General features: G+C 56.3%; 206 protein-coding genes and 1 tRNA gene (2 of these 207 cut by a window edge). 80 read left to right on the top strand and 127 right to left on the bottom strand.

The annotated features are described in order from the left end of the window. Positions 1-46, bottom strand: the 5' portion of a protein-coding gene (locus VGH19_10385) for an SGNH/GDSL hydrolase family protein (protein HEY1171768.1). It extends 1,289 nt beyond the left edge of the window; only the first 46 of its 1,335 coding nucleotides appear in the window; its start codon is at positions 44-46; the stop codon falls past the left edge of the window. Positions 47-224: 178 nt separating this feature from the next. Then, complete coding sequence (locus VGH19_10380; GenBank protein HEY1171767.1) at positions 225-1,565, bottom strand: amidohydrolase; 1,341 nt, start codon at positions 1,563-1,565, stop codon at positions 225-227. A gap of 176 nt (positions 1,566-1,741) precedes the next feature. Between VGH19_10380 and VGH19_10375 the strand changes: the two genes are divergently transcribed. Next, the gene (locus VGH19_10375; GenBank protein HEY1171766.1) at positions 1,742-3,049 is read left to right on the top strand and encodes a hypothetical protein; all 1,308 of its coding nucleotides are present in this window, start codon (positions 1,742-1,744) and stop codon (positions 3,047-3,049) included. A gap of 53 nt (positions 3,050-3,102) precedes the next feature. Continuing rightward, entirely contained in the window at positions 3,103-3,906 is an 804-nt protein-coding gene (locus tag VGH19_10370; GenBank protein ID HEY1171765.1) for a hypothetical protein, read from the top strand. Positions 3,907-4,061: 155 nt separating this feature from the next. Here VGH19_10370 and VGH19_10365 read toward each other — a convergent pair whose 3' ends face one another. Both VGH19_10365 and VGH19_10360 read right to left on the bottom strand, forming a co-directional pair. Beyond that, positions 4,062-5,492, bottom strand: a complete 1,431-nt coding sequence (locus VGH19_10365) for a DUF1501 domain-containing protein (GenBank protein ID HEY1171764.1) — start codon at positions 5,490-5,492, stop codon at positions 4,062-4,064. Between the two features lie 11 nt (positions 5,493-5,503). Beyond that, entirely contained in the window at positions 5,504-8,308 is a 2,805-nt protein-coding gene (locus VGH19_10360) for a DUF1549 domain-containing protein (protein ID HEY1171763.1), read from the bottom strand. Between the two features lie 277 nt (positions 8,309-8,585). Here VGH19_10360 and crcB point away from each other — a divergent pair, with 277 nt between their 5' ends. Then, positions 8,586-8,969 carry a fluoride efflux transporter CrcB gene (crcB, locus tag VGH19_10355; GenBank protein ID HEY1171762.1) on the top strand — a complete coding sequence of 128 codons (384 nt, stop codon included), beginning with the start codon at positions 8,586-8,588 and terminating at the stop codon, positions 8,967-8,969. A 227-nt stretch (positions 8,970-9,196) separates the two neighbouring features. Next, positions 9,197-11,107 (top strand): potassium transporter Kup, encoded by a 1,911-nt coding sequence (locus VGH19_10350; protein ID HEY1171761.1) that lies wholly within the window; start codon positions 9,197-9,199, stop codon positions 11,105-11,107. Positions 11,108-11,273: 166 nt separating this feature from the next. On the opposite strand, the gene VGH19_10345 is transcribed toward VGH19_10350, so the two are convergent. Then, complete coding sequence (locus VGH19_10345) at positions 11,274-11,573, bottom strand: DUF167 family protein (GenBank protein HEY1171760.1); 300 nt, start codon at positions 11,571-11,573, stop codon at positions 11,274-11,276. 318 nt (positions 11,574-11,891) lie between these two features. Here VGH19_10345 and VGH19_10340 point away from each other — a divergent pair, with 318 nt between their 5' ends. Beyond that, a complete protein-coding gene (locus tag VGH19_10340; protein HEY1171759.1) occupies positions 11,892-12,215 on the top strand; it encodes a hypothetical protein in 324 nt (107 codons plus the stop codon). A 164-nt stretch (positions 12,216-12,379) separates the two neighbouring features. Here VGH19_10340 and VGH19_10335 read toward each other — a convergent pair whose 3' ends face one another. From VGH19_10335 to VGH19_10285, 11 genes are all read right to left on the bottom strand, one after another. Beyond that, positions 12,380-12,625, bottom strand: a complete 246-nt coding sequence (locus VGH19_10335; protein ID HEY1171758.1) for a TRASH domain-containing protein — start codon at positions 12,623-12,625, stop codon at positions 12,380-12,382. Positions 12,626-12,658: 33 nt separating this feature from the next. Beyond that, on the bottom strand, positions 12,659-15,919 hold the full coding sequence (locus tag VGH19_10330) for an efflux RND transporter permease subunit (GenBank protein HEY1171757.1): 3,261 nt from the start codon (positions 15,917-15,919) through the stop codon (positions 12,659-12,661). A gap of 160 nt (positions 15,920-16,079) precedes the next feature. Then, entirely contained in the window at positions 16,080-17,846 is a 1,767-nt protein-coding gene (locus tag VGH19_10325) for an efflux RND transporter periplasmic adaptor subunit (GenBank protein ID HEY1171756.1), read from the bottom strand. Positions 17,847-17,869: 23 nt separating this feature from the next. Further along, positions 17,870-19,201: a TolC family protein gene (locus VGH19_10320; protein ID HEY1171755.1), complete on the bottom strand. Its 1,332-nt coding sequence runs from the start codon at positions 19,199-19,201 to the stop codon at positions 17,870-17,872. 351 nt (positions 19,202-19,552) lie between these two features. Beyond that, positions 19,553-19,918 carry a hypothetical protein gene (locus VGH19_10315; protein HEY1171754.1) on the bottom strand — a complete coding sequence of 122 codons (366 nt, stop codon included), beginning with the start codon at positions 19,916-19,918 and terminating at the stop codon, positions 19,553-19,555. Between the two features lie 217 nt (positions 19,919-20,135). Then, positions 20,136-20,474, bottom strand: a complete 339-nt coding sequence (locus VGH19_10310) for a hypothetical protein (GenBank protein ID HEY1171753.1) — start codon at positions 20,472-20,474, stop codon at positions 20,136-20,138. A gap of 11 nt (positions 20,475-20,485) precedes the next feature. Beyond that, positions 20,486-20,704 carry a hypothetical protein gene (locus VGH19_10305; GenBank protein ID HEY1171752.1) on the bottom strand — a complete coding sequence of 73 codons (219 nt, stop codon included), beginning with the start codon at positions 20,702-20,704 and terminating at the stop codon, positions 20,486-20,488. A 603-nt stretch (positions 20,705-21,307) separates the two neighbouring features. Continuing rightward, positions 21,308-22,099 carry a TIGR00282 family metallophosphoesterase gene (locus tag VGH19_10300; GenBank protein ID HEY1171751.1) on the bottom strand — a complete coding sequence of 264 codons (792 nt, stop codon included), beginning with the start codon at positions 22,097-22,099 and terminating at the stop codon, positions 21,308-21,310. Positions 22,100-22,161: 62 nt separating this feature from the next. Further along, positions 22,162-24,387, bottom strand: coding sequence for a DUF1549 and DUF1553 domain-containing protein (locus VGH19_10295; protein HEY1171750.1), 2,226 nt, complete (start codon positions 24,385-24,387; stop codon positions 22,162-22,164). Positions 24,388-24,456: 69 nt separating this feature from the next. Then, entirely contained in the window at positions 24,457-26,124 is a 1,668-nt protein-coding gene (locus VGH19_10290; protein HEY1171749.1) for an ATP-binding protein, read from the bottom strand. Positions 26,125-26,236: 112 nt separating this feature from the next. Further along, positions 26,237-26,311, bottom strand: a tRNA-Thr gene (locus VGH19_10285). Positions 26,312-26,457: 146 nt separating this feature from the next. Here VGH19_10285 and VGH19_10280 point away from each other — a divergent pair. The 7 genes from VGH19_10280 (at position 26,458) to VGH19_10250 (ending at position 35,055) form a co-directional block, all read left to right on the top strand. After that, positions 26,458-27,246 (top strand): SDR family NAD(P)-dependent oxidoreductase, encoded by a 789-nt coding sequence (locus tag VGH19_10280; GenBank protein ID HEY1171748.1) that lies wholly within the window; start codon positions 26,458-26,460, stop codon positions 27,244-27,246. Between the two features lie 288 nt (positions 27,247-27,534). Further along, on the top strand, positions 27,535-29,346 hold the full coding sequence (locus tag VGH19_10275) for a TonB-dependent receptor (protein HEY1171747.1): 1,812 nt from the start codon (positions 27,535-27,537) through the stop codon (positions 29,344-29,346). Between the two features lie 7 nt (positions 29,347-29,353). Beyond that, entirely contained in the window at positions 29,354-29,905 is a 552-nt protein-coding gene (locus tag VGH19_10270; GenBank protein HEY1171746.1) for a YfiR family protein, read from the top strand. A gap of 1 nt (position 29,906) precedes the next feature. Further along, positions 29,907-32,372 carry an ATP-binding protein gene (locus VGH19_10265; protein ID HEY1171745.1) on the top strand — a complete coding sequence of 822 codons (2,466 nt, stop codon included), beginning with the start codon at positions 29,907-29,909 and terminating at the stop codon, positions 32,370-32,372. Positions 32,373-32,485: 113 nt separating this feature from the next. Further along, a complete protein-coding gene (locus VGH19_10260; protein HEY1171744.1) occupies positions 32,486-33,622 on the top strand; it encodes a response regulator in 1,137 nt (378 codons plus the stop codon). A gap of 11 nt (positions 33,623-33,633) precedes the next feature. Then, positions 33,634-34,065, top strand: coding sequence for a ribose 5-phosphate isomerase B (rpiB, locus tag VGH19_10255; GenBank protein ID HEY1171743.1), 432 nt, complete (start codon positions 33,634-33,636; stop codon positions 34,063-34,065). 48 nt (positions 34,066-34,113) lie between these two features. Then, the gene (locus tag VGH19_10250; GenBank protein HEY1171742.1) at positions 34,114-35,055 is read left to right on the top strand and encodes a glutathione S-transferase family protein; all 942 of its coding nucleotides are present in this window, start codon (positions 34,114-34,116) and stop codon (positions 35,053-35,055) included. A gap of 154 nt (positions 35,056-35,209) precedes the next feature. On the opposite strand, the gene VGH19_10245 is transcribed toward VGH19_10250, so the two are convergent. Further along, a complete protein-coding gene (locus tag VGH19_10245) occupies positions 35,210-35,875 on the bottom strand; it encodes a CpXC domain-containing protein (GenBank protein HEY1171741.1) in 666 nt (221 codons plus the stop codon). Positions 35,876-35,884: 9 nt separating this feature from the next. Further along, positions 35,885-36,649: an alpha/beta fold hydrolase gene (locus VGH19_10240; protein HEY1171740.1), complete on the bottom strand. Its 765-nt coding sequence runs from the start codon at positions 36,647-36,649 to the stop codon at positions 35,885-35,887. A 52-nt stretch (positions 36,650-36,701) separates the two neighbouring features. Here VGH19_10240 and VGH19_10235 point away from each other — a divergent pair, with 52 nt between their 5' ends. Then, complete coding sequence (locus VGH19_10235; GenBank protein ID HEY1171739.1) at positions 36,702-36,887, top strand: hypothetical protein; 186 nt, start codon at positions 36,702-36,704, stop codon at positions 36,885-36,887. Positions 36,888-36,976: 89 nt separating this feature from the next. On the opposite strand, the gene VGH19_10230 is transcribed toward VGH19_10235, so the two are convergent. The 5 genes from VGH19_10230 to VGH19_10210 all read right to left on the bottom strand — a co-directional run bounded on the left by VGH19_10230 (position 36,977) and on the right by VGH19_10210 (position 41,593). Continuing rightward, complete coding sequence (locus tag VGH19_10230; protein HEY1171738.1) at positions 36,977-38,290, bottom strand: GTP-binding protein; 1,314 nt, start codon at positions 38,288-38,290, stop codon at positions 36,977-36,979. A gap of 64 nt (positions 38,291-38,354) precedes the next feature. Next, positions 38,355-39,212, bottom strand: a complete 858-nt coding sequence (locus tag VGH19_10225) for a Bro-N domain-containing protein (GenBank protein ID HEY1171737.1) — start codon at positions 39,210-39,212, stop codon at positions 38,355-38,357. Positions 39,213-39,218: 6 nt separating this feature from the next. Next, the gene (gene cysD, locus VGH19_10220; protein ID HEY1171736.1) at positions 39,219-40,154 is read right to left on the bottom strand and encodes a sulfate adenylyltransferase subunit CysD; all 936 of its coding nucleotides are present in this window, start codon (positions 40,152-40,154) and stop codon (positions 39,219-39,221) included. A gap of 12 nt (positions 40,155-40,166) precedes the next feature. After that, positions 40,167-40,826: a phosphoadenosine phosphosulfate reductase family protein gene (locus VGH19_10215; GenBank protein HEY1171735.1), complete on the bottom strand. Its 660-nt coding sequence runs from the start codon at positions 40,824-40,826 to the stop codon at positions 40,167-40,169. Between the two features lie 2 nt (positions 40,827-40,828). Then, a complete protein-coding gene (locus VGH19_10210) occupies positions 40,829-41,593 on the bottom strand; it encodes a YoaK family protein (GenBank protein ID HEY1171734.1) in 765 nt (254 codons plus the stop codon). Positions 41,594-41,723: 130 nt separating this feature from the next. Here VGH19_10210 and VGH19_10205 point away from each other — a divergent pair, with 130 nt between their 5' ends. Further along, positions 41,724-42,335 carry a peroxiredoxin gene (locus VGH19_10205; GenBank protein ID HEY1171733.1) on the top strand — a complete coding sequence of 204 codons (612 nt, stop codon included), beginning with the start codon at positions 41,724-41,726 and terminating at the stop codon, positions 42,333-42,335. A 93-nt stretch (positions 42,336-42,428) separates the two neighbouring features. On the opposite strand, the gene VGH19_10200 is transcribed toward VGH19_10205, so the two are convergent. Next, positions 42,429-42,878, bottom strand: a complete 450-nt coding sequence (locus VGH19_10200) for a nucleotidyl transferase AbiEii/AbiGii toxin family protein (GenBank protein ID HEY1171732.1) — start codon at positions 42,876-42,878, stop codon at positions 42,429-42,431. Between the two features lie 189 nt (positions 42,879-43,067). Continuing rightward, positions 43,068-44,792 (bottom strand): NADPH-dependent assimilatory sulfite reductase hemoprotein subunit, encoded by a 1,725-nt coding sequence (locus VGH19_10195; GenBank protein ID HEY1171731.1) that lies wholly within the window; start codon positions 44,790-44,792, stop codon positions 43,068-43,070. A 157-nt stretch (positions 44,793-44,949) separates the two neighbouring features. On the opposite strand from VGH19_10195, the gene nifS reads away from it, so the two are divergent. From nifS to VGH19_10180, 3 genes are all read left to right on the top strand, one after another. Then, positions 44,950-46,182 carry a cysteine desulfurase NifS gene (gene nifS, locus VGH19_10190; protein HEY1171730.1) on the top strand — a complete coding sequence of 411 codons (1,233 nt, stop codon included), beginning with the start codon at positions 44,950-44,952 and terminating at the stop codon, positions 46,180-46,182. A gap of 110 nt (positions 46,183-46,292) precedes the next feature. Continuing rightward, a complete protein-coding gene (locus VGH19_10185; GenBank protein ID HEY1171729.1) occupies positions 46,293-47,672 on the top strand; it encodes a hypothetical protein in 1,380 nt (459 codons plus the stop codon). A 100-nt stretch (positions 47,673-47,772) separates the two neighbouring features. Further along, complete coding sequence (locus VGH19_10180) at positions 47,773-48,585, top strand: TatD family hydrolase (GenBank protein HEY1171728.1); 813 nt, start codon at positions 47,773-47,775, stop codon at positions 48,583-48,585. Between the two features lie 9 nt (positions 48,586-48,594). Here VGH19_10180 and VGH19_10175 read toward each other — a convergent pair whose 3' ends face one another. The 5 genes from VGH19_10175 to VGH19_10155 all read right to left on the bottom strand — a co-directional run bounded on the left by VGH19_10175 (position 48,595) and on the right by VGH19_10155 (position 53,235). Further along, positions 48,595-49,458, bottom strand: coding sequence for a hypothetical protein (locus VGH19_10175; protein HEY1171727.1), 864 nt, complete (start codon positions 49,456-49,458; stop codon positions 48,595-48,597). 56 nt (positions 49,459-49,514) lie between these two features. Continuing rightward, entirely contained in the window at positions 49,515-50,408 is an 894-nt protein-coding gene (gene sucD, locus VGH19_10170; GenBank protein ID HEY1171726.1) for a succinate--CoA ligase subunit alpha, read from the bottom strand. Positions 50,409-50,435: 27 nt separating this feature from the next. Beyond that, positions 50,436-50,813: a VOC family protein gene (locus VGH19_10165; GenBank protein HEY1171725.1), complete on the bottom strand. Its 378-nt coding sequence runs from the start codon at positions 50,811-50,813 to the stop codon at positions 50,436-50,438. 16 nt (positions 50,814-50,829) lie between these two features. Then, the gene (gene sucC / locus VGH19_10160) at positions 50,830-52,032 is read right to left on the bottom strand and encodes an ADP-forming succinate--CoA ligase subunit beta (GenBank protein ID HEY1171724.1); all 1,203 of its coding nucleotides are present in this window, start codon (positions 52,030-52,032) and stop codon (positions 50,830-50,832) included. A gap of 69 nt (positions 52,033-52,101) precedes the next feature. Then, entirely contained in the window at positions 52,102-53,235 is a 1,134-nt protein-coding gene (locus tag VGH19_10155) for a citrate synthase (GenBank protein ID HEY1171723.1), read from the bottom strand. A gap of 342 nt (positions 53,236-53,577) precedes the next feature. On the opposite strand from VGH19_10155, the gene VGH19_10150 reads away from it, so the two are divergent. The 12 genes from VGH19_10150 to VGH19_10095 all read left to right on the top strand — a co-directional run bounded on the left by VGH19_10150 (position 53,578) and on the right by VGH19_10095 (position 71,069). After that, entirely contained in the window at positions 53,578-55,191 is a 1,614-nt protein-coding gene (locus tag VGH19_10150) for a CTP synthase (GenBank protein ID HEY1171722.1), read from the top strand. Positions 55,192-55,225: 34 nt separating this feature from the next. Further along, positions 55,226-56,500, top strand: coding sequence for a folylpolyglutamate synthase/dihydrofolate synthase family protein (locus VGH19_10145; protein HEY1171721.1), 1,275 nt, complete (start codon positions 55,226-55,228; stop codon positions 56,498-56,500). 433 nt (positions 56,501-56,933) lie between these two features. Next, a complete protein-coding gene (gene leuA, locus VGH19_10140) occupies positions 56,934-58,589 on the top strand; it encodes a 2-isopropylmalate synthase (protein HEY1171720.1) in 1,656 nt (551 codons plus the stop codon). Between the two features lie 81 nt (positions 58,590-58,670). Continuing rightward, positions 58,671-58,895, top strand: a complete 225-nt coding sequence (locus VGH19_10135) for a DUF433 domain-containing protein (GenBank protein ID HEY1171719.1) — start codon at positions 58,671-58,673, stop codon at positions 58,893-58,895. Then, a complete protein-coding gene (locus tag VGH19_10130) occupies positions 58,892-59,233 on the top strand; it encodes a DUF5615 family PIN-like protein (GenBank protein ID HEY1171718.1) in 342 nt (113 codons plus the stop codon). The genes VGH19_10135 and VGH19_10130 overlap by 4 nt, the downstream gene beginning before the upstream one ends. Positions 59,234-59,445: 212 nt before the next feature. Next, positions 59,446-60,477 carry a MoxR family ATPase gene (locus VGH19_10125; GenBank protein ID HEY1171717.1) on the top strand — a complete coding sequence of 344 codons (1,032 nt, stop codon included), beginning with the start codon at positions 59,446-59,448 and terminating at the stop codon, positions 60,475-60,477. A gap of 11 nt (positions 60,478-60,488) precedes the next feature. Further along, positions 60,489-61,400: a DUF58 domain-containing protein gene (locus VGH19_10120; protein HEY1171716.1), complete on the top strand. Its 912-nt coding sequence runs from the start codon at positions 60,489-60,491 to the stop codon at positions 61,398-61,400. Positions 61,401-61,417: 17 nt separating this feature from the next. Continuing rightward, positions 61,418-63,433 (top strand): BatA domain-containing protein, encoded by a 2,016-nt coding sequence (locus VGH19_10115; protein HEY1171715.1) that lies wholly within the window; start codon positions 61,418-61,420, stop codon positions 63,431-63,433. Continuing rightward, positions 63,433-65,619: a VWA domain-containing protein gene (locus tag VGH19_10110; protein HEY1171714.1), complete on the top strand. Its 2,187-nt coding sequence runs from the start codon at positions 63,433-63,435 to the stop codon at positions 65,617-65,619. The genes VGH19_10115 and VGH19_10110 overlap by 1 nt, the downstream gene beginning before the upstream one ends. A 12-nt stretch (positions 65,620-65,631) precedes the next feature. Then, positions 65,632-68,721, top strand: a complete 3,090-nt coding sequence (locus VGH19_10105) for a hypothetical protein (GenBank protein HEY1171713.1) — start codon at positions 65,632-65,634, stop codon at positions 68,719-68,721. After that, on the top strand, positions 68,714-69,706 hold the full coding sequence (locus tag VGH19_10100; protein ID HEY1171712.1) for a prenyltransferase/squalene oxidase repeat-containing protein: 993 nt from the start codon (positions 68,714-68,716) through the stop codon (positions 69,704-69,706). Before VGH19_10105 ends, VGH19_10100 begins: the two co-directional genes overlap by 8 nt. Next, positions 69,696-71,069: a hypothetical protein gene (locus tag VGH19_10095; GenBank protein HEY1171711.1), complete on the top strand. Its 1,374-nt coding sequence runs from the start codon at positions 69,696-69,698 to the stop codon at positions 71,067-71,069. The genes VGH19_10100 and VGH19_10095 overlap by 11 nt, the downstream gene beginning before the upstream one ends. A 69-nt stretch (positions 71,070-71,138) precedes the next feature. Here the strand turns inward: VGH19_10095 and VGH19_10090 are convergent, their stop codons facing one another. Next, complete coding sequence (locus VGH19_10090; GenBank protein ID HEY1171710.1) at positions 71,139-72,863, bottom strand: methyl-accepting chemotaxis protein; 1,725 nt, start codon at positions 72,861-72,863, stop codon at positions 71,139-71,141. A gap of 248 nt (positions 72,864-73,111) precedes the next feature. Next, complete coding sequence (rbsK, locus tag VGH19_10085; GenBank protein HEY1171709.1) at positions 73,112-73,999, bottom strand: ribokinase; 888 nt, start codon at positions 73,997-73,999, stop codon at positions 73,112-73,114. A gap of 116 nt (positions 74,000-74,115) precedes the next feature. Between rbsK and VGH19_10080 the strand changes: the two genes are divergently transcribed. The 4 genes from VGH19_10080 to VGH19_10065 are packed head-to-tail and all read left to right on the top strand — an operon-like array spanning position 74,116 to position 77,299. Beyond that, positions 74,116-74,799: an ABC transporter ATP-binding protein gene (locus tag VGH19_10080; GenBank protein ID HEY1171708.1), complete on the top strand. Its 684-nt coding sequence runs from the start codon at positions 74,116-74,118 to the stop codon at positions 74,797-74,799. Next, positions 74,796-76,007 (top strand): FtsX-like permease family protein, encoded by a 1,212-nt coding sequence (locus tag VGH19_10075; protein HEY1171707.1) that lies wholly within the window; start codon positions 74,796-74,798, stop codon positions 76,005-76,007. The genes VGH19_10080 and VGH19_10075 overlap by 4 nt, the downstream gene beginning before the upstream one ends. A 15-nt stretch (positions 76,008-76,022) precedes the next feature. Then, positions 76,023-76,526, top strand: coding sequence for a hypothetical protein (locus VGH19_10070; GenBank protein HEY1171706.1), 504 nt, complete (start codon positions 76,023-76,025; stop codon positions 76,524-76,526). 26 nt (positions 76,527-76,552) lie between these two features. Next, positions 76,553-77,299, top strand: a complete 747-nt coding sequence (locus tag VGH19_10065; protein ID HEY1171705.1) for a DUF3299 domain-containing protein — start codon at positions 76,553-76,555, stop codon at positions 77,297-77,299. A 1,375-nt stretch (positions 77,300-78,674) separates the two neighbouring features. On the opposite strand, the gene VGH19_10060 is transcribed toward VGH19_10065, so the two are convergent. Together VGH19_10060 and VGH19_10055 are read right to left on the bottom strand one after the other, a co-directional pair. Beyond that, positions 78,675-80,696: a UvrD-helicase domain-containing protein gene (locus VGH19_10060; protein HEY1171704.1), complete on the bottom strand. Its 2,022-nt coding sequence runs from the start codon at positions 80,694-80,696 to the stop codon at positions 78,675-78,677. Between the two features lie 250 nt (positions 80,697-80,946). Further along, positions 80,947-81,159 (bottom strand): 2-oxoisovalerate dehydrogenase, encoded by a 213-nt coding sequence (locus VGH19_10055; GenBank protein HEY1171703.1) that lies wholly within the window; start codon positions 81,157-81,159, stop codon positions 80,947-80,949. Between the two features lie 95 nt (positions 81,160-81,254). On the opposite strand from VGH19_10055, the gene VGH19_10050 reads away from it, so the two are divergent. After that, on the top strand, positions 81,255-81,770 hold the full coding sequence (locus VGH19_10050; GenBank protein ID HEY1171702.1) for a type 1 glutamine amidotransferase domain-containing protein: 516 nt from the start codon (positions 81,255-81,257) through the stop codon (positions 81,768-81,770). A 157-nt stretch (positions 81,771-81,927) separates the two neighbouring features. Here VGH19_10050 and VGH19_10045 read toward each other — a convergent pair whose 3' ends face one another. Both VGH19_10045 and VGH19_10040 read right to left on the bottom strand, forming a co-directional pair. Continuing rightward, positions 81,928-82,461 (bottom strand): PEP-CTERM sorting domain-containing protein, encoded by a 534-nt coding sequence (locus tag VGH19_10045; protein HEY1171701.1) that lies wholly within the window; start codon positions 82,459-82,461, stop codon positions 81,928-81,930. 27 nt (positions 82,462-82,488) lie between these two features. Then, the gene (locus VGH19_10040; GenBank protein HEY1171700.1) at positions 82,489-83,151 is read right to left on the bottom strand and encodes a hypothetical protein; all 663 of its coding nucleotides are present in this window, start codon (positions 83,149-83,151) and stop codon (positions 82,489-82,491) included. 419 nt (positions 83,152-83,570) lie between these two features. Between VGH19_10040 and VGH19_10035 the strand changes: the two genes are divergently transcribed. Next, positions 83,571-83,954 (top strand): multidrug efflux SMR transporter, encoded by a 384-nt coding sequence (locus VGH19_10035; protein HEY1171699.1) that lies wholly within the window; start codon positions 83,571-83,573, stop codon positions 83,952-83,954. On the opposite strand, the gene VGH19_10030 is transcribed toward VGH19_10035, so the two are convergent. The 48 genes from VGH19_10030 to VGH19_09795 form a co-directional block, all read right to left on the bottom strand. Next, positions 83,909-85,297, bottom strand: coding sequence for a DUF4388 domain-containing protein (locus VGH19_10030; GenBank protein HEY1171698.1), 1,389 nt, complete (start codon positions 85,295-85,297; stop codon positions 83,909-83,911). The two genes, VGH19_10035 and VGH19_10030, sit on opposite strands and share 46 nt — an antisense overlap. Before the next feature lie 35 nt (positions 85,298-85,332). Beyond that, the gene (gene pstB / locus VGH19_10025; protein HEY1171697.1) at positions 85,333-86,319 is read right to left on the bottom strand and encodes a phosphate ABC transporter ATP-binding protein PstB; all 987 of its coding nucleotides are present in this window, start codon (positions 86,317-86,319) and stop codon (positions 85,333-85,335) included. A 13-nt stretch (positions 86,320-86,332) separates the two neighbouring features. After that, complete coding sequence (pstA, locus tag VGH19_10020; protein HEY1171696.1) at positions 86,333-87,205, bottom strand: phosphate ABC transporter permease PstA; 873 nt, start codon at positions 87,203-87,205, stop codon at positions 86,333-86,335. Between the two features lie 87 nt (positions 87,206-87,292). Then, positions 87,293-88,534, bottom strand: a complete 1,242-nt coding sequence (pstC, locus tag VGH19_10015; GenBank protein HEY1171695.1) for a phosphate ABC transporter permease subunit PstC — start codon at positions 88,532-88,534, stop codon at positions 87,293-87,295. Between the two features lie 34 nt (positions 88,535-88,568). Further along, complete coding sequence (locus tag VGH19_10010) at positions 88,569-89,918, bottom strand: phosphate ABC transporter substrate-binding protein PstS family protein (protein HEY1171694.1); 1,350 nt, start codon at positions 89,916-89,918, stop codon at positions 88,569-88,571. Positions 89,919-90,071: 153 nt separating this feature from the next. After that, positions 90,072-90,944 (bottom strand): rhomboid family intramembrane serine protease, encoded by an 873-nt coding sequence (locus VGH19_10005; GenBank protein ID HEY1171693.1) that lies wholly within the window; start codon positions 90,942-90,944, stop codon positions 90,072-90,074. 151 nt (positions 90,945-91,095) lie between these two features. Then, the gene (locus VGH19_10000) at positions 91,096-92,154 is read right to left on the bottom strand and encodes an alkaline phosphatase D family protein (protein HEY1171692.1); all 1,059 of its coding nucleotides are present in this window, start codon (positions 92,152-92,154) and stop codon (positions 91,096-91,098) included. A 279-nt stretch (positions 92,155-92,433) separates the two neighbouring features. Continuing rightward, positions 92,434-93,366 carry a flagellin gene (locus tag VGH19_09995; protein HEY1171691.1) on the bottom strand — a complete coding sequence of 311 codons (933 nt, stop codon included), beginning with the start codon at positions 93,364-93,366 and terminating at the stop codon, positions 92,434-92,436. A gap of 240 nt (positions 93,367-93,606) precedes the next feature. After that, entirely contained in the window at positions 93,607-95,034 is a 1,428-nt protein-coding gene (gene flgK, locus VGH19_09990) for a flagellar hook-associated protein FlgK (GenBank protein HEY1171690.1), read from the bottom strand. Between the two features lie 12 nt (positions 95,035-95,046). Next, positions 95,047-95,541, bottom strand: a complete 495-nt coding sequence (flgN, locus tag VGH19_09985) for a flagellar export chaperone FlgN (GenBank protein ID HEY1171689.1) — start codon at positions 95,539-95,541, stop codon at positions 95,047-95,049. Next, a complete protein-coding gene (locus VGH19_09980; protein HEY1171688.1) occupies positions 95,528-95,887 on the bottom strand; it encodes a rod-binding protein in 360 nt (119 codons plus the stop codon). Before VGH19_09980 ends, flgN begins: the two co-directional genes overlap by 14 nt. 5 nt (positions 95,888-95,892) lie before the next feature. Further along, positions 95,893-96,999 (bottom strand): flagellar basal body P-ring protein FlgI, encoded by a 1,107-nt coding sequence (locus tag VGH19_09975; protein ID HEY1171687.1) that lies wholly within the window; start codon positions 96,997-96,999, stop codon positions 95,893-95,895. A 22-nt stretch (positions 97,000-97,021) separates the two neighbouring features. Then, positions 97,022-97,663, bottom strand: coding sequence for a flagellar basal body L-ring protein FlgH (locus tag VGH19_09970; protein ID HEY1171686.1), 642 nt, complete (start codon positions 97,661-97,663; stop codon positions 97,022-97,024). Then, positions 97,635-98,585 (bottom strand): flagellar basal body P-ring formation chaperone FlgA, encoded by a 951-nt coding sequence (gene flgA, locus VGH19_09965; GenBank protein ID HEY1171685.1) that lies wholly within the window; start codon positions 98,583-98,585, stop codon positions 97,635-97,637. The genes VGH19_09970 and flgA overlap by 29 nt, the downstream gene beginning before the upstream one ends. A gap of 8 nt (positions 98,586-98,593) precedes the next feature. Then, positions 98,594-99,376 (bottom strand): flagellar basal-body rod protein FlgG, encoded by a 783-nt coding sequence (flgG, locus tag VGH19_09960; protein HEY1171684.1) that lies wholly within the window; start codon positions 99,374-99,376, stop codon positions 98,594-98,596. Between the two features lie 9 nt (positions 99,377-99,385). Next, positions 99,386-100,120, bottom strand: a complete 735-nt coding sequence (locus VGH19_09955; protein HEY1171683.1) for a flagellar hook-basal body protein — start codon at positions 100,118-100,120, stop codon at positions 99,386-99,388. 332 nt (positions 100,121-100,452) lie between these two features. Further along, positions 100,453-100,731 (bottom strand): hypothetical protein, encoded by a 279-nt coding sequence (locus tag VGH19_09950; GenBank protein HEY1171682.1) that lies wholly within the window; start codon positions 100,729-100,731, stop codon positions 100,453-100,455. Continuing rightward, the gene (locus VGH19_09945; GenBank protein HEY1171681.1) at positions 100,728-101,486 is read right to left on the bottom strand and encodes a flagellar motor protein MotB; all 759 of its coding nucleotides are present in this window, start codon (positions 101,484-101,486) and stop codon (positions 100,728-100,730) included. The genes VGH19_09950 and VGH19_09945 overlap by 4 nt, the downstream gene beginning before the upstream one ends. Then, the gene (gene motA / locus VGH19_09940) at positions 101,487-102,344 is read right to left on the bottom strand and encodes a flagellar motor stator protein MotA (GenBank protein HEY1171680.1); all 858 of its coding nucleotides are present in this window, start codon (positions 102,342-102,344) and stop codon (positions 101,487-101,489) included. Positions 102,345-102,356: 12 nt separating this feature from the next. After that, the gene (locus VGH19_09935; GenBank protein ID HEY1171679.1) at positions 102,357-103,175 is read right to left on the bottom strand and encodes a FliA/WhiG family RNA polymerase sigma factor; all 819 of its coding nucleotides are present in this window, start codon (positions 103,173-103,175) and stop codon (positions 102,357-102,359) included. A gap of 6 nt (positions 103,176-103,181) precedes the next feature. Beyond that, positions 103,182-103,439: a hypothetical protein gene (locus tag VGH19_09930; GenBank protein HEY1171678.1), complete on the bottom strand. Its 258-nt coding sequence runs from the start codon at positions 103,437-103,439 to the stop codon at positions 103,182-103,184. A gap of 82 nt (positions 103,440-103,521) precedes the next feature. Next, on the bottom strand, positions 103,522-104,577 hold the full coding sequence (locus tag VGH19_09925; protein HEY1171677.1) for a hypothetical protein: 1,056 nt from the start codon (positions 104,575-104,577) through the stop codon (positions 103,522-103,524). 7 nt (positions 104,578-104,584) lie between these two features. After that, entirely contained in the window at positions 104,585-106,216 is a 1,632-nt protein-coding gene (locus VGH19_09920; protein HEY1171676.1) for a methyl-accepting chemotaxis protein, read from the bottom strand. A gap of 45 nt (positions 106,217-106,261) precedes the next feature. Further along, entirely contained in the window at positions 106,262-106,678 is a 417-nt protein-coding gene (locus VGH19_09915) for a hypothetical protein (GenBank protein HEY1171675.1), read from the bottom strand. 33 nt (positions 106,679-106,711) lie between these two features. Beyond that, entirely contained in the window at positions 106,712-107,920 is a 1,209-nt protein-coding gene (locus tag VGH19_09910; GenBank protein ID HEY1171674.1) for a hypothetical protein, read from the bottom strand. 120 nt (positions 107,921-108,040) lie between these two features. Beyond that, the gene (gene flhA, locus VGH19_09905) at positions 108,041-110,149 is read right to left on the bottom strand and encodes a flagellar biosynthesis protein FlhA (GenBank protein ID HEY1171673.1); all 2,109 of its coding nucleotides are present in this window, start codon (positions 110,147-110,149) and stop codon (positions 108,041-108,043) included. 37 nt (positions 110,150-110,186) lie between these two features. Continuing rightward, positions 110,187-111,272 carry an EscU/YscU/HrcU family type III secretion system export apparatus switch protein gene (locus VGH19_09900; GenBank protein ID HEY1171672.1) on the bottom strand — a complete coding sequence of 362 codons (1,086 nt, stop codon included), beginning with the start codon at positions 111,270-111,272 and terminating at the stop codon, positions 110,187-110,189. Between the two features lie 25 nt (positions 111,273-111,297). Beyond that, complete coding sequence (gene fliR / locus VGH19_09895; GenBank protein HEY1171671.1) at positions 111,298-112,062, bottom strand: flagellar biosynthetic protein FliR; 765 nt, start codon at positions 112,060-112,062, stop codon at positions 111,298-111,300. Positions 112,063-112,072: 10 nt separating this feature from the next. Next, positions 112,073-112,342, bottom strand: a complete 270-nt coding sequence (locus VGH19_09890; protein ID HEY1171670.1) for a flagellar biosynthetic protein FliQ — start codon at positions 112,340-112,342, stop codon at positions 112,073-112,075. A gap of 6 nt (positions 112,343-112,348) precedes the next feature. After that, positions 112,349-113,146 (bottom strand): flagellar type III secretion system pore protein FliP, encoded by a 798-nt coding sequence (fliP, locus tag VGH19_09885; protein ID HEY1171669.1) that lies wholly within the window; start codon positions 113,144-113,146, stop codon positions 112,349-112,351. Between the two features lies 1 nt (position 113,147). Continuing rightward, on the bottom strand, positions 113,148-113,573 hold the full coding sequence (locus tag VGH19_09880; protein ID HEY1171668.1) for a flagellar biosynthetic protein FliO: 426 nt from the start codon (positions 113,571-113,573) through the stop codon (positions 113,148-113,150). Positions 113,574-113,593: 20 nt separating this feature from the next. Further along, entirely contained in the window at positions 113,594-113,863 is a 270-nt protein-coding gene (gene fliN, locus VGH19_09875; protein HEY1171667.1) for a flagellar motor switch protein FliN, read from the bottom strand. A gap of 7 nt (positions 113,864-113,870) precedes the next feature. After that, positions 113,871-114,845 (bottom strand): flagellar motor switch protein FliM, encoded by a 975-nt coding sequence (locus tag VGH19_09870; GenBank protein ID HEY1171666.1) that lies wholly within the window; start codon positions 114,843-114,845, stop codon positions 113,871-113,873. 56 nt (positions 114,846-114,901) lie between these two features. Continuing rightward, positions 114,902-115,525: a flagellar basal body-associated FliL family protein gene (locus VGH19_09865; GenBank protein HEY1171665.1), complete on the bottom strand. Its 624-nt coding sequence runs from the start codon at positions 115,523-115,525 to the stop codon at positions 114,902-114,904. A 16-nt stretch (positions 115,526-115,541) separates the two neighbouring features. Beyond that, the gene (locus tag VGH19_09860) at positions 115,542-116,396 is read right to left on the bottom strand and encodes a flagellar hook-basal body complex protein (protein ID HEY1171664.1); all 855 of its coding nucleotides are present in this window, start codon (positions 116,394-116,396) and stop codon (positions 115,542-115,544) included. A gap of 6 nt (positions 116,397-116,402) precedes the next feature. Further along, complete coding sequence (locus VGH19_09855) at positions 116,403-116,840, bottom strand: flagellar hook capping FlgD N-terminal domain-containing protein (GenBank protein HEY1171663.1); 438 nt, start codon at positions 116,838-116,840, stop codon at positions 116,403-116,405. A gap of 12 nt (positions 116,841-116,852) precedes the next feature. Beyond that, entirely contained in the window at positions 116,853-118,358 is a 1,506-nt protein-coding gene (locus tag VGH19_09850; GenBank protein ID HEY1171662.1) for a hypothetical protein, read from the bottom strand. Further along, complete coding sequence (locus VGH19_09845; protein HEY1171661.1) at positions 118,355-118,960, bottom strand: hypothetical protein; 606 nt, start codon at positions 118,958-118,960, stop codon at positions 118,355-118,357. Before VGH19_09845 ends, VGH19_09850 begins: the two co-directional genes overlap by 4 nt. 13 nt (positions 118,961-118,973) lie before the next feature. Continuing rightward, on the bottom strand, positions 118,974-119,432 hold the full coding sequence (fliJ, locus tag VGH19_09840) for a flagellar export protein FliJ (GenBank protein HEY1171660.1): 459 nt from the start codon (positions 119,430-119,432) through the stop codon (positions 118,974-118,976). Between the two features lie 3 nt (positions 119,433-119,435). Continuing rightward, the gene (locus tag VGH19_09835) at positions 119,436-120,785 is read right to left on the bottom strand and encodes a FliI/YscN family ATPase (protein ID HEY1171659.1); all 1,350 of its coding nucleotides are present in this window, start codon (positions 120,783-120,785) and stop codon (positions 119,436-119,438) included. Continuing rightward, positions 120,782-121,369: a FliH/SctL family protein gene (locus VGH19_09830; protein HEY1171658.1), complete on the bottom strand. Its 588-nt coding sequence runs from the start codon at positions 121,367-121,369 to the stop codon at positions 120,782-120,784. Before VGH19_09830 ends, VGH19_09835 begins: the two co-directional genes overlap by 4 nt. Continuing rightward, positions 121,353-122,402: a flagellar motor switch protein FliG gene (gene fliG, locus VGH19_09825; protein ID HEY1171657.1), complete on the bottom strand. Its 1,050-nt coding sequence runs from the start codon at positions 122,400-122,402 to the stop codon at positions 121,353-121,355. The genes VGH19_09830 and fliG overlap by 17 nt, the downstream gene beginning before the upstream one ends. A gap of 4 nt (positions 122,403-122,406) precedes the next feature. After that, on the bottom strand, positions 122,407-124,017 hold the full coding sequence (fliF, locus tag VGH19_09820; GenBank protein HEY1171656.1) for a flagellar basal-body MS-ring/collar protein FliF: 1,611 nt from the start codon (positions 124,015-124,017) through the stop codon (positions 122,407-122,409). A gap of 24 nt (positions 124,018-124,041) precedes the next feature. After that, positions 124,042-124,431: a flagellar hook-basal body complex protein FliE gene (gene fliE, locus VGH19_09815; GenBank protein HEY1171655.1), complete on the bottom strand. Its 390-nt coding sequence runs from the start codon at positions 124,429-124,431 to the stop codon at positions 124,042-124,044. A gap of 10 nt (positions 124,432-124,441) precedes the next feature. Then, positions 124,442-124,864 (bottom strand): flagellar basal body rod protein FlgC, encoded by a 423-nt coding sequence (flgC, locus tag VGH19_09810; GenBank protein ID HEY1171654.1) that lies wholly within the window; start codon positions 124,862-124,864, stop codon positions 124,442-124,444. 12 nt (positions 124,865-124,876) lie between these two features. Continuing rightward, positions 124,877-125,245, bottom strand: a complete 369-nt coding sequence (gene flgB / locus VGH19_09805; protein ID HEY1171653.1) for a flagellar basal body rod protein FlgB — start codon at positions 125,243-125,245, stop codon at positions 124,877-124,879. A 392-nt stretch (positions 125,246-125,637) separates the two neighbouring features. After that, positions 125,638-126,903 carry a hypothetical protein gene (locus tag VGH19_09800; GenBank protein ID HEY1171652.1) on the bottom strand — a complete coding sequence of 422 codons (1,266 nt, stop codon included), beginning with the start codon at positions 126,901-126,903 and terminating at the stop codon, positions 125,638-125,640. A 482-nt stretch (positions 126,904-127,385) separates the two neighbouring features. Beyond that, complete coding sequence (locus VGH19_09795) at positions 127,386-130,064, bottom strand: heme-binding protein (GenBank protein ID HEY1171651.1); 2,679 nt, start codon at positions 130,062-130,064, stop codon at positions 127,386-127,388. Positions 130,065-130,177: 113 nt separating this feature from the next. Here VGH19_09795 and VGH19_09790 point away from each other — a divergent pair, with 113 nt between their 5' ends. Further along, positions 130,178-131,071, top strand: coding sequence for an alpha/beta hydrolase (locus VGH19_09790; GenBank protein HEY1171650.1), 894 nt, complete (start codon positions 130,178-130,180; stop codon positions 131,069-131,071). Between the two features lie 19 nt (positions 131,072-131,090). Here VGH19_09790 and miaA read toward each other — a convergent pair whose 3' ends face one another. Continuing rightward, complete coding sequence (gene miaA / locus VGH19_09785) at positions 131,091-132,005, bottom strand: tRNA (adenosine(37)-N6)-dimethylallyltransferase MiaA (protein HEY1171649.1); 915 nt, start codon at positions 132,003-132,005, stop codon at positions 131,091-131,093. Between the two features lie 100 nt (positions 132,006-132,105). Here miaA and VGH19_09780 point away from each other — a divergent pair, with 100 nt between their 5' ends. From VGH19_09780 to VGH19_09750, 7 genes are all read left to right on the top strand, one after another. Further along, on the top strand, positions 132,106-132,363 hold the full coding sequence (locus VGH19_09780; GenBank protein ID HEY1171648.1) for a type II toxin-antitoxin system Phd/YefM family antitoxin: 258 nt from the start codon (positions 132,106-132,108) through the stop codon (positions 132,361-132,363). Then, on the top strand, positions 132,351-132,677 hold the full coding sequence (locus VGH19_09775) for a type II toxin-antitoxin system RelE/ParE family toxin (protein HEY1171647.1): 327 nt from the start codon (positions 132,351-132,353) through the stop codon (positions 132,675-132,677). The genes VGH19_09780 and VGH19_09775 overlap by 13 nt, the downstream gene beginning before the upstream one ends. 476 nt (positions 132,678-133,153) lie before the next feature. Further along, positions 133,154-135,208 (top strand): beta-galactosidase, encoded by a 2,055-nt coding sequence (locus VGH19_09770; GenBank protein HEY1171646.1) that lies wholly within the window; start codon positions 133,154-133,156, stop codon positions 135,206-135,208. A gap of 231 nt (positions 135,209-135,439) precedes the next feature. Further along, positions 135,440-136,183, top strand: a complete 744-nt coding sequence (locus VGH19_09765; GenBank protein ID HEY1171645.1) for a hypothetical protein — start codon at positions 135,440-135,442, stop codon at positions 136,181-136,183. Continuing rightward, a complete protein-coding gene (locus VGH19_09760; GenBank protein HEY1171644.1) occupies positions 136,180-136,851 on the top strand; it encodes a type II secretion system protein in 672 nt (223 codons plus the stop codon). Before VGH19_09765 ends, VGH19_09760 begins: the two co-directional genes overlap by 4 nt. Before the next feature lie 16 nt (positions 136,852-136,867). Continuing rightward, positions 136,868-137,524, top strand: coding sequence for a hypothetical protein (locus VGH19_09755; protein ID HEY1171643.1), 657 nt, complete (start codon positions 136,868-136,870; stop codon positions 137,522-137,524). Position 137,525: 1 nt separating this feature from the next. Further along, positions 137,526-138,173: a type II secretion system protein gene (locus tag VGH19_09750; GenBank protein HEY1171642.1), complete on the top strand. Its 648-nt coding sequence runs from the start codon at positions 137,526-137,528 to the stop codon at positions 138,171-138,173. An 83-nt stretch (positions 138,174-138,256) separates the two neighbouring features. Here the strand turns inward: VGH19_09750 and VGH19_09745 are convergent, their stop codons facing one another. The 6 genes from VGH19_09745 to VGH19_09720 all read right to left on the bottom strand — a co-directional run bounded on the left by VGH19_09745 (position 138,257) and on the right by VGH19_09720 (position 143,565). Continuing rightward, complete coding sequence (locus tag VGH19_09745; protein ID HEY1171641.1) at positions 138,257-138,988, bottom strand: hypothetical protein; 732 nt, start codon at positions 138,986-138,988, stop codon at positions 138,257-138,259. Continuing rightward, positions 138,985-139,731, bottom strand: a complete 747-nt coding sequence (locus VGH19_09740) for a hypothetical protein (protein HEY1171640.1) — start codon at positions 139,729-139,731, stop codon at positions 138,985-138,987. Before VGH19_09740 ends, VGH19_09745 begins: the two co-directional genes overlap by 4 nt. A gap of 246 nt (positions 139,732-139,977) precedes the next feature. Continuing rightward, complete coding sequence (locus tag VGH19_09735) at positions 139,978-140,646, bottom strand: cyclase family protein (protein HEY1171639.1); 669 nt, start codon at positions 140,644-140,646, stop codon at positions 139,978-139,980. A 248-nt stretch (positions 140,647-140,894) separates the two neighbouring features. Continuing rightward, positions 140,895-141,347 (bottom strand): IS200/IS605 family transposase, encoded by a 453-nt coding sequence (gene tnpA / locus VGH19_09730; GenBank protein HEY1171638.1) that lies wholly within the window; start codon positions 141,345-141,347, stop codon positions 140,895-140,897. Positions 141,348-141,542: 195 nt separating this feature from the next. Further along, on the bottom strand, positions 141,543-142,667 hold the full coding sequence (locus VGH19_09725) for a glucose 1-dehydrogenase (protein HEY1171637.1): 1,125 nt from the start codon (positions 142,665-142,667) through the stop codon (positions 141,543-141,545). Positions 142,668-142,881: 214 nt separating this feature from the next. Continuing rightward, positions 142,882-143,565, bottom strand: a complete 684-nt coding sequence (locus tag VGH19_09720; GenBank protein ID HEY1171636.1) for an ABC transporter ATP-binding protein — start codon at positions 143,563-143,565, stop codon at positions 142,882-142,884. 222 nt (positions 143,566-143,787) lie between these two features. Between VGH19_09720 and VGH19_09715 the strand changes: the two genes are divergently transcribed. Beyond that, positions 143,788-144,426, top strand: coding sequence for an arylesterase (locus VGH19_09715; protein HEY1171635.1), 639 nt, complete (start codon positions 143,788-143,790; stop codon positions 144,424-144,426). A gap of 118 nt (positions 144,427-144,544) precedes the next feature. Continuing rightward, entirely contained in the window at positions 144,545-144,886 is a 342-nt protein-coding gene (locus VGH19_09710; GenBank protein ID HEY1171634.1) for a hypothetical protein, read from the top strand. Between the two features lie 3 nt (positions 144,887-144,889). Here VGH19_09710 and VGH19_09705 read toward each other — a convergent pair whose 3' ends face one another. The 6 genes from VGH19_09705 to VGH19_09680 all read right to left on the bottom strand — a co-directional run bounded on the left by VGH19_09705 (position 144,890) and on the right by VGH19_09680 (position 150,319). After that, complete coding sequence (locus VGH19_09705; GenBank protein HEY1171633.1) at positions 144,890-145,456, bottom strand: aminodeoxychorismate/anthranilate synthase component II; 567 nt, start codon at positions 145,454-145,456, stop codon at positions 144,890-144,892. A 66-nt stretch (positions 145,457-145,522) separates the two neighbouring features. Then, positions 145,523-146,926 carry a sulfatase gene (locus tag VGH19_09700; GenBank protein HEY1171632.1) on the bottom strand — a complete coding sequence of 468 codons (1,404 nt, stop codon included), beginning with the start codon at positions 146,924-146,926 and terminating at the stop codon, positions 145,523-145,525. Positions 146,927-147,064: 138 nt separating this feature from the next. Further along, positions 147,065-148,039, bottom strand: coding sequence for a type II secretion system protein (locus VGH19_09695; protein HEY1171631.1), 975 nt, complete (start codon positions 148,037-148,039; stop codon positions 147,065-147,067). Positions 148,040-148,063: 24 nt separating this feature from the next. Then, complete coding sequence (locus VGH19_09690) at positions 148,064-148,495, bottom strand: hypothetical protein (GenBank protein HEY1171630.1); 432 nt, start codon at positions 148,493-148,495, stop codon at positions 148,064-148,066. Positions 148,496-148,880: 385 nt separating this feature from the next. Further along, the gene (locus VGH19_09685) at positions 148,881-149,858 is read right to left on the bottom strand and encodes a type II secretion system protein (protein ID HEY1171629.1); all 978 of its coding nucleotides are present in this window, start codon (positions 149,856-149,858) and stop codon (positions 148,881-148,883) included. 35 nt (positions 149,859-149,893) lie between these two features. Continuing rightward, on the bottom strand, positions 149,894-150,319 hold the full coding sequence (locus VGH19_09680; protein ID HEY1171628.1) for a hypothetical protein: 426 nt from the start codon (positions 150,317-150,319) through the stop codon (positions 149,894-149,896). A 1,120-nt stretch (positions 150,320-151,439) separates the two neighbouring features. Here VGH19_09680 and VGH19_09675 point away from each other — a divergent pair. Next, positions 151,440-153,803 carry a DUF1592 domain-containing protein gene (locus tag VGH19_09675; GenBank protein ID HEY1171627.1) on the top strand — a complete coding sequence of 788 codons (2,364 nt, stop codon included), beginning with the start codon at positions 151,440-151,442 and terminating at the stop codon, positions 153,801-153,803. Position 153,804: 1 nt separating this feature from the next. After that, positions 153,805-155,067 carry a DUF1552 domain-containing protein gene (locus VGH19_09670; GenBank protein HEY1171626.1) on the top strand — a complete coding sequence of 421 codons (1,263 nt, stop codon included), beginning with the start codon at positions 153,805-153,807 and terminating at the stop codon, positions 155,065-155,067. A gap of 84 nt (positions 155,068-155,151) precedes the next feature. Here VGH19_09670 and VGH19_09665 read toward each other — a convergent pair whose 3' ends face one another. The 4 genes from VGH19_09665 to VGH19_09650 all read right to left on the bottom strand — a co-directional run bounded on the left by VGH19_09665 (position 155,152) and on the right by VGH19_09650 (position 159,291). Then, positions 155,152-155,361 (bottom strand): hypothetical protein, encoded by a 210-nt coding sequence (locus tag VGH19_09665; protein ID HEY1171625.1) that lies wholly within the window; start codon positions 155,359-155,361, stop codon positions 155,152-155,154. Between the two features lie 182 nt (positions 155,362-155,543). Continuing rightward, positions 155,544-156,188 (bottom strand): response regulator transcription factor, encoded by a 645-nt coding sequence (locus tag VGH19_09660; GenBank protein ID HEY1171624.1) that lies wholly within the window; start codon positions 156,186-156,188, stop codon positions 155,544-155,546. 240 nt (positions 156,189-156,428) lie between these two features. After that, entirely contained in the window at positions 156,429-158,885 is a 2,457-nt protein-coding gene (locus tag VGH19_09655; GenBank protein ID HEY1171623.1) for a ComEC/Rec2 family competence protein, read from the bottom strand. A 148-nt stretch (positions 158,886-159,033) separates the two neighbouring features. Continuing rightward, positions 159,034-159,291, bottom strand: coding sequence for a hypothetical protein (locus tag VGH19_09650; GenBank protein ID HEY1171622.1), 258 nt, complete (start codon positions 159,289-159,291; stop codon positions 159,034-159,036). 248 nt (positions 159,292-159,539) lie between these two features. On the opposite strand from VGH19_09650, the gene VGH19_09645 reads away from it, so the two are divergent. Together VGH19_09645 and VGH19_09640 are read left to right on the top strand one after the other, a co-directional pair. Then, the gene (locus VGH19_09645; GenBank protein ID HEY1171621.1) at positions 159,540-161,513 is read left to right on the top strand and encodes a prolyl oligopeptidase family serine peptidase; all 1,974 of its coding nucleotides are present in this window, start codon (positions 159,540-159,542) and stop codon (positions 161,511-161,513) included. Positions 161,514-161,634: 121 nt separating this feature from the next. Continuing rightward, a complete protein-coding gene (locus tag VGH19_09640) occupies positions 161,635-165,186 on the top strand; it encodes a PVC-type heme-binding CxxCH protein (protein HEY1171620.1) in 3,552 nt (1,183 codons plus the stop codon). 248 nt (positions 165,187-165,434) lie between these two features. Here the strand turns inward: VGH19_09640 and VGH19_09635 are convergent, their stop codons facing one another. The 4 genes from VGH19_09635 to aceE form a co-directional block, all read right to left on the bottom strand. After that, a complete protein-coding gene (locus tag VGH19_09635) occupies positions 165,435-166,493 on the bottom strand; it encodes a glycine cleavage T C-terminal barrel domain-containing protein (GenBank protein ID HEY1171619.1) in 1,059 nt (352 codons plus the stop codon). Positions 166,494-166,601: 108 nt separating this feature from the next. Then, entirely contained in the window at positions 166,602-168,026 is a 1,425-nt protein-coding gene (lpdA, locus tag VGH19_09630; protein ID HEY1171618.1) for a dihydrolipoyl dehydrogenase, read from the bottom strand. A gap of 33 nt (positions 168,027-168,059) precedes the next feature. Further along, positions 168,060-169,379: a 2-oxo acid dehydrogenase subunit E2 gene (locus VGH19_09625; GenBank protein ID HEY1171617.1), complete on the bottom strand. Its 1,320-nt coding sequence runs from the start codon at positions 169,377-169,379 to the stop codon at positions 168,060-168,062. Between the two features lie 118 nt (positions 169,380-169,497). After that, entirely contained in the window at positions 169,498-172,275 is a 2,778-nt protein-coding gene (gene aceE / locus VGH19_09620; protein HEY1171616.1) for a pyruvate dehydrogenase (acetyl-transferring), homodimeric type, read from the bottom strand. An 88-nt stretch (positions 172,276-172,363) separates the two neighbouring features. Here aceE and VGH19_09615 point away from each other — a divergent pair, with 88 nt between their 5' ends. Continuing rightward, the gene (locus VGH19_09615) at positions 172,364-173,080 is read left to right on the top strand and encodes a lipoate--protein ligase family protein (protein ID HEY1171615.1); all 717 of its coding nucleotides are present in this window, start codon (positions 172,364-172,366) and stop codon (positions 173,078-173,080) included. A 153-nt stretch (positions 173,081-173,233) separates the two neighbouring features. Further along, the gene (locus tag VGH19_09610; GenBank protein HEY1171614.1) at positions 173,234-174,262 is read left to right on the top strand and encodes a DUF6263 family protein; all 1,029 of its coding nucleotides are present in this window, start codon (positions 173,234-173,236) and stop codon (positions 174,260-174,262) included. Between the two features lie 19 nt (positions 174,263-174,281). Here the strand turns inward: VGH19_09610 and VGH19_09605 are convergent, their stop codons facing one another. The 5 genes from VGH19_09605 to VGH19_09585 all read right to left on the bottom strand — a co-directional run bounded on the left by VGH19_09605 (position 174,282) and on the right by VGH19_09585 (position 180,338). Further along, positions 174,282-175,076 (bottom strand): thymidylate synthase, encoded by a 795-nt coding sequence (locus VGH19_09605; GenBank protein HEY1171613.1) that lies wholly within the window; start codon positions 175,074-175,076, stop codon positions 174,282-174,284. 81 nt (positions 175,077-175,157) lie between these two features. Further along, positions 175,158-177,728, bottom strand: coding sequence for a glycosyltransferase (locus VGH19_09600; protein HEY1171612.1), 2,571 nt, complete (start codon positions 177,726-177,728; stop codon positions 175,158-175,160). Positions 177,729-177,912: 184 nt separating this feature from the next. Continuing rightward, positions 177,913-179,193, bottom strand: a complete 1,281-nt coding sequence (locus VGH19_09595) for a 6-phosphofructokinase (protein ID HEY1171611.1) — start codon at positions 179,191-179,193, stop codon at positions 177,913-177,915. Between the two features lie 140 nt (positions 179,194-179,333). After that, positions 179,334-179,630, bottom strand: coding sequence for a hypothetical protein (locus VGH19_09590; GenBank protein ID HEY1171610.1), 297 nt, complete (start codon positions 179,628-179,630; stop codon positions 179,334-179,336). 279 nt (positions 179,631-179,909) lie between these two features. Beyond that, a complete protein-coding gene (locus tag VGH19_09585) occupies positions 179,910-180,338 on the bottom strand; it encodes a helix-turn-helix transcriptional regulator (GenBank protein ID HEY1171609.1) in 429 nt (142 codons plus the stop codon). Positions 180,339-180,565: 227 nt separating this feature from the next. Between VGH19_09585 and VGH19_09580 the strand changes: the two genes are divergently transcribed. Together VGH19_09580 and VGH19_09575 are read left to right on the top strand one after the other, a co-directional pair. Further along, positions 180,566-181,882: an acetylxylan esterase gene (locus VGH19_09580; protein HEY1171608.1), complete on the top strand. Its 1,317-nt coding sequence runs from the start codon at positions 180,566-180,568 to the stop codon at positions 181,880-181,882. A 111-nt stretch (positions 181,883-181,993) separates the two neighbouring features. Then, the gene (locus tag VGH19_09575) at positions 181,994-182,497 is read left to right on the top strand and encodes an SET domain-containing protein-lysine N-methyltransferase (protein ID HEY1171607.1); all 504 of its coding nucleotides are present in this window, start codon (positions 181,994-181,996) and stop codon (positions 182,495-182,497) included. 150 nt (positions 182,498-182,647) lie between these two features. On the opposite strand, the gene VGH19_09570 is transcribed toward VGH19_09575, so the two are convergent. Next, positions 182,648-185,014 carry a peroxiredoxin family protein gene (locus VGH19_09570; GenBank protein ID HEY1171606.1) on the bottom strand — a complete coding sequence of 789 codons (2,367 nt, stop codon included), beginning with the start codon at positions 185,012-185,014 and terminating at the stop codon, positions 182,648-182,650. A 252-nt stretch (positions 185,015-185,266) separates the two neighbouring features. Here VGH19_09570 and VGH19_09565 point away from each other — a divergent pair, with 252 nt between their 5' ends. The 8 genes from VGH19_09565 (at position 185,267) to VGH19_09530 (ending at position 195,078) form a co-directional block, all read left to right on the top strand. Next, positions 185,267-185,962 (top strand): carboxypeptidase regulatory-like domain-containing protein, encoded by a 696-nt coding sequence (locus VGH19_09565; GenBank protein ID HEY1171605.1) that lies wholly within the window; start codon positions 185,267-185,269, stop codon positions 185,960-185,962. Continuing rightward, positions 185,959-187,806, top strand: coding sequence for an adenylate/guanylate cyclase domain-containing protein (locus VGH19_09560; protein ID HEY1171604.1), 1,848 nt, complete (start codon positions 185,959-185,961; stop codon positions 187,804-187,806). The genes VGH19_09565 and VGH19_09560 overlap by 4 nt, the downstream gene beginning before the upstream one ends. A gap of 271 nt (positions 187,807-188,077) precedes the next feature. Further along, complete coding sequence (locus VGH19_09555; protein ID HEY1171603.1) at positions 188,078-189,304, top strand: hypothetical protein; 1,227 nt, start codon at positions 188,078-188,080, stop codon at positions 189,302-189,304. A 188-nt stretch (positions 189,305-189,492) separates the two neighbouring features. Next, positions 189,493-190,194, top strand: a complete 702-nt coding sequence (locus VGH19_09550; GenBank protein HEY1171602.1) for a DUF1080 domain-containing protein — start codon at positions 189,493-189,495, stop codon at positions 190,192-190,194. Between the two features lie 338 nt (positions 190,195-190,532). Then, entirely contained in the window at positions 190,533-191,435 is a 903-nt protein-coding gene (locus tag VGH19_09545; GenBank protein ID HEY1171601.1) for a prepilin-type N-terminal cleavage/methylation domain-containing protein, read from the top strand. Between the two features lie 397 nt (positions 191,436-191,832). Then, positions 191,833-192,849 carry a prepilin-type N-terminal cleavage/methylation domain-containing protein gene (locus VGH19_09540; protein HEY1171600.1) on the top strand — a complete coding sequence of 339 codons (1,017 nt, stop codon included), beginning with the start codon at positions 191,833-191,835 and terminating at the stop codon, positions 192,847-192,849. Between the two features lie 20 nt (positions 192,850-192,869). After that, complete coding sequence (locus VGH19_09535) at positions 192,870-193,379, top strand: hypothetical protein (GenBank protein HEY1171599.1); 510 nt, start codon at positions 192,870-192,872, stop codon at positions 193,377-193,379. 70 nt (positions 193,380-193,449) lie between these two features. Beyond that, positions 193,450-195,078, top strand: a complete 1,629-nt coding sequence (locus VGH19_09530; protein HEY1171598.1) for an amidase — start codon at positions 193,450-193,452, stop codon at positions 195,076-195,078. 22 nt (positions 195,079-195,100) lie between these two features. On the opposite strand, the gene VGH19_09525 is transcribed toward VGH19_09530, so the two are convergent. Further along, positions 195,101-195,376, bottom strand: a complete 276-nt coding sequence (locus VGH19_09525) for a hypothetical protein (protein ID HEY1171597.1) — start codon at positions 195,374-195,376, stop codon at positions 195,101-195,103. A gap of 85 nt (positions 195,377-195,461) precedes the next feature. On the opposite strand from VGH19_09525, the gene VGH19_09520 reads away from it, so the two are divergent. From VGH19_09520 to VGH19_09495, 6 genes are all read left to right on the top strand, one after another. Then, positions 195,462-196,922 (top strand): sulfatase, encoded by a 1,461-nt coding sequence (locus VGH19_09520; protein HEY1171596.1) that lies wholly within the window; start codon positions 195,462-195,464, stop codon positions 196,920-196,922. 14 nt (positions 196,923-196,936) lie between these two features. Beyond that, positions 196,937-197,599: a DUF1080 domain-containing protein gene (locus VGH19_09515; protein ID HEY1171595.1), complete on the top strand. Its 663-nt coding sequence runs from the start codon at positions 196,937-196,939 to the stop codon at positions 197,597-197,599. Positions 197,600-197,666: 67 nt separating this feature from the next. Beyond that, a complete protein-coding gene (locus VGH19_09510) occupies positions 197,667-198,350 on the top strand; it encodes a hypothetical protein (protein HEY1171594.1) in 684 nt (227 codons plus the stop codon). 55 nt (positions 198,351-198,405) lie between these two features. Next, positions 198,406-199,221 (top strand): pyrroline-5-carboxylate reductase, encoded by an 816-nt coding sequence (proC, locus tag VGH19_09505; GenBank protein ID HEY1171593.1) that lies wholly within the window; start codon positions 198,406-198,408, stop codon positions 199,219-199,221. Between the two features lie 45 nt (positions 199,222-199,266). Then, positions 199,267-200,379 (top strand): DegT/DnrJ/EryC1/StrS family aminotransferase, encoded by a 1,113-nt coding sequence (locus VGH19_09500; protein HEY1171592.1) that lies wholly within the window; start codon positions 199,267-199,269, stop codon positions 200,377-200,379. Between the two features lie 33 nt (positions 200,380-200,412). After that, positions 200,413-200,568, top strand: a complete 156-nt coding sequence (locus tag VGH19_09495; protein ID HEY1171591.1) for a hypothetical protein — start codon at positions 200,413-200,415, stop codon at positions 200,566-200,568. 8 nt (positions 200,569-200,576) lie between these two features. On the opposite strand, the gene VGH19_09490 is transcribed toward VGH19_09495, so the two are convergent. Then, complete coding sequence (locus VGH19_09490) at positions 200,577-203,597, bottom strand: dehydrogenase (GenBank protein ID HEY1171590.1); 3,021 nt, start codon at positions 203,595-203,597, stop codon at positions 200,577-200,579. Positions 203,598-203,753: 156 nt separating this feature from the next. Here VGH19_09490 and eno point away from each other — a divergent pair, with 156 nt between their 5' ends. After that, on the top strand, positions 203,754-205,043 hold the full coding sequence (eno, locus tag VGH19_09485) for a phosphopyruvate hydratase (GenBank protein ID HEY1171589.1): 1,290 nt from the start codon (positions 203,754-203,756) through the stop codon (positions 205,041-205,043). Positions 205,044-205,206: 163 nt separating this feature from the next. Beyond that, a complete protein-coding gene (locus tag VGH19_09480) occupies positions 205,207-205,644 on the top strand; it encodes a hypothetical protein (GenBank protein HEY1171588.1) in 438 nt (145 codons plus the stop codon). A 74-nt stretch (positions 205,645-205,718) separates the two neighbouring features. On the opposite strand, the gene VGH19_09475 is transcribed toward VGH19_09480, so the two are convergent. Then, entirely contained in the window at positions 205,719-207,131 is a 1,413-nt protein-coding gene (locus VGH19_09475) for a sulfatase (protein HEY1171587.1), read from the bottom strand. 152 nt (positions 207,132-207,283) lie between these two features. On the opposite strand from VGH19_09475, the gene VGH19_09470 reads away from it, so the two are divergent. From VGH19_09470 to VGH19_09445, 6 genes are all read left to right on the top strand, one after another. Next, positions 207,284-207,808 (top strand): rhodanese-like domain-containing protein, encoded by a 525-nt coding sequence (locus VGH19_09470; protein ID HEY1171586.1) that lies wholly within the window; start codon positions 207,284-207,286, stop codon positions 207,806-207,808. A gap of 231 nt (positions 207,809-208,039) precedes the next feature. Further along, a complete protein-coding gene (locus VGH19_09465; GenBank protein ID HEY1171585.1) occupies positions 208,040-208,519 on the top strand; it encodes an SRPBCC family protein in 480 nt (159 codons plus the stop codon). A gap of 46 nt (positions 208,520-208,565) precedes the next feature. Then, positions 208,566-208,874: a hypothetical protein gene (locus VGH19_09460; protein ID HEY1171584.1), complete on the top strand. Its 309-nt coding sequence runs from the start codon at positions 208,566-208,568 to the stop codon at positions 208,872-208,874. A gap of 79 nt (positions 208,875-208,953) precedes the next feature. After that, positions 208,954-210,795 carry an N-acetylmuramic acid 6-phosphate etherase gene (locus VGH19_09455; GenBank protein HEY1171583.1) on the top strand — a complete coding sequence of 614 codons (1,842 nt, stop codon included), beginning with the start codon at positions 208,954-208,956 and terminating at the stop codon, positions 210,793-210,795. Between the two features lie 21 nt (positions 210,796-210,816). After that, positions 210,817-211,548 carry a glycosyltransferase gene (locus VGH19_09450; protein HEY1171582.1) on the top strand — a complete coding sequence of 244 codons (732 nt, stop codon included), beginning with the start codon at positions 210,817-210,819 and terminating at the stop codon, positions 211,546-211,548. Between the two features lie 3 nt (positions 211,549-211,551). Continuing rightward, positions 211,552-211,881, top strand: a complete 330-nt coding sequence (locus VGH19_09445) for an antibiotic biosynthesis monooxygenase (GenBank protein ID HEY1171581.1) — start codon at positions 211,552-211,554, stop codon at positions 211,879-211,881. Here the strand turns inward: VGH19_09445 and VGH19_09440 are convergent. After that, positions 211,869-212,537: a hypothetical protein gene (locus VGH19_09440; protein ID HEY1171580.1), complete on the bottom strand. Its 669-nt coding sequence runs from the start codon at positions 212,535-212,537 to the stop codon at positions 211,869-211,871. The genes VGH19_09445 and VGH19_09440 overlap by 13 nt on opposite strands. Then, positions 212,494-213,009 carry a pantetheine-phosphate adenylyltransferase gene (coaD, locus tag VGH19_09435; GenBank protein HEY1171579.1) on the bottom strand — a complete coding sequence of 172 codons (516 nt, stop codon included), beginning with the start codon at positions 213,007-213,009 and terminating at the stop codon, positions 212,494-212,496. The genes VGH19_09440 and coaD overlap by 44 nt, the downstream gene beginning before the upstream one ends. A 281-nt stretch (positions 213,010-213,290) precedes the next feature. On the opposite strand from coaD, the gene VGH19_09430 reads away from it, so the two are divergent. Then, positions 213,291-216,467 (top strand): VCBS repeat-containing protein, encoded by a 3,177-nt coding sequence (locus tag VGH19_09430; protein HEY1171578.1) that lies wholly within the window; start codon positions 213,291-213,293, stop codon positions 216,465-216,467. A 138-nt stretch (positions 216,468-216,605) separates the two neighbouring features. Here VGH19_09430 and VGH19_09425 read toward each other — a convergent pair whose 3' ends face one another. From VGH19_09425 to rpmH, 8 genes are all read right to left on the bottom strand, one after another. Next, the gene (locus tag VGH19_09425) at positions 216,606-217,244 is read right to left on the bottom strand and encodes a lysophospholipid acyltransferase family protein (protein ID HEY1171577.1); all 639 of its coding nucleotides are present in this window, start codon (positions 217,242-217,244) and stop codon (positions 216,606-216,608) included. A 31-nt stretch (positions 217,245-217,275) separates the two neighbouring features. Beyond that, on the bottom strand, positions 217,276-217,929 hold the full coding sequence (gene cmk / locus VGH19_09420; protein HEY1171576.1) for a (d)CMP kinase: 654 nt from the start codon (positions 217,927-217,929) through the stop codon (positions 217,276-217,278). Positions 217,930-217,942: 13 nt separating this feature from the next. Next, on the bottom strand, positions 217,943-218,776 hold the full coding sequence (locus VGH19_09415) for an aldolase (protein ID HEY1171575.1): 834 nt from the start codon (positions 218,774-218,776) through the stop codon (positions 217,943-217,945). A 162-nt stretch (positions 218,777-218,938) separates the two neighbouring features. After that, the gene (locus tag VGH19_09410) at positions 218,939-219,388 is read right to left on the bottom strand and encodes a R3H domain-containing nucleic acid-binding protein (GenBank protein ID HEY1171574.1); all 450 of its coding nucleotides are present in this window, start codon (positions 219,386-219,388) and stop codon (positions 218,939-218,941) included. 51 nt (positions 219,389-219,439) lie between these two features. Next, positions 219,440-221,290, bottom strand: a complete 1,851-nt coding sequence (yidC, locus tag VGH19_09405) for a membrane protein insertase YidC (GenBank protein ID HEY1171573.1) — start codon at positions 221,288-221,290, stop codon at positions 219,440-219,442. Continuing rightward, the gene (gene yidD, locus VGH19_09400; protein HEY1171572.1) at positions 221,290-221,655 is read right to left on the bottom strand and encodes a membrane protein insertion efficiency factor YidD; all 366 of its coding nucleotides are present in this window, start codon (positions 221,653-221,655) and stop codon (positions 221,290-221,292) included. The genes yidC and yidD overlap by 1 nt, the downstream gene beginning before the upstream one ends. Beyond that, entirely contained in the window at positions 221,655-222,029 is a 375-nt protein-coding gene (rnpA, locus tag VGH19_09395) for a ribonuclease P protein component (protein HEY1171571.1), read from the bottom strand. The genes yidD and rnpA overlap by 1 nt, the downstream gene beginning before the upstream one ends. 25 nt (positions 222,030-222,054) lie before the next feature. Further along, the gene (rpmH, locus tag VGH19_09390; protein HEY1171570.1) at positions 222,055-222,192 is read right to left on the bottom strand and encodes a 50S ribosomal protein L34; all 138 of its coding nucleotides are present in this window, start codon (positions 222,190-222,192) and stop codon (positions 222,055-222,057) included. A 424-nt stretch (positions 222,193-222,616) separates the two neighbouring features. Here rpmH and VGH19_09385 point away from each other — a divergent pair, with 424 nt between their 5' ends. Together VGH19_09385 and VGH19_09380 are read left to right on the top strand one after the other, a co-directional pair. Continuing rightward, positions 222,617-224,857, top strand: coding sequence for a redoxin family protein (locus VGH19_09385; protein ID HEY1171569.1), 2,241 nt, complete (start codon positions 222,617-222,619; stop codon positions 224,855-224,857). A gap of 156 nt (positions 224,858-225,013) precedes the next feature. Continuing rightward, positions 225,014-226,471, top strand: coding sequence for a hypothetical protein (locus VGH19_09380; protein ID HEY1171568.1), 1,458 nt, complete (start codon positions 225,014-225,016; stop codon positions 226,469-226,471). A gap of 43 nt (positions 226,472-226,514) precedes the next feature. Here VGH19_09380 and VGH19_09375 read toward each other — a convergent pair whose 3' ends face one another. Beyond that, positions 226,515-229,283 carry an ATP-dependent DNA ligase gene (locus VGH19_09375; GenBank protein ID HEY1171567.1) on the bottom strand — a complete coding sequence of 923 codons (2,769 nt, stop codon included), beginning with the start codon at positions 229,281-229,283 and terminating at the stop codon, positions 226,515-226,517. 111 nt (positions 229,284-229,394) lie between these two features. On the opposite strand from VGH19_09375, the gene VGH19_09370 reads away from it, so the two are divergent. Beyond that, positions 229,395-229,616: a type II toxin-antitoxin system ParD family antitoxin gene (locus VGH19_09370; GenBank protein ID HEY1171566.1), complete on the top strand. Its 222-nt coding sequence runs from the start codon at positions 229,395-229,397 to the stop codon at positions 229,614-229,616. A 26-nt stretch (positions 229,617-229,642) separates the two neighbouring features. Continuing rightward, positions 229,643-229,954, top strand: coding sequence for a type II toxin-antitoxin system RelE/ParE family toxin (locus VGH19_09365; GenBank protein ID HEY1171565.1), 312 nt, complete (start codon positions 229,643-229,645; stop codon positions 229,952-229,954). A gap of 30 nt (positions 229,955-229,984) precedes the next feature. On the opposite strand, the gene VGH19_09360 is transcribed toward VGH19_09365, so the two are convergent. Both VGH19_09360 and VGH19_09355 read right to left on the bottom strand, forming a co-directional pair. Continuing rightward, positions 229,985-230,530 carry an SUKH-4 family immunity protein gene (locus VGH19_09360; protein HEY1171564.1) on the bottom strand — a complete coding sequence of 182 codons (546 nt, stop codon included), beginning with the start codon at positions 230,528-230,530 and terminating at the stop codon, positions 229,985-229,987. Beyond that, positions 230,527-230,686 carry the 3' portion of a TIGR03790 family protein gene (locus VGH19_09355; protein HEY1171563.1) on the bottom strand. It continues 1,475 nt past the right edge of the window, so only the last 160 of its 1,635 coding nucleotides appear in the window; its start codon lies beyond the right edge, outside the window — the gene reads right to left on this strand; the stop codon is at positions 230,527-230,529. Before VGH19_09355 ends, VGH19_09360 begins: the two co-directional genes overlap by 4 nt.

Genomic DNA, 230,686 nt, shown 5'->3' with positions numbered 1-230,686 from the left:
CCAGGCAAAACACACTCGCAACCAATAAAAGAGAAATACGTTTCATGGAATAGATTCAGTATGCAGACAGACGCTAAAAACGAGAAGTAGATTCAAACGATCACTGACATAACTAGGGCAACCCCGAAATGTTCAAAAACCTCAGGCGCTAGCAAATGCTCTCCCTCTCCCCTCAACGGGGAGAGGGCAGGGGTGAGGGGTGAGTCGTAGCACCGCCGCTTACGCTACTTATTATTAAACAAATCCAACAACATCCCACTCATCGCCGTCACGCCCGATTTGATGCTCGGCTCCGCCGCCGGTGCGAAGAACGGCGAATGGATCGTTGGCAACGCCTTCTTCTCCTGCATGGATTTCTTCACCACCTCCGGATTCACCACACCCAGCCACAACATGCTGATCGGTATCTTGTCCTCCGTGCGACCATACTCCGAGAAATCCTCCCCACCCATCACCGGCTGCCGCTCAATCGCCGCTCCCTTGCCGAGCCACTGATCCACCACACCCGCGAGACGCCGCGTAAGCGCCGGATCATTGTAACAAGCCGGCGTATATTCATCGCTGAACTTCACGATCGGCATCCGGTCCTCCGGCACACCCGCCGCCTTCGCCAAGTTTTCCGTGATGCGCTTGATCGCTGCGATCGTCTGCGCGCGCACCTGATCTGTATAGGAGCGCAACGTCAGTTGCAGCGTCACTTCATCCGGGATGATGTTATGCTTCGTACCGCCGTGGATGGAACCCACCGTGACCACCGCAGATTCCGTCGGCGAAATCTCCCGGCTCACGATTGTTTGCAAGGCAATCACCGTCTGCGCCGCGAGCACAATGGGATCTTTCGCCCCGTGCGGGTAAGCTCCATGCCCGCCCACACCACGGATCGTGATGTCCACAGAATCCACATTCGCCAGCGCAAAGCCCGGCACATAACCCACCGTGCCCACCGCCATGTCGGAAGCGACGTGCAACGCCACGACCTTCTCCGGCTTCGGGAAGCGTTTGAAAAGACCATCCTTCAACATCGCTCGCGCACCACCGCCTTTCTCCTCAGCGGGCTGGCCGATGACCACCAGCGTCCCCTTCCACTGATCTTTCAATGCGCTCATCACCCGTGCTGTGCCGATGAAGGAAGTCATATGCACATCATGCCCACACGCATGCATCACCGGCACCTCTTTGCCATCGGGATCGACCGTCTTCACCTTGCTCGCATACGGCAGACCCGTTTGTTCCGGCACCGGCAAGGCATCCAAGTCCGTGCGGAGCATGAGCGTCGGCCCGCTGCCATTCTTCAGCACACCCACCACGCCATGCCCGCCCACTTTGGTCGTCACCTCGAAGCCCGCCTTCTTCAACTCCTCCGCGATTCTCTGCGCGGTCTTCTCCTCTTGGAATGACAACTCCGGATTTGCATGCAGATGCTGATAAAGCTTCACCAAGTCCGCCGTTTCCGCCGCAACCTTCGTCGTCACCTTCTGTTTCAAATCCGCAGCAGGCTGCGCCTGAAGCCCTTGCAGCGTCAGCGTGAGTCCCAGAGCCAGCAACAAAGCAAAACGGGTGTTCATAGATAACAGGGTTTTGTCACCCACAGTTAACCCATAATTCGTTAGAAGCCAATTCAAATGCACTTAGTAAAGTGTCCAAATTAGGGCAAATTTCACTTTTCAGCAATAGAGCCAAAAGTTATCTATACCCTATGATATGCTCTCGAAAGAACTGGGCTTAAAAGCAAAATACTATTATGTCGCTACCAGAAAGTCCGAATGCTTCAAGCGAAGATCAAACACTCTCGTCTGGTAGTCAGCCGACAAAAGATGATGTTTTGGGTGCCTTAGACGTTGAGCTGGCAACCATCGAGACTACAAGCTCCAAAGCTGGCTGGAACATGTGGGGATTGGTGGCAGCCTTAGCCAGTGTTTGCTGGTTGATGCTAGGCGAAATCGGGGAGGACAAGTTCAATCTACTGAGTTCGTTCTATTATTTGATATGCATGCTGATTTTGGCCGATCTCGGTTTGCTGGTTTTCAGTGGCTCTAACAGTAGTTTCAATCGAAGCAGCGAAGCTAGATTTCGTCCAACGCGCTTTATCGAGCATCGAAGACAGTTTTTCTATTTCTCCTTTCTCCGTGCACTAATGCTCTATGGGCTGGGTGTTTATTTCGGCTATTCGACAAGCACTGCAGTCCCGTTATTTTTTCACGTATATTCGTTGGTAATGATAGTGCTTTGGATTTGCGCGATACTTCTTGTCTTGCTTGATGATATTAATTTGCAAACAAACTCCTCAGATGTGAAAGAGTCGAAAGGATATGTATTTAATTATTTATTTCTTTCCATTCCAATTGCCTGTATTTTTGAATACACAAATCTTCCGTGGACACCTGATTCTGCTATACCTAGCTTCAAGTTGGCTCTGTTGCTTGCTGCAAGTATTGAGATTTCTCGACTGATTATATCTCACAGCAAAACGCCACCATTGTATCAGGCATTGTACTCTATTCGACGTAATTTATTTTTTGGAAAAATCACTTGCTTAGAGGCTGTGAAACAAATGGAAATTACTTTAAATGGGTTGCGTCTTTCAGAGATTTTCCAAGATGATTTGCAAGCCCTTCTTTCAGCTTTGAATGCAATGTCCATTAAAACCAAGGAGAATAGGGTGGCTCTTTTGGAGACGCTCAAGGATTCCAAGAGGATCGAAGGTGATTATATTGGTCAAGAAATGACTGGGGAGCGAATCCGTGAATTCAAAGCCCGTTTTTCGAAGTTCAAGGAGGATCCGTCAGTTGATAGGGTGCTTGCTAGCTCAAACGAGACTAGGCAAATGTTTCGAGCGTTTAAAGAGAGATACAGGAAATTTGCTCAAAAGATGAAACTAACCGCAGCTTGCAATAACAATGTGCAGTCTGAGCTTTATGTTTTGCTTAGTCAACTTGATGACGCCTTGAGTGTTACGGAGAAGGAGATAGATGACTTCTTGGTCGTTGTCAATCAGTGTCAGAGATCAATGGAATCACTTGAATTGTTTTCGGAGACTTTGGATAAATGAGTATGTAGCGTATGCTTAGTATGCGAATGCACATTTGTTTACGATTTTTTTTGATGATTTGCACTTTTCTGCAGATCTTTCCGCTCTTTGCCCAATCTCCGGCCAGGACAAACGTCGTCCAGCCGTCCATCGACACCATCCTCAGCAACGTCATCGCCCGCTACCAGATCGTCTCCACCCAGCGCCAGACCATCTATAACTACAAGCAGACCACCATCATCGAGGAACTGGACAGCAAAGGCGTGGTGAAAGAGCGCAAGGAGAAGTATTACGATGTGAAACTCATCGGCGGTATGCCTCGCGCCAAGCTCCTGCTCGTGAACGGCAAGCAACTCACCGGCAAAGCGTTGAAGGAAGAGGAAGAACGCGACAAAAAACGCGCCCAACGTTTCGATGAAAAGAAAGACACACCGGAGTATGAAGTGCTCGTCTCTAAAGAACTCATCAGCCGCTATAACTTCCGTTTCAAAGGTGTTGAAGAACTGAATGGTCGAGCCTCCTACATCCTCTCCTTCGCCCCGCGCAGCGATGACCTGCCCATCGACAAGATGCAGGACCGCGTGCTGAACAAGCTCTCCGGCATGGTCTGGGTGGACTGCGAAGATTTCGAAGTGGCCCGTGCTGATCTGCATCTTTCCGACCGCGTGAAACTCCTCGGCGGCTTCATCGGCGCCCTTGATATCTTCGACCTCGAACTGAACCGCTCCCGTTCACCCTATGGCGCGTGGTATAATCAACTCGGCTCCCTGAAAGTCGAAGGCCGCAAACTCTTTTCCCCCATCCGTTTCAAAGCCCAAGAATCCGCCGACGAATTCAAACTGTCCGACCCCGCCCCCATCACCAAAGCCGCCCGTTAAGAATTGAAGTGTATGAAGCTATCTTCCTTCTCCCATTCGAGGTGAGAAGGATTGAGGATGAGGGGTGCCCCTGTTTCTACACTCCTAATTCTCCATTCTTCATTTTCAGATCTCTCGATGTTCGAAGTTGGGAGTTGGACGTTCGATATTTCCCCTCAACTTAATATCCCCTTTACCACATCCCCCTTCACATCCGTCAGCCGGAAATCCCGCCCCGCATACCGATACGTCAGCTTCTCGTGATCCAGCCCCAGCATGTGCAGGATCGTCGCGTGGAAATCATGGATATGCACCTTGTTCTCCACCGCCTCCGCACCGTATTCATCCGTCTGACCGTAGGAGAAACCAGCCTTCGCACCGCCACCGGCCATCCAGATCGTGAAACCCTTGTTGTTATGATCGCGCCCGTCATTGTTCTGCGCGAACGGCGTGCGACCGAACTCGCCGCCCCAGATCACCAGCGTATCTTTCAATAACCCACGCTGCTTCAAGTCCGTGAGCAACGCCGCAATCGCCTTGTCCACGCTACCCGCATTCTGCGCGTGATCATTCTTCAAGTCGCGATGCTGATCCCACCCGCCGGAACCCACCTCCACGAAACGCACACCCGCCTCCACCATACGCCGCGCCAGCAAGCATTGTTTGCCAAAGCGATCCGTATCGCCCTCGCCGATGCCATACATCTTCTTGGTCGCTTCTGTTTCTTTGCTCAGGTCCATCACCTGCGGCACTTCGCTCTGCATGCGGAAGGCGAGCTCGTAAGATTCGATCACACCTTCCACCTGCGGATTCACCTGATCCTTCGCGAGCCGTTCGCGGTTCAGCGATTGGATGAAATCCAGTTGCGCTCGCTGCCCGCCATTCGAGAGCTTGCTGTTCGAGATGTTCGCCACTTTCGATTCCATCTCCAAGCCACTCCGTTGAGCGCCTAGTCGCGGACCTTCCGCTCCGATGCGTGTGCCCTGATAGATCGCTGGTAAAAACGAACTGCCGTAATTCTGCGCCCCACCATTGTTCAGCGGCGGATTCAACGTGATGAAGCCCGGCAGATTCTCATTCTCTGTGCCCAGCCCGTAGAGCGTCCACGCACCCAGTGAAGGCCGCACGAACTGAAAACTCCCCGTGTGCATCTGCATGAACGCCTGCGGGTGTGCGGGCAGATCCGTCTGCATGGATCGGATGAGGCACATGTCATCCGCATGCTTCGCCGTTTCCGGAAACAGTTCTGAGATCCATAATCCGCTCTTGCCGTGCTGGGAGAATTTCCATGGTGACGCCAGCAGCTTCGCCTGACCACCACGCCCCGGCGCTTTCACCGTCTTGCCATCGTTTTGTTGCAGGAACGGTTTGTAATCAAACGTGTCCACGTGCGATGGCCCGCCGCTCATGCACAGGAAGATCACATGCTTGGCCGTGGGTTTGAAGTGCGGCTGCTTCGGATCAAGCGGCCCCGCTTTCATCGCTGCATCCGCCGCCTTGGCCGTGAGCCCGGCGAACGCCATGTAGCCGAAGCCCGACCACAAGCCTTTCAGCATCGCGCGGCGCGAGAAGTTCCAACCCGTATTGGCAGAAGTATTGGTGTTCATGATGTCCTCACTCAGTTCACGATGCGAAATTCCGCGCTACCCAACAGCGCCTGGCAATAAGCTGTCAACGCGGCCCAGCGCAATTGATCACGATTGGCGAAGTTCTTCTCCTCAGCCGCGTAGAACTTCTCGAAGAACTTGTTGATCGCCGCCACTTCCTGAGCCGTGGCACGACGGCTGAAAGCGAGTTCGAATCCTTTTTGTCCCAGCTCCGAACCTTTCGCCCCGCTCGCATACAGGCGGTCCGCCATCGACTGCGCGAGCTTATACACCGTCGCGCTGTTCATCAGATAGAGCGCCTGCGAAGGCACCGTCGTCTCTTCACGATCACCCGTCACCAGGCTCGTCTCGGCAAAGTCGAAGACCGAGAGCGATTCCGGCACCATGTCGCGCAAGATTGGCAGATAGACCGAACGCGAATTATTATCCCGTTGAAAACCACCGAAGCGCAGCATCTGCTGCGTAGGCCCTTCCGCATTCGCCGCCACCGACCCGCGATACGGCTTCAGATCCAGAACGCCCGCAGTGGCTAGCATGGAATCACGCAACGCCTCCGCATCCATGCGACGCTTGCTCATGCGCCAGTGCGCGGTGTTGTCCGGATCGATGCTGTAATTGTGCGAGGAATATTCCGAGCTGAGCTGATACGTGTGGCTCATCACCACTTGCTTCACGAGCTGTTTTACTGACCAACCATTCTCTACGAACGAGATCGCCAGATGATCGAGCAACGCTTGATTGGAAGGCTTCTGGCCAGTCGTGCCGAAATTATCCGGCGAGGCCACGATGCCTTGCCCAAAGAGATTCACCCAAACGCGATTCGCCATCACCCGTGCCGTCATCGGATTTTCTGGCGAGGCGATCCATTCTGCGAGTTCGAGGCGGCCACTGCCTTTATTGATCTTGGCCGGTTGCTCTTTCGTGCTGCTCACGATCTGCACGAAACCACGCGGCACGACTTCCTGCGGCTTGTCCAGTTCACCGCGCGCGAGCAGAGCGATATCACGCGGCGTGCCCTTGTCTTGCACGCCCATGGCCAGCGCGACGTTCGCTTTGCCTTCGCTGTCATAACGTCCGAGCAACTTCTCCAGGATACCGATCTGGCTGGTATTGCGGATGAATCTCGGGTCCGTGAACATCGCGCGATCATTGCTTCCGCGCACCTCTTCCAATTCGCTCTTCGCCGTGGCGAGCTGCCGTTGCATCGTCGTGATTTGCTGCGCCGGCATGGATGGAGCTTCAGTAACCTTTGCTCCTGCCGGCAACGTGTTGAGCGGCGTGGATTGGTTGTTTTGGATGAAACGCGGCGTGCCGAAACGAGTCTCCGTGCTCATGAATATGCCCGCGAGCGCGTAGTAATCAGTCTGCGGTACCGGATCGAACTTGTGATCGTGACAACGCGCACACGCGACCGTCATGCCCAGCATCCCTTGCGTCACGGCATCGATCTGCTCATCCGCGACGTCCAATTGGAACTGGCGGAAATCGCGGGAATTATGCGATTTCGGCCCAATGGCCAGATAACCCGTGGCGATGAGTTTATTCGCCTTGTCTGTCTCGTTCTTCGCCGGGAGCAAGTCGCCCGCGAGCTGCTCTTTCAGGAATTGATCGTAAGGCTTGTCTTCATTGAACGATTGGATGACCCAATCGCGATAACGCCAAGCGTGCGGATATACCACGTTCAATTCTTTGCCGCTCGATTCCGCATAACGCGCCACATCCAACCAATGACGCCCCCAACGCTCACCGAATTGCGGTGAGGCGAGCAGCTTGTCCACGACCTTCTCAAACGCCTTCGGATCCTTGTCCTGCTCGAACGCAGTCACTTGTTCCGGCGTGGGCGGAATGCCGATGAGATCGATATAAACCCGGCGCAGCAACGTGACCTTGTCCGCATCACCGACAGGGATGAGCCCCTTTTTATCGAGCTCCGTGCGGACATATTTATCAATGTCATTGTGTACCCAAGCGGTGTCTTTCACCGCTGGAGCCGCTATTTTCTTCGGAAGCTGAAAAGCCCAATGCTCCTTGCCCTTTTCCAGATCTATTCCCTTGGCGAGCTTCGCCTTGCCATCGCGCGGATCGGGTGCGCCCATCTTCACCCACTTCTCGAAATCCGCGATGATTTCTGGCGCGAGTTTGCTGCCCTGTTTCTTCGGCGGCATCTGCAGATCGGAATCCGTGTAACGGAGTGCTTTGATGAGCAAGCTGCCCTCGATATCGCCGGGGATGACGCCATGACCTGTGTCACCGCCATTACGCAAGCCTTCACGTGTATCCAGTGCGAGTCCACCTTTCACCTTCTCCGCTTCAGCCGAATGGCACTCGTAACATTTGCCCACCAATACGGGACGAATCTTGTTCTCGAAGAATGCGAGTTCTTCGCTCGTGGGCGCACGCTCCGTCATTGCCGGTTTAGCCGCAGCTTTCGGAGCAGGAGCCGGTTCGGGTGGTGGAGTACCTTGCAGACGCGCGGCACGCTGGATATCGACAAGGCCGCGATACTCTTCGAGTGACAGCTTGTCATCACCGCTCTTGTCGAGCTGCATGAAAAGATAATCACTGGCATCAGCATTGCCCTTCAGGCGCGGAGAATATTCAGCGAGCTTGCTGAACTCCTGACGGCTAAGCTTGTTGTCACGATTCGTATCCAGTAGACGATAGAGCCCATCCATCCGCTGCTCGTCTGTCAGCCCCCTTGCCTTGGGAGCTTGCTTGGTATTAGTTTGCGCCAAGGAAACAGCAGCACTCGCACCGAGAACCACAGCGAGCAGACCGCAGAGCGTGCGGTTCGGTTTGAGAGCGTACGTTTTCATAGCGCGTTTGTGTCGTCGTAGGTGACGCCGGAAGCGTTCACGAGTTACACCCTATTTAACGTGAGAGGAGGGAAAATAGGTCGGTGAAAAATAGGGCGGGAAATTTCGCTCCCAAAATGACAAACTTTGTGAACGTTGACTATTACCTGCTATGGTGAGGCAAAGCTGCCGCTTTGCCCTGACTTTGGTCTTCACCGCCGAACTCGTAAACTGAACCGGCCATTGAAAACGTCGCCCGTGATTGCCGAATCTCACTTCGCATACTACAACACTCTCCATGAATTCGATGCTTTGGGTCGGAATCGGCAGCGCACTCGGCGGCATGGTGCGGTATGGCATCTCACTGGCCGTCGCCAAGCAATCGGATAGCCTTTTCCCCATCGCCACGTTAACCGTTAACGTCACAGGTTCTTTTCTGATAGGCTTTTTGCTCGCGGCGACGGCGGAAGACGGTCGCTGGGCCTGTCCTGAAGTAGTGCGTAATTTCCTGATGGTGGGCATCTTGGGCGGTTACACCACGTTCTCTTCCTTCAGTATCCAGACGGTGCAATTGATGGAGAAAGGGGCTTGGGGAATGGTCACGGCCAACATCCTTGGGTCAGTGATTCTCTGTCTCGCCGGGGCTTGGGCGGGATTACGGCTGGCGCGGGCTTTAGTGTAGTCTGCGAACGCCTACTGTACCAAGATTTGACGAATTCGGGGGTTAAGGTAGGGTTTTTCACGGCTTCCGCGTCAACGGCGGTGCCTTTGTTCAGTGAAAAATCAAACGCTCATGCCTGGTCGTTTCATGTCTAATCTGGTTCCGGCGTGGTCCCCGTGGTGTTCCGCCGCCAATACCGCTACCTCAACTGTTTCCTTTCGTGTGCCGGTGAAGGCTGACTAACTGCCATGAGCCAGCCTGCCACTTCCCCGGATCCCAACTGCACCTCGCCTGTCTGCAAAGCGAGTCTTACTGTGTTGACCTTGGGTGCCTTGGGTGTCGTCTATGGCGACATCGGGACGAGTCCGCTATATGCCATGAGGGAGTGCTTTAACGGCTCTCATGCCGTGGCGCCAACACAGGAGAATGTTCTGGGGATTCTTTCCCTGATTTTTTGGTGCCTCATTATCCTCATCTCGATCAAATATCTTTGGGTGGTGATGCGGGCGGATAATAACGGAGAAGGCGGCATCCTGGCCCTGATGTCTCTCGCGATTCCCCGTTCTTCGCTTCACAACAAGGGGCTGGTTTTCCTGACGATGATCGGCCTTTTCGGTGCGTGCTTGTTATATGGCGATGGCATGCTTACCCCCTCGATCTCCGTGCTTAGTGCGGTGGAAGGGTTGCATGTTGCCACAGATGCATTCGATTCCTACGTCATTCCCATAACCGTGGGAATTCTCATCGGCCTTTTCTCCTTTCAACATCATGGCACTGGTGGGGTGGCCCGCATCTTCGGTCCGATCACGCTCGTGTGGTTCATGGTCATCGGCATCTTGGGAATACGTGGCATCCTGAGAGCGCCCGAGATTCTGGAAGCGGTCAATCCGATCTTCGGCCTGTATTTTTTGTTCAACAACGGCTGGGTTGCGTTCCCGGTGATGGGGGCGGTGTTTCTCGTGGTGACAGGTGGTGAGGCGCTTTATGCTGATATGGGCCATTTCGGTGCCAAACCGATACGTGTGGCCTGGTTTTTCATAGTACTGCCAGCGTTGTTGCTGAATTATTTCGGCCAAGGCGCCTTGCTGTTCACTGATCCGGATGCGGCGACCAATCCATTTTATCTGCTGGCACCGCGTTGGTTTCTGTATCCATTGGTCGCGCTGGCTACGCTAGCGGCGATCATCGCCTCACAGGCACTCATTTCCGGTGTGTTTTCCATAACGATGCAGGCGATGCAGCTCGGTTATCTGCCGCGTATGGCGGTGCGCCATACCTCTTCCAGTGAACGTGGACAAATCTACCTGCCCCAGATGAACTGGTGGCTCATGATCGCCTGCGTCAGTCTGGTCATCGGGTTCGGCAGTTCCAGCCGGTTGGCGACGGCATACGGCATCGCCGTGACCGGCACGATGATCGTCACCAGCATCATGCTTTACAGAGTGGCCAAGAACCGTTGGGGCTGGAGCAAACACCGCACATTGTTCGTCTGCGGTTCATTCCTCTCACTGGAACTGGTGTTTGCCGGTGCGAATGCACTGAAGATCCCCGATGGCGGCTGGTTCCCGCTGGTGGCTGGTGCAGCGATCTTCGCCGTGATGACCACCTGGCAATCTGGTCGCCGCCATGTCTCCACCGACTTGGAGACGCGCGTGCTGCCGATCGAGTTCTTTCTACAAAGCATGGAGATGGAGAAGCCTCATCGTGTGCCCGGCACGGCAGTCTTCATGTCCGGCAATCCGCACGGCACACCGCTGGCGCTGCTGCATAACATCAAGCACAACCGCGTGGTGCATGAGCGCGTGATCCTGTTGAACATGTTCACGGCGGACGAACCTCATGTGCCCGCCGAGCAGCGCGTGACGGTGGAAGAGCTTCGCTGTGGATTCTATCGGGTGATCGGGCGCTTCGGCTTCATGCAAGAACCGCAAGTGGCGGATGTCATTGAGGCCGCCAAGGCGCACGGCTTGGACATCAACCCGGAGAAAGCGACCTTCTTCTTGAGCCACCTGAACATCATGCCCACAGGCAAAGCAAAGATGTATCACTGGCGCAAACGTTTGTATGCGTTCCTCTCGCGGAACGCGCAACCTGCCAATATGTTTTACGGTCTTCCGGCGAATCGCGTGGTGGAGCTCGGCATGCATCTGGAAGTGTAAGAGGAATGACCGATGACGAAATCCGAATGACGAAGGAAGCTCCAATCAAAGAATTTTAGCCTGCTGCTTGATATTTGAGCATTGAAACTTCACTGGTGTTTGGAGCTTTGGATTTGGGAATTTATTAATTCCTTAGTCATTCGGATTTCGTCATTGGTCATTTGCCTCACACCCCCAGCCGCTTCTTCACCTCTTCCACCTTCAGCCCCAAAACCTTTACCGCCTTATGCCGCGCAGTCGCACCACGCACGAGCTGCACCTGATTCTTCGCCACGCCCAGTTCCTCCGCCAGAAACCGTACCAAAGCCTCATTCGCCGCTGAATCCACCGGTGGCGCGATGATCTTCACACGCAGCTCAGTTCCATGCACACCCACGATCTGGTTCGCATTGGCGCGCGGCTGCGCCTTAACGAACAGCGTCACGCCATCCGGCTCCTCGCGATAAAACGTCGCGGATGAATTCATCAGCACAGAAAATGCGGAACGGCAGCGTGCTTGTCGATAGCGAGGGTGAGGTTTGTGTGCGTTGTGCGCTTGGGGAGCACCTTGAACTGCTTTGAAAGAGAATGCTGGAAAGCAATCTTTTGTCCCCAGCCCGAAGGGCGAAAGATAATAAGCCAGCGATTCAGGGCTGGGTGCAGGACGTATGAATCACCAGTCCCGTCAGGGACGAAAGAACCTTAAAATATACCAACTTTTTGAAGAGCAAGGTGCAATTTTTACTCTGCGTCGATTACAAACCACCCATTTGCACGTCCGTTCTGTTCCTGTCATCTTGCCACCATGACTGCGGAAACAACCCGAAGTGATCGCTACCGGCAGGTGGCGGAAAAGGAACTGGTCCAAGGCAACCCACGCGATCCCGTGCTGAACGAATCCATCGAAGCCGCTGCCGATAACGGCTCTGATCTCACGGAAGAATACGCCCAACGTCGTGTCGATCAGATGGTCGCCGATGAAGAAGAACGCGAAACCTCCCGTGTCCGCCGCATGGAGCTGAATCGTGAACTGGACGATCAGCAACCCGGCACCTTGATGCGCACCACCTTGCTCATGGTGGTCATCACTGCAGTCGTGGTTATCGGCGTCTGGTGGCTAAAACGCTGATGCCACGCGATACCTTGCCCCGGCGAGCGGCGGGGATCCGAATCGCAGCAGCATCCAAGCGTTGAGCATGCTCGCTCAGCTCAAGCGTGTGAAATTTTCACCCTCGCCCCTTAACAGGGAGAGGGGTGAGTGAATCTGAAAGGGCGGTCTATTTCGCAAGCGTTTTACTTCTTCCCTTCGATTTTCTTCAGATACTTGTCCGGATTCTTCTTAAAGTCTTTTTCACAGGATTTGCAGCAGAGCTTCACCTCTTTGCCCTGATGTTGGATGACATAGGGTTTGCCCATGCTGCCTAGCTCCTCACCGGAAACCGGGCATAGCTCCGCCTTCTTCTCCGTTTTCTTCTCTTCCGCATTCACCGCGCAGATCGTCAGCGCGGCCAGGGCCAATGTAGTCAGTAACGTTTTCATGTTTTCTCTTTCTCAATGGTTTGTGTTGTTAATTTAAACCAAATCTTTGCTTTGCGCTTCTTGTGCCTTTTTGCGGCTATTCAACTCCCTCTCTCGCAACCATGCGAAGATCACGGGTGTCACGATCAAGATATGGATGAGGCTGCTGATGCTCCCGCCGATCACCGGTGCAGCGATCGGTTGCATCACTTCCGCACCCGGTCGCGTACTCCACATGATGGGCAGCAGGCTCGCGATGGTCGTCGCCACCGTCATCACCTTGGGACGCAGACGCAGCTTCGCACCTTCCTTCACCGCTTCGATGAGATCGTTGCGATCAAACGCATCACCACGTTCCGCCTTCTTCTTCGCCAAATATTCTTCCAGATACACCACCATCACCACGCCCGTCTGGATTGCGATACCGAAGAGCGCGATGTAACCGACCCAAACGGCCACGCTGAAATTGTAACCCAGCCAGTATTGCAGGAAGACACCACCGCTCAGCGCGAAGGGGATCGCCAGAATGACGTGCGCCGCCTCCATCGCCGAGTGATAGACGATGTAGAGCAGCATGAAGATGATGAGAATCACCACGGGCAAAATGACCTTCAATGTCTGCTCCGCATGAAGCTGGTTCTCGTATTGCCCGCTGTATTCGATCGTCACCCCCGCAGGCAACGTCGGCACGATGTCGCGCTGGATGCGTTCCTTGATGTCATCCACGAAGCCGCCGAGATCGCGATCCTGCACATTCGCCTGCACGAAGAGTCGCAAGCGCCCGTTCTCACTCGCTATCTCACTCGGTCCGATGACACGGCGTATCTGCGCGAGTTGTCCCAATGGGATGAACGCGCCAGAAGGCGTCGGCACCAGTATCTCACCGAGCCGCTCGATGTCATTGCGTTCACTGCGTTCGAGACGCACCTGGATGGGATAACGTTCACGTTTCTCAATCGTCGTCGTGAGATTCATCCCGCCAATGCCCGTCTCCACCATCTCCATAATATCACGCACCTTTAGGCCATAGCGAGCGATAGCCACGCGATCCGGCTCGATCTCGATATACGGTTTCGATTGCACACGCGAAGGCGCGACACCTACCGCACCAGGCACTTGCTGCACCACACGCTCCACATCATACGCGAGCTTCTGTAACTCGTTGATGTCATCGCCCAGAATCTTCACACCGACCTGAGCGCGGATGCCCGTGCTGATCATGAGAATGCGATTCTCGATCGGTTGCAGGAAGCCGGGCACATAACCGGGCACCGCACTCAACATCTCTGTGAGTTCCGCGATGAGTTTCTGTCGCGTCATACCCGCGCGCCATTGCGCTTCCGGCTTGAGCATGATTGTCGTCTCGATCATCTCCACGGGCGCAGGATCAGTGGCCGTCTCAGCGCGGCCGAGCTTGCCGCCCACGCTCAACACTTCCGGCGTCTGACTGATGACCGTGTCCTGCCATGCCATGATACGTTTCACTTCCGTGAGTGACGTGGAAGGCAGCAGTACCGGCATGAAGAGCAACGAGCCTTCATTCAACGTCGGCATGAACTCGCGCCCAAACCCCGCTGTCAGCTTCGCCAGCTTTGGGTGCTTCTGCGCATCGATCTTCTGATGCCATTCACGCGGCAATCCCCATGCAACGATTTGGGAGATCACCAGAATCACTAACGCGCCGAACATCACCGTCTTGCGCCAGCGCAAGGCGAGATCTAGGAACGGTTCATAGATCCACATGAGAAAGCGCATGATCCAATTGCGATCTTCCGCATGGAACGGACCACGAATGAACATCGCGCACATGACTGGCACGAGCGTGACCGCGAGGAGCGTCGCACCGACCACGGCGAATGTCTTTGTCCACGCCAGCGGATGGAACAGCTTGCCCTCTTGTCCACTCAGCACGAATACGGGCATGAACGCGAGGATAACGATGGCCATGGAGAAGAAGATAGGACGGCCCACGAGCTTTGCGGATTCGAGGGTGACTTGCCAAGTTTCCTGCGAGGTAAGTTTTCGTCCTTTCTCCTCTTCCGCCCGTTCACAATGCCGGATGACATTCTCCGTCATCACAATGCCCGCATCCACCAGCACACCGATGGCGATGGCGATGCCCGCAAGCGACATGATGTTCGAGCTGATGCCGAACTGGTTCATCAAGATGAACGAGATGAGGATGGAAGCCGGCAACGGAATGGTGACGATCAGAATGCTGCGGAAGTGGAACAGGAAAATGATATGCGCCAATGTGACCAGCAGCATCTCCTCCCACAACGCATGCTTCAGTGTCTCGATCGTGCGATCAATCAACTCGCTGCGATCATAGAAAGGCTTGATGGTGATACCTTGCTTGTCGAGGCCGGGTTGTATTTGCGAGATCTTCTCTTTCACGCGCTCGATGACCTGCATCGCATTCTCACCCGTGCGCATGACGACGATACCGCCCACGACTTCTTTGCCATTCACATCCAATGTGCCGCGCCGGAAATCGCCGCCGATTTGCACGGTGGCAATGTCTTTCAGATACACGGGTACGCCGTTCGTGGACTTGAGCACGATGTTCTCCAAGTCCGCCGTCTTGTTCACCAGCCCCACGCCTCGCACAACGAACTCCATGCCATTCTCCTCGATGACCTTGCCGCCGACGTTTAGGTTGCTGTCCTGCACTGCGGTCATCACGTCGCTGAGCATGACTTCAGCCGCGCGCATCTTCGTAGGCGAGACTTCGATCTGATATTGCTTCACGAAACCGCCGACGCTCGCGACCTCCGCGACGCCTTGTACGGAGTTCAACTGATAACGCACGAACCAATCCTGCACGGCGCGGAGTTGGCCAAGATCCATCCCACCGTCCTTCGCCTTCTTCGGGTCAACTTCGAGATAGTATTGATAAATCCACCCCAGCCCCGTGGCATCTGGGCCAAGCTGCGGTGTGACACCTTGAGGCATCAACGTGGTGAGATAGTTCAGGCGCTCAAGCACACGGGAACGCGCGAAGTAATTATCCACCTTGTCATCGAAGATGACGGTGATGAGCGAGAAGCCGAACATGGACGAGGCACGCACGGTCTTCACGCCGGAGAGCCCTTGCAGGTTCACGGAGAGCGGATACGTGACTTGGTCCTCAACCTCTTCTGGTGAACGACCGGACCAATCCGCGAAGACGATGACCTGATTCTCGCTCAGGTCCGGTATGGCATCCACTGGTGTGCGATACAGCGAACGCACGCCCCACGCCGTGAGGATGAGGAAACCGCAAACGATGAGGAAGCGGTTCCGCAGCGACCATTCTATGATGCGATTTATCATGGCAAGAAAAGGGTTGAGGAATGGCCACGAAAAGGAGCGCGGGTCTCCGACCCGCAGCAACGCCCGATTACCATGCGGCCTTCGAAAGAATTCGACATCTCCTGCCTGTTTTGGAATTGCTGCGACTCGGAGAGTCGCGCTCCGTTTTTGTGGCTAGCATTCACGGCTTCACCTCCACGCCGCATTCGAGCATCTCGGCGCCGAAATAGGGGTTGCGTAAGGTGGGGCTGAGTTGGATCCAGTCAGCCGTGCGAGGTGCGCCTTCGAAGGCGTCCTTCGTCATCGGGCAGCGGAAAACCTTCAACTGCTTGAAGGCGCTTTCCTGACGGCGCAAGGCCTGGGTCATATCCACTACGGCCACGCTGAAGGGATGAAATACTTTTCGCGCTCCTGCGAGATCGTTGGCGTTCGTGAGGTGCCCGCTCTTTTCAATCGGGTCGATGAGCTTGCGCCATGGGCTATCCATCGCGAATGCTTTGGCAAACGCTAGCGTGGCGGCGTGAGTCTTCGCGGCTTGCGTGTTGAACTCAGCGAGATTGTCTGCGGCCAAGGCAGCGGTAATAGCATCAGCGAGTTTAAGGTAATCAGTGACCGCACCAGATTGCTCCGGTGTGAGCGCAGGCAAGTTGACGCTCGGTGTCGCAGGTTGTTTCGCTTTCGTTTCAGTCTGATCGTGATCGTGAGTGGCGGCGGTGTTCACACCCGCGTTGAGTTGTGCTTGGGCGTCGATGAGCAAGTTGCCTTGCGTGACGATGGCTTCGCCTTCTTTGAGGCCGTCGAGAATTTCCCAGACGCCATCGGCGGCGCGACCCAGCTTCACGGTGCGTTGTTCATACGCGCCGCCGCCTTTATCCACATAGAGCACAGCCTTGCCGCTCTCCGCCATGAGCACGGCGGAACGTGGCACGACAAGTGCGGGTGTGGAATCCACCTTCACGCGGGCCTCGGCGTAGAGGCGGTGCGAAATCTCGCGACGTTTCACGCCATCGATCTCGAGGACCGGATTGGGGATCTCCACGCGCACTTTGGTGCTGCGGGTCATCATGTTGATGTTCGGATCGATGAACGAGATGGCAGCCTTGAACACCTTGTTCGGGATGGAAGGTGTGGTGATCTCCACTTCCTGGCCGATCTTCAGCCACGCGAGGTCTTGCTCATAAGCATCAAAGAGCAGCCACATCTTCGAGAAATCGGCGATCTCGAACAGCGGATCGCCATCGTTCACATACTGGCCCGCGTAGACTTTCCGTGACACGACGGTGCCGGTGATGGGCGCGAGAATCTCCGTGTGGATATCCTCGGGCGATTTGTTCGTGAGTGCGCTGATCTGTTTCTCGTTCAAGCCGAACTGCGTGAGTCGCAGGCGTGCGATGCTGGCGAGGCGTTGCGCATCCTCACCTGTGCGTGGATTGCGCAGGAGGCTGGCGTATTCGCGTTCAGCAGCGAGCAATGCGGGGCTGTAAATACGTGCGAGCGGTTGACCTTCGGTGACTTCAGCACCGATGAAGTTCACGAAGAGTTCATCCACGCGGCCTTTCACATAAGCGGAAAGCACGCGATGCTTGGAATCATCGTCATCGATCGTGCCAGCGAAACGGAAGGAGCGCGTCAAAGGCTGGCGCGTGGCGGGCGTGGTCTGCACGTTGATGACCTGAATGGTGTTCGAACCGAGCGATACGATGCCTGCTTGCGATTCCAGACCCTTCTCGCCTTCATACACGGGCGTGAGGTCCATGCCACAGATGGTGCATTTGCCGGGTTTGTCAGACTTGATCCACGGATGCATTGCGCTCTGGTAGAAGGCGACTTTGCGCCCGGAGGATTCAGCACCGGCGGAGGGCGCGTGCTTCTTGGCGGCGACGTAATAGCCGCCGAAGGCCGCCGCCGCGAGGGCGATGACGATCAGGATGAAGGTGGTGGCTTTCATGGAAATATTTTGTTTCAACGGTTTTAGTTTGATGGCTCCGTTGCATTGCGAGGGCGCTCGGACTGCCGGCTGGAATCCGGCAGCACGTTGGTGCCGAGCATTTCGAGGGATTCAAAATCTCCGAGGCCGCAGCAGAGGATGAGTTCGGCCATGGCTTGATATTGGGCGGTAATGGCCTTGGCGCGGCTCAGTTCGGCATCGAGGAGCATGCGGCGGGCATCAAGCAAATCGCGCAGCGGACCCGCGCTGGTCTGCCAAGTGGCATACATGCTCTCGATCATCTGCTTCGTGCGCGGGATGATATTGTCCTGATAGAGCAAGGCTTCGCGGTGTGCGGCATCGATGCGCAGAACGAGTTCGTGGATCTCCTGCCGCACACCAAGTTCCTTGTCGTTCACCTCTTTTTCCAAGGCTTCCTTCTTCTTTTCTTCGCGGATGACGTCTTGACGATAGCGCTCGCGGTTGAACCAAGGGAGTGAGAGCGAGACCATGATCTCGCCGGAACGAAATTCACCGGTACCAGTGTAATTACGGCCTTGCAGACCCACGCCCAAGTCAGGGCGACGACGCATTTTCGCGAGCGCGATCTCTTCATCCGCTACACCGAGTTGCTGGCGCATCACACGCAATTGCGGCTCGTGCTTCACGGCGAGACGGGCAAGCCGTTCGTTGTAGACGATAGGTTTGGCGAGCTCGGGCAGCGTGAGATGGGGCCCCGCGTTCGTGAGCGGGAGATTCAGGAAACGGTTCAGCGTGAAGATGGCGTGATCAAGTGTCTGCTGTGTGGTCTTCAAGTCTTCACGACGTTTGGCGAGTTCGTTCTGCACGCGGAGGACATCGGCCTGCGTCGCATTGCCGAAGCCATATTGAGCCTCAACGGATTGTTCCAAGGATTTCAACCATTCGATGTCTTCTTGCGCGACGCGTACGGCACGGGATGCGTAAGCGGTATCGAAGAGCGTTTTCGCAAGATCACGACGAAGCACTTGAAAGGCAGCTTCCTGTTCGAGTTCACCGACAGCGATGCTGGCGGAGGCGGCTTTGCGTTCCTGTTTTTCTTTGCCGAAAACGGGCAGTTTTTGTTCCACACCGTAGAAGAAATCGCCGTCATCGGCGCGCATGGATTTGCTCGCCGCCATACCGCCAGCGGTGAACGTGGGATCAGACCAAGAGCGGACGGAGGCGGCGTTTGCCTGCGTGGATTCGATGCGTTTCCCGGCGGCTTGAAGCGCGGGATGATTCGTGCGCATCTGCTCGGCGAGGGTGGTGATGTAGGTGGAGGTTAGGGGGATGGTATTGGTGTTTTCCGACGCGATACCTTGTTTGTTGGATATCAGCAAAGCTGACAAGGCCAAGAGCGCCAAAGGTAGGGCGCGTCCGGCCCTAACAGCGATTGGGGTATGAACGCTGGTATTGTTGCCAGAGCAACTCAATGGGTTTTCGCGAGCGCTGAGGTTTGGCAAGAGCTCGACGGAGTCTCGCCCTACCATGCTTGGTATGGACGATTCGACTGCGCTTAAATGGTTTACGGACGTTTTCATGAGATTCCGGCTGACACTTCACCCGGTCAGGGCGGGTGGTTATGGGATTGATTCACTGGCTAAAGGGCAGAACGATGCCGCAGGCCGATGGGCGCGTAGCAATACGCGCTGTGAGTCAGGAAATGCGCGAGGCGTGAAGACACTTCACGTGCGCGCGGAGGAATCTCAGATCAGAAGCGTGCAGTTCCAGCAGTAGAGCGGAACGGCGGAGATGGAAAAATCAACGGTATGGATCGGACCGGTCACGCGCGGGGCGGGAACGGGAGCAGTCAGCAAGATGACGGCGGTTTCCAGCGCGGCGACGAGTTGTTGCTGCTCAGTGACGCGGGTGGAAGGAGTCGGCGCCGCAGGATTGGTCGGGGCCGGAGTGCTTGCGGGAGCGATGCAGCAGCTTACGGCTTTGCAGGAACAATCCTCGCAGGCATCAGCGAGGCGCTGAGGGGCAGACGGCATCGCGCCCGTCCACTGGCCCAAGACCAGCAGCAGGCTGAAAACGATGGCGAATGCGTTACGCATAACTCTCTGATTCATATATACACCTCAATCGGGCTTTTTGCTCAAACAAATTTTGGCGGGGTTTAGCCCGCAACTGTCTGAAAAGACGCAGGAGGGGAGGGAACATTACAGCATGATGGATTTATGTTCTGGCCCGTTAGGCCTAGGAAGGGCCGCGGGATGTTTTGGGAATACCGTTCAGTTCAGAGGCCGGGTTTGTAAGTGGATATTACTGCAGGTCGGAGACACGCTCCTAGAGGGTGTGGCCGAGTTCCCTGCCCTTGCTGCAAGTTGGCACGTCGGCGACCGTTTTACCCGGAGCATAGACACCGCCTTCGAGACACGGTCGTGGTTTGCCGTTCTTGAGGTATTTCATCGCAGCATTCCAATCTGGTTTCGCTGTGTCCGGCAATTTGTTATCGATCGCCCATTGCTGGATGGCTCCATCAATCTGCTTCAAATTGGCGATGCAGGCGCTCTTGGGAGCGGGTCCTTTCCGCACCACATTAGGAGCGGCGATGGCGTAGAATAACGCCGCTACGAGCAGCAGTCCGGAGACATCCCAAGCCCAATGGCCGCGTTTCAGTTTCACACGTTTCTCGCTTATGGCAGTGAATGTCCCAAGGTGTTTGCCTTGGAACAGGTCGGCGGGGCCATCACTGTGGCTCCGGCACGGTAGGTGCCGCCCTTAGGACATATGGGCAGCACGCCACCTTTCAGATAGCACGCCGCCGCATTCAGATCCGGCGCATCTTTGTCCTCCTTCTTGTTTTCCAAAGCCCATTGCTGGATGGCACCATCGATCTGCTTCAAATTCGCCACACAGGATGGCCTGTTAACATTGGTTCTGGCTTTCACAAAATTCGGGAGCGCGATCGCGGTTAGTATCGCGACCGTCAAAATGACCAACGCCCATCTTGCCCATGGAGTGAACATGATAATGATTACTTCGCTTCTTTTGATGTGATTGAGAAGACGTGGCGGCAACCAGAGCAGACATGCTCAGTAAATCATCAAGGGAAAATATGGGCCTCCACGCCCGACTGACTTTATCGCTCCGCAAGCGATGAGTGTTTGCTACATCTGCTTTGCGATCAAAGCAATCAAATCCGACCTGCTATTTATGAATACTGTGGCCCAGTGTGGATGCCAATGTGCAGGTGGGTTGGTCTTTAACCTGAAGCACCTCATAGCTGCCGCCAGCGGGACATTTCGGAAGCATTCCTCCACGCAATGACTTTACCACGCTCTCTATAACCACCTTGTCGGTCGGCGATTTCTTTTCCGACATGGACCATGAACGGATGGCGTCTTGAATCTGCTCCAAGTTTGTTTCACACGCGTTCTTGGATCTGGCGGTGCGAGCGGGTCGCATCACGGGAATCGTGATGGAAATCATGAGTCCGATGACGATGACAAAGACCGTCAGCCGTGGGCAGGCAACATCTCGTTCACGCGCTTGATGCTCTTGGCGTGGCCTGAATTGTCATCGATATCGATGATGACGCCTTGCAGGGCGATACGCTCGGTGGCGATGCCGAAGCGTTGCGGGGTGAGCGTCAGGAAGCGTTGGATAACAGGCTCGATGTTGCGCCCCAGCACACTTTCTTGCGGACCGGTGAAACCGGCATCGCTGAGATAGGCGGTGCCGCCGGGGAATATCTGTTCATCAGCGGTCTGCACGTGGGTGTGGGTGCCGACGACGGCGCTGACATCGCCATCCAGGTAACGGCCCATGGCGATCTTTTCCGAGGTGGCTTCGGCGTGAATATCCACGAAGATAAGGTGCGTGCTGCGGCGGAGTTTGTTCACTTCCGCGCGCATGGTGGTGAAGGGATTCTCCAGCGCGGCCATGAAGGTGCGGCCTTGCACGTTCACTACGCCGAGAAGGGGGAGGCCGTCTTTTTGCAACAGGGTGCTGCCTTGGCCAATCGTGCCCGGTGGATAGTTAAGTGGACGCACAAAACGAGGTTCCTGGAGCAGGAGTTGGTTCACTTCTTTCTGGTCCCAGAGGTGATCGCCGCAGGTGATGACGTCCACGCCAGCAGCGAAGATTTCTTCTGCGGTGCCGGGGGTGATGCCTGCGCCGCCGGCGGAGTTCTCACCATTGGCGATGACGACATCGAGACGATGGTCCGCCTTGAGCTTGGGCAGAAGTTTAGCCACGGCGCGCCGTCCGGGCTCGCCCACGATGTCACCGATAAACAGGAGTTTCACTGGGTCAAAAGTAGGCGAATAGGACGGGAGGGCAATGATGAAGGTGGAGCCGATGAAATAGCTCAATACCGCAACACGAACTCCTTTGCATTCAGGAGAGCCCAGAGCACATCCTCCAAAGCTTTGCGACGATCCGGCTCCTCCTTGAGATGTGTCATTGTCATCCCCATCTCATCCCTGCCCGGGGCACGGCTCGTGGCGGTCCAGAAGAGTTCATCGATGATCTGCTCGTTGGTCTTGCCCGCTTTGATGAGTGTATCGATGCGGTTGTTCTCGCGGCTGATGAAGCCGTTCAGCAAGGGCCCGCTGATGAGTTGGAATGCCTGCCCCATCGTGGTGTCGTTCGAACGCTCGCACTCGGTGGAAATGAGGCGCGGCGGCTTGCCGAAGGTCTGCAGGAAGTTCTCTTCACCGGAACCGCTCTTGGCATCACGACGACGCACGGCTTCAACGCCGGGGATCTGCGTGGCGCGAGTGCCTTCCGGATAGCCATTGAAGCGCAAAGTCGTGCCGGTCAATTGCGCGGCGGCATCCAGGATCAACTCCGCCTGCATGCGGCGCGGGATGTTGCGTGAATAGTTGACCACATCATCCGCGTTCGATTCATTCGGCGTGGAGGAGATCTGGTAGCTCCGCGAATTCATGATTGTGCGGATGAGCTGCTTCACATCGAACTTGTTCTTCACAAAATCCGCCGAGAGTGCATCGAGCAATTCCGGATGGCTTGGCAGATTGTTCACGCTGAAATCATCCACGGGATCCACGATGCCGCGGCCCATGAGATGGAACCAGATGCGGTTCACCTGCGCGCGCACAAACATCTCGTTCTTCGGCGAGGCGAGCCAGTCGCCCAAGGCCGCGAGGCGATCATCCTCAAGCGCCACGGTGGACTTCGTCATGCCGAGGAAACGTGGTTTGGCGTCATTGCCTGTGCGCGCGTTCTTCACTTCACCCCTCTCGTTGAAGAACACGATCTGCTCACCCACAAACTCGTTCAAGTCACTGCGGTCGCGACGTTTATTCTCGATGATCTTGTAATCGATGCGTGCGAACAGGCCGGCCCAATCGTAGTAATCATCCTGCGTCCAGCGCTCGAAAGGATGATTGTGACAACGCGCACAGGAGAGCCGGCTGCCGAGGAAGAGCTGTGCGGTCGTCTCGGCACGTGTGGAGGCATCGCGGCTGGCGCGATAATAGTTCGCTGGCGGATTCGCATACGTGCTGCCGCGCGCGGAAACCAGTTCACGTGCGAACTGGTCGAGCGGTTTGTTCTCCGCGAAGCTCTGGCGAATCCACGCGTGCAGGGATTGCACGCCCTTGCGATCGAGCGACTTTTCTTCGTTGCGTAACAAGTCAGACCATTTCAACGCCCAGAAATCCGCATACTCCGGCTGTTCGAGCAGACGATCAATGAGCTTGCTGCGCTTCTGCGGATCTTTATCCGCCACAAACTGACGCGCTTGCTCCGCCGTGGGCAGCAAGCCGTGCAGGTCCAGATACGCGCGCCGGATGAATTCGTGATCCGCAGATACAGCCGAAGCATTCACCCGCATCTTCTGGAGCTTGGTGAAGATGTGGCGATCCACGTAATTGTAAGCCGTGGGATTCTGCCACTTGAAAGGCCGGTTCGGCAGGCTCGCCGTGCGGACGGACACATGCTGGTTCAGATACCGCACGAGCACGGATGTCTCGCCGTCATTCTGCAGCTCTACTTTGCCATCAATGCTCACCGCCGCCTTCGGCGAAGCAGGCGCATAAGTCGCGATGCGCGTAACATCACGCGTTGTGCCATCGGAGAAAGTCGCGGTTGCCTTGATGTTAAAACTTTTGTCCGGCGCGATGAGGATGCGCTCCAACGGTGTGACGTCCAGCTTCACCACCTTGGGGGCATTCGTCGGATCACGTTTGGCACCAGCAGCAATCCAGTCGCGGATGACTTTGTATTCCAGCGAGTCCTTGGTGAAGCGTTGACCGCCCTCATGTGCGAGCGACGCAGAACCTTTCAACAAGAGGAGGCTTTGATCGGGATTGAATGAATCGATACGACGCCCGAAGAAATCGCGGGTCAGAGCATCGTAGTCGTAATCCGGATCGCTTCCCCACAGCGAAAGTTTGAAGCTGGCTTTGCCAGATTGGTTGCCATGACAGCCGCCTATGTTGCAACCGGTCTTGGTGATCGCCGCCATCACATCCCGCTCAAACGACACTTCCACAGCCTGACCCGTGACCGGGAACAACAGCCCGGCGAATGCGGAGGCGCATAGCAATGTCTGAAGACGGCGGTACATAAAGGTCTTATAACCCTATTTTCGATACGTGGGAAGGGGCAGTTATTCAATAAATCTGCCAACTCGACATCACATCCTATTCGATGCAACACCCTGAGGAATGGTGAAAAAGAAGGTCGCCCCCTGCCCCACTTCAGACTTCGCCCATATCTTGCCGCCGTGGCGCTGGATGATACGCTGAACCGTCGCCAAACCGACTCCATTGCCAGTGAATTCCTCCGGCGAGTGAAGACGTTGGAATGGCTGGAACAGGCGGTCAGTGAAGCTCATGCTGAAACCGGCACCGTTGTCGCGCACAAAAAAGACCGGATCACCCCCCTCATCCGCCGCCGGCAGGCAACCAAACTCCACGGAAGCGTCCGGCCTGCGGGAAGAATATTTCCATGCGTTGGAAAGAAGGTTTTCCAATACCACCTGGAGCAGTCCGGCATCCCCCTTGACTTCAATGGCTGGCTGGATCTGCGTGCGAACTTTGCGCTCCATGTCGCGAGCCTGGAACTTTTTCAAAATCTTTTCCGCCAACTGGCTCAGCGGCACTGTCTCACTGTGCAGCTCCACCCGGGAGAGCTTGGCCAGCCGCAGCAGATCATCGATCAGTGCGGACATGTTCCGCGTTTCCTCCTGAATCTTCGCCAAATATCCCGTCCCCTCTACGCTTAACCTGTTCTCCTTTTCCTCGGCGATCAATGTGGCCAGCACATCGATGCTGCGGATAGGCGTGCGCAAATCATGGGAGACAGAATAGGAAAATGCTTCCAGTTCGCGATTCGCAGCGGCCAGTTGCAACGTGCGGTCCTGGACCCGTTGCTCCAATTCCGAATAAACCTGCACATTCTCCAACGCCACAGAAGTCGTGTTCGCCAGGGCTTGCAGCAACTCCACTTCTTCCGCAGTCGCCTCGTGAGGCGTGGCCCAGTAATTGCCGATCGACCCGATCGGATCGCTGGTGCGGATGGGGACCATCACCAGACTCTTCACAAAGGTAGGGCGATACGCATCCACCGGAATGCGCGGGTCCACGTAGATGTCCGGGATGACCGCTGGCTTCTTGTTCAGCATCGCCCATCCGCTGATGCACGCGCTCAACGGAAACTTCTGCCCCTTCCACAAGGGCCCGATCGCGTTTTCATCCACATAACTGCACTTGTCCTCATCCCGCAGAACAAACGTTGCACCGTCTGCCCCGGTCAATTCACGCGCAGCTTTCCGGACGATCGCAGTCACCGCATCCAGCGAGCGCGCATGAGATAATTCCTGCACTGCCTGCACCAGCCGCCGCATCGCCCGGTTGTGCCTCTCCAGTTGGGATTCATCCTTCGCCAGCCCGACCGGACCGGCACCATCCTCTGGTGCGGGCGTGGCTCCCGGTTTGCCCAGGTGTAACCGTTTGACTGCAGCTGTGAGCTGCCAGAGATGATCTTTCAGGACGAAATCCGTGGCTCCCGCCGCGAAGCACTCTTTAACTTGGGCTTCATTTGCCGCGCCGGATACGAAAATCAACGGCACCCCGGGGCAATTCTCCTTCACTTGTTTGAGAGCATCCTGGCCGCTGAAACCGGGCAGGCCGTTATCCACCAAAATAAGATCAAGGCCGGCTTGCTTGAGGGAATTACGGAACTGGCCCGCATCGTCGACATGTTGCCAGTCGACCTGAAACCCGCTCCGTTCCATGGCCCGTTTCACCAGCAGCGCATCGACGGGGCTATCTTCCAAATGTAATACCTTCAGCTTGCTCATACGACACTATCCAGCATCCCATATCGGCTCCCCTTGCGATTCCCTGAAAGCCTAACACGGAAAGAACCCTGGCAAAAGCGGAAATTACCATCGGGAAGCAGAATTAGAAAGGTGGAGCCAACTGCCAGGATTGAACTGGCGACCGGCTGTTTACAAAACAGCTGCTCTACCGCTGAGCTAAGTTGGCCTCCGACCGCGCCGACAGTGTTTCCAACGAAACCGCGCTTGTCAACCACGGGAAGGGACTTTGACTTTTCCATCTCGGGGAAGATGCACTTTGAGAAAACAGGTGTACCATGGCTGGGCGCGCAAATGCAGGTCTCCTTGAATACCATGATCACCAACGTTTTTGACTTTTCAGGCAAAACCGCCTTGGTGACAGGCGGAGCCTCTGGCATCGGCTTGGCCACGGCTCAGATGCTCGCTAAACACGGCGCATCCGTAGCCGTTCTCAGCCGCAAGTTAGACGATTCTGAGACAACGGCAGCGAGACTCGAGGGTCTCGGCCAGCACATCGCCCTGGGTGCCGATGTCGGCTTGGAAGAACCCATGCGTGAAGCGTTCGCTACCTGCGCCAGGACATGGACTCAATTGGACGTCCTCGTTATCAACGCCGGAATCAATGGTGTCTGGTGTCCAGTGGATGAACTCGAAACCGCAGAGTGGGATGAGACCATGCAGGTAAACCTGCGCGGCACCTTCCTGACGTTGAAATATGCACTGCCCATGCTGCGCGCGCGGGGCGGCTCGGTAATCATCGTCGCCTCCATCAACGGCAACCGTATGTTCAACAATTTGGGCGCCACCGCTTACGCCTGCTCGAAAGCCGCACAAGTGGCATTCGCCAAGATGACCGCCTTGGAATTGGCGCCGCATAAGATCCGCGTGAACGTCATCTGCCCCGGAGCCATACGGACGAATATCGGCAAATCCACAGCGATCAGAAACGTGGAGAAAATCCCGCTGCCGGCCAAGCAACCCTATATCCCGCTCTCAGAGAACGAACCCGGCACAGCTGAACAGGTCGCCGAACTGGCCTGTTTCCTTGCCTCAAGCGCCGCAACTCACATTACCGGCACAGACATATATATAGATGGAGCACAATCGCTGCTCGGAACATAAAGATTCTCATTCCAGGAAAAGCCGCTTGTTATTCCACTGCCAGTTTGTTTGACTGCCAGCATCAACGGAATGGGAGGGGCGCAAAGGCTAATTGTCATCGAATAACAGCGTTAACGTATGTTCGAGACCGGACAAAAAAATCTATCAGCATCGCTGCCGCGTCCTTTAAACACAGGACGCTGGCTCGCTATTTTGCTGTATGTTTCTTATTTCAGCACCGGCCTTTTGAGGGCGCAAGAGAGCTCAGGTTCATCCACCAATCTGGCTGGCGCGCCTATCTATAAATCGATGAGTCTTGCCGAACTGATGGATCAGGACGTGACCATCGTTACCAAGACTCCGGAAAGACTTTCCCGCTCCGCTTCCGCAGTTCAAGTCGTCACGGGAGAAGACATCCGCCGCTCAGGCGCCATGACCTTGGCTGATGCCTTGCGCCTGGCACCAAATCTCACGGTACAGCAAATCAATTCCTACGGCTGGGTGGTGAGTTCACGCGGCTTCAATGCCGTCTTCGCCAACAAACTCCTCGTGATGATCGATGGCCGCTCCGTTTACACACCGCTGGATGCCGGTGTCTTCTGGGATGCCCAAAATATCCTGATGGAAGATATCGACCGCATCGAAGTCGTCAGCGGTCCAGGCGGAACTCTCTGGGGCGCCAATGCGGTCAACGGCGTGATCAACATCATCACCAAAAGCGCCAAGGAAACCCAAGGTCTCTATGTATCCGCCGCTGCAGGCACATTCCTGAACAATTACGGTGCGATCCGTTACGGTGGGCAGGCAGGCACGAACTTCTTCTACCGCGTTTACATGCAACGCTTCGAGCGCGACAGCACACGCACCCCTAATCGCGGTGACGGCATCAACGCCTGGGACATGGCCAATGGCGGTTTCCGCATGGATTACTATCCCTCGGAAGCCAATACGCTCACTCTGCAAGGCGACTTCTACAGTGGCGATATACAGAACGTTCCGACATCCGCCGTTTCTGGCTTGGATGGTCAAAATGTTTTGGGCCGCTGGACTCATACTTTCTCGGAGGAATCCGACATGAGCCTCCAGCTCTATTGGGACCGCACTTGGCGGCGCGACATCCCCAGCACCATCACCGACCGGCTCAACACCTATGACCTCGATTTTCAGCATCGTTTTGCGATCGGTGAACGTCACAACCTCCTCTGGGGCGCGGGCTATCGCCTGATGCAGGACAAGACACCCACCAGCACCGCCATCGTCGGCTTTGTTCCCGTGGAACGGAACATGCAGCTCTTCAGTGGATTCTTGCAGGATGAGATAACCTTGCTGCCGGACCGTTTGAAACTCACGCTTGGCACCAAGCTGGAACACAACGACTTCTCCGGCTTTGAAGTCCAGCCATCAGCCCGTCTGGCCTGGACACCCACTGAACGGCAAACCGTCTGGGGTGCCGTTTCGCGCGCTGTCCGCACCCCCAGCCGTATCGATTCGGATTATCACATTCCCATCACCCCGCCCTACATCATTGCTGGCGGGCCGAACTTTGAAGCCGAACGCCTCATAGCCTATGAGCTGGGCTACCGCCTCCAGCCCACAGAACGCATTTCCCTCTCTCTGGCCACGTTCTACAACCGTTACACGGATGTTTATAGCGTCGAACCCGCAGCCACCGGTGTGCCCATCCCCTTCACCATCCAGAACGGTGCCGAAGGCCAATCATACGGCCTCGAACTCTCCGGTGTTTACCAGGCGGCTGATTGGTGGCGGCTGCGCGGCGGTTATACTTATTTCCACAAAGACCTCTGGAGCCAACTGGGCCATAATGTGACCCAAGCCGTCCTCGCCAGCCAAGGCAATGACCCGCAAAACCAGATCGTGCTGCAATCCATCCTCGATCTGCCGCAGAACTTCGAACTCGATACGACCGCGCGCTTCGTCTCCTCACTTTCCGACCCGCAGGTGCCACGCTACTTCACGTTCGATGTGCGCCTCGCCTGGCATTACAAGAACATGGAATTCGCCGTGGTCGGCCAGAACCTCTGGGACCGGCAGCATGCGGAATTCAACAGTGCCCAGGAGATCCAGCGCAGCGTCTACGGAAAGGTCACCTTGCGGTGGTAGCAACATCATGTCTCGCCCAAGCTCCAAATGCAGTCTCGTCGTTCTCTGCCTGTTGGCGCTCCTGCCGCTCTACGCCCTTGGCCAGTCCAAGGAGTACCAGATCAAGGCCGCCTTCCTCCTGAACTTCACCAAATTCGTTGATTGGGAGCCCGAAGCCTTCTCGAGCGAGGGCGATCCGTTTCGCATCGGCATCTTGGGAGAAGACCCGTTCGGCCAGGTCTTGGAGGCCACCACCCAGGGTGAAACGGTGAAAAACCGGAAGATCCAGGTGAAACGGGCAAAAAAAGTGGAAGATCTCAAAGACTGCCAGATGCTCTTCATCTCCAAGTCCGAGAAGAACAATGTCTTCAAAGCAGTGGCCGATGCCGCCACCCGTCCGATACTCGTAGTGGGGGAAACGGACGGATTCTGCACCGGTGGCGGGCATATCGGCTTTTATCCGGAAAAAACCAAGATCCGCTTTGAGATAAATCCGGCCGCCGCCCAGCGTTGCGGCCTCAAGATCCGCTCCGATCTCCTGAGCCTTGGAAAAATCGTCGAGGGAAAGGGGGGCAAATAGCATGAAATGGCTCAATGACCTTCCCCTGAAGCGGAAAGTGACGTTGGTCATCCAGCTTACCTGCGTAGTCGTCCTTCTCCTAGCCTGCGGCCTGCTCGCCATTTACCAGTTCTTCGATTATCGGATCACCATGGCGCGGAGCACGACTGTGCTGGCGGACGTGCTCGCCCAAAACACCCGCGCTGCCCTCTCCTTTCAGGATAACGAGGCAGCGGCGCAAGTGCTGCAGGCGTTGCAATCCGAGCCCCACATCATCGCCGCCCGTGTTTACAATGCCAAAGGTGAACCCTTTGCCGATTACAAACGCGAGGGGAACGTCATCGATTTCCCCGACCACCCGGGCAAGGACGGCCATCGTTATGCCGCAGGTAATTTGAAACTCTACCGCCCTATCGATCTGGACGGGAAACGCATCGGCACGCTCTATCTCCAAAGCGACCTGAAAGGCCTGTTCCAGCGTTTGGGTGTTTCCCTGTTCATCGGCCTGCTCGTCGTGCTCGGTTCAGTCCTCATCGCCTTTGTTGTGGCCAAGCCATTGCAAAAGCCGATCTCCCAGCCTTTGCTGGCATTGACGGAAACGGTCAAAACCATCGCCGAGAAGAAAGACTACTCCGTACGCGTCCCGCCTAATGGAAAAAATGAAGTCGGCGCGTTGACCGATGCCTTCAATCTATTCCTTAGGGGCATCGATGAACGCGATGCGGCGCTGCGCAAAGCCAATGAGTCTTTGAAAGAGGAAGTCGCTCAACGCAATGAAGCAGACATCCGCACACAATCCCAACTGGCGCGCCTCGAACTCCTGCATCGCATCACGCGCGCCATCGGCGAACGCCTCGACCTGCCCAGCATATTCCAGGTGGTCGTCCGAACCTTGGAAGAGCGCCTGCCCATCGACTTCATCTGCATCTGCCTCTACGACCCCTCGGCGAACATGCTCACCGTGGCCAATGTGGGTGTGCAATGCCAGACCTTGGCCACGGATCTCGCCATGACAAATCAGGCCAAGGTCGAAATCGATCAAAACGGCCTTTCCCGTTGTGTACGCGGCCAGCTCGTCTACGAGCCGGATATAAGCGAGGCCAAGTTCCCTTTCCCGCAACGTCTAGCCAAAGGCGGCCTGCGCTCCTTCGTCGCCGCTCCCTTGCTCGTCGAAAGCAAAGTCTTCGGCGTGCTGGTAGCCGCCAGGAAAACAGTTAACAGTTTCAGCAGTGGCGAATGCGAGTTTCTCCGGCAATTGAGCGAACACGTCGCCCTCGCCGCGCATCAGGCAAATCTCTACGAAGCACTGCAAAAAGCGTACGATGACCTGCGCCAAACCCAGCAGGCCATCATGCAGCAAGAACGCCTGAAGGCCCTCGGACAGATGGCCAGCGGCATCGCCCACGACATCAACAACGCCATCTCACCCGTCGCGCTTTACACCGAATCCTTGCTGGAACGGGAACCGAACCTCAGTGAGCGCGCCCGCGATTACCTGACCACCATCCAACACGCGATCGAGGATGTTTCCCACACCGTCGCACGCATGCGTGAATTCTACCGCCAGCGCGAAACGGAGCTCACTTTGCTGCCGGTGAAGCTGAACCAGCTTGTGCAACAGGTCATCGACCTCGCGCGCGCCCGCTGGAGCGACATGCCGCAACAACGAGGCATCTTCATCAAACTGGAAACCGATCTCGCTCCAGAACTGCCTCCAGTAATGGGTGTGGAAAGCGAGATCCGTGAAGCCCTGGTAAACCTCATCTTCAACGCCGTCGATGCCATGCCTGAAGGCGGCACATTGACGCTGCGCACCAAAACATCCCAACCACCTTCCAAACTCGTTCACATCGAAGTCAGCGATACAGGGGTGGGCATGGATGAAAGCACGCGGCGGCGTTGCCTCGAACCATTCTTCACCACCAAAGGCGAACGCGGCACCGGCCTCGGTCTGGCGATGGTTTACGGCATCGTGCGCCGTCACAATGCCGAGATCGAGATCGACAGCGCAACTGGCAAAGGTACCACCATGCGGATCGGCTTCCCTGTGCCCGTCACCACCAATGGACACATCGGCCCGGCGGCCGAGGCTTTCGTGATCCCCAGCCGTCTCCGCATTTTGATCGTTGATGACGACCCGCTCCTGATCAAATCTCTCTCTGACACCCTTGCCGGTGATGGTCATGCCATCGTCTCTGCCAATGGCGGTCAGGAAGGCATCGACACCTTCCGCAAGACGCACGACAGTGGTGAACGATTTTCTGCCGTCATCACCGATTTGGGAATGCCTTACGTGGATGGCCGCAAAGTCGCCGCTGCCATCAAGAGCATTTCTGAAAACACACCCGTGATCATGCTCACCGGCTGGGGCCAGCGGCTCGTGGCAGAAGGGGACATCCCGCCGCATGTGGACAAAGTATTGAACAAACCGCCAAAATTACGGGAAATGCGCGAAGCCCTGGCGCAATTGACACAAAAAAATCCATGACAGGATTTGGACATTTGCATAAATCGCGGAACATTGTGAAACTGTCCGCCAGCCCTGCCGCCTGAGACAAGCTCATGCGAACCAGCCAGCCTGGACAGGCAAACCTTAAGCCTATGGCCGATACTCCAGCGCCAAGAATCCTGATCGTCGACGACGAAAGCGCCCAGATGAAGGCGCTGTGCAACACGCTCAAGGATCACGGCTACGACACGGTCGGCTTCTCCTCCGCCAAAGCGGCGCTCGAAAGCCTGAGGAAATCTGAATACGATCTGCTGCTCACCGACCTCATGATGCCGGAGATGAACGGTATCAATTTGCTCCAAGGAGCCTTGGAGAAAGATCCCGATCTTGTCGGGATCATCATGACCGGTGAAGGCACCATTGCCACCGCCGTGGAAGCGATGAAGTCCGGCGCGTTGGATTATATCCTGAAACCATTCAAACTGAGCGTCGTTCTCCCCGTGCTATCTCGAGCCATGTCGATACGGCGTTTGCGCCTCGAAAACATCGCCTTGGGTCAAAGCGTTCGCGAACGCACGGTGCAACTCGAAGAGGCGAACAAAGAACTCGAAGCTTTTTCCTATTCGGTTTCCCACGATCTGCGCACTCCGTTGCGGCATATCAATGGCTTTATAGATTTCCTCAAAGATTCCGATTCGCATTTCACCGATGAGGAGCGCAACTACCTAGGTCTCATCGCCAGTTCCGCCAAACAGATGGGCCAGATGATCGATGATCTGCTCGAATTCTCCCGCATGAGCCGCACGGAGATGTGGCAGACCGAGGTGGAACTGAAAGCACTGGTGGAAGAGATCATCCAGCAGCTCAAGCCCGAGACGAAAGACCGGAACATAGAATGGAATATCGCAGATTTGCCCAACGTACAAGCTGATCCCTTTCTCCTTCGGCACGTCTTGAGCAATCTGATCCTCAACGCCATCAAATATAGCAAACCACGCAATCCTGCGGTGATCGAAATTGGGGCTTCAGCGAACGATACAGAGGCCACCATCTTCGTGAAAGACAACGGCGTGGGCTTCGACATGAAGTATGCGGACAAGCTCTTCGGCGTTTTCCAGCGCTTGCACCGCAAAGAGGAATTCGAAGGCGTCGGCGTAGGTTTGGCGAACGTACGTCGCATCATCGCCCGTCATGGCGGCAAGACGTGGGCGGAAGGCAAAGTCGGCGAAGGTGCTACGTTTTACTTTTCACTTCCATGCGCCAAAGGCACCATCCCGCCCGTTCAGTAACTCATTTTATTATGAAGATTGCCTTGGGCAGCGACCACGCCGGTGTCCGTTACAAAGAGATCATCGGCCGATACCTGAAATCTTTGGGCCATGATGTGCATGATTTGGGTCCCTACACGGAAACACCTGCCGTCGATTACCCGCAGTATATCCGTCCTGTTGCAGAGCGTGTGGCCGCTGGTGAATTCGAGCGCGGCATCGTCCTCGGCGGTTCCGGCAATGGCGAAGCCATCGTGGCCAATCGCGTCAAAGGCATCCGTTGTGGCCTGTGCTGGAACGTGGAGTCTGCGCAACTCACGCGCGAGCATAACAACGCGAACATCATCTCCATCGGCCAACGCATGGTCACCGAAGAAACGGCGATTGCGATTGTGAACGCCTTTCTCAATACGCCCTTCGGTGGTGGCCGCCACGAACGCCGCATCAAGGCAATCGACGCTTAACCAGCGTCCACTCCCTCGACAGGCAGAAGTGTCGACGTATCTTTTGCCATGAGCGCGAAGTCACAGTTCTCTTCCGAACAAAGCGAGTCCGGCGGTTTCCAAAGACAGGAAGACGCCTTTCGCGAGTGGGTTTCAGCGGATGGCTCCACGGCTTACCCGGCTGTCGCGGGGCGCTATCACCTCTACATTTCGCTCGCGTGCCCTTGGGCCTCGCGCACGCTCATCGTCCGTAATCTGAAAGGATTGCAGGACGTCATTGGCGTGACCGTCACCGATCCTGTGCGCGATGAACGCGGCTGGTCCTTCTCCGATGGCCCCGGACACACGCGTGATCCCATCAACGGCTTCAGATTTCTAAGCGAAGCCTACGCACTCACTGATCCTGATTTCAAAGGCCGCGTCACCGTACCCGTGTTGTGGGACAAGGAAACGCGTCGCATCGTGAACAATTCCGAAGACGACATCTGCCGGATGTTTAATGACGCTTTCGCCGCATTCAGTGACAAGTCAGTCGATCTTTTCCCTAAGGATATCGAGCAAGAACACGCGCAGCTTTCCGAGTTCATCTATGATCACGTGAACAACGGCGTTTACAAAGCCGGCTTCGCCTCTAGCCAAAGTGAATACGAGAAACCCTGCCGCGAACTGTTCAATGCCTTGGATGAGTTGGAGAAACGTCTGGCCTCACAGCGTTATCTTTTCGGCAAGCGAATCGTAGAAGCAGACTGGCGGTTATTCTGCACACTCGTCCGTTTCGACGCCGTTTATCACGGCCACTTCAAATGCAACGTGCGTCGCATCGTGGATTATCCGAATTTACATGGTTATCTGCTCGACCTGTATCAACAGCCGGGCATTGCGGATACCGTGAATCTGGATCACATCAAGCGCCACTACTACATCACGCACGAAGACATCAATCCGACCCGCATCGTGCCCATCGGTCCCGCACAGGATTTCAAAGCGCCACATGGGCGCGAAGGAAAGTAAGCGTCTTTGGACCGCGGCTGTGTTCTCCTCAAGAGAACCAGCCGCAGCGGGTGCGAAAACAGAGAGAGGCTGAAATATTTCGAGGCAAATCTGGCTTGTTTCACCTGCTGCGGCTGATCCCGCTATGCAGGACACAGCCGCGATCCAATACGACTCAAGGCTCCGCTTCCTCAAAACACTTCGCCGCATACTTGCGATCCACCACGGGCCATTGCCCGCTGCTGATGGGCTGGAACACATCATCCGGGAAACGCTCCCACAAAAGTTCCTTCATCTCACCGAGTGGCAGCGCGTATTCCATCGGTGGCCCATCCTTCACCAGTTCCAAAAAAAGGATCTGATACTCTGGATCTACATCACCGATCTCGCGTAAGCCGCCATAGAGTAGACGCTTGTTACCAGGATTCTGGCCTTGCGCCTCCACGACGAGTTTCAGTAGTTCTACGAAACAATCATTCTGGCCATCATCGAAGATGCGGATCTTTTCCAGCAACGCATTGTAACTGCCGAGCAGGCGCAGTTTGTAGGATTCGGAAAGCACCTGAAGTTTCGGATCGATCTCCAGATTGTGCGGAGCCTGTCCATCAGCTTGAGGAACGAGCCAGAGCATCAGCTTTCGCTCCATGTCGTGATAGAGCAGATTTGTGGCGATGCTGGCCCCATGACCGCAACCCGTGCAGGTGAACTGGTTCAGTTCACGTTGCAACACCCGCTGCTTCAACTCCGGGTTCAACGTGACATTCACGCTCTCCCACAAAGTGCACGATTGCTTCTGCCCGCACTTCGGACAGGTAATGGATTGCTCAATACTGGAACTCATCTGGTGCCCCTATTCTCCGGCAAATTGCTGGACCAGTTCAATCAGTTTTCCCGGCGCATCCACATGCACCCAGTGTCCTGCCCCTGCAATCGTCTCCAAGCGCGCTTGCGGGAAATATTCTCGGATGCGCGGCTCATCCTCCGAGCGGATGTAATTGGAATTCCCACCGGCCACAAAAAGTGTCGGCCCGTGGAACGCTCGCATTTCTGCAAAATCGCCGGAGAGTTCCGCCAATTTTTCATGCAACACTCGCAGATTTGGTTTCCAATAAAAGGCGCCTTCGTTGAGGCGGCCCAAGTTTTTCAGCAACCATTGGCGAATGGCTGGTTGTGGAATAGAGCCAGCCAGCACGGCATCGATTTCACTGCGTGTCGTGAACTTGGACAAATCCACGGCTAAAAGCGCGTCTAGCAAAGCTTTGTGCGCGGGCGGATAACTTTTTGGCGCGATGTCCACGACAATCAGGCGCTTCACCAGCTCGGAATAATCCATCGCCAGTTGCATCGCCACCTTTCCACCTAGAGAGTGGCCCAGCACAGTCACTTGCGAGAGACCGTCACCATCCATCAATTCGCGCACATCATCCGCCATCGCAGCGAAGCCCGCTTCATTCGCATGCGGTGAGCGACCGTGGTTCCGCAGATCAGGGACAAGAATTGTAAAGTTTTGTGCCCAGATTTTTGCCATACCATGCCAGTTGTCTCCACTGCCCAGCAGACCGTGCAGGATGACCATGGGCGGGCCTTCACCGTGACGTTCGAAATGCAGCTTCATGCAGCAGGAATGACGATGGCATCGCCTGTGCTAATAGCAAGTGCAGGCACCCATGAATACGTCCTTCACCAATGACACACACTTCCGCCGCGTGCGCCTGGGCGTGAATGATCACGGCATGCTGCGGCTCCAAATCCGGTTGCGCGAAGCTCCACCTGCACCCGAAGCACAAGCCCCCTGGCACCGACGTTTTCGCCATCACGCGGGACGCTGGCTGGAATCTTTCTGGGGAGAGTAGATTTCAGTCGCGCACCGTTTGTAAGTCGGCAAATGAAAAACCCGATGAGGCATTGCGCTTCATCGGGTTTGAATTTTTAAGCGTTTCGCTTAGATCGCGAAGTCGTCGTATTCCGGCTTCACAGGTTCCAACGGTGCGTGGAGCATGCCTGCACCGACCGTAAGGTTCGTTCCTTGCTCGATGAGGATGAAGGAGCCCATGAGGCGGTTCGTGGAGTAGCCGTCATAGATGAGCGGCTTGGAAACGCGCACGCGGATCTCGCCGATGTCGTTCATCGCAAGCGCGGCTGGCGCGGGTTCCACATCATACGTCTGGATATTGATCTTATGCTCGATGGCCGTGACGATTGCTTGCACGGTTTGTGTGCCGTGCTTAAGGAAGTATTTCTTCCCGCTTGCCAGCGGACGGTCATGCATCCAGCAGATGCGAGCATGCAGTTCCGAACTCTTGCCCGGCAAGTTTTCCTGACCGATCAGGATGTCACCACGGCTGATGTCGATGTCGTGCTCCAACACGACCGTGACGGATTGCGGGCAGAAGGCTTCTTCAATCTCACCATCGTAGGTCCAGATCTGTTTCACCTTGCTCTTCTGGCCTCCGGGCAGCACGCGCACTTCTTGGCCGACCTTCACGATGCCGCCAGCGATCTGGCCGCTCAGGCCGCGGAAGTCGTGCAACTTCTGGTCACGCGGATTGTTCGGGCGGTTCACCCATTGCACCGGCAGGCGGAAAGCGCCCATGTTCCAATCGCTCGCGATATGCACCGTCTCCAAATGACCGAGCAACGCGGGGCCTTGATACCACGGCGTATGCTTGGACGGCTCCACCACGTTGTCACCGTTCAATGCGCTGATGGGGATGAACTTCACATCCTTCAACACATCGAGGCGCGGCAAGAAACCTTCGATCTCGTCGCGGATCTCAAGGAAGCGCTCTTCGCTCCAATCCACGAGGTCCATCTTGTTGATCGCGAACACCACGTGCGGAATGCCTAGCAACGCGGCGATGTAGGAGTGACGGCGGGTCTGTTCGATGACGCCGAGACGGGCATCGACGAGCACTACGGAGAGGTTCGCCGTGGAGGCGCCCGTTACCATGTTGCGCGTGTACTGCACGTGCCCCGGAGTATCGGCCACGATGAACTTGCGCTTCGGCGTAGCGAAGTAGCGATAGGCCACATCGATCGTGATGCCTTGTTCGCGTTCCGCACGCAGACCATCTGTGAGGTTGGCCAGATTCACCTGACCACCACCGGTGATGTCCGCCGAGCGCTGCAACGCCTCAAGCTGGTCTTCCATCAACGACTTCGAATCGTAGAGCAGACGGCCGATGAGCGTGGACTTGCCGTCATCCACGCTGCCGCACGTGTTGAACCGGAGAATTTCGATAGGATGCTGACTCATGGGATAAAAATCTTAATCAATTCAAAGTGTAAATCGGATCATGCATTCAAATTCAACTCCGCCGTCATGATTTCCCTTTCACACGTTTAGCTTTTTTAACTGACTGGGTTAACGAAAGATAATTTTCAGAGGTGACCACCTTGCGTCCGCTCCGTTGCTCCAACTCCCGTCGAGCATTGCCTGCTACTGCGCCACCTTCTAAAGCAGCTTTTTTATTTTGTGGAAAGCCTTGAGCATCTTTGTTTCTCGCTATCTCGGTGGTTGATGCTTCACCCAGCATTGAGAAAATAAGCTCGAGATCCGTCATGTGATCACGAAGGTTCTCACGCTTAAGGTTTTTCAATTCTGTATATTCCGTCGGTGTCAGGCCAAACGTCGCTTTGGATATCTCTGCGGTCAGAATGGCATACTCGCGCTGTTCCTTGACTCCCCGTTTTTTCCATTCATCCGTCAGTTCATCACGAATGGCAATGGAACGCATCCGTTTCTCGATCCAGTCCTCTGAATAGCCTTTAGACTTGTAGATAGCACGCACACGCTTGCTGGCGAGTTCGGGATTCTCAATCTCTTGAATGCGTTCATAACCCACTTTGGCCAACCAACGCTTGAACGGTTCAGCTTTGGGGCTAGGAATGCTTTGAATCAGACGGAAAACACCCTCAGTATTGGCACAGTTAAGCTTTTGCTGCCCACCTGTTGTATCAACCAAAAGGGGGGTGGCAATTTGCCCCCACCCTTTGCTGATTTCAGGATCCCTTCGACGCATATCTTTCAGATAGCCAGAGGGATCTACTGAATCGGTTAAAACAGCAATAACGTCAGCAATGACAAACCACCATTCCCCCTCGTGAATGACACGACGAATCTCGCGCTTTTGAAAAAGCGCGATGCGATTCTCAGGATTTAATGGGGATTCGCTCACGGAATCTTAGAAATACCCCTGCTTCTTGCGGTCTTCCATCGCGGCTTCGGAAGCCTTGTCATCGGCGCGGGAACCGCGTTCCGTCACGCGAGCGGCGGAGATCTCACCGATGATGTCATCAATGGTCGTGGCCGGGGATTCCAGCATGCCAGTGCTGATCATGTCTGCGATCGTGCGCACGCGGCAGACCATCGTCTTGCGCGGCTCGTTGCCCGGACGCGCACCCGCAAATGGATCGGGTGTATTTGGATCGGTATGCGGCGGCGGCACTGGTAACCATTGACCGGCACGGCGGAAGCACTCGCGCGTGTGGCTGAAGTAGATGTTCGGCACTTCGAGCTTCTCGCGCTTGATGTATTCCCACACATCCATCTCCGTCCAGTTGGAGAGCGGGAACACGCGCATGTTCTCGCCCGGGTTCAGGCGCGCGTTGTAGAGATTCCACAATTCCGGACGCTGGTTCTTCGGATCCCACTGGCCGAAGCCATCGCGGAAGCTGAAGAAGCGTTCCTTCGCACGCGCCTTCTCTTCATCACGGCGAGCACCACCGATGCAGCAATCGAAACGGTACTCTTCGATGGCACCGAGCAGCACGGGGATCTGCAATTTGTTACGGCTGATCTCCGCTTTCGTCAGGACAGCGGTGCCGTTGGCGACCGCTTGATCCACCGTGCGGACGATCAATTTCGCTCCGAGTTCCTTGGCGCGGCGATCACGGAATTCCAGCAACTCAGGAAACTCGTGGCCGGTCTCGACGTTCAGGAACGGCATCGGGATATCCGATGGGCGGAATGCCTTCTCCGCAAGACGGAGGAGACAGATGGAGTCCTTGCCGCCGGAGAACAACAAAGCCGGGCGCTCGAACTCCGCCGCGACTTCACGCATCACGTGAATCGCTTCCGTTTCCAAATACTGCAAATGGTCCAGATGGTAACTTTTCATCTAAATCTTTTCTTAAGCTTTCTTCACTGCGGCACCGCCCCAAGTGGCGTGCAAACCGCACTCGCGTTTTTCATCAGCTTTAGCTGGGTCGAAATAATCCCACTCGTTCGGCAGGTTGTGCTGCTTCAGGTACGCTTCCATCTCGGCATCGCTCCAGTAGAATACAGGGCTGAGCTTGAGCGAACCGAAATTCGGATCCGGCGAGACGATGTCCAAGCCGGCACGATTTGGGTTTTGCACCTTGCGCAGAGCCGTGATCCACACGCTCGGGGCGAGTTCCTTCATGCCGCGCTGGAACGGTTCTAATTTCATCACCGCACTGAAATGCTTCAGACCTTCTTCGTCGTTCGTGTCGGGGATCGGGCCATACACGGCATCGCGATGCGCCACGGTCATCTTCGGGATGAACGCCTTGATGTTCAGGCCGAGTTGCTTACGCAACTGCTCCGCGTGCTTGTAAGTGGCCGGGCGATTGTAGCCGTGATCCACCCAGAGCACTTCGATATCCGGCTGCACTTGCACGCAGAGATGCAAGACGACCGCTTCAAACGGACGGAAATTCGTGGAGACGATGGCGCGGCCTTTACCCTGGCTGATGGCCCATTTCACGATCTCGAGCGGCGACTTTCCGCGCAGCTCGGCATTGGCTTGTGCGATTTGTTCAGCAGTCATGTTTAAGCGTCTTTGTTAAAATTCGGGAATGAACCGGTCATCGGCGTCTGCGGTGAAGCATCCTGTATGGCTTGCACCAGACCGTAATGATGCATGCCCCAATAGATGATCCCGGCCAGCAAAGTCATCACGGCGGGCACCACTAGACAAACCGGACCATAACGCAGATCGGCAATGGCTCCGATGATACCACCTACCGCAAACCCCAAGAACACGATGGCCAGAAAGCGGATCTTCCACCCTTGCACCTGACGATGCCGCAACCAATGGCCCAGCATCACGCCGATGTCTGTGACCAATCCGGTCACATGTGTCGTGCGGATGATGAGGCCGCAGTAGCTGCTAGTCGTCGCATTCTGCAGACCGCACGCCATGGCGATAGCTGGCAACGCCCAACGGCTGTGGAAGAGCAACAGTGCGCAAGCCAAGGAAAGCAGCAATCCCTCAATGATCAAAGCGATGCCATAACTCCGTCCCGGCACCAGCTTCCAAGCACCCACGATGATGCCTGCCAGAATTGCTCCCACCAAAAAACCGGCGATAATGGCGACTGCCGCGAGTGAATCGCGCCAGCGCCCTTCCACCGCATCCAACCCCATGCGCGATACGGCACCCGTCATGTGACTGACAGGTGTGTGGAAAAAGCCAAGCGAGACTGAATTGATATAGCCCGCCGCTGCCGCCAAGGCGACCGCACCAGGCAGCATGTGGCGGATGGTCCGCATCACACTTTGCTTGTCGATCGGTTGTGGGTGGGAATAGGGCATGGCAAAAATTCTAAAAAGAAAAACCAGCCGAACGCTTGACGATTTCAGCCTTAGGCATTTTCTTTGCTGCCTTTGAAAATTGGCTCGCCGCTGTAACGGGTGAGCAAATCTGAACACTGGAACTGAAACTATGACGTCTGAAATCAACCCCATCCGTGTCGGCGCGCAAGTGCCCGACTTCGAAATGGAAACCTACGAACCCATGGACCGCGGCTTCGGCAAGGTTTCCCTCGCCGACCTGAAGGCCCAAGGCAAGTGGACCATCCTGGTCTTCTACCCGGCTGACTTCACCTTCGTCTGCCCCACGGAACTCGCTGACCTCGCCGAGAAGACCGCCAAGCTCGAAGAGCTCGGTGCCAAGGTCATCTCCGTTTCCACGGACACGAAGTTCTCGCACCTCGCGTGGCGTAACTCCGAGAAGCTTTTGGAAAAAGTGAGCTACACGATGGCGGCGGACCCGACGGGCAACGTGAGCCGCATCTTTGGCGTGTTCGATGCCAAGACCGGTCTGGCCCTGCGCGGCACGTTCATCATCAACCCGACCGGCACCCTGATCTCTTCCGAGATCAACTTCTATAACGTGGGCCGGGACGCTGATGAACTCGTGCGCAAGATGGAGGCCAACGTTTACCTGATGTCCCACCAAGACGAGGCCTGCCCCGCCAAGTGGCGCAAGGGCAGCAAGACGCTCAAACCCAGCGCCAGTATGGTCGGTAACGTCCACGCGGCGTTGCACAGCTAAATCACGTGACTTAACAAAACGCGAACGGGCTGGCTTCAATGAAGCCAGCCTTTCTTTTTTATCCCTCGTTGAACTGTTTTGTTGCATCAACCGTCAGGGCAGATTTTCTAAATCCGCCAAATCTTTCGACCGACCACTAGCCCGCTTGTTCACCTTCAAGTCTTCCAGCGCAATCATGCTCACTGGCACACCATCAATCTCAGCTTGTTGCCGTCTGGCATACGCAGCTGAAAAATCTACACCGGACGCATTTTGAATGACTTCAATCTTGTTAGGCACATAGCCGAAAAAGATCGTTTCATTATTTCGCAGAAAAGCTTTATCGAGGCCCTGCAGATCACCTTCGAAAAAGAGACGGACAGCTTCCAGAAACCGGTCGTAATTCGCATCAGATACCGCTATCCAAAAATCAATATCTCCTGTGAAGCGATGGTAGCCGTAGAAATTAACAGCAAACCCGCCCACCAGAAGATATTCAACTCCGGCGCGGTTCAGACACTCCAAAAACTCGCGGAATTCGGGCGTTAACTGCCTCTTCTCCATAGTTTCTGATTCGCAACTCTTCCAGTGCCTCCATCCGTTCAGCGGGTGTGCGAGACCACCAATAAGCCCTCAACTCGGCATCAGCCTCCACGAACGTCCGGGCACCAAAAACCTGATAAGCAGCATGCTTCTTCGGTTTGGTCGTTTCGTTCATATCGCCGATGCCAAGTTAGAGAACCATTGATATTTTTAGTTCGCCGCCACCGCAGCCGGAGCGGCCGCTGCCTGTTCCTTCCAGAGCACGCGTTCCACCCAGTCACCGAAGCGTTCAGAGCCAACACGTTCTGCCGCATAGCGGGTGAACAGGCCGCGCAACTCGGGGATGATCTCCGGGTCTTTGATCAGATCTTTATGGATCTTGTTCAAGCGTGTGCACGCTTCGTTGCCACCAAGATACATCTGATAACGGCCCGGGCCTTTGCCCACGAAACCGATCTCGGACATATACGGACGGGCGCAACCATTCGGGCAACCCGTCATGCGGATGATGATCTCCTGATCGCCGAGGCCGATCTCTTTCAACACGCCTTCGATCTGGCCCATCAAGCCGGGCAGATAACGTTCGCTCTCCGCGAGGCCGAGGCCGCACGTGGGCATGGACGGGCAAGCCATCGACGCGCGACGCAGTGCGCTCGTCTGGTTGTCTACCGGCACACCGTGGTTCGCCAAGATCTGCGTGATCGCCGCTTCGTCAGCGGGCTTGATGTTCGAGAGCACGATGTTCTGCGACGGCGTCAAACGATACTCCGGCGCGAACTTCTCTGCGATCTCCTTCAAGGCCGTCTTCAGGCGATAGCCTTCCTTGTCCTTGATACGACCCGTCTCCACATAGAGGCCGAGGAACTTGCTGCCATCCGCAGCCGTGTCCCAGCCGAAGTGGTCGCCCTGTTTCTCGAACTTGAACGGCTTCGCATCAGCGAGCTTGTAGCCGAGACGCGTTTCGAGTTCCTGACGGAACCAGGCAGCACCCTTCTCTTCGAGCACGTATTTCAAGCGCGCATGCTTGCGGTTCGTACGATCACCGAAATCACGGTGGATCGTCAGCACACCCTTCGAGACATCGATCAATTGTTCCGGCGTGAGGAAGCCGATCACGTCCGCGATGCGCGGATACGTTTCTGCATTACCATGGCTGCGGCCGAGACCGCCACCCACGCTGAGATTGTAACCAGCGAGCTTGCCGTTCTCCTCAATGGCGATGAAGCCGAGGCAGTTAGTCAGCACGTCCACGTCATTGACGGGGCCGAGGGCGAATGCGGTCTTGAACTTGCGCGGCAGGTAGGTCTTGCCGTAGAGCGGGTCCACGAAATCTTTGTTCTCCTGCGCGTCGAGATTGAGCTGCACGCCATCCACCCAGATGGAGTGATAAGCCTTCGTCTTCGGCATGAGCGCTTCGCTCACGCGCGTGGCGTCCACGAGCAATTGCTTGTGCACTTCGTTGCGCGCCGGAACGACGGGCGACATGACGTTACGGTTCACGTCACCGCACGCGGCGATCGTGTCCATCATCGCTTCGTTCAATTCCTTCATCAGCGGTCCGAGGCCGGCCTTCACCACGCCGTGGAACTGGAAGCTTTGGCGCGACGTGATGCGCAACGTGTTATTGCCGTAGTTCGTCGCGAGACGATCATATACGAGGTATTGCTTGCCGGAGAGCACACCACCTGGGATGCGACCGCGAATCATCCAGATGTAGAGCTTGCCGGTCTTGCGCTTGTCGCGGTCATCCTGCTGATAGATGCCGTGGAATTTCAGGAACTGCTCGTCATCCGTGCTGAAGCACAGAGTGTTAGCGTCGTTGAGCGTGGCGGCGATATTGCCCGCGAGGGTAGGGATAGCCGTCTTCAGACCCTCGTTATGGGTCAGCTTCTTTTCTTCCGTAGGTGCGGGGGCAACCGCTTTATCTGTAATCATAAGTAAACTACTAATAATAGTAATGATTTCACATCCACCGTCATCTGTCAATGGGCTAAACAGGTTCAATCCGTTCTAAAATGCCCAAAAATTACTTTACCGTACCAGCCCGTAGGCCGTTAAATCTTTTGCTTGCTTGGCCGGTTAAATGGACCAAATGTCCAAGCAAGACAGTAAATTTAGCAAAGTCGGCAGCATGAGCCAGCGGAAATTAGTGTATTTCGATAACAACGCGACAACCCGGATTGCTCCGGAGGTCGTAGATGCCATGCTGCCCTTTTTGACCGAGCATTGGGGCAATCCTTCCAGTGCGTATCGTTTCGGCAATCAAGTGGTTAAGGACATCGACATCGCCCGGGAACAGCTCGCCGCGCTGATCAATGCTGATCCAAAGGAGATCATTTTCACGAGTTGCGGCACGGAAAGTAATAATTCTGCCATCCAAAGCGCCCTGCTCACGCAACCCGATAAAAAGCATGTGGTGACCACAGCGGTGGAGCACTCGGCAAATATCAAATTCGCCAAACACCTCACCCAGCAGGGCTACAACGTCACACTCCTTCCTGTCGAACCCGATGGCACGTTGGATCTGCACCGCTTGGAACTGGCCATCCGCCCGGATACCGCCATCGTCTCGGTGATGTGGGCGAATAACGAGACCGGCGTGCTGTTTCCCATCGAAGAAATCGGCGCGCTCTGCCGCAGCCGCGATGTGATTTTCCATACGGATGCCGTGCAAACGCCCGGCAAACTGGCCATCGACGTCAAAGAACTCGACGTCGACATGATGTCCCTCTCCGCGCATAAGTTAAACGCGCCCAAGGGCATCGGCATGCTCTACGTGCGAAAGCGCACGAAATATGTGCCGTACGTCATCGGTGGCGGACAGGAAAAGGGGCGTCGTGGCGGCACGGAAAACGTCCCTTACATCATCGGCTTCGGTAAAGCGGCTGAACTGGCCGCAGGCCACGTGGAATACGAGAACACCAAGGGCCGCAAGCTGCGCGATAAGTTCGAGCAAGGTATCCTCAAGAACATCCCGCGTACTTCGCGCAATGGCGCGCGTGAACCGCGCCTGCCAAATACCTCAAACATTTCCTTCGAAGGTGTGGAGGCGGAAGCCATCCTCAGCCTCTTGGATCAAGCCGGTGTTTGCGCCTCCAGCGGTTCCGCTTGCACGACTGGTTCACTTACCCCCTCTCATGTGCTTACCGCCATGGGCTTAAGTGCCAAGCGGGCAAGGAGTTGCGTGCGGTTTAGCCTTGGCATCTACAATACCGAGGAAGAGGTGGATTACGTGCTCGATATTCTCCCTGACATCATCGCCAAACTTCGCGCCGCCAGCCCCATTGCCTCCACTAAAAAAGCAGGCAGCGCGTTGGCAGCGTGAGACTTCGCAAGGACGTAAAAGTTTCCCTTCCGTAATGCAGCGTCTTGGGGAATAATCCGCAACTATTCCTCACCTCTGGTGATTTAATAAAAGGCGTACCCTATACGACTATGAAAATCATTTTAGCGAGCATCGCAGCAGCCGGAGTCGGTTTCGGTGCGGCCTATGTCTACGTCTCGAACGAGAAGACGGCAGAATTTCAAAAAGAAAAAGCCGCGCTGGAAAGCCAGTGGGGCGACGCGAAGGACCGTTTGGATCGCGATCTGAAAAGCGCGAAGTCCCGCACGGGACGCGTGGAGCAGGTCACGGAAACCGTGGAAGTGGTGAAGACCGTTCAGAAGACGCCCAAGGAAGTCCTCGATAAATTGCTGACCATCAAACCGGGTGCAGGCAATGCCCGCTATACCAGCATCCGCGAAATCATTTTCCATCTGGAGAGCCTCGCTGAGATAGGACCAGGCGCGCTACCGACAATACGTACATTCCTCAAGGAGAACATGGATGTCTCCTACGAACGCGAACGCCAGCAGAATAGTGAAAACGGGCAAGTACAGACCGCAGGTGGTCCGGGAGGCGGACCTGGCCAAGGTGGCGGAGATCGTGGTGGAGATCGCGGCCCAGGCGGCTTTGGTGGCGGTCCTCCCCCGTGGGCGAACAACGGCAACAACACCGAACTTCCGCGCACAGAAGATTATTATCCTTACTCGTTGCGAATCGGCCTTTTCGATGTGGTGAAGAAGATCGGCGGGCCTCAAGCGGAAGTGATCCTGTCCGAAGCCTTGCAAACCACCGGTCGCGGCGTGGAAGTGGCGCACCTAACGCAATTGCTGGAAGAAATGGCTCCTAACAAATACGTTGCGCTAGCAGTGGCAGCGGCCAAGGAGCTTCTCTCAAATCCTCTCACGGTGGAAAACCCCACCCGCTTGGATGAACTGTCCAAGATGTATCTCTACGCCATCCTGCGTAAATTCCAGGATGCCACGTTCGTATCAACAGCACAGCAATTGGCCATAGGGGCCGATGGCCGCCTGGATCGCAATGCGCTCAGCTACCTGACGGGCACATTGAAAGAGCAATCCCCCACTATCCTTTATGCGATGTATAATGATGCGCGCGTCACGAACAATTTCGACCGTGTTGCGATCGCCTCTTCTGCACTGAATTACGTGGGCATGAACGCCACTTCTGACCAGATGTTCCGTGACATCATGGGCAACGAGGAAGCCGGCATGATGCGTTTCATGGCGTTGGGCCGCCTGAATGATGGCACGCTCACGCCGGAAGTGATCCAGAGCCGCATCCAATTAGTGCAATCTTTGCAGTTCACGGATGAACGCATGCAACGCATGCAGGAAAACACTATTCAGGGCCTGCAACGCAAAGCCAACCCGCAAGCTGGTGATAACAATGATAACCGTCGTCGGGGCTTTGATGCTTTCTTCGGCGGTGGTAACAACGGCGGAGGCAGTCGCCGTGGCGGTAATAACTGATTTGTTGGTATAGGGCACGCCGCGCCGGACTGTGGTTGGCTTGGCGCGGCTTTTCTTTTTGGCACTGGCTGTTCAACCGCTTCGCTTCTATCTTTCCAGCATGTCGGCTGTTTTTTACGACACACACGCACATCTGGATTTCCCTGATTTCACGGCGGAATTACCCGCTGTGGTTCAACGCGCAACAGATGCCGGAATTGAACGCCTCATCTCCATCGGCACCGACCTGGATAGCAGCCGTCAGGCAATCGCTATTGCAGAGAAATTCCCCGCCGTTTATGCCGTTGTGGGCTGGCATCCGAATGATGCTTTGAATGCACCCGCAGATATTCGCAGTGAATTGCGTGAACTCGCTCAACATCCGAAAGTCGTCGCCATCGGGGAAACAGGTTTAGACTATTACCGCCTTCCCAGCGCCAATGGTGGAACGGTTGCTGAGGATGAAGTGTTGAAGCAAAAGCAGGCGCAGATTTTTCAGCAACAATTGGAAGTGGCGGATGAAACCGGTCTCAACGTCGTCATTCACACACGCGGTGAGTGCTTCGAGCAAACGCTAGACATCATGAAACCGTTCACGCCGAAAGTGCGCGGTGTGTTTCACTGCTTTGTGAATGATGCTGCGTGCATGCAGCGCGTGCTCGCGATGAACTCCATCGTCAGTTTCACCGGCATCCTTACCTTCAAAAACGCCCAAATCATCCGCGATACCTTGGCTGCCACGCCGATGGGCAGTTTCATGTTCGAGACCGATTCGCCATTTCTCGCCCCGGTGCCATATCGAGGCAAACGCTGTGAGCCCGCTTACGTGAAAGAGATCACCGAAGCGGCGGCCAAAGTGAAGAACTGTTCATTGGAAGAATTGAGTGCAGCCACGTGTGAGACGGCCAAGAAATTCTTCTTCCGTCTGAAGTAAGCATTTCTGTTACGACGCCTGTTGGAACAACCAGATCAATCCGTATTTCTGTTCCGCTCCAAAGCCGCGTTGCAGCAGGAAATCCAACAGGAATACCAAGCCGATCATCAGGAACGGCGCGAAATCAAATTTGCCCGCCCGTAATGGCAGCCAGCGGACGATCTTGAGCATGCGCTGGGCAGTAGTGTTCATATACGCCAGAAATGCGTGATTACCCAGGTAAACAAAGCTGTTCAAGATGTAGAGCGCCATCACCGCGTAGACGAGCAGTTTGATCAGCAGATAGATTGATAACGAAACGACCAAACCTTGGGTCAGCCATGCAGTCGCATTGCGCGCATCAGGCAGGATGCGAAGATAACCGAAATATTTGCTGAGAATCAGCCATGCCACATAGGCGATTACCGCAGGTATAAGCACTCTCATCCATGCCGGTAAAACCGCCAGCCAACCGAGATGCCGCTTCACGATCGCATGCCACGGATTTGCATCTGCTCCACGATCGTTGATGATTTGCAGTGTGATAAGCCAAAGGTAGAACACACCCACCCACGCGAAAAAGCTCAGCACAGAATATAACAGCATCCGGTCAAAATAGTCGCAGCGGAAAGGGATGCTGAGCACGATGAAATCCATGCGCGGCGCCCAGTCCACCCCGGAACCGATGTGCCAGTAAAAGATCGCCCGCAATCCCAGCAACGTGATGAGCGAGGTGAGCAGAGTCTTGCGATTGAATTGACCGCGTTCCGTCTTCTTGAGCGTGGAAAGCAGCGTGCCCCCGCGGAAATCATTCGCCGGGACAAAACGATACGACCGCCAGCTCAACCAGAGGAGCATGGCGGCCGCATTGAGAATGAAATGGATCAGGTCCATCCGTGAACGGTGCGTGGTCGCTGTGCCGTAGTGGAACAGACGCCACCGCCTGCCGTTTACTTCATCATCTTGAGCAGCGTGTCAGCCATTTCGCTCGGCGTCGCGGCGACGCCGATGCCGGCTTCGCGGAACGCTTCGAACTTCGCTGCCGCCGTACCCTTGCCACCGCTGACGATCGCACCAGCGTGACCCATGCGGCGTCCCGGAGGAGCCGTGGAACCGGCGATGAAACCAGCGACCGGCTTCGTGCCGTATTGCTTGATCCACGCAGCCGCTTCTTCTTCCGCGCTGCCACCGATCTCGCCGATCATGATGATACCGTGCGTTTCCGGATCGGCCATGAACATCTTGATGACATCCAAGTGCGACGTACCGTTCACCGGATCGCCACCGATACCGACGCAAGTGGATTGGCCCACGCCACGGCTGGTCAACTGCCACACCGCTTCATACGTCAACGTGCCAGAGCGGCTGACGACACCGATGTTACCCTTCTTATGGATGTAGCCGGGTGCGATACCGATACGGCAACCGCCAGAAGAATTCGGACCTTCACCCGGCGTCACGATGCCAGGGCAGTTCGGGCCGATCAGGCGCGTCTTGCTGCCGCCCATCGCGCGCTTTACGGAAATCATATCGCGTACCGGAATGCCTTCCGTGATGGCGACAACCAGATCGAGTCCGGCATCAACGCCTTCAAGGATCGCGTCCGCGGCGAACGGCGGCGGCACGAACACGGCGGAAGCCGTAGCGCCCGTGGCCTTCACGGCTTCGGCAACGGTGTCGAAGATGGGCACTTTGCCCTCGAACAACTGGCCGCCCTTACCGGGCGTCACACCCGCCACGACATTCGTGCCGTAAGCGAGGGACAATTGGGCGTGCTTGGCACCGAAGGAACCGGTGATGCCTTGGATCAAGACTTTCGTATCGGGTTTGACGATAATGGACATAGTAAAGAGTCGTTTTTAAATTTTAGTTCAATGAGCGCATTCCGCGCGGCGTTGATGGATCGCCACATCGTTGCCATCCGGGTCTTTGACCCCGAAGAAACGGCAGACGGGTGAATCCATCGGACCATAGGTGACCGGCACATTATTGGCCTTCAAATGGGCCAGTGCTTCATCCAGATCAGCGACCTCCAACGCGATGGTGGGACCACTGTTGCCAGTGGGCGCCCATGCATTGGTGACCGCCAGCGCCGCACCCGCGATCTCATACTCCAGCCACCAGACACCCGGCTGGATCTCATGTGCCATCGTATTCTTCAGGCCCAAAACCTTTTCATAAAAGTTTCGGGCCCGGGCAACATCAGAGACCGGGTAACCAGTGAAAGCTATTTCTGTGACGCGGATCATGCTGAACGCTGTTGGCTTACTTGATGGTTGCGACCACCTTTTGCGCCGCATCCGCCATCGTGTCGCCACTGATGATGGTGAGGCCGGATTCAGCCAGGGTCTTCTTGCCCGCTTCCACGTTGTTGCCTTCGAGACGCACAACCAAGGGCAGCTTCAAGCCGGTTTCCTTCACAGCGGCCACGATGCCCGTCGCGATTACGTTGCAATCCATGATGCCACCGAAGATGTTCACGAAAATCGCCTTCACAGCGGCATCGCTCAAGATGATCTTGAACGCCGCGGTGACCTGATCCTTTGTTGCCCCACCCCCAACGTCCAGGAAGTTTGCCGGGCTACCACCGTAGTGCTGGATGATATCCATCGTGGACATCGCCAGACCGGCACCATTCACGAGGCACGCGATGCTGCCATCGAGCTTGATATAATTCAGCGCGAACTTGCTCGCCTCGATCTCCAACGGAGATTCTTCCGCGAGGTCGCGCATGTCCTGGATGTTCTTGTGGCGATAGAGCGCGTTGTCATCGAGGCTGATCTTTGCATCCACCGCAGAGAGCGCTTCTTTGCCATCCGGGGTCTCGACGATGCACAACGGATTGATCTCCACCATCGCGGCATCGCATTCCCACCAAGTCTTGTAAACACCCATGATGAGCTTCACGCCGCTGTTGAACGCATCACCCTTCAAGCCAAGGCCGGAAGCGAGCTTGCGCGCCTGATACGGCTGGATGCCCACAGCGGGATCGATCCATTCCTTGAGAATCTTTTCAGGGCTGTGTTCGGCTACTTCTTCGATTTCCACGCCACCTTCCGTGCTCGCCATGATGAGCGGACGGGAGTTGTTGCGATCCAGCAACACAGCCAGATAAAATTCCTTTTTGATCGTCTCGGCGCTAGCCACGAGGATTGTGCTAACCAAGCGACCTTCTTCACCCGTTTGCTTCGTCACCAGCACTTTACCGAGCATGTTCTCCGCGACGCTCACCGTCTCTTCAACCGACTTCGCGAGCTTCACACCGCCCTTGAACCCATGCTTGAAGGTTCCCTTGCCACGACCACCAGCGTGGATCTGGGACTTGATCACCGCGAGCTTGTGCCCCGCAGCGAAGATTTGTTCAGCAGCAGTCTTGGCTTCAGCTACTGTTTTGCAAGGCTGCCCTTGCGGCACAGCCACACCGTATTGGGCCAGCAACTGCTTGGCCTGATATTCATGAATATTCATCGTATTAAATTAAGAAATTGAATGAGAGAAAGGGCGGACTTTCGTCCGCCCTTTTGATTTTAAATTTGATTACCGCTTCTCGACCGGCACAACCGTCAATCCTACAGCAGGTCCGATATACTCGCTCTGCGGACGGATCAAACGATTATCCGCTAATTGCTCGAGAATGTGCGCCGTCCAGCCTGAGGTGCGCGCGATCGCGAAGATCGGCGTGAACAGGTCCGTCGGGATGTCCAGGGAGTAATAGACGGTGGCGGAATAAAAATCCACGTTCGCGTGCAGGTCTTTGCGTTGCAGCATCAGTTCGGCGATGCGCTCGGACATCTGGATCCATTTCGGCTCGCCCAGCTTGGAGCTCAGGATCTGCGCCATGCGCTTGAGATGCGGCGCGCGCGGGTCGAGCACCTTATAAACACGATGGCCGATACCCATGATCTTCTTCTTCTGCGCCAGGCAGTCTTCCACGTAGGCATCCACCTTGGCCAGAGAACCGATCTCTTGGAGCATCTTGATGACGCCTTCGTTCGCACCACCGTGGAGCGGCCCCTTCAAGGTGCCGATCGCCGTGGTGATGGCGGAGTAGATGTCGCTCAAGGTCGCGATGGTCACACGGGCGCTGAACGTGGAGGCGTTCATGCCGTGATCCGCGTGCAGCACGTAGCACATGTCCATCGTGCTTTCCTTCTCTGCGGAAGGCTTCACGCCATCCATCATGTAGAGGAAGTTCGCGGCTTCACCGAGGGACGCATCCGGATGCACGAGCGGCAGACCTTGGCGATGGCGATGGAAATAAGCCGTTACCACCGGGATTTGCGCAATCAGGCGGAGCGCCTTGCGACGCTGCGCGTGCATGGAATCATCTTCCGCAGCGGTATCGAAGCAGCCTAAAGCGGAAACGCCCGTGCGCAAGACATGCATCGGCGGTGTGTCCTTCGGCAGCTTCTGGATAATGTCGATGACGCCTTTCGGAAGTTCGCGGAAACCGGCCAGCGTGGCCTTCATCTCGGCCAATTCCTTCGCTGTAGGGAGAGAACCGTGGTGCAAAAGATGAACTACTTCTTCGTAGCTTACCTTGCCTGCGAGCTCATTGATGTCATAGCCGCAGTAAATGAGCTGCCCGACGTCGCCCCGCACATCGCTCAGACGCGTTTTAGCCGCTACGATACCTTCCAAACCTTTTGCCACTGCCGAGGGGTTGCTCATGTCAGAAATTCAATGTTTTGGGTGGTTTTTATGTAAAATGCAGGGCCAATCTAGGGGAGGCTTCCAGTAGCGTCAACGGTTTTAGGCCACAGAAAAACACGAACACATTTTCAGCGTCCACATCCTCCCTATCCCGGGTATCACTGCGTTGGTTAGTGGGGCTAATGCATTACAGGAAGCATCTAATGCAAGAGTTTGAAACCTCTCAAAAGCCTGATTTCCAGCCACTCTCAGATTTTGGTGAAAAGGTTCTTTCGTCCGCTACTTTACAGCCGCCCCTAGGTTGGGTTTAATAGCCGGTAACAAAGGACGGCGTCACAGCCGTCCTTACCATTTTGGACCATGAAATACATTTTCGTCACAGGCGGCGTGGTGAGTTCTTTGGGTAAGGGTCTGACGGCGGCCGCTCTCGGCACGCTGTTGGAGAATCGCGGTCTGAAAGTCGCGCTTCAGAAATTTGATCCCTATCTGAATCTCGATCCGGGCACCATGAGCCCCTACCAGCACGGCGAAGTGTATGTGCTGGATGACGGTGCTGAAACAGACCTTGATCTCGGCCACTACGAGCGCTTCACCAACGTGAAGCTCACCCGCATGAACAACCTGACCAGCGGTCAGGTGTATGCCCGCGTATTAGACAAGGAACGCAAGGGCGAATACCTCGGCAAAACTGTGCAGGTGATCCCCCATGTGACGGATGAGATCCAGCTCCGCATCACCCAGATCGCCGAGCAATCAAAGGTGGACGTGGTCATCACCGAACTGGGCGGCACCACCGGTGACATCGAAGGGCTGCCCTTCCTTGAGGCCATCCGTGAATTCGCTCTGGAAGTCGGTTATAACAACGTCGTCTTTCTCCATGTCACCTATGTTCCGTTCATCAAGGCGGCGGGTGAATTGAAGACCAAGCCGACTCAGCAATCCGTCGCCAAACTGCGCGAGATCGGTATCGCGCCGCACATCCTCGTCTGCCGTTGCGAGAAGCCGTTGGACAAGGAATTGCGCCAGAAAATCTCGATGTTCTGCAATGTGCCTTACGAAGCAGTGATCGAAGAGAAGGACGTGGACCACAGCATCTACGAAGTGCCACTGATGCTCCAACGCGAGCGCATGGATGAACTTGTCTGCAAGCTTCTCCATCTCGAGACGCCCGCGCCGAACATGGCGCATTGGCAGGACATCATCCGCAAGCTCATCGCGCCGCAACATCGCGTGCGCATCGGTGTGGTCGGCAAATACATCGAACTGAACGACGCCTATAAATCCGTCTACGAAGCCGTTATCCACGGCGGCGTGGCGAATGATTGCGGCATCGAGATCGAAAAGGTGGACGCCGAAGATATCGAGAAGTTCGGTGCCGAGAAGATTTTGAAAGGCCTCGGCGGCATCTTGGTCCCCGGCGGCTTCGGCGAACGCGGTATCGAAGGCAAGATCATGGCCGCGCGCTATGCCCGTGAGAACAAAGTGCCTTATCTCGGCCTGTGCCTCGGCATGCAGATCGCGTGCATCGAATTCGCCCGCAACGTGCTGGGCCATGCGGGCGCACACTCCACTGAGTTTGACGCACAGACCTCGAATCCCGTCATCTGCCTCATGGATGAGCAGAAGAAAGTGACGACCAAGGGCGGCACGATGCGCCTGGGCTCACAAGCCTGCCACCTGGCCGAAGGCTCCAAGGCGGCCGCGCTCTACAAGTCCAATGTGATCCATGAGCGTCATCGTCACCGGTATGAGTTTAACAACGCCTACCGCCAGCAGTATGAGGACAAGGGCTTTTCATTCAGCGGCACCTCGCCCGATGGCAAGCTGGTGGAAGTGATCGAGTTGAAGGACCACCCGTTCTACGTGGCGAGCCAGTTCCACCCGGAATTCCAGAGCAAGCCGAACATGCCGCACCCGCTCTTCCAAGGCTTCATCGCCGCCGTGCATCAGCACATGCACCACAAGCCGCTGTAAGACGGATCGGTCAGCGTAGAATAGACGTAACGTCATGACCTACGCCGAAGCCATCCAGTATCTCTACGGCCTCCAATGGTTCGGCACCAAGCTGGGCTTGGAAAACACCCGTGCGCTCGCGAATTTGTGCGGAGCGCCGGATGAGCAACTCCGTTTCATCCACGTCGCAGGGACGAATGGTAAAGGCTCCGTTTGCGCGATGCTAGAGAGCATCTATCGCCATGCGGGGTTGCGTGTAGGCCTCTTCACTTCGCCGCATCTCGTTGCTTTCGGTGAACGCATCCAGATCAATCGACAGATGATTTCGGAAGCGGATCTCGTGCGCCTCGTCACGCACATGCAGGCGAAGCTCAAGGAATTGCCCACCGACCAGCATCCCACGCTGTTCGAGTTCGTCACCGTGTTGGCCCTGCTCTATTTCGCTGAACAAAAGTGCGATCTCGTCATCTGGGAAACGGGCCTGGGCGGACGCTTGGACGCCACGAACATCGTCACGCCGCTCGCCAGCGTCATCACGAACATCGCCTTCGACCACACGCAATGGCTCGGCGATACGCTCGCAAAGATAGCGGGTGAAAAGGCAGGAATCATCAAACCAAACCTGCCTGTGCTCACCGCTGCGGATGCGCCGGAAGCAGTGAATGTCATCCGCGAAACCGCCGCGCAAAAACAAGCCCCTCTGCACATCATCGGAGCTGCCGAGATTTCGGCCTTCACCTATCCCCTCTCCCTTTTAGGCGAACATCAGAAGCAAAACGCCGCACTCGCCTTGGCCGTCGTGCAGGAATTGCAGGAACAGCTTCCCGTCAACAAACCCGCCATCACCCAAGGCTTGGCCAACGTCCATTGGCCGGGACGTTTGCAGCTCGTCACGCTCGCGAACGGCCAGCGTATTCTTATCGACGGCGCGCATAATGAGGATGGGATGACCCTGTTGCGGCAGACATTGCAGACCACCTTTGCCTCAGAAAAACCAGTACTCATCATGGGCGCTCTGGAGGACAAGGATTGGCGGCAGATGTGTACTTTGATCGCTCCCATGGTCGCAGAGATTCATCTCGTGCCCGTCTCCAGCCAACGCACCGCGACGCCTTCCGAGTTGGCTGAAGTCTGCCAGCGGATCAATCCCTGCGTGATGATCCACGTCTACGAAACGCTCTCCCAAGCGCTCGCTGCCACCAGCCAAAAACCCTTCCGCCTCATCACCGGTTCTCTCTATCTGGTCGGTGAAGCGATGGAAAAGCTGGGCATCGCCGCCATTCCTTCCCGTGATGAGCGGGCTTTGAACGAATGGGGCGCGAAGCGTTAACCCGCAATGTGCTGCCGGATTCCAGCCGGCAGTAAGGGGGATCAAGTAGCACTCGGTTGATAAAAATTAAATCCGGCAAATCACTCTCCGTCAGGCCGCCTCCTTCTTCAGCATCTGGAAAACAAGCCATCCAATGCTACGGCGTACCCGCTCAACTGCCGGCTGGAATCCGGCAGCACGAGCGTTCGTGCTTCGGCGAACCCCATAAAAACCGGTTGACGGTCCCGCTCTCCAAGGCTATCCCTCTTATCGTGAACTATTCACTGAACCTTCGACTGTCGCTGAACGCGCTGCTGCTTAGCCGCGCGGCGGTCGGGGTTTGGTAGAATCATAACAAGATTTCGCCCCCACCGCCGCCTCGGCGGTGGGGGTTTTGTTTTTCCGCACTGCCGGGATGGCGCGAAATGGGCGAAAGTAAGAAAGAACAGAGAACATGTTAAAGAACCCAGCAACGAAGTACCGTCCGTTCCCGCCGGTTCAATTACCGAACCGGCAGTGGCCCTCCCGTGTCCTCACGCAAGCCCCCATCTGGTGCAGCGTGGATCTGCGCGATGGCAATCAGGCTCTCGCCGTGCCCATGAACGTGGCCCAGAAGCTGGAGCTTTTTCAGGCTTTGGTGAAGTGCGGCTTCAAGCAGATCGAGGTCGGTTTTCCGTCTGCTTCGAACACCGAGTTCGCCTTCAACCGCCTGCTCATCGAGAAGGGGCACATCCCCGCTGACGTCGCCATCCAGGTGCTCGTGCAGGCGCGCGAGGACTTGATCGAACGCACCGTCGAATCGTTGATCGGCGCGAAGAAGGTCATCATCCATCTCTACAATTCCACCTCGCCCGCGCAACGTCGCGTCGTCTTCGGCAAGTCGAAGGACGAGATCAAGGCCATCGCCGTACAAGGCGCGAAGTGGATCAAGGAACGCTTGCACCGCTTGCAAGGCACGGAAGTCACCTTGCAATATTCGCCCGAGAGCTTCTCGGCCACAGAAGTGGAGTTCGCCAAGGAAATCTCCGAGGCCGTGATGGATGTCTGGCAGCCCACGCCGCAGAACAAGATGATCTTGAATCTGCCGGACACCGTGGAGGTCGCGATGCCGAATGTGCACGCCGACCAGATCGAGTGGATGTGCACGAACATCAAGAATCGCGAGTCCTTGATCATCAGCCTGCACACGCACAATGACCGCAGCACGGGTGTAGCCGCCACGGAGTTGGGCTTGCTCGCGGGCGCGGATCGCGTGGAAGGCACGCTCTTCGGCAACGGCGAGCGAACGGGCAATCTCGATATCATCATCGTGGCGATGAACCTGTACATGCACGGCATCGACCCGAAGTTGGATTTCACGGACTTGAACGCCATCCGCGAAGTCTATGAACGCTGCACCGGCATGACCGTGCCGCCGCGCCATCCTTACTCCGGCGAATTGGTGTTCACCGCCTTCAGCGGTTCGCATCAGGACGCCATCAAGAAAGGCTTGGCCGAATGGACCAAGGGCGATCGCCCGAGCTGGGACGTGCCTTACTTGACCATCGATCCCACGGATATCAGCCGCGAATATCACGAGGTCATTCGCGTGAACAGCCAGTCCGGCAAGGGCGGTGTGGCTTACCTGCTCGAAACGGAATTCGGCATCGAATTGCCGAAGGACATGCAGCGCGAGTTCGGTCCCATCGCGAACGATCTCGTCGATGCCTTGGGCCGCGAAGTGAAGGCCGAGGAATTGAAAGCGATGTTCTGGAAGGAATACATCGAGCGCGATACCCCGTGGAAGCTGAACCACTTCCACGCCGATGGCCTGGAAGGCACCTTCCGCAGCCGCGCCACCGTCTTCCGTGATGGCCAGGAACTCGCTTTGACAGGTGAGGGCAATGGTCCGATCGCGGCCTTCGTGAACTCGCTCACACAAGCCGGTGCGCCGAAGTTCCAAGTGGGCTACTACAAAGAGCACGCTCTGGGCGCGGGCGATTCCGCCTCCGCCATCGCCTACATCCAGATCAAGCTGCCCGATGGCAAGACCCGCTGGGGTGCTGGGGTGGATACGAATATCGAACTCGCGTCCATTAAGGCGATCATCAGTGCGCTGAACCGGATCTGATGTCTTTCGTGGCAGGGATGGCACTTGTCATCCCTGTCAATTCCAGCTTGGACAAAGGACGGATTGTGTTAGAGTAAGATTATGGCAGAGCGAATCTCCATCAATCCAGATATTTGCAATGGGAAGCCGGTAGTTAGCGGAACCCGCATTGCTGTCCAGACGGTATTGGAGTTTTTGGCAGCCGGTGATTCACCTGAGGAAGTGTTGGAAGAATATCCATCTTTGAGCAAAGAAGACATTCAGGCTTGCCTCAACTATGCTTCCAAATTGATGGCCAATCACTACACTGTGGTTACAGCGGCATGAAGGGTTTCTTCTTCGACGAAAATCTGCCTTCAAGACTTACTTTTTCTCCCAGTCTACCAGTTCATTTCACGTCCGAATTGGGAGCAAGCCCTGATGATACTAGCGTATGGAATGAAGCGCGTCAGCGTGAATGGGTGATAGTCACAAAGGATGCCGATTTTTCAGACCGCATCATCATCAGATCGCCTCCACCTTGGGTGGTTCATTTACGATTTGGCAATATGCGTAAAGTTCAATTTCATGCGGTTTTGGCACGGCTCTGGCCTCAAATTGAAAGCCTTTTGAAAAACCATAAGCTAGTGAACGTGTATTTGGATCGAGTAGAGGGGATAGGCTAATTATTTAAGGCGATAGCGACCCGACTACCTTGTCGTTCATTCGTTTACTTACAGCCAGACCGGGGTTAGGTTGTGCCCATGTTTAAAGCCCCATCATGCATATCGCCCTGGACAGGACGCATGTGTCTGGCTGTGACCGAGTTGGAATGGAAGCTGATCAGTCAAATGGAGGTTGAACACCCGCTCGTTTTTAACGTCTGAACTTACGAATCATGAGCCAAGTCTCCCACGCACCCTTGTCCGGCACTTCGGATCGCGATGTCGCCGCTATCGATGAATTGCGCGAACTTTACCAACAGATGGGTAAGGAGGTCGGCAAGGTCATCATCGGCCAGGAACAGGTCATCGAACAACTGCTCATCGCCATCCTCGCGCGCGGCCATGCGCTGCTCATGGGTGTGCCCGGTCTGGCGAAGACCACGATGGTGCATGCGCTGGCGGATGTGATGTCGCTGGGCTTTAACCGCATCCAGTTCACGCCGGACTTGATGCCCTCGGACATCACCGGCACGGACATTTTGCAGGAGACGGATCAACCAGGGCGACGCGCGTTCGTGTTCGTGAAAGGTCCCATCTTCGCGAATATCGTGCTGGCAGATGAGATCAACCGCACGCCGCCCAAGACGCAATCCGCTCTCCTCGAAGCGATGCAGGAGCATAAGGTCACGGCGGCAGGTCGTGTCTTCCCGCTGCCCTCACCGTTCTTTGTTTTGGCCACGCAGAATCCGATCGAGCAAGAAGGCACGTATTCTCTCCCGGAAGCGCAGCTCGATCGTTTCATGTTTTTCATCCACGTGGATTACCCGACGCTCTTGGAAGAGCGCCGCATCGCGCGGGAGACGACCGGTGCGAAATCATCTCCTCCAAGCAAGCTCATCACGGGTGAACAAGTTCTCGCCTTTCAACAACTCGTCGAGCGCGTGCCGGTGCCGGATCACATCTACGACCTCGCCGTGGATCTCGTGCGCATGACGCGACCGAATTCACCGGGTGTGCCGGATTGGGTCCGCAAATGGGTCACTTGGGGGGCTGGTCCGCGCGCAGTGCAATATCTCATCCGCGGTGCGAAGGCCCATGCCGTTCTGCACGGCAGCTACCTCGTGCGCACGGAAGATATCGAAGCCGTCGCGAAGCCCGTACTCACTCATCGCATCCTCACGAACTTCCAGGCGCAGTCAGAAGGCGTCACCAGCCCGCATATCATCGGGCGGTTGGTGGAGACGTTGCGTAACGAGAAGCCTTAACCTGATCTCTCGTGGCTGAAGAACGCCCCAGAGCCTTTCTCGATCCCGCCGTACTGGCGCGCCTGATGCGCCAGCAACTGGTGACGCGTTTTCCCATGGAGGGCATGGTGTCCGGCCATCACAAGAGCCCGCATCGCGGCTCCAGCGTGGAGTTCGCGGAGTATCGGAACTACGTGCCGGGTGATGATCTGCGTCGTCTGGATTGGCGCGTGTTTGGTCGCTCCGATCGCTTCTACATGAAGGAGTTCGAGGCGGATACGAATCTCCGTTGCTACATCGTGTTGGATACGAGCGCCTCGATGAGTTTCAAAGGCAGGCACGAAAGCCGTCTCGATTACGCACGCAAGATTGCCGCGAGCTTCGCTTACCTCACCATCCAGCAAGGGGATGCGGCGGGATTGCTGTGTGTGGGTGAAAAGAAGACGTTGGATATTCCGGCAAAGCGCAACCCGGCACATCTACAATTGATTTACGACACCTTGGAACAGGTCGAAGCCAAGGGGACGACGAACATCGTGCAAGCGTTGCACGATCTGGCGGAGAAGGTGCGTCGCCGCGCGATCATCATCGTGCTGACGGATGCCTTTGATGACGCGGATGCGTTGCTGAACTGCTTCCAGCATCTACGTTTTCAAAAGCATGATCTGGTGCTGTTCCAATTGCTGGATCGCATGGAGATGGAGTTCCGTTTCGAGCGGCCCGTGCGCTTCAACGATCTGGAAAGCTCCTTCAACATCGTGGCTGAGCCGAACAGCATCCGTGATGAATATCTAGCGCAACTGCACAAGCATCTGGCCAAGCTCAAGCAAGGCTGCCACCAGTTCAATGCGGATTACCGGCTGGCGATCACGGATCAGGATTACGAAAAACTGCTCGCTGATTTCCTGAGCGAGCGAGCGGGAACGGCATCTGCGAGAGGGTAGGCAAACGGCCGTACTGAATGACATTTTTACAGCCAGAGATTTTGTGGGCGTTGCCACTGGTGCTGCTGCCGATCATCATCCATTTGATCAACCGCCTGCGGCACCGGCCACAGCCATGGGCCGCGATGCGCTTCCTCGTCGCCGCCACGCAAAGCTCCACCAGCCAGGCGAAGTTGAAGCAATGGCTCATCCTGCTCTTCCGCACACTCGCCGTGCTGATGCTCATCTTGTTCCTCGGTCGCCCACTAGCAGGTGGCTGGCTGGGCTGGTCGGTAAACTCGGCACCTGATGCCATCGTCATCTTGCTCGATCGTTCAGTGAGTATGGAGAGCAAGCTCACCGGTTCCACTACCACGCGACGCGAACAAGCATTGAGCTCGTTGGCAAAAGCCGCCGAGCCTTTCGCCGGTCGCAGCCAGCTGGTGGTGATTGATAGTGCCTTACGCCGCGCCCAACCTTTAGCCCGGCCCTCCGATCTGAAAGATTTACCAACCACCGCCGCAACAGACACGACCACGGATTTTCCCGGACTCTTTCAAGCTGCGCTCACATGGCTGGAAGAGAATCAAACCGGGACCGCTGAACTCTGGGTCACCTCTGATTTTCAAAAGACGAATTGGAAAGCGGATGACGAGCGCTGGCAGGCCATTCAAGCTCAACTCAACAGCTTGCAACAACGTGTGCGCCTGCGCGTGCTGGCCGTCAGCGGCGAGAGTGATGCGGATACCACTGTGACACTGCAAGATGCCCTGCGCACAGATCGCGATGACAAAGCGGAACTGCTGCTCACCGCGGACATCCAGCGCAGCAGCAATCAATCCACCACGATTCCCGTGACGGTGAATCTGAACGGCACGCCGTCGCAATTCGAAGTGGCCGTGGAAGGTGGTAACCTACGCTGGCGGCAACGGCTCGCGCTCGGTGCGCAACGTGGAAGCGGTTGGGGTTATGTCGAAGTGCCTGCTGATGCCAATCTGCACAACAACCGTGCGTGGTTTGTTTACGGACCGCCGGCCAAGCTGCGCACGACCATTGTGACGGAAGAAGGACGCTTGGGTCGTTGGCTCGCTGCGGCCAGCTCAGCATCTCCACCGGGCACGCAACGCGAAGCACGCGTGCTCTCCACGGCAGATGCGGCGGGGCAAACGTTTGATGGCGATGTCCTCATCTTCTGGCACGCTGCGTTGCCCACAAGCGATGTCGCGGTCAAGCTCGATGCCTTTGTGCAGAGCGGTGGTGCGCTGGTCTTTTTACCGACGGGCAAAGCTGATAGTGGCCAGTTCGCCGGGCAAGGTTGGGGTGCGGTGGAGAAAGTCGCGGAGAACCAGAGCTATCAGGTCGAGCGCTGGGAAGAGAAAGAAGGTCCGCTGGCCAAAACGGAAGAAGGCTTCAGCCTGCCTTTGAATCAAGCATCTATTCTCCAGCGCCAGCGCATCAATGGCAATGTCCCCGCACTCGCGAGCTTTGCGGATGGCAGCATCTTCCTCACGCGCCAGACGATTGGTCGCGGTCAGGTCTATTTCCTCGCGTCACTGCCCTTGCGTGATTGGTCCACGCTCGGCAGCGGCCCCGTGCTGGTGCCCGTCACGCAACGTCTCTTGCAGAGCGGCAGCCGTCGCCTCACGCAAGCGAGCTTGATGCAGTGCGGGGATCTTACAGCGGTAGATCAAGCGCTGCCGTGGCAACCGGTCGAAGGTGGTGGCGCAAATCCACAACTGGAAGCGGGTATCTATCGCGCAGGTGAACGCCTCACCGCGATGAACCGTGCTAGTGGCGAAGATTCGACGGAAGCCGCTACGCGTGAAGAAGTCACTGGCGCATTGTCGGGTATCAATCTGCAATGGTTCGAGGAAACCGGCCAAGGTGAAGATCGTTTACAAGGTGAAGTCTGGCGTCTCTTCGTCACAGCCATGTTGCTATTCCTGCTCATCGAGAGCTTCCTCGTATTGCCCACGAAGACGGTGAAGACCGACACGCTTACGGGCAAGTCAGTGAAACCTCAACGTAATACATCTGCGGAGGTGGTTTCCTGATGACTGACTGGTCATTCACAGTTTCAGGTCCGTGGATGCTGCTGGGCTTGGTGGCATGGTTGGCTGCTGGCGCTTTTGGTTTCATCCATTGGCGGCGGCGTCCCGGTCACGGGCCAACCTTCTGGCTGGAAAGCTTGCGCTTTGTCATCATCACGCTGCTGCTCATCACCTTGATGAAGCCGGAGCGCGTGCAACGCATCGAGCGCACCGAGACACCTGAAATCGTCATCATGGCGGATGCATCCGCGAGCATGGAGACGCGCGATCTGCAGCAAGGCACCAACGTCCTCACCCGCCGCGACTGGCTGGAAGCCCAGCAGAAGCGCGAGTTTTGGAAGCCATTGGAGAAAGATGCGCGTGTGTCATTTGAAGCATTTGCCGCTCCACCAGCCGATGCCAACGCTGCTGATCCCGGCACAGACCTGAACGCCGCTCTGGAAGGCACGATCAATCAGCGGAAAAATCTCAAGACCGTCATCCTGCTTACCGATGGTGATTGGACCGCTGGCAAATCTCCGCTCACCGCTGCCGCGCGCTATCGCGAACAAGGCGTCCCCGTTTTCTCCGTCACCGTGGGTCGTGATACGCCCTTGCCCGACCTCGTGCTGGAACAAGTGAAACCGCCTGCTTATGGGCTTGTGGGTGAACAAATTTCCATTCCCTTCCGCATCAAGAGCCATTTGCCGCGTGAAGTGAAAACGACTTTGGTCCTGCGTGAGGAAAATGGCGATGAGATCAAACGGCCCATCACGATTCCTGCTCTTGGTGATTTGCAGGATAGCATCATCTGGTCACCACGTATCATCGGAGATTTTTCGTTGAAGCTGCAAGTGCCGGTGGAAGCAGATGAGGCGTTGCCGAAGAACAATGAGCAAAGCATCCGCATCGCCGTGCGTTCGGAATCGTTGAAAGTGCTCGTCGTAGATTCACAACCGCGCTGGGAGTATCGCTATTTGCGTAACGCCCTCGCGCGGGATCCCGGTGTGGAGTTAAGTTGCGTGCTGTTCCATCCCGACATCGGCATGGGCGGTGGGAATGATTACCTGCCTTCCTTCCCTGGCACGAAGGAACAGCTTGCGAAATATGACGTCGTATTTCTGGGCGATGTCGGCGTGGGTGAGGGTGAGTTGAAGGAGTCCGACTTGGAACTCTTGCGCGGCTTGGTGGAGCAACAATCGAGCGGGCTGGTGTTCTTGCCGGGACGGCGTGGACGACAGCTTTCTTTGGTCAAATCGCCGGTGGAGGATTTGATGCCGGTGGTCTGGGATATCACCAAACCGAACGGTATCGCTTTGCAGAATGAAGCGAACTTTCAATTATCGAACGATGGCACGGACCATTTCCTGATGCGCTTCGAGGCGGATGATTCACGCAATGCGTTCGTGTGGAAAAATCTCCCTGGCTTCTTCTGGAGCGCGGCCATTGAGAAGAGCCGTCCGGGGGCGGAGGTGCTCGCAGTGCATTCTTCGCTGCGGAACAAATGGGGACGCGTGCCCATCGTAGTCACCCGGCCTTACGGCAGCGGCAAGGTCCTCTTCATGGGCACGGACAGTGCGTGGCGCTGGCGGCGCGGCGTGGAAGATCGCTATCACTACCGCTTCTGGAGCGGTGTGGTGCGCTGGATGGCGCATCAGCGGCATCTCTCCGAGAAGGAAGGCGTGCGACTGACCTACAGCCCGGAAGCACCCGGCGTAGGTGAAACGGTTTTCTTCCAAGCCAGCATATTGAATCGCGAAGGTTTCCCGGCGGAGAAAGGTTCCGTAGTCGCCACGGTCACCACGCCTTCAGGACGGAGCGAACGACTTTCGTTTGCCGCTGTGGACGGCGGCTGGGGCGTATTCAAAGGCAGCTATCGTCCGACGGAGGGCGGGAACTATAAGTTGCAGATCAATTCACCCGAACATGGCCGGGAGCTGACGACGACCATTGCCGTCAAACGTCCTGAGCGTGAGAAACTGGGGCAGCCCGCGAATGCGCGTGTCTTGCGCGAACTGGCCGCGTTGACCCAAGGCATCAATGTCTCGGTGAATGAACTGGAGACCTTGGTACAGCAGATCTCGTTGTTGCCAGAACCGAAGCCGTTGGAACGGCGGACGCGCCTTTGGGCGGAGCCGCTATGGGGTGGATTCATCCTGCTCCTGCTCGGGATTTATTGGACGGCCCGTAAACTCGCGGGCATGGTATAAAGAGTCACACAGATGGAATCAAAACCGACAAATCTGCCTGATTCCCTGCGCGCGCAATTCGCGACGCTGGAGCGGGCGCTTTGGCGTAAGGAAACAACGGTCGCTCTCGCGGCGGCTGGCGTGACTTTGCTGGTTTCCATGCTGGTGTTGTTCATCTCGGATCGCATCTGGGATACGCCCCGCGCCATACGACTGGTGCTGACGTTGGGTGGCATCGGCTTGGGTGGCTGGCTCGTGCAGCGTTGGTGGTCGCTCTGGTATTGGCGGCGACGCGATCTGCGTGCTTTCTCCAAGATCGTGCAGAAGCACCATCGGCGGTTGGGTGACCGGCTCTTGGGTGTGGTGGAACTCGCCGAGCAGACGGAATTGCCAGAGGGCATGTCCGCCGCCTTGTGTCGTGCGGCCATCCGTCAGGTGACGGAAGATGCAGCGAAGATGGACTTCACGGAAGCGGTGGATTTCCGCCCAGCCCGCAAGCTGGTGATGGGCGCAGGCATCGCAGCTTCCATCATTGTGCTGCTCGCGCTCATCGCGCCGATGGCGGTGGGCAATTCCCTAAAACGCTGGTTCATGCCTGCTTCGGAAGCGCCGCGTTACACGTTCGTGAAATGGAATGACGTGCCGGAAGAGATCGTGGTGCCGCACGGTGAAGCATTCCGCTTCGAAGCACGGGTCGCGTATCAATCCTTTTGGCGCCCGCAGGAAGCGTTCGCGAGCATTGGACAACATGAGTCGAAGGCTGCCGTTGAAGCAGACACGGTGAAATTTGATCTTCCACCGCAAACTGTGGCTACGGATTTGAAGCTAAAAGTAGGCGATGCCACTAGCACCTTGCGTATCCGTCCGGAACATCGCCCGGCTTTGCGCCAACTCACCGCGAGAATCGATCTGCCTGCCTATCTGCAACAACCGCCGCTCGAAGAATCCGCGATGAGCGGCAAGCTGCGAGTGCTCACGGAAACGAAAGTCGTTCTTACGGGGAATGCGAGCCGCAGTCTCAAACAGGCTTGGGTGCAACTGGATCGCCACAAGCCCATCGCGCTCGAAGTGAAGGGCAGCCAGTTCGTCAGCGCTCCACTGAACCTAGCGGATGCTCAACGCGCCACGTTCGGCTGGACGGACGATCTGGGCCTGACCAATCGCGCTCCGTGGTTGCTTGGCATCGAAGCCACAATCGATGCTGCTCCGACAGTGGAACTCGCAGACTTAGCGATGGATGTGGTTATTCTCGAAGATGAGGTGTTACGCATCAACACACAGTCACGCGATGACTTTGGCGTGCGTGACCTCACTCTTGCTTGGGAACAAGTCTCCGGCCCCGCGATCACAAATTCGCCCGGCAACCAATTACTTCGTCGCCAGACCACGAACACCATCACGCGTCAGTTCGGTGAGACTTTTGTTTTCAGCCCTTCGGTTTTGAATGTGCCCGCTGATACCACTGTTGAAGTCAGGGCACTGGCCACGGATTTCCTGCCGAATCGCGTGGCTTCCGAGACGGCCCGTTTCCGCGTGCATGTCATCGGCCATGTGAAACACGCGGAGATGATCCGGCAACAGTTCGAGCAGATGTTCGCCAAGCTGGAGGAAGTGACGCGTAAGGAAGAAGCGATTGCCAATGCCACGCGCGATCTTAAACAGCAATCCGATGAGAAGCTGAATACTGAAGCCGCGGCGGCGAAGGCGGATGAACTGGCCAAGCAACAGGAAGCGGTGGCACGACAGTTGCAGGATGCCGCTCGCGCTGGTACGGAGACATTGCGCGAAGCGCTGCGCAATCCGACATTCAACGAAGAGACGTTGCGTGATTGGGCAAAGACGTTGCAATCCATGCAGCAGCTTTCCAAAAAGGAGATGAAGGATGCGGCGAACTCCTTGCAACAGGCGCAGCAGAATGCCGGTGAACGCAAAGATCAATTGGCCAAGGCGCAAACCTCCGAAGAAGAAGCGGCACGCGCCTTGGAAAAGATGCAGCAGAATGTGAATCAAGGGCTGGACCGTTTGCAGGCACAGACGCTTGCGCAGCGTATGCGGCAGATCTCCAAGGATGAGCAGAAGATCTCGGAGTATCTGCAGACCATTGTGCCAGACACGATCGGTTTGCTCCCCAATGAATTGCCTAGCCGTTATCTAAGCACCATCAACGATCTTTCCATTTCACAAGCAAAGGCGAAGAAAGATGCGCAGACGGTGCAGGATGAGATGGGACGTTTCTTCGAGCGCACACAAAAAGCGGTCTACGGCGAGGTGAGCAAGGATATGAAGGACCAGGAGACGATCCCGCAACTCGACAAGCTGCGACAGACCATGCTGGCGAATGTCTCCATGCAATCCCTGCAAAACCTCGGCATATGGACGAAGCAGTTCAATGATTGGGCGGACAAGCTGGAGCCCAAGAAAGATTCCAAATCCGATGGCGGTGGTGAAGGACAAGGCAGCGGGCAAACGCCACAGGATAACTTGATCAAGCTGCTCATGAGCTTTTTGCGGATGCGAGAAGCGCAGTACGGCTTGATAGACCGCACGAAACTTCTGGAACAGCGGAAAGACACAGACCCGCATTATGCGCAGAACGCAAAGAAGCTCGCGGAATCACAGTTCCTTTCTCGCAGGCAGATTTTAGACATTCAGTTCGAGAACGATACGCCTGAGCTCGACAAACCTTTGGAAGACACCTTCCAATCCATGCGCGATACTGAAGGGGTGCTGGGCAAACCGAGGACGGACATGCTGGCGCAAGACAGTGAGCTGAAAGTGGTGGAGAACCTCTCTGACATGATCAATCTGCTGAATGAACAACAGAAAAAACAGAATCAGAGCAGCAGCCCATCGCAGGCGGAACAGGAGATGGCCTTCCTCATGCAGATGGCGGCACAGCCTCAAGCCCCGATGACAGGTACACAACAGGGCATGAATCCTGGCATGAACCAGAACGGCGGCGACACAGATCGCGCCAATCAGGCCGCCACAGGAGACGGGCGTGGAAATCGGGATAATGCACGCACGACTGGGCGCACCACGGGCACAACGCAACCCGTGCCGGTTGAGTTCCGCGATGCGCTGGAGAGTTATTTCAAAGCGATTGAGAAGCTCGATGATTAAACCGTTACATACGCTTTTGCTGTTGGTCGCGCTGTTAGCGGCTCCGCACATTCATGCACAGCAGTTATTCATGGAGCGCACCGATCTGGCTTCCACGGAAGTGGATGGCATCTATGTGAAAGGGCTTCAGTATCTTTTGAAGAATCAAGCTCCTGAGGGACGTTGGGCTGATCAACCTTACGGTGGCGAACCGGGTGTGTGTGGCCTGGCGGTGGTGGCGATGCTCGCGCATGGCGATGATCCGAATGTAGGCCCCTACAGTGTCGCCATCCGTAAAGGATTGGATTTCATCCTCAGCCAGATGAACAAGGACACGGGCTACATCGGTCGCTCGATGTATAATCATGGTTTTGCCACGCTCGCTCTCGCAGAAGCTTACGGGGTGGTGGAAGATGATCGTCTCGGGCCAGCCATGCAGAAGGCGATCAACCTAATCATCTCCTCCCAAAAGGCGAACAGCTTTGGTGCCTGGCGTTATTCACCGGAGAGCTTGGATGCGGATACGACGGTGAGCGGTGCGCAGGTAGTCGCCCTTTTCGCCGCGCGTAATGCTGGTATGTCAGTGCCGGAAGAGGCGATCCAGAAAGCGCTCGATTATTTCAAGAAGTGCCAGACACCGGAAGGCGGCTTTGGCTACACATCGGCAGTCGGCCCGAACGGTGCGCGCACGGCGATCGGTTGTCTTGTGTTCTCGCTCTCGAAATCGAAGAACTCGCCCGTCTATCAACAAGCCTACACTTTCTTAAAAACGGCTCCGGGTGAAGCGCACTATCACCACTACTATCTCTACTATGCATCGCAGGCATTTTTTCATGCCTCGCCAACGGAGTGGGACGCGTGGAATCGCAAGAACATCAAGACACTGGGAGCAACCCAGAATGAGGACGGAAGCTGGAACGGCCAGTTTGGCACGACTTTCACCACTGCGGCCTCTTTGCTTTCGCTGGCATTGAACTATCGTTATCTGCCGATCTATGAGCGGTGAAAGAAACAACTTATTTAGACCGCTTGCGTTGCTGGCCACGCTCTGTTTGTTGCTTACCAACAGGACTGCAAAGGCGGACGATATCCTGCAACTGCTTGATGGCTCGATCCTGCACGGCGAGATGGACACGATGGAGCCGGGCAAGACAGTGAACTGGAAGCATCCGGCGGCGAATGCGCCATTGCAGTTGAAGCCGGATAACTTGCGCCAGATCCGTTTCGGCAAAGCCGAGAAACCTCCTGCTGGTGGCAATATGACATGCCGGTTGATGTTCGATAACGGCGACGAAGTGTTCGGCAACCTGATCAGCATGAGCGCGGACACTGTGGTGTTAGACACGGCTTTCGCCGGGATTTTGAAAGCACCGCGTTCTTCGGTGCAGTCGCTCCGGTTTTTGTGGAAGGGATTCACAGCGTCTTATGAGGGACCGTCCACACCAGATGGATGGGCGATCTCACCGGGCAAGGATGTCTGGCGTTTTGAGGATGGCGCGTTTTACTCCACTGCCGTCGGGTCATTGGGGCGTGATATGAAGTTACCCGGGAAAGCGCGGATCGCCTTTGACATGGCGTGGACGGGGCAGCTCAGTGTGGCCATGGCGATCTACACAGAATCCGTTGAACGGTTCGATTTCGGAGCATCGTCCTACATGTTCTACATCGGGCCAGGATACGTGAACATCCAGCGGGTGCAAACGGGTGTGGGGACCACGCACATCGGCCAGGCGCAAGTGCCGGCGATGCGCGAAAAAAATTCCGTGCGGATGGAGTTACGCGTGAACCGTGAAACAGCCACGGTGGCGTTGTATGTGGATGGTCAATTCATCACGCAATGGCGCGACCAGGGTGGTTTTGTGGCAAAGGGCACAGGCATTTGCTTCTTCTCCCAGCGCATGGGGCCGATGATGAAACTGAGCAACGTGCGCATCTCGGAATGGGATGGCCGCGATGATTCGCAACTGCCGGAGGCCAAGCCGGACGGCATACAGGTATTGTATCTGGCCAACAACGATCAGGCCGAAGGCAAACTGCTGAGCGTGGAAGCAGGTCGCGCGAATCTGCAAACTGAATTCGCCACGCTCAAGGTACCGGTGGAACGCATCACGGACATCTATATGCGCCCCGGCAAACCAATGACAAATGTGGTTTCCGGCGAAGTGCGTGCCATTTTTGCCGGCGGCGGCAGCGTGACCTTTACCATCGATCAATGGAGCAAAGGCTCCGTGTCCGGCAAGAACCGGAACTTCGGCCAGGTGAATCTCAAGACCGCATGGGTGCGGCGGTTTCAATTCAATCTGGATCGTGCACAGGCGCTAGAGGAAAGCGGCTTTCTGCGGAAAGACAATCCGTGGTCTGATGATTGATGGAACAGAAAACGGCCTCATCCTTCGATGAAGCCGTCACTACGTTCCCGGAGGAAATCCCACTCCACCTCAGAAGTCCTTAAAACTATCATCCACTCCATGATGACCGTGACCATTGCCATTCGTGGCCGGAAGATTATTCCGCTTGGGCGCGTTTAAAGGGCTGATGATTTTCGTTCCAGCCGCTTTTTCCACCACTACCTTCGCACGTGATTTGGAACTCATCGGCTTATGGGTGTCGGTTATTTCGATCCTCTCAGATTCAGCCACGTCTGCCTTCACACCTTCCATCATCCCCACGAGTTGCTTGATCGAATCTTTCAATGCCCCGGCTTGCGCTTGCAATTCTTCCGACGCCGCGGCGCTTTCCTCGGCATTGGCAGCGTTGCCTTGCGTGACTTTATCCATCTGGGTGACGGCATCATTGATCTGGCCGATGCCTGTGCTCTGCTCGCGTGAGGCGCTCGCGATCTCGGCCACCAGTTCGTCCATCTGGCGGACACGCGTCACGATCTGCCCCAGACTCCCGGAGACCTTCAAACTGAGTTCCGAACCTTGCTGGCTCTTCTGCACGGCATCGGCGATTTTGGCGCTGCTCTCCCGGGCGGCCACCGCACTACGTTGGGCAAGGTTGCGCACTTCATCGGCGACCACGGCGAATCCCATGCCTGCTTCACCCGCACGTGCGGCTTCCACCGCTGCGTTCAGAGCAAGGATATTGGTCTGGAAAGCGATCTCATCGATGGTCTTGATGATGGCGCTGATGTTATCAGACGCACCACGGATCGCGTTCATCGCTTCCGTCATCTGCGTCATGTCCTTGGCACCTATCTCCGCCACTTCACGCGTCTGGCTGGCCAGTTCCTTGGCCTTCGTCGCATGTTCTGCATTGCGTCGTGTCATGGAAGACATTTCCTCCAGGCTCGCACCGGTTTCTTCCAGACTCGCCGCTTGCTCGCTCGCGCCTTCCGCCAGATTCTGGCTGGCCAGGGCGATCTGATGCGAAGCGGCAGCAGTTTCCTCGCTCGCTACATTGATGCCATCAATCGCGGCAGTCATGGGTCGGACGATCATCCGGCGATTCAACCAGGCGAAGGCGATCGCAATTATTACGGTCAAAGGAATGATAAAAAGGAAAGTGTCCATCATGCCTGCCATCACGACTTTGTCCACGCGCTCCATGTCAGCCTTGAGGACGAACGCCCCGTGCACCTCGCCCGCTTTCCAATTTTCCATCGGAAAACCCAAAATGTCTTTCCCGTCACCAGTCTTGCTTTTGGCAGGATCACCGTGGCAGGCGAGGCAATCGTTCGAGAGCTTGATGGGCCGGGCGAACACCAGCTTGTTATTGGCCTTGTCTTCGATGAAATATTCTTCGACATCACCCTTCTCAAGTATCCTGAGGATAGCCTCCTCTTCAGGCGTCGGAGTATTCTTGGGGTTACGCGCATCGTGCTTGGGCACACGAAACTCAAAATTCTCCTTCTTGGCCACTTCATCGATGGCCTCCCACGCCGCCACCACAGGTATGGTGCGATAGATGGCTGAACCGCGCAGGTCCTTGGTTTCCTTGTATTCGGCGATGAGCTTCTGCGTATCAAAGGCACCGCTGCGTCCCAGACGGGCAATGCTTTCCCGCACATTCTCGGCTTCCACTACGGCTGCTCGCATCGTGTCACGAGTCAAATCCACACCTTGCTGGTGGATGATGTGACGTTGGACCAACAGGCCGGTGGCGACTGCCAGTGTCACTGCAATTATCGCAGCAACCGTTATCTTATTTCCAAGTTTCATACCGATTTTGGCTTTAACGAACCGGGGACACGGTTCAACAAGCCCATCGGCAGATTAGAAATCTGACTGTAGCAGTAATTGCCCGTGACACTGCAATTACTGGCTCCTACTTGCGATTTAAAATGGGGCACCCAGGTCGTCCTTGCGCATGCAAACCAACAAGTTACGGACCTTTAAAGTGTCTCGGTCTGAGGCAGAAAAAACTTCTGAAAGTATTCAGGGAATATTCTCCGTACAGGCTAGAAAGCTTACCCTCGCGCTCCCTTTTGGGTCACCTTTACGGTAGCCGCGTCCACTGCATAACGGATCGCTCCAGCGGGTTCATCCCCATGGACTAAAGCTGCCGCCAGCGTGCCTGAGAAGCAATCCCCTGCTCCTACCGTATCCACTGCTTTCACCCTCTTCGCAGGAATCCATTGCGTGCCCGTGAGTGAAACCCAGCACGCTCCTCTCGCTCCACACGTCACTACAACGTTCTTCACGCCGGTACGTAAAAGTTTTCGCGCTGCTGTTTCGATCTCTGCTTTCGTGCTCACCTTCGTTTTCGCCAACACCGTCAGTTCACGCTCATTCGGCGTGAGCCAATCGACTTTTTCCAGCAAGACTTCCGGTAATGCTTCAGCAATGGGAGCCGGATTCAGCATCACTGGAACGCCACTCTTGTGGGCAATGGCCACCGCTTCACGAACTGCGGCCAAGGGAACTTCCAACTGCAACAGTACCATCCCCGCTTGCTGAATCGTTTTCTTTGCCTCGTGCACTTGGTCTACACTCACCAAGTCATTGGAGCTGCGTGTCACCACGATCTGATTCTCGCCGCGCTGGTTCAGAAGGATGACCGCCGTTCCCGCGGGCAATTCTCGGCTGCGCTCCAGATGCATCAGATCAATCCGTTCCTTCTTCAACCCAGCCACCAGCGCATCACCAATCGCCCCCCGCCCGATATTCCCGATGAAACTCACCTTCGCACCCGCCCTTGCCGCCGCCACCGCCTGATTCGCGCCTTTCCCACCCGGATGCTGTTCCAAGGCCGAACCCGCTATCGTTTCACCCGGTCGCGGAAACTCCCTCACCCGCGTGACCAGATCCATATTCGCACTGCCGATGACGACGACCTGTTTGCGCGGAGAACTCATGTTTCCAAGTAAGGGAAAATTCTGAACAAAAACAAGCTTGAGCCGTCCAATTCAAGTCATTGCCATTCATTTGCTTCTAAAGCTTCTTGGGCGATGATACAACGCACCTGAATCTCATGCCGTTGCTGGAAATAAAAGACCTGAAGAAAGCCTACGCCACGCCCGATGGCGGCACGCATCTCGTGGTGCATGTGCCTGCCTTCGCGCTGGAACCGAAGGTGCAAGAAGCCCTCGCCGGCGAAAGCGGTTCCGGCAAGACCACGTTCCTCAACCTCATCGCGGGTATTCTGAAGCCCGATTCCGGCAGCATCAAGCTGGCGGGCACCGAGATGTCCACGCTTGGCGAGAGCGCTCGCGACCGCCTACGCGCTACGAGCATCGGTTACATCTTTCAGACCTTTAATCTCCTCCAAGGCTTCACCTGTTTGGAGAATGTCCTGCTCGGCATGTCTTTCGGCCCTGGAGCGGATCGCGCTCACGCCACCGAACTGCTCAAGCGCGTGGGCCTCGGCAACCGCCTCGATCACTATCCGCGCCAGCTCTCCACCGGTCAGCAGCAACGTGTCGCCGTTGCCCGTGCCTTGGCGAATCGCCCCAAGCTCGTCCTCGCCGATGAGCCCACGGGCAATCTCGATGGCAAGAACGCCCGCGAAGCCCTCGCACTCATCCGCGAAGCTTGCGGCGAGAACAGCGCCGCTCTCTTGCTCGTAAGCCACGATCCCCATGTGCTCGCGCAGTTTGAAGTCGCCCGCAAGCTCACCGAGATCAACCGCGCTGCCGTGCAGGAGGTGGTATCATGACCTTGTGGCTCATCATCCGGCGCAGCTTGCGCCAGCACGCGCTCTCCACCTTCATCACTGCGCTCTCTATCGCGCTTGCGACTGGCCTGCTGATGTCCGTCTGGACGATCAAAGTGCAGTCCAACAACGCTTTCACCAGCGTGAACTGCGGCTTCGATGCCGTCCTCGGCGCACGCGGCAGCAAGCTCCAACTCGTCCTCAACTCCATTTTCCATCTCGAAGAATCTCCGGGCAATATCGCATGGGAGCATTACGAGACGATCAAGAAGAACCCGAACATCCAGGCCGCCATTCCCATCGCCGTCGGTGATAACTACCACGGATACCGTCTCGTCGGCACCACCACGAACCTCTTCAGTGATGTGGAATACGTCCCCGGCAGGAAATTCACTGTTCGTAGTGGCGGACGCATCTTCGATCAGGAGTATCGCGAAGCCGTCGTCGGCAGTTACGTCGCCGAACAGCTTGGCTTGAAATACGGTGATAAATTCCAGCCTTACCACGGCCTCATCTTCAACGAGAACGATCAACATGCGGAAACGTATGTGGTCGTCGGCATCATGGAGCCGTCCAATACACCCGCTGATCGCGTCATCTGGATTCCCCTCGCCGGTCTGCAGAAGATGAGCGGTCACACCGCCGCGTCTGCCGATCAACTCAGCGCCGTGCTCATCAAGTTCAAGGCCGGCAGCCCGCTCATCGGCCGGCAACTCGAACAGATGTATAACAAGCAAGGTGACAAGCTCACCTTCGCCTGGCCCATCGCCATGATCGTAGCGCAGCTCTTCAACAAGATCGCGTGGTTTGATCGCGTGCTCGCCGCTGTTGCAGTTCTCGTCGCTGTCGTTGCCGCCGGTTCTGTGCTCGCGAGCATCTACAATTCCATGAACGAGCGCCGTCGTGACATCGCCATCCTGCGCGCCTTGGGCGCTCGGAAAGGCACGATCTTCAGCGCCGTCGTGTTGGAAGCCGCGAGTATCGGAGCCATCGGAGCCGTTGCGGGCCTCGCGGTGTATGGGGTTATCACCTTGGCCGCGGCCCAAGTCATCCGCGCCCAGACTGGTGTGGTGCTCGACGCTACCGCGTTTAACCCCATGATGATCGGGGCACCCTTGGGCCTCATCGTCCTCAGCGCCTTGTGCGGTGTCGTTCCGGCCTTGAAAGCCTATCGCACGAATGTTGCCGACAATCTCGTTCCCGTCTCGTAAGCTATTGATTTGAAAATGAAAAAGACGTTCTGCAATCTGCTGGCGACGCTTCTCGGCGTCTGCGTCCTCATTTCCCTGAGCGCCTGCAAAGGCGGCGATAAAAAGGATGACGGCCACGATCACGCCCACGGTGATAAGGCCCATCATCATCACCACGATCCGCCTAATGGCGGCACCGGCATCACGCTCGGCGATGAAGAAGCCCACATCGAATTCCTGCGCGATGCTGCCACTGGCAAGATGAAGGCCTGGATCCTCGCGCCTCACATGAGCGGTTATTCGCGCGTGAAGGCCGAGTCCTTCGATGTCACCGCCAAAGTCGGTGGCGAAGAAAAGACCCTCACCTTCAAAGCCGTCGCCAACACCGCCACCGGCGAGACCGTCGGCAACACCTCGCTCTTCGAGGCGGAAGCCGACTGGCTCAAGACCACCGACACCTTCGATGGCACCTTGAAGCAGCTCGACATCAAGGGTAAGGTATTTAGTGGTGTCGCTTTCAATTTCCCCAAAGGAAACTGAGCGCGCACAACTTGAATTGATTTGATATGCGAATGGCCAATCAACCACGCGGCAACGCCCTCCTCGTCGTACTGTGCCTGATCGTGCTCGGCTCGGCAGCCGGTTTCATGATGTGGGGCTTCAAAGTGCGTCAGTCTCCCGTCGCTGCCCCCGTCACACAACCGGCCACAGAGATTCGCGGCACCAAGATCAGTGACCCCGTGGCACCAGTTGCTCCGACCAATGCCGTCGCTGCCAACGCCAATCCGGCGACCACTGCTGCCAACACCAACGCTGTCCCCGCGGTATCGACCAACTCCGCCGCCAACCTGGATATCTCCAAGTTGGAGAAAATCACCGTCGGCGAAGGCCGCCAGTATTTCACCGTCGGATTCGATTACCTCTCCGGCTTCGAATACGCGATGCCCGATGAAAGCAGCACGAACAAAACCGCTACTGCGGAAACCCCGAAAGACCAGATCCCAAAACCCGTGCGATCGCTGAACAACCAGCGCATCGCCCTCAAAGGTTTCATGCTGCCTCTGAAAGTCGAAGGCGGCCTCATCACCGAACTCCTCGTGATGCGTGATCAATCCATGTGCTGCTACGGTGCTGTGCCCAAGATCAACGAATGGGTCAGCGTCAAGATGACCAGCAAAGGCGTGAAGCCCATCATGGACCAGGCCGTGACCATCTACGGCACTCTGAAAGTCGGCGAGATCCGCGAGAACGGCTACCTCGTCGGTATCTACGAGATGGACGGCGACAGCATGGCTGGCCCGCTAGATCTGTAAGCTGTCGCCACCACCATCAGTTAGTACAAACTATCGAAATTCTGGGCTGCTGAAAAAACTTCAGCAGCCCTTTGGCTTTTTCCAACTCCCCTTTTCTTCATTCACCATTCTTAATTCTACATTCCCTGTGAGTCGCCTTCCCATCTCGTCCGTTCAGTGTTCCCTCTTCTCAGTTGCATCCTGCTCTGCGGCACTCTAGCAACTAGTCCACACCTCCCGAATCCAATCCTCGCCGGCAACCCCAACGCCAATCAATCGTGCTCGTCCTTCGTCCTCGTCGTCGTCCTCGAACCACGACTTTGGAGTGCGGAGGCTTGACTCCGCTTTCCGCCCAAGGCGGCTTGACGCCTCGAAGTCTTCCACGACCATCAGCTAGGAAAATGCCCAAAGCTACCGAACTGCGATTTCCCGATTCGGACCTCGCACTTCTCACCTCGCATTTCCCCACTGGGGAACTATGTCAAAGAGCAATGAAACTACCCGACCCCTGTGCCGTATCGCGACCAACCCTCCTAATCAAAGAAGTCAATTGATCGGTCAAACCTCTCGAAAGCCAATCTTCGACCTTCGCATTTCGCCCCTCGCACGTGGTCAAGGCCCGGCTGGTTCCGCAGTGAGTACGATAGTCGGACTTTAGTCCGACTTCAGGATTCCCCGGTCCCATTCTCGACCGACGTCCCTTTCCCCCTCCAGCTTACGAGCCCCAATCCACACGCCCGATACACCCACAGATCCTACTAGCCCGGTAGGGCGAGGCTCCCGACGAGCCCTAACTCTTTTCGTCAAGGCACCGTGATAACCACACCCCACCACCGCCGAAGCCCATCGCTCCCATCACCCTCTCCTCCAGCAGTAGCTGGAGGAGAGGGCACGGGGAGAGGAGGCACTACACCTCTCACTTCCCTATTTAGGAAGCCAAACTTCGGCCCTGATGATTCCATAAGGACTCGTCACCTCCCCGCCAACGCAGGCACACAACTTCACACGCATACACAATGCTCCATCCTGTGTTGATGACTCTGGGATTTCTCCGGAAGCTGCCTGTCGCTCTGATCGAGCCCAACCTCCGTTCTCACCCGTCCTTTACCGACAACGAGTTGTCAGCAATCCCACTATCCACCTTCTCAACTACTCAAACCACCGTAATCTGTTATCCCACAGCGACATTTCTCCCAACCCATTCAAACAGAGATAATTCCAATCCAAGATTTCCGCTTTTTCATCCAAATCCACCTTCGCCGACCTCATCGAAAATTTACTAGGTCAAAGAATCAGCCCTATAAGACCCATCACCTTTTCCCAAATAAGCCCGCCGGTGCAACCTGCCTGCATCCGTGTTCCGTCTGTGTTTGATCTGTGGCTAAAAATTTCCCCCTCAATAATAACTGCTATACGACCGCAGCGTCCACTCATCACGCAACTCCTTCGGCAACTCATTCAAAAACCGTGACGGCTGCTGCATCGATTCCCCATACCCCTGCGCCATGCGGATGAGCGGATAACTCAAGTACAGTTCATTCTTCGCCCGCGTCACTGCCACATAGAAAAGTCGACGCTCTTCCTCCTCCGCCTCCGGCCGATCCAGCGAACGCGCGCTCGGGAAAAGCCCATCGCACAACATGATCAGAAACACCACATCGAACTCCAATCCCTTCGCCTGATGAATGGTCGAGAGCTTCAGACGATCCTCATCGTCATCATCCGTTTTCGCGCTCTCCGCTTCCACATTCGTGAGCAAAGAAAGCTGCGAGAGAAATTCCGTCGTGTTCTCGAACTGCAAAGCGAACGTCGCGAACTGCTCCACCTCTTCCAGCCGTTGCTTGAAGTTCGCATACTCACGCTTCAAGTGATCTTCATAGCCTGCCTGCAACACGAGCCGGATCATGTTCGATGGCTGCTCGCGGATCGGCTCGACCTCCAACTGCGAAACCGTGGCGACGAACTGCACCCAATCCACCGCCCCTTTCTTCGGCACATCTTTCGCCGTCTGCTGCAAGGCTGTGGCGAGCGGGAGTTTCGTGCCCGGCAACAATGCCTGATAGTTCGCCTGAAAATTACGCCATAGCTTGTCCGCCGCCTTGCCGCCCACACCCGGCAGGAACACCACGAGCCGTTTGAAAGCCAGCTCATCCTGCGGATTCGCGATGAGCCGCAACCAGCACGAGACATCCTTGATGTGCGCCTGCTCGAAGAAACGGATACCGCTCGTGATGCTATAAGGGATGTTCCGCTGCGTCAGCTCCATCTGCAGTTCCATCACATGGAAGTGCGAGCGATACAGCACGCACATGTCCTTCAGACTCACGCCTTCCTCGCGCAATTCGAGCGCACGCTGCGCCACGAATCGCGCCTGCTCACTCGCATCACCGCAGGTCACGAGCACCGGCTTGATGCCGGATTTGCGCGCTGGTTCGAGCTGCTTCTCAAATTGTTCTGTGTTCGCCTTGATCGCAGCATTCGCTAGTTGAAGGATCTCCGGCGTGCTGCGGTAATTCACCTCGATCTTATAGACACTCGCCCCCGGATAACGCTTTGGAAAATCCAGGATGTTGCGGAAATTCGCACCGCGCCAGGAATAGATGCTTTGCGAATCATCACCCACCGCCATCACGTTTTTATGCTGACCAGCCAGCGCGTCGATGATCTCGCCCTGGATCAGATTCGTGTCCTGATACTCGTCCACCAAGATGAACTGGAACTGGCGCTGATAATGCGTGCGCACATCCTCATGCTCTTGCAGCAGCTTCAGCCACAGCACGAGCAGATCGTCGTAATCCATCATGTTCGCCGTGCGCTTGCGTTCCTGATATTTCACCTGCAATCCCGAGATGAGCGGTGCGAGATGACTGAAATGCTCGTAATATTGGCTCAGCGTTTCACCGATGCTTTTGCGCGTGTTCACCGCCATCGAGAACATGGAGCCAAGATTGTCCGCCTTCGGAAAACGCGTCTCCTTCACATCGATGTCAGATTCGCCGAGAACCGTACCGATGAGATCCTTCGCATCCTCCGCATCCATGATCGTGAAATCCTTGCGGTAACCGATCTTTTCCGCGTTACGCCGCAAGATGCGATGACCTATCGAGTGGAACGTCCCGCCCCAAAGTGAACTGAGTTCCGAGCCCAGCAGATCATTCACACGCCGCATCATCTCCTTCGATGCTTTGTTCGTGAACGTGAGCAACAGGATGCGATCCGCCGGGATGCCTTGCTCCAAAAGAAACGCGACTCGATAAGTCAGCGTGCGTGTCTTGCCCGAGCCCGCTCCGGCGATGACCAGTGAAGGTCCGGGCGCAGCCGTGACCGCCGCGTATTGCTGCTCATTCAATTCCGCCGCGTAATCAATCTGCAGATTGACCGGCGCCCGGAACTGATTCAGCACATACTCACGCGACATGAGGACAGGGTGTCACAAATCCAACCGCTCTAGCAATTCTGCCGTGCTGATTTGATGATGTTTGGAACAGCCCAAACACTGCTTCGAAAAGCAGATAGACAAGAGATGCAGGACAACGCTCCATCCCCCTCGCCCCTCGGAGGGGAGAGGGCCGGGGTGAGGGGTGCCCGTCTTTAACTGGCTGTATTGTCTGCTTCGGCGGTGCCCAAGGCCCGGGCTAACTCCAATCCTGTTAAATCCCTTGGAGTCTTCATCGACTCAAAACTTCATCACGGACAAAATGCAATCTGATGACTTTGGGCGCTTTTTCCGCATCATCAAAATAGCAATCCACAGCATCGCGAACCATAGTCCTGAGTTCTTCCAACGTGTCACCCTGGGTATTGATCCCGAAACCCAATGCAGAAGCACAATACCCCCCCTCTTCCGCTTCTGTGACTTCAAAAATGATTTCCGAACTCATGCTTTCAAGATGACGCCAGGCAAATGAACTGTCAAAGGCTCAGTTGTTTCTTCCCTTGCAGATAGAGTTCAGGCACTCTTTGCAAAAATTGGCCTATGCAAAAGAAGCTGCTCGCTCTGGTGGACGATATCTACGAGGACTTGGAATTGTGGTATCCCAAACTGCGCCTCGAAGAGGCCGGCTACGACACCAAACTCGCTGGCGAAGAGATCAAAGTTTACAAGGGCAAGCACGGCTATCCCGCAGAAACAGAAATTGAGATCAGCCGCATCCGCACCATGGATTACTGCGGCCTGCTGATTCCGGGTGGCTTCATGCCAGACAAGTTGCGTCGCGATCCCAAAGTGCTTTCACTGGTGAAGGATTTTCATGAACGCGGCAACTTGGTCGCCTTCATCTGCCACGGCGGCTGGATTCCCATCTCCGCCAAAATCCTGAAAGGTAAGAAAGCCACTGGATCCCTTGGCATCAAAGACGATTTGATTAATGCTGGCGCCATCTGGGTGGATGAGGCCGCCGTAGTCGATGGCAATCTGATTTCTAGCCGCACACCAAAGGACCTGCCTGCTTTCGCCAATGAAATGGTGAAATGGCTCCGCCGCTCCGGCTAGTTTGATTTCGATCGCCAGCGCGATTTCAAATTCGGCTCAATCAATGGCATCCATTGATTGAGCCCTTTTTCTTTTTCCGTTTCAGGCAAATCCGGAAAAGCAAAAACCCCGGCCGAAGCCGGGGTTTAATTTGCACACTAACTAAAGTAACTAACTCTTAAGCATTCTTGCGGCGGCGGGCCAGCAAACCCAAACCACCCAACACACCAAGAGCGATTGTCGTCGGCTCGGGAACAACAGCCATGTTCAAGACAGGGTTGTTCAAAACAGCCGAGGTCGGTGGCGGCAGCAACGGGCTACCAGGGTTTTGGTTGCCCACAGTCTGCGTCCAATCCACACTGCCGCGGATTTGAGCTGTGTCAAAAGTAGAGCCACCACTCCAAGCAACTAAACGGAAGTAACCGCTGCTATTGTTCGGCAAGCCCGTGTAGCCAAAGCCGCTGTCAAAAAAGCCCGGCTCCAACAAGGAGAACGTGTTTTGACCGCCGCTGTTACTCACCAATACCAAATTGCCAGCATCCGTGCCCGCAAACAACTGCACAAACACACTGCCGGACGCCAAGGAGCCACCCGGAGCAAAGATTGCATTGTTGCTGTCGTAGTTATTCAGCAACACCGGACCAGTCTGCGCGAAAGCAGATGACGCCGTCATCAAAACTGCCAGTGCGATAGCTTGAATAAATTTTTTCATATAAAACGAAGCTTTGGTTGATGATTATTATTCAGTCACGCTGAACACGCGCTGCCAAGTTTGCGCTGAACCTGAATTATTCTGGTAGAAGAAACCTTCAGCCACATTCATCGTCGGCTCACCCGGAGAACTCCAAGAACTTGTGCGGCGCGTATACAATTCGTAACCACCGTTGACGAACTTATACACGCGATCCCCGTTCTGGGCCGGCAAGCCCAACTGTGTCTGAACCAAACCAGACGACGGGATAAAGCTGGAGAGCAAAGAAAACCCCTGCGGAATGTTGCGAGTGATCGGAGTGGATCCACTGCTTTGCAGAAGCTCACCCGTGAAGGTCAGCGTGATGGCACTTGCTGCAGTGTTCTGCACAAAGAAGCCTTCACCGGGCGCCACTACTGTAGTAGCACCATCGGGCTGCCAACCCGTGCTGCGCTTGGTATGCAAAATGTAACCACCCGTACCGGAATCAAAGCGGAATACCTTCGTTGTGTTATTAGGGACACTCGGCAAAATCGCATCCAGCGTATTCCCCGAAGTATTCAGCGGATTGCCAACCAACACAAAACCACCAGCGGGAACGTCAACATTGACAAACCCAACTACGTTCACGGAATAAACCGTCTGCGCCTGCGTCGCGGCTACGCCAGCCAGCGAAACCAGTCCTGCGAGAAGGAGAGCTTTAGTTTTCATTTAAGAGTTTACTTCCTGATTTAGTGTGCGCGTGCAGTCTGCTTCACATTCACCTTCAAGTCAACGGCTTTTTTTACCACCTAAGGTTACATTTCTGCGTACTTCTCCGGATTCAATCTACTCAAGTTTCCAAACCCCGTTTTCCACCTCAAAATAAATACCTAACACCTTAAAAATCAAATAGATACATAAGAACCAAGCACCCACCCAATCACTTCTCGCAAACTCAAATCTTTGCCCAAATGAACCTCATACCTAGGGTTTCACCCCATCTGCGCCCGGAAAACTTTTTGTAAATACATTGTATTCACACACCCTCTCCTCCCCTTTTTTCGCCCACACACCTTCCATACCTTGAAATTTCCCCCTTATCCACCGACACTCCCTTCCTCTTTTCAAAGAATAACAATTATTTTACCATGGCTTGGTTCTATCTTTTCCTCGGCGGGGCACTTGAGATCGTCTGGTTGATCGCCATGAAATACTCCAACGGCTTCCGGAATTTCTGGCCCAGCCTCATCGTCGTGCTCGCCCTCATCGCCAGCATGTTCGTCGTCTCCCTCGCCATCAAAACCATCCCCATGGGCACCGCCTACGCCATCTGGACCGGCATCGGCGCCGCCGGTGGAGCCATCGCGGGCATCATCCTCTTTAATGAATCCAAAGATTGGCTGCGCCTCCTCAGCATCGCCCTCATCATCGCCGGCATCATCGGCCTGAAATTTACCGCCACAGCCGGGACACCGGAGCAAACCGCTCAACCCACCGCCGTCAGCGAGTTGGATTCAGTATCCAAACGGTAAGTGTTCGAATCTCCCCGGCCCTCATCCACCCCGGAACACACACGGATGAGCAACGTCGTGGGATCTTCATCGATCGTCACCTGCGGTGCCCGTTCGTCATAAGTGAACACAAACGTCCCCTTCTTCACCCCCACCATCGCGAAGAGCGCTGCCTCCCCCTTCTTGTTCACCGTCTCCGCATGCACTATGCGGCCCCGGTCGAAATACGCCATCCCCCAAAACACATCGCTCTGGATCCCCAATTGCCCCGTCTTGCTCCCCATGACCAGCAACTGCGCCAGGTCCGTCACACTGAAATCCGCGATGTCCCCGTTGAAAGTATTGCTCTGGTCCGCGTGCTCCAGCTTGTCCGCCACGGAGATCATGGACTCCACCTTCCTCACCATCCGCGTCGTGTCATTGCCGCGATCGATGATCGAACTCACGATGTTCTGCGCCAGCGCACCCTTGCCCTCCGCCTCGCGCAACAGCCGCAGATGCAAGCGCAACTCATCCTCCGTCGCCACCCGCAGCACGCTCAACACCGTCCGCCGCCGCACCTCATCCACATCCATCGAGGCCTCCACACCGATCTCCGATCCATTCTTGTGCCGCAGAACCATGAAGTAGATGGACTTGCTCTCGCCCATCGCGCGTTCATTGCGTATCACCGCCGCCTGCAGCTCCGCCACCCCGCCACGCACCAGGCCCGTATCCGCGATCTCCGGCCCCAGCTCCTCCGCCTTGTAGCCGAGCAACCTCAGAAAACGCCGGTTCGCCTGCACAAAATGATTGCTGCCGTCCAGTTCCAGCAACGGCACCGAACAGGTCTCGAAGAATTGTCGCAGCTCCTGCTCGTTGTCTTGCAGCTTCAAGCTGGTCGAGACCAGCTCCTGGTTCTTCAACGCCAGCGTTTCCGCCTGCCGCTCGATCGCCGCCATCTGCACCTGGATCTGCTCCATCTGCTTGTAGAGCAGCCGCTTCACGGAAGCCAGGCCGATGAATTGGCCATCCTTCAGGATCACCATGTCCTGGTAAAAATCACTGCCATCCGCCGGCGTGTTCAGCAGGAAGTGCGTGATGGAGTGCAGCTCCATGCTCCCCTCCACGATCACTGGCGCGGGATTCATGATCGTCGTCAGCGGCCGGTCCGCCAGCACCGACCAGCCATACTTGTCCGCCAGCCGCGCATTGAGCTGGTCACGACCCACGATGCCGCCGAGACCGCCTTGGTCCGTGACCGCCACGTAATGCACATTGGCATTCGTCTTGAACCATGCCAGCAGATCGCGGACACGGGTGTTCCCGTCCAGCACCGTGCTGTGCTCCACCAGATCGTGCGCCAGTATGGATTTCGTTTGCATGATTCGTGTCTCCCCATGTCCCCGTTCCGGTAAGATCAACCGAACCGGCCCATGATATAATTCTCCGTCAACGTCTGCCTTGGTCGTGAAAACATCGTGGCCGTCTCGTCATACTCCACCATCTTCCCCAGATAAAGGAACGCCGTGTAATCCGAGCAACGCCCCGCCTGTTGCAGGTTATGTGTCACCAGCACGATGGTGTAGTCGCGTTGCAATTCCCGGATCAGCTCCTCAATGCGCGCCGTCGCCAGCGGATCGAGCGCGGAGGCCGGTTCATCCATCAGGATCACCTTGGGCTTCACCGCGATCGTGCGCGCGATGCACAGGCGTTGCTGCTGGCCGCCGGAGAGATTCAGCGCGTTCTGGTTCAGACGGTCCTTCACCTCATCCCAGAGACCCACCCGCATGAGCGCCTCCTCCACCATCAGCTTCATCTCCACCTCCGTCCGCGCCAGCTTGTGCAGGCGGATGCCAAAGGCGACATTCTCAAAAATGCTTTTCGGGAACGGATTCGAACGCTGGAACACCATGCCCACGAAACGGCGCAAACGCGTGGAATTCACATTCGGCGCATAGATGTTCAATCCATGGAAGGTCACCTGCCCGATCACCTTGCAGCGCGGGATCTGGTCGTTCATCCGGTTCAGGCAGCGTAACAACGTGGACTTGCCGCAGCCCGACGGCCCGATTAGTGCCGTCACGCGCTTTTCTTTGATGGGAAAGGAGATGTCCTGCAGCACCTGGTTCGGCCCGTAGTACAGCGAGAGATTCTTTATGTCCACGCACTCGGCTTTCGGCCCTTCCGGCTTGGCCGACATTGAGGCATGGGCGGAGTGTACCTCCACCGTGGGCCGCAGGCGGTTGCTGTTACCACCGCTCACTTGCGCCAGCGGCATAGCAACCGGAGCCAGTTCATTTTCCGTGACCACGGCGACCGGCACTTCCGGCTCAACCGGAGTGACCGGCACCACCGCCGTCGGTGCGATTTTGATCGCGGGACGTGAAGGAGTTGGAGAAGCCATAGAACCTAAAATCTTAGTGATGCAGTTGACGGTATTTGCGCCGCAGATAAGCGCGGCCCAGGATGGCCAGCAAGTTCAAGGCACAGGTCAGTGCGATCAGCACCAGCACCGTGGCAAAGAGCAGCGGCTTCGTCGCCTCCACATCGGGCGACTGCGTCGCGAGGATGAGGATGTGGTAACCCAGCTCCATGAACTGGTCGTTCAATGAATCCGGCAACGGCGCCAGATACGCCGCCCCCGTGAACATGATGGGCGCCACCTCACCCGCGCCCCGGCTGATCGCCAGGATGGCCCCCGTCAAGATGCCCGGCATCGCCTGCGGGATGACCAGTCGCCATAACGTCTCCAGCTTGCCCGCGCCCAATCCCATGCTCGCATCACGGATGGATTGCGGCACAGCACGAAGCGCTTCTTCCGTCGAGACCACCACCACCGGCAAAGTCAGCACCGCCATCGTGAAGGAAGCCCAGATCAAGGCCGGCTTGCCCCACACCGGCGTGGGATGGTTCATCAGCCGGTCAAAACCGCCGCCGATGAAATAGACGAAGAAGCCCAGGCCGAAGAGCCCGAACACGATCGCCGGCACACCGGCAAGATTGTTCACCGCCAGGCGGATCGTCCGCGTCCACCACGCCTGCTGGTCCGCATACTCATGCAGATACACGGCGGTGATGACACCGAAAGGCACCACCATCACCGTCATGATCATCACCAGCGCCACCGTTCCAAACAGCATCGGGAACACGCCCGACTTCTCCACCGAGAACATGCCCGCCTCGATGCCGCCAAAGATGAATGCCGGATTCAGGCCGTGATACCCCTTGAGCAGGATCTCGCCGATGATCCACACCACCATGCCCACGATCGCCAGCGCCGCCAGGGACATGAGCCAGATGTAGCCATGCTCGGCGCGTTCACGCGTCGTGCGGTCTTCTTGCAGATAAGCCAGTGCGTCCATTGCGTCAGTCAGTGATCAAAGATTGAGATTTGCGTTCGGTGCTTCCGGTTGCGCCACCGTGTGATGCTCATGAGACACGGAACCTTCCAGCCGCGCCTTCAGGTGATGGATGATCTGGTCGCCGATGAGGTTCATCACAAAGGTGAAGCAGAACAGCAGCGTGCCGATGAGAAAGAGGATGCGGTAGTGCTGCCCCTGATACGCCGTCTCCGCCAGCTCCGAGCCGATCGTGGCCGGAATCGTGCGGCCCGGTTCAAAAAAACTCGGTCCCATCAGGAACGCATTGCCGGAGATCATCAACGCGATCATCGTCTCGCCGATGGCCCGGCCAAAACCAAGCAACACCGCGGCCGCCACACCCGGCATCGCTGCGGGCAGCACGACGAAGATGGAAGCATACCAGGGTGAAGCACCCATCGCGTAAGCCGCGTCCCGATGCGCGATCGGCACCGCACTCAGCGCGTCCTCGGAAACGGTGAACACGATCGGGATGATCGCCAGTGCCGTGACCACTCCCGCCACAAACACATTCAGGCGATACTCATAGCCGAACGTGTTCTGCATCACCGTGGCCATGATCATCAGGCCGAAGAAACCCAGCACCACCGTCGGAATGCCCGCCAGCATCTCGATGGCCGGCTTCACGATCTCGCGGACCGCCGTCGGAGCCATTTGCGAAAGATAAAGCGCCGCGATCACCGCCAGGGGCACGGCGACCAGAATCGCGACGATCGAGATCTTCAAACTGCCCACGGCGAGCGGAATGATATTATACTTCTGCACCTCGGAATTCGGCTGCCACACATACGATTTCGCCTCGTAGCCCGTCCATTGATAAGGCTTCAGCATCATCATCCACGAGGTGGTATTGAGTGCCGTATCCGGGTTCGCCTTGGCCTTTTTCTCCTCCGCCTTAAGCTCCACCAGGGATTGCAGGATGTCCGGTGTAAAACCCTGTATCTTCTCCAGTTTCAATCCCAGATATGCCGCCTGCTCCTCCGGTTTTAGCGCCTGCACTTCGGCCCAAGTCAGCGTCTTGCCTGAACGTGCGTTGTCCATCTGCCCCAGCATGATGGGCATGGACTCCTTGAACATGAACACGAAGATGAGCACCAGCAACGCGATCACCAGTCCGGACACCGCCACGCTGCCGCGCTCCACGAGCCATACCCAGATGCTCTCACGGTAGCCGCACAGCTCCGGCACCGGGTTCCATGCCGGTTCAGTACCGTTGGCGTTCTGATTTTGCTTCTGCATGTTCACTACTCAGCTCAAGTTCAAGGTCTCGTGACTAACGGCGGAACAGATTGGAACGGTTTGAATCGCGGCGGCCTTTGTTCAGCTCGTCTTCAATCCGCATCAATTCCTTCTCCTTGGCGGTGAGCTCCTTTTCCTTGGAGACCAACCCCGCTTCCCGCACTCCCACTTCGGATTCCTTGCCCACCAACCGCGCCTCACGATCGGCCAGTTTGGCTTCACGCGACGCGAAAGATTCCTCGCGCCCCGCCATCATCGCCTCGCGCTTGCCCAGAGCGGCCGATTGCTCGAGCAACGACTCGATGGCCGAGGTCGGATTGTAAGCAGGCTGCGCCACATAAGCCTGCGGTTGTTGGTAAACATGCTGCTGCGGCACCGGCTGGGCCGCCATCGGCTGGACTTGCGCGACCACCGGCTGCACCGTTTGCGGAGAGGGGGCGGCAACCGCTTGTGCTGGCACAAAGGCACTCACCGGCTGTGAAGCAACCGCCACTGGAGCTTTGGCGACCATCGCCGGGGCCGTGGTAGCGACCGCAACGGCTGGAGCCGGCTTGGCCGCCGGCAACGGGATATAACCCGCCGCCGTCACAACTTCCTGCCCGGCCGGCGTCACCACCCAATCGACGAACTTCTTCACATCACCGCTCATGCCGCCGGGCATGAGGTAGAAGAACAGATAACGTGAAAGCGGATACTTGCCGGAGATCACATTCTCATCCGTGGGCAGGCACGCTTCATCCGTATCCTTTTCCTTCACCATGAGCGATTTCACCCCGCTCGCGTAACCGATGCCGCCGTAACCGATGGCGCCCGGGTCTTTGGAGACGGCATTGATCAAGGCCGCCGTGCCCACCATCGTCAGGGCGCGCGCGGAAAAATCCTGTTCCTTCAACACGTGTTCTTTGAAATAGGCATACGTGCCGGAATTGTTCTCCCGGCTGTAAATCACGATCGGTTTGTCCGGCCCGCCGAACTCGCTCCAGTTGCGCGCCTGCCCGCGGAAGATGCGGTCCAACTGGGCAAAGCTGATCTCCTTCATGGGATTGCTCGCATGCACATACACCGAGAGACCATCCAGCGAGGTCTTGATCTCCAGCGGCTTCGCCCCGTGCGTGGCGATGAGGTCCGCCATCTCCTTCGGCTTCATCGCCCGGGAAGCCGTGGCGATATCCGTCGAGTTGTTGCGCAGTGCCGCGATGCCCGTTCCCGATCCGCCACCCGTCACCTGGATGTTCACACCCGACGTCTGCTTCATGAAAGTCTCCGCCCACCGCTGCGCGAGGATGACCATGGTATCCGAACCCTTGATGGTGACTTCACCGGCCACCACCGCGGCGAACTGGCCCGCAAGAAGAAGGGCTAACGCCCAAAGTGTACGTTTCATATCGTGTGTTCCAAGAACTGACAGGAATTGGTTTTCCTGTCGCGAAACGAAACTCTAGGGAAACCATGTTACAGAAAAATGGTGAGCCCCCTACGAAACGGCAACGTTCCCATGTCAGCAATGTGACAGGACACTTCGCTACGAAAGCACACCTCAAGAGCGTCCCAAGGCGAGACACCACGGGACAGACAGCATGAAAAGAAAAAGTGATAACGCTCGATTTTGGACGCGCGGCTCCTTCATCTGCGGCCAGCGGCGCAATCTCCACCCAAACACCAGCCCCGCCACAAACCCCGCAACATGCGCCACCATATCCGTCTCCGGACTCCCGCTCGCACCCACCAGCAGGAATAACATCGCCCCCGCGCTGAGCGTCACCAGCAGCCCCTTCCACTTCAACATCGGCGCCTGTCCGATCACCGGCCGCGCAATGATCAATCCCACAGCCCCCATCACCATCCCCGAAGCACCGAGACTATTGTAAGGCCCGTCATACACCATCCATCCCGCCACATTCCCCAGCACACCCGCCAGGTAAGACGTCAGCAGCGAAATCCCCAATCCATACCGCGCTCCCGCCAGACAAAAAAACAATAGGCCGATGGAACAATTCGCCGCCAGATGCGCCAGATCGCTGTGCAACGTCACCGCCGTAAAGAGTCGCCACCAGTCCCCCAGTGCAAACCGCTGGCTATCCATCACCCCGGCAGCCTCGATGCCCGGCCACTTATCCGCCATCGCATGCCAGAAAATCAACGCCAGCACCCAGAACATCGCCAATGTTTCCAAGTGCGGTCCCTCCTCCGTCCGCGCCATCCACCAGTTCCACCCGCGCGTCTCCTTATGATACAACTTCAATACTTGGAACGCCCGCGTGGAATCCACCGCCGCCACCTCCAACGCGAACCGCTCCCCCTCCACCTGCGCGATGCCCACCTCGATCCCCTGGCTCGCCAGCACCAGGCTCCAGTCCATCGCCTGCCTGCGATCCTTCACCGGAATCAAAACTGGTGCCTCATTCGTCATCTTAAACTGTAGCGCAGACTGTCAGTCTGCTGCCTGTCCCGCGACTGCGGTGATGTCGCCGACTGGCAGTCGGCAGAACATTAAACTATTTCATCACCCACAAATTAGCATCTGCGCCACAAACCATAATGGCCCGCCGGTGCAACCGGCATCACTTCCCCTGCAACTCACTCACCTTGATCTTCTTCTCGATCTGCACCTCACCCCTCACATCAATGATCTTCAAATGCAACTCCGTATCCTTCTTCCCCCAATCGATGCTCAACTGTCCCACATTCGCCTCATGATATGTCTTCGGGATCAGCCGGTTCACATTCGGTGTCGGCGTGCCGCGCGGATGCACCTGCGTCATCGCACTCGCCGTCAATTCATACAGCGGATACCCCGTCGGCCCGTCCATGCGCGACAGCTCGCACCAATGCCGGTCCCCGCTCAGGAACACGATTCCGTTCGCCTTCGTCTCCTGAATCAGCGCCAGCATCCGCTCCTTCTCATGCGGCAGATTTGCCCACGCCTCGCACCCGCAGAACTCCGGCACGAACTGGATGCTCGAGATCATCAACCTCACCTCCGCCGGTTTCTTTAATTCCTCCGCCAGCCACACCCACTGCGTATCCCCCAGCATCGTCGTGGATTTGAAGGGCGATGGCATATACGGCCCGCCGCTCGGCTCCATCCCATGATTCCCCCGCGTCAATTGACTCCGAAAATACCGCGTATCCAAAAGGATCACCTGCACCCGCTTCCCCTCCGGCCCATAAATGTGCGAGCTGTAAACCCCCTCCTGCTTGCGCCGTGGCGAATCCTGCGGCTCATCCAGCCAGTTATAGAATTCCTCCTGCGATTCCTTCTTAAAAGCAAAGTTCGCTCCACCATCATTCACCCCGTAATCATGATCATCCCACGTCGCTACAAACGGCGCCTTCTTCTTCAATCCTTGGAAAAAACGGCTGTTCTTCAGCGCATCATACTTCGCCCGCATCACCGTCATGTTCGTCGTGTCACCGTAAATGTTATCCCCCATGAAAATGAAAAGATCCATCGGCACCTCGAGCGTACGATCCAGCATCGGATGCTCCACCTTATTCAAGCACGACCCGAACACGATATTCGTCAGCGCAACGCTACTCTCCGCCGCATCCAATCGCAGATGATTCCCGATCAACAACGACACCGTCACCACCAGCCAGCACTTCAGGGTAGATTTCACCCCGCCACTTTTCCGAGAACTGAACCCTGACGCAAGCGACAAACAAGTTCCCGCATCTCCTGATTCGAAAAATCACCCCTTCATTCGCTTGACCCCATTCGGTTGAAAACTCTCCCCCCTCCGCGCTCTCCGTGTCTCCGTGGTAAATCTTCCTTCGACCTGAAGCCCAAGATTTTCCACCCCCATCCGTGTTCCATCTGTGTTCAATCTGTGGCTAAAATTCCCCCTCAGCGCATCCGTGGTTCATCAACCCGAAACTCAAAACCAGAAACTAGAAACTCACCTGAGATAATCCATCAACGACATCTTCATGATAGAAGCCCCGCTCTGCAGCGCCGCCTGATACGCCATCTGCGTCTCATTCAGCTTCACCAGCGTCTCCGCCAGATCCGCATCCACTTCCTGCGACACCACCGATTCCACCGAGAGCAATTGATCGCCGATCCGTGCCGCCGTCACTTCCAGACGCGACTGGATCGACCCATTCAATCCATATTGCTGCATCAGGTTGTCCTCGTCCTTAGCGAGATTCGTGTGATCCGCCACTATGCCCGCTGCATTCCCCGCCAGCAGATTATCCCGCAGCGAGATAAGATGTCCGAACAGATCCGAGCCATTGCGCGAATCCCCCAGCAACCCTTGCGGCCCACTGCCGCTCGTGTTCACACCCGGCGGTTGCACCGCGATCGTCTGTCCCGGCACAATCTCGCTCTCCGCCACCGAATCATTCCCCTGATACGTCACCCCCGTGACCTGCCCATTCGCATCCAGCGCCATCGTGAACGGCGGCAGATCGTTCTTCGTGCCTGCAAAAATATAATCTCCACGGTTCTTCGCATTCGCCGTCTGCACCGCCTGCTGGATGAGTTGGTTCACTTCAGCCGCGTAAATCTTCATCTCCTCGGGAGATTTGAGCCCATCTGCCAACGTCGCGATCTCAGAAGCGCGATCTGAAACCTTCTGCAAAGAACGCATCGCCGTGAAAGAAGCCCCGGCCACCTCCTGCAAGCGCGTCACATTCTTCCGATACTGCCCCATGCTCTGCGCCTCAGCTTGCAGGTCCAGCACCCGCCGCATCGCCACCGGATCATCAGAAGCGTTCTGCACGCGCTGCCCCGTCGCCGCCTCAGTCTGAAGCTTCGCCTGACGCGATGCCAATGTTCCCAGTTGCGGGACCAAGGCATTCGGAAAAGTGCTGAAAGTGATGCGCATATCAGTTCAGTGTATTAAATTTCGTGACGCAATGAACGCCCGCTGTTTCCTGCTCATGGTGGGGCAAAGCTGCCGCTTTGCCCTGACATTGGTCTTCACCGCCGAACTCGCAAAGTAAACCGGCCGTCGAAAAACGCCGTTCATCCCTGTCTTTGGCTGGACCAGCGAAGGGGTGAAAGGTGCCCGCATTGCCTACACCCTTTGTCCGCAAATCATTTTCTGAAAAATTCATCCCCATTCCTAACGTTTCATGCCGATGATCGTATCCAGCATCTCATCGATCGTCGTGATCAACTTCGCTGAGGCCGTGTAAGCCTTCTGGTACTTCATCATGTCCGTCATCTCTTCATCCAGTGACACACCGCTCACCGAATCACGCTGGCGATTCAGCATATCCACCACCACCTTCTGGTCAGATTGCTGTGCGGTTACGCTGGAAAGCGCCTGCCCCGCCGCCGCGATCGTCTTGCTAAAATATTGGAAAACCGTCTGCTGGCCCAACGCCGCCCTGGCTGACGTGTTCAACTGCGCCATCGCCAAAATCGTCTGGTTATCACCCTTGTTGCCCAGCGCACCCGATGCCTGCAACAACACCGGATCAGCCGTCAGCGCCGCGTTCACCGCGATATTGCCCGCGTTCGTCCCCGTAAAGAAATCTGCGCCCGTCGTATCGTTCAGGCTGAACCCGTTCCGATGCGCCGTGTTCACCATGCTGATCAATTCGCCCGCCGCCACATTGAGAGAATTGCGCAACTGCGCGATCGCCCCATCACGCACCTCGATCGTCCCCGCCAGCGAACCGCTCGTCAGGTTCAACGCCGTGGCTCCCGTCACCGTCCGCACCTGCAAACGCCCGCCACCCGCATCATACGTCTCCAATGAATCCAGTTGATTGACACCGCTCACCAACGTCTGCCCATCCACAGAAATCTCCAACCCGCCCGTCGTTTCCACGACATCCATCGGCACGTACTTCGCCAGCGCCTCCAGCTTCTGCTGCCGCAGATCGCGCAAGTCATTCGCCGGAGTGCCATCAGACATCTCCGCGCGATTGATCCGGTCATTCAACGCCGCCAAATCGCGCAGCAACCCATTGGCTGATCCAACCTCCGTCGTCAGCGATTCATTCAGCGAAGCATCCAGTTCACCCAACCGCGTGGACGTCGTATTGAACCGCGTCGTTAAATCTGTCGCCTTCATCAGCAACACCTGCCGCTCCGTCAAAGAGGATGGTTGCGTGGACAAAGATTGAAACGCCGCGAACAGCGAGTTGATTCCCTCACTCAAACCATGCTGCGCGCCCACACTCGTCGTCGAACTCGTCCCATCCGCGCCGCTCGCCTGCCGGTCCAGCTTCTCACCCAGATATGTCTCCGCGAACTGCAACGCCTTCATCTGCGAATCCAACGAACCCTGGATCGCCCCCTCTCTCAAAGCCTGCCGGTCCAAGATCGCATCGCGCGCCTGTGTCACCGCCGTGCCCAGTGCGCCCGTTCCCTGCCAACCCACCGCTGTAGGTAGGGCCATGCCTGTGCTGATCTGCAAGCGCTGCCGTGCATAGCCAGGCGTATTGACGTTCGCCAGGTTATGGCCGGACACCTCCACGCCCTGTTGCTGGGTCTGCAACGAGCGCGCACCGAGATTCAGTGAACCGAATAGTCCGAGCATAAAAAGAGGAGATTAACCCACCGCTTCGTAAAGCGCGCGTCCACCCACTGGCCGCGCATACGCATTGCCGTTTTGCCCGTAAGCCGCGCCATTGTTCGCCGGAACCAAAGAACCCAGCAGGTTTTGCATCAGCTCCATGGAACGCGTCAGCAAAAGATGATTCTGCCGTGCCCGTTGTTGCACGCGCACCAGCAGATCGTTGTTCTCCTGCATGAGCGCATGCACGAGTGGCCGATACACATCCGGCAGGAGCGGGATGATGTCTTTCAACGGCGCATCCGCCGCCAAGCCGAGCTGCAAAGCAGTCGCCTGCTGTTGTTGTTCGCGAGCGCGGCGGTGTTCCGCCAGCACCACGCCTTGATTCTGCACCTCGTCCACCGTGCGGAGCAGATCGTCTGCGGCACGGCGCAAGACACAGTCCTGCTGTTCATCCAGCCGGGCGAGCATCTCGCCGTACTGCTGGAGTTCCTCGCGCAAGGCGGCGATCAGTTGTTTAATCGTTTCCATTTTGTTCAGAAGAAATTTTCGCGGCTTCCTGGGTCGCCTTCAGCTCACGCGAGAGTTGCGGAGCCAGATTGCGACCCAAACCAAAAGTTCCCGACTGGCTGATCTGTTCAGCCATCGTGTTCACCAGCATGTCCTTGTAGATGGAGGTCTGGGATGAGTTAGATTCCAACGCACCACCAAACATCGGCTTCTGCGCCTGCGCCAGGATTTGCCGCAGCAACACTGCCTCGAACTGGCGGCTCACCTCGTTGACCTTCTGCGCCTCGGACAAATCTTTGTTATCCGCCAGCTTCTCCAGCGGAAGCTGCGTCGCATTCACCTGACGTTGGAAAGCTGTGATTTCCATAGGTATCAGCGCAAAATGAGTTCTGCCTGCAAAGCCCCTGCCTGTTTCATCGCTTGAAAGATCGCCATCATGTCACGCGGCGTCACGCCGATGGCATTCAATCCCGCCGCCACCTTGTCGATCGTCGGCATGTCTTCCAGCGCGATGAGCCGTCCCTTGTCCTCGCTCACCTTCGTATCCGTCCGTGGCGTCACCACCGTGCTGCCCGTCTGGCTCAACGGATTCGGCTGCGAAACATCTAGCGAGGAAGCCACATTGATCGTCAGTTCACCGTGCGACACCGCACACGCTGCGATGCGTATCTTGGAAGTCGCCACGATCGTCCCCGTGCGTTCATTGATGATGATACGCGCTGGAATATCCGGCACCACTTCGATGGCTTCGAGACGTGCGATGAAATCCACCGGCCGTTCCGAATGTCCCGGCGGCACTTGCACCCGCACAGAACTCGTATCAACCGCCGAGGCACTGTTCGGAAACACCTTGTTGATCGCCTCCGCCATACGCGCAGCCGAGGTGAAATCCGGATCGCGCAATAGCAATTCCACCTCATCATCCCGTACGATCTGCGTGGCGATCTCTTTTTCCACCAGCGCTCCGCCAGTGATCTGCGCCACTGTCGGATGATTCTTCTGCACCGTCGCTCCACCCGCACCGCCCGATCCGCCGATGAATCCACCGACCGCCAGCGCGCCTTGCGCCACTGCATAGACTTTCCCATCCGCACCCATGAGCGGCGTCTGCAACAACACACCGCCCTGCAACGTCTTCGCATCACCGATGGCCGACACCGTCACATCCAGGCGCGTGCCGTTTTTCACGAACGCTGGGATATCCGCCGTCACCATCACCGCCGCCACATTCTTGGAAGACAACGTCGCGGAAGGCACTGTCACCCCGAACCGTTGCAGCATGTTCGCCATGCTCTGCACTGTATAAGCCGGGTCTTTATCACCATCTCCCGCCAAACCGACTACCAAGCCGTAACCGACCAATTGGTTCTCACGCGCACCGGACACCATCGCGATATCCTTGATGCGCGAGGCCGCCTGTACTTGAGCAGCGCCCAGCATCAGCAACCCGGCCAGCAAAGTTGTGAGAAAATGTTTCATGTCGGCAGTGAGTAAACCCAGCTTAGAACGGCGAAACCTTGTCCCACACACGATTGAACCAGCCCTTCTTCTGCGAATCCGAGAGCGTGCCCTTGGAGATGAACTTGATCGTCGCATCCGCCAGTTGATAGCTGTAAACCGTATTGTTCGCCGCCACATCTTCCGTACGCACCACACCACGTAAGATGGCTTCCTGGCTCTCACCGGAGAACGAAGTCTGCCGCGTGCCTTCCAACATCAGGTTGCCGTTTGGCATCACCTCGATCACCCGCACTGAGATGCGCGCTGTGATCTTCTCAGAATTGCTAATCTTGCCGCCGCCATCGAAATCCGTGCTCGAAGAGAACTTCATCGCCGGATACTTGCCGCCCTTTGTCAGCAACCCGCTCGCTGCCGGACCGTAGAGGAACGACGCGATGCTCGCATCCACGCCCGACTTCTTCGCCGTCTGCGTGCCCTGCTCCTTGCTCGTCGTGTTGCTTTCCTGGATCAGGATCGTGACGATATCACCCACCGCCCGCGCTTTCTTGTCCGCGACCATCGGCTTGCTCGTCTCCTCTTTCCAGAGAGACTGCGCACTCACCGTGTTCACAGACATCACCGTCACAAGTGCCGTCAGCAGCAGCACACCCAGATCAAAGCGTAACAAGAATCGTTTGTTCATTCTGCACCTTTCCTCGAAATTCACGTTTGGACTTCAGATTCCGCACCCGCACGGTCTGCCCCGGCAAACCGTCCTCCAGCACTTCCACCTTCACCGAAATTTCTAACGCCCCGTTCTGCACCAGCGCATCCACCACCTTGCCGCGATTGATGATTGGCCGAACACGCAGCGACCGCGCCGTCAACGTCGCACCATTCTGAATGCTCTCCGCCACCTCCAGCACTTCCGCTGGCGCAGGCAAATCCGTCAGCGCATCCCGCATCGTCAGCACATCGCGCCGCTCCGTCGCCCACTCAAACCGCGTTACCGGCAATCCACGCATCGCCGCCTGCCGCGCCACGATCACCTCGCGCCAAACCTTCGCCTGCACCGCCACCTGCCAGGTGCCCGCGCTCTCACGACCCGCCAGCAACTCAAACCGCACAATCAAGTAAGGGGAGATTCCGCTCGCTGGCAGATCCATCACCTTCATCGTCAAAGGCTCATCCGGCACCGTTACTTCCGCCCAACTCCGATTCAGCCGCAGCTCCAACTCCCCACGCTCGCGCACCTGCGCCTGCTGCAACGTCTGCGTCAGCATCTCCAGCATCTCCGTTTCACCGAACATCCGGCTGCGACGTGCGATCGTCACTTTCTCCGCCCCCGTCCATTGCACCGCATTCGTGCTGCCCGTCGCCTTCACCAAGGCCGTTTCAACTTGCGCCCGCGTCAGCACCAGCAACTTCCCGAACGCTGGTGCCTCAAACAGACTCACATGCGGCGCTTCCAATGCGGCCCCGAACAGATCACGCGGGAACACACCTTGTCCGGTCACTTGCGTTTGCGCAGGTAACTCGAGCGAAAGACTGGACTGGGCGGCGCTAACACGCACGCCCAGCCCCACACACACCAGCACTAAAAGGATGATCGCTCTGAAATTCATATCACTGGTTAACGACGCAGGCCGTTGCTGATCTGCATCATCTCATCCGCTGCCTGCACTGCCTTCGAGTTCACCTCGTAAGCGCGCTGGGCCACGATCATGTTCACCATTTCTTCCACGACCTTCACGTTGGACATTTCCAAGAAACCCTGTTGCAGTTCACCGAAACCATTCTCACCCGGATTGCCCAGCTCCGCCTGACCGGAAGCCGCCGTTTCGCGATACAGGTTGCGGCCCGCGCTTTCCAAACCGGACGGATTCGCGAACCGTACCAATTGCACCCGGAACGTCTGCTGCCCATTCGCACCATTCGTCGTCACCTCACCCGTTGGGGAGATGCTGATGGAAGTCGTTCCCGCAGCGATCGGCTGAAAGCCGCCTTGCAACACCAAGCCATCACTTGTCGTGATGCGTCCATCCGACGCCGTCTTCAGCGCACCATCGCGGCTGTAAGCGCGCGTTCCATCCGGCATCTGCACTTCGAAGAAGCCATCACCTTGGATCGCCACATCGAGACGTTCCCCCGTCTGCGTCAGCTCACCCGTCGTAAAAATCTTGGAAGTCGCCACCAATCGCGAGCCATGACCGATCTGCACACCCGTGGGCAATTGATTGCCTGCACCCTGCTCCGCCCCGGGCGCACGCGATGTCTGGTAAAGCAGATCTTGGAACTCCGTCTTCGACTTCTTGAAGCCCGTCGTGTTGACGTTCGCGAGGTTGTTCGCGATGACGTCGAGATTCGTCTGCTGGGACTGCATGCCCGCCGCTGAAGAATAAAGTGCGCGTAACATAGATTGTTATCAGTTCGGGTTTGCCAGCTCCTGGATCGCCTTGCTCATGCGCTCGTCCTGCGTCTGCACCACCTTCTGGCTGGATTCAAAAGCGCGCATCGCACTGATCAGCCCCGCCATCTCCATCACTGAAGAAGTATTGGCGCTCTCCAAAAATCCCTGCCGGATCACCGGTGCATCCAGCAGCACCGGTTGGATCGCTGGATCGTTCGCCAGAAAATTTCCACCACCAGCAGGCGAGAGCAGATCGGTGTTATTGAAATCAACGGCTTTCAACTTGCCCTTCAAGTCAGCGCCCTGACGCACTTCGCCATCCAGGCTGATTGTGAGCGGCGCACCGCTGTTGCGATCCAGTTGAATCGGCCCACTGTCACCCATCACTGGATAACCCTGCTTCGTCACCAGCGCGCCATCCGAGTTCACATGAAATTCACCATCACGCGTGTAAGCCTCATTCCCATCTGGCAAACGCACCGCAAAGAATCCTTTACCTTCCAGAGCCAGATCCGTCGGCACACTGGTCGGACGCAACTCACCAGGACGGAAGCTCGTGCCCACCGAAGCCTTCGGCAGCGCATACGCCGTTCCACCCACTGTACTCTGGCCCGCCGCGATCGCGCTGAACGTCACTTCCTGCCGCTTGAAACCCGGCTGCGCGCTGGCGGCGAGATTCCCCGCCACCACTTCCTGCCACCGCGCATTGGCGGTCATCGCCGCTGCTGCTTGATATAGGCTCACGTTCACGCAGCCCTGTTAAGCAACGCCCGTGCCAAGCGCTAAAACCCCTTGTTTTACTGCTATTTCAACAGGAACCAGCCTCCAACGTGGTAATTTCCTCCCCCTAACAGATAGCAGCGAATGCAGAAATTGCCGAGTGGAATAAACCGTGGATAGAGAACCAAAAAGAGTAGCGCGACCTTTCGCAAAAGAAGCTTTAAGTGTTACCGCTCCTGGACTCGCGAAAGCTTTCGGAGCTAATGAGGAGAGGTCAGTTCTGCCCCAAGCAGAACTGGGTGAGGAGTGAGTCGAAGCAAAGCGCATCCAAAAACTCAGCAAACTCCAAGAGAATCCCTCAATCAATACACACAATTCAACATCACCACCTGTCCACACCCGCACTCCACGCGTATCCCCGTCACCCGATCCCCCTCACGCTGCAACGTCACCTGCGGTGAATTATGCTGATGCTGCTGCATCAACGCCACCTGCCCTGCTGGTGCAGGAATCATCTTGGGCTCTGCAACCATGCTCACCGGCGCCGCTGTCAATTCCGGCTTCAACTGCTGAAATGATGTCTTCGGCTCAACAGAACTGCTGGCCTGCTTGGGCTGAAATGGAACAAACGCGTCGCTCATGTTTGGGGCACAGACCGGTTGCCTGATTTGATCCGCAGCATCACCGTCACGCGACGGTTGCCTGCATCCGTAGAGGGTCGGTCCGTCAAAGGTTGCGTGTCCGCATATCCCGCCACCTTGCGGATCTGCTCAGTGGTCACACCATGCTTCAAAAGTTCACGCCTCGCGGCATTGGCGCGATCCGCCGTCATCTCCCAGTCCGAATAATTCTCGCTCTGCTGAGGACGTCCCGTTTCTGTATGCCCTTCCAGTTCCACATTGAAGGAACTGGTGTAACGCGAAAGTTGCCACGCCAGCGTGGAGAAAACCCACTGCCCGTATTCCGTGAACTTCGCCGAATCCGGCTCAAAGATGGCGCGCCGCGTCTTGTCGAAAACACTGATCTTCATGCCCTCGGGAGAAATATCCATTTTGATCGGATTCTCTTCCGGGTTCTCTTCATTCGTCTGCAACGTCGTTACCAGGTCCTGCGCCAGTTTGCGGAGCATGTTCAGCTCCATGGCGGAAGCGGAGTCGAAATTGCCGCTGCTGGAACGCACTGCCTGCGCATCCTTGCTCGGGATCAAACCGGTGGAATCTTTCGTCAGCGAATTGAACGGATTCTTGAAAGAACGTTCCACGGCTTCCTTGATCTTCTCATCCTGCGAGGTCAGCCAGAGCACCAGAAAAAGCGCCATCATCGCCGTGACGAAGTCCGCATAAGCGACCTTCCACGCGCCACCATGATGCCCATGTCCTTTCTTTTTCCTGCTCATTTACTTGCCGATGTTCTTGAGCATTTCTTCCAGCGACTCCGCCGATGGCTTCACATCACTGCTCAAACTGCGGCGCGCCACTTCCACCGCCATGATCGGTGCCATGCCACCGGCAAAGCCGGAAACCGCCGTGGCGATGGCGCGAAAATACGCCATTTCCGATTGTCCGAGAAAAGTCATGTTCACCGCCAAGGGATTGAGAAATCCGTAAGAGATCAAAATACCGAGGAACGTTCCCACCAGCGCTGCGGCCACGTGATGACCTATCTCTTCGATCGGCCCGGAAATGGAACCCATTGTCACCACGATGCCCAACACCGCTGCCACGATACCGAAGCCCGGCATCGCATCCGCCGCCTTCGTCAACACATCGATCGGCTGGTGATGCTCGTCTTCCATGCCGTCCAGTTCCACCTCCATCAGCATCTTAAGCTGGTCCGGCTTCACCTTGCCGTCGATCAACGGCTTCAGGCCGTTGCACAAAAGATCCACCGCATGATGATTGTTCACGAACGCCGGATACTTCGTGAAGATGCTCGATGAATGCGGGTTCATCACATGCTCTTCCAGCGCGATCATGCCATTACGTCGTCCCAGCATGAACAGTTCATAGAGCGCCTTGAAAAGCTCTTCATAAGCAGTCTTGCTGTAAGGCGTGCCCTTCAACGTGCCGATGATCTGTTTCACCATGTCCATCAGCACCTTTTTGGGTGACATGATGATCAGAGCACCCAAGGCTGCACCGCAGATGACGATGACTTCTGAGAGCTGCCACAGCACCGCCACATGTCCGCCCGCGAGCATAAAGCCGCCAAGAACGGATATCGTGACCAAGACTGCTCCGATGATGACAATCATACTTAAAAACGATTAACGGCCGATGACTTCGTGACGCTGGAGATAATTCTTGATGGCCATGATGGCCTGCGAATGGATCTGGCAGATGCGCGATTCCGTCACCCCGAACACTTCGGCGATCTCCCGCAAACGCATATCTTCAAAATAATACAGTGCGAGCACCTTGCGCTGCATCTCGGGCAATTGCTCCAGACGCTCGGCGATGATCTTGGCAAGTTCACGACGGGAGGCTTGCTCCACGGGATCGTTCTGCGCTTCATCCGCCACCAGTTCGTAATTGGAAGAATCACTGCCTTCTTCGCCACCTTGAACAGCATCCAAACACACGAATGTTGCTGGCCGGATCTCTTCCATCAGTTCAAGATATTCGTCATGAGTCAGGCTCAGAGCCTTCGCCACTTCTTCATCGCTTGCTGTACGACCAAGCGATTGCTGCAGGCGCTCCATCACCACCGCCACCTTGCGCGCCTTGTCATGCACCGAGCGCGGCACCCAATCGAGGCGGCGCAGCTCATCATAGATCGCACCCTTGATGCGCACTCGGGCATAGCTCTCGAAAGAACTTCCGCCCTGCGGATTGAACTGGCGTACCGCATTGAGCAGTCCCACGAGGCCCACGCTGTAAAGATCCTCGGCGTTCACGTGCGAAGGCAGGCTCATCGCGATGCGGCCCACCACCGTCTTCACGAGCGGCAGGTATTGTTCGACAAGGTCGGACTCCGCCTGGCTGCCCGGCGTGCTTGGCTGGTAGCGGCGTGCCGCACTGGCCACTTGGGGCGCTTTGTCCGCGGCGAGAGTCTGGTTGTCTTCAAGTTCAACGCACGTTGTCATAGGTCATCAGATTCGGTTGGATGGTTTGACCGTCGCCTGACGCTGTATCTCTGCCTGTATCTCCGCCTTCCTGCGTTCCAAAAGAGCCTGGGCCAATGAGCGGTACCACAGCGTTCCCCACCAGCGCATCAACCAGCCGCCCACCAGGGCGCCCACACAGCTTTGCAGGAAGACCGACGGCATGGCGCGTCCCGGCACCGCCAACCCCAGAAGAAGGGCCAGCACGAACCCGGTCAAACCGCCTATGAGCATCAGTTGCTTCATGTTTTACTATCCGTTAACGCTGGTTTAGCAGTTCCTTTGCCAAGTGCTTAAAACCCTTTATCTACAAGCATTTTATGCGTTTTTACGGGGAAAACTGGCGGTGCAAAATAAGATCAGCCTCCGCCCGGTAGAATTCACCCGGAATATTTTGCCCTCCCCCCAGTCGGGAGCAGGTGTAATTTGTGCCTAACCACACGTTCCAAAGTTTTCCCCAGCGGATCTCCTCATCGAGATGCGTGAACACGATGTCGGTCACGGGCAAGTTCGCGAAGGCCCGCGCTTGGGCGAGCAACAGGGAAGCATCGTAAGCCGCGTTCAACACCAGATGCACATGGGCATCCGGCCAGGCCGCCAAATGCGGTCGAAGGGCTTCCAGCGCTTGCGGTGAACGCCAGTCCACTCCCGGTAGGTCCACAAAGATCAATTCCGCCGGATTCCAGCGCGCGGTGGCATCACCACCCGTAAAACGCTCCAACGGCACACCCAAAACCTCCGCAAAAACACTGAGAGATTCCGCGGTATTGGCTGTAGCTGAATCGAGCCGGAATACCCGCGCCATGCGGTTCTCCAAAAGAACCGATTGTGCCAGCCACTTGCACAACGCCGTCGTCTTGCCCGCACCAAATGGCCCGACAAAGACATGCACATTGCTTTCAACGCGGGAAGCCCGCTTCGCCCACAAGCTGCGCAAGTGATCCTGCACCGCGTTTACCGCTTCATCGCCCGCGGATGTCACCTTGGCGGCGTGGACAAGTTGTCGCGCAAAAGCAGGCAACAACCCCGTCTCGATCAACTTGGACTCGATATCAGTCGCCGGAGACTTTTCCGACACTGATGCAGTTGAAGCTGGCAAACCCGCCAAATGCTGACGAATGCTCGCCAGCTCTTCCTTCAAATCATTGAGCGGATCAGCCACTGGCTCTGGCGCAGCTTCTTTCACCGCACGGCAAGCCACAACTTCGATGCGCTTAGGCTGCCACAACCGCGAGATCCCCTGCCCGCCAACCTGCTTCACATCCAGCACGACGGCATCCGGCCCCAGCTCTTCCCTGATCTTTCGAACGGCCTCAGCCGCAGAGCCCGCCCGGAAGGCGAACAACTGCGGCTGCGCGTTGAGATTGGGTTCAGTGGCCGTCATCAGGCGGTCAGGTGTGGTGCACTCCGTTGCCGTACCGTGCACCCGAAGCTTCTTCAAAAACGAACTCCTCAGCCTCGCCGTTCTTGGACGAAGCTTTCAGATTGCCGTTCGCACTCGGGCGCACGACGACTGCTTTTGATTTGTTGGTTTCGCTGGAACCACGGGCAACCGCAGGTCCCACATGCATATCGGCAGAATCGCCTCCCGCTTGAGAGTAATCTACGAAAGCCACGAGTTCCGCGACCGCCGCCTGCAAGTCGCTGGACTGGCTACGCAATTGGGCCGAGGCAGCCGCACTGGCATCCGCATCATGCGCCGTCATCTGGGAAACCTGGTCGATCTCGCCCATGGCCGCATTGATCTGCTCGATGCCCTTCGCCTGTTCAGAACAAGCCGTGGCGATCTGGCCGACCAATTGATCCACCTGCCGCGCCTTGCCGACGATGCCTTCCAGCCCCGTCGCCACACGGCGGGTGATATCCACACCGCGTGCACTGCGCTGCAAAGACTCTTTGATGCTCTGCGCCGTCTCACGGGCAGCCGCACTGGCGCGATGCGCGAGATTGCGAACTTCATCCGCCACCACCGCGAATCCCAGCCCCGCTTCACCGGCACGCGCGGCTTCCACCGCAGCGTTCAGCGCCAGCAAGTTCGTCTGGAAAGCGATCTCCTCGATGCTCTTCAAAATCTTGGCGATGTTATCGCTCGAAGCCTTGATCTCATCCATCGCCTTGGAGAGTTCGGCCATGTCCTTCTCGCCTTCACCTGCAGCCTGATACGCTTCACGCGCCAGGCTCTTGGCCGAGTTGGCATGATCAGAGTTGCTCTGCACCATGCTGCGGATCTCTTCGATGGACGCACTCGTCTCTTCGACAGAAGCTGCCTGACGCGATCCCGCATCCGAGAGCTTCGTGCTCGTCTCAGACATGCCCTCCGCCGCATGCATCACATCTTCAGAACCGGTGGCAAGCTGCCCCACGATATTCGAGATACGATGACGCGAACGCGATGCCACCACGGAAACCAAAACGACTGCCAGCACTGTGATGAACAAGCTGGCCAAACCGAAGCCGATGGTATTGCTCTGGATGGATGCGAAACCCGCGACTGCGTCCTGCACCCGCTCCGTGGAGACGTGATAGCACGTGTCTTTCAACTTGCCCGTGGCTTGGTTCAGCTTCTCCAGCAGCGGCGGCAGATCCTGGTCGAGGATCTTCATGGCCCCTTGGAAATCAGCATCCACCTTCGAGCGCACATTAGCCTGTGCGGCCACCACAGAATCAAACGCCTTGCTCACCTCATTGACCTGCACAGCCGCATCTCCCTCAGGGAATAGCGTCTTCAGTTCTTGGATGAGCTTGGCTGTTTCTTGACGGAGATTGTCCGCACGCTGGGCGCGCGAAGCCTTCTCCCCTTCCTGCACAAAGAGCCATTCGTAAGAGGCCAGGCGGTAAAGTGCGAGGCTCTCTTGCAAGGCGGCAACGTTGCGCAGGCTGGGCAATCCCTCGGCCTCCACGCCCCCCACCGCCGTCTTGCCGCGCAAGCAGACCTGCCAAAGGATGGCAGCCTGGATCACGACGAAGACAAGCAGCAGGAGCACTGCGAGCCGGATGTTACGGAAACCTTTACGGAGAGACATGGTTTTCAGTTTGAACATGGCAGGCCAAGGGATGCTTGGGGATTACTACTTCACTTCGATCTTCTTCAGACCTTTTACGTCCGCATCCGCCGGAACGAGTGCGATCGCACCTTTCGTTCCTGTCACGGCAGCCACGAGGGCGGCAGCGTCATCCGCCTTTTTTGGAGGTTGACCACGGCCCGAGAAGGCCAGGCGTTGCCAGTGCGTCTTGAAGGCGCTGCTGTTCATGCCGCTGGCTTCTTGCAGTGCCGCATCGGTCTTGTCGCTGTAAGCGATGACCACCGCCGCGCCACCATCCCAATACATGGTTTTGCCAGTGAGGATGTCCTTGAGCTGCGCTGAGGTGAGCGAGGCGACTGGCACGCTCTCATGAGCCACCAGCACCGCACCATCGAGAGCCATCGTCTGGCCCGCACCGAGCAACAGGCCGGCAACCGTCAGCAGGGAAGCGATATATTTCATAGTCGTTGTCTCCTGAATTCTGAGGGTTCTCGTTTAGAAGCTGAACGTCGTCTTAGCCGCCAGCATGTACCAGGTGCGCTCGTCGCGTACCGGGTTCAGGGAGGCGTTGTTCAACTGGCCCGTGCCCTGGATGCGATGACCTTCCAGCTTCAAGATCCACCAGTCCTTCACGTCGAAGCGCAAGGAGAGAGCGAGATCCTTCTGATAAGCATCGGAAGAGACAGCGGCACCGGTACCATTGCGGTTGTCGATGTTGCCGTAGAACTCGGAGTAATACGTGCCCGCTTCGAACCACTTGTTAAAGCGATACGCCGCGCCCACATACCAGGAATCAGGATGGCTCTTGCCGCGAGCGACGTTGACATTGCCCACGTAGGTGCGGGAGTTCACCACGTAGGTGTAGTATTCGGCTTGGAACGTCCAGTTCTTCCAGGCGTATTCCAAGGAATACTGCTGGTAAGGGATGTTGCTCTCGCTGCTCATGGCACCCGCACCGAATGGAGGATTCACCGCGAAGTTGTAGGTGAAATCCATCAGGTAGCCGTAAGAAGCACCGGCACGCAGGCCGTCGACCGGCGTTTGCCACCAGAGCTGCGCACCGATCACCGGATTGCGCTCCAACGAATCAAATGAACCGATCGGTGCCGGAGGCAGACCGTTCTGGATCTGCTTGGCCACCCCACCCTCATCCGACAGTTCCATGTAACCGCCATAAACTTCGTAGGAAAGACCACCGACTTTGCCCAACGACGTGTTACCGAAAACGACGACACCATCGATCGAGGTCGAGAAATCGCGCCAGCGCGCATCATACATGCCCTGCGGCAGCAAGATGGACGTACGGGCGAGGTCCACATCTTGGATGTGATTGTAGATGCCACCTGGGCGACGCACGCGACCACCACGGATACCGATATGATCATTGAACGTGTACTCGATCGAAGCGTAGTCGAGGAACGGGTTGTAATTGCCCACGTTGCCGACATCGAACATGAAGCCCTGCACCGAGATGCGCGTGCGGTTGAATGGCGAGATGGACGCGTTCAGACCAAATTCATTGAACTCAAAAGAACCATCGTTCGAGTGGCCAAGGTAATTGTAGTCCGAGGACGCGATCACGCCCTGGCTGGCAAAGCCGTGGAAGGATAACGTCTGGTTGCCGATCTTGTAATCCCAGGCATGGGCGCTGGTGCAGGCCATCATTCCGACAGCGGTCAAAGCGGCATAACTAATGTGTCTCATGTTATTTTGTTCGATTCGTTTTTGTTCTCCGGCCGTAAAGCGCTGTGGCAAATGGATGCCGAGCCGGACACTCGTTCATCGACGGGAGGCAGGAGAACTTAAGAAGAATTTCCGCTACTTCTATTCCATGGCGGTGATGGTCCCGGCGCTCTGAACTTCAAGGCGCGAAGGAACTTCCGCATAGGAAAGCACGCTCAGATCTGTGAACGTTCCTTCATAGAAACGACGGAATGCCAGACGTATGGCAGGCGAACAAAGGACCACCGGAGGATGACCGCCTGAGAGCATCTGCTGGATATGACGCGACATCGCATCCATCACATGGCGTGCCAGTTTTGGATCGAGCAAGAGAGCGATTTCCGTCTGCGACTGACGCACACCCTGCGCGATCTGCTGCTCCAATTTCGGGTCCAGCGTGATCGCCTTCAACTTGCCCGCATCATTCTGCAACGGCTTGGTGATCTGCGCACCGAGTGCACGCCGTGCATACTCTGAAAGCTCATCCGGGTTCTTGGTGACATTGGCGTAATCGCCCACTTTTTCCAATATGCCCGCGAGATTGCGGATGGAGACACCTTCTGAAAGCAAGTTCTGCAAGATGCGCTGGATCTGGCCGACCGTGAGTTGCGCAGGCACCAGTTCATTCACCACCGTCGGATGTGTTTGCTTCAAGTTATCCAGCAAGTTCTGCACGTCCTGACGGCTCAATATCTCATGACAATGACGCCGCACCGTCTCTGTCAGATGCGTGACCAGCACAGACGCGGTATCCACCACCGTAAAGCCAGCGAGCTCTGCATTACGCCGTTCCACATCCGTGATCCAAGTCGCAGGCAACTGAAACACAGGTTCCACCGTTGGAATACCCTTCAAGACCGTGCGACTATTCGTCGCATTCATTGCCAGCCAGTAGCCCGTCATCAAGTTGCCTTGCGCGATGGGCTGTCCCTTCAACAGAAAACGATACTCATTCGCGCCCAGTTGCAGATTATCCCGCAAGCGGATCGGTGGCACGATCAGGCCCATCTCTTGGGCAAAGTTTCGGCGCACACCCGTCACCCGCTCCAACAGATCACCGCCCTTGCGCGTATCAGCCAAGGAAACCAGCGCGTAACCCAACTCGATCTGCAATGCATCGACACTCAGCAATGTTTCCAGCTTCTCGCCCGCGCTGTTATTCGCCGGAGCTGCTGCATTGGCCGGAGCTTTGCCATCAGCAGTCGCACCAGCCGCTGCAGCCGCCACTGCTTCCGAAGATTTCTTCGCGCCAGCCTGTTTAAGTTTGCGACTCATGAAACCGGAGATAACCGCCAGGACGAGGAACGGCATCATCGGCAATCCAGGCACCAGCGCAAAGGCCACGAGCATCCACGTCAGGATGCTCAAAGCCTTGGGGTAAAACAGCAACTGCCGGGCTAGTTCATTGCCCAAACTGTCGCGCGAAGCCGCCCGCGTCACCAACATACCGGCCGCCATGGAGATCACGAGCGCGGGAATCTGGGAGACGAGACCGTCACCGATGGAGAGCAACGTGAAGCGCTGCAACGACTCCGTCACGCTCATGCCCTTCTGGATCACGCCGATGGCGAAACCACCAATGACATTGATCAAAGTGATGAGCACCGCTGCGATGGCATCACCGCGCACGAACTTGCTCGCACCATCCATCGCCCCGTAGAAATCCGCCTCCTGCTCCACCTTCTTACGACGCGCCTTCGCCTCCGCCTCCGTGATAACACCCGCGTTCAACTCCGCATCGATCGCCATCTGCTTGCCCGGCAACGCATCCAAGGTGAAGCGCGCCGCGACTTCCGCGATACGGCCAGCACCCTTCGTGATGACGATGAAGTTGATCACTACGAGGATGAAGAAAATCACGATACCGACGATGAAGTTTCCTCGGACAACGAAATTACCGAACGCCTCGATGACATGCCCCGCGTATCCATCCAATAGGATCAAGCGCGTGGTAGCAACGTTTAGTCCCAATCGGAATAACGTTACGAACAGAAGTAAGGTCGGGAAACCGGAAAAATCCGCAGGCTGCTCCACATACAGGATGATGAGGAGGATCAGCAACGAGATGGCGATGCTCAACGACAGGAGCAGGTCCAGCACCAGTGGCGGCACCGGCACCACCAACAGCATCACTGTGCCGAACACGCCCAAGACCAGCCACAGATCCCCCTGCTTCAGCAGCTTGCCGATATTTGATTTTGCGTCACCCATGATTCACTGCCATCACCGATGATGGCTTAAAAATTCTTCACGACTGGTTCTGTTCCGCGTAGTAGCGGTAGCGGTTCACGCGATAGACCCAAGCGAGGATCTCCGCCACCGCGCTGTAGAGCTGAGCAGGAATCTCGCCACCCACCTTGCCATACTTAAACATCAGTCGGGCTACGGGCTTATTTTCGATGATCGGGATGTTGTGCTGCTGCGCCAGTTCACGGATTCTTTTGGCGTTCAACCGGATGCCCTTGGCCACGATGGTCGGCGCTTTCATGGTCTTTTTATCATAGCGCAGGGCTATGGCGATACGCGTCGGATTCGTCACAATCACATCTGCTGTAGGCACTTCCGCAAGCATCTGACGCTGGGACTTGCTCTTGCGCCCCCGTTTCATGCGGGCTTTCATGTGCTGGTCGCCTTCCGCGTTCTTGTATTCGTCTTTGACCTCCTCCTTGGTCATCATCATGTCTTTTTGCGTGCGCCAGAATTGATAGCCGTAATCGATCGCCGCCACGACCACGAGCGCCGCAGCGATCTGGAAAGCGATCTTCAGGCCCGCCCGCCCCAAGAACCCGGCAATTCCTGCCATGTCCACCGAAGTATGGAAAATGGGGTCGGCAAAAACGTTCCGCACCTGGTTGTAACAAAGCGCCGCGATCAGCATCAGTTTGCAAATGGAGAGCAACGCGGGAACAGCCGCTTTCGGCGAAAAGATCCGTTGAAAACCTTCGACTGGATTCAGCCGCTCCCATTTTGGTTCCAATGCTTCGTTGGCCGTATTGAATCGGCTCTGCAACGCACCAGCGAGTGTACCCGAGATCATGCAAGCGAGCGCGATCGGTAAGACACACGCGGCCAAAACCATCGCCATTTCGATGGCTATCTCGGGGATTTTCTCTTTGGTGACGGGGATATCGTGAAGGTGCCCCAGTGTGGAAACCATGAGGCTGGTAAGGCGATTCCAGATATCGGGACCGACGACTTGCAGTGCCGTAAGACCGGCGAGGAGAACGAACACCGTCTGGACTTCGGCACTACGAGGAAACTGACCGCGCTGCAGGGCTTCCTGCAGCTTCTTCGGTGTTGCTTGCTCTGTTTTCTCGCCGGCTTCTTCGCTCATGTGTCAGCCCGGCAACCCGATTTGTTTAGCCGCCGCCCATGATCCGGGCGACTTGCAGCACATCATCTGGCAGCCGTCGCAGCTCGTTAAGCAAGTGCTGGGCCATGAGGTTCAGGCTGAGTCCGAAAATGATAAGACACGAAATGGTACGGACGGGAAAACTCTCAGAGAACACATTCATCTGCGGCACCGCCCGTGCCAACACCGCGAAGATCAGTGTGATAGTGAACGAAACCGCGAGCACCGGAGCGCATAGTTGCAGCGCAAAGACGAAGAGATGCCCCGTCCGATTGATGACATCTTGCAGCAACGCTTCCGACAAAACCGCCCCGCCAACCGGAGCCACAAGATAACTGCGCTGTAACGCCGCTAACAGCCAATGATGCATGTCTGATGAGAGCAACAGCATCATACCAAGCCAGTGCAGCGCCATACCCGGTGCGGTGACTTGCGTCTGGTTCAATGGATTGAACTGCGGCGAAAGCTGCAAACCCATCTCCGTGGTCAGGATGCCCGCGGCGATTTCCAATCCGAAGAAAACCAAGCGTGCGACAAAGCCAAGCAACAGGCCCACGCTCGCTTCTTTGAAAAGCAATCCGACCAAAGACCAGAACGCACTGGTATCCACCGGTGAAGGCGGCAGCAACGGTGCCATCAGAAAAGCCGTGCCACCAGCAAGGGCGATGCGTAAACGCACCGGCACATTGGAGGAACCGGTCAGCGGAAACACCAGCATCACGGCACCGATCCGCACGAAAACGACAAACCAGTTGGCGATGTCGAATTGCATCCGTGACCAATCAATTGACCATCTGCGGCATCTTCTGGATGACGGCGGTGGTGAACTCCACCATCGTGCGCACCATCCACGGCAGCAGCACCAGTAACAGCGCGATGATACCTGCGGCCTTCGGCACGAAGGTCAAGGTCTGCTCATTGATCGAGGTCACCGCTTGAAACAAGCTGACGCTGAGGCCGATCGCCATCGCAGTGAGCAGGATGGGAGACATCAACGTCACCGCCTGGATCATCATCGACTTGAGCATTTCCACGGCAAATTCAGGTGTCATAAAACTTCAAGAGCCAAAGCTGAGCAGCAAGGAGCGCACGACCAGCTCCCAGCCATCCACCAGCACGAAGAGCAGAATCTTCAGCGGCAACGCGATCGTCGCAGGCGGCATCATCATCATGCCCATGCTCATCAGCACGGCGGCGACGACGAGATCGATGAGGATGAATGGGATGAACAGCAGGAAACCCATCTGGAAAGCGGTGCGCAGTTCGCTGATCACAAAGCCCGGAATCACCACGCGCAAAGGCAGATTCTCCGGAGCCGTCGGCTCCAAACGCGCGAGTTCGGCGAAAAGCTCGATATCCTTCGCACGCGCCTGCTTCAGCATGAATGCGCGGATCGGTTGCGCGGCCTTGTCCATGGCTTCATCCGCAGAGATCTGCTTTTGCAGATACGGTTGCAATGCTTGCGTGTTCATCTGGGACCAGACTGGTTCCATGATGAAGTAGGTCATGAACAGCGAGAGCCCGATGAGTATCTGGTTCGCTGGTGTGCCTTGCAGAGAAAGCGCAGAGCGGATGAAGGACAACACGATCACGATACGCGTGAACGAGGTCATCAGAAGGATGATCGAAGGCGCGAGCGAAAGAACGGTGATCGCAAAGAGAACCTTGATCGCCGTGTCCACATCCTGCGGCTGACGGGCAGGATCGAGCACGGTGTTCAACGGCTGAGCGAGCAGGTTCACCGTCTGGTTCACACCCGTGGCAGGAGCATTCGTCTGTGCCTGCAATTCGCCGCCGCTGAAAAAGGGGATCAGCAACGAAAGCAGTAAAAGTGATTTAGAAAGCAAACGCAGCATATCACCCTTGTTTCTGCACGGCTTGCATCAAAGCTTCAGTGAAACTCGCAGTGGTGACTTTATCAGACGGCGCTTCATCCGTTTCCGCAGCAGGCAACGCGGTCAGCAAGCTGATGCCCGTTGGCGTGCTGGCTACCAAGTAACGCTGGCGTTCGTAACCGATCACATAGAGTGCCTGACGCGGAGCCAGATTGCGCGATTCCATCACGTTCAGCTTGCGCGTGTCACCCGCCTTGCGACCGAGCATGGGAGCGCGCTTCAGCAACCAGATGGCACCCAGGAAAACCCCGAAGACAACGAACAATCCACCCACTAAGCGGATCAGCGAGGACGTCAGCGACGGTCCCGGCGGAGGGCTCAGTTTCGTAGCTTGCTCGGCGGCGTTCGCCAGTCCCGTGAAGGAAAGGCAGACGATCAGCGCAAACATTCTGGAAAGTGACGCATGCATCAGGCGGCCGCTTTCGCTCCGATCAGTTCCGTGATTTTGATGCCGAAGCGGTTTTCCACCACCACGACTTCACCACGAGCCACGAGCTTTTGGTTCACATGCAGTTCCACCGGCGCATCTGCGACCTTGTCGAGCTGCACCACGGAGCCGACGTCCAATTGCAGTACATCGCGCATCGGGAGCTGGCAGGAACCCAGCTCGACAGTCAGGCCGACCGGCACATCCATGAGGATGTCGAGATTGGCGGAATTGAGATTGGTAATGCTCATAGAAAAATCACGTAGGGAGAATTTGCTGCACTTCCACGGCCCAGTTGTTGCCCTTGGTGCCGAGGCGTCCGGCAAACTTCTTCAGGCGGGCCAGCTTGATCTGAACTTGCTTGGTGTATTCGATGGGGATCGGCAGAAAATCGCCGACCTTCAAATTGGCAAGGTCGCTCGCCTTCACCGTCACGGGCGGCCATTCCGCAGTGATGGGAATATTCACATCCACCAGCTCCGTGTTCCATCGGCGTTCTTTCGGCTTGGAGCGATCTTCATCATCGGGGCGCAGTTGCTTGCTCAATTTTTCGATGAGTGGCTCAACCGTGCTGTAGGGGAAACCGATCTGGATCTGCTCGAGACAATCAGCGATGCGTGCTTCCATGGAGAGCACCAGCATCACGGCATCTGGCTGGGTGGTCTGGAGAAACTGGCCGTTATTGTCATGGCCCATGACCTGATGGCGCACTTCCTGGATGGAAGACCAATGATTGCACCACTCGCCCAAAACGATGTGAATGATCTGATCCAGCAGCGCGATCTCGATCTCGCTCAGGTCGCGGTTCAACGCCACGGAATGCCCAGGACCTCCCATAAGACGATCCACCATCGTAAGTCCCAGCCGGGGACTCACATCCAAGATGCACACACCGCGCAGAGGCTCGGACTTGAACAATGTCAGGTGCGTGGGGCTGGCGAGACCTTCTTTGAATTTCTGAAACGTTAATGTTTCCAAACGCGACATCTGGAGCGTGAACTCCATGCGCAAGTAGATGGAAAGGCGGGCCGCAAGAGCACGGATGTATTCCTCGTGCTCGATACGCAGCTTGCGCAGCTCATTCGCCGAGAGGAAGACCGGGTTGCGGAAATCGTAAGGCTGGATGCTGTCGACCGCTTGCGCCGTCTTGCTGCCGTCCGCCTGATGGACCGTAGTCTTGTTCTCCTGTTCGGCCACCTGCGCGAGCAAACGCTCGACCTCAGACTGGCTCAACACTTCCCTACCGGGAAGTGACAGGTCATCAGAATCCAAATTGTCCGGGTGATGGCTCACTGGATGGCAAATTCGGTAAGATACAGTTCCGTGACGGTACCGTCACCGAGGACATTGTTGAAAACCGAGATCAGCTCGGAGCGGATCACATTGCGGGCTCCGGGCTTTTCCAGCTCGGGGATCGTCTTGCTCGCCAAGGCACTGGAAGCGGCATCCTTCAATTGCGGCTCATACTTCTCAATGAGATCTTTAAGATCGCTCTTCCCGCTGACGAGCGCCACATTGGCGAGCAGGTAGCGTGTGCCTTGCGTGCCGGCCACATTGACAAGAATCTTGCCCGGCAAAGGAACGGTGACCTTGCCTTTGGCTCCGCCTTTGCCGCCGTGTGCTCCACCGCCAGAGGAGGATTCACCATGTTCGCCGCCACCACCATGGCCGTCTTCGGCCTTGGCTTCAGCATGTTCTGCCGGAGCCGCCGCCGTCTGGCCCAGCTTCGGCTGGATAAGAAAGGTGAAAGTGGCGAAGCCCAGCGCCGGCATGAGGACGATGTTTGCGAGCAAGGGTGCCCAGACGGCAAAACCGCCCGGCTTGGCAGAGGCAGCCGCCTCGGCCGGAGCTGCTCCGTTCTTTTTTTCGGCACCGGCCTCGGCACCCGGTTTTGCTGATGGTTTTTCGGCCATGGGTTAAGGGGGTAGATTAGCGTTTCAGACTTACCAGCTCTTGCAACACTTCATCACTCGTCGTGATCATGCGTGCGCTGGCCTGGAAACCGCGTTGCGCGGTGATCAACTTGGCGAATTCATTCGCGAGATCGACATTGGAAAGCTCCAACGCACCGGCTTGGATCTTGCCCAACCCGTTCGTGCCAGCGACCGTCGGTGTCGCGCTCAACGGACCGGCGGCAGAAAGTCCGGAGTAAAGATTGTTTCCTTCCTTCAAAAGAGCCTGCGGTGACTGGAAATTTTGCAGCAACACCTGTCCGCGGCTGAACTCCGTACCATCAGAGAGGCGGACATTCACGATGCCGTCCGGATTGACGCTGAAAGCCGTGATCGTTGCGTTCGGGTCCGAAGTGGCCGGCCGGCCCGAACCATCGATCTGGATGTCGCCGATGGTGGCCAGGCCGCTATCACTGTAACCTTGGACACGCAGCCCTTGGTTGGTCACCAGGTAGCCGCTTTCATCCAGGCGAAAATCGCCGGAGCGGGTGGCGAATTCCGTATCTGATACAGTGTCGCGCACCACAAAAAATCCTTCGCCGGAGACATAAAGATCCGTCTGGATGCCCGTGCGCGTCATCGCCCCCTGGCTGAAAAGATTGCGGATGGCCGCAGTGGTGACACCGGAACCGACTTGCATGCCGGCCACACCACTGTTGCCAGAAGTCCCGGCACTGGAAAGCTGAAGCGTCTGGCTGAAAGAATCGGAAAAATCCGTCCGCGCCGACTTGTAGGCAGTCGTATTGGCGTTGGCGATGTTGTTGCCGATGACGTCCAGGCTGCCTTGAAATTGCTGGATGCCACTGACGCCGGAGTTGAGTGAACGAAGCATAATCTATCAGTTTTGAGTTGCGACAGCAGACGGGTAAACCATCAGCACTTGGTCCAAGGTATAGGTTTTTCCATCCACCATCAGTTTAGGCGTCCCTGCCTCGTTTTGAACGGCGCTGACAGTTCCCAGCACCGGATCGATTCCATCCTCCGCCTGCAACTTCACGGTCTGCCCAAGCAAACCGTAAGCCTGCAACATCTGTTGATCTCCACGCAGGCTGGCGATGTCCGATTGCATCGACTTCGACTGTTCCAGCGCGCTGAACTGAGCCATCTGGGCGATGAATTCCGTGTCCTGCTTGGGATTCAATGGATCCTGGGAGGTAAGCTGGGCGACGAGCAGCTTCAAAAAATCCTGCTGCCCCAAAGCCTTGACCGGCATACGGCTGGAAGCATCCGCCGTATCTTGCGTGGTGAGGTAATTGACGCCTGCGATGGTGCTCATGAAAAATTTTGTTTAAGCCCAGGATTCCAATATTTGACGGGTGTCATTCCCCGCTTTGCGTGCCGTCGGCACGAAAGAAGAACGTGAACGCGAGGTACTGCTGCCACCTTGCGCTTCTGTTTGATCAAAAGGCGCCGATGCACGGGCGTGCTCCTCCTGACGGGAACCAAACTGAGCATCGAATGAGGGAGAACGCTGCGGATTTGATGGAGTCTCCGAATCGAACTGGCGCAACGTAACACCTTGGCCGGACAAAGATTCTTTCAACTCCGCCCAATGCGACTGAAGCCAGGAGCCGTCGCCATCCGCAGAACTCAGCGCCGCTTTGATGTGACCGTCTTGAAGCTCCAGATGCAACTTGATGCGGATATCCGGCGCGGGTTCGACGACCATCTCCAAAACCTGCGCACCGCTCTGGCGGAAGAAGCGGACCTCTTTGGTGATCAGCTCTTGCAACTTATCGATACGCTCATGGCCAGCAGCCGCCGTCACTGAAGACATCTCTACGTCTGATTCTGCAGAACTGAAACGATCTGGGGGAAGCTCCAAGCCAGATTGCATGACTAAAACATTCTTCTCGCCGGCCTCAGCAAAGGCCGGAAACTCACGAACCGGAGCTGCTTTTAGCACCAGTGAGATCTCTTGCTTTTGTTCATCTGTCATTTGAGCTGGCATGGCCGAGAACGATTTAGCAACCGACGTGCCATCTTTTCCTCCAACCTGCCGACTTGAGCGAATCAACGTAGTTTCCCTTAGTTTTTCGTCCTTTTTGACTATAGAAGCAACGCCTTCTGGTGCAACGAAAGCTGAAGATTGCGAAGGTGCTATCGACTGTCGGGAGAAATCTGCCGCAGTTCCGACAGCGGCCGGAACATTTTTGCCGGGTAAAAAAGTTTGCCCCTCTGCCGCCCCAGCAACCGTTTCCAGCCTTCGCTCAGGTGAAACCACGTGTGTTGCAGGTGTTTCACGAGAGTCTGAAGTCACGCTTTCATGAGAGTCGACTGGCTTAGCCATTTTTTGCTCGCATGCGGAAAGCGGGGACTTTTCCAAAGGCATCAAACCAGCATAAGCTAAAGTGGACGTAGGCTGAGGTTCGGAAGATTGAACTGCTGTTGAAGCAACTTCGGACATCCGATCAGACCCAGGTGCCAACACTCTTTCGCAACTCGTCTGAATGACTGACTGCTTTTCAGAATTCGCATGCTGCCCGGATTCAACTTCACCTCGCTCCGTAGAGAGTTCAGGCGAGACGGGCACAGGTGGAGCGGCAGGAATCAGCCCGGCTGTAGAAAGCATTGCCTGGAGGACCTGATCTGGAGTGGCGGTTGAATGAATCGCTTTTCCTGAATGTTCATCCAGCTCTTCTATATCCGGCAACTGGTCATCTAAACATGCCGCGAAATCAGCGCTCTGATTTGTTTCTCCCGGGGAGATACCAGGGAGAATGACAGGCATATTCGAGCCCACGCTCCCAGACACGGTTTCGCACATCAGACCGGAGAACCCAGTGGCATTCATTGTTTCTTGGCTTTGGCAGCAGGGGGAGGATTGACCGTCAGACGAAGTTTTTCAGCCAGACCGGCGGCCCGTTTCGCTTCCGGCTCCCCCTGCCTGGCCATTTGATCAAGGATCGGTGCCGCCTCCTTCTCCTTCATAAAGCGAAGTACCTTCACCACGGTAACGTCATCAAGTTCCTTGAAGATCTTCACCACATTCTCCGGGGCCATGGCTACATAGGTCTTGGCCATCTTGGCCAGATTCGCTGTTTCCTCATCCTGGATGCGCGTGATGGATTGATCAAAGTTCACCTGCAATTGATGCACTGCCTGGGTTGTTTGCAGGAGTTCATTCCGTTCGGCGCTCAAACGTACGGCGAGTTCTTCCAGTTCCGCTTTGCGTTTGGCCAAGGCTTGTTTTTCATCCCGCAATTCTTGGACCAAGGCATCGATCTCCGGGTTCTGAAATGTCCATGAAGGGCCGGCCGGGATAGGCTCCACATGGGAGATCCCATGCTCTTCACCCGGCTTGGGCAGCTTCTGCATCCACGCTCCGGCAAGACCGGCGCAGTAAAGCACCGCTCCCAGCACCGATCCGATCCAAGGATTCAATAGAAAATTCATACCTTAAAAATGATCAGGCGAGCTGACGCAGTGTGTTGAGGCCAAAACGGCCGCTGACCAGGTCATCCAGTTCCTTCTGTTCCGCGAGGCTGAGGGCGCGATCGAAGGCTATCTTTTGACGCTCGTAGAGGCGCTCAAGCAGTTCACGCTCCCGCTGTGCGTGCACGAGTTCATTGCGGGCAGATTGTACGGCCCGCTCCGCATTGCTCAAAGCCTGCTCGGCCTGACGGCAACGCGTATCCAGCCAGGCACAGTGCATCTGTTGTTGCGCGAGTTGGGCGGCGGCACACCCGGCAGCGGCGTGTTGCTGCCAGTCAAGACGCGCAGCAGTCAGTTCACGATCAAGGGCATTCAATGCTTCTGCGGCGCGTTGGCGCCCGATCATCGTGGAGGCAAGCTTTTCCTGGGCGGATTTCTCCTGCCGTTCGCGCAAGGTGCGCAGGGCTGCGAGAGAGAAGCGGAATGGTTTCATAGGTTATTTCGTTTTGCCCATCACTTGTGCAAGCAGACGCCAGGCCTCATCCGTGGAGCACGCCTCTTTCACTCCCTGGCGCAACACGCGATTGAGCGGATCCTGCCAGCGGATGGCTTGATCCAGTGCAGCGTTGCTGCCAGCGGCATAGGCACCGAGGCTGATGAGGTCTTGATTCTTGCGATACAGAGCGAGGGCTTCGCGTGCCTGGCCCGAGAGTTTGATCCTGTCTTCCGTGCATAGGTCACGCACCAAACGGCTCACGCTCTGTAACACGTCCAGTGCGGGATAATGATTCTGTGTGGCGAGTTCACGGGTGAGCACCAGGTGACCATCGAGAATACCACGTACGGCATCAGCGATGGGATCATTCATGTCGTCACCTTCGACGAGCACGGTGAACAAGGCGGTCAGTGTACCGCGATCGCTGTTACCCGCGCGCTCGAGCAACTGCGGCAGCAAGGAAAAGACGGAGGGCGTGTAGCCACGCGTCGCCGGCGGTTCACCGACGGCGAGACCGATTTCGCGTTGCGCCATGGCGAAGCGCGTGACGGAATCCATCATCAAAAGTACATTCTGACCGGCTTCACGGAAGTTTTCCGCGATGGTCATGGCAGTGAAGGCACCTTTCAGACGGGCGAGCGAAGATTGATTCGAAGTCGCGACAACGATGACCGATTTCTTGCGACCTTCTTCGTCCAGGTCTTTCTCCAAGAACTCGCGCACCTCACGACCACGTTCGCCGATGAGCGCGATGACGTTCACATCCGCTTCCGCACGACTGGCCATCATGCCGAGCAAGGTAGATTTACCCACACCGGATCCGGCGAAGATACCGAGACGTTGGCCGCGACCACACGGCGTGAAGAGATCAAGCGCACGCACACCGGTATTGAACGGATGGTGGATGCGCTGACGTTTCAGTGGATGGGGCGGCGGTGCAGTGATGCTGGCGTAATGATCCGTTTGTAGCGGACCAAGATCATCCAGCGGTTGGCCGAAGCTATCGACCACACGGCCTTTCAAGGCTTCACCCACCGGTACAGTCAATGGACGGCCCAAGGCGATGACTTCACTGCCGGGATGGATGCCATGAAGTTCGCCCAAAGGCATGAGCAGAACATGCTGATTCCGGAACCCGACGACTTCAGCAAGTGTGCTACTGTCGTGACGGGTGGATTCGATGCGGCAGACTTCGCCGACGGAACAAAGCGGCCCTTCAGACTCGATGACCAGGCCAATCAGCTGGACAACACGCCCACGCGCCTCAACGACACGCACCTGGCGTGTCTGCTGCAAGGCACGCGCGATGCGGCCGCCACCTGCTTGAGGAATGTCGGAGGACAAAATCATGCGGCGAGAGAGTTGGCGAGGCGTTCCACCTTGGTTTCGCGCCGGGCGTCTACGATGCCGAAGCTGGTCTTCAAGAGACAACCACCACGCGAGATGGTCACGTCTTGCTGGAAATGCAGGGGCTTGCCGCCCACTTGCTCAAGCAGCAGCGGTGCATTGATCTTGCGCAATAAATCGAGATCGTGCGGATGCAGATGCACGGTGACTTCGGACGCGTGCTCCATCTGCTCAAGCGCTTCACGCACGACGGCTTCGATCATCCCGGCATCGATGGGAATGCTTGCGATGATCTTCTGGACCGAGGCAGTGACGAGTTCGAGCAAGGCAGTCTCGGACTCCGCGACGAGCTGCGGAATGGTCTGTCGCAAAGCGGTGAAGATACCGGTTTGCAGATCAAGCATATCAGCGCGTTGCTGGATGAGCATCTGACCAATGGAACGTTCGCCAGCAGCCACGCCACGTTCGTACGCAGCACGCTCGCGCTCTTTCACCCGTTCTTCCCATTGCGGGCTGCCGGGCGGAGGCGCGAGCTGGACATCCCGCAAAGGCGAGGACACCATGATTTTCTCAGACCATGACTTCATCCTGCTTGCCCTCCTTCATGCCACCCAGGTCGATCTCGCCTTCACTCTCCAGCTTGCGCACCACTTCGATGATGCGGAGCTGGGCCGCTTCGATATCGCGCAATTTAAGCGGGCCCATGAAACTCATCTCTTCGGCGACCGTCTCTGCAGCCCGCTTGGAGATGCAGCCGAGCAATGCCGTCTTGAGCTGTTCGCTCGCGGTCTTGAGCGCCACGGCGAGGTCCCGCATGTCCACTTCGCGCAAAATTTTCTGAAGCGACGCGGGATCGAGAGCCGCGATGTCCTCGAACGTGAACATCTTCTGACGGATGGCCTGCCCGAGTTCGGGATTCCGCTCCTCAATGGAGATGAGCAATGTCTTGCTGACGTTTTTATCAAGTGAATTCAAGAGGCTGGCAGCGGACTTCACGCCCCCCGTCTGGTTGAACGCGCGCGTGTGTTTGCTGCCGAGCTTGAGATTGATGACTTCCACGACCTTCTCCACGACTTCGATCGGCGTGGGAGCCAAGGTCGCGAGACGTTCGATGACTTGCTCGCGCAGTTCAGCACGCAACATGGTGAGCACCTGTCCGGCTTTTTCAGGAGTCAGGTAGCTGGAGATGAGCGCGATGGTCTGGGGCTGTTCGTGCTTGATAAGATTGAATATCTGGCGTGGCTCGAGCTCCACGATCTGTTGCATAGCGGCCACAGGAGCGCGCGTAGGAGCCACGCGGGTGATGACGTTTGACGCTTTGAAAAGACCAAGTGATTTCTCCAACACGGTCTGCGTGTATTCCACGCCGCCACGCAAGGAGGTGGTGGCTGTCAGCGCCACTTCGGTGAATTCTTCGAGGATTTCGGCCTGCAACTCTTGACTGAGCAGATTCATCTTGGCCATTTCCGAGGAGACCGCTTCCACTTCGTGATCGTCCAGATTACGAATGATCGAGGCGGCGCTGTCTGGGCCGAGGATGATCAGGAGAGCCGCCAGTTTCTGGATCTTGGTGAACTTGGCAGTCTCGGATGTAGCAGTATTTTCAGCAGAGGCGGACATAGTGTTACTTGGCTTTGCCACGGGTCATCCACGTACGGATGGATTGAGTGAGATTGTCCGGGTTATCGCGGATAAGCTGGTTCAAGACTTCGACAGTCACCACATTGGAGCGGCCTTTATCTCCGTTGGAGCCGTTGCCGTTGCGCCCATGAGCATGGCCGTTCTCCCCGTTCATCAGTTCACCGACTGGAACGCCAAGCGGGATGGATTCCACGGTGGTCTTCTGCAACAATCGCCAGAAGCTAAAGAGCACCAGCAACGCGGCCAGGACATAGCCGACGTTCTTGCCGATATTCCAATAAAAATCGCGCTGTTGCTGGACATCAAGGAGGCGTGTGGTCTCGACTGCGGCCTGATCGTTGAAAGTGATCTCTTCGAGCGTGATGCTCTCGGCTTCTTCAGCGGTGACACCCAAGGCGCTCTGGACGATGCGGCGGAGCTTCTGCATCTCTTCAGGTGTACGGGCGGTGACGACGCGATTCGTGCCAGCACCACTGACTTGCGAAGCGACGAACACAGCCGCCGTCACACGGCGTAAGCCACCCGCCACTTGAGTCAACGTGCTGGTGGTCTTGTTAATCTCGTATTGGTTGTTGGTGATCTTCTTCTTGCTCGTGTTCATGTTAGTGAGCGCGGCAGTCGCATTCGTCGTAGTACTGGCATTGACGGCTGCGCCAGCCACGCCACCGCCAGCAGGGTTGGCTGCGCTCTGTGTATCTTCATCATTCACGGTGGCAGAGCGAAGGACCTGACCCTCGGGGTCATATTTTTCTTCAGTGCGAGAAACGGTGTCGTAGTTGATCTCTGCAGAAACGCGCACAACGGCCTGGCCAGGCCCAAGAACCGTCTCCAACATTCCTTCAGCTTTGCGGGAAAGGTATTGCTCGATGTTCTTGCGGGCGGAGAGCTGCGAGGTGCTGAGGCCGACGACGGAGTCTTCTTCGTGCGATTCGGTGAGGACGTTGCCGAGATTGTCCACCACAGAAACGGAATTCGCCTGCAACCCTTCCACGGCATTCGCGACGAGGAAACGGATGGCTTGCACGGATTGCTGGGGCAGTTGGGCATTACCACGCACGCGGATGAAGACGGAAGCCGTGGGCTTGCGCTTGGCATCGGACAGGAGGCGGTTCTCCGGCATGACGATCATCACTCGGGCGTTCTCGATGCTATCCACCTGGCCGATGGTGCGGGCGAGTTCGCCTTGGACGGCGCGGAGATAATTCGCGCGCTGGACGAAATCAGAGATGCCGAAGTTCGGCTTGTCGAAGATCTCGAAACCGACGCCATCGGAAGAACGCGGGATGCCCTTTGTAGCGAGCTGCATGCGGGCGAAGTGAACTTTCTCGGCAGGAACCGTGATGCTGCCACCGGCACGGCTGATCTTGTAGGGGATGCTGTTCTCGTCCAGTGCGGCGACGACTTTCGCGGCTTCGGCGTCATCGAGCTTGCCATAGAGCAAGGCATATTCGACCCGGCTGGACAAGAAACCGAGACCAGCCAGACCGCCCAGCACCACGAGCGCGGTGAGCACGATGCTGATACGCTGATTGAGACCGAGCTGGCCCCAGATCGTTTTCAGCTGGGTAAGAACTTGTGTAAGACCCTGGTTCATGAAATCAGATTTTTCTTAGATCGCTCAGATCTGCATGCGCATCAGTTCTTGATACGTCTCGAGAAGTTTGTTGCGCACTTCCACCATGAGCTGGAAGGAGACACTCGCTTCCTCCATGGCGATCATGGCTTGATGTAGGGAAACGCCCTCGCCAGACATGAGGCCGTTCACCGTGTCTGCTGCGTTCGCCTGCTTGCTGTTGACTTCGTTGACGAAGTTACCGAGCACATCGCCGAAGCCTTGTCCGGGAGCGGCTTTGCCGAGAGGCAAGGCATCCCGCATCTGACCAACCGCACCGGCGCCTTCCAGCGTGCGCAGTTCGGCAGCGGGAATGTTCGCCTTCAGCTTCTCTACAGGCAGTTGGCCGCCCACTTGCGGGCTGGCGAACATGCTGATGGCGGAGAGCGGGTTCATGGTCTAGTGCTTAGCGTTTGCCGATGGAAAGGGTTTGCAGAGCCATGTGACGGGCATTGCGGACGACCGAGAGATTGGCCTCGAACGCGCGGGAGGAAACCATCATGTCCGCCATCTCCTCATGGATGTTGATGTCGGGCATGGAAACCATGCCGTCCTTGTTCGCATCCGGATGGCCGGGATTGTAAACGAGTTTGGAAGGGCGCTCGTCCTTCTCGATACGGGCGACCTTGATCATGGGCGTGGATTGACCACCGATCTGGTTCTGCAACACGTTCTCGAACACGACTTGCTGACGTTGATACGGCTTACCATCGACGCCGCGCGTTGTATTGGCGTTAGCGATGTTCTGCGAAACGATCTCCAAGCGAGTGCGCTCGGCGTCGAGTGCTGCCGTGGTGCTTTGTATGCCGGGTAAAAGTCCGTTGATCATGAGCTAGATCGGTTAGCCGCGTCCGGTGATGGCCAGGCGGAGCTTCAACAAGGAGCCGCTGACGAGTTGCGTTTCCAACTGGTGGGCCATGGTGTTCTCGGCGAGATGGGCCAGTTCCGTCTCCATCTGCACGGTGTTGCCATCGCGATTGGCGGCGACGGCGTTGGGATCGATCGATAACGAAGGGCGAAGACCGGTCAAATTTTGCGGTTCACGGCTTTTGACGGCCTGCTGGAGTTCGCTCTGGAAAGCGGGCGCGAGGTCGATGCGCTTGTAGCCGGGGGTCTCGAGATTGGCGAGATTGCTGGCAATGGCCTCATGACGCAGAGCCGTCGCATCCATCATACGCTTGGCCGTCAGGTAGCCTGGTTGGTTGAACATTCCATCAATCATATGCCGCAATAGCTATCGGTCGCTGCGTGTTTAGCAACGAACATGCCAGCGCGGTAAACCCTTGATTTTATGGGGTTTTGGAGAGACCCGGAACGCAAAGCGGCAAAGTTTTCCGGGTCGGAGGGGAGTTAGGGGAAGAATCTACCATGGAGGCGCGAAGCGTTCCTAAAAGAATGGAAGCCTACATGGCGCGGGTAAGAATGAGCCATTTCCTCGTTACGGCTGCCGGCAGCTATAGATACCCTGAATCCATCTGCAAAGCCCCTTATGTTTCTATCAGCGAGAATGAAACAGCGGCTGATGGATATCTCCATCAGCCGCCGTTGCAAAACCGTTCAGTCAGGGACGGCGTTGAAGCCATCCTTACCGTGATAAGTTAATCAAAACTTGTTCTTCCGGTACGCACCCATCTTCGGCGCATCCGGGTTCACTTCCGGGCCGAAGTAGCGGAGAATCACCAGCGGTTCCGTCTCGCTCGTGTTCTCGTACGTGATGCCGGCTTTCGCGCCGTCTTCCGTCACGAAATATTCGTCTTCAGTGAGTTCATGGAAGCGGATCAGCTTCGGGCTGTTGAGCGGCTGGCCGTTGATCTTGCCCGTGCCTTGCACGCAGATCAGGCCGTAAGCGCCATTATCCGTGATCGTCGCTTTCGCGCCCGGATCAACCGTCAGTTCCTTCGCCGTGAAGAGCTGTTCGCCATCCACCTTGCCGTAAACGATCCAGCGATCCACGAAACCTTCGCTGCGCGTATCCGCGACCGGCACCGGCTCGAGATAGTGGTTGTCCTTGAACTTCGGATCCACATTCTTGTCCCAGTCGAGCTGTTCCACGATGAAGTCCAGGTCCTTGTGATGCTTCTTCGGCATGTCCTTCACCAGCAGGCTCCACGGCACTTCGCGGCCTTCCACCAGGCTCTGATACATGCCGAACACATCGGAACCCCACTGCGGCTCATACGTGCAGAGCGAACCCGGTGCATGGAGGATGCAAGGATCGATCAGCCAGCCCGTGCCCACCTTCAAGCGATACGCCTTCGACAGATCGAGGATGCCGTTATCACCCTTGTTCCAGTTCTCCAGGCACTTGCGCACTTGCGCCTTCGTCGTGCCGGGCTCGAAGCCCATGAACGTGTAAGGGAAATTGTTACCCACGTTGTTATGCTGCGGCGGGAAGTAGTAAGACTCCGGCTTGCCTTCCTGGCCCACGAGCTTCGCCTGCGCGGCGCTCTGGTGCATGTGATGCGGGATCGGACCCATGTTATCGAAGAACTTCGAGTAAACCGGCCACTTCTTGTATTTGCCCCAGATCGATTTGCCGATCAACGTCGCGCCCGTTTCCGCCACCGCCTGTTGCAACGTGAAACGGTTCTTGCCCACCACCACATAGCTCAAGCCCTCGTCCGGCGTGCGATTCTCATTCGCCGCGGGCGTCGTGGAGGCGAACCAGCGTTCATCGATACCGCCCCGGTTCAAGCCGTAGGCGTAGAGATCATCCGGGTGCAGCTTCAGGCGCTTGCCCGGTTGCAAGAAGGAGCGCGGAACCCAGCAAGGGGCGAGGCGGAGCAAACCGCCCGTGGCGGAAATCTCGGCTTCAACGATTTTGGCGACGTTCTTATTGACCGTCTTCAGAGCGGTGACCGTGTTCATGTGTAATATGTGTTAGAAACAAAAAATCGGAACGCCCGCCAGTCTATCCGCCGAGCGCATGCCAGCAAGCCGAAAGGACACACGCAAGGAACGAGTTAAGAAGTGCGAAGAGCGACGCACCAAGCCGAGGCGTAGTGGGACAGGTGCCTCCACCTGTCCAACCTCGGCGAACGTAGCGCACTCATCCTGAGTGCGGGTAGAGCGGCATCTTGCCGCGAGTCTTTTCCTCGTCAGGATTAGAACGCCAACGGCGTTCCGTCCCAAAGCCCAAGGTTGGCCCGCCTTTGCGGGACTACCTTGGGTTCAAAGCGTGTTAATCATCCAACCCCAACGGGGTTGCGTCACAATTCTCACGAAAAAGCTTCCTTCATCCGCAACCACGTTGTGGTTGAACAACCCTACACACGTTACACAACGTAGCTCCGTCAAACGGAGCAACGTTGGGCTTTGAGCCGCAGCCCCCTTGGGGCTGAATTACAATTTCATTTTCTCCGAAACACCTGATGCCCCGGATTCCCCGCCGATTGCATGAACGCAATCAGATCCAAGATATCTTCCTTAGACAACCCGTTCACCAACCCCTCCGGCATCGGCGAGAGCGTGGCAAACGATTGCTTCGCTACATCACTCTTCTTCACCGTCACCCGCTCCGGCATCAACGGATTCGGCTGCAAGATCAGCTCCGTCGCCGTCTCATTCAGCAACCGTCCCGTGACATCATCGCCATTCTTCAACTTGACCGTCGTGTTCTGGAACTGCTCGGAAACCACCTTCGACGGCTCCACGATGCTCTCCAGCAGATCACGCGCACTGAACCGCGCGGACACCGCCGTCAGATCCGGCCCCACGCCGCCGCCTTCATTGCCGAAGCGATGGCACAAGATGCACTGCGCATCCACAAACGCCTGTTTCCCTTTCCCGAAATTACGGCCCGACTGCGCCTTTTCCAGATCACCCGTCACGTCCGCCATCGTCCACTCCTTCACAAACGCCTTCTGTTGCGCTGCGGGGAACGTGGACTTCGCGGGCTTGCCACCCTTCAGATTCCCCTCGATCACCGCGAGCAACGGCTGCAATTCCTTCTGCTCTGCAGCATTCAGATTACCCAACGCTTCCGCATAAAAGTTCTTCAGGAAGTTCGCGAGGCTCGAGCCATCGCCATACGCACGACCAGCTTCCTTGAACCACTTCTCCAACGCCGGATTGTGATTCTTGCTCATCGGCATCGGGCCCGGCTTCGTGCCCGGATAATCCGGCTCGTAGAACTCCACGTTCTGCGAGGCCGCCATCTTCTGCCCCATAAACGTGAAATATTGCTTCCGCTGATCCATCGTCCAGCCCTGCGCCGTGCGGAGATGGAAGAGATAATGGATCTGCTCCTCCTGCGTGGGCGCATCCGCCATCAGCTTCAACGTCTTGCCGATCGCATTCGGCGCGCGCAGATAGATCAGCACCTGCGCCAGTTCACGATTCAAAAACTTTGTCTTCGCCGGATATTGCGCATCCAGCTCCGCGATGAGCGCATCTTCCGCCGCTTTCGCCGGACGCCCCTGCCGGATGCAGCTCAATGCAATAACACGCAGCTTGTCCAACTGCTGCGACTCCGTGAGCGAACTCCATTTGAATTTCTTCAACGCCTCCAGCAACGCCGGTTGCGTTTCCTTCCCGCCCACCCGCGCCAGCGCCAGCAAGCCATTCAAGCCCGCCTCCGTTTTCTTCTCCGCCAGCGCACGATCTTTCCATTGTGCGATCGGTTGCATCTCGATCGCTATACGCGCCGCGTAACGAATGAAGCGATCCTCGCTGTTCAAGTGCGGCCACGCAGTAGACACGGCTTTAGCATCTACATGTCCGTGAAACGCTTCCAATTCGCGACGCAACTTGCGCTCCTTCGCACCCGCTTTATTCGGCTCAATCGATGGCTTTGTGCTTTCCGTGCCTTCATAGGTCACGCGATACAATCCTGCCGCCGTATTCCGCCCGCCGATGGTCAGATACATCGCCCCATCATTACCGATGACGAGATCCGTCACGTTGAAAGGCCGCTTCTCCGCACCCGGTTGCATCAAGCCCATCGGACACACGAAGTTCTCGATCTTGCCCGTGTAAGATGCCCCATCCGGTGTGAGCTGCACTGCCATCACGCGCCCATAGGTCCAATCGAGAACATAAAGCGCGCGCTGATACTTCGCCGGGAATTTGGCCCCGTAACCGAATTGAATGCCCGTGGGGCAACCCACGCCGATATCGATCGCCGGGAGGCTGTCTGGATAATACGCCGGCCATTTGCCTGTGCCCGCGCGCCAGCCGTATTCACCACCGGAGACGGAATGATTCACCCGCGTAGGACGATACCACGGTGTGCCCCAATCCCATTCCATGTCTGCATCAAACGTGAAGATCTCCCCATCACTATTAAAGGCGAAGTGATACGGATTGCGAAAACCCGCGCAAAGCACCTCCCAGTTCTTGCCGTCCAAATCCGTGCGCACGATGTAACCACCCGGCGCCAGGATACCCGTGGCGTGACCATTGCCATCCCATTGCCGCGGTAGCAGATGATCCTCCGCATAATTCCGATGCGCCGAATCTGCTGCGATGCCCGCCGGTAATTTCGTGTGATTCCCCGCCAGCACATACAGCTTCCCATCCGGTCCCAAGCGCGGCACATGCGGGCCATGCTCGCCATTACCGGGAAATTCTTTCAGGAGCTGGATGTCTTCATAAAGATCATTCCCCTTGTCCCGAATACGATACAATCCACTCGCATACTTGGAGCTATATTTGTTCACCACCACATACAATGAACCCTCGATGAACGTCATGCCCTGCGCGTCATACAGCGGTTTGGCGATGAATTCCCGCTTCGCCACCTTGCCATCGGACCCGAGCGTGATGCGCAGCAACCCACCCTCGCTATTCGCCTCGCGATGCTGCGGGCTGATGATCAACCGTCCTCGATCATCCTTCGTCATCGCGACCCAAGACCCCTCGCCGATTTCCCCACCCGCGAGCAATTCCACCTTGAAACCCGGCGGCGCATATAATGCCGAAGGCGGTGTTGGCGCGGCAGCAGGAGCAGCAGCCGAGACAAGTTGAAGGGAAAGTGTAAACGCAGCGGCGACCAAGGTGGCAATGCCTGGACGAAATGAGGGCTTCATGTGTGTGATTCTTAAAGCAGATGTGACGGTCCCGCGCCAAGATTATTCAGGCTATTCGGAGGATGGTAAGGTTCCCATTGCCTTTTCCCAGTCTCCGTCCGTAACCTTCTCTCATGTCCACGCGCTCATACTTCAGCTTGATTCTTGTGTTGCTAACCTTAGCCACCACTGGTCTCAGCGCTGCTGAGCTTATCACGCTGAAACTCTGGCCGGAAGGCGCACCCAGCCCCATGTCGCCCGTCTCTGAAGCCACCAAGAAACTCATCGCCTCCTACGGCCCGCTCAGCACCAATCGCTTCTCCGATGTCACCGATCCCGACATCGTCATCTATCGCCCCGAGAAGCCGAACGGCACCTCCGTCATCGTCGCGCCCGGCGGCGGCTTCATGTTTCTCTCCTACGCGCATGAGGGCAAACAGGTCTGCGAATGGTTGAACACTCTCGGCGTCACCGCCGTGCTTCTGAAATACCGCACACCTACACGCGATGATGCGCGGCCTTATGAAAAACCTGTGGAGGATGCTCAACACGCCCTTGGCCTTGTCCGTCATCACGCAAAAGAATGGGGTCTTGACCCGAAACGCGTCGGTCTGCTTGGTTTTTCTGCGGGTGGCAATCTCCTCGGTCACGCTGCTTGCGACCGCACCACGCGCACCTATCCGCAGAAAGCGGGCGTGGATGACCCGCACGGCCCTGACTTCGGCATCATGATCTACGGTGGCGGTTTCCTGGACCGCAACGACAAAACCAAATTCATGCCCGGCTTCAGCGTGCCGAAAGATGCCCCGCCCATGTTCTTCCTCGTAGCCCATAACGACGGCAACAACCCCGTCGAAGCCGCGAGCCTCTACCTAGAATACAAGAAGCTAAACCTCCCCGCTGAACTGCACATTTATACCACTGGTGGTCACGGCTTCGGCATGCGCAAAGACAAGAGCCCCATCAGCGACTGGCCCGCGCGCTGCGGCGAATGGCTGAAGAGCATGGGATACCTTGACGCCAAGTGAACGAACGCAGTGCGATAAATCATTCTGTCTTGTTCATCACCGTCTCCGCCCATCTCTCCACACTCGAACTTTCATCCGCCGCGAGCCACTCCGCTTGTAGCTGATTCTTGAACCACGTACGCTGGCGCCGCCCGAACTGCCACGTCTTCAATTTCACCAACGCAATCGTTTCGGCCAGATTCCGCTCACCTCGCAGATGTTCCACCACTTGCCGATATCCGATCGCCTGCATCGCTGTGCGATTTTGCTCCAGCCCATGCTTCAGCAACTCTTCCGTTTCCGCCACCAGCCCGCGCTGAAACATCTCATCCACACGCCTATCCATCCGTGCTCGCAAGGCCGTCGCATCCCATTCAATGCCCACGATGCGCGCGAGCTTATCCGCCGCCACCCGGCTCTCTGTTGGTGCAACGGGCTGACCCGTCATGCGGATGATCTCCAGCGCACGGATGACCCGGCGCGGATTACTGCGATCCACGCGCTCATACATCGCCGGATCTTTTTCCTGTAATTCCGCCACGAGCTTTTCCAACGGTGTCGCTTCCAGTTCAGCACGCAATTCTGCCGGAGCTTTCGGTGTCGCGCTCAAACCACCTTGCCATGCTTGGAAATAAAATCCCGTACCACCACAAAAAATCGGCACTTTGCCTCGCGCACGAATATCTTTCACCACCTCATCCGCTAGCGTCACGAACCGCGCTGCATCAAACGCCTCCGTCAATCCCACCACATCAATGAGATGATGCTTCACGGCTTCCTGTTCCTCACGCGAAGGCTTCGCCGTGCCGATGTCCAATCCGCGATACACCTGCATGGAATCCACGGAGATGATCTCGCCGTCGAGTCGCTGCGCCAGCTCCAGCGCAAGCGCGGATTTTCCGCTCGCGGTGCAGCCGCCGATATAGAGGAACCTGATGTCGGACGTGGGTACCATCGTTCGTGCTCATCAATGACAGTGCGCCGAACAAAGTTCAAACCTGCAATTTCAGGAAGCAAACTTGAACTTAGCGAAGTGATACTTTAGTATCACAATCATGAAGACCGAATTGGTCACTTCTTTGAAGCGCCGGGCCACGGAAATAATCTCCGAGCTCGCGGAGGATCGTGATCCAATATTGATCACCCAGCACGGTCGGCCAGCGGCTTATTTGGTGGACGTGGAGACGTATGAAGCGTTGAACCAGCGCCTGGCCACCATGGAGGTTATTGCCCGAGGTGAAAAAGATATTCAGGATGGCCGGACTTTGACGCAATCACAGGCTAAAAAGCGGATGGCCAAATGGTTGAAGTGATCTGGAGCGAGCTGGCGTTGGATGACTTGGAAGGGATTGCCGAATACATCGCTTTGGACAAGCCCGAGGCGGCCGTCCAGCTTATGAAGCAGGTCTTCCAGCGAACTGATTTGTTGGAGCAGACGCCTGAATTGGGGCCAAAGATTCCAGAATTGCCCCGGAGTGCCAGATATCGGCAGTTGATCGTGGGGCCTTGCCGCATTTTCTATCGTTACGATATGAATCAGGAGAAGGTGTTCATCGTAGGTGTCATGCGCGGTGAGAAACTTTTCCAGCATGCTTTGCTCCTTGAGCGTGATTTGCCTCCAAAATAATCAGCCGCCTTTTTGGCGCAGACTATTTTTGCAATTTCCTACGGTCATTTGCGCTACTCTTATAAGTCGCTTCGGCACGGTCCTGAGCCGGTAGCATTGTTTGTATCAAGATCCGTGTAACGTTACTCCGCTCAGAAATCTTTTCCTCACTTTTCACCGAAACTTTTATCTCTCCCGGACGTCTTACTATGTAGACATGCAGGGAGAATGTCACAACGGCCCGTTTGGGCCGAGGCGTAGCCAAACCCTGTCTCCACGGGGACGCCGGAGTTTTACCCAGACACGTAAGATTTCAGGCCGTTCACGCTATCAACTAGAGGATGGTTTCATGGCGAATGAGTTTGCCTCGAAGCGATTTCTCGTTCATGCTTGGGCATGTCCCGCCGTAACTGTTATTGATGCGAGCAGTGTCGTTATCGCAAGTGCAGTTGTTGTTGTCGTACCAGCCGTAAACATTCTAGCGAAAGGGCCGGTTTATGTACTTCGGAGCTGACTACTACCCGGAGCATTGGGTTTATCCTTACGATGGCACGGAAGACGCCCCGGAAGAGGCGTGGGTACGCGATGTGGAACTGATGGTCGCCGCCGGTATCAACGTCGTGCGCATCGGCGAGTTCAGTTGGGGCCTCTGCGAACGCGAGGAGGGGAAATTCGATTTCGCCTGGCTCCAGCGCTTCATGGATCTGCTGCACCGGAACAATATCCAGATCGTCCTTGGCACACCCACCGCCGCGCCGCCCGTCTGGCTCCTGCAGAAGCATCCAGAGATTTTGCCCATGGATGAGAACGGCAACGTGCGCCATGAAGGCACGCGCCGTGCTTACTGCGTGAACAGCAGCGTCTATTGGGAATACAGCCAGAAGATTGTCCGCGCCATGGCTGGCGCACTCGGCAAACACCCCGCACTCATCGCGTGGCAGATCGATAACGGCCTAGGACGTCATAACACGGAGTACTCTTTCAATCCCGAAACCAAGCGTGACTGGCATGATTGGTTGAAAGCGAAGTACGAGACCATCGCGCGTTTGAACGACATGCTCGGCTTGCGCTTCTGGGGCCAGGTCGTCTCTGATTGGAACCAAGTCCCCATGCCCATGCGCGCACCCGCGCCGCACAACCCCGCACTCCTCACCGATTGGCGCCGCTTTTCCAGTGACACGCTTGTGGCCTTCATCCGCATGCAGGCGGATTTGTTGAAAGAGCTTACGCCGAATGTGCCCGTCACTACGCCCTTGCGTGCCTTTGCCGCGGAGTTTGATTATTTCGATGCCGCTGGTGCCGTGGATTTCATCTCCTTGGACAGCGATGCGGCCATCAAATCCAAGTCCTCGGAGATTGCCGCGAGTATCGATCTCATGCGCTCGCTCAAGGGCGACAAAGGTCACACGCCGGATGGCGATCTCGGCTTCTGGGTGATGGAGCAGAAGGCCGGTGCCGTCGCGTGGGGTGATGTGAATTCCCTCGTGCGCCCCGGAGTCGTACGCCTCTTCACCTATCAACTCATCTCAAGGGGGGCAAGCGGTGTGCTGTATTTTTACTGGCGTCAGCCGCGCATCGGTCCGGAGAAATTCTATGGCGGCGTGCTCACACATGACGGCACCGGCAAGAACCGCATGTATAAAGAGATCAGCCAGATCGGTGATGAATTGAAACGCATGGGCGGCATCTTGAAAGGCACCAAGGTGGTCGCCGAGGCCGCTATCCTCATCAATCACGAGAACAATTGGGCCATCGATCAGCCGCTCAAACCAAGCAAACACTTCCATCAGAAAGAACATATCCAGCTCTATTACAACGCGCTGCATGATAAGAATATTCTCGTGGATTTCGTGCGGCCCACGGATGACTTATCTCGCTACAAACTCGTCATCGCGCCTTCGCTGCACATGCTCTCCGGTGGGCAAGCGGATCGCTTGAAACTTTACGTGCACAATGGCGGCACGCTCATCGGCACGTGCAATACAGGTCTCGTGGATGAACATCACATCACGCCCATGAGCGCGTATCCGTATGAGCTCACGGATCTGTTCGGACTTGAAGTCACAGAGTTCGATACCTTGCCACCAGGTGAGGAGAACCACATGCATTTCAAGGGCAGCTTCACCACGAGCAATCTGCATCCTGCGCGCATCTGGTGCGATCTCATCGAGCCACAGCAAGGCTGTCATGTGCTGGCGCATTACGCGCGCGATTTCTACGCCAGCAAACCGGCGATCACGATGAATGAATTCGGGGCGGGCAAGGCCATCTACGTCGGCACGATCAGCCACCAGAACTTCTACTTCGACCTCATCGCTTGGGTTGGAAAGCTCTGCGGTCTCTTCCCGCTCATCAAGGTGCCTGATTCCGTGGAAGTCTGCATGCGTCAGAAAGAGGACACGCGTGTTTACTTCCTGCTTAATCACAACCATGCCCACGTGCGCATCCAGTTCTTCAAACCCATGCACGAATTCCTCACCGGCCAAAAAGTCAGCGGCAACTATGACCTGGAGCCGTATGGTGTGCTGGTGCTGGATGAGAAGGTGCGTTAAGACCTGACTCAAATAGTGCGACGAAGTACAAGGCCCGTGCTGCCGGCTTCCAGCCGGCAGTCCAGCGCGTACGCCGTAGCCACAGCACCATTCAGCATGCGGTGAAAATCCCACCCCGGATGCGTGAGAAGAACGCGCATCTCGCCTAAACTCCGTTACAAACCGGCCATTTACGCCTTGGCACCGGTTATGCTTAAATTATCTCGGCGCGGTAAAAGGAGAGTGTTTCACATGAGGACGAACTGTCATTTCATTACACCCCCATCCGCCAGAAATTCCGGACTGGTTTTGCTGGAGCTTCTGGTGGTGGCGGCTGTCGTCATCTTGGTCTTCATGTTGGTCATCCCCGCTTTTTATCGGCCACGTGTAAATTCGACCCGCATCAAATGCTCCAGCAATCTCAAGCAAATCGCCCTCTCCTATAAAATGTATGCGGGTGATCACGATGGCCGCATGCCCTGGCATGAACCGGCTTTGAAAAGCGCGAACCCTCAAACTGTCCGTTCACTTGCCACACCCTGGCAATACTTCCTCGCTGCCTCAAACGAGCTGGGAAGCACCAAAATACTCGCGTGCCCGGCGGATGATGCCCGATGGACGAACAGGGCCGATACTTTCACCGGTCTCACCAACAGCCTGATTCTTCGTAACAAACGCAATCAAGCAATCAGCTATTTCATCAATCCGCAGGGAGATGAAACGAAGCCGAATATGCTGCTGACTGGCGATCGCCATATCACACCGGATGGCCAGCCCGCTCTCTACCAAAGCCCCGGCAATCAACTGGCTGAGGTGAATACAAATCTCAGCCAATGGTGGAAGCCAAAGAACGATGAGTTTCATGAGTCCGGTGGCAATTACGCGCTCTACGACGGCAGCGTTCAGCAAGCCAGCACCGACCGCCTGCGTGAAGCATTGAGACTTGCGCGTGATTCCTACGGCACGAATGCGAACCGTTTTCTTTTCCCGCAATGAAAACACCTACTCCATCACTACGTCAGTCAGCTTTCACGTTTCCCGAACTGCTCATCGTATTGTCAGTCATGATCTTTCTGGGTGCATTGATGTTACCTTCACTAGCGAAAGCCAAGACTCGCAGCCCGCAAGTCCGCTGCGCTTCCAATCTCAAACTGATTGCCCTCTCTTTCAAAATGTTCGCAGGAGACAATGATCAAAACTTTCCCTACTTCGCGACCGGCAGTCCTGCCTACCAAAATACTTCCAATGCTTGGAAACATTTCCTGAGCATATCGAATGAACTGGGCAGCACAAAAATCCTTATGTGTCCAACGGATGGCCGTCGGCAGCCTTGGATGGCGAACACGTTTGGTCCCACGACCAATAGGGACATGATCAGCCTCACCTATGTGCAGAACCGAGGCGTGAGTTATTTCCTGAATGTGGATGCCAGCGAGAGAGAGCCGAACATGGTCCTGCTGGGCGATCGCAATGTCTTCTCTCCCGGCCAAAGTCTCAACGGCAGCCTGCTCGAACTCCCCGGCACCAGTGAACTGCAATGGACGGGCAGTCTGCATACGAATCGCGGCATGGTCGCCCTCAGCGATGGCAGCACGAGCTACAATATGAAAACCGTTCCGGCATGGCGCGATCACCCGGATAAGGTTCGACTTTTACTGCCTTAGCAACCACGTTTCAATTATGCCGCCAAGGAACCGAAGCAAGGAGCACGCCTTCACCCGTAAGGAAATGCTGTGCCTTATTATCGCGCTTACTTTTTTGGGCATGCTGGGTTTAGCCGCAATCCAGCGGGGTAAACTGCACTCCCGTCAATTCGGCTGCTTTAGCCGACTCAGATCCATGAGTCTGTGCTTCAAGATGTTCGCGGGTGATAATGGCGGCCTATACCCCTTCAGCACTACAAACAGCATTGCCTATCAAGACAGCAGCAATGCTTGGAAACATTTCTTAGCCCTTTCCAATGAGCTTGGCAGCGCTAAAATTCTTATCTGCCCAGAAGATGTTTCCCGTCGCTCAACCACGGCTTACGCCTTTGATGCCGCCACCAATGGCCTCCGGCAGTTGCAAAATCTTGCTTTGAGTTATTTTCTGAATGTGGATGCCAGCGCAACCAATGCAGGCATGGTGATGATGGGTGATCGAAACATCCTGATAAACGGCATGGCCCTTACGAATACGGCCGTGACCGCCTCTGCTGCCACCCAGATACAATGGACCGCTGATTTGCATCGCCAGAAAGGCAATGTCGTACTGACCGATGGCAGTGTGCAGACGTTGCGCGCGTCTGTACCTATCGGGACAAATCAAACGGGCAACCTACGATTATTGGTGCCGTGACATGAAGATCACCAACAAAGCTTTCACCAAACTAGAGCTGCTCATCGTATTGGCAGTTGTCTTCTTGTTGGGGATCCTGCTGGTTCCGAACTTTCTGCGTTCACGCATGAAGGCCAGCACTATCAAGTGCAGTTCCAATCTCAAACAAATCGCCCTCTCTTTCAAAATGTTCGCGGGAGATAATGACCGGAATTTTCCCTATCTCGTTACCAATTCGATCGTGTGGCAGAACGAAACGGATGCATGGAAACACTTCCTCGCGCTGTCCAATGAACTTGGCAGTGCATCAATCCTCACTTGTCCGAACGATGACTCCCGCCCTCGGGTTCCATACATGCCCTTTGACGCTTCTACCAATAGTCTCGCACATTTGAAGAATCGCGCGGTCAGTTTTTTCGTAGGTCTTGGTGCCAGCGAGAGAACCCCCGATATGGTCTTAGTCGGTGACCGCAATGTCTTCGCCAGCAGCGAGATGATCAGCGGTCCGATAAAGGAAGTGACAGGCACGAACATGCTACAATGGGATCGCCGCCTGCACACCAACTGGGGCAATGTGGCGTTGAGCGATGGCAGCGTGCACCAGACGACCCGGTATCCCGCGTGGAAAGATCACACCAACCGCGTGCGGCTGTTGCTGCCGAATAATTGAGAATGAAACTGAAAGCCCCGGAAACCTAATGGCTTCCAGGGCTCGATAGACCTTAAACTTGAGGCCTTAGACCAGAGACTCGTTTACTGTCTCGCCGTATCGACCTTCTGCGCGATGATGGCGATGGCGCGGCGGGTCTTCTTCTCCTGGGCAGTCAGGTCGTTGGCGTTGGCCAGGCGATCCATCTGCTTCTCCATGTGCGTGAGCTTGCTGAGGGCAGCATCCAGCTTTTCCTTGATGGATTCCTTCTCGTCGAAGCGTTCGTTCATGTAGCCCAACAAGTCCTGCTCGATGGCCGTCATCACCACGCCGAGCTTTTGCTTGTCGTTGGCTGCGGCGAGCAGTTCGCCGATCTGCACCTGATGATCCGTCAGAAAAACATCAAGGCGTTTGCCTAACTGAACAGAGTGATCGTGCAGATGACCGCGCAAGGTGTCTTCCACCTTCACTTCGATCTGCTCGCGCCACTCGGGCATCTTCTCGATGACCATGTCCGGAATCTTCGCCACCATCTCGGGAACGCGCTTCTTCAGGTCATCCGCGATGACCGGGGCGCGTTCCGTGACCTGGGCGTAGATGACGTCGTTCGCCGTGCTCGCCGCGCCTTGAGGCGTGAGATACGGCTTGAGCTTGGATGTAAGGATGAACATGTAGCCGCCCACGAAGAGCAGAAGCACGATACCGATGATCTGGGCCTTCTTCAAACTGGCGCGGGCTTGCGCCAGCTCGTTGGAGACGAAGTTCACTGCCAGCTGTTCACCGCCGCCTGCGGAGGCTTTTGCGGATTCGTTCTTGGAATTTTCAGGTGCGCTCATTTGGCCTCCGTCTTGGCTGAAGTTGTCTTGATCACGGCGGGTTTGGTGGAATCTTCCACCGGCTTCATGTCTTCACGCAGCAAGTCCAGCACCCCGAGCGCGGTTTCCCAGCTGGCGATGTCATCGGCAGGATTCAGTTTTTCGGTGCGCTTGATGGTATCCAAATTCGCCGAGATGCCGGTCAGTGCCTGCAAATGTTTGCCAAACACAGTCTTGCTCAAATTCTCCATGGAACTGTGCGACTCGCTCACCAGATTGTTCACCATGGTGGTGACTTGTTCTTCTTTCACATTCGGGAACATCGCTTTGATTTTCGCCTCCCGAGTTTTGAGCTCTTTTCCAATCGTTCCCTCGAGAACTTTCTCGCCGCGTTGAGGCAGGCTGTGTTGTAGAGTTTCCAATTCTTTATTGAAGGCGGCCATCAGTTCAGGCGAACGCTCGTTCACCCGCTTCAGTTCCTTTTCCACATCCCGCCGCACATCGTTCATCGTGCTTTTGGCGATGCGGTCCAGTTCGGGCACCACTTGCTTCTTTAAGCCGCCTTGCAGTTCCGCCATGAACTTCTCTTGTACCGGGCCCGGTTGGGCGAGATCACGGATAGCGCTCAGGATGGAGCCGATGCCTGCACACAGGATCACCACGATGAGGAGTGTGGATCCGATCTGCCATCGTCGCGTACTCGCGCGTAATTGGTTCACTTCGCTGATCTGCCGCTGTATCTCGTCCGGAGTTGGAGAGGCCATAATGTTTAACTGCGGTTGTGCCTGGTTCGGTTTACGGCCAAGGGAATGCCCTCAGCCGGTCGTTTTCACCCTCGGAAACGACGTTGAGGATGGTGAAGTCGTTGGGAACTGTTAGCCGTATAAAGCGGGCAGGCAGGTGATGTCAACTTGCAAAGTGATGGCTGGCCAATGGACGTGGCATAAAAGCAAAAAAGAGCGGGTCATTCCGAGGAACGACCCGCTCTAATGAAAGAAAATGGGAGATGCTTAGCGCTTCTTCAAAATGGCTCGTGCAGGCGCGCCATCAGCGCCGAGAATCTTGAGCGGAAGACAGACAAGGTCGTACTTACCCGGCTCGATCTTCGCGAGGTTCAGGCCTTCGATGATCCACACTTCCGCACCGAGCAGGATCTGGTGGCATTCCACGCCGTCCTTCATGTAACCGCCCACGCTGAGGTAATCCACACCCACAGTCATGATGCCGCAATCCACGAGGTATTGCGCGGTGTCCGCCGGGATGTAGATGAACTTCTCATCGAACACGGAGGTCTTCGCCATCTTCCAGCTCTTCGTGGAGTTGCGCGTCTTGAAGAGCACGCGTTCGCCTTTCTTGAGCTTATACGGCTTCAGCTCTTCCACCGTGATGGCGGTCTTGTGCTTCAACTCGATCACGCGGCAAGGGCCGACAACGGCCTCGATGGGCATGGCCTCCATCGTGCGACCGTCCTTGATGAAATGGCGCGGGGCATCCATGTGCGTGCCCGTGTGTGCGCTCAGGGACATCTGCGTGAGATTGCACGGGATGGTCTTGCCCGGCTGGCCAGGGATGGGATCGCCCAGCTTCACGAAGAGGGAGATCTTGCACTCCGGGTCACCCGGCCAGTGCACCATGCCGTCCCGCATTTCCACCGAGATATCGATCCATTCTTTGCTCATGATAGTAAAAGATGTGTTGTCGCTGCTGGCCCACGCTAACAAAGGAAGAGTGAAATGTAAGTCTGATATTTTGAGCGGCTACATAAAACCATGTAGTTTGATAATTAAAGCTTCCCCCATTGGTTCCGAAGACGTTGATGTGCGTGTTCCCGTGCCGTTAGGCACGAAGGATTCATAGCGGCGGCTTTCAAGCCGCCGTTACGGATTCGCCCTTCACCGTCGCGTCAGCGACGGCAGAGTTTCATGCCTCAATCAAACAAGTATCGTTCATCATACTCGACCTCATGCTTATCGAGTAACAAAACATACTCCGTCTTGAAATCTTTAGCCGCATGGTGCTCTCGCTGTCCATGGATATATTCGGAAACGCTGGGAATATTTGATTTACTCACACTGAAGGCGGCATACCCGTCCTGCCACGCAAAATGGCCGTGGTGCATCACTTCGTTATTCATCCAAAGTGAAGAAGCACCTTTAAGAGATTGCACAACTTTGGACACGCTGTGCTTGGCCGGGATACGTATCAACGCGTGGACATGGTCTTCAATACCGCCGATACACATCGGGTCTGCATCAAGGGATTTCGCGATTCCGCCCAAGTAAGCCCACACCCTTTCTTCAAGGGCAGGCACAATCAATGACTCGCGGTTGCGGGTGCTAAAAACGATGTGGTAATTCAGATTGGTAAAGGTATTGGGCATAGATTTCCTTGGTTTTCCTGAATTTACAAAAACAAGGGCATGAATCAACCGTCGCTACGCGACGGAGGTAAAAAAAGAAACGGCGGCTTAAAAGCCGCCGCTATGAATCTTTCGTGCCTAACGGCACGGGAAATGTGCTTCGCCGCTTTTACGCCGATTCTCATTCGAAAATGATAACGACAACGAATACATTTCTTAATCCGCGAACCGGATCACGTTCTTGATGCCGGTGTTCTTGCCTTGCAGGAGTTCCTTGAAGGCATCCGGCTTGAAGCGGCCGGTGATCATGGATTCGAGCTGCTTAGGCCAGCGGCGCTTGAATTCCACGAGGTCCGCGATGGCGTTCTCGAAAGATTCCTTGTCCGCGTTCACAGTGCCTACCACTGCTTGGTTCTTCAGCACCAGATTACGCATGAGGTTACTGCCGAGCAGTTCTACCTTCTCGCCTTCCGGCGGGATGCCCGTGAAGACGAAGATGCCGTTCAAGCCGAGCACTTGCAGCACTTCAAAGGAGACATCCGCTGCACCGACCGCCTCGTAAACGAGATCGATATTGCCGACTTGCTTGGCGAGTTCTTCTGCGGAGACATCGAGCGCGGAGATATATTTCGCACCGAGAGATTCCACGAGTTCCGACTTCGGGTTCGGAGCCTTGCTGCGGGAATAAACGTAGGTGTTAAAGCCGCGCACGAGCAGCGCCATGGTGCCGAGGATGCCGATAGGACCGGCACCGAGGACAACGGCGTTCAGGCCATGACCCGGCGGCTTGCCCGGTTGCGTGCACTTCCACGGGAGACGGCTCTGCACATGCCAGACCTGTTGCAGACCCTTCTCAGCGATGGTGAGCGGCTCGGTCATCACGGCCACGTCGCGCAGTTCAGCAGGGACGAGGTTCAGGAACTTCTCGTCTTCCACGTAGTATTCGGCCATGTAGCCGTCGAGGGACTTGATGCCGCGCTCGACGTAATCCGCCGTGGAGCAGTAGTCCTGACGGTCGTCAGCGCAAGGCTTGCAGCTCGCGTCATTGCACGGACGGCGTACGGAGGGGACGACGAGATCGCCGACCTTGAGCTTTTTCACGTTCGCACCCACTTCGATGACCTGGCCGAGGGATTCATGACCCAGCACGAGGTAATCGCTGCCCTTCGGCGGTTCACCGTAGGCGAAGGTGCAGATCTCACGGTCGGTGCCGCAGATGCCGACATCCAGGGAACGGATGCGGACCTGGGAGCCCTTGGTGATGGAAGGTGCCGGATACTCGAAGGATTGAAGATCTTTCTTGGCCTTCGATACCGCGATAACGCGCATGGTCTTGCTCATGGCAAAAGTAATGATTTTATCCCGCCACCGTTGCCGGTAACACCCCGGCCACAGCGGTAAGGAGCGCGTATGCTAGCGCGGGATTGCGGCTTGTGAATCAAAATCTGAGGTGGATATGGCGTGGTCCAAAGCCCGTCCAGAAGGACAGGACACAGCCGTATAAAGGTGCAATATGGACAACGAAGCGCAAACACCACCGCCAGCCCAGGACAGGTCACGGTTGGGCATCGGTAACACGTCGGCCGCTGCGGAGGCGGATGACGGATTGGGCGCGTTTGGCAAGTTCAAGGTCATGGGTCACCAGCACCAAGGCAGTTCCGGCGGCCTGGTTCAGCTCGAAAAGCATGGAGACGATGCGTTCGCTGGTCTCGCCATCCAGGTTGCCGGTGGGCTCGTCGGCAAAGAGGATTTTCGGGCGGTTGATGAAAGCACGCGCGAGGGCGACACGTTGCTGCTCGCCACCGGAGAGTTGTGTGGGATAATGGTGGAGGCGGTCGCCCAGGCCCACGCGTCCGAGGAGTTCCACAGCGAGGTCTTGCACCTTCCCTCCACCAGCGAGCTCTTTGGGGACCATCACGTTCTCCAAAGCGGTGAGCGTGGGGATAAGCTGGAAATTTTGGAAGACGAAGCCGACGTGATCACGGCGCACGCGGGCGCGTTCATCTTCAGTAAGTTTTCCGAGGTCGTGTCCGGCGAGATGTACACTGCCTTGGCTGGGTTGATCGAGACCGGCACAAAGGCCGAGGAGCGTCGTCTTGCCGCTGCCGGAGGGGCCGACGATGGCGCAGGTGGCGGCGGGAGGAAGGGCAAAGGTGATCTCCTGCAATACGGCGAGCGTGTGGCCGCCGCCGTGAAAGGTTTTCCCGAGCTGTCTGGTTTCCAGTATGGCTGATGACATGCGCTATGTGTTCATTCCATGACAACGTGGGAGTTTCAAGCGTTCAGTGTGAAGTTTTCAGAAAGAAGATTTCAGCCACAGATTGAACACGGATCACCCAGATAGAAATGCAAGGGTAACAAGCGGTTGACTGACGGGGAGAATTTTAATTCGGTGCGTTGACAGCCACGCCGAGGTCGTGTTCGTTAGGGTGCAATGGCTCGTGTTAATTTTACCTTTCGGATGAGACGGTGGTTTCTTGGCGCAGCCTTGCTATTGGCGGCATGGATGGCTGCCACCCCTTCCGTGAAGGCGGCGGATGCTGCTCAAAAGACCGTTTTGATCTTGGGAGACAGTCTGGCGGCCGGGTATGGGATCGACCGGGAGGAGGCGTTTCCGGCGTTGCTGCAGAGGAAGATCGAGCGGGCCAAGCTGCCTTATCGCATCGTGAATGGCGGGGTCAGCGGGGATACGACGGCGGGCGGGTTGCGGCGGATCGACTGGCTGCTAAAACAGCCGGTGGATGTGTTGATCGTGGAGCTGGGCGGGAATGACGGTTTACGCGGGATCAGCCCGGCGACAACGAAGCAGAATCTGCAGGGAATCATCGACAAGGCGAAGGCCAAGCATCCTAAGGTGCGAATCATCGTGGCGGGGATGCAGATGCCCCCGAACATGGGTGAGGATTACATGAAGGCATTTGGTGCGGTGTTTCCTGAAATCGCGAAAGCGAACAATGCGGCCTTGGTGCCGTTTTTGCTGGAAGGTGTCGGCGGCAAGGCGGAGCTAAACCTGCCGGACGGGATCCATCCGACGCCGAAGGGGCATGAGCTGGTGGCTGAGAATGTGTGGAAAGTGCTGGAGAGCGTTTTGAAAGGATGAAAGGAGAGGCGGGCCTCACCGTCTCATGGGCACAATCCCCCATTCAACTGGATGCTGCACTCTGGTTGAAATCGTGAGTTCTTGGGCCATCTTAGAGGTAACAAACCAGAATGCAGTCATGAACCTGTCGGAGTTAATGAAGAAAGTCGGTACACTTAGGGCTCAGATCGAGAATGATTCGACCGCCAGTGCCGAAGTGTTGGAACAGAACAAACCGCAAGCTTTTCGCCTGCTGGATGAAGTGGCAAAGGCGCCGTCCCTGCCGTCAGGCTCGGGGCGGTTGATCGCCCAAGTCCGCAACTCGCTACAGGATTTTTACAATCCGAAGTTGCACAGCGGCTGGCGGCATCAATTTGTCCTGCAAGATCTGAAATCCTTGGAAGACCACATCCGCTCCAGCCAGCGGAGCGACAGCAACGACAGTGATTTTTTCATGCCGGGCCTCATGTCCGCCGGCTGAAACTCAGTGGAGGCGCAGGAAATTCTTGAGGATCGTCCGCCCGCTCTCGGTCAGAATGCTTTCGGGATGGAACTGCACGCCCCACACCGGCAGTGTCTTGTGCTTCACGCCCATGATCTCGCCCTCCTTCGTCTGCGCCGTGATCTCCAGGCAATCCGGGATCGTATCCCGTTTGATCACCAACGAGTGATAGCGCGTGGCATTGAAGGGGTTGGGCATGTCTTGGAACAGGTCTTTGCCGTTATGCTCTATGGGCGAGACTTTCCCGTGCATCATGCGGTTGTTCACCACCACTTCCCCGCCGAAGGTGTGGCCGATGCATTGATGCCCGAGGCACACACCGAAGAGGGGCACCTGTCCCGCGAAGGTCTTGATGATCTCGTTCGAGAGGCCTGCCTCACGGGGCGAACAAGGCCCTGGCGAGATCAGGATGCGCTCCGGTTTGAGTTCGCGGATCTGATCCAGTGTGATCTGGTCGTTGCGATGGACCTGCAGATCCACGTTCATCTCGCCCAGATACTGGACGAGGTTGAACGTGAACGAATCGTAATTATCAATGACCAGAACCATATGTCAGTCCGCGCAAACTATCACGCGCCCGGCCCGTGAACAAGTTTTTGGATGACCAGTTCCTTCCTACGGTTTCTCCAGCTGGTTCTCCACCGTCTTGATGCTTCTCTCATGCTGTTTCACACGCTCCCGGATCTGTCCGATCATTTGCGGATGCTTGGCCGCGATGTTGTATTGCTCGCCGGGGTCAGTCTCCAGGTCATACAACTCGGGCACCTCCGGTGTCACGACCGGATCTTTGCCGTAACTGGACTTCGTGCTGAAGTGCGCCTTGTAACGCCCCAGCCGCGCCGCATAGACCTCCACATCCCGGTAATAGGCGAAGAAGTCGCGGTTCCCCTTTCCTTTTCCGAACAGTAATGGAGCCATGTCCACACCATCGATCTCGCGATCCATCGGCACGCCGACACCGGCAAGCTGGAGAATCGTGGGAAAGAGGTCCAAGGTGCTGGCGATGCCGCCTTCCACTTTGCCTGCGGGGATTTTCCCCGGCCACCAGGCAATGCCTGGCACCCGTTGCCCGCCATCCCAAGTGCTCCCCTTGCCCTCGCGCAGCAAACCCGCCGAACCGCCATGCGCATCATAGAGCAACCAGGGTCCGTTATCGCTGGTGAAGAATACGAACGTGTTCTCGGCGAGCTTCTCCTTCCGCAAGGTCTCAAGAATCTGCCCCACCGACCAGTCGATCTCCTCGATCACATCCCCATACAGACCGCGACGGCTCGTGGCGCGGTGCTCCTGGCCCACGAAGAGCGGCACATGCGGCAGGTTATGCGCCAGATACAGAAAGAAGGGTTTGTCCTTGTTCGCCCGGATGTAGCGCACCGATTCCACGGTATAACGCCGTGTGATCGTGTCCTGATCCGCCGGGCGCTCCACCACCTTTTCATTCTGCATCAGGGGCACATTCCAATATTCACTTTTGGGCTCCAGAAACGCCTCGCGTCCTTTTGGACCTTTGGTGTTATCGCGGTCCATGTCATTGCTGTAGGGAATGCCGTAATACGAATCGAAACCATGGCTCGTCGGCAGATACGGCGGCAAATGGCCCAGATGCCACTTGCCCACAGCGGCCGTCGTGTAACCTTTCGATTTCAACGCCTTGGCGATGGTGATCTCAGACGATGGCAAACCGCCTTTGGAATCCGGGAAGAGCACCCGACGCTTCGAGCTGGCCATGCCGCTACGCACGGCGTAACGACCCGTCAGCAAGCCCGCACGGCTCGGTGTGCATACGGGTGCAGACGCATAGAAATCCGTGAAGCGTATCCCCTCCGCCGCCATGCGGTCCAGGTGGGGCGTGCGGATCGTCGGATGCCCGTAGCAACTGAGATCACCATACCCCAGATCATCACAGAAGATGACGATGAAGTTTGGGGATGAGGCCGCGGCACCTGCAAGTTGGATGCCTGTCATTAAAAGGGCCAGCATCAGCCAGCATGATCGCAGAAAATGGGACGGGGTATGCATAAGCAGCAGCTTAGTGGAGCACTCCGGTGAATCAACACGCTTCCACATGCGGAGATCGTTTTGCATGAACCTTTTTCAGAACAATAAAAAAGCGGCTCCCCGGAGGGGGAGCCGCTTGCGAAAGAAAAACTCGAGTTCTTAGTCCTTAGCCAGAACCGTCCATTGGCCGGTCTGGATGGTGAGCGTGGAACGATTCGTATTGCCCAGTGTTGCCGCAGGCAGGAGCGTTTCCACGTGGCCATCCATGTACATGTAGTTCAGCAGGCTGTTGTGGTGGCTCTTGAGGTCCACTGCGTCCATGATGGGAGCGGAGCCGTTGCCGGGGGCATGGTCGTTGGCTGTCTGAATCCAGGAGTTGCCATAGGTGGTCAACAGGGACTGGTTGAAGCGTTCCGCCAGAAGAATGGTATCTACCGCCTCGGTGATCATTGCGCCACGATAAGCCAATTGCCGGTATGGTTCCGGATTGCCTGTGCGCCCATCCAGCTTCACCCAGCCATTGGCCGTGGCCGGATCGCTGTCCGACCAGTTCATGCCGATGCCGGAACGGCTCGCAGGATTGGGTGGCCAATCGGCCGCACGCAACGTCAAGGCACCGATCTGGTAGCCACCCGTAGGGTTTACAATGTAATTGGTGTCAGTAGATGAGATTAACCCCATGGTAGCGCGTGGTGGTGCGTAGCTCTTCCGCTGCACTTCATTGCCTGCTGCATCTTGGTTCCAAGTCGCCCAATACGTCCGGATCTTGTCCGCCGGGCACAGAACCACCGGCAGCTTGAACTTGCCAGCCGCAGACTTCTTTTCCGCCGCTGTGAGCGCACCGCCCACGTAGTTGTTCAACAGGTCGTCCCATGTCCAGTCAATGCTGCCCGTCAGGCGCAGGTTGGAGTACATGACCTTGTCCTTGTTATCATCCAGATACATGCCATGGCCCACAGCGAGCTGCTTCATGTTGTTCATGCACTTGCTCGTCAAAGCCTTGGACTTGGCCTTGGACAGTGCGGGTAACAGCATGCCAGCCAGGATCGCGATGATCGCGATCACCACCAGCAGCTCGATGAGGGTGAAAGCCAGGGATAGCTTGGCTTTCAGGTCTTTGGAACTTGTCTTCATAACAGTTGGGGGATTATTACAAAATTATTGGTCGGCCAGGGAAAGTTTGGCGTTTTCCGCGTCATACACGTACTTCTTGCCCACGGGGGGAACGGGCAATCGCTTCAGGTAGCCGGAGGAAACCAGTTCATCCAAGGACTTGGGCGCACGGTCATTGGCAATAAAAAAGCTCTGCGTCGCCATCGTCACCACTTCCAACGCATCCTTGCTCGGCACCGTCATCTCCGGGGCCTCAGGAGTCGTAGGAGTGCCGGTGGCCGTGGGAGGGGCACTTACCGGAGGGGGAGCCACAGGATCAGAAGCCGTGACGGTAGCACCCACGCTTGCTCCAGCACCTGTCTCCGCAGGTTTTGGGGCTGCTATTTCCGGCTCTTCTTTACCACAACCCACCGCGCTGATGCCTGCTGCCACCGCCAGCGCATAGAAAACGGTCTGTCCGCCCATGAATTTTTTCATAACAACAACTCTGATTCGCCAGACGATAAAAACTTTAAATAGGTCAAAACAATGGAATTAGAGGATGTTCTGCCATCTAACAGGAAATGTCTATAAGCATTTTGGGGGATTGCGCACAGAACCGGTGCCTCTGCGGGTCGTTCGGCCCTGAAAGGCGAAGCGAATGACAACTGCGTGCGTTGGTGACTGGATGGTTGCTACCTCATCTCCATCATGAACATAAGAGCTTTTCCTGCCCCAATTCTTGCACGGATACGCGTTGCAATATTCTGCTCTGAGTCCTTGGACTGCTCTCCCCGATACGCTTACCTCCTGCATTTCAAAAGCAAAAAAACGGCTTCCCGTTTCGGGGAAGCCGTTTTGTGTGGCTAAAAATTCAGGCTCGCTAGTCGTTGGCCAGCACAGTCCACATGCCCGTCTGGATGGTCAAAGTGGCGCGATTCGTATTGCCCAAGGTGGCTGCGGGCAACAAAGTTTCCACATGGCCATCCAGGAACAGGTAGTTGATCAGGCTGTTGTGGTGGCTCTTCAGGTCCACGGTATCCATCACCGGGGCTGAGCCATTGCCGACCGCATGCTCATTGGCATTGGGTATCCAAGCGTTGCCATACGTCGTAAGGGCGGACTGGTGAAACCTCTCGGTCAGCAGGATGGTGCCCACCGCTTCAGTCACCATCGCCCCGCGATAGGACAACTGACGAAAGGGATCTGGGCTCGTATTGCCGCTGCGGACATCCAGCTTTACCCAGCCACTGGCTGATGTCGCATCATTATCAGACCAGTTCATTCCCAACCCAGACCGGCTGGCCGGATTTGGCGGCCAGTCAGCATCTCGCAAAGGCAGGGCGCCGATCTGATAGCCACCGGCGGCAACAGTCAGGTAATTAGCGGTATCTGTGGTGCGCCCCATGGTGGCACGCGGCATGGAGTAGCTCCGCCGCTGCACCTCGCGCCCTTGGGCATCCTGGTTCCAGGTGGCCCAATACGTGCGGATCTTGTCCGCCGGGCAGAGGACCACGGGCAGTTGATACTTTCCGGCGGCCTGACGTTTTTCCGCTGCTGTCAGGGCACCGCCTACGTAGTTGTTCAAGAGGTCATCCCATGTCCAATCCACGCCACCGCCCAGGCGGAGATTGGAGAACATGATCTTGTCCTTGTTATCGTCCTGATACATGCCATGGCCCACGGCGAGCTGTTTCATGTTGTTCATGCACTTGCTCGTCAAAGCCTTGGACTTGGCCTTGGCCAGCGCGGGTAACAGCATGCCGGCCAGGATCGCGATGATCGCGATCACCACCAGCAGCTCGATCAGGGTGAAGGCAAAGGACAGCCTAGCCTTAATGTCGGTCAGCGTAGTTTTCATAGCAGTTTTTTGAGGCAGGAGGCAGGGGATGAGGATTATTGGTCAGCCAGGGAAAGTTTGGCGTTTTCCGCGTCATACACGTACTTCTTGCCCACGGGGGGAACGGGCAATCGCTTCAGGTAGCCGGAAGACACCAGTTCATCCAAGGACTTGGGCGCACGGTCATTGGCAATGAAAAAGCTCTGCGTCGCCATCGTCACCACTTCCAACGCATCCTTGCTCGGCACCGTCATCTCCGGGGCCTCAGGAGTGGCCTGGCCGACTGGGGTGCCTACAGAGGCAGCCCCAGGGGGAGGCGGGGCGACTGGCGTGGGGGTGGAGATGTCCGCCGTAGGTTGCACGGCTTGCGCCGGAGAGGGTTGCGCTGGCGAGGTGGAATCCTCGGATTCATCACCACCGCAACCGCTTGCCAGCACTCCAGTCAACACTAGGCCTAAACCACAGATACGTGAGATACTCATAAAAACTTGGTCCGCCCGTCAAAGACGACATTTCTAAAGATTTTCCACAGGGTTTGGTTAATTCAGAAAAATCTTAGCTTATGAATATTCAAAAATCTGTACGTATTTTGAGTGAATGCTGTATTTATAATTTTTTCTTAACTATGTTAATATTTTATTAGTAAAGCGCATATCTCGAGTTTCTGTTCTGTATAGCGTAGCTCCCTTCAGGGGCATGACTCACCACAAGGAAAGAGGCGGTGCTGGGCGGATTCGTGTTGATCCGGCGTAACAAGTCAGAGCCGACCGAAGAATAAACGGCAACCCGCTGTGAAAACTGGCGGGCTGTTTATTTGTTGTGAGGTAAATAGGAGCGATGGAGGGCAATCAACCGAATGGGGGCAAACGAATGGGAAAGAAGGGGCTTTGTTCGATAGCGATGGAAATGATTCGGCTTTGAATGATGTCCTGAACTTTGAGTCACAGGGGATTATTCATAAGCCGTCGACAATCGATTGAGGTTCCGTTTTCCCTGACCCGGAGGGTCAAAGATTCTTAGCAGCGGCTTTTCAAGTCGCCGTGAACTAGGCGTGGAAGCAGGGTCACGTAGTGACAGAGGAAGAGAAGGAGAATGAACGCCAGGCTGACTGATCGCCAGTGGGCGTGTTCAAGATCGCGGAAAAGCAGTCTGGCAACCGGCGCGAATCAGGTGGAGGCGAAGGACGTAGTGAATCAGTTTGCCGTGGAGGGCAATAATGGAGGGGCGTAAATAATTCCTGATTATTTTTGCCCCTGTGCCTATGGATGTCACAGGGGGGATGCTAAAACGTGGTGAGATGAAAACGGAAATTGCAGTGAGAGCCCGCGAAGGGCGCGAACAGGAAATGAAAGGTGATTCTCGGTGTAATTGACTGGTTTTGAGCGTTTTAGGTGGTCGAAAATATTTTCAAGAAAAAGGGAGGTATGACAGCGGATGTCATACTGGACTTGATACGATGGGTGGCATGAAAGTCGAGATGGGGGGAATCGGCGACGAGAACGAGCACGGAGGAAAGGCAAAATGAAGCGAGCCGGGAACAATGGAGGATGGACAGATGGGCGGCGGGAGGTGAGAGTGGGTGGAGAAAAGCACCCAGTCTGCATGCGTCAGTCGATGTCATCGCTCTTCGTCGCGCTCACCGGCGCGTTTTCGTTATCCATTCTGCCAGGGTACGCGGACCAGTCCACGATGGCGTTACAAACTTTTAAACCTTTCGCGGAGCAACATTGCACGGAGTGTCATGATAAAGAGGTGCAGAAGGGCGGACTGGATCTGACGGCGCTGCTGGCGAAGCCGGAGTTCGCGAAGGAGAGCGTGTTGTGGGCGCGCATCCATGATCGGATCGCCGATGGCGAGATGCCACCGGCGAAGAAGGTGCGCCCACCCCAGGATGCCACGAAGCAGGCGACGCGTTCGCTGGCGGCGGCGCTCACGGAAGTGGATGCGGAACGGCAACTGGCGGATGGTCGCACAGCGTGGCGGCGGTTGAACCGCGTGGAGTATCAGAACACCATCCGCGATCTCTTCCACATCGACCTAGAAGTAAAAGAAATGTTGCCGGAGGATGGCACGAGCAGTGGCTTCGATACGGTGGATCGGGCGCTCGACATCTCGCCGGTGCATATCGAGAAATATCTGGAAGCGGCGGATGCGATCCTGGATGCGGCGATCGTGAAAACGCAGCGTCCGCAGACGCGCAAGGTGCGCTGGCAATACCTGCAGGATAAAGGTGAACTGGGTAAAGCCATTGATGACCAGATCTTGCGCATGGGTGATGGCGTGGTGTTCTTGAATGAATTGTACCCCCCGAAGCTCATGCGCGAGGCAGCGGTGCGGGAGGCTGGGCGGTATCGTTTCCGCCTCTCGGCTTACGCTTGGAAGAGCGGAGGCAAGACGACGCCCATCCTGATCTACACGGGCAGCCAGAATCCGCAGTCCGGCAAGACGGAATTGACGCAGACCTTTGACGCGCCACCGGACAAGCCGAAGGTCTTCGAGTGGGAAGAGCGGATGCAGGTGCGCGACAACGTCCGCATAGTGACGATGGGGCCGATGAAACCGTGGCCGGACAAGCCGGAGAGTTATCAGGGCGTCGGCCTGGCCGCGCAATGGTTGGAGGTGGAAGGTCCGCTCGTGGAGGAGTGGCCGCCGAAGAGTCACACGACCTTGCTCGGCAATGTGAATCTCGCACAAGGAACGTTGAACGATGCGAACGCGATCCTGCGTCGGCTCATGCCCCGGGCGTTTCGTCGCAGCATCAGCGAAACAGAACTGGCTCCCTACACCGCGCTCATCAAAGCGCGTTTGGACAGTGGCGTGAAGTTTGAGGACGCCTTGCGCGTGGGATTGAAAGCCGTACTCACGTCGCCGGACTTCCTCTATCTGAAAGCGAAGCCGGGCAAACTCACCGATCCGCAACTGGCGTCGCGCCTCTCCTATTTCCTCTGGAGCACGATGCCGGATGACGCATTGATGACGCTGGCGAATCAGAACCAGCTCGCGAAGCCAGAGGTGTTGCGCGCGCAAGTGGAGCGGATGTTGAAAGACCCGAAGGCGGTGGCGTTCACTGATAACTTCACCGGTCAATGGCTGGGCCTTCGCAACATCAAGGCGACGAATCCGGACAAGGAGCTTTATCCGGAATTCGATGAATTGCTGGAGCGCTCGATGGTCATCGAGACGAAGACGTTCTTTAACGAGATCCTGAAGAACGATCTGAGCGTAGTGAATTTCATCCACAGCGATTTCGCGATGCTGAATGAACGGCTGGCGAAGCATTACGAGATCCCCGGCGTGCAAGGGATGGAGTTTCAGAAGATCGCGCTCAAGCCGGAGTGGCGTCGCGGCGGGGTGCTGACGCAGGCGAGCATCCTGAAAGTTTCCGCAAACGGTACGACGACTTCGCCAGTGCTGCGCGGCGTGTGGGTGTTGGACCGGTTGCTCGGGAAACCCGTTCCGCCGCCGCCAAAGAACGTGCCCGCCATTGAGCCGGATATCCGTGGAGCAACGAGCATCCGGGGTCAGCTGGACAAGCATCGCAGTGTGGAGACGTGCGCTTCGTGCCATGTGAAGATCGACCCGCCGGGTTATGCGCTGGAGTGCTTCGATGTGATCGGCGGTTATCGCGCGACGTATCGCAAGAAGGCGGACTGGAACAATCGCGCGTTCGTGGATGGTAAACGCATGCCGTACGGCAACGGCCCGAAGGTGGAGAACGCGGACAAGCTGGCCGATGGACGGGCTTTCAACGGCATCGATCAATTCAAGGCATTGCTCCTCAAGGATCGCGAACAACTCGCGCGTGCGACGACGGAAAAGCTCCTCGTGTATGCGACGGGGCATGGGATGGAATTCAAGGATCGTGCGATCATCGAGGGTATTGTGAAGCGCACAGAGCCGAAGCAGTATGGCTTGCGCAGTCTCATCCATGAACTGGTGCAAAGCCCGACCTTTCAATCCAAGTGATATGAGTATGCACGCAATCAATAGACGTTCGTTCCTCCGCGCAGCGGGGGTGATGCTGGCCTTGCCCGCGCTGGAATCACTGGGTACCGCCGCCGCTGCCGCTACAGGTGCGCCGCGTCGTATGGTGTGTGTGAACACCTCGCTTGGTTTGCATGGCGAATACCTGTTCCCGACGAAGACGGGCCGTGACTACACGCTCACGCCGTATCTCGAAGTGCTGAAGGATTTCCGCAACGACTTCACGATCTTCTCCGGTGTGTCGCATCCGGAAGTGGATGGCGGGCATTCGTCGGAAGCGAGTTTTCTGACGGCAGCGGTGCATCCGGGAAGCAGCAGCTTTCGCAACAGCATTTCACTGGATCAATTTGCCGTGGAGAAGCTCGCGCCGGATACGCGCTTTTCCTTCCTCGCGCTCGGCACGGATCGCTCCAGCCTGAGCTACAGTCGCTCGGGCGTGCAGATCCCTTCGGACAAGCGGCCCTCACAGATTTTCCGTAAACTTTTTGTGGATGGCACGCCCGCCGAGGTGAAACAACAGGTGCAGCGGCTCAAGGACGGTCAGAGCATCATGGACACGGTGCATGCGCAGGCTAAGAAGATCGAACGGGACGCGACTGCGACGGATCGCGAACGGCTGGACCAGTATTTCACGGCGGTAAGGGAAGTGGAACAACGATTGGTGAAGGCGGAGGCGTGGTCGCAAAAACCGAAGCCCAAGGTCACTGCGCCGGTGCCGAACGACATCGCGGACCGTAAAGACATTGTGGGCCGCACGCGCCTGCTTTTCGATGTGATGCACCTGGCGTTGCAGACGGACTCCACGCGGTTCATCACGTTGAGCATTGATGGCATGAACGATGTGCCGCCGATCCAAGGGGTGACTATCGATCACCACAATCTCTCGCATCACGGCAAAGACCCGGAGAAGCTGGCGCAGCTCAAGATCGTGGAGACATTGGAGATGCAGGCGTTACGGGATTTTCTGATCAAGCTCCGCGATTCGAAAGAAGTAGGCAGTTCCGTGCTGGATAGCACGATGGTGCTTTACGGCTCCAACCTTGGCAATGCGTCCAGTCACGATACGAAGAACATGCCGATGCTGCTGGCCGGTGGCGGGTTCAAGCATGGCGGGCATGTGGGTTTTGACCTGAAGAATAACACCGCGGCCGGGCAGATCTTTGTGAGCATGTTGCAGCGGTTGGGCGTGGGAGCGGACCAGTTCGCGAGCGGCAAGGGGAGGGTCAATGGACTGGAGTTGTCGTAGGAGGAGCACAGGGACGTTTTCGTCAGCAACAAAAAGCCGCCTTTTTGAGGCGGCTGCTAGAATACTTACGAAAGAATGATCGGCTTAGCCCAAGTAGCAATCCACCCGTATGACGCGGGCCTTGGGACGATGCTCGGAATACACCACTTGCTTCGCGCGTTGGAGTTGCAGAGCGACGGGTGCTTTCAGCGGAGTGAAGTCAACCGCGAGTGCCTGGTCAGCCTTGGCAACCGTGGACCACAGAGACGCCAGCTTCTGCGCTGTAGCTTTTTTGGCCATTGAGAATATGCTCATGCTTACGGCAATTGATTTAACAATGTCAATCTAATCGTCGTAGGCTCTTATGCCTATACGTACGGGGACGTAATTTGCCATGCGGAAGCAGACTAGAAGAATACAAAGACCAGAGAACGGGTCCAATACGTTAAGTCGCAAATGGATTTACGATGAAACTTTTAGGCGGATCAACGGCTTGTCTATGCCGAGATGATGCCCTTGCGTATTGCAAATTTCACCAAGTCCGTCTGCGTGTGCAAGTTCAGCTTTCGCATCAGGTTGGCGCGATGCGTCTCCACTGTGCGGGGACTGATAAAAAGCTTTTTGGCGATCTCCGCCGTGGTAAGGCCTTCCGCAGCAAGCTGAAGCACCAGCCTTTCCCGCTTCGTCAGTGTAGTGTATACATCCTCCTCAGTCTCACCTGGATGAGTCACATAACCGGCCAAGGCTCGCTCAGCCAGCACAGGACTGAGGTAGCGGCGCCCGGCAAGCACCTCACGGATGGCCTTTACCAGTTCGTCCGGTGTGCAGTCCTTGAGCAGATACCCGGAGGAACCATAACGGAGCGCTTCCATCACATAGGGTTCATCCGAGTGCATGCTCAAGATGATCACTTTCGTTTTGGGAGAATCGCGGCGCACTTGGCGGATGACTTCCAGACCGTGCAGCCGAGGCAACATCAGGTCGAGAAGCAGAATGTCCGGTTTGAGCTTGTCGGCCAGCTGGACAGCTTCCAGCCCGTCACTCGCCTCGCCCAACAATTTGAAATCCGCCTCTCGCTCAAGCATCAGCTTGATGCCCTTGCGGACGATCACATGATCTTCTGCCAGAATGATCGAAACCATGCCTGTTCCCAATGGTTAACTCGTGCTGCCTTTAAGGCAACTTGGCGGGTGATTCGTTTTATACCAGCCTGTCACAGTCTGGCGGCAACCGCACCGGCGTCGGCTGCCAAAAGGTCACGCTCCCTCTCGTCGGAACAATGTTGGGGACTGCCTTGATGCGCTATAAATACCGTAGTCTAACTTGGTTGGCAAAGCAAACCTTGCAGCAACTTCTCTTTTTTTGCGCTCAGAGCCGGGCTTTCAATCACCAGGCTTCATCGCATCATTGGCAAAGGATGGATCACGTGGACGTATTATTATCCTTTCCTCCATCCGTATCGTTTGCACTTCGCACTGATTATCTTGAAAATCTATCGTCACAGATCCACGTTCACTTAAGTAGTAGCATGTCCATGGTCCCACCTTTAATCGCTCCCGCAGTTCCGGTCTCGCTTGTTCCGTTGCCGGACGATGCGCGCAGGTGACGATGACCACCTGCGGTTTGATCTTTGCCAATAACTCATCCATCAACGGCTCATCCTTTGCCGGGATGCCAGCCACCACGATATCCGCCCGCAATTCTTCATGTCGTTCCAGCAGCGCTTTCTGGCCTGCTCTCCCCAAATCAGAAAGCAACAACACCCGGATACCGCGCAACTCGGCATACAATACCACCGCATTGTCATCGCCCGAAGCGAACTTGTCATGGACTGCCGGGTGCAGCACCCGCCATGGCCCTAGAGTGCTCCCATCCGTCACCACCAGATGCGGATTTCCCGCCGCCGTCCATTCCTTCAACAGTTGCCGGTAACCTGGCGAACGAGAAGCCACCGGGCTCGTGATCAGCCGTTTAACCTTTTGATCCGCGATCAACGCAGACGCTCCGCCCACATGCCTTACATCTCCATGAGTCACCAGCAGATCAGGCACCGTGCGGATGGCGCGGCTCAACAAGAACCCTTTCAACGCATGCTCATACCCGGCCGCATCTCCGGCATCTATGACCAGTTGCGGATGATGCCGTCCCCCTTCGAACACATGCGCATCCCCCCCATTCACATCCAGCACCGTCAGTCGGATGCTCTCCTGATGCTCCCGCCATCCCACCACCAGCAGGCTTGCCAGCACTACGCCCGAAACCACCGCGATCCTCCATCGCCAAAGTGATTTCCATTCCAAGGCGAACAGCGTCAAGACCAGTCCGTAAAAACTGATGAAAACCCCTGCTCCCGGCTTCAACACCGGAAACCAGGCCCACGGCCATGCCGCAAACCAACGGCTTGAAACCACCATCCAATCCATCAACTGCCACGCCCCGTGATTGAACAAATCCGCGATCGGCGGACACCATGCCATCAACAAGGAGCCGAATGAACTCATCAGCGCCAGGCTGCTTAACGGCACCAGGACAAGATTCGCCAAAAGCGAAACCGGCGTGATCAAATGAAAATAATGGGCGATCAATGGCAGCGAACCGGCCCATGCGGCGAATGAAGCAACCAGGTTCATCGTCACAAAACGCACCGGCCAATCCAGCCAGCGTTGCCAGCGCGGTCGCAACTCCTCTGGCAGCAAGGGATCAGGCCGGAAGAATTTTTGCCGCCATTCCTCGATCGGAGGCACCAGCAGCCCCATCACCAGCACCACCATGAATGACAGTTGAAAGCCCGGCTGGAACAATTGCTGCGGGTCCAGCATCAGGATGATCAACGCCGCAGCCGCCAATGAATTCAGCAGATTGCTCGGCCGTTCCAGCATCCATCCCACACCGATCACGGTCATCATGATGGCCGACCGCACCGCCGATGCCTGCCAGCCCGTCGCTATCGTGTAAAACCACAACAGCGGAATCAAGACTCCGCCACAGACACGCCGCGGAATGCCCAACCCACGCAGCAATTCGACCAGCATCACCGCGATCAACGCCACATGCAAACCGGAGATGGCAAACAGATGCAAGGTACCGGATTTGACGAACGGATCGGCATCCTCTGGTTGTAGGCCCGCCTTCCAGCCAAGTCCCATTGCCTGCAAAAGCATCACGTTGTCGTCACCCGCAGGCAGCGATGCCTGCAACTGCCCCATCGCCCAGGCGCGAAACCGGGCTGGCAACCCCTTCCGGTTTTCCGCTCCTGACAACTTCCAATCCGTCATCTTGCCCGCATACATCTGGTAATGGATGCCCCTCCGCGCCGTATGCTCCTGCATGTCAAATTCGCCGGGCACCGCCTCCGGCATCGGTCGCTGGATCACTCCGTAAACCTGCACCATCCGTCCCGCATACAGATCAACAGAAGGAGCCGCACCCGTTTGCACAAAGACAAGGCCATCCGCCTCACGCCACTCACCATGAAGCTGGATGCGCTCAACCTCCACGAAGCTGCTGAAATTCGTCGCTGTCCCCTGTCTCGCTTGTACGAAACGTTCCTTAGGGGCTTCCTTCAGCGTTCCCTCGATGGTGACAAGCTGCGGTTCCTTGCCCAGAAAAACGCGCAAGTCCTCCAAGGAAAACACTTCCTTGTTCCATACGACATTGCTCCAGCCAGCGAACAGGAAAAGTGCGCCAACACTTATGGCTCTGGCCTGCTTCCCACAAAAGAACTCCAATGCCAAACCCGCAAAACAGAAAATTGCCACCCACCAATGCCATCCCCAGACATCGCCTGCGACGATGCCTGCCACCATGCACAAAACCACGGATGCCAACGGCCACTTCAAGGTATTCTCCTCCTTTGCGTTTCTCTAGTTCAAAGAGATGAACAGAAAACCTCCGGCTGGCAAGCCTGTACCCTGCTCCCTCCAGCCACAACTATGTACAACTATGTTGATCCTGACTAAATAAGAAGGCAGGCTGATAAGCCAAACCTCACTTCGCCGCCGGACCCGCCTTTTGCATCAATGCCGCCCGGGAAGGGGGCTTTTCACAATCCTTCAATGCATTCGTCGAAGTCATTTGGGATTGCTTGGCCGTCAGCTTTCCTTGCTCGGTGATGTAAGCTTTCAAAACCGTTGCCCGGCTGCCCGGACTGTGACACTCCGCACCCGGTTTCACGCTCGTCTGGCAAACCGTATCCTTTACCGGCTGTAAGGGAGCAACTGCCTGCTGTTTATCCTCTGCTCGCATAGAACCTGCCCCGATAAAAACCGCCACGACACCAAGGACCGTGAGTATGCAAATTATAAAAGGGCGGTTCATCCGTTATAGGAAAGCATTTCCAACCTCCTCCCGCAAGGGGGATGTAATGACCCCAAATATTAATCCTACAAATAGTTCCGAACCAAACCGACATCACCATGGTATCACCTAAAAGGCATCCTGCTATTTGCTGTTCGCCTGTTCGTGCCTTTGCCCTTAGAAAAGGATTAGTTCCTATGAGATATCTCTCGATGATTTTGCTGTCGGCCAGCCTGCTCATCAGTCTTTCTGCCATCGCTCAACCCGCTCCAAAGCAAGGCGCGCCCGCCGCTCCCCGTGTGCCCGAAGGTGTGAAAGCCCATCGCGATCTCGCCTACGTGGAAACCGATGCCCACGAACGGCACAGACTGGACCTCTACATTCCCGAGAAGTCCGATGGCCCCCTGCCCCTCATCATCTGGGTGCATGGCGGCGGCTGGCAAAATGGCTCCAAAGATGGCTGCCCTCCACTGCGCGAAGGCTACACACAACGCGGCTATGCCGTGGCCAGCATCAACTATCGCCTGAGCGGTCACGCCACTTTCCCGGCGCAGATAGAGGATTGCAAAACCGCCATCCGCTGGCTGCGCGCCCATTCCAAACAATACAATCTGGATACGAAACGCTTCGGTGTCTGGGGCAGTTCCGCTGGCGGCCATCTCGTCGCCCTTCTCGGCACCAGCGGTGATGTGAAAGAATTCGATCAAGGCGCAAACCTCGATCAATCCAGCCGCGTGCAAGCTGTCTGCGATTTCTATGGCCCAACGGACTTCGTCGTCTTCGTCACCACACCCAAGTATGAAAGTCACGCCGCTTCCAGTGCCCCCGAAGCCAAACTCATCGGCGGTGCTGTTCTGGAGAACAAAGACAAAGCCGCGAAAGTGAATCCCATCACCTACGTCAGCGCCGATGATCCTCCCTTCCTTATCGTTCATGGCGATAAGGATGGCACCGTTCCGCTCAATCAAAGCCAGTTGCTCTTCGATGCGCTAAAGAAGGCAAATCGTCAGGTCCACTTCCACACCATCCATGGCGCAGGTCACGGTGGTCCGGGATTCAACGCATCGGCGATCACCACGCAAGTGCAGACCTTCTTCGATAAATTCCTGAAGGGCAGCGAGAAGTTCACTCCTTCTGCGACAACCTCCGAAAGCTCGACGGCAGACACCAAAGAAACCGCCACGCCTGCTTCAACCGCTCCCACCAATCCCAAAATCGAACCTCGCCGACCGACCTTTGAGCAAGTTCTCATCCGCAGTGACAAGAACAACGATGGGAAAATTTCACGCGATGAGTTCGCTGGTCCACCTGCCCTCTTTCAGCGCTTGGACCGTAACAGCGACGGCCTCTTGAACAAGGAAGAGCACGAATCATTCATACGTCCCGGTCAGGCAGGCACGCCTGCGACTCCAGCCCAACCGAAAGAATCGGCACCAGCTCCAGAGAAGAACTCTTCAAGCCGCTTAGATTCCAAAGCTATCAGCATTAAAGATTTCAAACTGACGGGTGAGCAATGGACCTGCGACGTGAACGACAAAACCATGGAAGGCATCCTCGTGAAGCCGGAAGGCAAAGGCCCCTTCCCCGCCATCCTCATCAGCCACGGCTACGGCTCGAATGGAAAACAGTTCGGCACAGCGAAGGCGCGCGACTTCGTGAAGATGGGCTTCGTCTGCATCGCCACAGATTACGCCCATGCCCGTGGCGGATCGAATCGCGAAGATTTCGGTGCCAGTGATGAAAACGTCCGTCGCGCCAAAGCCTGTCTCGCCATTCTTAAGACCTTGCCCATCGTGGATGCGAATCGCCTCGCCGCTTACGGCAACAGCATGGGCGGCTTCCTAAGCATCCGCCTCGCCGCGGATGCCGCTGATTCCTTGAAAGCCGTCGCCATCACCGCGGGAGGCACTGCGTCCGCAGAAGGAAATCCCGCACCGCCCATCTCCATCGCGAGCAAGATCAAAGTCCCCATTCTAATGCTCCACGGCACCACCGACACCGTCGTGCGCCCCGAACAGTCTGAAGCGCTCAAGAAAGCATTGGATGAAGCCAAGGTGCCCAACGAGCGGCACACATTCGAAGGCATCGGTCACGAACTGCAAAACGCCACAGCCACCGAAGTGATGGCGCTGATGAAAACGTGGTTTCAGAAACAAGGCGTGCTGGAGTAATTCGACGCAGGACAGAGCCCGTACTGCCGGATTCCAGCCGGCAGTCTATGGCGTTCGCTGTGGCATATCGTTGGAGCAAGTTCGTTTGCCTTCTCCATCACCTTCATTAAACTTCGCGCGTATGCCCCCTGTTCGCACGCGCATCTCTGCCGTCCTGTCATCGGCTCTGCTTGGAGCTTTGGCCGCTTCCCCGCTTTTCGCAGCAGATGACCCCTTCGCCGCCGGTGTCCGCACCACCGAACCGCTGACACCCGAGCAAGAGAGCAAAACTTTCCATCTTCCTCCCGGCTTCGAGATGCAGCTCGTCACCACGGAACCACACATCAATAAGCCCATGAACATGGCTTTTGATGTCGCTGGGCGTCTCTGGGTCACGACGAGCATCGAGTATCCTTTTCCTGCCACGACGAATGCGCCGCGCGATCGCATCATGATCTTTGAGGACTTCGCGCCGGATGGCAAAGCGCGCAAGATCACTGAATTCGCAGGTGGCTTGAACATTCCCATCGGTGTTTATCCCTTCCGTTCCCCCTCTTCTAAGAATCCTTCCAAGCTCAGTTGGAAATGCATCGCGTGGTCCATCCCGAACATCTGGCTCTTTGAAGACATTGATGGCGATGGCAAAGCGGACAAGAAGGAGATGCTCTACGGCCCGTTCGATTTTTCGAAGGACACGCACGGCAATCAGGCCAGCTTCCGTCGCGGCTTCGATGGCTGGCTCTACGCCACACATGGCTTCAATAACAACACGAAGGTCGCTGGCAAAGATGGCAACGAACTGGTGATGTCCTCCGGCAACACCTATCGCATGCAGCTCGGCGGCGTGCGCATGGAGCATCATACGTGGGGCCAAGTGAACCCTTTCGGCCTCTGCTTCGATCCGCAGGGAAATCTTTATTCCGCCGATTGCCACAGCTCGCCCATCTACCAGCTCTTGCGCGGCGCGTATTATCCCAGCTTCGGCAAGCCGCATGACGGCCTTGGCTTCGCTCCGCTCACCATCCAGCATAGTCACGGTAGCACGGCCATCTGCGGCATCCAGATGATCACCGATCCATCGTGGCCGAAGGAATTTCAGGGCAATCTCATCATCGGCAACGTGATGACCAGCCGTATCAATCGAGACCGCGTAGAATGGCTCGGCTCCACCAGCAAAGGCCACGAAGTGCCTGACTTCCTGCGTACGGACGATCCGTGGTTCCGTCCCGTGGATATGCAATTCGGTCCGGATGGCGCGCTCTATGTCGCGGATTTCTACAACCGCATCATCGGCCATTACGAAGTGCCCTTGCTTCATCCCGGACGAGATCGCGAGCGTGGCCGCATCTGGCGCATCGTCTATCGTGGTGAAGATGGCAAAGCCGTTTTGCCCGCCACCAGGCTGCCGGAAGATCTGAAAGGTTTGGTCGCTGAACTCGGTTCTCCGAATATGACGCGCCGTATGCTCGCAATGAATACCATCGCGGATGTGCACGGGAAGGCATTTGCGAAACAGCCGCTCAAGACACCCAAGAGTTCTGCTGACGAGCAATCTCCTGAGGTGCTGCGCTACGTGCATTCACTCTGGTTACGTGAGCGATTGGGCGTGCTGAAGGACAGTGAGCTGGAGCAGGCGTTGAAGGCTCCGGCGGCCATCGCGCGTGTGCATGCTCTTCGCATCCTCGCCGATCGCGGTCTCAAACAACAAAGCCCGCCCAGTGCGCCCGCCTTGAGCCAATCCCTGCAAAAGCTGCTGGTGAATGCGTTAAATGACTCTGCTCCTTTGGTGCAACGCACGGCGGCGGAAGCGTTGTCTCAGCAAACAAAAGTGGATGGCGTGAAGGCTCTTTTGGCACTGATCGCGAAGGTGCCTGAGGAAGACACGCACCTGAAGCACATGGCACGACTGGCCTTGCGCAACCAATTGAGCGGCGCCGGTGCATGGGCGCTTACCCAAGCGAACTCCTTCACCAAAGAGGAACTCACCACGCTGGTAGATATCGCGCTCGGTCTGAAATCCGAAGCTGCGGCCGTGTTCCTTTTGAAGAACCAAGATGTTGCCGATAAGAACATGGAACTGCGCACGCGCATTCTGCAAAACGTTGCGCGCTATGCGCCGGCCAGCGCTCTCGATGAACTGGCGGACACTGTGCAGAAGCAGCGTGCGGATGATCTCGATTTCCAGCTCTCACTCTTTCAGACCGTTGAGCAAGGCTTCAAGCAACGCGGACAGAAACTCACACCCAAGCTGCAAACCTGGGGCAAGGCGCTCGCGCCGCGTCTCTTCACGAAATCCACTTGGGGCAATACCCCCTTAGATGGCAAAGCGGATAAGAATCCTTGGGCGTTGCAAGAGCGTAGCCTGGCCGATGGCACCAAGGCGCAAGTCATCTCCAGTTTTCCCTTGGGCGAAAAACTCACCGGCGTCTTGCGCTCCAGCGCCTTCGAGCTGCCGGAGAAACTGAGCTTCTATCTCTGCGGTCACGATGGAATTCCCGGAAAACCGTTGCTGAGAAAAAACTTCATCCGCCTGCGCGAAGCTGGTTCTGATGCGGTTCTTTTTGAAGTGACGCCGCCACGCAATGATGCAGCGCAACTGATCACGTGGGATCTCGCCGCCCACAAAGGCAAGAAGGGTTACATCGAAGCGATTGATGACAACACGGATACGGCTTATGCGTGGTTCGCCTTCGGTCGTTTCGAACCGGCCTTGCCGCAAGTGGCCACGGTTGACCCCAGCCAGACCGCCCGCTTCCACAAGGCCGCAGCCGAACTCGCGAAAAGCCTGGAACTGCGCGACCTGCAACCACAACTCACCACCTTGCTGCGCGAATCCGGCACTGACTCAAGCAGCCGCGCTGCCGCCGCCTCTGCCGTCGCTAACTTGAAGAATGATAGCCTCCTTTCCTCACTCGCTACGGCGCTCACCGACGCCACGGTGCCGGAGGAGACGAAGCAATCGCTCGTGACCGCCTTCACCGCCGACAAGGCAAACGCTCGCGAAGCCATTGTGAAGAATCTGCAGCACGCACCCACGCGTGTGCTGCAAAAGCTCGTGCTGATTCTGGCTGGTTCGCCAGAAGGCGCTGAGCTGGTGCTGTCCTTGGCCGAGGAAAACAAGATCGCCGCCGCGACAGTTGCCGCTGCGACCGTGAAAGAAAAACTCAGCGCCGCGAAGCCGCAGCAATGGGAAGCGCGCTTGAACAAATTGACCGCAAGCCTGCCGCCTGAAGATGCGGCGCGGAATAAACTCATCACCGAACGCCGCTTGGGTTTCGTGGGAGCCAAGACGGATGCCCGTAAAGGCGGTGAATTGTTCACCACGGTTTGCGCTGCGTGCCATCAGGTGAAGGGCAAAGGCGGTTTGGTGGGTCCGCAGCTTGACGGCATCATGAGCCGGGGCACGGAACGTGTCATCGAAGACATCCTCGATCCGAATCGAAACGTGGATCACGCCTTCCGCTCGCACACCATCACGCTGAAGGACGGCGACGTGACCACCGGCCTGCCGCGTCGTGAAGAAGGCGAAGTGCTTGTCATCGCGAACTCAGCGGGTATCGAAGTGAGCATCCCGAAGAAAGACATCAAAGAGCGCAAAGAATCCGCCAATTCATTGATGCCGGACAATTTCGGCGAAGCCCTGACACCCGAGCAATTGTATGACTTGTTGGCGTTCTTGCTGAATCAGAAATAGCATCCTTGTTGGCCCAAAGGGCCAAGAGAGCATAGCCCAGGGCAGCATTCGCCATTCAGCGAATGCTGCCCTGGGAAAAATACATCAAAAAAAAACGTGCCCTGAATGGGCACAAGAAACCATCGGATAATTCTCTAGCTCTGGCGGCCTTTCAGGCCGCTCTTCTTTTTATCCTCTTTCCCAGGGCATCTTGGGATGCCCTGGGCTGGAATCTTTTGGCCCTTTGGGCCAAACGCCGTTGCTCTCGCTCAAATCACCTTCGTCTGCCCGCTCGGCAAATCCAAAACCGTTCCCGCTTCCTTGTGCTCCTTGCGCACATATCCCAGCGCACACACTTGCCCACTCACCGGCAATCTCACTGCTGAGGTGATATAGCCCACATCCTTGCCCGCGAGTTGCAGTTTCGTGCCTTTCACGGGCAATTCATTCACCCCCGTCAGCTCCAGACGACGCAAGGATTTCGCCGCTTGTCCATATGTGCGAATACGCGCGATCACTTCCTGGCCGATGTAGCAGCCTTTGTTGTAGCTGACCGCGCGCGGCTCGATACCTGCTTCCGGCGGCAAATTTGTTTCATCCATGTCCGCTCCGAAGCGCGGGATACCGGCCTCGATGCGCACCGCTTCAAACGCCTCCCAGCCACACGCACGACCGCCCTGCGCTTTCACTGCCGCGAGAAGTTTGTCCGCGATCATGCCCAAGCCTGCGCTCGGGATGAACACATCGTAACCCGTCGTGCCAAAGCGTGGCTGATTCATCACATAGATGTCGCCCACATCCGGCACATTATCTTTCACCCAATGCAATGATTTCGCGGGCAAGGTCGGCACGATGCCGAGCGCTTCAATCGCTGCCGCAGACTTCGGCCCTTGCACACTCACGAGACCATAATGCGGCGCGACATCCACGATCTGCACATCATCCGCGATGATGTATTTGTCCAGTCGCGCCGTGACTTTCTCCGTAAGCGCCGGTTCGAAATCGAGGAGAATCTCATCTGCGAGACGATAGATGTAGAGATCCGTCTCCATCTTCGCCTTCGCATTTACGAGGGCCGCGTAACAACCGCCATCGGCTTTCAAACCCTGCACGTCATTGGTGACTTGGCCGTGGAGAAATTTCAATCGGTCCGCGCCGAGCAAGCAAACGCGACTGCGGCCACTGAGATCAATGAATCCCGCCGTTTCTTTGAAGGCGCGATACTCTGCCGCCACATCGCCATAACTCGCGACGAACTCGATGCCGTTCACCTCGGTGAACTGGGCGTCTTGCAGCTCGTGGAACTCGTGTAATGGGAGCAGGCTCATGTTCAGATTCTATAAAGAGAGCGGCTCTGTGACAGCATCAAGTGCCATCGCCAGAGCCGCTTCAAACTATCAGTTAGTTCCGCCTCGTTATCTCGGCGACTACGTTGGCTACTCCGTCGGAGCGGCTTTCTTCACGAACGTGTGCGTGGCGTGGCCGAAGAACACTTCGGCGCTTTCCATCAACGTCTCGGAGAGCGTCGGATGCGGGTGGACCGTTTCCGCGAGGTCCGTCACCGTGGCACCCATCTCGATGGCGAGCGTGCCTTCGGCGATGAGTTCGCCCGCGCCGTGACCCACGATGCCCACGCCGAGGATGCGCTCGGTCTCCGGATCGATGATCAGCTTGGTCAAACCATCCGGGCGATCGAAGCTCAGTGCGCGACCGGAAGCGCCCCAAGGGAACTTGGCGACCTTCACTTCGCGACCTTGTTTCTTCGCTTCCGCTTCCGTCAGACCGGCCCAAGCCACTTCAGGATCGGTGAATACGACGGCCGGGATGACGATCTTCTCGAAGGCGCTGTTGTGGCCCGTGATGACGTCCACCGCGATGCGCGCTTCCTTCGAAGCCTTGTGCGCGAGCATGATGCCGCCCGCGACGTCGCCGATGGCGTAGATGTTCGGGTCTTCGGTCTGCTGCTGCGCGTTGATCTTGATGAAACCTTTTTCATCGCGCGTGACCTTGGTGTTTTCCAGACCGAGATCTTCCGAGTTCGGTCCGCGACCCACGGCGACGAGCACACGGTCATACAACTCTTCGAGCTTCTGTCCGTTCATTTCGCTCACCACTTTGATCTGCTTGCCGACGGTGGCCATGCTCAGAACTTTCGCCTTGAGGCGCACTTCCTTGAACGCCTTCTTCGCGTAAGCGACGACCGGACGGGCGAGGTCAGCATCGGCACCGGCGAGGAGGGAATCCATCGCTTCGATGACGACGACCTTGCTGCCGAGACCGGCATACACCGTGCCCAGCTCCATGCCGATGTAACCGCCACCGACCACGAGCAGGTTCTCCGGAATGTCTTCCACTTCCAGCGCGCCACGGGAGGTCATCACGCGCGGGTTGCCGAGGTCGAACGCCTTCGGCAGTGCGGCCTTGGAACCGACGGCGATGATCGCCTTGTCATAGCTGATGAATTTCTGGCCTTCCGCGGTCTCGATGCGGAGGGATTGCGAGCCTTCGAAATAACCACGGGCGTGGATGACTTCCACACCGCGCATCTTCGCGAGAGAGGCGACGCCGCCGCTGAGCTTGCTGATCACGGAGTTCTTCCACTCGCGCAGCTTGTTCAGGTCGATGGTCGGTTCGGCGAACGTGATACCGCGATGCGCGGATTCACGGGCTTCCTTGATCGCTTTCGTCGCGTTGAGCAACGCCTTGGAAGGGATGCAACCGCGGTTCAAGCAGACGCCACCGAGCTTGGGATCTTTCTCGATGAGGATGACTTTCTTGCCTTGGTCCGCAGCGTAGAACGCAGCGGCATATCCGCCCGGGCCAGCGCCTACTACTACGATATCGGTCTTAATCGTTTCCATATGTCTTAATTCTTAATCGTTGTGAGGTGCTGTTTAGAGTTTCACGTCCGCATCAGTCATCGCCGCGTAAGCCGCAATGAGATCCACGGTGAAGCGTGCTGCCGTACCACCATCGATCAATCGATGGTCGTAGCTGATCGCGATCGGCATCATCAAGCGCACTTGCACTTCCTTGCCGACGACCACCGGCTTCAGCGCACCGCGGCCCATGCCGAAGATGCCGACTTCGGGCTTGTTCACGATCGGCGTGAAATGAGCACCACCGATACCGCCTTGGTTCGAGATGGTGAATGTTCCGCCCTTCATGTCATCGGGCGAGAGCTTGCGATCGCGCGCTTTCTTGGCGATCTCTTCGAGTTCCTTGGAGATTTCCAGGAGGCTCTTCTTGTCCGCGTCCTTGATGACGGGGACCATCAGACCGGCTTCCGTATCCACGGCGATGCCGATGTGGTAGTAATTCTTGAAGACGATCTCTTCCGTCACTTCATCCATGCTGGAGTTCATGATCGGATGCTTCTTCAACGCGGCGACGAGCGCCTTGATGGCGAACGGCGTGAGCGTGAGGCGCGCACCGGCCTTCTCGTAATCAGCGGAGAATTTCTTGCGCAGATCGTTCAGCGCGGTGATGTCCACATCGTCGAACTGCGTGACTTGCGGGATCGTGGTGACGCTCTCCACCATGCGGCGGGCGATGACCTTGCGGAGGCCGGTCATCGGCTTCTTGGTGATGTCGCCCCATTGCGAGAAGTCGATGGATTCTGCCACCGGCTTGGCAGGTGCGGCAGCGGCAGCAGGAGCTGCGGCTGGAGCGGCCTTGCCCTTCGCGGCGAGCTTGATGAGCTTCTGGATGTAAACGCGGACGTCGGCCATCACGACACGGCCACCGGCTTCGCTGCCCTTCACGCGGCGCAGGTCGAGACCGATCTCGCGGGCGACCTTGCGCACGGAAGGCGGCGCGGCGACTTCCACGTCATCGAAAGATTCTTCTTCGCCCTCGTCGCCGGAATCATCATCCGCTTCTTCCTCTTCCTCGACGACCACCGGGGCGGCCTTCTTCTTGGCCTTCGGCGCGGCGGCTTTCGCAGCCGGAGCTTCGGCCGGAGCAGCGGCACCGCCGCCACTGCCGCCATCCAACGTGATGAGCAGCGCGCCGATGGAGATCTTGGCGCCTTCCTTCACGTGGATTTTGCTCACCACGCCATCCGCTGTAGCAGGGATGGGCGCGACGGCCTTTTCATTTTCCAATTCAATAATGGTCTGGCCCTTGGTGACTTTGTCACCTTCCTTGACCAGAATCCCGACCACCACGCCGGAATCTGCACCTTCACCGAGTTTCGGTAATTTGACGTCCATAAATTTCTATGTCACCGCGTCTCAAATGACGCAAAATCTTTTAACGCGGAAACCGTGGGTCACAAAACCCACGGCTGCCATCGTGCGCGGCTGATGCCGCACCAAATCATTCACCAGCTCACAGCAGGTACGGGAACACCTTCTCCGGGTCCACGCCCATGTCTTTGATGGCCTGCGCCACTACCTTGCGATCCACTTCGCCACGTTTCGCCAGGGCATACAGCGTGGCGATCACGGTGCTTTCCGCATCCACTTCGAAGAAGCGGCGCAGACGTTCACGCGTATCGCTGCGGCCGAAGCCGTCCGTGCCCAAGGTGGTCAACCCACCCGGCACCCAAGGAGCGATCTGGTCCGGCACGATCTTCATGGAATCGGACACCGCGATGAACGGGCCCTTTTCCTTTTCCAGATCCGCCTGGAACCATGGCTTCTTCGCCGTTTCTGTGGGATGCAGCATGTTCCAGCGTTCGCAACGCAGGGCTTCATTCCGCAGCAGTTTGTAATTCGTGGCGCTCCAGACATCCGCCGAGACATTGTATTTCTCGGCGAGGATTTTCTGGGCTTTCAACGCGGACTGCATGATGGTGCCGCTGCCAAGGATCTGCGCCTTGTGCTTCAGTCCAGTCGCGCCCGTGTTAAACTTATACAGACCCTTGAGGATGCCTTCCTCGACACCTTCCGGCATCGGCGGCATCGGGATGTTCTCATTATAGAGCGTCAGGTAGTAGAAGATCTCTTCGCCTTCCTGATACATGCGGCGCATGCCGTCCTGCACGATAATCGCGAGTTCGTAAGCGAACGCCGGATCATACGTCATCAAGGTCGGGATCGTGCTCGCGAGCAAGAGGCTGTGACCATCTTCGTGTTGCAGACCTTCACCGTTCAATGTCGTGCGGCCAGCGGTGGCGCCGAGCAGGAAGCCCTTCGCCTTGATGTCACCGGCGAGCCAGATCTGGTCGCCGATACGCTGGAAGCCGAACATCGAGTAATACGTGAAGAACGGCATCGTGTTCACGCCATGCGTGGCGTAAGCCGTGCCGGCCGAGATGAACGACGAGATCGCACCGGCTTCAGTGATACCCTCTTCGAGAATCTGACCGTCCTTCGCTTCCTTGTAGTAGAGGAGCGACTTGCTATCCACCGGCTCGTAAAGCTGGCCCTTCGGCGAGTAGATGCCGACCTCGCGGAACAAGGCATCCATACCGAACGTGCGCGCTTCATCAGGGATGATCGGAACGACATAGCGGCCGATCTCCTTGTTACGCAGCAGATGCGTGAGCAAGCGCACGAACGCCATCGTCGTGGAGACTTGGCTGTCGGCCGAACCCTTGTAGAAGTCCTTGAAATGCTCGCGGTCAGGAATGTTCAAGGGCGCGACCTTGACCGTGCGCTTAGGAATGTAACCACCGAGTTCTTTGCGGCGCTTCTGGAGATACTTGATCTCCGGGCTGTCCGGCGCGGGCTTATAGAACGGCGTTTCCGCGATCTCTTCATCGCTGATCGGGATGTTGAAACGCTTGCGGAATTCGCGCAGTTCTTTTTCGTTCAGCTTCTTCTGACCGTGCGAAACATTGCGGCCTTCGCCCGCTTCACCGAGACCGTAGCCTTTGACCGTCTTCGCGAGTACGACCGTCGGGCGACCCTTATGCTCGGTGGCGGCCTTGAAGGCAGCGAACACCTTGCGCATATCGTGACCGCCGCGCATGAGCTTGGTGAGCTGCTCGTCCGTGAGGTGATGCACCATCGCGAGCAGTTCCGGGTCTTTGCCGAAGAAATTCTTGCGGATGTAGGAGCCGGGTTCGACGACGTATTTCTGATACTCGCCGTCCACGACTTCTTCCATGCGTTTGCGGAGGATGCCCTTGCTGTCCTTCGCGAGGAGTTCATCCCAGTCCGTGCCCCAGATGACCTTGATGACATTCCAGCCCGCACCGCGGAAGGCGGATTCGAGTTCCTGGATGATCTTGCCGTTACCACGAACGGGACCGTCCAAACGCTGGAGGTTGCAGTTCACCACCCAGACGAGGTTGTCCAAGTTCTCGCGCGAAGCGAGCGTGAGTGCACCGAGCGTTTCCGGTTCATCGGATTCACCGTCACCGACGAACGCCCAGACCTTCGGCTCCGTTTTCCAATTAACGAAACCACGTGCTTTCAGGTAGCGATTAAAACGCGCCTGATAGATGGACATGATCGGGCCGAGACCCATCGATACCGTCGGGAACTGCCAGAAATCCGGCATCAAATAAGGATGCGGATAGGAGGAGAGACCGCCGCCTTCAGCCAATTCCTGACGGAAGTTATGCAAGTGCTGCTCCGTCAAACGGCCTTCCAGGAAAGCGCGCGCGTAGTTACCGGGCGTCGCGTGACCTTGGAAATAGATGATGTCCGCGGGACGTTCGCCATCGCCGCCGTGGAAGAAATGATTGTATGCGACCTCGTACAACGTGGCCGAAGAAGCATACGTGGAGATGTGACCGCCAAGGCCGTTGTGCTTGCGGTTCGCGTTTACCACCATCGCCATCGCGTTCCAGCGCAGAAGGCTCTTGATACGCACTTCCATCTGCCAGTCACCGGGATACTTCGGCTGCTCTTCCACCGGGATGCTGTTGACGTAAGGCGTGCTGACGGAACGCGCGGCCTTGACGCCCGCTTCCTCGAGACGTTCGAGCAGACGCTCCACAAAGGCGTGGGCCTGTTCAGGGTTCTGTTGCGCGAGGGTGGCATCGACAAAATGCTCCAGCGCCACCAGCCATTTTTGTGCGATGGCGGCGTTACCGGATTTGCCTGCTACGCCGTTTTCCGGCGCTGATTCCAAAATCTTTGTGCTCACAGCTTGTCCCGTCGTCCAATGTTGACCAATATACGGCCCGGCGGGGTGACCGCCGAAGCCGCACATCTAAAAGCAGCGGAGCGCGTCCGCCAACCTAAATCGGTGACGCTTCCGCACCAGCAAGACCGGCTTATTAGTGGCCTAAACCAAACTGATGCAACTGCTTGATCTCAGTTATCCTGAGCCAGCCCGCAATCTAGCCTGTGATGAGGCATTGCTCAACTGGTGTGAAGCCCATCAGCGGCCCGTGATGCGCTTTTGGGAATCGCCCGTGCCTTTTGTGGTATTGGGCTATGCCAATCGGGTGGCTAAAGAAGTGGATAAAGCTGCCTGCGAACGGGCAGGTGTTCCAGTTCTAAGACGTTGCAGTGGAGGCGGTACCGTATTACAAGGCCCCGGCTGTATCAGCTACGCCTTGGTCTTGCCTTTGGATTATGCAGCGGAGCTGCGATCCATTTCTGATTCCAACTCCTACATCATGGCCAAGAACGCCAATGCCATCCATTTGCTCCTGTCCGGGGCGATCACAGTAGAAGGGCACACGGATTTGGTCTGGAAGGGGCGAAAGTTTTCAGGCAATTCCCAACGCCGAACGAAGAACGCCCTGCTCTTTCACGGAACTTTTTTACTGAAATATGATCTCGCGCTGGTGGAACAGACCCTCCAGATGCCCCTTTTGCAGCCGGATTACCGGAAGCAACGCAGTCATACGGAGTTCGTCGCCAACATCCCGATCACCGGCATGGGCCTGAAAAGTGCCTTGCGACAGGAATGGCAAGTAAGCGGAAAATTCACCGACGATATCGAGTCAGACATGCAGGCGTTGCTCGCGGAGAAATACGACAATCCGCAGTGGCATGAGAAGTTCTGAGGAGTGTTATCTGTTCAATTTGTAGCCTCGTTTTTGCTTTGCCGCTTAGGCTGGCGGTGGTAGCTGTTGTTGAACACCCAAAAATTCAACCAAATCATTATGGTTATCACCGGAGGAGCACCCTTAAATCGCCGCCTTCAAGCGCTTCTGCTCGTGTTTGTCTCCACGGGCTTAGTGATGTTTACGGGCTGTGATAAGAAGAAAACGCCGGCAGCGAATGCATCCACACCCTCTGCGGAAGCGGCAGCTCCGGCAGAACCGCCCAAGCCGAAAGAGCCGCCGATCGAGCTAAAACCGAAATGGGAAGCGGGCAAGCGCTACGTGATGCGCGAGGAAACGGAGCAGGAGGCCACGATGACAATGCCAAACCAGCCTGCACCGGTGAAGTCTGGCAATTCCGTGAAACGCGATTTCGCCCTCACAATCTTGAGCGCGAGACCTGAAGGTGGACATGTGATGGAGGCCGAGTTCTTGGCGAACAAGATCGAGGTCAGGATGGCGGACCGTGTGACGGCTGCGTTCGATTCGGCTTCAGATGTCAAAACAGACCGGACGAATGCACTGGCGAAAATGCATCGCAAACTCGTGGGAGGGAAGTTCACTTACATCACGGATACGAACGGGAATGTCGAAAAAATTGAAGGCGTCTCCAATCTGGTCCGCAAGGTGACGTTGGGACTGGACGCCAATACGGCCAAGCTGCTGCGGGCACAGTATAGTGAAGAGCAGCTCAAGAAGTTGGGGCTGTTGCCAGAAGGGATTCCAGCGCAAGCGGTAGCCCCTGGGGATTCATGGACAAATACCTTCGACATGCCCGTAAGTGGCGCGACGGCGAAATTCACCGTGCAATCCTCCTTCAGCGGTTACGAAGAGAAGAATGCCAAGAAGTGTGCGATCATCAAGAACACGGGCACAGCACAGATCAGTCTGGGCAACACACCTGCGGCGGCGATGATGCAGTTCGAGAACGTGAAGCTGGAGGGCGATGTGGTTTACGAGGTGGAGACAGGCAGATACACTGAGGCCAATACCACGATGTCCATGGAGATCAAGGTGACGGCCAATGGGCAAACCATGACGCAACCGGTCACGATCAAGTCGAAGAAAACTCTTGTCGAAGTGACTGACGCGCCAAAATCAGCCGAGCCGACGGCTGCTCCCACCACAAAGAAAGCCGAATAAAACGCCTCCTCAGAGATTACTAAACAGCGATCGGCGCTTTGATGCCCGGATGAGGATCGTAACCGACGAGCTCGAAGTCTGCGTAAACGAAGTCGTGGATATTCTTCACGACGGGGTTGATCTTCATCTGCGGCAGAGGTCGCGGCAACCTCGAAAGCTGGAGCTTCGCCTGTTCGAGATGGTTCGAGTAGAGGTGCAGATCACCGAAAGTGTGGACGAAATCGCCGGGCTTCAGATCACAGACCTGCGCGACCATCATGGTGAGCAAGGCGTAGGAGGCGATGTTGAACGGCACACCGAGGAAAAGATCCGCGCTGCGTTGATAGAGCTGGCAACTTAGCTCGCCGTCTTGCACGTAGAACTGGAAGAAAGCATGGCAGGGCGGCAGCGCCATTTGCTCGATCTCGCCGACATTCCATGCACTGACGATGTGGCGGCGGCTGTTCGGGTTCTTCTTGATCTGCTCGATGACTTGATCGATCTGGTTGATGGAACGACCATCAACGGTGCGCCAATCGCACCATTGAGCGCCGTAAACGCGACCAAGGCTGCCGTCTTCCTTCGCCCATTCATCCCAGATGGTGACGCCGTTTTCCTTCAGGTATTGGATGTTCGTCTCGCCCTTCAGGAACCAGAGAAGTTCGTGGATGATGGACTTGAGATGGGTCTTCTTGGTGGTGACGAGCGGGAAACCTTCGCGCAGGTCATAACGGCTCTGCGCGCCGAAGAGGGAATAGGTGCCGGTGCCGGTGCGGTCACCTTTGAATTTGCCTTGTTCGAGGACGAGCTTGAGCAGTTGCAGATATTGGACCATAGCGGCGATAAATCGAAAATCGTAGAGAGAGGTTAGATACCCTGCCTCGCTCCGCAAGTGCTTATTCCAAGTGATGAAAAATCAAGGCTGCTGGATCTTGCCCGGCGGCGGAGTCTTTACGGGAGTTGGTGGTGCTTCGGTAAGTTCAACGCGGCTCATCCCGAGCTTGGGCGCAACGGTATCCAGGAACACAGACATGATCCGGCGAAGATCCTGCGCTTCGGAACGCAGCAACCAAAACAAACCGATCACGGAAAGCACCAGCACAGCCCACATCCATTTGCTCTCGCCTGTGAGACCGACAAGCAATATCTCGAACGCGATGGTGAGGGCGACAACAGTTTCTGCGAGGAGACTAGGCACGGTCTTAAGCCGGCAACGGAAGAGTTGCGCGCCATCTTTGTGCCCTTCAGCGACCGTGGTGAGTTGCAGCGTACACCAGCGGCTGCCGTAGATCTCGATGTCGTAACTGTTCCAGCCCACGTCCGTCTTGTTCGGCCAGCTATGGTGATCGAGCTCCTCAAGGATCGCACCGAGGAAGTGCATGCGTGTGACCGGTTGTTTGGTCCAGTATTGGACGACCTCGAAGCTCTTGCCTTCGTGCTTCGGATCGAGCGTTTGCATCGTCTCGCGATGCGAGAGCGGCGTGGGACTTTGCAGCAGTCGACCACGATACCGCGCCCAGCCACGCTGGATCGGTTGCAAGAAAAAGAGCAACGCGACGAGCGGACGGAAGGCCCAATGCCGCTTGGTCTTCGGCACATCCGCTTGCACTGCGGCAGTGAGGCACATGCCTAACGAGGTGAGCAATGCAGCCCAGCCCAACGGCAACAGGTGATCGAACACGCCACCCAGCACGAACAACGGCAACGTCACCAGCACGTGGAACTCGAGGCTCGTCAGCAGCATCAGCGCGAGCGATGCCTCTGAAGTGTAAATGGATTGGAAGAACGCACTGCCGAACACACCGTGATATATCACCGGGGAGCGCGTCACGATGCCCAGCTTCGCCGGCGTGTAGATGCGTCCTTGCCAGATGCTATTACCGAGCGAATTGAAATATTCCGGATGCTTACGCACGAGCATCGCTTCCGCTTCACCATAGCCGTGCTGTTGCTTCAAGTAAGCACGCACCGTCGAACGGCGATAATGCCACACGAATCCTGCCGGGCTGAACCCGATGCGATAGCCGCGCTGCTGCAAGCGCCAACATATATCCACATCATCCCCCGCAGTGCGAAAGATGGGGTCAAAGCCATCGATCTCTTCCAGAGCCCATTTGTAGAACGCCATGTTGCAGCCAGGAATATGCTCGGCGATGCGATCGGTCAGCATCACATGTGCGGGTCCACCAGGTGAAACCATCACAGCAGAGGCCACCCACGAATCTTCCGGCGGCAAAAAGTTATGACCTCCGATGCCCGCGAAGCGAGAGTTCAACAGATCGCCGACGAGGTAAAACAACCAGTCCTCATCCGCGCGACAGTCGGAATCTGTGAACGCGACTATCTCACCAGTAGCCGCTTGAATGCCAGTGTTCCGCGCCACCGAAAGACCCTGGTTCACCTTGTGCGGCACATTGCGGATGTAGCGATAGTTCGCCGCGATCTCCTGCGTGTTATCCGTGGAGCCGTCATCTACGAGGATGACTTCGTAGTTCGAATAATTGAGATGCTCAAGTGATTCAAGACACGCCTTCAATGTGCGCGCACCATTGTAGCTCGCTACCACCACGGACACTTTCGGCTGATAAGGCAGCGGGAAATACGGTGCGATCTCGAAGTGTTTCTGCACCACGGCGTACGCAGCCTTGGGCTCACGCATGCGTGTGGTGAGACCAAATGCCCAGTTCTCGATCTGATGCCCGCCCGTGTGCCAGTCATCCGTGAAACTGAACACCACCACGCCCGCGACACCTCCGCGAAACGCTGTTTGTATCTGCCACTCGAGGAACTGTCCTTGGGCTTCCTCACCTTCACGCAAGGAGTCCATGCCGAACTCGCCGAGCATCAGCGGCTTCGTATCCGCGATCATCTGCAAGCGCGCGAGGTAGTTCGCGAACGGTTGCTGTTTGTGCAGGTAGAGATTGAAGCAAAGAAAATCGACGCGTTGAGCGCTGAGAAATTCTGTGGGAGGATAATTCGCAAAAGTACAGAGACAATCGGCATCCACTGACTTCACGATGTCGATCAGTTCATCGATGAACTCGCCGACATCCGTTGCTCCACTCCAGCGCACGATATCAGGAGGGATTTCATTCACCACGGACAATGCAAAAGTGGCGGGGTGGGAAGCGCAGGTTTGAGCGGCCTTGCGCACCGCCTCGCGTCCTTTTTGTTTCAGCTCTGCCGAATCAAGGAAGCACAGGTGCTTGCCCCAAGGGACGTCCACCAGGACTTTGAGACCGTGCTCTTGCGCGAGATCCAGCAACCAGCGATGCGGCACGTGATAAACGCGGATGAGGTTCGCGCCGAGCTGGCGGATGAGTTTGAAGTCCTGCGCGGTCTGCTCCGGCGAGGCAAACGCCTCCCCGTTTCCGTTCGGTGCAAAAGGACCGTAGGCCACGCCTTTTACGTGGAACTTCGCAGTCCCCAACCGAAAGAACTTTCCATCCACCGTCACCCGGGGACGTGCATGTGCCTCCGCAGCCATTGGTTACTTAGACGACATATGATCCCGCTGTAATCACAAGAGTTATGAAAATATTCCGATTTGAGGAAATGTCGAGGCGTTCCAACCCGTGCCAAATGCACGAAAACCATCTTCTTCGCCACACTGCTAAACGAAATCCCCGGACCTTTCGGCCCGGGGATACGTCTTAAACTGTTCAGTCCGCTTACTTCACTCGGGCCGGGAGCTTCTTCTCTACCTTCACCTTCTCCAGCACCACATATTTCGGCAGGCCGTTCTCCGTCGGCACCTTCGTCTCACCGGCGATCAACGGGGAGGCGTATTCCACGAACTTCTCGTTCGGCAGGAAGCCGTCCTCCGTCACCCACTCGCGCGGCAGGAAGTGTTCGACATTCGCGATGTCCTCCAGCGGCTGCAGATCCACCGTCCACTTGTAAGGATTGGAACTGAGACGCACGATCTTCGGCATGAAACCGCTCTTGCCTTCGATAGCTGCCTTCACCGCGGCCGCACCGCACGCGTAAGCTTCTTCCGCATCCGTCGCGCTGGCGTAATGGGCGGAAGCGCGTTGCGCGTAGCCGAGCAACACCGTGCGCGTCTTGAGGTTCAGCTTCTCCTGCACAATGCCCTTGAGCACTTCGCTGGCACCGGCGAGCACCGCGTGACCGAAGGCGTCCAAGCGTGTCTTGTCTGCGCCGATCTCTTCGCCCTTCTCGTCTTTCACACCTTCGCCGCAAACCACTATGCAATACTTGTAGGCATCCACGGTTTCTTTGACCTTCGCGAGAAACTTCGCTTCGTTGAACGGAATCTCCGGGAGCAAGATGATGTGCGGCGGATTCGCCGGATTACCCTGCTTCGCGAGAACGGTACCAGCCGCGATCCAGCCAGCCGCGCGGCCCATCACCTCGACGATGCAGCAGGAGCCGTCATCCGTGGCCATGCTGCCCACGTCGAAGCCGATCTCCGTCACCGTCGTAGAATTGTATTTTATCACTGAGCCATAGCCGGGGCAGTGATCCGTGTGCGGCAGATCGTTATCGATCGTCTTCGGTACACCATTCACGCGCATATCGTAGCCGCGCTTCACGGCTTCGAGATGGATCTTGTGCGCCGTGTCCTGCGAGTCATTGCCGCCCGCGTAGAAGAAATAACGGATGTTATGCGCCTGGAAGACCTCGAACAAACGGTCCATGTCCTTCGCGGCCTGTTCGGGCTTCTTCTGGAAATTGATCTTGTAACGGCACGTGCCGAGCGCGGCTGCGGGCGTGTATTTCAAACCCTCGATCGAGGAGGCTTTTTCCTCCTGCAGGTCGATGATCTCCTCGTTCAAGATGCCGAGGATGCCGTTCATGCCGCCGTAGATCTCCTCGATCTGGTCGGGGTACTTGCCCGCCGTCTGGATGACGCCCGCCACGCTGGCGTTGATCACGCACGTCGGCCCGCCAGACTGGGCCACCAAAAGATTTCCAACCAGATCTGCCATAAATTTCAAAAAGTATTCGTTAACCGCTTTTCGTTCACCCGGTCAATTAACTGGGAAAACGCCCCAAAACAGAGGCCGAACGATGCCAATCACCTCCGCTTATGTCAAAGCTGGAATTCCCGGCAAACGACCCGGGTGCCTTATATTTGCTTGAGCGTAAAATCCTTCACCTTGCCATCTGGGTCCACATAGACGCGCAGCTCTTGCTGTTCTACCAGGCCGCCGATCGTTCCCCGCGTGTATTGCCAGATATACTCTTGAGTGCCATCTTTCTTCTCGCGCACCGTCCAGGGCTTGCCGAACCACTCGGTCAACTGGGTGGGAACCGTTTCCCCACGCTTGATGTTTTGGGTCTTGCTTACGTCGAACTTCTTACCTGTCGCACAGCCGCTGATGATGAGAGCCCCGATCAGTAACAGTAGGTTGATGATTTTCATTTTTTGGTCCTTGGCCTTTTAGCATCCGTGGATTGTTTCGGTTGTCCTTGGAAAAACCTCATTGGCACTTTTCAGTTTCTTAAACGCCCCGGTAGACTGGGCAAACTTTACCTGTTTGAGCGGCTGAATGCTTCCCTCCCCGCTTCGATCGCCACCTTCGCCAACGAATGCCACGATCCGCTGCCCCACATGGGCCGTCCCACAATCCATCTATAACTCAAATATTTGCCGCAATCCTCAACCGCCTTTACTACTGTAAAACCGTCAATTGCTGCCGTTTTAGTTCTTGGCACCGTTTGCCCCGTTCTGTCGCTTTTTGGCCCGGGCTTTCTTCGGCAGAGCCGGAACCGTTTTGCTGGGGGTATTCACTGCACTGGTGGCACCCAACATTGAGCACATGCAATGAATCACCTTGCGCCGTTGTGCATCCGGCATCGCCCGCAAGTGCGTGAGCAACTGCCGCTCGGCGGAATCCAGCGGCCGCTCCAATTCACCCTCCAGACCGGTCAGATCGCTTTCCCCCGGCAATGGCAGCATATCACCGATCAGCAGCTTGAAAAGCTTCAAGACCGTGAGGCTGGGACGGGTGTCATCGCTCAGATAGCGCGTGACCACAGCCGGTGACAGCTCCAACTGTCTTGCTGCCTCCGATTGTTTCCAACCGGAACTTGCCAGCAATCTTGCGAACTCTGCATTTAGGACGTTCATACAACAACTCCTTGCGAAAAATGCCGGCCACGAGAAGGCACCAGCAGCGATTACTGTAAGCATTTGAAGTCAAAACGGCCACGAGTTCCAGCGCAAAATTTTGGTTTTGTCGCAAATAATTCATGCTGGCTGGAATTCCGTTCATCGTTGCGACCCCTCGATGGATTGCATCACTTTGGCTCCTTTCGGCTTGCCCTAGGGCCGGTCCGCCCGCGAAATAAGTCCATATGAAACCTGCGTTCGTCCGTCCGCTCCCGCTTGCAGCCGCCCTGCTCATCAACCTCTTCACCCTGCAGGCACAAGAGATCAAGCCATCCACGAACTACGTCCTCAACGTTGATGCGGAGCGGCCGGACGCCCTCTACAAGCAAGGGGAAACGGTTTCATTCCACGTTACGCTCCGACTGGACAAACAACCGGTCAACGGCGGAGAAATCGCCTGGTCAACGAGCAAAGACGGCGTGGCTCCGAAAGCGAGTGGCAAAGTGAAACTCGAAAACGGCAGGGCGACAATCACGGGCAAGCTCGACGAACCGGGCTTTCTCACCTGCTTTGTCACATATCAGACGAACAAGCTCTCCTTCAAAGCCACTGCTGGCGCAGCCATCGATGCTCTGCGGATCAAGCCCAGCCTGCCGGTGCCCGATGATTTCGATGCGTTCTGGAAGGCAAAAAAAGCAGATCTCGCCAAGGTCCCGATGGACCCGAAACTTACTGCCGTGAAGTCGGGTGCGGATAATATTGAGGCCTACGATCTGCAAGCCGCCAGTTTGGGTGCGCCCGTCTCGGGCTACTTCGCACGGCCATCAGGTGCGAAGCCCAAGAGCCTGCCAGCCATTCTCACCGTACATGGAGCAGGTGTGCGCAGTTCCAGTTTGGGCTCGGCGGTCGGCTGGGCCAAGCAAGGTTTGATCGCTCTGGACATCAACGCCCACGGCATACCGAATGGCAAACCAGACCAGTTCTACACGGATCTGGCCAATGGCGAACTGAAAGACTACCGGGCCAAAGGACGCGATTCGCGTGACACCATTTATTTCCTCGGCATGTGCCTCCGCCTCGTCCGCGCCATCGATTTCCTCACCTCCCAGCCGGAATGGGATGGCCAGACCGTGGTGGTCTACGGCTCCAGCCAGGGCGGTTTGCAGGCGATCGCCGCAGCGGGACTGGATTCCCGCGTGACCTTCATCGCTGCCGGTGTTCCCGCAGGCTGCGATCATTCAGGCCATGCAGTGAACCGCATCAGTGGCTGGCCGAAGATCGTGCCCAATGACAAAGCCGGGAAACCGGAGGCCAAAGTGACGGAGGCCGCCCGTTATATCGATTGCATGAACTTCGCCACCCGTACGAAAGCCGGCAGCATCTTCACAGTCGGCTTCATCGACGGCGTCTGCCCACCAACAAGTGTCTATGCAGCCTACAACAATTTCTCCGGCCCAAAACAGATCTACAACGACATCAAAGCCGGGCACACAAACACACCGAAAGCCACCGAATCCATGCGCAAAGCCGTGCTAAAACACCTTGCCGACCAGAAGAAGTGAGTAAGACGTTAAACTGTTGAATGGTTAAAATGGCGAAACGGTATCATTTCATGATTCAACCTTTTTAACGGATTGACGCACTCATCACCTACCTGTTAACCGAATCAAGCTGTGTCCAAGAAAAAAGCCAAACCTGCCGGAACGAAAGTCGATGCCTCCAAAGTCGAAGTGCGCAAATCAGGCATCCATGATACTGGCTGTTTCGCCGCGTGTGACATCCGCAAAGGCGAGAAGGTCATCGAATACGTCGGCCCGCACATGAGCAAGGCAGAATCCGCGAAACAATGTGAAGACGGCAACGTCTACGTCTTCACACTGAATGATGCGGTGGACATAAACGGCAATGTCGAGTGGAACCCGGCACGCTTCATCAACCACAGTTGCGCCCCCAACTGTGAATCCGAGAACGATGACCCGCATATCTGGATCCTCGCCGTTCGGGACATCAAGGCCGGTGAGGAGCTGACCTACAATTACGGCTTCGATATCGAGGAATACAAAGACTACCCGTGTAACTGCGGCGCGAAAGATTGCGTGGGCTACATGGTCGCCGCCGAGTTCTTCGACCACGCCCGCAAATACCGGGCTTCACAAAAAGAAGCGGCAACAGCCTAACTACAGTGGACCGCGGCTGTGTTCTGCCTGACAGAATCAGCCGCAGCATGTGAGACTGACATAGTGCCTTGAAATTATTTCACCTGCGCGATAGCCACCCTGCCCGCTGCGCCCGGTGCTCTGAGCACACAGGCGCGGTCCAAAGGTTTTTCACTCCCCGCCCTCTTTGACCTTCGCCGGTGTTGCCGCCAGTTCCGGCACACGCACCTTGCCGAGTAACCGTTGCGCTTCTCCCAGCAGGAATTTCGTATCCACAAACGGATCGTAGCTGATGTCCTGCCAGCGCACCAATCCATCGCCATCGATCAGATATGTTCCATGCAGCGGCAAGTTCTCGAAATCATCAAACGCACGATACGCCTTGAAGATGTTCATGGATTTGTCCGAGACTAGCGGGAACGGGAAGCCGCCGCTCTCCGCTACTTTCTCTTCCGTCTTTTTGAGGCCATCCACTGAGTCTGTGCTCACCGCGATCAGCGAGATCCCCAGCTTGGTGAACTTATCCGTCTCCGGTGCGAAAGCCGCGAGTTGCTGGATGCAATGCGGGCAACCGTGACCGAGGTAAAAGATCACGATCACCGGCTTGCCCTTGTATTGTTTGAGCGAAATTTGGCGGTTCTCCGCATTCGGCAATGACCATGCAGGCGCGGCACTAGGCTGCCAGCGAATTGGCCCGAGCGATGCCAAACTCGGCCGCTTGCCAAAGTCCTTCTCCCGCTTCAACGCAGGCCGCCAATCCGCCGGAAAATCCAGATCAGACGCTACGGTTTTCAGCCGCTGAAACACCGGCGCGTTCAAGTCCGCTTCCGCCGCCAGATCGCGCAACTGGAAAAAATATTTATACGCCGTCTCGTAGTTTCCGTTGCGATAGGAGATATCCACGTAATGCGCCAGCGGCTGCACCTGATTGGTCGCGCCTTTTACCGCATCCAGCGCCAGTTGCTCCGCCTTCTTGTTATCACCAAGGAACCATTCGATCTGTGATTGCCGTTCCTTCGGGATATCCTTCGACTTCGCGAACGCCTCTCTCGCTTTCTTCGCATCCCCCGCTTTTAATGCCTCCCAGCCCTGCAACTCCGCGATGGCATTGTTCACGCCCGTCAATCGGTTTGTGCTGTTCGTAGACGTGTTCCCGGCGGTCTTGTTTTTCTCCTCTTTTTTGTCGGCTTCCGCCTGCGGTTTGCTTTCCTCCTTGGATTTGCTCTCCTCGTCCTTCTTAGGTTCGCTCTTCGGATTCTTTTTCGCGTCTGCCTCGATCTTGATCTTCAACTTCTCCAGTGCGGCGAGCTGTGCTTTGCCCGCCGAAACATCACTCAAGTTGAAGTGAGCCGTCCCGAGTGCGCGCAAACGCCGAACTTCCTGATCGTTATTATCCAACGGTTCGAGGTAAGTGGTCTGGCCCAGCGCCACCAGCTCCGGCCACATCTCATAGCGGACGAGCGTTTCAGCGAGACGTTGATAACCGTAATTCGCACTGCCTTTTGCCAACGTGTTGTACTTCGGATGACGCGGCAGCTCGATCATGTTCTTGGCCAGATCGACTGCGCGATCCACCGAGCCGATGAAATTCAAGTTGCGGATGAGCCACTCGTTATTGTGCGCGAAATTGTGGATCTGATCCGGCATCACGCGGTTCTTCATCATGTAGGCATGATCCGTGCGGGCACTGGCCTCCTGCTGCCACGCGGCATCCGAGTAGCGATTGAGCTTGGTGTAAGTGTGGCCGCTCATGTGCCACATGTGAGCGGTGTCCGGTTCCGCGTAACCGTTCAACGCGGCGGAGTTCAGGGCATTGGTCGCGCCTTTGTCATCCCAGAGATGGATGCGATAATGGTGCACCGGATGCAGCGGCTCAGCGGCCAGCACCGTCTTCAACATCGCGTCCACCTTCTGCTTGTCACCCATGGGCACGCCTTTGCTGTTGTTATCCCAATACTGCAACGCACAGAATGCCTTTGCCTCGATGTCGTCAGGGTAAGCGGCCACGATCTTTTCCAACGCCGCCTGATAATCTTTACGCCGCTGCTTGTCGTCGCGCTTGTCCTCTTTGCGATATTCGGCCAGGGCATCGATCCACAATCCCTCACGCGCGCTGACGAGTGATTTCAGGTAGACTGCCTTCTCGATAAAACCACGCGCACGCTTGGCATTGTTCACATTCGCCATCGCCATGCCCCAATAAACCGTGGCGCAATCCGGGTCCAGCATCGCCGCCTGGCGGAAAGAACGTTCCGCCTCAAAATACCAGAAACCATGAAGCTGCCCGACGCCCTGGTTGAAGAACTTCTGCGCCTGCGCGGATTTGGTCGTGATAGGAAAATGGATGCGCCCTGTCTCCCCCATCAGAAAAGCCTTCTGGCGTGGTCCTTCATTGAAGGCGTCTCCATGCATGGAATGTCCGGCGAGCGGCCCTGTCTCATCCGCCGCTTGGATCAATCCGGCGGAAAAGACGAGCCCAAGAAATGGGCATAGCAGCGCACCGCGAACAGACGCGCAATTGAATGACAGGGACGGCATATAAGCCATCATCCCTTACTTCTGGATCGCGGCAAGCTAGAATCTGGGGAAAAGTCACAGCCGGTTTGTTTCAACTGGGCGCAATCTTCATCGCCAGTCCAGACATGGCTCACACTGTAATGCTAGCGAAGAGGCCGTGACCGCTCCGCAGTGACAATTCTCACTGAGATACACCACCGCCCTTTGATCCCTCCCCATTTACGGTCATTGCACAGACTCCGCGCTTTGTTTAGGTTCTCCGGTTCAAAGGCCATGAAGTATTTTAGCACTAATGTTTTTGTGCAGACAGTCCATCGGCATGGGCTGCTCGCACTGATTCTTGCCTTGTCGCTTCTGATGGCCACCAAAGGCTACAGCCAAACCGCCACCGTGGAAGGCACCGTCACCCTGCCCAAACCCAAATCCCCGCCCCCTTCCAACGACCGCTACGGCCTAAAGGCCGGCCAGCTCGCCGCTCCGCCTGCCCCCGTCGCCATCGTCTATCTGGAAGGCCAGTTCACCGCTTCCACCAATGCCGTGAAGACCAATCAGGTGCAGATGGCGCAAAAAGGGTTTCAATTCACTCATTCCGTACTGCCCGTGCAGAAAGGCCACTACGTCGAATTCCCAAACCTTGATGACGACTACCACAACGTATTTTCCTACTCCAAGACCAAGCGCTTCGACCTGGGCCGCTACCGGAAAGACGAGAAACCCGCCGCCATCCAGTTCGATCAGCCCGGTCTCGTGAAACTCTACTGCGAGATCCACGAACACATGCGCGCGAACATCCTTGTGCTCGACACTCCTCATTTCATCACCACCAACCCGGAAGGCACCTTCAAACTTGAGAACCTGCCCCCCGGCTCCTATACCCTGAAAGCCTGGGTGGATGACAAAGACATCCGCTCCCAGCCCGTCACCCTCAAAGCCGGTGAAACGCTGAAGGTAGAATTCAAGGCACCATGAAGTCGTTGATGCCGAACTTCAGTTTCCGTTTCAAGCTGCTCCTCGGCATGATGCTCGTGGTGGTCGGTGCCACCGGCACCACTCTCTACGTCTCTCAAAAACGGATGGAGACGGCTTATCAGACGCTGTTCGCCGAACGCTTCACCGGCCAGATCGCGGTCTTCAACTCCATGCAGGATGCGCGTCTCTCCGCCATCAAAGCAAAATGCACAGAACTGACCCAGTCCGTTCGAGTCCAAGCCGCCTTGGAAGCCACCAAGGAATCTGGCGAAAGCGAACGGCTCTACCAGACCACCTTCAATGAACTCGATGTCCGGGAGCTGGCCGCCCAAGCCATCCGCCAACGCCGCCCTATGACACTGGCCTTTGTCCGTTATACGGACGAAAAAGGCAAAGAGCTGCCGCCTTCAGCGCCGCTTCTTAACGGGCGCGGGTTCCTCGCATACGATCAACTGGAGACCCAGCTCGAACAGGTCATCACAAATCTCGCCTCCGGCCCCATTCAACAGGTCGGTTATGTCTCGGTTGAAAACGTCGCACCAAACCAGCCACGCTTTCCTTCCCGTGCCCGCCAGCTGGCAGCACACCAGAAGAAACGGACCCTGGTCGAAGTGATCCTCACACGCGTTGAAGACATCGATGGCAAATGCATGGGCTCCCTCATCGTGGGCTTTCATTTCATCAACGACACGGAGCACGGCCTCTCGGATTTCAGCCGCATCAAAAGCGGCATCTGGTCCGACAATATGCTTTACACCGAGAGCCTCGCTCCTGCCGATGCCGTGGAGATCAACAGCCGCATGCGCGAGATGATGGAGCAAAAGCGCTCCATCAAGATGCAAGGCACCTTCGATGTCGATGTCGCCGGTGAACCGCATCAGGTCTTCTTCCAGTTGATGAACCGTGATTCCAATTTCACGCCCACCTATCAGGTCAGCATCTACTCCATGGCCGAGGCCATCCGCGATCAGCAGGACTTGCAGCGGAATATTATCATGTTCGGCGCCATCCTCCTCATGGGCTCCATGCTCATCAGCGTCTTCCTCAGCAACGGTTTCTCCGCTCCCATCCGCGAACTCGTCGCCGCCACCGGCTGTGTGCAGGATGGTGATTTTAAAGTACGTGTTCCGGTACGCAGTAATGATGAAGTCGGCCAACTCGCTCATTCCTTCAATGAGATGACCGCCGAACTCGCGCTCAAAGAGAAATATCGCGCTGTCTTGGACATGGTCGCAGATAAAGATGTCGCTCATCAGATGGTCCACGGTGCGATGTCCCTTGGTGGCGAGAAACGCGAAGTCAGCGTCATCTTCTGCGACATCCGCGGCTTCACCGCGCACACGCAAGGCATGGACCCCGCCGAGGTCATCAAGATGCTGAACGAACACATGACCGCGCTCACCAAGGTCGTCTACGAACACAACGGTGTGGTGGACAAGTTCGTAGGTGATCTCATCATGGCCGTCTTCGGCGCCCCCAAGAGCTACGGCGATGACGCCTTCAACGCAACCCGCTGCGCCATGCGTATGATCGAGGAGCGCAACAAGCTGAACAAAATTTCATCTCACAAGATCGAGGTCGGCATCGGCATCGCCACGGGAGAAGCCGTCGCCGGTTGCATGGGGTCCGCTGACCGCCTGAACTACACGGTCCTCGGCGAACGCGTGAACCTCGCTTCCCGCCTGTGCAGTGTTGCTGGACGCGGTGAAGTGGTGATCGACGAGACAACTCGTGCGAAACTCTCCGGACACATCGATGCCGAAGAATTGCCCGAGCTGAAATTGAAAGGCTTCAGCGACATGGTGAAGGCCTACAAGGTCACCCACGTGCAACCGAAGAAATAGAACCTGTCATGCACTTAAACAACCGCAATAGGTGCGAGAAACGACTGGCGTTAGCACCCTCGCCCCTTGGAGGGGAGAGGGCCGGGGTGAGGGGTGCCGGGGATTTGCTCGGAAACATTAGCTTTTACAGAAAGGGGCACCCCTCATCCTCAATCCTTCTCCCCTCCGAGGGGAGAAGGACAAAAGAGTTTGCATTCATCTTCATGACCGTAGGTTCACTTCATTTTAATAATTTTGCTTCAGAAAAGTTCATGCCGGGTTCTAAGCATTCATGAAAGCGTGGCTAACACTCCTCATCGGCACCGCGTCACTGGCCTTCGCAAACGCCTCACACGGACAGGCCATCCTCGATCAGATCGATGAAGCCCTTCACGTTGAGACCAAGAACGGCTGGTTCCGCTCCGATTTCAGCGGCACGCTTGATCTCGAAGGCTATTACATCGATCAACGCCCTCCCGGCCTCCTCTTCCCGGACGATAACCACTACTTCAACCCACGCCTCTCGCTCTTTCTCGATACCCATTTCGGCCAGCAGTTCTACAGCTTCGTGCAATTCCGTGCCGATCGCGGTTTCGATCCCGGTGCTGCCGATAGCGCCGCACGGTTCGATGAATACCTGCTGCGCTACAAACCCTTTGACGAACCTTGGGTGAATTTACAAGTCGGCAAATTCGCCACCGTTTTCGGTGACTGGGTAAACCGCCACGAATCGTGGAACAACCCTTTCATCACCGCGCCCGTCGCTTACGAGAATGTCCTGACTATCACGGACCAGACCGTGCCAGCCACACCCGCTGGCTTCCTTGCCCGAAAAAACACTTTTGACGCCAAAGCCGCCTGGCTGCCCATTCTGTGGGGCCCGGCCTACACCAGCGGTGCCGCCATCTTTGGTCGCGTTCACCAGTTTGATTACGCCCTCGATTTCAAGAACGCATCCATCTCCTCCCGCCCCACCATCTGGGATGCCCGTCATCTCGGCTGGGAACACCCGACGTGGAGCGGCCGCCTGGGCTGGCGGCCGAATGCCGCGTGGAAACTCGGTGTCTCCGCCAGCTACGGCCCTTACCTGCTTCCCGTCGCCGAAACCGTTCTGCCTGCAGGCAAAACACTGGATGATTATGCGCAAACCTCTATCGCCTATGACGTTTCCTATGCGTGGCGAGACTGGCAGTTCTGGGGCGAAGTCGTCTTCTCCCGCTTCGACGTGCCGAACGTCGGCAACGCCGACACCTCAGCTTACTTCATCGAAAGCAAATACAAGCTCACTACCAAGGCTTTCGCTGCTCTGCGTTGGAACCAGCAATTCTTCGATCCGGTGCAAAACGGTGCGGGAGGGGAAGAAGATTGGGATAATGACATGTGGCGAATCGATGCTGCCTTCGGCTACCGCCTAACACGTCATCTGCAAGGCAAGCTGCAGTACAGCTACAGCCATCAAAAAGGCAATCACCAGCAGGGCGAGCAATTGGTGGCCGTTCAGGCGACATTGAAATTCTGATGTGCGCAGCGTGCCGGGCATTTGCAGCTCCGTGGTCATACCGTCCCTGACGAAGGAGCTGTTATCTCCTCTGTCTGTCAGGCTGGCTCTGATCCGAACATTCCGCTTCAGAAATTAAGCTCCGATCAAACGCCAGTTTGGAGCGTGACCTCCAAGCATTTCTCGCTTAGGCTACCGCATAATCCATTATGCCCATCAAACGCCTGCTAGCCCTTGCCTTATTCTGTACCGCTTTTGTACCTGCGCCTTTCGCACTTGCGTCCGGCCTCAACACCCTGACGAAAGAGGAGGAATCCTCCGGGTGGAAACTGCTCTTCGATGGCAAATCTTTCAACGGCTGGCGCACTTTTAAAGATGGGGGCAAAATCGGCGCAGGATGGAAGATTGAGGATGGGTTGCTGCACAAATTGCCGAATGTCACTTCCGGCGATATCATCACGGAGAGTGCATACACTGATTTTGAATTCTCCTGGGAGTGGAAACTGGCGGAGAAGGGCAATAACGGCGTGAAGTACTTCATCATCCCGGAACGCAAAGCCGCCATCGGCCATGAGTATCAGATGATCGATGACACGACTGTGAAGGATGATCTTTCCAAAACTGCCTCCTTCTACCTCATCGTTGCGCCCATGCCGGACAAACCCCTGAAACCGATGGGCGAGTGGAACCAATCCCGCATCGTGGTGAAAGGGACCCATGTTGAGCACTGGCTCAACGGGGTGAAAGTGACAGAGTATGAATGCGGTGATGCGAAGATCCTGGAGCAAGTGGCCAAAACAAAGTTCAAAAGTGCGTTGAAATTCGGGGAAAAAGTCACCGGACACATCCTGCTTACAGATCACAAGGACGAGTGCTGGTTCCGTAATATCAAGCTCCGCGAATTGAAGTAATGGCAGGCTGCCACAGACAGTTACCTCCCGACGGCCTGGCCATGCATCAACCTCAGGCGGCACCCCACGTCATGACCTTTTCCACGAAAGCTCGACCGCTATCTTCCCATTCGTGAACGGTCATTCCGTATAGGGTAAATTTACAGCCAATATCATGTCTCCCGCCCATACACGGCAGGGATTTTCGGGAGTATAAGGAGTCACACCCCGAAGCAGCGAAAAGCTGTTGAGCAAAAAACGATAAACCTTATCCAGGTTATTAGCTTAGATTTTAGTTGATTGCCGCCTGTCATGAACCGCATAGTTACCCCAGAAGCACCCCGCTTAATTTAAAACACATGCATCCGAGGACCACCCATCCTGCCGGAAGCCGCGCCAACCCCTCGCGGAGCGTATCTGGTTTTACTTTGCTTGAGCTGTGTGTCGCTCTGGCAGCTTTGGCCATTTTGCTGGTGCTGGTCATGCCGGCGCTGGCAAAAGCCCAGTCCAAGATGAGGTCCAACCGTTGCCTTAGCAACCTTCAGGATGTTGGCACTGCCGTGAGTCTCTATATTCAAGATTCCAACGACAAACTGCCTTATGCTGCATTGCGCTACTCAGACGGACAGGAAGAACATCATCTGGCGTGGGATGACCTGATGGGTCCATACCTCGGCGTAGAGATGACTCCGCTTCAACGCGACCAAGATGGGGCGTCTGGCGCTGGCTCGTTCAAAATGCTGTCTTGCCCGCAAGATGCTATCCCTGTGCTGATGGAAAAAGGGGTTGACCGCAAGGAAAGCCGCCGCAGTTATGCAATGCCCGAGCACAATTTGGGATTGAACATGATTGCCGGGCGGATGGCCACTGCAGCTGACTGGCCACCTAGTCCAGTCAATCAGACCGGGATAGGCATCCGTTTGGACGGCCGACCGGGACAGGTGAGTCCTCGCTGGAATCAAGATGATGAACCGGGCACCAAAGCGGCTCCGAAGTGGCAGACCTCTTTCTACGTACCGATGATCACTACGCCCTCCTCCACTCTGTTCCTGACAGAATTGTTCGACGGAGCAAACAAGGTGGGTTCGTGGAATGGAGCAACCATCTCCGATGCCTCCAGTCACCTACCCAAAGGTGCGGCCGCCCCCAGCCAGATCAACTACCTCATGGTTGATGGCCACGTCGAGAGCCGTTTGCCTGCTGCGTCTGTCACTGCTTCCTCAGTTCCAGCCGGTGCTTGGACGGTTTGGCAAGATGACTAATATCTAGCATCTGCCCCGAAAAGCTCCCATATTCTACTTCCATCCATCTGAAGAAATTAGCCATTTATACTTTACTGCGGTTTAAAAAATCCTGCAGCCAAGCGAGGATTTTGGGGGTTCTGACGAGGCTTTGGCGAAAGAGCAGGCACCAAATGACCCTGTAACTGAGCCGAAACGACCGTCAGAACCCAAAAGACTACGCCTTCCAATTCTTCCAGCCACTCGGCCACAGAATTTTCACAACTATAACGATAATCTTAAAAAACTATTAGTCAAATTAAATATTAGTTACTGTTAAAGCAGTATTTTTAACTGGTTTTTCCACCCAAAATGCCTATGGCAATGGCGCGAATTCAGCGTAACCTCACTACAACCCCAAAAAAGATAGTGAGGCTCTATGAATTCGCGCCCTATCCCTGCCCATCGTCGTGGATTTACATTGATTGAACTCTTGGTGGTCATCGCCATCATCGCCATTTTGGCAGCCATGCTTCTCCCAGCCTTGGCAAGCGCCAAGCAAAAGGCCCTGCTCACCGGGTGTATCAATAACTTGAAACAGATCGGTCTGGGCATGACCGTCTACATCGGGGACAACAGCCAGAAACTGCCGTATGCCCGCCTGCAACATGGCCTAGCCTCAAACGGCGGCCAAATGTCATGGGATAAAAAAGTCGGCCCCTACATGGGGTCCCATCGCAATCCTACGGCCACCGGCACGCAACCATGGGAATGGGATCCCGCAGGGAGTGTTCCCAATGGAAGCCTGACTCCTCAACCTGAGAAATGGATTCTCTGCCCCGGAGATAAAGTCCCGGCGCTCTGCGTGGTGGAGAACACCCCCGGTTTCAATTACCGCCGTTCCTATTCCATGCCGCAACACAATGGTGGCACGGCAACCGCACCATGGAATTGGGATCCTGCCGGCTACACCCGGCAACCGGACGACGACTGGCCGCCAAATCCCGCCTCCAAAACTGGCGTCGGGCTGGTGCTAAACAGTTCAAAGCCCGTGGTAAACAACGCCAACGCCGCCTTTACCATGAACAGCGACACAAACGCAGCCAATGTCGGACAAATCCGCCGTCAACTGGCAGTCAACGCCGCCATCATTCGCGCACCGGACGACACCTTCATGCTCACCGAGCGCATCCTGGCCAACAATTACTTCGGCACCATCACGGCGGCTGAGATTCCCCGTCCGGATGGACACTGGGGTGGCGGCACCTCCAATGCCCAGCAGATCCTCACCTCAGACAGCATGGGGCCGAATGAAAAATCCCTGCATGGTCTTGAGATGTTCGATTTCCTGTACGTGGACGGTCATGTGCAATTGAATAACCTCAAGAAAGTTCAGAACTCAGTGGCTACAAACAACCGCCAGAGCGGCCAGTGGACGATCGACCCGAAACATTGAGCCTCCGCCGTAAGGGCACAATGAAACAAATGTTCCTTTCCATGTTCGTGATGTCTGCGGCTATGCTGCTGGCTGCAGGATGCGGCAATGGTGAAGCTGAAATACCCGCACCTGCTTCCACCACCGCGCCTTCTGCTCATGCGGATATGGGAGTTGTTCTCGTAGCCCAGCCTGTCGTCCCTCCCCCGCCAGCAGCAGGAGGCAGCCCTACCGCCTTGGGCAAAACTGCCCTGCCACCGGCAGATCCCCATGGACCGCTAAAAAACCTCGTCCAAGGCGGAAACATTTTCTTCTACGACAAGGACGACAACTTTCTGCCCAAGGACTCGGTGGATTTCTTGGAGAAAGCCATTCAAAGCTACATGGACACTCGCAAATACAAGTCAGACGATTCTCCTGACTGGCCCCCGATGACCGATCTCTCGCTGTTGGTGCGATACAAGGTCATCCGCGCGCTTCCAGCACCTCCCGCCGGGCAACAGTTCATTTTGGATCCTGCTACGCGCAAAGTATCCTTGGCTGCAAAATAAAATCCGCATTCTCTGAACGCTGGTCATCATCCTTTAAACTTTTCCAAAGCTGAGCTACTTTCCCTTGCGCATGAACCGCCGGGAATTTCTGCAAAGGGCCAGCACCTTATCCGCCATCTCCACTGTTTCACTCACCACCGGCTGCCTCGCGCCCCGCAGTGAAACTCGCCTGTCTTCACGATCATCTTCCCAGTTTGACATCGAGGAAGCCACCATCCGCGATCTCCAGGCGGGCCTGTCATCAGGACGATATACAGCGGTCGATCTCGTCCGCAGCTACCAATCGCGCATAGACTCCATTGACCGCCGGGGGCCACAGCTTAAATCCGTCATCGAAGTAAATCCTGATGCCGTCTCCATCGCCGCCAGCCTGGATGCAGAGCGTATGGCCAAAGGAACACGTGGTCCGCTGCATGGCATTCCTGTCCTCATCAAAGACAATATCGATACCCATGACCGCATGAGCACCACTGCGGGCTCGTTGGCTTTATCCGGGTCCATACCACTGCAGGATGCCACCGTCGTACAACGTCTGCGCCTGGCCGGGGCGATCATCCTGGGCAAAACAAATCTCAGCGAATGGGCAAATTTTCGCGGCTCCAATTCCGTCAGTGGTTGGAGCGCACGCGGCGGACAAACTCGCAATCCATACTTCACTGACCGTAACCCCTCCGGTTCCAGCTCTGGCTCTGCGGTGGCTACCTCGGCCAACCTCTGCGCCGCTTCCATCGGCACTGAAACAAATGGTTCAATCGTCTCGCCCTCTTCCTACTGTGGCATCGTTGGCCTCAAACCGACTGTAGGACTGGTCAGTCGCACGGGCATCATCCCCATCTCCGCCGCCATGGACACTGCTGGTCCGATGACACGTACCGTTACTGATGCCGCCGTCTTGCTGGGCGTGCTCGCCGGACCCGATCCTAAAGACGAGGCCACTCAGCGTTCGGCCGGAAGAATCCATCAGAATTACACCCAATTCCTGAAAGCAGACGCCTTGAGAGGCACCCGTATCGGGGTCTTGCACACCATGTTTCGCCTGCATCCGAAAATAGATACCGTCCTCGCCGCTGTACTTAGACACTTGGAAGAGGACATCTCGGCGGAGATGGTGAATCTCAACTTGCCTGCGCTGCCCGGCCTGAGTGAAGCCCGCTATCAAGTCATGCTCTATGAATTCAAAGCCGGCTTGAATGCCTACTTCGCCAGCCTGGGTCCGCACTCGCCTGTCAAACGGCTGGAAGACCTCATCGAATTCAATCGAAAAGAGCATCGCAGGGAGCTTGCCATCTTCGGCCAGGAAATCCTCCTGGACGCCGTCCGAAAAGGCCCACTCACGGATTCCGTTTACCTTGAAGCAAGAAATAAACTTCAGGAGTGGCGCGACATCCTTACCCGTTTCATGGACTCCAACCGTGTTGAAGCACTCATCGCTCCCACCGCTGGTCCAGCGCCAACGATCGATTACATCACGGGAGATCGTGGCCTCGGCGGCAGCTCCACACCTGCGGCCACCGCTGGCTTTCCGCATATCACAGTCCCCTGTGGAAATGTTTACGGCCTGCCCTTGGGGCTTTCCTTCTTCGGTCGCGCCTGGAGCGAGCCAACATTATTGAGCCTGGCGTACGCTTTTGAACAATCCTGCAAGGCTCGTATCATCCCCAAGTTCCATTCCACCATGGAGGCCTCTTATTATTCGTAAACGCCCTCTCAGACATGCCCTGCTATAAGTCCAGATCGGAAAACTCCATACGCACCGCAAATATAAACGCACCGGATTCATACTTGGTCACCTCCATGTCCAACTGGCTCAGAAAATAGATATTCTCATCACCATTCAGTGTCCTCACTACGGCCCGCCATTTGGTGCTTTCACTCTCCAGATAGAGATTGTCCGAAATCACGATCGCCAGTTCGTCTGTTTCACGGATTCTGACGACCTCGCCCATGAAAGACTGGCGGGGCACGCGGGCCATCCCCAACCCTACCACATCTTCCACGCAGGAGAAACAGCAGGCAGCCCGATAAGTTTGTATCGAAATAGTCTGGCCTGCCTGTTACCTTGGCATCCTGAACGCCATCCCTATGAAAATGATCCGAAAACTTTTCTCTCTCCTTGCGATTTGTGTGACCGTGACCGGCGGGACACGGCACACAGCAGCGGCAGAGATCAAGCGGCCCAACATCCTGTGGTTGATCGGCGAAGATTTCAGCCCGCATCTCGGCTGTTATGGCACCAAAGAAGTTCACACGCCCAATCTCGACAAGCTGGCCCAGGGCGGCATGCGTTTCACCCGCGCGTTCACAACGGCACCGGTTTGTTCCGCCAGCCGCTCGGGGTTCATCACGGGGATGTATCAGACGACGATTGGCGCACATAATCACCGCTCGCATCGGGATGACGGCTACCTGCTGCCCGATGGCGTGAAAGTGATCACCGACTGGATGCGGGGAGCGGGCTATTTCACCGCCAACATCCGCGAACTGCCGGCGGAAATGGGATTCAAAGGAACCGGCAAGACAGATTGGAACTTCACTTACAGCGGCAAGCCCTTTGATTCCGCCAGTTGGAACGATCTGAAAGGCAAGCAACCTTTCTACGCCCAAATCAATTTTTCAGAAACGCATCGTGTGGGTGGCGCGAAAGGGAATGGCCCGTGGAATTCGCCGAATCATGCAGACCCGGCAAAGGTGGAACTGCCACCAGTATATCCCGATGTGCAGAAGCTGCGGGAGGATTGGGCGGGTTACCTGGATGCCGCGACGGCGCTGGATGTGAAAGTGGGCAAGATTCTCGCCCAACTGGAAAAGGACGGGCTCGCGGAGAACACAATGGTGGTCTTCATGGGAGATCACGGTCAGGCCCATGTGCGCGGCAAACAGTTCTGCTACGATGACGGGTTGCGCATTCCATTGATCATCCGTTGGCCGAAAGGATTGCCCGCACCGAAGAATTATCAGGCGGGCAAAGTCTCGGATCAACTGATCTCGGCACTGGACCTTACAGCCACGAGTCTCTCGCTCGCCGGTGTGAGCAAACCAGCCAAGATGCAGGGGCAAGTATTCTTCGGTGATAAATCGGAACCAGCGCGCGAATATGTCTTCGGCGCACGAGATCGTTGTGATGAGACGACCTTCCGCTTTCGCACGGTGCGTGATGCGCGGTATCGCTACATCAAGAACTTCATGCCAGAACGGCCTTTCCTCCAGCCGAACGAATACAAAGAGAAGCAATACCCGGCATGGACGCTCATCCCTGAACTGGGCAAGCAGGGCAAGCTAACGGAGTGGCAGAAGAACTTCTACCTTTCGCCCACCATGCCGCCCGAGGAGCTTTACGACATGGAGACGGATCCATGGTCCATGAACAACTTGGTGACGTCCACGAAGCCGGAGCATCAGGCGGCATTGAAACGCCTGCAGGGTGTGTTGACCCAATGGATCACGGAATCCGATGACCAAGGCCGTTTCCCGGAACCGCCGGAAGTGGCGGCTGCGGAGGGCCGGACGAAGCCGGTGGACGCCAAAGCGGGGAAGAAGAAATGATAAGAGGAGAACATATGAAATCACGAATCCCACTGATAGTCAGCTTGATGGTTCTGCCGCTGGGATTGTTACACGCGGCAGAAGAAGGATGGACATCGCTCTTCAACGGCAAAGACCTCACCGGCTGGAAATCCAACCTCCTCCCGGATTCTTTCAAGGTCGTTGATGGTGCCATCCGCGCCCAATCCACTAAGGATCGCGTGCACCTCTTCTATGTCGGTGAAGAGAAAGACGGGAAAGCAGTTGCGTTCAAAAACTTCGAGCTCAAAGCCACCGTGCGCGGCGAACCGAACGCGAACTCCGGCATCTTCTTCCACACGGACACTTCCGTGCGCGATGTGAAGAACCATCTGGCCAAGGGCTACGAAGTGCAGTTGAACAGCAGCGAGAAGGAGAAGCGCAAGACGGGCAGCCTCTATGCCATCGTGGACCTCGATAAATCACCGGTCGATGAAAACAAGTGGTTCGATGTCTACATCCGCGTGGAAGGCAAGCGCATCCTCGTGAAGATCAATGACAAGGTGACTGTGGATTATACGGAGCCGGAAAAACCCGAACGTCCGCCCGAGCGCAAAGCGCGATTGCTTGATCCCCTGGGCGGGGCGATTGCGTTGCAAGCGCACGATCCAGGAAGCGTGTTTTACTTCAAAGATATCAACGTGCGTAAGCTGCCGTGATCGTGCATATGATAGAATTGCCGGAACACGCTTGCGCGGAAAGCGGGTGAGATTTATGGTGCGGACCATGAAGAGTTTGCTCCGGGCCTTGCCCCTTTTTGCCCTTGTCGCCGCCACAAATCTGACGGCGCAGGATGCCACTCGCGCCGCTCAGATAGCCGATCAGCAGGAAGCGGCGGAACGTTACAACCGGCTTAGCGCCCACGTAGAAGATCTGCTGGCCGCCAATGCGGATCTGCAACGCAAGATAGGCGTGCTCGAAAACGACTTGCGCAAAACCCGCGCCGAACTGCTCGCTGAAGTCAGCAAGGCAGAACGCCGCTCTGAGGAAAGCAATGGTCGCTATGTGACCCAGGACCAGCTCAAGAAACTGGTGGATGCCGTCAACGATCTCGATAAGAAGCGTGTGGAGGATGACAAACGCATCGTGGAAGAAGTTCGCAAGCTGGTGCAAAAGATTGCCTCCTCTGCAAACATCTCAGGCCCCACCCCTTCCGCACCCCGGCCCACCGTGGAGAAGCCCGTCGTGGACACCTCTCCGGCGAATGTGCCGACCAAGGGGTTTGAGCACGTCGTCCAGCCGGGTGAATTTCTTGGCACCATCATCAAGGCTTACAACGAGGCCTTGAAAGAGAAGGGCGTGACCAAGAAGATCACCCAGTCCATGGTGGAGAAAGCCAATCCGGGGCTCAACCCGAATAAAATGGCCATCGGTTCCAAAATCTTCATCCCGGACCCATCACAGGATTGAACCTCAGTCTGCTTTTCCCTTCCGTCCCGTCCGCAAGACTGCTAGAAGCTCCGGCATGTCGGCACAACTCACGATCGGTTTTCTCGGCGCAGGCAAGATGGCCACGGCGCTGGCTAAGGGCTTTGTCCAGGCGAAATTGACCACGCCGGAACAACTCATCGCCAGTGATGTGTATGAAGCCGCCCGCCTCGCCTTCGCCAAAGATAGCGGCGCGCGCAGTGCCGCCTCCAATGCCGAAGTGGCGAAGGCCGCCAATGTCCTGATCGTGGCGGTGAAGCCGGATCAAGTCGCTGATGTCCTCGGCGAAATCGCGCCAGTGCTGACGCCGAATCACATCGTTATCTCCATCGCTGCCGGTGTGCCGCTGGCGAAACTGGAGAAGCCTTTGCCTCCCGGCAGCCGTGTCATTCGCGTGATGCCGAACACGCCCGCACTTGTCGGAGCATCCGCTTCCGCTTTCGCATTGGGTTCGGGCGCAAATGCCGATGACGCGAAGCTGGCGCAACAACTCTTTGCCACCGTCGGTCTCGCCTTGCAGGTAAAGGAATCGTTGCTGGATGCCGTCACCGGCCTGAGCGGCAGTGGTCCGGCGTATGGTTACCTGATGATCGAAGCCTTGAGCGATGGCGGGGTGGCGGCCGGTTTGCCGCGCGATGTCGCGACGCGACTTGCGGCGCAAACGTTGCTCGGTGCTGCGCGTATGGTGCTGGAGACAGGGATGCATCCCGGTGCCTTGAAAGACATGGTGACCAGCCCCGGCGGCACGACCATTGAAGGCATCCATGAGCTGGAGAAAGCGGGCGTGCGTTCTGGTTTGATGAATGCCGTGCGCGCTGCATCTGACAAATCCCGCAAGCTTGGCCAAGGCTGAGTTTTTCGTTTTCAAGCCCTGCAATCGTTAGCAAACTGCCTGCACATGACTGTTGATCGCGTTCCTTATTTGGATCTTTCGGCCCAATTGCGTCCCATCCGGGCCGAAGTCGATGCCGCCTTGGCCCGTGCCTTGGATAACAACACGTTTTGCCTCGGGCCGGACGTGGTGGCATTTGAGAAGGAGTTCGCGGAGTTCTGCGGCGTGAAGCATTGCATCGCCATGAACAGCGGCACGTCTGCGCTGCACATCGCGCTGATGTTGCTCAATGTCGGCCCCGGCGATGAAGTCATCACCACGCCGTATACCTTTGCCGCGACAAGTTGGGCAATTTCCTATGTCGGTGCGAAGCCGGTGTATGTGGACATTGACCCGGTGACGTTCAATCTGGACCCGGCACTCGTGGAGAAAGCCATCACACCGCGCACGAAGGCGATCTTGCCGGTGCATCTCTACGGGCATCCGTTCGATATCGAAGCGCTTGAGGCCATCAGCAAGAAGCACAACCTGCCGATCGTGGAAGACGCGGCACAAGCGGTGGCGGCGACCTTCAAGGGTAAACGCGTGGGTGGGTTCGGTGCATCCGCCTGTTTCAGTTTCTATCCCGCGAAGAACCTCGGTGCCATCGGTGAAGCCGGTGCGCTGGTGACGAATGATGATGCGGCAGCCGTCCGCGCGAAGGCGTTACGTGAACACGGCTCCAAGGTGCGCTATCACCATGACGAAGTGGGCTTCAACTACCGCATGGAGGGCATTCAAGGCGCGGTGCTGCGCGTGAAGCTCAAGCACATTGATGCGTGGACGAAGCGCCGCCAGGCGATCGCGCATCGCTATCAGGAATTGTTGAAGGGCACAGCGTTGACCTTGCCGGTGGAGAATGCTGGTAATGACAGCGCGTGGCATCTCTTCACCGTGCGTCATCCGCGCCGGGATGAGTTGAAAGCATTTTTGGAGATGAACGGTGTCGGTAGCGCCGTCCATTACCCGCTGCCTCTGCACTTGCAGGAGTGCTACAAATCACTCGGCTATAAGATGGGTGATTTCCCGGTGTCCGAAGCCGCGGCGAAGACGTGCCTTAGTCTGCCGGTATTCCCGGAACTGACGGATGCGCAGGTGGATCGCGTGGCGCAGGTGGTGAAGGAGTTTTTGGCGAAGTAATCGGCTGCTGCGATTTGCAGCCTGTGCTTCGTCATGTCATGTTGGCGGATGAAGAAGGCAGTAAGCGGCAGAGAACTGGCCGAAGCGCTTAAAGAGACATCGCTCACAACCCGTGAAGCCGCGAAATGGTCACGTGATTTGAAGAAAGCGCGCAAAGCACTGAAACCAGTAGTGAATAAATGGAAGTAATTGGCTGCCTACTTCTTCATCAGATACGCGAACAAGTCCCGCAACTGCTTTTCATCCAGCGCATCGGCCAGGCCTTCGGGCATGAGGGAGGTGTGGGAGGCTTCGAGGGATTTCACTTGTTCACGGGCGAGGCGGATCTTGTTACCGGTCGGGTCTTTCACGGTGATGAACTGCGGCGTGTTCTCTTCCAGGAAACCGGTGATAGTCTGGTCGTCTTTCGTGGTCACGTTGAAGACGGTGTATTCCTCGCGGATGCCCAAGCTCGGATCGATGATGGCGGGGAGCATGAAGTCCAGGTTGTCACGCTCGTAACCGGTGAGTTCAGGACCGATCTTCGCGCCTTCACCGAAGAGGTTGTGGCAGGTGCCACAGACCAGCGTGAAGATTTCTTTGCCCGCGACGGCGTCACCTTTGCCCTTTGCCAATAGTGTACGCACGGACTGGATCTTGTCCTCGATCTCCTTCGGGCTTTGGCGCAGGCGGCCCCAGTGTTTCTGGATGAGTTTATCCAGCGCGGCGTCTTTATGATTCTGGATGGCCGCGAGATTCAAGCTGGTGACCTGCTCCGGCTTCAACGCGCCCTTATCCACCGCTTCCAGCAATTGCTGCGACCAGTCTTTGCGGCTCGTGAGAATCGTTTGAGCCGTGGCGCGGAGCTTGACGTTCAAGGATGGATAAAGCTCCAGGATGGTCGCGGCGATGCTCGCATCACCGAAGCGTTGCAGCGAATTCAACAGATCGAGGCGGAAGCTTTCGGTCTTTTCAGTGCGCAGCAGATTCAGGAAAACGGGCACAGCCGCTGTGACTCGGCGTTCAGAAAGCAGTTCGAGATATTGGCGACGATCTTTCGCGGGCGTCTTGGCATCGGCGACTTTATCCAGCGCCGCCGTAGCTGCTTGTTCGTAGCCGAGGCGCGTGGCGAAGCTGATGAGCGTGCCGCTGGCGGGGCGCGTCTTCCACACTTCGGCAACTTGTTTGCTCAAGGCGGCCGGGACGGCTTTCACCGTGTCCCCTTGCAGGCCTTGCTCCATGCCCTTCACCAATTTATCCACGTCTTCCGGCGTGGGGGCCATGGCGAGGAGTTGCGCGGCAGTGTTCAGGTTTTCTTCCGTGCGCTCTGCCGTATAACGCTGCCCGAGCCGTGCGATGATGTGCTGGCTCACGATGGGTGAATGCCAGAACGGCGTTTCCTTCAACAGATCCAGCACCATCGAGCGACCGGTGATCGCCTTATCTTCCAAGGCCCACCAGAGCATGAGCGGGATGTGTTTATCATTCACATCCTCAGTGCGGAGCATGAGTTCGCGCAAGATGGGAATGGCAACTGGTGCAGGCAGACGACGGCACGAAGCAGCGAGTTGTACGCGCACATAGACATCCTTTTCACTACGCGCTAGGGCGAGGAGCTTCTGTTGTTGTGAGGCAGTCACCTTGTGCTGGTCGCCCAAGAGACGAATGGTCCAGGTGCGGACATCGGCATTCGGATGGTTCAGCGTTTGCAGGGCGAAATCGCCATTGAAACCGCCGCTGGCGTTCAGTGCCCAGAAGGCGTCGAGGGCTACTTGGCCATCGTTCTTCGTCACCAGTTCGCGCAAGGCTGGCACAAGGCTCTGGTCTTTGCGGTCATAGAGCAGGCGCACGGCGGTTTGGCGGAACCACTTATTTGCATTGGAGAGATACGGGATAAGTTCCTTGCTGCTGAGCTTGCCGAGATCGAAGGGAGCGATAGGTTTCCCGCCCTTCGCTTGCAGACGATAGATGCGGCCGTGGTCGCGATCCCACGTATCGCGCGGGTCCACATGCGTGAGGCGACTGTCATACCAGTCTGCGAGATAAATCGCGCCATCCGGGCCCAGGCGCGTATCCACTACGCGGAACCAGCGGTCATCCGTGAGCATGAGCGGATCGAGATCGCGCGTGCGATACGTGGACGTGTCCGGCAGCATCTCGGACGCGATCACGCGATTCATCAGCGACATGCTGGAGATGAGTTTGTCCTCGAGAGAAGGAATCGCACCGCCCTCGTATATGATCATGCTCTGGGTAAAGCGCGGCTTGTAGCCATCGTGCGCCATGTGCTCGAACCAACCGAAGGAATACGGGTTCATGAGCGGGCCGTGCTTGCCCCAGTTCTTGATGCCGCGACTGCCCTGCTCGTAATGCATGCCGCGTGTATCACCGTAATTCGTGCCCGAGAAAGTGCGTCCGCGTTTATCGAACTCCACGCTCATCGTGTTGCCACCGCCTTCCGCGAAAATCTCGAAGACATCCAGTTCAGAATGATAACGCCAGATGGCTTGGCCAAGGAAGTGGACGCCCTTCACATTACCCGTCGTGGTGCTGCCATTCGCACCATAGAGCCAGCCGTCCGGTCCCCAATGCAAACTGGTTGCCACAGCGTGCGTGTCTTCCAGGCCAAAGCCGGAGAGCTTCACGACCGGCGGACCATCGGGAATGTCATCGCGATTTTTGTCAGGATAGAAAAGGAGATACGGCGGATTCAGCACCCACACACCGCCACGGCCCACGGCCACGCTGGTGGCGATGTTCAGACCATCCATGAAGGTCTTGCTCTTGTCGAAGACACCATCGCCATCTGTGTCTTCGTGGATGGTGATCTTGTCCGCGCCTTTGAAATGGTTCGGCGGAGGAGGCGGAACTTTATCGAACACGGCGCGGATATATTGATCGTATTTCACGACCTTCAATCCGGCCGGGAAAGGGTATTGCAGATATTGCACCACCCACATGCGCCCGCGTTCATCGAAGTGGATGTTCAGCGGCTGACGGATGAGCGGTTCCGCCCCGACCACTTGCACTTCCAATTCTGGCGGCACGACGAAGCGCTTGATGGTTTCCTCTGGCGTGAGCGGCTTGGAGCCATCGTTCAAGGCACCTTTGCCTTGAAACCGTTCGACGAAATCTTTGACGGCGGGATCAAACGTATCCGCCGCGCGAGTGGCTGGCGTCAGGGAAGAAAAGACCGTGAGAGCGAGCAACGAAGCCGTGATGCGAGGAAGGACCTTCATACGCGTAAATGCTGACGCGCAGGATGACACGGACATTCATGGGAAACAAGGTCGGTTGCACCGGTGGGGCCTATGCTTTTGCGGGAAAATTTTACGCTTCCAACTTCCCTTCCGGCCTCTACCATGCGCGGACATTTTGCTTAATAAGCTTTTAATATGACAACCATTGTTGAAATCCAGTCCCGCGAAATCCTTGATTCACGCGGCAATCCCACCGTTGAAGTTGATGTGATCCTCGAAGGCGGCGCCGCCGGTCGCGCTGCGGTGCCCTCTGGCGCCAGCACGGGTGAGCACGAAGCCATTGAACTCCGCGACGGTGATAAGAAGCGCTATCTCGGCAAGGGCGTGACCAAGGCGGTCAAGAATGTGACCACCAAGATCGCCCCGGAACTCGTGGGCGTGGACGCCCTCGACCAGCTCACGGTGGATAACATCATGCTCGCGCTGGACGGCACCGAAACGAAGTCCAAGCTCGGTGCGAACGCCATCCTCGCCGTCTCCCTCGCGAACGCTAAGGCCGCTGCTGCGGCCCTTGGTCAGCCGGTGTTCAAGTACCTCGGTGGACCTAACGCCAAGGTTCTCCCCGTCCCGATGGCGAACGTCATCAACGGTGGCGCGCACTCGGACGCTCCGATCGATTTCCAAGAGTTCATGGTCATGCCGCACGGCTTCAACACCTTCAGCGAAGGTCTGCAAGCTATCACGGAGATCTTCCACGCGCTGAAGGGTGTCTTGAAGAAGAAGGGCCTGAGCACGGCCGTGGGTGATGAAGGTGGTTTCGCCCCGAAGCTGGACAGCGCGGAAGCCGCGTTGGAAGCCATTCTGCAAGCAGTTAAGGACGCCGGTTACAAGGCGGGCAAGGACATCTTCCTGGCGCTCGACGTGGCGGCCTCCGAATTCTACACGGGCAATGAGACTTACGTCTTCAAGAAGAGCAGCGGCCAGAAGCTGACGGGTGACGAGATGGTGGAATTCTACGCGAACCTGTGCGCGAAGTATCCGATCGTCTCCATCGAAGACGGTTGCGCCGAAGGCGACTGGAAAACGTGGAAGAAGCTCACGGACAAGCTCGGCGGCACGACGCAGCTCGTGGGTGACGATCTCTTCGTGACGAACACGAAGTTCCTCCAGAAGGGCATCGATACCGGCACGGCCAACTCCATCCTCGTGAAGGTGAACCAGATCGGTTCCTTGACCGAGACGCTGGACGCCGTCCGTCTCGCGCAGATCAGCAAATACACCGCCGTTCTCTCCCACCGCTCCGGTGAGACGGAAGACGCGACGATCGCGGACATCGCGGTGGCCACGAACTGCGGTCAGATCAAGACCGGCTCCCTGAGCCGCACGGACCGCACGGCCAAGTACAACCAGTTGCTGCGCATCGAGCAGTTGCTGGGTGACAACGCTGTGTATGCAGGTCGCACGGCGCTGCCGAAGGGCCGCTAAGCGATAGCGTTCCCAACGGAACAAAAATTCAAACCTCGGAAGTCGTAAGGCTTCCGGGGTTTTGTTTTTACGATTCACCACGGAGGCTCGGAGGACGCAAGAGCCATGGAATGCTCACCCCTTGATTTTCATGCTGATGTGGAACAGCATTAGGGAGATTTCTATGAGCGAGCCGACAGAGCCAATCAAACCACAGCCAGAAGGTTGTGGGCCAGCGATTCCGCCTGTCATTGAACCTGCAGCTCCAGCCAAGGGCAAAGGCTCGGCTGAGCTCCCTTGGCCGCATGTCGTATTCCTGGTCGTCGTCATCATTCTTTCGATTACGATTTTGCCGAAGTATCTCGATCCACAAGCTGGAGCTGCGAAAGCGTCCTGTTCCGCGAATCTCAAACAGATTGATGGCGCAGTGAAACAGTGGGCCCTGGATAATCACAAGCTCGGCACGGACACCGTGGAGATGAAAGATGTCCTGAAATATATAAAAGGCGGTGAACTGCCGAAATGCCCGGAGGATGGCACTTACTCACTCGGCCTGACTATAGCGGATGCGCCGTTGTGCAGCATGGGATTGAAGGCGGTGCCGGGGCATACGCTGCCTTAGCCGACTGAGATTCATCGGGTTGACTACATGCAACAAGTCAGCACCGACTCACGTCGGCGACTACAGGCTCTGACTCACGCACCCTTCTTCTTTTTCTTAGGGCGATCATCCTCGTCATCCTTCGCCGCCTTTTCCTTGGGCGCATCCGGTGCGTTAACGGCGGGCAATGATTTGATCAACTCCGCCTTCACGCTGGCGAATTTCGCATCGCTCGCGAGGTTCTTCCATTCCAGCGGATCGGCATCGTGATCATAGAGTTCCTCGCTGCCGTCTTCATAACGGATGTAGCGCCAGCGTTCCGTGCGCACGGCGTGATTGTTCCGTCCGTGCGTAGTGATGGAGGGATGCTCCCATTTCGCTTTCGGGTCTTTGAGCAAGGGCACGAGGCTGTTGCCTTCGATGCCATCGCGCTTAGGCAAACCGCACAGATCGATCATGGTGGGATAGATATCGAGCAGGTTCACCGTGCGGGCGCATTCCTGTTTCGCTTTTGTCATGCCGGGAACCACCGCCATGAAGACCACGCGCGTGGCCTCTTCCCACAGGGCGAACTTCCGCCAGTGCTCCTTCTCGCCAAGGTGCCAGCCGTGATCGCTCCATAGCACGATGATCGTATTCTTCGCATAGGGGCTGGCGTCCAAGGCATCGATGAGCCGACCGATCTGTGCATCCGTATAAGTGATGCACGCGAGGTAAGATTGCACAGCATGCTCCCATTCCTTCGCTTCGACGACCTTCTTATGATCCCCCTGCGGCTTCGCCATCTTCACACCAGCCGGTGGCACATCCGCAAGGTCATCAGCCTGGACTTTCGGTGTCTTCACCTTATCGATCGGATACATGTCGAAATACTTTTTCGGCGCGTAGAAGGGCAGGTGCGGTTTGATCATGCCTACGGCCAAGAAAAACGGCTTGTCCTGCTTCTCCTTCAAGAAGCTGATGCCCCAATCCACCACCTTCGTATCGCCCATCTGGTCATCTGTGGCGTCCACCATTCCCCAATCAAAATGCCCCGTGCCTTCCAGCGCGCGTTTCTTCGGCTCAGGAAAGCCCGGGTTCTTCGTCCACTTTTCCCATGAGGCGAGATCATTGTAAGCGTTGTGGAAAATCTTGCCGCCGCCTTCCACACGATACCCATTCTGCATGAAGTGCTGTGAAAGCGTCACCGTGTCCTTCATGACAGGGCGCCATGGCTGGTCGTTATGATACACGCCAGTAGTGCTGGGCCGCTTGCCGCTCATGAGCGCAGCGCGGGAGGGATTGCACGCCGGCCCTGCGCAATACGCCTTGGTGAATAGCACGCCACGCGAGGCCAACCGATCCATATTCGGCGTCTTCACGTCCGGCCGTTTGCCCAGCGCGCCGATCCAGTCATTCAAATCATCCACGGCGATGAAGAGGACATTGGGTTTCTCGGCTGCTTGGACAGATGACTGTGCCCAGGCGAACATCATCAATAACGAGGCGAATAGGACCTTGCATTTCATAGGAGGTATGACGGTGAGCCTAAGATAGAGGTTTCGTGGAAAAGAGCAAACATAGATGCCTTCAGCCAAGGTGGTCGATGTCTCACGACATTTTTACAAATTCCTCGCAGCTGCCTGACAACTCAAGACCTCGTCTGCACTAGTGTGAGTTCATGAAAAACATCCCAGCCCTTCTCCTCACTCTCACCGTCAGCTTTGCCGCCTTGACCGAGGCCGCCGAGATCCCTAACCGCCTGATCGATTACGATGCCTTCATGAGCGACGCCCGGAAAGTGGCGATACTGCGCGTTCAACGCCGTGTCACTGAAGAGCAGTTCATCAAACTGTCCATCCAGCCAGGCACCATCATCTACGATGCGCGCACGAAAGATAAATTCGAGATGCTGCATGTGAAAGGGGCCAGGCATCTGGCCCTTACCGACGTGACGGCAGAAACTCTGGCGCAAATCTTTCCTAAAAAAGACACGCCAATCCTCATCTATTGTAACAACAATTTCCTGAATGAACCGGTGGCCTTCGCCAGCAAAAGCGGTGGGGCATCCCTGAACATCTATACCTTTAACACGCTCTACAATTACGGCTACACCAACGTGTATGAACTGGGACCGCTCACAGACATACGCAACAGCAAGCTGCCCATGGAAGGTACTCGCGTTAAAGCGAAAGTGACCAATTGATTTTGGCAATAGGGGGCCAAAAACGCGCTCTGGCGGGTGAGATGGTTTGCGTAATCCTGCGCATCCTTCCCCGTCAGAGCGCGGTTACGTTTAATTTTCAGGCCCGAAGGAAAAATTCCAAAATATCTTCACCCGATTGTCCTCAATCCGTTTTCTCATTCGTTGAATCATTGAAAACACGGTGATATGAAGCACCGTAACAATATACGAACCATTAAACCGATTTAGGATATGACTACCGATAATTTCCCTGCCGACCGCGAACTGGTCCTCACCCGTATCATCGATGCCCCGCGCGAGGCGCTTTACAAGGCTTGGACTACACCGGAACTGGCGAAGCAATGGTTCGCGCCGCTGCCTTGGACCACGCCGCACGTCGAGATGGATGTGCGTGCTGGCGGTTTCGCCCTCTTCGTCATGCGCAGTCCGGAAGGCGTGGATATGCCGAACCCCGGCGTCTATCTGGAAGTGATCCCGAACGAGAAGATCGTCTCCACGGATGCCTACACGAAAGCCTGGGAGCCATCCAGCCGACCTTTCATGACGCTCATCCTGACTTTCGAGGATGCAGGTAATGGGAAGACAAAATACACTGCCCGTGCGCGTCATTGGTCTGTGGAGAGCAAGGAAACGCATGAAAAGATGGGCTTTCATGTGGGTTGGGGTATCTGCACGGATCAATTGGAGGCGTTGGTGAAGAAGATGAAGTGATGCCTATCCACTTGTTTGTAGCGTCTGCATCATGAATACTTGATGAATGCCCTCAGAAGCCGAAGATTCATTCATAACAGTATTGATTGCTGAAACGACTGAATCCTTTCGGCGATCTGCGGTAGATACTGAAGGGCTGAAAGCCGCCGTGTTTCTCTTTGTCAACCGTGCGCGTGAAAACCGGATGGATGATATAAAGATGGCCGAAGTGTTGGGTATTTGTGTCGCACGTGCTGGGCTGTCGGAGAAAGACGAAGATTTCCTCACCGAATACCTTGAAGAAATTGCCTCTTTGACCCGAAACATCCCGCCCACTCCGTCTCAATCAAAACCTTGGTGGAAGATTGGGGCGTAAGATCGCGTAGTCATATCTAGCGACATGCATACTCCTCCTATCCGCTTGCCAGCCGCGCTAGGCTCGGAATACTCGGCGCATGCCGTCCAGTTTGTCCGGTCCATTTTATCTCGGTATTGAAGCAGGTGGTACTCGCACCACGGTTTGCCTCGCAAATGCGGAGGGTGAAGTCGTCGCGCAGCGTGAGGCCGGTCCGGCCAATCTCCGTTTGCTGACGGGTGAGCAGTTGCTGAAACATTTTCGTTCACTGCCCACCTTGCCGGAAGCTCCCGCTGCCATCGGTGTTGGCATGGCGGGAGCGCGCACGGCGGCAGATCGTGAACGCATTGTGAAAGCAGCGGCGCAAGTGTGGCCGGGTGTGCCGTGCCACGCGACGAATGATCTGGAGACCGCCTTGCTCGCGGAGCCGGGGAGCCAATCCAAAAAGCCTTTGCCACGCGTACTCGTTTTGAGCGGCACAGGGTCATGCTGTTTCGGCCAGGCACCGGATGGCACCACGGGCAAAGTCGGTGGCTGGGGGCACATCCTTGGTGATAAGGGCAGCGGTTATGAGATCGGTCTGCGTGGGTTGAAGGCGTGCGTGTATTACCTCGATCGTGATGGCGAGTGGTCCGGCCTCGGCCAACGCATCTTACGTGCACTGCAACTGAATGAGCCGAATGATTTGATTGGCTGGGTGCAGCAGGCGCCGAAGAATGAGATCGCGGCACTAGCCATCGAGGTTTTCGCTGCCGCACAGGATAAGGATGAGATTGGTCGCGATATTCTCGAAGGCGCGGCGAACAGTCTGGCGAAGGATGCGGTCGCGTGCGCGAGCAAGCTCGCCAAGAAGACTGCACCAGTGGAATTTCTACTCGCCGGCAGCGTGCTGGTGAAGCAGTCGAAGTTTGCGGATAAAGTGGGCAAGCTCATCAAAGAACGCTGGCCGAAGGCGGTGGTGTTGAAGCAATCGCGCGGTGGCGCGTTCGGCGCGATTGAATTAGCGAAGCGTTTGGCTGCGACGGGTAAAGTAACGGCTTCCTCGGCGAAGAAAGTTTCTGCGCTCAAAACGAAAGCGGTTCTCTCGCCAGTCCCTAAATCATCGGCACTATCGCCCACGGAGCAGCGCAATCCACTCTCCACGAATCTGGAAGAGATGCCGATTGTGGAGGCGGTGGAGCTGATGCTGTCGGAAGATGCGAAGTTGCCCGCTGCCATTTTGCCGGAGAAGGAAAAGATCGCGCAGGTAATCGCTTGGACGGCGAAGGCATTTAAACAAGGCGGGCGGCTCTTTTACGCAGGTGCGGGAACGAGCGGTCGTCTCGGCATCTTGGATGCGAGTGAGTGTCCGCCGACGTTTCGCACACCACCGGAGTGGGTGCAGGGCATCATCGCGGGTGGTCAACGCGCCATCTTTACCGCCGTGGAGGGCGCGGAAGATGATGTGCAAGCAGGTGGGAGGGCAATCGAGTTTCGCGGCATCACCAGCAAGGATGTGGTGGTGGGCATCGCGGCGAGCGGACGCACGCCTTTTGTTTGGGGCGCATTGGCGGAGGCGAAGAAGCGTAAGGCGAAGACCGCGCTCGTCTGTTTGAATCCGCATCTCATCATTGAACCGAAATTCAAACCAGATGTGGTCATCGCCCCGCAGATCGGAGCGGAGGTGCTGACGGGTTCCACTCGTTTGAAATCCGGCACCGCAACGAAGCTGATCCTGAACATGTTCACCACGCTCGCGATGGTGCAGACGGGGCGCGTGGTGGGAAACCTGATGGTGGACCTGAACCCCAGCAACGTGAAGCTGCGTGATCGTGCAGCGCGCATTGTCGTGGAACTCACCGGGGCAAAGTATGAGGACGCGCTGGCGGAACTGGAGCGCAACGGGTGGAATGTGAAAGCGGCGCGTGATACATTAAGAAAACAAGCGCCCCGTAAATCGTAATTCCAAAATCGTAAATCTCCCGTGGCCATCAAAATCTCCATCATCGTTCCAGCGTTCAACGAAGAGAAGTTGATCGCGCAATCGCTTGAGGCGATGAAGGCGGCGGCGAGTGCTTTCACCGAGCGCGGTTGGGAATGGGAGTTGGTGGTGTGCGATAATAACTCGAAAGATCGCACGACGGAGATCGCCCAAGCGGCTGGGGCGCGCGTTGTATTTGAGCCGAAGAACCAGATTTCTCGGGCACGCAATACGGGTGCTTCCATCGCGCGGGGTGAGTGGTTTCTTTTTGTGGACGCGGATTCGCAACCGAGCAAGGAATTGCTCGGTGATCTGGCGGATACGATTACAGCCGGTCGCGCTCTTGGGGGTGGTGCAGCGGTGAAGCTTGATCAGGATATCGGACGAGCGGGCATGCTGGCTGATTTGTGGAACAAGCTCAGCCGCTGGCAGAAATGGGCGGCGGGTTCGTTCGTCTATTGCGAAGCGAATGCGTTTCGTGAACTCAATGGTTTCAGTCTCGAATTGTATGCGAGTGAGGAGATCGAGTTCAGCCAGCGTTTGAAGAAGCTCGCGAAAGCGCGTGGGCGTGAAGTCATCATTCTGAAGAAATATCCGCTCATCACTTCGGCGCGGAAGGCGCATCTGTATTCGAAGAAAGAGCATGTGCGCTTCATGCTGCGGACGATCTTTAGTCGCGGGAAAACGCTGAAACAGGCGGAGACAGCGGCGATCTGGTATGATGGCCGGAGATGATTTATGTCTGCCACCTCATTCGCCAAGACGCCGGAGCCGCCGTATTACGCGGTGATCTTCAGTTCCGTGCGCACAGAGGGTGATCGCGGGTATGATCGCATGGCAGTGCGTATGGTGGAGTTGGCGGCGACGATGCCGGGTTTTCTTGGTGTGGAGTCTGTGCGCGGCGCGGACGGCTTTGGCATCACGGTCTCCTATTGGCGTTCGGAGGAGGATATCAAGCATTGGAAAGCGCACACGGAGCATCAGGTGGCGCAGGAGACGGGCAAGAAGGTGTGGTATGAGAACTACGCGCTGCGCGTGGCGAAGGTGGAGCGGGCTTACGGCAAGTGAGCGGCTTTTTCGCGCCAGTGCGTGATGGCTTTTTGCAGGTTCAGTCGCGCTTTGGTTTCGTAGCGCTGGAAGAAGTGATCGGTGTGGTAGATGCGCTCGCGTTTTAAAAATTGTTCCAGCACTGCTGCCCGTCCATGGCAGAAATCTTTTTCGGCGACCCACGCATACTCTTTACGGATCTGACGTTCGTATTCGGCGAAGGCTTCGGTGTCTGAGCCTAAGATGCTCAAGTCCACATCCACGAGTAGTTTTTCTTCGCGCATCTGCGGGATGGCTTTGTGTTGCGTGATGAGAATCAAACGAACCACTTCCGCTATGAGCAGTTCAGGCAAGGCGGCTTCGCGAGCGCACAGGGCAAATAACTCGGCGCTTTGCTCTTCGTTGTCTTTCGCTTTCGGATCGTAGACCGCGTCGTGGAACCAGATGGCGAGTTCTACGGCCTTGCGGTCAACGCCTTCGGTTGAGGTTTCATCGAAGGCCTTTAGGCAGGCGGCGATGTGCGCCAGATTATGATAGGCGCGCACAGGTTCGCTGTAGCGCGTGAGTAGCATTTCCCAGACGGCGTTGGCATCGCCTTGCCAGCCGAGGGAGCGGGTGAACTTCAGCCAGCGTTTACGCAGAGCGGCGTTCATGGAAGCGCTGGAGGAGGCGGTCATAGACGGGTTGCGGGACGTATTCGCGTACAATGCTTTCCCAACCAGCGGGACCGATGAGGCCCTTCACCATGCTGGAGCTGATCTCGGCGATGCCACGCGGCGGCATGAGGAAGATGGAGGTGATCTCTTTGTTCAGATCACCGTTGATATTGCGCATCACGCGTTCGAATTCGTAATCACTCTCGGAACGGACACCGCGCAGGATGAAACCGGCTTTCAACGATTCCGCATATTTGATTAGGAACTGATGGCCGAAGGTTTCGACTTTCAGATTCTTGAACTGCTTGGTGGAGGCGCGGACCATTTCGGCGCGTTCTTCGATATCGAAGGTGTAGCGTTTGTCCGGGTTCACGCCGATGCCGACGATGAGGCGATCGAAGACTTTCACACCGTGCTCGATCATCCAGAGATGGCCGATGGTCAGCGGATCGAAGCTGCCCGCATACACGCCTACGCGTAATGTTTTCCCCATGGGCGGAGTGTGGCGAAACGGGTGATGGAGGGAAGGATATTTCTTTGAGCTGGCATGTAGGCCGGACACGTCACGACATATATAGCCAGTAGACATTCTCACCCCTCACCCCGGCCCTCTCCCCGTTGAGGGGAGAGGGAGAACATTTAGGCCCTGCTTGTGAAATTGGTTCGTCTCGGCCATGTGCATGTAGGTCAAAGACTGACATGGATATCGGACAAAGACGGATTTTGTGTTTCAGGAAATGAGACGAGTGTAGCGGCAATATGAATAGAAGGCGCATGTCGTATCGTGCCTTGCACAGATGGTTGCCGGACCGCGCTAAAGGCGTCGCAGGTGTTGCCCTATTGCTGGGCTTGGTCTTGCTGGAAAAGAGTCCATTGCACGCTGGTGAATTGGCCTCTTTTCCCGCAGGCACAGGTGGCTGGAACATGGGCACATTGGCCGTGGGCAATGTGACGGGCAATTCCACGCCGGAAATCATTGTGCCGTATCGCACAACGGGCGGGCTCTGGCATCTGGATGCGTTTCAACCGAATGGCACGAGGCTCTCGGGTTTTCCCTATGGCGGCACGACGCAGGAGATCAATGTCTCGCCGACCTTGTATGATCTGGATGGTGATGGGCTGGAGGAGATCATTTTCACTCAAGGCCACAATGTCATCGCTTTGCGCGGAAACGGAACGGTGTTGTGGTCCACGACTGTGAATTATTCCAATTACGTGCCAGACAGCGGGTTCATGGCGGTGACGAACGGGTTCTATTGGAGCAATGGCGGCGGGTTCATCTCGCGTCTGCCCAGCACGGCGGTTTTTTCTTCGCAGGTCTCTAGTCCCATCGTGGCGGATATCAATGGCGATGGTGTGAAAGAAGTCGTCACGGCGTGGAAGATTGATCCGGACAGCGCGAGCAATCATCAGGATTTCAATCCGTTCATCAATGACATCTGGGGTTCGGGCGAGTGGGGCACGATGGGTGAGGTATGGTCCGGTGGCGTGATGTTCTTCAATGCGCAAACGGGACAGAAGAATTACACGTATCATTTGCATCAGCTGGTGGAGTCCGGGCTGGCGCTAGGACGTGGTGATGCAGGTGCTTCGCTGAAGACGTATGTATTGAACGACAGCGACAGCGTGGCCGCGTTTGATGCTACGAAACCGCATGGCTTGCATGGCAACGGCAACCTGCACAAACAATTCGGCAAGAACCAGCGGCTGATCACGGGTTCGTATCAACTCGGCGCGGACATCTACGCGGTGGACATAGATGGGGATGGATTGGATGAAGTGCTCGTTGGTTCTACGCAATCGAATCCTTTGTGGCAGCCGAATGAGACGATACTGGATGACGATGGCACCGTGATGTGGCGGAAGTGGAAACCGGCGGTGACGATTCCGGTCACGCAATGGCAGAACAACTCGTGCATGATCCCGGTGAATCCGGATCATGATAACCGCATCGATGTGCTGAGCTTCACGCACGCGCACGAGATCGCATTCCGTTCTTGGAACGGAGTGGAGCTGGTGGATCGCTCTGGCTGGCCGAAGAATTTTTATCCGCAATTGCCCACGCCACCCGTAGTCGGTGATGTGGATGGTGATGGTGCAGAGGAGATTGTCATCGGCACATATGATCCGGCGAATGCTTCGGTCAATGGCACGTTGTATGTGTTCGCTTTGGATGGGTCGGTGAAGAATTCCGTGAGTGTGGCAGGTGGATTGAAGCACATTCCTACATTGGCAGATGTGACGGGGGATGGCGGAGTGGAGGTGATCTATCGCTCGTTGGCCGGGCGAGTTTATATCCAGAACTTTGGGGCGAATCGCACGGGACTTGTTTCTTGGGCGACACATCGGAGCAACCAGAAGCGCGATGGAAATCTGGGTGTCTCGCTTTATCCGGCGGGCACACCGGTCATTACGCAGAAGGACGGCGGATATCGGCGTGCGAGTTTTTCATGGAGCATCACCGGTTCGGCTTTGGCCTGGCGCATCTATCGGGCGGAGAATCCTGATGGGCCGTTCACTCCGATCATCACCTTGACCGGGGATAAACGGGCGCACACGGATTATCTGCTGAAGGCGGGTTCACAATACGTTTATGAGGTGGAGGCGGTGTATGCGGATCGCTCCGTGCGTTCGGCACCGTTCGCAGTGCTGTCACAGATGAACGGCAATCTGCTGACGAACGGCGGTTTCGAAGAGAACAGCGAGAGTCATTGGGACAAGTGGTTCACGGGGGAACTGAGCTGGACGAATATGATGACTACGGCGAGTGGTGTGTATGGCGGGCGCTCGGCGATGCAGGTGAACCTAACGAATCACACTAGCAACGGCACCATCTCGCAATACGGCCAGTATGGCACGCCGGATGGGAATATGCCGGTCGTCAGTGGACAGCTCTACAGCATGGGCGGTTTCTTTAAGAGCAAGGGGCTGTCGCAGCCGTCGGAGCATTGGTTGGAGTGGAGTTCCACAGTAACTGCGGAGAACACGAATGCACGTCCGGCGCGGCCATGGCCGCTTTATTTCACACCACACTTCACCATCGGCACGAATGCGACGGAGTGGACGTATGCGAACCGGGCATTTGTGATGCCTGCGGGTTTTCCGAATGCGGAAGTCGGTGCGCGTTACACGGTGAATGGAGCAACGAGCGGTTCATTCATGATGGATGACGTGTTCTTCCGGGCGATGCCTTCGCCGAATGATGCGAACTGGACGGAGCTGCTGCCATTGGGTGCGACTTGGAAGTATTCTGTGATGACACCAGCGAGTGATTGGTATGCGCGCGGCTTCAATGATAGCGCGTGGTCTTCGGGCAAAGCCAAATTGGGCACAGGTGGCGGGCCGCGTAATATCGTGACATCCATCACACCACAGAAGGATGCGTATTATTTCCGACGCTCATTCAATGTGCCCACGGAAATGTTTGAAGAGTTTTTGCTCTCCGCCACTTGCACGCGCGGAGCGAATGGCAAGGCGCTGGAGATTTATCTGAACGGTGTGAAGCTGGTGACCTCGGGCATCGATACGGTGAGCGATCAGGGGAATGATGTTTTGTATTACGACCTCACGCCGTTCATCGGGCTACTACAACCAGGTGAGAATGTGATCGCTGTGATGCTGAATAACGTGTGGTCATCGTGGGATGATGTGGCATTTGACCTGCGCTTGCAGGCGATGAGCTACGCACCGACGACGGCAAGTTTTGACAACATCATCTGGAAGACAGGCTTGATTGATCAGCTCTTGGGTGTGGAATTGGAGATGATCGTTCCACCGAAGAGCGTGTGGAGATTGGAGTCGAGCGATTCGCTTTCTTCACCGAACTGGCAACTCATGGAGGTGATCAATGATCGGCCAGAGGGTTCGTTCACCGTGCGGGATATCGGACAAGGGGGACGCGTGCCGCCGTTGTTGGCGCCGAGAAGGTTTTATCGGTTAAGTCCGTATTGAGATCTGGGAACGCTCTCTGAGTCGCAGCAACATCAAACAATCCGGGGTATTCGAAAATACGGCAGGACAAAACTGATGCGTTATCTCATGTCTGCTTTGCTCAGGTGACCTGCTGCGACTCGGAGAGTCGCGCTCCACTTAATCTGCCTTTGGTTCCAGTTTGGCGATTTCAGCCATGAGCTGATCGGCGACTTCCTGGTAAATCTCTTTGAGGCGCGGCTTGGTGCAGGTCTTGGCTTCTTCGCGCAAGGCTTCGAACATCATCGGCTTGCCGTATTTCACCATGACCGGCTTCATGCGTGGAAATTTCAGGTGCCGACCATAAGCCTCGAACGCACCAAAGATGCGCACGGGGACTACGGGTGCGTTCGATTTGATGACGGTGAGGCCAATGCCAGAGCGCGCAGGTTGCAGGTTGCCATCGCTAGTGCGCGTGCCTTCCGGAAAAAGCGTGATGCCGCCGCCCGCGAGCAGACGATCGAGGATGATCTTCAGGCCTTTAGCGCCACCGCCATCGCGGTCCACGGGCACCGCCGTGAGCTGGCGCAGATACCAGCCAACTCCAGGGAAACGAAAGAGAGATTCGCGCGCGAGATAATTGATCTGGCGCGGGATGGAGCATCCAATAAGCGGCGGATCGGCGAAACTGGCATGATTGGAAGCGAGAATCACTGGACCTTCCAGCGGCACGCGCTCGACATTGTAGATGCGCCAACGGAACCACAGCTTGAACGCAAGGCGACCAGAGTGCCACGTGATTTTGTAGATGGTGTTCACGCAGTTAAATGGTCGCGATGCGATCGGCCTGTCACTTCTTCAACTCCGCCTGTTTCTTGTGAAACTCGGCGATGATGCGGTTTGAGGTGTCCTCGGGGGTCTCACCTGAGTTGTTGATGAGCGTAGCTCCGAGGGCGATCATGAGTGGAGCGGCCTTGCGTTGACTGTCGCGCTTATCGCGTTCCGCGAGGTTCTCCTGCACGCCATCAGCTTCGCGACGGCGGTTGCGCTCTTCCAACGAAGCATCGAGGTAGAACTTGAAGTTCGTCTCAGGGAAAACATTGGTGCCGATATCGCGACCTTCCATCACGAGGTTGCCGAACTGGATGCACTCGCGTTGCTTCAGCTTCATCCAGTCGCGGACCTTAGGGCCAGCGGCGACTTTCGGAACGGCGGCGCTGGTCTCGGAGGTGCGGATCTCTTTTTCCGGATAGTAACCTTCCACCAGCAGACGTGCGTGACCCTCTTGATTCACGAGCGTGGTCTTCCATTTGCGGATCGTGGATGCGACGGCCTTTTCGTCATCCACATTCACACCGTTCTTGAGGCAGTACCAAGCGAGGGTGCGATACATGGCACCAGTGTCCACGTAGGTGTAACCGAGTTTTTTGGCGATGAGCTTGGAGTTCGTGCTCTTGCCGCTGGCGCTGGGGCCGTCGATAGCGATGACAATCGGTGATTCCATGTAATACGAAAAACTAAGCTTTGATGAATTTAGCGGCTTCGGTGGCGGATGTGCCTTCGTGGACGATGGCCATCAGCGCCTTCGTCATGCCTGCCGGATCTTTGTGCTGAATAATGTTACGGCCATAGACGATGCCATGTGCGCCTTGGCCCATGAGCTTCTCGGTGCGCTCGAGGATTTCCTTGTCTGCCGCTTTGCCGCCACCGCGTACGAGAACGGGAATGCCACCGGCAATCTTCACGACTTGGTTATAGACGGAGACATCATCTGTAGGGTCTGCCTTGATGATGTCCGCACCGAGTTCCACAGCCTGACGGACGAGCGGGAGGATCTTATCAAGATCGCCATCCACCATGTAACCGCCCGCCTTCTGGTTCGCTTGAAATACCAGCGGTTCGATCATCAGCGGCATGCCGTAGCGATCGCACTCGGGTTTGATACGGAGAATATTTTGGATGCACTGATCGGTGACCTCGGGTTGTTCCGGGATGCGGAAGAGGTTCACGACAACACAGGTGGCATCAAGGCGCAGGGCTTGCTCCACCGGTTGCTCAATCATGCGGCTGAACAAAGTGCGCGGAAGCTGAGTGCCATAGACATTGGCCACGTCCGTGCGGAGAACGAGCGCGGGCTTGAGCTTGCCGGGAATGGATTGCAGATGGCGTGCTTGACCAACGGTGAGCTGGATGGCGTCGGGATTGGCGGCCACAAGCGTCTTCACGCTTTCATCAAGGTCTTCGATGCCTTGGAGGAAACCGCGTTCATTGAAGAAACCGTGGTCCACGGCGACATCAAAGCAACGGCCAGACTTGGCATTGAACAAACGGTTCAGGCGATACGATTTCATAAGCGCAGGGAATCCTCTAACCGCAATGGCGGAGAACGGAAAGGAGAATATCTGGGTGGAGGGAAAGTTTAACGGGAATGAAGCAAAGTTGAGATCATCCCCAAACAAAAATCCCCGCCCAAAATATCCTTTGGAGCGGGGATAAATTTGGTTTTGGATTGCTTAACGTTTCGGGCGCAGGATCACGACTTTCTTCGTCGTTCCTTCCACTTCCACGCTGTGCGTTTCGATATCCGGATCATCCTTGATCGCGTTGTGCACGATGCGACGGTCGAAGGGGCTCATCGGCTCCAGCTCCACGATGTCACCCCAGCGGCGCACCTTCTCAGCAGCGTCCTTGGCCTTCTTCACCAGCGCATCGCGGGCTTCCGCGCGGTAACCAGCCACGTCCACCATCACCTTTGGCGCGGCGGCATCCTGGCGGATGAGCAGGCGGTTCACCAAGTATTGGAGCGCGCCAAGGGTCTGGCCTTGGCGACCGATCAGACGCCCGGCGTCATCTGCCTTCACATCTAGCAGGAGGACGTCATCCAGTTGATGCTCCTCCACCGTGGCGGGAAAGCCGAGGTGGCCGAGCAATTGTTCCAAAGTTTCCTTAGGTTTCGCTGCCATAAGTAAGTTTGTCTTTAGCGTTCTCGAACTCGACTCGTTCCGCGAGCCTATTTATTTCTTGGCCTTCTTCACCGGAGCGACCGGGCCTTTGTTCTCTTCACCCGCAGGCTTCGCAGGCTCCGTGTTCGTCATCTTGGTCTGCAAGATCGTGAGCAGGTTGTTCGTCGTCCAGTAGAGCGCCAGACCGGCCGAGTAATTATACAGGAACAGCAGGAAGAACAGCGGCATATACTGCATCATCTTCTGCTGCACCGGATCCATCGTGGGCGATTGCGGCGTGATGCGTGCCTGCCAGAACATCGTGACACCCATCAGCAACGGCAACGGATTGATCGGCAAACCGTAACCCGCGATGCCGATGAACGGCAGCCAGCCAAGGCCCGGAATGACAGCAACCGTATCCGATTGCGAGAGATCCATCACCCACAGGAATTCCGCACCGCGCAACTCGATCGCCGTGCGCAACATCGTGAAGAAACCGAAGAACACCGGGATCTGCAGCAACATCGGCAGGCAGCTTCCGAACGGGTTGATCTTATGCTCACGCCACAGTTCGAACTGCTTCTGCGTCAGTTTCTGCGGATCGTCCTTGTACTTCTCCTGTATCTTCTTCAGCTCCGGCGCCAGTGCCGCCATGCGCTTCATCGATTTCGTGCTCGCATGGGTGAGCGGCCAGAACACCAGCTTGATGATCACCGTGATGGCCACGATCGCCCAGCCGTAGTTGAAGCCCCAGGAAACCAGTTTGTTCATGGAGAGCAACAGCGCCTTCGCGAAGAAGCCGAAGAACCCGCCGAACTTCATCACCAGATCCAAATTCGTGTTCTGCTTCGCGGTAGCGATCTTTGCGAGCATGTTATACTCACGTGGACCGCTGAAGAGATCATACTCCCGCTCGATCACGCCATTCCCGGCAAGGATAGATTCGGGGTAAACAAAACCGCTCTGATAACCGTGGGGGTGAGGCAGGGCGCGGCGGTCCTGCGCTTTCTCTTCGGCCGTGGGCGGAGGCAATTCAACCCGCCTGGAGATGAACTGCGCGGCAGGATCTTTCGGGATCGCTGCCATGGTGAAAAACTGGTTGTTCACCGCCGCCCAAACTATCTTCCGTTCCGGAGTGGCGGAATATTCACTGCGCGGCTTGCCGCCGAAGCAACCGAGGAAACTGTTCGCGAACCATCCGCCATCGTAGTGATGATCCTTTTCTCCATCGTAGTAGATGAACCCCATCGTCTGCTCCGCCTCATGCGCGGTCTGCGGTGTCGCCGTGCCGAAGATGAGCGTTTGCGCTGGCAGACGGATCGGCTGGGCCGTGCGATTCTCGATCCGCACCTTCGTATGCAGCATGTAATTCGTCCCCGGCGTAAACTCCTTCACGATGTAGAGCTCGTTCCCCACCTGTTTTTCGGCGCGGATCGCATTCCCCGTCTTCGTCAGCTTGAAGATACCGTCCCCTTCGATCGCCAAACCGCCCAGCAACGCCATCGCGGGCACCGGCGCTTTCGTGTTCAACGTCGCGTACTTGTTCGTATCCGCCCCCGTCTTCGATCCCACTGAATGCGCATATTTCGTCAACTCTACCAGCTTGATGCCGCCGCCGTGCGAGGTGAACGTGTATTGCACATCACCTGCCACCAGCACTTCCGTCTGCTCCGGCGTGTTCGGCGCTACGAGCAGATTGGACGCTGGCGTAGCAGCAGTTGCCCCTGAACTGGCAGGCATTGCCGAGATGGATGCGGCATTCGTGGATGAAACGGCGTTTGTCCCGATGTTGCCGGGCGCATTGGTCGTGCCCATCGCCGTGGTTTGCGGCGATGGCGGCCAAATCGTGCGCGTGAGGGGAAACCATGCGACCAAAAGGCACGCCGAGATGATTACGATGATGAGAGATTTACGATCCATTAGCTAGAAGTCGGACGAGGTGCAAAAGCCGGACCATGTACCGGTGCCGTCACTGCCACCGGTTTGTCCTGATGATGTTGGGCGTGATCGCCCCCGCAGCCACAATGCGGCTGACCATTTTTCTTGGAAGGTACGGGATCGAATCCAAATGATCCCCACGGATTGCAGCGCAAGATGCGCTTGAAGGCCAGCCATGAACCACGGAACGCGCCATGGATTTGGAGAGATTGCAGCGCGTATTCCGAACAACTGGGATTGAACCGGCACAAGCCGTTCGGATTGAAGAGTTGCGTCAACACCGGAGACAACAGCCAGCGATACAGCCGGACGATGCCTATCAATAAGTGTTGCAGCCACACATGCATCAAGACTCTTTCAACAAGCCCGCCCGGCGAAGAACAGTGACATAATCACGCTCCACCTCCTGCTGGCTTTTGCCCACGATCGATGCCCGCGCCACCAACACCATCTCCACGGGCGATTTCAAGATACCCCGGTTCAACCGGAAAGTCTCCCGCATCAATCTCCGGGCGCGATTACGCACCACGGCACCGCCAATCTTCCGGCTCGTGACCACGCCTAAGCGTGACTCACCGTCCTCCGGCAAAACCAGCCAGTTCGCGATCAAACAGCCATGAACCAGCCGTTTACCACCCTCTTTTACCCGGCGAAACTCATGCCCCAGCCGCAAACGAGCGGACCGGGGCAAGCCAAGCGCCTTGGGGCGATCTTCGGCCATATATACGGCCAAAAGAAAAAGAGAATTAGACCGGAGTCAGGCGCTTACGGCCCAAATTACGGCGGCGGCGAAGAATCTCACGACCGCTCTTCGTGGAATTGCGGCTCAAAAAACCGTGCTGCCGCTTGCGGCGCATCTTCGAAGGTTGATACTGGCGTTTCATGCGTCTATCTCTCGATTTAAATGTCTGTGGCTCAAGCCACTATGTCCGGCCAGCAAGCCCGCTGATCCCGACACCCCGCCATAAACGGAGCCGCAGAGACTACCAGTGAACTCCCACCTGTCAAGCGCCACCCAACACTTCGCACTCATAGAACGCCCGTTGATCCGCATCTGACACTGCAGTAATCACCTTCCATTAAGATGTTTAACCGCCAAAAACGCAGATTGTTTGATTGGAAATACCGTATAAGGCATTTCCCTCCCTTCGGAACGCAGAACACTATAAGACTGACGTTCGATTCTTTCCCCCCTCCGCTTCTCATTCTCCGGCCTGAGTCGAGCCTTGCTTGCAAATAGTCCTCCATAGTGAATCATGGGGTTCAGTTTCCATGAAACCAGATACTTTTTCAGACGTCTTCAAGGGCATGAGTCGAGTTAAGACAATGCGGAAGGTGTTGGCGGTGGCCAGTTTGGCCGGAGTGGCGGTCATTGCTGGACTGTCTGTGCACGGGCAATCTGTGGGGGATCTGGAAAAGCGTTTTCGTGAGCTGGACAAGGATAAGGACGAGAAGCTCACCACGCAGGAACTGACGGACAAGGAGTGGTTCGCCCGGCTCGATAAGGACAAGGATGGTATTGTGGCACTCCAAGAGGTGCGCGATTACACAAAGGCGATGAAATCGATCGCCAAGGCTGGTGCCAATGGCGAAGGCCTGTTCGTGATGCTGGATCGCAACGGCGACGGCAAACTGACTCGGGATGAGCTGCCGCGTCCGGAGACCTTTGATCAACTCGATGTGAATGGCGATGGTGGTGTGACTTTGGAAGAGGCGAAGACTGTTCTGGCGAATGTGAACGCGATGCGTGGCAAGGCGAAGTCCGTGGTCAGCGCACCGAAGGAATCTCCGCGTGAAGGTCCGAAGCAATTGAAAGGGAGCGAAGTCGGCGTAGGCCGGATGGTGCCGGATGTAGCTTTCACAGATGTAAACGGGAAAGCAGGCAAGCTGAGTGATCTCAAGTCCGGAAAAGCGTTGGTGATCGCCTTCACCACCACTTCCTGCCCAGTGGGGAAACGCTACTCCGCTACACTGGCGAAGCTGGAGAAAGAGTATGCGGCGAAAGGAGTGACATTCCTCTACGTGAATCCGACCGAGACGGATACGCTGGAGAGCATCCGCGAAGATGTGAAGGCACACGGGTTCAAGGGCCGTTACGTGCATGATAAGGCAGATGCCTTCCACCACGCATTACACGCGAAAACGACGACAGAGGTATTCGTGCTCGATGCCGCCCGCACCTTGATCTATCGCGGTGCAATCGATGATCAATATGGCTTGGGCTATTCACGCGATGAGGCACGCGACACTTATCTCACGGATGCTTTGAATGCATTTCTGAAAGGTCAGGTTCCTGAGATCGCGGCTACGACTGCGCCCGGCTGTGCGCTGGAGGTAAAGGAGTCTGGATTGAAGTTTGAGTTGACCACTTATCACCACCAGATTTCACGCATCATGCAGAACAACTGCGTGGAGTGCCATCGCAAGGGCGGCGTAGCTCCGTTCGGCCTGGAAACGTATGAAGAGGTGAAAGCTCATGCAGGCATGATCAGCAAGCAAGTGGAACGCGGTGCGATGCCGCCGTGGTTTGCCACACCCGCACCACATGGCGAAATCACGCCGTGGGCGAATGAGCGTTCATTGACCGAACTGGATAAAATGACGCTGCTGAACTGGCTCAAGAGCGACAAGCCGGTGGGCAATCCTGCCGATGCGCCGATCGCGCGCACGTATCCGGCGGAATGGCTGATCGGTGAGCCGGACCTCGTCGTGCAAATCCCCCAGCCTATCGTCATCAAAGCCACGGGCACGATGCCTTACTCGAACATCTCGGTGGAGACGGGTCTGACCGAAGACAAGTGGGTGCAAGGTTTCGAGATTCAACCGACCGCACGCGAGGCGGTGCATCACGTGCTCGTCTTCGTACGTCCACCGAAAAAACCGGCAGGCAGTGATTCCTTCGATGACGAACGCGCCGAGCGTGACGGCTTCTTCGCTGCTTATGTGCCGGGGAATAGTTCACAGGTCTATCCTGCAGGCATGGCGAAGAAATTGCCCGCCGGTTCACGCCTGCATTTCCAGATCCATTACACACCCACGGGCAAAGCGACCACCGATCGTATCCGCGTGGGTGTTGTCTTCGCCAAGGAAGAGCCGAAGCATGTCGTGCAAGTGGCGGGCATCTCGAATCCGTTCATCAACATTCCTCCCGGAGCGGCGAATCATGCGGAGACGGCGCAGATCAAGGTGCCGGCAGATGTGCATGTGTTCCAGTTCATGCCGCACATGCACTTGCGCGGCAAGGCGGCGAAGTATGAGGTCATATATAATGACGGCACAAAGAACACCTTGCTTGATATCCCGCATTATGACTTCAACTGGCAGCTCGTCTACCGCCTTGCAGAACCACTGTTCATCCCGGCTGGCGCGACGATCAAAGTCACGATGACCTATGACAACAGCGCGGGCAATCCGGCGAATCCCGACCCGAACAAGAACGTGCGTTGGGGCCAGCAGACGTATGATGAGATGATGCTGGGTTATATCGCTTACTATACGCCGAGTGACCGGCCGATGACAGGGAAGAGCAAACAGCAGGCGGCGCGCTGAGAGCAAATACCCGGCACCACATATAAGGCTATCTGCCTTCGTTTGTCAGATCACCGAGAAGAGCCCTGCAAATCAGGCGCATCTCAGACCATCTGCATCTAGCAAAGACAAATTCCCTGTTGCGGGAAAAAATGGCGGGTGCAAAAATCAAGTTCCATGAATACTCGGCCATCACCTGCCTTAAAGCAACAGGGCGGATGGTCAATGATCGTTTCCATGGTTCTCTTTATGGCCGGGGTGGCTTTTCCCGAAAGCCTGAAATTTGATACCCAGCAAGTTCCGGCTTACAAAACCAAGGCCAAAGCCGGAGATCCCCAGGCCCAGTTCTTTTTAGCTGTCGCCTTCGAGACTGGAAAGGGAGTGGAAAAAGATCTGCCGGAAAGTTTTCGTTGGTATCGTCGCTCGGCGGAAAGCGGCTTGGCCGAAGCTCAACACAATCTGGGGCTATGCTTTCAGGAAGGAAAAGGTGTTCAGGAGGACAAGCCTCTGGCGGTAGCGTGGTTTCGCAAGGCCGCCGAGCAACGCCACGCAGCTTCACAACTTATGCTTGGAGACTGCCTTTATCACGGCATCGGAGCGGCTAAGGATTACACCGCCGCAGCGCGCTGGTTTCATCTGGCCGCCGAGCAAGGCAACCGCACCGCGCAAGCCAACCTCGGCAGTTGTTACGGCAATGGACACGGTGTGCCGCAAGATTTCTCCGAAGCTTTTAAATGGCATCGCCAAGCGGCGGCACAAAACGTAGCCGCTTCGCAATTGCTCGTGGGAAACAGTTACAGCTTCGGCAAAGGCGTGGTGCAAGATGCGGAAGCCGCCGTCCAGTGGTGGCGGCTGGCCGCGGAACAAAATGTCGCCGAAGCCCATTACCGCCTGGGCAATGCCTATTATGAAGGCATCGGCGTGCCGAAGAGCTTTGAGGAAGCGTATCAGTGGTATCGCCGCGGTGCGAACCAGTCGTATGCGCGCGCTCAATACGCGCTCGGTGCGCTTTATTTCCATGGCGAGGGCGTGACCAAAGATTTCGTGGAAGCCGTGAAATGGTACCAACTGGCAGCGAATCAAGGTGATGATAGCGCGCAATTCTCCCTGGCCAATTGCTACTCTCACGGTGAAGGCGTGAAAAAAGATGGAGCCGCCGCCATGAAGTGGTGGCTGAAAGCCGCTGAACAGGATTATACGAAGGCCCAGCATAACCTTGCGCGCGCTTACGCCACGGGAGAACACACGCCCAAAGACGAAGCCGCCGCCACGAAATGGTATCTCAAGGCCGCCGAACTGGGACTGGCGGAATCCCAACAGGCCATGGGCACACGGAACCGCACGGGCATAGGCGGGCCCACCAATCACCTGGAAGCCGTGAAATGGTTTCGCCTGGCTGCTGAGCAAGGCGATGCCCTGTCTCAAACAATGCTGGGCGTGAGTTACGGTTATGGACAAGGCGTCAAAAAAGACCTGGTAGAATCCTATGCGTGGTTCAGCATAGCTGCTCAGAAAAACGAGGACGCCGCCAAAAACAAGATCGCGGTGGAGAAGAAACTTACGCAAAAACAGCTCGCGAATGGAGAAGCTAGAGCCGATGAATTACGGGCTTTGATCAGGCTGAAAAAGCCCTGACCGCCATCTTGCTGTTCTGATTACGGGTGAAATTTCCACCACTTCAACCTTCCTCCTTTTTCGCCGGTAACAACCTCCGCGCATTCGCCACCGTATCGATTTCTTTCACCGTCTTATCCGTCCTGATCCGCTCGATGCGCGGGAACCGCATCGCCAGTCCGCTGGTGTGCCGGTCGCTCTCTTGCAACGCATCAAACGCGATCTCCAGCACCACCTCCGGTGTCACCTCGTGATAGCGGCCACGCTGGCGGATGACATGCTTCAGGAAATATTTCGTGAGTTCAGCGATCTCCACATCTGTCAGGCCGCTGTAAGCTTTGCCAATTGTTTTCAATTCACCGGTCGCATCATCACGGACGGCAAAGGTGTAATCGCTCAAGACCTCTTTGCGTTTACCATGACCCCACTCCGCGCCGACCACTACGCAATCGAGCGTCGCCAGTGCCTTCTTGAGTTTCAGCCAGGAGAGCCCGCGTCTGCCAGGGGAATAGAGGCTCGTCGGGTCTTTGATGATGAGCCCTTCATTATTGCGGGCACGTGCGGAAACAAAGGCCGCTTCAATTTCTTCCTGTTGCTCTGCTTGAGTGACCAAAGCCAGTTGAAATGCTCCGGTAGCTGCCTGAAGTTTTTCCAATCGCTGGCGTCGTTCAAGCAGCGGCAGATCCAGTAATGTCTCCCCATCCTGCCAGAGCAGATCAAAGGAGATGAAACGGATGGGTACCTCTTCGTGCATGAAAAGATCGCTCTCGCGGCGGCCTAGGCGCTTCTGCAATTCACCAAATGACAATGCCTGCTCACCTCGCATCGCGAGCACTTCGCCATCGAGAATGAAATTTCCCTCTGCGCGGCGAAACTTCTCCACCAGTTCCGGAAATGTCGCGGTGATAAGTTTCAAATCACGTGAATACAGTTCCACCGCGGAACCGCTCTTATGCACCTGACAACGAATGCCGTCATACTTGTCCTCCAGCCACGCGACATGGAGCGCCGGGTTCTGATGCGGCTCGGCGGAATCTTTGACTGGCTCTCCCCATTCTACTACACGCTCCCATACATCCGCCGCTGTCTTCTCTGGTGAAGCCAGCATGCACTTCACTGGTCGCAACGGCACCAAGCCCGCTGTTAGCAAACGCCCAGCCTGCGCCAGTAAGGATGTCTCGCCAATGTCACCCAAAAGCAGATTCGCACGTTTGATTTCGTCCACCGTCGCTGAAAAAGCCCTTGCAACTGCTTCCTCTACCAAGCCTTCCTTCAGGCCGATCCGCAAATCGCCAGTCAGGATTTTCACCAGATACTTCGCCTCGATGGCTGTGCAACATTTCAATGTGTCGATGAGCAACGGTGTCTTGCCCGTCGGACCGCGCGCGGCGTGTAATTGCTGGAATAACTGCGCGATGTCCTCCAATGACCACGTCGGATTCGGACGTGTTATGTGCGAGAAGATTTCGAAGACAGTTTCCCCCGTATCACTGTGTTTCAGATACACTTGACGAAAACGCGCTTCCGGCAATCCCGCCACCGCACACACCGCCGCCCGGATAATGGACCACCCTAAATGCAACACCTTGCCCGTGCCTGGTCCAAATGCCTGCCCTGTGAACCAAGTCGCCACACTCGACAGATCTGAACCCGTCAATGTCGCCAGATAATTCGCCAGTCGTTCCGTCTTCTCCAATTTCTTCGTAGTCGCTCCGACATACTGGGATGTTTCCGCGAACCGCAAGAAACTCACATCGTGCGACACGCTTTTTCCCGACACGCTCTGCACCAGTGAAACGGGCATGATGAGTTTTTTGGGCGCATCCATCTCCAACTTGAAAGAGAGCTGCTCGCTTTCACTCAATGCCTGCGCATCGAAACCCAAGTCTCTCAAGGTCTGTGCAAAATCCGCCGCAAAGCCATGCAGTGTATAAACGCGCCGGGGAGCCACACGCTTCACGAACTCGATGAGGTCGGGAAAATCCGCATGATCGCTCAAGGGAAACGCCGCATCGCACTGCGATTGATAACGGCACCCGGGATCGATCGCCCAGCCCGTAAGCACCGCAGTGCGGATGACACCGACTTGACGCAGCAATGCCGAGCGATTCGCATTCGGCGGACAGACCAGCACCTTGCCGCGGGCCGTTGCTGCATCAAGTTTTTCGTAAGCGGGAAAAACGTGCCCGAGCTGTTCGTAGATCTTCGTCAGCTTGTGCACTTGCGGATGCAGCATAATGGGCAGGCCCGAGCTCGCGAGTCCGCTGAGGATTTCCTGGCTCTTGCCGAGCGAGTAGCCGAAGAGGACGGGCGTCTCGTCATTATCCACCGCCTGCTGGCAGAAGCGCACGATGCCCTGCATCACCTCAGCCGTGGGCGGGAACTCATACTTCGGCTGCCCATACGTCGTCTCCATGATAAGCGTGTCTGCTGTGCATGGCTCACACGGTTCCGCAGAGAGACCGCGACGCAATTTGAAATCTCCGGTGTAGAGCAACGAACCACTCTCAGCCTCGATCAATGACATCGCACTGCCGAAGATATGCCCCGCCGGCAGGAGTGTAAGGCGGTAACGTTCCTCAGCTTCGCTGAACTCGCGTGATTGATGATATGGAAGACGATGTTCCAAGCGTTCACCACCGATACGTGCTTGCATAAGCAGCGCGGTGGCTTCACTGAGGATCACTTCGCGATGCGCACCGGTGTGATCCGAGTGAGCGTGACTGACAAAAACTTTTTCCGGCCCCGTCTTGGGGTCATGCGGATCGAGCCAAAGATTCAGCCGTGGCAGGAAGATGCCACCACGATGGAACTGAAACTCGAGCGCTGACATGAGGGCAACGTACAGGCGGGAACGAATCAGTCAAATCTGACAAAGCCAGCTGTATTCTGAAGATTTTCAGCTGCCTTTGACAGAGTGGTGGGAACCAAGTAATTTTCAGAAATGAAAGTTTCGCTGACACCACATCAGGAGAAATTCATCGCCAAGAAGATGAAGACGGGCGGTTATGCGACTGAAGATGAAGTGATCCGCGAAGCACTTCGTGTCTATGAACTGGTCGAGCATGAGGATTACGATCCTGAACTTGAAACAGCGCTGCGACATTCTTTGCGGAGTTCCTTGAAGAAATACCGGCCTAAACACTTTGCGTCTTTGGCGAAATAAGCTGCAGATTTCTCTGTTAATATCCGATGGAGATATTCGTCAGGCATGATGCAGAGCTGGATGCGATAGCTTGTTTTGAATACATCGGTGAACGCAATCCTGCTGCGGCTGTCCGCTTTCTAGCAGCGGTTGACCAGACGGTTCTTGGACTCGCTATGCATCCTCTTAAAGGCCGACTTCGGAAATTTCGCGGTGAGGATTTAAAAGGAATACGTTCATGGCGCGTGGATGGATTCGAAAATCATCTGGTTTTTTATCGTGTAACAGAGAGCCGGTTGGAAATTTTACATATCAAGCATGGGGCCATGAGATTTCCAAAAGCTTTGGGAAAGATGTAATCTTCTCCGCTTCATTGTCGCAACAGCAAATCAGCCATACGTCTTCATATCCTCCAGCACTGCCTGCCACCAGCCCCCGTTGAAACCGCGCTCATCCACTTTTCTCATCCATTCCTCGGCGATCCTGAAAGACTCGCCCTTTGGAGTGTCCTTGTCCTGATAACGCATCCAATGAAGACGGCACTCCGCCAGAAAGACGACCATGTAGCGGAGCTTGGAATTGATGAACGCCTCAGCATCATCGCCAAGCTCGAAACTGATGACACATCCATCCCGCTCGCGATCTATCGCAAAGAACCAATCATCCTTTTCATTGAGACAAACGAGATGTCCAGGCCATGCATAGGACGATAGCGGCTTTCCCTTCAGATAATCCTGCAAAGTGGGGAGCTGTCCTGCCAGATTAAAACTGATCTCCAGTTCCTCCACGATAGGCACACCGACCGTGCAGAGAAACTCCGCATCCAGCGGCTCGATTCCTGCCCTCAGAACTGTCTCGCGATCCAGACGCCGCAGTTCATCAGCACGATACGCGGCCCTGACTGCGGCCGCCAAGTTATCCAGACTTTCGTTCACTTTGGTTGCAGCGCCTTCTGGCACTTCTCCACCACTTCAGTGCGTTTCGCCTTTTGAGCGACAGGCAGCAGCTTTTGATAGAGCCCCATCATGTCCGGATAATCGGGATACAATCTTTCGATCTTCAGGTAAACATCCACGGCTTCAGTGGATTTC

The organism is Verrucomicrobiia bacterium (genome assembly GCA_036405135.1).
Classification (GTDB): domain Bacteria; phylum Verrucomicrobiota; class Verrucomicrobiia; order Limisphaerales; family JAEYXS01; genus JAEYXS01.
The sequence above is the reverse complement of the archived record's forward strand: the minus strand, read 5'-3'. Positions and strand labels throughout refer to the sequence as shown.

What these genes read in the sequence shown, in the direction of transcription:
- VGH19_10275 (HEY1171747.1), top strand. Translation starts at nt 27,535, where the DNA reads ATGAGTCTTGCCGAACTGATGGATCAGGACGTGACCATCGTTACCAAG.
- cysD (HEY1171736.1), bottom strand. Translation starts at nt 40,154, where the DNA reads ATGAAAAGTTACCATCTGGACCATTTGCAGTATTTGGAAACGGAAGCG.
- VGH19_09880 (HEY1171668.1), bottom strand. Translation starts at nt 113,573, where the DNA reads ATGTTTGCGCTGATCGTCTGCCTTTCCTTCACGGGACTGGCGAACGCC.
- eno (HEY1171589.1), top strand. Translation starts at nt 203,754, where the DNA reads ATGACAACCATTGTTGAAATCCAGTCCCGCGAAATCCTTGATTCACGC.
- VGH19_10135 (HEY1171719.1), top strand. Translation starts at nt 58,671, where the DNA reads ATGGCAGAGCGAATCTCCATCAATCCAGATATTTGCAATGGGAAGCCG.
- VGH19_10295 (HEY1171750.1), bottom strand. Translation starts at nt 24,387, where the DNA reads ATGTACCGCCGTCTTCAGACATTGCTATGCGCCTCCGCATTCGCCGGG.
- VGH19_10150 (HEY1171722.1), top strand. Translation starts at nt 53,578, where the DNA reads ATGAAATACATTTTCGTCACAGGCGGCGTGGTGAGTTCTTTGGGTAAG.
- rpiB (HEY1171743.1), top strand. Translation starts at nt 33,634, where the DNA reads ATGAAGATTGCCTTGGGCAGCGACCACGCCGGTGTCCGTTACAAAGAG.
- VGH19_10350 (HEY1171761.1), top strand. Translation starts at nt 9,197, where the DNA reads ATGAGCCAGCCTGCCACTTCCCCGGATCCCAACTGCACCTCGCCTGTC.
- VGH19_09930 (HEY1171678.1), bottom strand. Translation starts at nt 103,439, where the DNA reads ATGAAGCAACTGATGCTCATAGGCGGTTTGACCGGGTTCGTGCTGGCC.
- VGH19_09750 (HEY1171642.1), top strand. Translation starts at nt 137,526, where the DNA reads ATGAAGATCACCAACAAAGCTTTCACCAAACTAGAGCTGCTCATCGTA.
- VGH19_09480 (HEY1171588.1), top strand. Translation starts at nt 205,207, where the DNA reads ATGAGCGAGCCGACAGAGCCAATCAAACCACAGCCAGAAGGTTGTGGG.
- pstB (HEY1171697.1), bottom strand. Translation starts at nt 86,319, where the DNA reads ATGGCTTCTCCAACTCCTTCACGTCCCGCGATCAAAATCGCACCGACG.
- VGH19_09790 (HEY1171650.1), top strand. Translation starts at nt 130,178, where the DNA reads ATGTCCACGCGCTCATACTTCAGCTTGATTCTTGTGTTGCTAACCTTA.
- tnpA (HEY1171638.1), bottom strand. Translation starts at nt 141,347, where the DNA reads ATGCCCAATACCTTTACCAATCTGAATTACCACATCGTTTTTAGCACC.
- VGH19_09520 (HEY1171596.1), top strand. Translation starts at nt 195,462, where the DNA reads ATGAAAATGATCCGAAAACTTTTCTCTCTCCTTGCGATTTGTGTGACC.
- VGH19_09580 (HEY1171608.1), top strand. Translation starts at nt 180,566, where the DNA reads ATGAAACCTGCGTTCGTCCGTCCGCTCCCGCTTGCAGCCGCCCTGCTC.
- VGH19_09935 (HEY1171679.1), bottom strand. Translation starts at nt 103,175, where the DNA reads ATGACAACGTGCGTTGAACTTGAAGACAACCAGACTCTCGCCGCGGAC.
- VGH19_09720 (HEY1171636.1), bottom strand. Translation starts at nt 143,565, where the DNA reads ATGTCATCAGCCATACTGGAAACCAGACAGCTCGGGAAAACCTTTCAC.
- VGH19_10200 (HEY1171732.1), bottom strand. Translation starts at nt 42,878, where the DNA reads ATGGAGAAGAGGCAGTTAACGCCCGAATTCCGCGAGTTTTTGGAGTGT.
- miaA (HEY1171649.1), bottom strand. Translation starts at nt 132,005, where the DNA reads ATGGTACCCACGTCCGACATCAGGTTCCTCTATATCGGCGGCTGCACC.
- VGH19_09455 (HEY1171583.1), top strand. Translation starts at nt 208,954, where the DNA reads ATGCCGTCCAGTTTGTCCGGTCCATTTTATCTCGGTATTGAAGCAGGT.
- nifS (HEY1171730.1), top strand. Translation starts at nt 44,950, where the DNA reads ATGTCCAAGCAAGACAGTAAATTTAGCAAAGTCGGCAGCATGAGCCAG.
- VGH19_09845 (HEY1171661.1), bottom strand. Translation starts at nt 118,960, where the DNA reads ATGAATTTTCTATTGAATCCTTGGATCGGATCGGTGCTGGGAGCGGTG.
- VGH19_09385 (HEY1171569.1), top strand. Translation starts at nt 222,617, where the DNA reads ATGAGTCGAGTTAAGACAATGCGGAAGGTGTTGGCGGTGGCCAGTTTG.
- VGH19_09555 (HEY1171603.1), top strand. Translation starts at nt 188,078, where the DNA reads ATGAAAGCGTGGCTAACACTCCTCATCGGCACCGCGTCACTGGCCTTC.
- VGH19_09920 (HEY1171676.1), bottom strand. Translation starts at nt 106,216, where the DNA reads ATGTCTCTCCGTAAAGGTTTCCGTAACATCCGGCTCGCAGTGCTCCTG.
- VGH19_09625 (HEY1171617.1), bottom strand. Translation starts at nt 169,379, where the DNA reads ATGGACGTCAAATTACCGAAACTCGGTGAAGGTGCAGATTCCGGCGTG.
- VGH19_09780 (HEY1171648.1), top strand. Translation starts at nt 132,106, where the DNA reads ATGAAGACCGAATTGGTCACTTCTTTGAAGCGCCGGGCCACGGAAATA.
- aceE (HEY1171616.1), bottom strand. Translation starts at nt 172,275, where the DNA reads ATGTGCGGCTTCGGCGGTCACCCCGCCGGGCCGTATATTGGTCAACAT.
- VGH19_09440 (HEY1171580.1), bottom strand. Translation starts at nt 212,537, where the DNA reads ATGACCGCCTCCTCCAGCGCTTCCATGAACGCCGCTCTGCGTAAACGC.
- VGH19_09855 (HEY1171663.1), bottom strand. Translation starts at nt 116,840, where the DNA reads ATGAGCACCATCGCAGGCGTCAATTACCTCACCACGCAAGATACGGCG.
- sucC (HEY1171724.1), bottom strand. Translation starts at nt 52,032, where the DNA reads ATGAATATTCATGAATATCAGGCCAAGCAGTTGCTGGCCCAATACGGT.
- VGH19_09600 (HEY1171612.1), bottom strand. Translation starts at nt 177,728, where the DNA reads ATGGCTGCGGAGGCACATGCACGTCCCCGGGTGACGGTGGATGGAAAG.
- VGH19_10325 (HEY1171756.1), bottom strand. Translation starts at nt 17,846, where the DNA reads ATGAAAGCCACCACCTTCATCCTGATCGTCATCGCCCTCGCGGCGGCG.
- VGH19_09570 (HEY1171606.1), bottom strand. Translation starts at nt 185,014, where the DNA reads ATGCCGTCCCTGTCATTCAATTGCGCGTCTGTTCGCGGTGCGCTGCTA.
- VGH19_10155 (HEY1171723.1), bottom strand. Translation starts at nt 53,235, where the DNA reads ATGAGCAACCCCTCGGCAGTGGCAAAAGGTTTGGAAGGTATCGTAGCG.
- VGH19_10070 (HEY1171706.1), top strand. Translation starts at nt 76,023, where the DNA reads ATGAAAAAGACGTTCTGCAATCTGCTGGCGACGCTTCTCGGCGTCTGC.
- VGH19_09760 (HEY1171644.1), top strand. Translation starts at nt 136,180, where the DNA reads ATGAAAACACCTACTCCATCACTACGTCAGTCAGCTTTCACGTTTCCC.
- VGH19_09545 (HEY1171601.1), top strand. Translation starts at nt 190,533, where the DNA reads ATGCATCCGAGGACCACCCATCCTGCCGGAAGCCGCGCCAACCCCTCG.
- VGH19_09830 (HEY1171658.1), bottom strand. Translation starts at nt 121,369, where the DNA reads ATGAAGTCATGGTCTGAGAAAATCATGGTGTCCTCGCCTTTGCGGGAT.
- VGH19_09755 (HEY1171643.1), top strand. Translation starts at nt 136,868, where the DNA reads ATGCCGCCAAGGAACCGAAGCAAGGAGCACGCCTTCACCCGTAAGGAA.
- VGH19_10125 (HEY1171717.1), top strand. Translation starts at nt 59,446, where the DNA reads ATGAGCCAAGTCTCCCACGCACCCTTGTCCGGCACTTCGGATCGCGAT.
- VGH19_10060 (HEY1171704.1), bottom strand. Translation starts at nt 80,696, where the DNA reads ATGTCGCGTGAGTATGTGCTGAATCAGTTCCGGGCGCCGGTCAATCTG.
- VGH19_10250 (HEY1171742.1), top strand. Translation starts at nt 34,114, where the DNA reads ATGAGCGCGAAGTCACAGTTCTCTTCCGAACAAAGCGAGTCCGGCGGT.
- VGH19_10050 (HEY1171702.1), top strand. Translation starts at nt 81,255, where the DNA reads ATGCAAAAGAAGCTGCTCGCTCTGGTGGACGATATCTACGAGGACTTG.
- VGH19_09470 (HEY1171586.1), top strand. Translation starts at nt 207,284, where the DNA reads ATGAAAAACATCCCAGCCCTTCTCCTCACTCTCACCGTCAGCTTTGCC.
- VGH19_09430 (HEY1171578.1), top strand. Translation starts at nt 213,291, where the DNA reads ATGTCGTATCGTGCCTTGCACAGATGGTTGCCGGACCGCGCTAAAGGC.
- VGH19_09615 (HEY1171615.1), top strand. Translation starts at nt 172,364, where the DNA reads ATGCAACTGCTTGATCTCAGTTATCCTGAGCCAGCCCGCAATCTAGCC.
- VGH19_09975 (HEY1171687.1), bottom strand. Translation starts at nt 96,999, where the DNA reads ATGAAACATTTTCTCACAACTTTGCTGGCCGGGTTGCTGATGCTGGGC.
- VGH19_10360 (HEY1171763.1), bottom strand. Translation starts at nt 8,308, where the DNA reads ATGAAAACGTACGCTCTCAAACCGAACCGCACGCTCTGCGGTCTGCTC.
- VGH19_09595 (HEY1171611.1), bottom strand. Translation starts at nt 179,193, where the DNA reads ATGGCAGATCTGGTTGGAAATCTTTTGGTGGCCCAGTCTGGCGGGCCG.
- VGH19_09715 (HEY1171635.1), top strand. Translation starts at nt 143,788, where the DNA reads ATGAGACGGTGGTTTCTTGGCGCAGCCTTGCTATTGGCGGCATGGATG.
- flgG (HEY1171684.1), bottom strand. Translation starts at nt 99,376, where the DNA reads ATGTTACGCGCACTTTATTCTTCAGCGGCGGGCATGCAGTCCCAGCAG.
- coaD (HEY1171579.1), bottom strand. Translation starts at nt 213,009, where the DNA reads ATGGGGAAAACATTACGCGTAGGCGTGTATGCGGGCAGCTTCGATCCG.
- VGH19_10370 (HEY1171765.1), top strand. Translation starts at nt 3,103, where the DNA reads ATGATTTGCACTTTTCTGCAGATCTTTCCGCTCTTTGCCCAATCTCCG.
- VGH19_09410 (HEY1171574.1), bottom strand. Translation starts at nt 219,388, where the DNA reads ATGGCAGCGAAACCTAAGGAAACTTTGGAACAATTGCTCGGCCACCTC.
- pstC (HEY1171695.1), bottom strand. Translation starts at nt 88,534, where the DNA reads ATGCAGAAGCAAAATCAGAACGCCAACGGTACTGAACCGGCATGGAAC.
- VGH19_09495 (HEY1171591.1), top strand. Translation starts at nt 200,413, where the DNA reads ATGTCATGTTGGCGGATGAAGAAGGCAGTAAGCGGCAGAGAACTGGCC.
- VGH19_09695 (HEY1171631.1), bottom strand. Translation starts at nt 148,039, where the DNA reads ATGAAGACAAGTTCCAAAGACCTGAAAGCCAAGCTATCCCTGGCTTTC.
- VGH19_09650 (HEY1171622.1), bottom strand. Translation starts at nt 159,291, where the DNA reads ATGCGAGCAGAGGATAAACAGCAGGCAGTTGCTCCCTTACAGCCGGTA.
- fliE (HEY1171655.1), bottom strand. Translation starts at nt 124,431, where the DNA reads ATGAACCCGCTCTCCGCCATCAGCATGTTCGCCAGCCCGCAAGTGGGC.
- VGH19_09850 (HEY1171662.1), bottom strand. Translation starts at nt 118,358, where the DNA reads ATGAATGCCACTGGGTTCTCCGGTCTGATGTGCGAAACCGTGTCTGGG.
- VGH19_09725 (HEY1171637.1), bottom strand. Translation starts at nt 142,667, where the DNA reads ATGAGCAAGACCATGCGCGTTATCGCGGTATCGAAGGCCAAGAAAGAT.
- VGH19_09890 (HEY1171670.1), bottom strand. Translation starts at nt 112,342, where the DNA reads ATGACACCTGAATTTGCCGTGGAAATGCTCAAGTCGATGATGATCCAG.
- VGH19_09445 (HEY1171581.1), top strand. Translation starts at nt 211,552, where the DNA reads ATGTCTGCCACCTCATTCGCCAAGACGCCGGAGCCGCCGTATTACGCG.
- VGH19_09665 (HEY1171625.1), bottom strand. Translation starts at nt 155,361, where the DNA reads ATGAGCATATTCTCAATGGCCAAAAAAGCTACAGCGCAGAAGCTGGCG.
- VGH19_09800 (HEY1171652.1), bottom strand. Translation starts at nt 126,903, where the DNA reads ATGAACACGGTCACCGCTCTGAAGACGGTCAATAAGAACGTCGCCAAA.
- leuA (HEY1171720.1), top strand. Translation starts at nt 56,934, where the DNA reads ATGTTAAAGAACCCAGCAACGAAGTACCGTCCGTTCCCGCCGGTTCAA.
- VGH19_09900 (HEY1171672.1), bottom strand. Translation starts at nt 111,272, where the DNA reads ATGAGCGAAGAAGCCGGCGAGAAAACAGAGCAAGCAACACCGAAGAAG.
- VGH19_09795 (HEY1171651.1), bottom strand. Translation starts at nt 130,064, where the DNA reads ATGAAGCCCTCATTTCGTCCAGGCATTGCCACCTTGGTCGCCGCTGCG.
- VGH19_10230 (HEY1171738.1), bottom strand. Translation starts at nt 38,290, where the DNA reads ATGAGTCAGCATCCTATCGAAATTCTCCGGTTCAACACGTGCGGCAGC.
- flgB (HEY1171653.1), bottom strand. Translation starts at nt 125,245, where the DNA reads ATGTTCAACCAACCAGGCTACCTGACGGCCAAGCGTATGATGGATGCG.
- VGH19_09735 (HEY1171639.1), bottom strand. Translation starts at nt 140,646, where the DNA reads ATGAGCAAAGAATGGATCGATATCTCGGTGGAAATGCGGGACGGCATG.
- fliR (HEY1171671.1), bottom strand. Translation starts at nt 112,062, where the DNA reads ATGCAATTCGACATCGCCAACTGGTTTGTCGTTTTCGTGCGGATCGGT.
- VGH19_10345 (HEY1171760.1), bottom strand. Translation starts at nt 11,573, where the DNA reads ATGAATTCATCCGCGACGTTTTATCGCGAGGAGCCGGATGGCGTGACG.
- VGH19_09510 (HEY1171594.1), top strand. Translation starts at nt 197,667, where the DNA reads ATGAAGAGTTTGCTCCGGGCCTTGCCCCTTTTTGCCCTTGTCGCCGCC.
- VGH19_09740 (HEY1171640.1), bottom strand. Translation starts at nt 139,731, where the DNA reads ATGGCCTCTCCAACTCCGGACGAGATACAGCGGCAGATCAGCGAAGTG.
- VGH19_10005 (HEY1171693.1), bottom strand. Translation starts at nt 90,944, where the DNA reads ATGACGAATGAGGCACCAGTTTTGATTCCGGTGAAGGATCGCAGGCAG.
- VGH19_10090 (HEY1171710.1), bottom strand. Translation starts at nt 72,863, where the DNA reads ATGAAACTTGGAAATAAGATAACGGTTGCTGCGATAATTGCAGTGACA.
- VGH19_10075 (HEY1171707.1), top strand. Translation starts at nt 74,796, where the DNA reads ATGACCTTGTGGCTCATCATCCGGCGCAGCTTGCGCCAGCACGCGCTC.
- VGH19_10330 (HEY1171757.1), bottom strand. Translation starts at nt 15,919, where the DNA reads ATGATAAATCGCATCATAGAATGGTCGCTGCGGAACCGCTTCCTCATC.
- VGH19_10335 (HEY1171758.1), bottom strand. Translation starts at nt 12,625, where the DNA reads ATGAAAACGTTACTGACTACATTGGCCCTGGCCGCGCTGACGATCTGC.
- VGH19_10270 (HEY1171746.1), top strand. Translation starts at nt 29,354, where the DNA reads ATGTCTCGCCCAAGCTCCAAATGCAGTCTCGTCGTTCTCTGCCTGTTG.
- VGH19_09365 (HEY1171565.1), top strand. Translation starts at nt 229,643, where the DNA reads ATGGAGATATTCGTCAGGCATGATGCAGAGCTGGATGCGATAGCTTGT.
- VGH19_09490 (HEY1171590.1), bottom strand. Translation starts at nt 203,597, where the DNA reads ATGAAGGTCCTTCCTCGCATCACGGCTTCGTTGCTCGCTCTCACGGTC.
- VGH19_09945 (HEY1171681.1), bottom strand. Translation starts at nt 101,486, where the DNA reads ATGAGCAGGAAAAAGAAAGGACATGGGCATCATGGTGGCGCGTGGAAG.
- VGH19_09745 (HEY1171641.1), bottom strand. Translation starts at nt 138,988, where the DNA reads ATGAGCGCACCTGAAAATTCCAAGAACGAATCCGCAAAAGCCTCCGCA.
- VGH19_09530 (HEY1171598.1), top strand. Translation starts at nt 193,450, where the DNA reads ATGAACCGCCGGGAATTTCTGCAAAGGGCCAGCACCTTATCCGCCATC.
- yidC (HEY1171573.1), bottom strand. Translation starts at nt 221,290, where the DNA reads ATGGATCGTAAATCTCTCATCATCGTAATCATCTCGGCGTGCCTTTTG.
- VGH19_09775 (HEY1171647.1), top strand. Translation starts at nt 132,351, where the DNA reads ATGGTTGAAGTGATCTGGAGCGAGCTGGCGTTGGATGACTTGGAAGGG.
- fliN (HEY1171667.1), bottom strand. Translation starts at nt 113,863, where the DNA reads ATGAGCATTACCAATCTCAATTCCGCCAATCTCGACATCCTCATGGAT.
- fliP (HEY1171669.1), bottom strand. Translation starts at nt 113,146, where the DNA reads ATGCTGCGTTTGCTTTCTAAATCACTTTTACTGCTTTCGTTGCTGATC.
- rpmH (HEY1171570.1), bottom strand. Translation starts at nt 222,192, where the DNA reads ATGAAACGCCAGTATCAACCTTCGAAGATGCGCCGCAAGCGGCAGCAC.
- VGH19_10145 (HEY1171721.1), top strand. Translation starts at nt 55,226, where the DNA reads ATGACCTACGCCGAAGCCATCCAGTATCTCTACGGCCTCCAATGGTTC.
- VGH19_09670 (HEY1171626.1), top strand. Translation starts at nt 153,805, where the DNA reads ATGAGTATGCACGCAATCAATAGACGTTCGTTCCTCCGCGCAGCGGGG.
- VGH19_10240 (HEY1171740.1), bottom strand. Translation starts at nt 36,649, where the DNA reads ATGAAGCTGCATTTCGAACGTCACGGTGAAGGCCCGCCCATGGTCATC.
- VGH19_09765 (HEY1171645.1), top strand. Translation starts at nt 135,440, where the DNA reads ATGAGGACGAACTGTCATTTCATTACACCCCCATCCGCCAGAAATTCC.
- VGH19_10100 (HEY1171712.1), top strand. Translation starts at nt 68,714, where the DNA reads ATGATTAAACCGTTACATACGCTTTTGCTGTTGGTCGCGCTGTTAGCG.
- VGH19_09690 (HEY1171630.1), bottom strand. Translation starts at nt 148,495, where the DNA reads ATGAAAAAATTCATGGGCGGACAGACCGTTTTCTATGCGCTGGCGGTG.
- VGH19_09460 (HEY1171584.1), top strand. Translation starts at nt 208,566, where the DNA reads ATGCCCTCAGAAGCCGAAGATTCATTCATAACAGTATTGATTGCTGAA.
- VGH19_09540 (HEY1171600.1), top strand. Translation starts at nt 191,833, where the DNA reads ATGAATTCGCGCCCTATCCCTGCCCATCGTCGTGGATTTACATTGATT.
- VGH19_10340 (HEY1171759.1), top strand. Translation starts at nt 11,892, where the DNA reads ATGACTGCGGAAACAACCCGAAGTGATCGCTACCGGCAGGTGGCGGAA.
- VGH19_10235 (HEY1171739.1), top strand. Translation starts at nt 36,702, where the DNA reads ATGAATACGTCCTTCACCAATGACACACACTTCCGCCGCGTGCGCCTG.
- VGH19_10195 (HEY1171731.1), bottom strand. Translation starts at nt 44,792, where the DNA reads ATGATTACAGATAAAGCGGTTGCCCCCGCACCTACGGAAGAAAAGAAG.
- VGH19_09635 (HEY1171619.1), bottom strand. Translation starts at nt 166,493, where the DNA reads ATGAGCCTGCTCCCATTACACGAGTTCCACGAGCTGCAAGACGCCCAG.
- flgA (HEY1171685.1), bottom strand. Translation starts at nt 98,585, where the DNA reads ATGAATTTCAGAGCGATCATCCTTTTAGTGCTGGTGTGTGTGGGGCTG.
- VGH19_09995 (HEY1171691.1), bottom strand. Translation starts at nt 93,366, where the DNA reads ATGCGCATCACTTTCAGCACTTTTCCGAATGCCTTGGTCCCGCAACTG.
- VGH19_10185 (HEY1171729.1), top strand. Translation starts at nt 46,293, where the DNA reads ATGAAAATCATTTTAGCGAGCATCGCAGCAGCCGGAGTCGGTTTCGGT.
- VGH19_10380 (HEY1171767.1), bottom strand. Translation starts at nt 1,565, where the DNA reads ATGAACACCCGTTTTGCTTTGTTGCTGGCTCTGGGACTCACGCTGACG.
- rnpA (HEY1171571.1), bottom strand. Translation starts at nt 222,029, where the DNA reads ATGGCCGAAGATCGCCCCAAGGCGCTTGGCTTGCCCCGGTCCGCTCGT.
- VGH19_09565 (HEY1171605.1), top strand. Translation starts at nt 185,267, where the DNA reads ATGAAGTATTTTAGCACTAATGTTTTTGTGCAGACAGTCCATCGGCAT.
- flgN (HEY1171689.1), bottom strand. Translation starts at nt 95,541, where the DNA reads ATGGAAACGATTAAACAACTGATCGCCGCCTTGCGCGAGGAACTCCAG.
- VGH19_09675 (HEY1171627.1), top strand. Translation starts at nt 151,440, where the DNA reads ATGCGTCAGTCGATGTCATCGCTCTTCGTCGCGCTCACCGGCGCGTTT.
- VGH19_10095 (HEY1171711.1), top strand. Translation starts at nt 69,696, where the DNA reads ATGAGCGGTGAAAGAAACAACTTATTTAGACCGCTTGCGTTGCTGGCC.
- VGH19_10280 (HEY1171748.1), top strand. Translation starts at nt 26,458, where the DNA reads ATGATCACCAACGTTTTTGACTTTTCAGGCAAAACCGCCTTGGTGACA.
- VGH19_09710 (HEY1171634.1), top strand. Translation starts at nt 144,545, where the DNA reads ATGAACCTGTCGGAGTTAATGAAGAAAGTCGGTACACTTAGGGCTCAG.
- VGH19_09835 (HEY1171659.1), bottom strand. Translation starts at nt 120,785, where the DNA reads ATGATTTTGTCCTCCGACATTCCTCAAGCAGGTGGCGGCCGCATCGCG.
- crcB (HEY1171762.1), top strand. Translation starts at nt 8,586, where the DNA reads ATGAATTCGATGCTTTGGGTCGGAATCGGCAGCGCACTCGGCGGCATG.
- VGH19_09950 (HEY1171682.1), bottom strand. Translation starts at nt 100,731, where the DNA reads ATGAGCGACGCGTTTGTTCCATTTCAGCCCAAGCAGGCCAGCAGTTCT.
- yidD (HEY1171572.1), bottom strand. Translation starts at nt 221,655, where the DNA reads ATGCATGTGTGGCTGCAACACTTATTGATAGGCATCGTCCGGCTGTAT.
- VGH19_10265 (HEY1171745.1), top strand. Translation starts at nt 29,907, where the DNA reads ATGAAATGGCTCAATGACCTTCCCCTGAAGCGGAAAGTGACGTTGGTC.
- VGH19_10175 (HEY1171727.1), bottom strand. Translation starts at nt 49,458, where the DNA reads ATGGACCTGATCCATTTCATTCTCAATGCGGCCGCCATGCTCCTCTGG.
- VGH19_09515 (HEY1171595.1), top strand. Translation starts at nt 196,937, where the DNA reads ATGAAATCACGAATCCCACTGATAGTCAGCTTGATGGTTCTGCCGCTG.
- VGH19_09465 (HEY1171585.1), top strand. Translation starts at nt 208,040, where the DNA reads ATGACTACCGATAATTTCCCTGCCGACCGCGAACTGGTCCTCACCCGT.
- VGH19_09970 (HEY1171686.1), bottom strand. Translation starts at nt 97,663, where the DNA reads ATGAACAAACGATTCTTGTTACGCTTTGATCTGGGTGTGCTGCTGCTG.
- VGH19_09535 (HEY1171599.1), top strand. Translation starts at nt 192,870, where the DNA reads ATGAAACAAATGTTCCTTTCCATGTTCGTGATGTCTGCGGCTATGCTG.
- VGH19_10245 (HEY1171741.1), bottom strand. Translation starts at nt 35,875, where the DNA reads ATGAGTTCCAGTATTGAGCAATCCATTACCTGTCCGAAGTGCGGGCAG.
- flhA (HEY1171673.1), bottom strand. Translation starts at nt 110,149, where the DNA reads ATGGGTGACGCAAAATCAAATATCGGCAAGCTGCTGAAGCAGGGGGAT.
- VGH19_10290 (HEY1171749.1), bottom strand. Translation starts at nt 26,124, where the DNA reads ATGAGCAAGCTGAAGGTATTACATTTGGAAGATAGCCCCGTCGATGCG.
- fliG (HEY1171657.1), bottom strand. Translation starts at nt 122,402, where the DNA reads ATGTCCGCCTCTGCTGAAAATACTGCTACATCCGAGACTGCCAAGTTC.
- VGH19_09700 (HEY1171632.1), bottom strand. Translation starts at nt 146,926, where the DNA reads ATGCATACCCCGTCCCATTTTCTGCGATCATGCTGGCTGATGCTGGCC.
- VGH19_09645 (HEY1171621.1), top strand. Translation starts at nt 159,540, where the DNA reads ATGAGATATCTCTCGATGATTTTGCTGTCGGCCAGCCTGCTCATCAGT.
- VGH19_09380 (HEY1171568.1), top strand. Translation starts at nt 225,014, where the DNA reads ATGAATACTCGGCCATCACCTGCCTTAAAGCAACAGGGCGGATGGTCA.
- proC (HEY1171593.1), top strand. Translation starts at nt 198,406, where the DNA reads ATGTCGGCACAACTCACGATCGGTTTTCTCGGCGCAGGCAAGATGGCC.
- VGH19_10055 (HEY1171703.1), bottom strand. Translation starts at nt 81,159, where the DNA reads ATGAGTTCGGAAATCATTTTTGAAGTCACAGAAGCGGAAGAGGGGGGG.
- VGH19_09770 (HEY1171646.1), top strand. Translation starts at nt 133,154, where the DNA reads ATGTACTTCGGAGCTGACTACTACCCGGAGCATTGGGTTTATCCTTAC.
- VGH19_10065 (HEY1171705.1), top strand. Translation starts at nt 76,553, where the DNA reads ATGCGAATGGCCAATCAACCACGCGGCAACGCCCTCCTCGTCGTACTG.
- fliF (HEY1171656.1), bottom strand. Translation starts at nt 124,017, where the DNA reads ATGAACCAGGGTCTTACACAAGTTCTTACCCAGCTGAAAACGATCTGG.
- VGH19_10130 (HEY1171718.1), top strand. Translation starts at nt 58,892, where the DNA reads ATGAAGGGTTTCTTCTTCGACGAAAATCTGCCTTCAAGACTTACTTTT.
- VGH19_09980 (HEY1171688.1), bottom strand. Translation starts at nt 95,887, where the DNA reads ATGGAAATCACAGCTTTCCAACGTCAGGTGAATGCGACGCAGCTTCCG.
- VGH19_10205 (HEY1171733.1), top strand. Translation starts at nt 41,724, where the DNA reads ATGACGTCTGAAATCAACCCCATCCGTGTCGGCGCGCAAGTGCCCGAC.
- VGH19_09560 (HEY1171604.1), top strand. Translation starts at nt 185,959, where the DNA reads ATGAAGTCGTTGATGCCGAACTTCAGTTTCCGTTTCAAGCTGCTCCTC.
- VGH19_10365 (HEY1171764.1), bottom strand. Translation starts at nt 5,492, where the DNA reads ATGAACACCAATACTTCTGCCAATACGGGTTGGAACTTCTCGCGCCGC.
- VGH19_10260 (HEY1171744.1), top strand. Translation starts at nt 32,486, where the DNA reads ATGGCCGATACTCCAGCGCCAAGAATCCTGATCGTCGACGACGAAAGC.
- VGH19_09585 (HEY1171609.1), bottom strand. Translation starts at nt 180,338, where the DNA reads ATGAACGTCCTAAATGCAGAGTTCGCAAGATTGCTGGCAAGTTCCGGT.
- VGH19_09370 (HEY1171566.1), top strand. Translation starts at nt 229,395, where the DNA reads ATGAAAGTTTCGCTGACACCACATCAGGAGAAATTCATCGCCAAGAAG.
- VGH19_09865 (HEY1171665.1), bottom strand. Translation starts at nt 115,525, where the DNA reads ATGGCCGAAAAACCATCAGCAAAACCGGGTGCCGAGGCCGGTGCCGAA.
- VGH19_10210 (HEY1171734.1), bottom strand. Translation starts at nt 41,593, where the DNA reads ATGCCCTATTCCCACCCACAACCGATCGACAAGCAAAGTGTGATGCGG.
- VGH19_10110 (HEY1171714.1), top strand. Translation starts at nt 63,433, where the DNA reads ATGACTGACTGGTCATTCACAGTTTCAGGTCCGTGGATGCTGCTGGGC.
- sucD (HEY1171726.1), bottom strand. Translation starts at nt 50,408, where the DNA reads ATGTCCATTATCGTCAAACCCGATACGAAAGTCTTGATCCAAGGCATC.
- VGH19_10105 (HEY1171713.1), top strand. Translation starts at nt 65,632, where the DNA reads ATGGAATCAAAACCGACAAATCTGCCTGATTCCCTGCGCGCGCAATTC.
- fliJ (HEY1171660.1), bottom strand. Translation starts at nt 119,432, where the DNA reads ATGAAACCATTCCGCTTCTCTCTCGCAGCCCTGCGCACCTTGCGCGAA.
- VGH19_09375 (HEY1171567.1), bottom strand. Translation starts at nt 229,283, where the DNA reads ATGTCAGCGCTCGAGTTTCAGTTCCATCGTGGTGGCATCTTCCTGCCA.
- VGH19_10045 (HEY1171701.1), bottom strand. Translation starts at nt 82,461, where the DNA reads ATGAAAAAATTTATTCAAGCTATCGCACTGGCAGTTTTGATGACGGCG.
- VGH19_10080 (HEY1171708.1), top strand. Translation starts at nt 74,116, where the DNA reads ATGCCGTTGCTGGAAATAAAAGACCTGAAGAAAGCCTACGCCACGCCC.
- lpdA (HEY1171618.1), bottom strand. Translation starts at nt 168,026, where the DNA reads ATGGAAACGATTAAGACCGATATCGTAGTAGTAGGCGCTGGCCCGGGC.
- VGH19_09860 (HEY1171664.1), bottom strand. Translation starts at nt 116,396, where the DNA reads ATGCTTCGTTCACTCAACTCCGGCGTCAGTGGCATCCAGCAATTTCAA.
- VGH19_09590 (HEY1171610.1), bottom strand. Translation starts at nt 179,630, where the DNA reads ATGAAAATCATCAACCTACTGTTACTGATCGGGGCTCTCATCATCAGC.
- VGH19_10115 (HEY1171715.1), top strand. Translation starts at nt 61,418, where the DNA reads ATGACATTTTTACAGCCAGAGATTTTGTGGGCGTTGCCACTGGTGCTG.
- VGH19_09475 (HEY1171587.1), bottom strand. Translation starts at nt 207,131, where the DNA reads ATGAAATGCAAGGTCCTATTCGCCTCGTTATTGATGATGTTCGCCTGG.
- rbsK (HEY1171709.1), bottom strand. Translation starts at nt 73,999, where the DNA reads ATGAGTTCTCCGCGCAAACAGGTCGTCGTCATCGGCAGTGCGAATATG.
- VGH19_10165 (HEY1171725.1), bottom strand. Translation starts at nt 50,813, where the DNA reads ATGATCCGCGTCACAGAAATAGCTTTCACTGGTTACCCGGTCTCTGAT.
- flgK (HEY1171690.1), bottom strand. Translation starts at nt 95,034, where the DNA reads ATGCTCGGACTATTCGGTTCACTGAATCTCGGTGCGCGCTCGTTGCAG.
- VGH19_09915 (HEY1171675.1), bottom strand. Translation starts at nt 106,678, where the DNA reads ATGAAATATATCGCTTCCCTGCTGACGGTTGCCGGCCTGTTGCTCGGT.
- flgC (HEY1171654.1), bottom strand. Translation starts at nt 124,864, where the DNA reads ATGATCAACGGACTTTTACCCGGCATACAAAGCACCACGGCAGCACTC.
- VGH19_09500 (HEY1171592.1), top strand. Translation starts at nt 199,267, where the DNA reads ATGACTGTTGATCGCGTTCCTTATTTGGATCTTTCGGCCCAATTGCGT.
- VGH19_10180 (HEY1171728.1), top strand. Translation starts at nt 47,773, where the DNA reads ATGTCGGCTGTTTTTTACGACACACACGCACATCTGGATTTCCCTGAT.
- VGH19_09680 (HEY1171628.1), bottom strand. Translation starts at nt 150,319, where the DNA reads ATGAGTATCTCACGTATCTGTGGTTTAGGCCTAGTGTTGACTGGAGTG.
- VGH19_09685 (HEY1171629.1), bottom strand. Translation starts at nt 149,858, where the DNA reads ATGAAAACTACGCTGACCGACATTAAGGCTAGGCTGTCCTTTGCCTTC.
- VGH19_10315 (HEY1171754.1), bottom strand. Translation starts at nt 19,918, where the DNA reads ATGAATCAGAGAGTTATGCGTAACGCATTCGCCATCGTTTTCAGCCTG.
- VGH19_10040 (HEY1171700.1), bottom strand. Translation starts at nt 83,151, where the DNA reads ATGAAAACTAAAGCTCTCCTTCTCGCAGGACTGGTTTCGCTGGCTGGC.
- VGH19_09415 (HEY1171575.1), bottom strand. Translation starts at nt 218,776, where the DNA reads ATGAAATCGTATCGCCTGAACCGTTTGTTCAATGCCAAGTCTGGCCGT.
- motA (HEY1171680.1), bottom strand. Translation starts at nt 102,344, where the DNA reads ATGATTGTCATCATCGGAGCAGTCTTGGTCACGATATCCGTTCTTGGC.
- pstA (HEY1171696.1), bottom strand. Translation starts at nt 87,205, where the DNA reads ATGTCCCTGGCGGCGCTGGCGATCGTGGGCATGGTGGTGTGGATCATC.
- VGH19_09705 (HEY1171633.1), bottom strand. Translation starts at nt 145,456, where the DNA reads ATGGTTCTGGTCATTGATAATTACGATTCGTTCACGTTCAACCTCGTC.
- cmk (HEY1171576.1), bottom strand. Translation starts at nt 217,929, where the DNA reads ATGGAATCACCGATTGTCATCGCTATCGACGGCCCCAGCGCCAGCGGC.
- VGH19_09550 (HEY1171602.1), top strand. Translation starts at nt 189,493, where the DNA reads ATGCCCATCAAACGCCTGCTAGCCCTTGCCTTATTCTGTACCGCTTTT.
- VGH19_10010 (HEY1171694.1), bottom strand. Translation starts at nt 89,918, where the DNA reads ATGAAACGTACACTTTGGGCGTTAGCCCTTCTTCTTGCGGGCCAGTTC.
- VGH19_09660 (HEY1171624.1), bottom strand. Translation starts at nt 156,188, where the DNA reads ATGGTTTCGATCATTCTGGCAGAAGATCATGTGATCGTCCGCAAGGGC.
- VGH19_09640 (HEY1171620.1), top strand. Translation starts at nt 161,635, where the DNA reads ATGCCCCCTGTTCGCACGCGCATCTCTGCCGTCCTGTCATCGGCTCTG.
- VGH19_09910 (HEY1171674.1), bottom strand. Translation starts at nt 107,920, where the DNA reads ATGAGACACATTAGTTATGCCGCTTTGACCGCTGTCGGAATGATGGCC.
- VGH19_10375 (HEY1171766.1), top strand. Translation starts at nt 1,742, where the DNA reads ATGTCGCTACCAGAAAGTCCGAATGCTTCAAGCGAAGATCAAACACTC.
- VGH19_09925 (HEY1171677.1), bottom strand. Translation starts at nt 104,577, where the DNA reads ATGACGGCCACTGAACCCAATCTCAACGCGCAGCCGCAGTTGTTCGCC.
- VGH19_10030 (HEY1171698.1), bottom strand. Translation starts at nt 85,297, where the DNA reads ATGCAAACGAAATCCATACTGGCGCACGATCTGGTGGAGCACAGCACG.
- VGH19_10035 (HEY1171699.1), top strand. Translation starts at nt 83,571, where the DNA reads ATGGCTTGGTTCTATCTTTTCCTCGGCGGGGCACTTGAGATCGTCTGG.
- VGH19_10215 (HEY1171735.1), bottom strand. Translation starts at nt 40,826, where the DNA reads ATGACTGCTGAACAAATCGCACAAGCCAATGCCGAGCTGCGCGGAAAG.
- VGH19_09605 (HEY1171613.1), bottom strand. Translation starts at nt 175,076, where the DNA reads ATGGTCCAATATCTGCAACTGCTCAAGCTCGTCCTCGAACAAGGCAAA.